Source organism: Hoeflea marina (assembly GCF_003182275.1).
In the GTDB taxonomy this organism is placed as follows: domain Bacteria; phylum Pseudomonadota; class Alphaproteobacteria; order Rhizobiales; family Rhizobiaceae; genus Hoeflea; species Hoeflea marina.
The window spans coordinates 111,379-286,032 of record NZ_QGTR01000001.1 but is presented as its reverse complement, the minus strand read 5'-3'; the positions used below and the strand labels follow the sequence as shown (position 1 = coordinate 286,032).

Below are 174,654 nucleotides of genomic sequence, written 5' to 3'. Positions count from 1 at the left end.
CGCGGCCGTCAGCGACGTCTTGCCGTGGTCGACGTGACCGATCGTGCCGATGTTCACATGCGGCTTGTTCCGCTCGAATTTACCCTTTGCCATCTTCATCTATCCTGTAAGTCTGTTGGCAGTCTGTGGATCCGGAAACTAGAAGACCCGACCCGGTGTGAAGTCACCGCCACATAAGGCTTTCACCGCGGTTCCGCAAGCCAAAAGCTGAATTGACGGGTCTGGGCGGCGGCTGCCCTGCCCGGCATCGCCCTCTCTGCGGCACGCAGCGGCGGCGACGCTGCCGGGCCGATCGACCGCCGGCGGCCGCGCTTCGGGCATCCGGTCGACGGGAAGCCTCGCGGCGAAGCGACAGCATGCCGCCGGATGACTGGATAACGGCGCCCCCGGACCGTGGAAGGATCCAGCCAGACGGCGCGGGTCGACCGGTGAGGTTCCGGAGCCCTTCCATGCCGGAGACCTATATGAGCATATGCCCGGCGCAATCGGCGCCGTGGATGGCAAAAACAACGAACGAGTTGAAAAAACATACTTATTACGGCCACTTGTCAATGGTACAAATTCAAACTACCAATTGTAACGGTATTGTGATTTCGGATTTTTCTAATACAAGGTTCACGAAAATGTCTGCGCGGAAAACGAGCTCGAATGGAAGCCGCGGCGTCAAGACGCCGCAACGACCCGGCAGTCAGCAGCGGGTGGCCAATCTGCTGGCCGCTGGTGCGGATCTTTTTGCCGAAAAGGGCTTCGATGCCGCGACCATGACGGAGATCGCCGCCAATGCCGGGGCATCGATCGGGTCGCTCTATCAGTATTTCCCGGCCAAGGAACCGCTGGCGGCGACACTGCACGCCAGCCAGATCGCCACGCTCGATACCATGCTCGAGGAACTGCGCGGCGAATGCGTCGGGCTGGACGCTTCCCAGTTCTGCCACAAGCTGTTCCTGCGGCTGAGCGACTTTCTCAGGGCTAACAGCTCCTTTGCCGTGCTCACCGAACGTCGCACGATCGACCCCGAGGTGATCAACTCGGCGCGGGCGAGGCTGCGCGCCGGCCTCAACTCGCTTCTGGCGGTGATCGAGCCGCCGGTTCCGGAGCAGCGCCGTCCGGCAATGGCCGCGATCATGCTGCATTTCATCCGCATTGCCGGCACCATTTCGCGTGATCCCGACTCATCGATCCGCGACAGGGCGCTTGAAGAAATGTGCGGCATGCTCTCGGGTCACCTGGCCGCCATCCAGTCCGGCAGCTGACCGCCGCGGCCGGAACGGAGCCCCGTGCGACGCCGATGAATTCCGCGGACAGCGACAGGGCCGGCGCGATCGGCGGGCTATGCCGTGCCATCCGGCTTCGCCCAATTGCCTGTGCCCGCGCCCGCCGCGGTCCGCATCGGCTCCTGGTAGTCCGGATCGAGCCAGTCGCTGAGATTTAGCCCGGTCAGCTCCGCCGTGCGCGCAATGTCGCCCCTGAAAATGGTATCCAGCTTGGCGCGCGCGCGAAGCGGGATGATCTCCATTTCGGCATTCGCAATCGGGGCGACGTAGTCGGTGACCGCCGCAGCCGCGTCCCAGCCGCCGATTCCGAGAAATTCCGACACCCCGGCCAGCGTCGTGGCAGGCTCGCGCCACAGCAGATCTGTGCGAAGAAAATGCACCTGATGGCGGGGAAAGATGTCGAACAGCCTCTCGATCTGCGCCGCATAGAAGCCGCGCTCGACATACGAATAGACCGGATGGGCCCCGGCTTCGGCAAGATGAACGCGAAGCCGTCCGTGCACCGAAATCACCTCGTCGAAGGTCAGCGCCTCGTTGCTGCGCTTGCGCTCCATCCGCCATTGCGAAAAGGCGCGGCGGCCTGGATGGCGCAGCGCCAGGATCAGCTTCGCATCCGGATTGTAGCGGCGGAGGCGAGCCAGCGCCTGCGGCCAGTAGATGTAGATCGGCGTGCTTTCACCGCGCAGCACATCGCCGGTGCTCCAGTCGAACGCGTCATGCAGCCGCTGATAACAGGGCTCGGCCCAGTCGATCGCCTCGTCGTCGAAGAAATGGACCTCCTTGACCGCAGCCATCTGCATCGAAGGATGGCTCCGGCAAAGCCTGTCGAGCGCGGTGGTCCCGCCCTTCTGGACCCCGATGATGAAGAAATCGACGTTTTTTCGCAATTGCCCTTGCCTCTTGATGCTCCAACCGGTCCACTCAACGCCAGTCTGACCGATGAGTATCAAGATCACCATGAATTCCAACCCTTCCAAGCGACCAAACATCCTGTTCATCGTCGCCGACGATCTTAATTCCTGGATCGAGCCGCTCGGTCGCCATCCGCAGGTGCGCACGCCGAACATGAACCGCCTGGCCGCGCGCGGCACCGTGTTCACGCGCGCCTACTGCTCCGCGCCGTTCTGCAACGCCAGCCGCATGTCGGTCTTCACCGGATGCCTGCCCGAAAAGACCGGCGTCTACGGCAACCAGTCCTTCTGGGACGCGCCGCTGCGTCAGAAGACCTATCTCGAGCATCTGCGTGAGGCCGGGTATCACTGCTTCGGCGCCGGCAAGGTCTTCCACGGCACCTTCGACTACGCCACAGCCGGGCGCGAGAGGGCGCCGGCCGCCACATGGCGCGACACCGAGAACCGGATGGCTGCATGGGATGAGTTTCACCCCAGCACCGCCGAACCGATGCCGCCACAGCGCCCGCTCAACGGGATGTTCGATTTCGATCGCTTCGAAACCGTGTCGCCCTGGAACCATCTCTTTGACTGGGGCGTGCTGCCCGCCGAGCGCGAGGACGAGATGCCAGACGGCCGAACCGTCGCGCATGTGACCGATTTCCTGATGCGCCCGGGTCGGGAGGAATTCTTCTGCGCCGCCGGGCTCTACAAGCCGCATCTGCCCTGGTACCTGCCGCAGCGCTTCCTCGATCTCTATCCGCTCGACGAGGTTGTGCTGCCCTTCGTCAAGGATGACGATCTCGACGACGTCCCGGAAACCGCGCGACTGTGGGCCACCAATCCGCCCGATCACGAGACTGTCTTGCTGCACGGGCAGTGGCGACACGCCGTCCAGGGCTATCTGGCGGCGATATCCTACTGCGACAGCCAGATCGGCCTGATCCTCGACGCGCTCGACGCGTCGCCCTACCGCGACGATACGATGATCGTGCTCTGGGGGGACAATGGATTTCACCTGGGAGAAAAGTTGCACTGGCGCAAATTCGTGCTTTGGGAAGAGGCCACGCGGGTTCCCTTCATCGTTGTCCCGCCGGGCGGCGGCGGGCGCGCCAGGGTCGATTCACCCGTCAGCCTCGTCGACCTGTTTCCAACGCTGTGCGAGCTTGCCGGGCTTGCGCCGATCGATGGCGTGGACGGCGAATCGCTGACGCCGCTGATGCACTCGGACACGGCGTCGCGCAGCGGCCCTGCCGTGATTACCTGGCAGCAGGGAAACCATTCGATCCGGTCGGGCAGCTGGCGCTACACCCGCTACAGGGACGGCGGCGAGGAGCTCTACGAGCAGATGGCCGATCCCTACGAGTGGACCAATCTGGCGCAGGATCCGCGGTTTGCCGAGACCCTGGCGCGGCTCAGGCTGGAAATGGAAAAGGTCGCCGGCGGCTGATCATCCCGGCTGGTGCGCCTGGAATTCCCGCCTCCCTGGGGCCATGCTTGAGAGCCTGAACGGGGTTGAGACGTTGGGTGGGGCGGGTGGCACATGGCACCCCTCATATGCCATTTCCGGCGCCTGGCTGTGCCAAGCGGCTCGATATCCGAGCAGCAGGCCATTCACGAAACAGACCGGACAGGTGGTTTGCGATCCTAGCCGGTAATGCGCGTTTACGGCCTGGCGCCCCGGGTGAAGTCTGCTCGCAGACGTCCGTGTCGATTTTGACGATGGCGACGGTGTCGGAGCCGTTGGCACTGGAGCGGGTAGAGGGAATCGAACCCTCGTATTCAGCTTGGAAGGCTGCTGCTCTACCATTGAGCTATACCCGCATCATGACCCGCCGGCGGTGGTGGAGGGAGTTGGATTTGAACCAACGTAGGCTGAGCCAACGGATTTACAGTCCGTCCCCTTTAACCACTCGGGCATCCCTCCGGTCCAGCCGCCAGGGTCACGCATCCAAGGTGCTATGGCAGGTTTGCGGGGGGCCTTGCGGCCGACCCGGTCTGCGGTCGGGGTTATGACCGCAGGCTGGTGCCGTGTCAACCGGATAGAGGGAAAACGCAGCGGCTTTTTCACGGCTGGCCTGGCGCTGCCGCTGCCGCCGCGGGAGCCGGGCATCGATCCAGTTGCCGGTGCCCGATTGCGTGGCGTGTCAAATGGCGTATAAGCCGCCCATGAGCAACGACAACGATACCGACAAGCCGGGGTCCGACCGCGACACCCATTACGCCAAGCTGCGCCGCGTGCACCGCGACCGCAAGCGCGCCGACAGCGGCCTGCCGCCGTTCGAGCCGAAGGGCAAGCGCGCCCTGCCGCCGCGGAAGGGCGAATTGTTCGGCGCGCCGGTGGCCGGCGACACGCTCTTCCTCTACGGCCTGCACACGGTGCGGGCAGCGCTCGACAACAAGGCGCGCAGGATCCGCAAGCTGATGGCCACGCGCAACGCGCTCAACCGACTCGGCATTGCCGAGGACTACGCGTTCCCCTTCCCCATGGAACTGGTGACGCCGCAGGACATCGACCGGCTGCTCGGCGACGACGCCGTGCACCAGGGCGTGATGCTGGAAACGGCGCCGCTCGTGCCGCGGCGGCTCTCAGAACTGGGCGAGACCCGGCTGATCGTGATTCTCGACCAGGTCACCGACCCGCACAATGTCGGCGCCATCATGCGCTCGGCCGTCGCCTTCGACGCCGGCGCGCTGGTGACGACGCAGCGCCACAGCCCGCAGGAATCGGGCGTGCTGGCCAAGAGCGCTTCCGGCGCGCTGGAGATGATCGACCATATCGAGGCGCGCAACCTGTCGGACGCCATCGAGACCATCAAGGCGCAGGGCTTCGTCACCATCGGGCTTGATTCCGAAGGCGACACGGCGCTCGAAGGCGCCTTTTCCGGCGAGAAGATCGCGCTGGTGCTCGGCGCCGAGGGCAAGGGACTGCGCCAGAAGACCCGCGACACGGTCGACGTGATGGCGCGGCTCGACATGCCCGGCGCCATCAAGTCGCTCAATGTCTCCAACGCCACGGCCATCGGCCTCTACGCCGCCCGGCAGTGGCTGGACACGGCGAAGCAGCGCTGACAAAAAGTTGACGTCAAAGCGCGGCGGCGGCCGCGTTTTTCGCTTGCCTGGCCCACCGGATATGCTAGGTCGGGAGCGCTGCCCTTGTAGCTCAGTTGGTAGAGCACCTGATTTGTAATCAGGGGGTCGGGAGTTCGAGTCTCTCCGGGGGCACCATTTTTCTAGTAAATTCAATTCGTTAGAGGCTGTGCAGCGCGCGATTTTTGCCGCTCGGTTTACACTTTCTGGCGCAGTTTACAGAATCGTTTGCTGGATGTTCTTGAGACAGCGGAATGACAGCGCCCTGCCAGGGCACTTTGGCGAGCCCATTCGGTATGAAAGCAAGTCTGTTGGGCATCCATACCGTTCATAAGACGCTCACCGATGGCAGCCGGGCGAGCTATCACTACGCCTGGCGCGGCGGCCCGCGCATGCTGTCCAGGCCCGGCACCAAGGCCTTTACCCAGGAATTTGTGCGGCTGACCATCGGCCGCGAGAAGGAGAGCCGCCCCGGCACAGTCGGCAGCCTGATCGACGGCTACATGGCCTCGGCCGACTTCCACGCCCTCGCCTTCGCCACCCGCAGCGACTACGAGCGCCGCTTCGAGCTGATGCGCATCAAGTTCGGGACCATGCCGGTGGCCGCCCTCGAGGCGCGCGGCGTGCGCAAGCTGTTCATCGACTGGCGCGACACGATGAAGGCGACGCCGAGATCGGCCGACATGCAGATCGGCCTCGCCGCCCGGCTGTTTGCCTGGGCCAAGGATGGCGAGATCATCCTGCGCAATCCGCTCGAGCGCGTCTCGAAGCTTCACGCCGGCAGCCGCCGCAACAATGTCTGGACCGCCGAGCAGCTCGACACCCTGCTGGGCAAGGGCGCCCCGCACCTGGTCGACGTCGCCCTCGTCGCGCTCTGGACCATGCAGCGCCAGAATGACGTGCTCACCCTGCCGGTGCTCGCCTACAATGACGGTCGCCTGACCATCCGCCAGCAGAAGACCGGCGAACGCGTGGCGATCAACGCGGCCGACGCCATCCGGCCGATCCTCGATCGCGCCAGCGCCGCCGGCCGCCAGCGCGTGCTGGTCAATTCCTTCGGGCAGAACTGGACCTCGAGCGGCTTCCGCGCCTCCTGGCGCCGCGAACTCGCCCGACTGGGAATATCCGGCGTGACCTTCCACGACCTCCGCGGCACCGCCATCACCTACGCCTACGCCAACGGCGCCACCATCGAGCAGATCGCCGAGATCTCCGGCCACTCCGCCGCAGACGCCGAAAAGATCATCCGCCGCCACTACCTCGCCGGCGCCGCCGTCATCAAGGCCATCCAGCAGAGCCGGCCGGGGAGATAGGCTGCGGGTGAATTCTGCAGATCTTATCCTGTTCTTGGCCTCATCGGCGCCGATGCAGAAAAGAGCAATCGCCACCGTCCTGTGATTGCGGCAAATCAACTCCTATTGAGTTCAATAACTCTCTCTGTTGGGAAAACGCCTGCAGAACCTCAGGCTGCGTCCATGTGTGTAAGAATATCCTCCTCCCAAGGTTCGATCGATAGTGTTGAGACCCGTCTAGTCAAGAGGCAAACTTATTAGGTACGGTACGAGCTACGGAGAGCACTGCGATGTTTCTCGTCCAAATTGAGGAGAAAATATTTGACTAATTTGCATGTTTTTGAAGCCGACACCGACGCTACTCTGGTACGGGCAGTCGCGGGGACAGAACACCTGCTCATTACAGGGCCCGCCATTATTTCCCAAGATCTTACAGAGTTTGCACGCGAATTTGGGTATGAACAAATTGTTAGGGTAACATCTGACGAACTGGACATTACATCCGCGCTTCTCACAGCGGGACCTCAACTTTGCAGATTAGCGTTAGATCTTGGGATAGATTCGTATTTTTATTTAAACAATACTCCTAGCAGAATTTTCAATATTAAAAGTTTTTATCTATTGAATTCCGTCATCGCACTTAATTTTTCCGACTATCTAATACACACTTTTCCAAATTTAAGAGAACTTGCAATTACAAATGGAACATTCGAATCCAGCTTCATATACAATATCGCAAAAAATCTACCGAAACTGACAACACTCATTTTGCCAAACTCGGATCTGGGCGATGCCGGGGCGCAGGCCATCGCGGAAAATCTCACCGCGCTGACGTCGCTCACCATATCAAACAACAGCATCGGAGATGCCGGGGCGCAGGCCATCGCGGAAAATCTCACCGCGCTGACGTCGCTCACCATATCAAACAACAGCATCGGCAAAGCCGGGGCGCAGGCCATCGCGGAGAACCTGCCCGCTCTGACATCACTCTCCATATCGGACAACAGCATCGGCGATGCCGGGGCACAAGCCATCGCGGAAAAACTAACCGCGTTGAAAACGCTTTCCATAGCGGACAACAGCATCGGCGATGCCGGCGCGCAGGCCATCGCGGAGAGCCTGACCGCCCTGACATCACTCACCATATCGCTCAACAGCATCGGCGATGCCGGGGCGCAGGTCATCGCGGGGAACCTGACCGCGCTGACATCGCTCTCCATATCTCACAACAACGTCGGCCATGCCGGGGCGCTGGCCATCGCGGGGAGCCTGACCGCGCTGAAATCGCTCACCATATCGTCCAACAGAATCGGCGACGTGGGAATGCAGGCGATCGCGGCAAATCTCACCGGGCTGACATTGCTCGATGCATGGGAAAATGAAATTGGCTATGCCGGAGCAAAGGCGATCGCCGAGAATCTCACCGAGCTGACAGGGCTCGATATATCCGAAAACAGCATCGGCGAAGCGGGGGTAAAGGCGATCGCAGAAAATTTGCGCGCGTTGACATCGCTCTTCGTATGGGGCATCGACATCGGCGACGCTGGCGCGGAGGCGATTGCGGAGAATCTGACCGCTCTGACATTGCTCGATGTATCGTTCGCCAACATCGGAGAAACTGGGGCCCAGGCGATCGCGAAAAACCTGCTCGCGCTGAAATCGCTCGATGCATCGCACAACGGCATCGGAGAAGCCGCGACCCAAGCCATCGCTGAGAACCTGACCGCGTTGACATCGCTAAATCTTGCGTTCAACAGCATCGGCAAAGTCGGTGCCCAGGCGATAGCTGAGAACCTGACCGAGTTGACATCGCTAAATCTCTCGTACAACAGAATCGGCAAAGTCGGTGCCCACGCGATCGCGGAAAATCTTACCGCGCTAAAATCGCTCAGGTTATCAGACAGCGGTATCGGCGATGCCGGCGCCCAGGCGATAGCGAAAAATCTTACCGCGCTGACATCACTCGATCTATCGCAGAACAGCATCGGCAAAGCAGGGGCGCAAGCGATCGCGGAGAACTTGACCGCGCTGACATCGCTCGATCTATCCAGTAGCGACATCGGCTTTGCTGGGGCAAAGGCGATCGCGGAGAACCTGACCGCGCTGAGATCGCTCGATGTATCGAACAACGATATTGGAAATATTGGGGCAAAGGCGATAGCGGAGAATCTCACTGCGCTCACATCGATCACTATGTCGTCCAACGGAATCGGCGAGGCCGGCGCGCAGGTGATTGCAAAGAATATGACCGCTCTGAAATCGCTCACCATATCGGCCAACGAAATTGGAGAAATCGGGGTAAAAGCAATCGCGGAAAACCTAACCGCGCTGAGATCGCTCACCATATCGAACAACAGCGTCGGCAATGCCGGCGCGCAGGCGATCGCGGAGAACCTGACCGCGCTGAAATTGCTCTCCATGTCAGACAACAGCTTCGGCGATGCCGGCGCGAAGGCGATCGCCGAGAGCCTGACCGCACTGACAGAGTTGGATGTCTCGTCCAACCTCATCGGCGATGCCGGGGCTAAGGCGATCGCGGAAAATTTGACCGCGCTGAAATCGCTTGATCTATCAATCAACTTCATCGGCGATGCCGGGGCTAAGGCGATCGCGGAAAATTTGACCGCGCTGAAATCGCTCGATCTATCGACCAACCGCATCGGCGATGCCGGGGCCAAGGCGATCGCGGAAAACCTAACGCGGCTAAGCTCGCTCCAATTGTCAAAAAACGGCATCGGCGACGTTGGAGCGCGCGCCATACTTGGTGAATTCGCGGGAAGCGGCATTGTTATTCTGGATCTTAGCAAAAACCCTTGCGTCGACCATCTAATGACGCCCGAGAATTTCGATACCAGCGATGCAAAGGCGCTGCTCGCAGCGTGGAACGACTACGAGAGGTCGAAACACGCTGGCGCACTTGCGCCACTGAATTCAGCTAAACTGCTGATCTTAGGAGAAGAAGCCGTGGGTAAGACCTCTTTGGTCCGCTACCTGGTCACTAACGCGCCACGCGATCCCGAGGAAATGAAGACACAAGGCATCAGGCAGAGCGAGAAGATCGAAACCACGACATGGCGGCCGGACGGGTGCAGCATTCGAATTAATGTGTGGGATTTCGCCGGACAGGAGATTACCCACGGCACGCATCGCTACTTTCTATCCGAACGTAGCCTCTATCTGCTTGTCTTGGAGGACCGCCGAGAAGACAACCCTCCTACAGAAAAATGGCTGCGAACGATTGCCGCAATTGCGGGAGATGCTCCGACAATCATAGTCATCAACAAATCCGACAACGGCAAGACCGCGTTGCGCCTGGACGAGGAGGGTTTGCAACGTCAGTATCCTCAGATCGTGGGTTTCTTACGCACGGCCTGCAACCAGGACGACTGGAGTCGACATAGCATCGCCGCATTGCGCATGCTGATCGCCAACACCTTGGTCGAGGATCGCCGCTTAGATGCTCTGCGAAATCCGGTGCCGATCCACTGGCTGGCAATCAAGGACGCAGTCGAGGTGCGTGCCCGTGAGCAAGCAGTACTGCAACTAGAAGAATTCAACGCGATCTGCATGGATCCAGACATAGTGGGAGACCGCCAACTCGACGCTCCGGATCTACGCCGCAGCCTGCTGCGCATGTTACACGAAATGGGAGTTATCGTCGCGCATGGCTTGTCGCGCGACGCGCCCGCCGCGCTGCGCGCAGTCTCCCTGCTCGACCCTAACTGGTTAACCGATGCGATATATTCTGTGCTGAACGACACTAGGTTGCAGGAACGCGGTGGCCGCTTCACCCAATTAGACCTTGCCGCTTGTCTCGACCCAGACCGATATCCGCCCGAGCAGTTGGAGTTCATCCTCGCAATGATGCAGGACCCGGCGATTGGGTTGTGCTTCCGGCTTGATGGATCTGAGCAGGTGTATCTGGCGCCGGATGCCCTTCCGGCCAACAGTCCCGATTTTTCCGGATGGGAAGATGGAGCGCTGCGGTTCCGTTTCCGTTACCACGAATTGCCGCGGCCGGTCATGACGCGTTTTATCGTCCGCATGGCTTCACGCCTCGAATCCCCAGCCAACGCCTGGCGTACCGGGGTACGACTAAAGATTGGTCCATCTGATGTACTGGTGCGTTCTTTCCCTGAGCAGCGGATGATTGATATTGCGATCAAAGGCGATTTACGCCGGGACGCACTGGCGGTGGTACGCGATTCCTTTGGTGAAATACACAAGGGGTTCGAAGAACTGAAGATTCAGACTTTCGTACCGATGCCTGACAAGGCAGATGTTGAGGAAGACTATTCTTTTCTTTTGCGGCTAGAAAAAGAAGAAGGGAAGGACTATCGCCACCGCCCCACCGGGGCAGACCGGGCCTACAGCGTCGGGGAGTTGCTCGAGTTGGTAGATCGGCGGGTGGCTAAAGATAAGCCGTCGGCGGCTCCGTCCAACCTGCCTCAGCCACAGAACTCACTCCCCCAGCCTTCCTGGCGTAACCCGACAATCATTGCCCCCACCGCTCTGGCTGGGGCTCTTGCATTCACGCTTGCATTTGGTTGGTCGGTGCCGTGGAGGATTTGGATACTCATCGTCATCCCAGTCTGGTTTCTTTATTGGAGTTTTCTCCGGGGAAGAGACCGTGCATTCATGTTTCGACGTGTTCTCGTTCTTTGGGTCCTGTCGGGCATTGGGCTTGTTCTAACGCGCGGTGCTTCGTTCGCGCTAAATCTGCAGTGGCTTCAGATTGGATTCGGCAACCTCGACTGGATCGCAATGGTGGGCTGGCTGCTTGCCGGGTTAATCATAGCCTTCATGGCATATCAAGAGCATAGAAGCCCGCTATAGCCAGATACACGATAGTGAAGTACCACAATAGTTATCTGAAATCCCAAGGCTTCAGATTGATTCCTGGCCCGTTTTCTTCGTTGCCGCGCTGCACCTGCAGACGTCTGGAATTCGCCCTCCTCTGTTATCCAGGTACTGCTGCTCCCCATCGTGTACGAAGCAGTCGTCGCCCTTTCGAGCTAAGGCCCTTGAACCCTGCACCCAATGCGTTGTCCTTGACTTTGACTAAGCAGGCTCTATTTCGATCCTATCCAATCTCCGAAGAACTGTTTTCGCCGTTTACTTTTTCATTCCGCATCGTTGATTTGATTCGCAAAATTAAGGCCTCAGTTTACTGCTATTCAATTCTTATCTTATTGAATAATTTTCATTTGTGCTTTGATTTGTAATCAGGGGGTCGGGAGTTCGAGTCTCTCCGGGGGCACCATTTTTCCTAGTACATTCAATTCGTTAGAGGCTGTGCGGCGCACGATTTTCGCCGCTCAGTTTACACTTTCCGGCGCGGTTTACAGAATCGTTTGCTGGATGTTCTCCATGGCGCGGAATTACAGCGCCCCGCCAAGACACTTTGGCGACCCCATTCGGCTTAAGCGACGTCCTGGACCTGGACGAGTTGTTCCTCGGGCAGAGGCCGCTGCAGTTCCTTCGCCTCGTCCCATGGCGCGGTCAGCCATGTGTCGATCTCTTCCGGTGTGGTCAGGATGACTGGCATGGCTTTGGGATGGATCGGAGCGACCACCCCGTTCGGCTCGCAGGTCAGAACCGCGAAGATGTCGGCCTCGATCTCGCCTTCCTTCACCTTCCGAACGGAAGTCCACCTGGTCCAGATGCCCGCGAAGACGAACAGCGGCCGGTCGGCCGACACGGCGAACCAGTGCAGCGGCAGTCGCTTGGTCTCCGGATCCCGCACCTTGCCGTATTCCGAAAACTCGGTGGCCGGCACCACGCAGCGGCTCTCGACACCGTGCCAGCGGCGCCAGTGCGGCGAGTCGAGGTTGCGGACATTGGTCACGCCGGCATCGGTCTTCTTGCGCTCGAGGAACTTTGGCGGCGTCGGCATCCCCACAGTGCCCGCACCAGCTCACGCTCGCCGTTGGCGTCGGCGCGCACGATCGGAGCGGCATAGTCCGGATAGACCTTGCCAGGCTCAAGGTCGCCAGCCCGGGAATGCAGCGCCCGGGTAAACTCCCACCTTATTTCAGTTGGGGAAGAGACCGGGTTGGATTGACTAAGTCAAAAAGAAGTCGGTATAGTCTTTGAACTCGACAGCTCGTCCACCCAGCAAAGTGAGAAAAGACATGAAGCGCGAATATTTGAAGCCGACCCTCGTCAAGTCTGCCGTAACCCTGCAGGCGGTCACTGCCCAGGTGGTAATCAGCGGACCAAACGAGAACGCTTAAGCGCTGAGTTAAGCACACACTATTCTAGCGGAAAGCCCCAGCCAGCGACGATCTGGCGGGGGCTTTCTTTTTGCGCCCCTTCGAAGTGATCCCTGCCGCTGCTCGCCGTCGAGAAGAACCGGTTGATCACGCCGCTCGCCATTGCCCAGCGCAACCACCGCCGCCACGGGGCCTGGCCATGAACGCGCACGAGGCCGGCCGTACACCTTTGCCACCGTCACCGGGCGCGCGCTGCTGCTCCACCCGGAGCGGCCGGCGGGCGAGATCGACCTGCATGCCGATGTCGCCGAGGCGCTGGCGCGGATCTGCCGCTCCGCCGGCCACGTTCCGGGCGGCGTCTACTCGGTCGCCCAGCACGCGGTGCTGATGTGCGACGCCGCCATGCAGGAGACGGGCGATGCCTACCTCTCCGCCGCCTGCCTGCTCCACGGCAGACGCGCCGCCGTCCTCGGCGACGCCACGCCTGAGGCGCGGCGCTTCTTCGGAATCTCGGCCAGCACATAGACGTGGCGCGGCTTTGCCGGCGGTTCGGGGACGCGCGCGGTGATGTAGCCGAGCAGTTCGGCCAGGTCGATCTGCCGGCCCGGAACCGGCTCGACGAAGATCACCGGCACCTCGCCCGCATAGGCGTCGGGCATGCCGACGGCGGCGCTCAGCGAGATGTCCGGATGGCTGTTGGCCGCCTCCTCGATCACCGCCGGGTCGATGTTGTGGGCGGAGCGGATGATCAGGTCCTTCTCCCTGCCGGTGAGCACGAGCTGGCCCTGGCGCGTCATGAAGCCGATGTCCCCCGTGCTCATCCATCCCTCGCCGAGGAAGAGACCCTGGCGGTGCTCGGCGCTGAGATATCCCGGAAAGACGTTGGGGCCCCGACAGGAAACCGGACCGATCACTTCGGCGGCGGCGCCCTCGCCCGAGCCGTCGTCGGGGCTCGTCGATCCGATGCGGATGCCGCCGAACGGCGCGCGGTAGCCGACGCTGCCGCGTCGCTTCTCGCCGTGGAAGGGCGTGGTGGCGATGTTGGCGAGTGTTTCCGTCATGCCGTACTGCTCCAGCAGCGGGATGCCGGCGCGCTGCTCGAAGCGAGCTGCCACCGTCGAGGGCAGGATCGCGCCGCCGGTCAGGGCCATGCGCAGGCTGGAGATGTCATGGCCGTCCACCGGCACGTCGGCGATGGCGGCGATGGTGGTGGGCACGCCGCCGGCCATGGTGACCCGGAAGCGTTCCACCATCGCCCAGTAATTGGCGACCACGGCGGGATCGCGGAACCCCGCAGGCGCCGTCAGGATCATGTGGCCCGCGGCGGCCAGAACGCTCAACTGGAAGGTGATGGTGCCGCCGACATGGACCATCGGCATGCCGTTGATGATGACGTCGGTCTCGTCGATAGAAAACATCTGGGCGAAGGACCAGGCGGCGTGGATGTGGTTGCCGTGGGTCTGGGGCACGAGCTTGGGCAGACCGGTGGTGCCGCCGGTGTGCAGGATCGAGGCGATCGTGTCCCGGCCGATGGCGCGCGGGCGCACGAGGCCGGCGCAGAAATGGCCTCCCTCGCCGGAGAAGACCAGCGCGCTCAGCGCCTCGCTGCGGTTGAAGTCCTCGATGGCCTCGGCGGCGGCGCCATACATGGCAGCCGTCATCGCATTGAGCTTCGCGGGCCGCGCAAACCTGATCTCCATGACACCGTCGTCCGACGACACTGCGATTTCCGAAGCCACGCGCACCTCCCCCTGCAAACGGCCTTGATAGAGACTTCCGCGCGCGCCCGCTTGCCCGACAATGCAACCGGCTTTCGTCTGACTGCACAATCATGGCCGAAGGCAGCGGGGACGGGGAAGACCGTCGAGACTGTCATGCCGCACAGCCCGCCGCCAGCATCGGGGCAGCACCCATCCTTCAGGGGCATCCCAAAGCGGTCCGGTCAGTCATTGGCGGGATGCAGCGCTCAACGCTCCCAATCGACATACACCGGCCGTCGTTCGAGCAACGCCGCCACCGGCCGGCCGTCGTCGAGCGCGGTTTCCCTCCACCACGAGCGGTCGGGGACACAGCGGTCGGCGCCGAGCAGCGGATGGGCGCAATGCAGCGCCACCACGCAGAGCAGGCGTTCTTCGCCGAGCCTGCGGCGGAAGGCGAGCACGTGGCCTGCGCGGGCGCCGCGGACCCCGACAGGCTCGTAGCCGCCCCCGGCAAACAGTGCCGGACTGGACCTTCGCCGGTCCAGCAGTTCACGGATCAGCGCCAGCTTGCCGCCGCCGGCAAGCCCCGGCGCGGCCGGTTTCGGATCGTCAAGGATGGCCTTGCGCAAAGCGAAGTCGACCGGCCGCCGGTTGTCGGGATCGACAAGACTGAAATCGGCGAGTTCGCAGCCCTGGTAAAGATCCGGCACGCCCGGCACGGTGCAGCGCAGCGCCGCCTGAACCAGCATGTTGGCGCGTGTCGCGCCCGCGGTCAAAGCGACGAATTCCTCCATGTCGGCGAGGAAATCGCGACCCGTGGCGGGATCGAGCAGATGCCGCACCAGCACGTCGCAACCGCGCTCGTAGACCTCGTCAGGCGCCTGCCAGGAGGAACGGAGCTTCGCCTCGCGCACCGCCTTCTGCTGCCAGCCGAGGACCCGCTCGGCGAAAGCGGACAGGCCTGCCCGGTCGTGTCCGTCCAATGCGGGCGGCCAGGCGCCGAACAGGGTCTGGTAGAGCATGTAGCGGTCGGCCGGGTTGACGGCATGGGCCGCGTCGCCCGCCAGCCCGTCCCAGCGGGTGACCCGCTCGCGCCAGATATCGGGGACCTCGCTCAACACCGCCAGCCGGGCGCGGACATCCTCGCCGCGCTTGTGGTCGTGGGTGGCGGTGGCAAGCATGGCACGCGGAAAATTGCGGGCGCGCGCCGTCATTGCCCGGTGGAATTCGCCCACCGGCATCGAGAATCGCGCCGCATCGAAGCCGACATCGGTGCGCGAGAGGAGCGGGCCGTAGCGGTAGAAGGCGGTGTCCTCCACCGACTTGGCGGCGATCGGCGCCGACAGTTGCTGGATCCGCTGCACCGCCGTCGCCGCAATGCAGGCATCGCCCGGCCCCTCACCCGCCAGCCAGGCAAGCACATGATCGACGACCATCGCCTCTCCGGGAGGCGTGAAGCGGGCGGCACGCTCGCGCACCGTGGCGCGGACCGCGGCATCGCCGGCCGGAGCGCTGTCGCCGGTGCCGTAGGTGCGGTAGACCGGGAACACCCAGAGCATGCGGCGGATGGCCCGGCGCAGCATGGCGCGGGTCAGCCCGGCGGTCTCGTCGCTGCTGGCGGCGAGACCGGCGAAGGCCGCGACGCAGGCCTCGAGCTGGCCGTCGAAGGCCCAGTCGAGCATGTCCTGCCGGGCGGCAATCTCCTCCTGCTGGAATTCGAGCCTGCGTCCGCTGAACTCCCGCCACAGCGCGCCGAGCGGCTTTTCGCCGGCGGGATCGTGCAGCAGGGCGGCAACCTGCTCCATGAAATCATAGCCGCTGGTGCCGTCGACACCCCAGTCGGTGGCAAGCTCCTCACCCGGGCCGAGAATCTTCTCAATCACCAGATAAGCAAGTCCCGGAGGCACATCCTCCGGCCGCTCGATCGCATCGAGCCGTGATCTCAATTGGCGGCAATAGCCCGCCGGATCGGTCAGTCCGTCGACATGGTCGACGCGGACGCCGTCGATCAGGCCCTCCGCATAAAGCCGGAAACAGAGCGCGTGGACCGCCTCGAAAACCTCGCGGTCCTCGACGCGCAGCCCGGCGAGCTCGCTGATGGTGAAGAAGCGGCGCCAGTTGAGCCCGTCGTCGGCCGTCCGCCACCAGTCGAGCCGGTAGTGCTGGCGCGCCAGCAGCGCCGGCAGGTCAAAGTCGTCGCCGGAGGCGCGGGCGACCGCGTGATCCTCGGGCCGGATCGGCAGGCGCTGGTCGCCATAGAGCACCAGCATCGGCTCGCCGCCCGCGCTGTCCACGCCGATGTCGCCCGCCGCCAGCGCCTCGGGCAGCGGCGCGCCGAGCAGCGGCAGCAGCAATCGGCGGCTCCAGTCGATGTCGAAGAATTTGGCGTAGCGGCTCGCCCGGCCATGGCGAAGCACGTCGTTCCACCAGGCGTTCTCGCCGCCGGCCACGCCCATGTGGTTGGGCACGATGTCGATGATCAGGCCCATGTCGTGCCGGCGCAGGACTGCCACGAGGCTGCGCAGGCCCGCCTCGCCGCCGAGTTCCGGGTTGATCCGCGTCGGGTCGACGACGTCGTAGCCATGGGTCGAGCCGCGGCGCGCCGTGGTGACAGGCGAGGCGTAGACATGGCTGACGCCGAGCCGGTCGAGATAGGGGACCAGCGCTTCGGCGTCGGCGAAGGTGAAGTCCTTGTGAAACTGCAGTCGGCAGGTGGCGCGCGGGGTCATCGGGTCTCTTCCTTGCCGGGCAGGACCGTGCCGGGATGGCGCTTACCCGACCGGGCGGGCTGGGGCGGGGGATTGCCCTGACGGGTCCCGGCGAGCCGCGCGATCCGGGCCGCGACCTTCGGCTCCGCCAGCAAGGTCGCGGTTCGGTCCGGCATGCGACGGCGCCAGTTGGGGTGTTCGTCGATGGTGCCGGGCAGATTGGGCTGCTCGACGAGACCCAGCAGGTCCTCCATCGGAATGATCGCCAGGTCGCAGGCGGTCGCGCCGACATGGGCCAGCGCCGCCTCGGTGAAGGCATCCGTCTCCGCCGGCGCCGGTTCGGGCCCGGTCGCCGTGCCGGCCTCCAGGAAACTCCGCCACAGCAGCGTCCGGTCACGGGAACGGGCGGCGCGATCGGCGGCTTCGTCTTCCGCCCGGGAGCTGCGCTGCAGCCGCCAGGTCCAGTCGATGTCGCGCTCCCGCCACCAGCCCGCAACGGTGGGCAGGTCATGGGTGCCGGTCATCGCGGCGGCCTGCCGGCTCCAGTTCCCGGGCGGCGTGAAGCCGCCGTCCTCGTCGCGCTCGAACCAGAGCACCCGCATGCCCAGCATCTCGCGCGCCTCCAGCCGCTCGCGCAGCCCCTCGGGCACAGTGCCCAGATCCTCGCCGATGACAATGGCGCGGGCGCGGTTGGACTCGATGGCGAGGATGCGCAGCATGTCCTCGAGAGGATAGGTCAGATAGGCCCCCTCGCCCGGCGCCTCCCCCTGCGGAACCACCCAGAGGCGGCTCAGACCGAGCGCATGGTCGATGCGGATGCCGCCGGCGTGGTCGAGACCGGCGCGCAGCGTGGCGATGAAGGGATCAAATCCGGTGCGCCGCAGGGCCTGCGGCGAAAAGCCGGTGATGCCCCAGTTCTGGCCGTCGGGGCCGAGAATGTCGGGCGGCGCCCCCACCGACACCCCGGTGAGAAGTTCGTCACGGCGGCTCCAGGCGTGGCTGCCGCCCGGATCCATGCCGACCGCGAGATCGGACACCAGGCCGATGGCCATGCCGGCGCCGGTGGCGGCCTTCTGCGCCGCGTCGAGGCTGATCTTCGCCAGCCATTGGCCGAAGACGAAGAAATCCACCTCGTCGGCGTGGCTTGCCGCGAATTCCGACACCGCCGCTCCCGCCGGGTCGTGAAACTCGGCCGGCCACTGCTGCCAGCCGCTCGCTCCCCGGGCGAAGAAGCGGGCATGCAGGGCGTCGAAGACCGCGTGGCTCTCCAACGCCGCTCCGCTGCGGCGGCGATAGGCGGCCACGGCATCGCGCACGCCCTCGCCACAGGCGGCGAAAGCCGCACGCAACAGCGCCAGCCGCTCGGGAATCGCGGCGCTCCAGTCGATCAGGTCGCCGGTGGCGGCGGATTGCGAGACCGGATGGCCGATCAGGCTCGGGTCGCCGAACAGGATGTTGAGGAAGGACCTGCTCGAAGGCGCATAGGGGCTGAAGCGGCCGGGATCGGCCGGAAACAGCGCATGCGTCGGGCTGATCGCCAGCGCGTCGGCGCCGAAAGCGGCAAAGCTTGCGGCGCTGTCGGCCAATGTGCCGAAATCGCCGAAGTCCAGACGGCGTTCGCCGCGCAAGGCCGGCACCTGCACCGCCAGGCCCCAGAGCCGTCGCCCGGGCGCCGCGTCGGCCACGGAAAAGCAGCGCGACGGCGCCACCGCGAGGCGGATCTCGCGCCCGCCCTGACGCAGCCGGTGATAGCCGGGGACATCGATCGGCGACATCGTCAGGCCGCGCCGGTCCCGGCGCAGCCTGGCCGGCATGGTCTCGCCGCTCTCGAGCACCAGCACCGCCTCGCCCGCCTCGCCGAATGAGGCCGGCAGCAGCACGGGACCGCCGGTGTCGGCGGAGACGAACCGATCTTCCATCTCGGCCGCGCGCAACTGCCGGCGGCTTCGGGCAATGTCGGCGTCCGATTCCGCCGGGAGTCCGAGGGCGGCAAGCACCTTCCGCAGCGCCTCGTCGCCGACCCGTTGCGCCAATCCGGTGGCATCCTGCCAGTCGATCTGCAGGCCGGCTGCCCGGGCAAGCTGGTGCAGCGCCGTCACCGGGCCAGCCTGGCGGCAAAGCTGGCAGGCGCGCCGGCCTCGCCAAGCGAGAAGACAATGACGCCATCGGCGCGAGGAAACGCTACCGGCTCGCCGCCGAGATTGAGGGCGATGGACAGGGTCGAGCCGTCCGCCATCCGCCAGCTGGCCGACACCGCCCCCTCTCCCAGCACCTCCGCGCGGAGCCCGCGCGCGCCCTTGAGACGCGGCACGATGTGGCGGTGGCGCAGCGCGATCAGGTCGCCGTAGAAGCTCAGCCACTGCGCCGCTTGCGGGCCGGGCTGCGGCGCAGAGGCGCGAAATGTGGCGTGGTCGTTCGGATCGGGGATGCGCTCCCGAACCTCGGGATCCGAGAAGGCGGAGAAGCGCGAGAATTCCGCCCGCCGCCCGGTGCGGACCGCATCGGCCAGTTCGTCATGGAAGTCGGTGAAGAAGAGAAACGGGGAATGGCTTCCGGTCTCCTCGCCCATGAACAGCATCGGGATTTGCGGCGACAGGAGCAGCAGCGCCACCGCGGCGCGCAGCCGCGCCGCATCCGTCAGATGCGTGAGCCTCTCGCCCATTGCCCGGTTGCCGATCTGGTCATGGTTCTGCAGAAAGGCGACAAAGCGGGTGGCCTCGAGATGGGCACTGGGCTTGCCGCGCGGGCCGTGGCCCGAATCCTCGCCCTGATAGATGAACCCCTGCTCCAGGCAGCGCGCCAGCATGGCGGTGGGATCGTCGGCGAAGGCGGCGTAGTAGGCCTCGGTCTCGCCGGTCAGGAGCACATGCAGCACATTGTGGAAGTCGTCGTTCCACTGCGCGTCATACTGGCCGGGCAGCAGCCGGTCGGAATCGTTGTGCTCGTTCTCGAGCACCAGATGGATCTGCCTGTCGGGCAGCGCCGCGCGGATTTCGGCCGCCATCAGATCAAGGAATTCGACATTGCCGATGGCATGCACCGCATCGAAGCGCAGACCGTCGAATCGATATTCGTCCAGCCACATCAGCGCATTGTCGATGAAGTAGCGCCTGACCGGTTCGCGCAGAACCGCCACCGCGCCGCCCCACGGCGTGTGCGCGCTGTCATCGAAGAACCCCGCCGCATAGGCGCCGAGATAATTCCCGTCCGGCCCGAAATGGTTGTAAACCACATCGAGCATGACCATCATCCCGAGCCCGTGAGCCCGGTCGATGAGCGCCTTGAGCTCATCGGGCGAGCCGTAGCTCTCGGCCACCGCATAGGGAAGCACCCCGTCATAGCCCCAATTGCGGCTGCCGCCGAAATCGCCGACCGGCATCAGCTCGATGGCCGTGATGCCGAGGGTGAGCCAGTGTTCGAGATGGTGGGCGACGCCCGCGAACCCGCCCAGCGCGCCGACATGCAGTTCGAGGATCACCGCCTCCTCCCAGGGCCGCCCGCGCCAGGCTGTCGAGGTCCAGCGATAGGCCTCCGGGTCGGTGACCACGCTCCAGGCATGGACACCGCCGGACTGCAGCCGCGAGGCAGGATCGGGCACGGCCAGATCGTCATCCAGCCGGAACCGGTAGCAAGTGCCGGGCGGGGCCGCCGTCTCGATCTCGAACCACCCGTCCGCGTCCCGTGCCATCGGCAGGGTCACGTCGTCGACCAGTTCGAGGTCAACATCGTCCCGGTCCGGCGCCCACAGCCGGAACCGGGCCTTGCCATCGACGGTGAGCTGCGGGCCCCACAGCATCTATTCGCTCCTGTCCGTGCCGACGACGAGAAGCACGGACCGGTCGCGGACCTCGATTTCGGCTCCGACCTCCGCTTCGGCGCCGTCGGGATCGGCGCTGTCGATGATCAGCGTCCGGTGCAGGTCCGGTGGCGGCAGCCGGAAGGTCAGCGTGTCGCCCGAGCCGTTCATCAGCAGCGTCACCGTTTCAAGCGCGCCGTCCTCGCGGCGGCGGCATCGGCGCATCACCAGTGCCCTGCCCTCGGTGTTGTTCCAGTCCTCCTGCGACAGATGCTCGCCGCGCTCGTCGAACCAGTCGATGTCGAGCACGCCGGGAGCCACCTCGATCTCGCCATGGAGAAACCGGTCGGCGCGGATCAGCGGATACTTTCTCCGGGCCGCGGTGAGCTTGCCGACGAACTCGGTTAGCTTGCGGCCGTGATCGCTCTCAAGCAGCGTCCAGTCGAACCAGCTGATCTCGTTGTCCTGGCAATAGGCGTTGTTGTTGCCCAGCTGGGTCCGGCCGAATTCGTCGCCGCCCAGCAGCATCGGCGTGCCGAGCGAAGTCATCAGCGTGGTCAGCATCGAACGGGTGACACGATCGCGGACATCCTCGATGGCCGGATCGTCCGACGGTCCCTCGGCCCCCCAGTTGCACGAGTGGTTTTCAGAATGTCCGTCGCGGTTGTCCTCGCCGTTGGCCTCGTTGTGCTTGCCCTCGTAGCTGACAAGGTCGCGCAGCGTCTGGCCGTCATGGGCTGTGAGGAAATTGACGCTGGCCCAGGGCCGGCGCGCCCGGCGGTCGAACAGATCGGCGGAGCCCGCAATGCGGTTGGCGAATTCGGGCCTCAGCCCGCTCTCGCCGCGCCAGAACCTGCGCGTGGCGTCGCGGAACTTGTCGTTCCATTCGGCGAAGCCCGGCGGGTGCTGCCCCAGTTGATAGCCGCCGGGACCGATGTCCCAGGGCTCGGAAATCAGCTTGAGCTGGTTGAGCACGGGATCCTGGCGCAACACGTCGAAGAAGCCTGAGCGCGGGTCGAATCCGTTGTTGCCGTCGCGACCCAGCGTCACCCCGAGGTCGAAGCGAAACCCGTCGACCCGGTAGCTCTCCGCCCAGTGGCGGAGCGAATCGATGACCATCTGCAAGACCCGCGGATGGCTGAGATCAAGCGTGTTGCCCGTGCCTGTGTCATTGACGCAGTAGCGGGAATTGCCTTCGACCAGCCGGTAGTAGCTGGCATTGTCGAGGCCGCGCAGGTTGAAGGTCGGACCCAGTTCACTGCCCTCGGCGGTGTGGTTGTAGACCACGTCGAGGATCACCTCGATGCCGGCGGCGTGCAGGCGGCGGATGGCGATGCGCAACTCGTCACCGCTGTTGGTCGACATGTAGCGGCCTTCCGGCGCGAAGAACGACAGGGTGTTGTAGCCCCAGTAATTGATCAGCCCCGCCTCCTGCAGCCGCCGGTCCTGGACGAAGCTGTGGATCGGCAGCAGTTCAAGCGCGGTGGCGCCGACCCGCTTGAGCTGATCGATCACCTTGGGATGGGACAGCGCCGCATAGGTGCCGCGCTGGCGCTTGGGAACATCCTCGAGCAGTTTGGTGAGCCCCTTGGCGTGGGCCTCGTAGATCACCGTTTCCGCCCACGGAGTCTTCGGGCGGACGTCCTGCGACCAATCAAACGCGCTGGAGGTGACCACTCCCTTGGGCATGGCGGGCGCGCTGTCACGGCGGTCGAAGCTCAGGTCCTGGCGCTTCGAACGCACCGAGTAGGAATGCAGCGCATCGGTCCAGCGCACCTCCCCCGACAGCTGCTTGGCGTAGGGATCAAGCAGCAGCTTGTGAGGGTTGAAGCGGTGGCCGTTCTCCGGCTCGTATCGGCCGTGGGCGCGAAAACCGTAGAGCAGCCCCGGACCGGCATCCGGCAGGTAGCCGTGCCAGACCTCGTCGGTGCATTCCGGCAGTTCGAGGCACATGATCTGCCGTCGGCCGGAGGATTCGAACAGGCACAGTTCGATCTTGTCGGCATTGGCCGAGAAGACGGCGAAATTCACCCCCAGCCCATCGAAGGTGGCGCCGAGCGGATAGGGATAGCCGGGTTCAAGCCGGTCGATGTTTGGGTTCAATTGCGTGATCCTTGATGGCGCAGGAGGATGGCGCCGAGCGGTGGGAGGGTGATATCGGCCGAAAAGGGCTGGCCGTGCATGGGTTGGTCGCCGGCAAAGACGTCGCCGCCGTTGCCGATGTTGGCGCCGCCATAGCGAGCGGCATCGGAATTGAGGATTTCGCTCCAGGTCCCCGGCTGCGGCAACCCGATCCGGTAGGCCTGGTGCGTCTGCGGCGTCATGTTGAGAACGACCGCCACCGGCTTGCCGTCGCCGTAACGGAGGAAGGCGAAGACACTGTTGTCGGAATCATCGGCCACCAGCCAATGGAAGCCGGTGGGATCGGAATCCCGTTGATGCAGCGAAGATTCGGCGACGTAGTGCCGGTTGAGATCGCGCACCAGCGTCTGGATGGCTGCATGTTCCGGCTTGTCGAGCAGGTGCCATGGCAGCGCCTGGTCGTGATTCCACTCGGTTTCCATGCCGAGCTCCGATCCCATGAACAGCAGCTTGCGGCCGGGATGGGTCCACAGCAGTGACAGATAGAGCCGCAGATTGGCGAACTTGCGCCAGCGGTCGCCGGGCATCTTGTTCCACAGGGAGCCCTTGCCGTGGACCACCTCGTCGTGGCTGATCGGCAGGATGTACCGTTCCGAATAGGCGTAGACCATCGGGAACGTCAGCTCGCCCTGGTGCCAGCGGCGGTAGAGCGGGTCGCGCTCGATATAGTTGAGCGTGTCGTGCATCCAGCCCATGTTCCACTTGTAGCTGAAGCCGAGTCCACCCTCGGCGACCGGAGCGGACACGCCGGGCCAGGCGGTGGATTCTTCCGCGATGGTGATCGCACCGGGACAGCGTTCTGCGACTATGGCGTTCATCCGCTTGAGGAAGGCCACCGATTCCAGGTTCTCGCGGCCGCCATACTGATTGGGAACCCACTCGCCGTGCTTGCGGCTGTAGTCGCGGTAGAGCATCGAGGCCACCGCATCGACGCGAAGCCCGTCGACATGAAAGACCTCCAGCCACCAGATCGCCGAGGCAAGCAGGAAGCCCGAGACCTCGCGGCGGCCGAGATTGTAGATCAGTGTGTTCCAGTCCTGGTGGAACCCCTCGCGCGGATCGCCGTGTTCGTAGAGATGGCTGCCGTCGAAATGGGCCAGGCCATGGGCATCGGTCGGGAAATGCGCGGGTACCCAGTCGAGTATGACGCCGATGCCCTCGCGATGGCATGAATCGACGAAGCGCGCAAAATCCTCCGGCCGGCCGAAACGCGCCGATGGGGCGAACTGTGACAGCGGCTGGTAGCCCCACGAGCCGCCGAAGGGATGTTCCATGATCGGCAGCAGCTCGACATGGGTGAATCCCATTTCGGCGACATAGGGAATGAGCCGCTCGGTCAGGGCGCGCCAGTCGAGCGCGCGATCGCCCTCGCCTTCCGGCTTCATCCAGGAGCCTGCATGTACCTCATAGACGGAGATCGGCGCGTCCTCTGCCTGGCGGCGGGCGCGCTCCTCCATCCAGTCGTCGTCGTGCCACTTGTAGTCGGGGCGGACTGCCACCACCGACGCAGTTGCCGGCGGCGCCTCGGTCTGGCGGGCCATCGGATCGGCCTTCTGCAGCATGCTGCCGTCGCGGCCGGCGATCTCGAACTTGTAGCGCGCGCCCGGGCCCAGCCGCGGCACGAAGAGTTCCCAGACGCCGGCTTGGTGACGGAGCCGCATCGGGTGACGACGGCCGTCCCAGGTGTTGAAGTCGCCGACTACGGAAACCCGGCGGGCGTTGGGCGCCCAGACCGAAAAGGCGACGCCCGCAATGCCTTCCATCGTTGTCGGCTGAGCGCCGAAGACCCGGGCGAGGTCGAGGTGCCGGCCTTCGGAAAACAGGTGCAGGTCGAGATCGCCGAGGACGAAGCCGAAGCTGTACGGGTCCTCGGTTTCCTGGATGGCGTCCCCCGGCCAGGTGATGCTGAGGAGATAGGGCCGGTTGTCGGGGATGCTTCCGGTGAAGAAACCCGGTGCCGTCTGCTGCAGTTCTCCCAGGCTTCCCCCCCCGTCGCGTGCCACCAGCGCCACCTTTTCGGCGCCGGGCTGGAAGCTCCGCACCACCCGGCTCTCGCCGGAACCGTGGGCGCCGAGCAGCGCGAAGGGATCATCGAGCCGTCCTTGCAGCAATGCGGCGGCGGCCGCTTCCAGAATGGCGTCATCGGCAATCATTGCACTTCCCCTGCCAGCAGGCGGCGGACGGCCCGCGCCAGGCCGGCGACGGGGACGCCGATCCAGTCCGGGCGGTTGGCCGCTTCATAGATGACTTCGTAGGCCGCCTTCTCGATGATGAAGAGGTCGAGAAGCGGATCGACCTCGGCGACGGCAGCGGGCAAATCACCCGCCTTGTCGCCGGCGGCTTCTGCTTCGGCATCCTGTTCGATGTGTTGGTAGCCGGCCAGAAACGCCCGCTTGGCGGCCACCCGGAAGGCCTCCGCGCCGTCATCGCCCCACGGCTCGACGCCGCCGGGGCGGGTGCGCTCGGCCACGGCTGCGGCATAATCGAAGGACCGCATCATGCCGGCGACGTCGCGCAGCGCCAGATCCCTGCCACGCCGCTCAGTGATCGGCCGCGTGGGCTCACCCTCGAAGTCGATGAACATGACGTCGTTGCCGGTGACGAGCACCTGGCCCAGATGCAGGTCGCCATGGATGCGGGTGCGCTTGCGATCGACAGCGCGGCGCACGACGCTGCCGATGCGGCCGATGAGCTCATCGCGGCGGTCGAAGAGATAACGGGCGGCTTCGGCGGCCGCCTCGTCCAGAGTGGAGCCGCGCAACTGCCCCAGGGCCTTGTCCACCTGGCCCTTGATGCGCCCGCCAAGCTTGTCGGCCTCCTCCAGTGTCACCGCCTCGGGGAAGAAATCCGGATTGTCGCTCGGCAGGGCCAGCACATCGTGCATTTCCGCCAGACGGCGGCCGAGATTGGCGGCGAAGTGCTCGTAGTTCGAGAAGCTCGCCTCGGTGTCGGTGGCAAGCCTGCCGAGGAAGTTCTGCGTCCACTGCCAGCCGTCACCCTGATTGTAGACGAAGGCCTGAACCAGCATCAGCAGCGTTTCCTCTCCGCCGTCCGTGCGCGTGACCGTGCCCAGCATCGGCGGGACATTGGCGTAACCATGGTCGGAGAGATGGCGCACCATCTCCACGTCTGGATGGACGCCCGGGGCCACCTTGCGCAGCAACTTGAGCACGGCCTTTTGGCCCAGCACCATCGTGGAATTGGACTGCTCGGCCGCGAGCCACTCGATCTCGACATCGGGATCGATGTCAAAGCCGGGCATCGCCGAAAATCGGATCTCGCCCTCGCCGCTGGCAACGGTGATGCCGTCGTGCAGGGCGCCCAGCACGGAGCGGGCGAAGGGCGCCAGCGCGAAGCCGTCGGTCAGCAGGCCGACATCGCGTCCGCGGCGCACCCGGGCGATTGCCAGGTTGGAGGCGTAGGGGCCGTTCTGGCCATCGGCCCAGGCAATCCCGAGGGGCAGCGTGTAGATGGCCTCGCCTACCGCTGTGGCGACCCTGATTTCAGCCAGGAGCAGGTCTTCCGCGCCCGGCATCGGCATGGCCCGAATGAGCGAGATCCGCGAGACCTGCTCGTCCTTGCCGCCGAACCAGCGGCGATGAGGAATGTAGCCGGGAAGCACGTCACGCTCCAGCACAGCGCGGTTTGCGGGGTCCGCAATGTCGCCGAGATCGGGACGCAGCACAAAGGTGTGGCGCTCGATCTCGATGCCGGGCGCAGACGAGGCCCACTCCGGCGCGTCAACGCCCTTGGCCAGCTGGAACCAGAGAAAGCCGTAGGGCTGCAGCGTCAGCAGATAGGGAAGCTGGCCGATCTTCGGAAAGGCGGCGCCGCCGGTCAGCTCGACCGGGGTGCGGCCCTCGAAGTCGTGCAGGTCCAGTTCCACCGCCTGCGCTGTGCGGCCGAGATTGGCGACGCAGAGAATGGACTCTCCCTCATACTCCCTCAGATAGGCGAGGATGTGCCTGTTGGGCGGACGCAGGAATGTCTGCGTCCCGCGACCGAAGGCCTGGTGGCCGCGGCGCACCGCCAGCATGCGCTTGACCCAGTTGAGCAGCGAATGCCGGTCCCGCTCCTGCGCCTCGACATTGACCGCCTCGTAGCCGTAAAGCGGATCCTGGATGGTGGGCAGCGTCAGCGAGGCTGGATCGGCCCGCGAGAAGCCGCCATTTCGGTCAGGCGACCACTGCATCGGAGTTCGCACGCCGTCACGGTCGCCGAGGAAGATGTTGTCGCCCATGCCGATCTCGTCGCCGTAATAGAGCACGGGAGTGCCGGGCATGGTCAGGAGCAGCGCGTTCATCAGCTCGATGCGCGCGCGGTCGCGCTCCATCAGCGGGGCGAGCCGGCGGCGGATGCCGAGATTGATGCGGGCGCGCTTGTCGGACGCGTAGGTGTTCCAGAGATAGTCTCGCTCGGCGTCGGTGACCATTTCCAGCGTCAGTTCGTCGTGGTTGCGCAGGAAGATCGCCCATTGTGCATCCTCCGGGATCGACGGTGTCTGGCGCATGATGTCGGTGATCGGGAAGCGATCCTCCTGCGCCACCGCCATGTACATGCGCGGCATCAGCGGGAAGTGGAACGCCATCTGGCATTCGTCGGTCACCGCCGCAACGCCATTTTCGCCACAGGCGGCTCCACCGAAATACTGCTGCGTGTCTTCCGGCCACATATTGGCTTCCGCAAGCAGCATCCGGCCGGGATAGTGCGCGTCCATGTCGGCGCGGATGCGTTTGAGAACGTCATGGGTTTCGGGCAGGTTCTCGTTGGAGGTGCCGTCACGTTCGATCAGATAGGGAACCGCGTCGAGGCGCAGCCCGTCAATGCCGGCGTCGAGCCAGAAATGCATCACCTCCAGCACCCGCTCGAGCACGGCGGGATTGTCGAAATTCAGGTCTGGCTGGTGCGAGTAGAAACGGTGCCAGAAATAGGCGCCCGCCTCCTCGTCCCAGGTCCAGTTCGATTTTTCGGTGTCGAGAAAGATGATGCGGGTGCCGGAATAGAGCTTGTCGTCGTCTGACCAGACATAGAAGTCCCGCTCGGGGCTGCCGGCGGGCGCCTTGCGGGCGGCCTGGAACCAGGGATGCTGGTCGCTGGTGTGGTTGATGACCAGTTCGGTGATGACCCGGATGTTGCGCGCGTGCGCCGCCTCGATGAAGGCGCGGGCCTCTTCCATGGTGCCGTAGTCGGGACTGACGGCGCAGTATTCGGCGATGTCGTAGCCGTCGTCGCGGCGCGGCGAAGGATAGAACGGCAGCAGCCAGATGGCGGTGACGCCAAGCTCGGCGACATAATCGAGCTTCTGCATGAGACCGGCGAAGTCGCCGATGCCGTCATTGTTGGAATCGAAGAACGACTTGACGTGCACCTGGTAGATGATGGCGTCCTTGTACCAAAGCGGATCGTTCATGTCGGTGACGATGGCCGGTGCGATGAGTGATGGGGATGGCTGGTTCATGCGAGTCCTCCCGGCGCGCTGAGGCGCCATATCCGGTATGGAAGATCCGGGGTGATGCGGATCCACTGGGTCTTGCCGTGCCAGTCAAAGCGGTAGCCGAGCGCCAGATCCTCCACCGCGATGGTGGCGGTATCGGACAGGCCGAACTCCCACAGCGGCACCTCGAAATGGGTTTCCTGGGCGTGGTGCGGATCGAGACTGACCATCACCATGATCATCTCGTCACCATCCGGGGACGGCTTGCCGTACCAGATCATGTTGTCGTTGTGGGCGAGGTGGAAGCGGGTGTTGAGATGGGTCTGAAGCGCCGGGTGATCGCGACGCAGCCGGTTGAGCAGCGTGATGTCGGCGATGATGTTGCCCGGCCGGGCGAGATCGCGGGGCCGGATCTCGTATTTCTCCGAATCCAGATACTCCTCCCGGCCCGGCAGGGCGGCGGCCTCGCAGAGTTCGAAGCCTGAATAGACGCCGAACAGGCCCGACAGCGTCGCCGCCAGCACCGCACGGATCTGGAAGCCGGGACGGCCGGAATTCTGCAGGAACACCGGGTTGATATCCGGCGTGTTGACGAAGAAATGCGGACGGTAGAATTCCCTCGGCTCGGTCGTGGTCAATTCGGTGATGTAGTCGATGAGTTCATGCTTGCCGTCGCGCCAGGTGAAGTAGGTGTAGCTCTGGGAAAAGCCGACCTTGGCCAGGCGATACATCATCGTCGGACGGGTGAAGGCTTCGGCGAGGAAGATCGCGTCAGGATGTTCTCGTCGGACGTCGGCGATCATCCACTCCCAGAACGGCAGCGGCTTGGTGTGCGGGTTGTCGACGCGGAAGGTCTTGACGCCATGGGCAATCCACAACAGCACCACGTCGCGCAGCGCCAGCCAGAGGTCAGGGACGGCGTCGGGGCCGTAGAAATCGAGATTGACGATGTCCTGGTACTTCTTCGGCGGGTTCTCGGCGTACTTCATCGAGCCGTCCGGCCGCCAGGAGAACCAACCCGGATGCTCGCCGAGCCATGGATGGTCGGGCGAGGCCTGGATGGCGAAGTCGAGTGCGATCTCCAGCCCGTGTGCGCGGGCCGCCTCGACGAGGGCGTCGAAATCCTCGAAGCTGCCGAGCTCGGGGTGGATGGCGTCGTGGCCGCCATCGGGGCTGCCGATCGCATAGGGGCTGCCGACATCGTGCGGCTCGGGCGTCAGCGTGTTGTTCGGCCCCTTGCGGTTGGTCTGGCCGATCGGGTGGATCGGAGGGAAATAGAGCGTGTCGAAGCCCATGTCGCGGATGCGGGCGAGATGCGGAATGACGTCGGAGAGCGTCCCGTGCTGCGATTTGTCGGCGGTCATCGAGCGCGGAAACAGCTCGTACCAGCTCGAGAACCGTGCGGCGAGCCGCTCGGCATCGACGCGCTGCGGCCCGGAGACGATGCGGAACGGCCGGTCGTCGGCCGCATCCATCAGCGCGGCCAGCTCTTCGTCGAGCAGGATCGCCGCGCTGTCAGCGGGCGACGCGGCGGCGTCGAGACGCACGAGAACAGCGTCCAATCCGTCCCCGGCCGCTCCCCTTGCCCGCGCTGCGGCCATTTCGATGAGCGCTCGTCCGTCGGCGTGATCCACCGGCTGGGCAACCCCCGCATCAAGCTTCTTGACGAAATCGCGGCGGAAGCCGCCGAACCGATCGAGCCAGGCCTCGATGACGAACTCATGGGGACCGAGACGTTCGAGAGAAAACTCGCCGCCCCACAGATCATTCTTGCCCACTGCGCGCATGCGCATCGTCTGCCAGTCCTGGCCGTCGAGGCTGCGCCAGCGCAATTCCGCCGCAAGCTGCTCGTGGCCATCGGCGAACACGGCGGCGCTGACCGCGACGGTGTCGCCGACCACCCGCTTGACGGCGAAATCGCCGCCTTCCACGCGTGGCGAGACGGCTTCAATGACCAGCCTTGGAGCGGCAGCGCAGCCGGTGGTGATTTCCACTTCCGGCTCGCGCGGGGCCGCGGCAATGATCGGCATGGCCGGTGCAAGCTCGATCAGCCGCACTTCACCAGGCGCAAGCGGCGACAGATCTGCGTCGCCCAGGTCGAGCGGCGTTCCACTGCGCTGAATGATCGGTCCGTTCTCCGGCGCGGCCGCTTCTGCCGGGCCGGCATTCACCAGCACCAGCAAAGCCCCACGGGCCGCGCGCGCATCTCCCTTCCGGGTGCGCGACAGCATCACCAGATGACCGGCGCTCCCTGCCAGACGCCGTACCGTTCCGTCGTAGGGAGCGGCCTGCCGGGAAAGCGCTATCGCCTTGGCAGCCCGGGCGAAATCAGCTGGGCCCCCGGCAAGCAGGGTTTCGGGGACGATAAGGCCGGAGGCCAGCGCCGCAGCCGCGCGCATGAGCATGTCGAGACCACCGGCATCCTGCGCGGGGAATGCCTGCTCCGCGTCGATTTCGGCCAGCACCGGCGCGCTGTCCGCCAAAGCAAGCGCTCCGAACGCCTGTCCGCTCCGGAGGTCGGACCCGCCCAACCGCGACACCAGACAATCTATTCCAGCGGCTGCCAATGCCGCGGCAGACCCCCGTCCCGCCGTGGGGGCAGCAAGTGTCTGCACATCGTTGCGGGCCAGTTCGGCAGCGATCAGCGACAGCACGCGGCCACCCAGGCGTTCCGGGTTGAGAAGGCGGAAGCCGCCAATTCCTGCGGCCGTAAACGCGGCGAGCCGCTCGGCGATCGAAGGCGCGAGCAGGTCGACCGCGTCGGGATGGGTGAGCCTGGCGATCGCCTCTCCCGCCGGCGGCATGGGCTTGCGTGGATCGACAGGCCCATCGGCCTGCCCGGAGCGACGGACGGAAAAAAGCCTGGGGTGATCCCGAACCAGCGGATGGTCGAGAGGAAACCGTGTGACATCGATGTCGATGAGGGAATTCAGCTGCGCAGCCCTAGCCGCGTCAACGAGAGGCGCGGGGTCCGGCGAACCGGCGCCAAAGAGCGGCCAGTCGCCCTGCCACAACACGCCGTCGAAGCCGGCGGACGTTGCGCGTCCGAGTGTTTCGACCGCGCCCGGACCGGGAAGGCCGGACTCTGTCCGAATGCGCAGGATTTGGGCGGAAGCGAATGGCAACTGAGCTTTCTCCTCGGCGGGGGTTGTGATGTTTCAACAGAAAAGCGCGACAATCGTTCCGCATTTTCTGGACCTGAAGCTCTGTTGGGGCTCCCGCCCGCCATGCTCGCGCTTCGGGTCAGGGAGCGGCTGGCCAGCATGGCGCCGCATGGCAAAGCACAGGGGTGCTGCAGGCGGAAGCGAGCTTCCGCCGTTCAGTTTTCGGCAGTCGGTGGCGATGAATGTGGCGATGAATGAAGGATCGCCGGCACCCAGATGCAGCTCAGGACGGATTGCGCTTCCTGCTGCTCGCCGGCTTCTCGCCCAACACTGCGGCATCCCGGTCCAGGGGGGAAACGTCTTCGGCAGGCGCGCTCTGATTCTTGCCCCTGGAGGGAGAGCGCGGCTTTGCGGCACCAGTCCCGGCATCGTCCTCAGCCGGTCGGGCCGCGGTCTTTCCGCCGGAGCGCTTCGCCTTTCCGCCGACGGTCGCTGCGGTCGGACGGCTTTCATCTTCCAGTTTCTGGAGTTCGGTGCGCGCCTGCTCCCAGTGATCCGCCTCGCGGCCTTCCGGACGGCCTTCCGCCTCCCAGATCTGATGGGCTCTCTCTCGAATGCTCTTGTCGCGGTCGATCATGACGGGCTCCTTTTTTGGATACAGCGACAATTCGCCGGGGCGCAGAAAGATCCCACGGGCGTGCAGTTTTTTCTGTCGCAACCGGAAACTTCCGCCCGCTGTGCCGCAGGCCCATCCGTCTTCCGCTGCCCGATCCGTCCACACTGCCGGTTCACATCGCAGAATCCGGAAAGGCTGATTTAGCTCGCGCCAAAATGCAGGCGGCGCCGGAACCAATCTCCGGTTTGTTGGTTTTCGAAAAAGCGATGCAACGCGGTGGAGGAGAACCCGGATGGGCCAGCATTTTTGTGATTTTGTTCCGCAGTCGGACGGCTGGGCGGTGCTGATGGACGGACGCTGGACGGCGTCCTATCCGAGCCTGCAACTGGCGGTCAACGCCGTCGCCGCCGAAAGAGAACGCAAGGGTGCGGCGGGAAGCCGGCTGGTGATGCGGCGGCTCGATGCCGACGGCAATCTGCGCCAGTTGGCTGCTGTCCGGCAAGGCAGCGCCGCGCGCGACCTGCAAACGCCGAGCGTCTAATGCATGCCGCCCGGAAGTTTGAAGCGGTTTCGGGATCACGACATGCAAAATCAATGAGCTAAGGCACGGTGCGTCCGTCCGGACGCACGATCCGCGTTCTATCTCTTTGAAACGTCTATATCTTTTGAAACTGAAGCATCTCAGAAATCCAGAGCGTCTCATCCGCGGTCGGGCGATCCCGCCTGATCGCCCGGTGCTGGAGCGCGAACCACACGGTCCGTGGGGAATGGCCTTCCGACATTCCGTGCGCGTTGCGTTCGTGTCCCGCGAAAAGCCGCCCTGGCGGGACCATCCCGGCCGGTGCGCCGCAGTCGGACGGGCGGCGCCCGATCGGCCGGAGCAGAGAACGGCACCACTCCCGACTCCGGCCATCTGTTCTGAGAACCGCATGGATCCAGCAGTCTAATCGACGCGGACCCGCGCCATCCCGGCGCTCCCCGGCCAGGTCGCGAAGGGACTCCTACACTCAGTGCGTGTTCGACAGCTGGGTGCCCTCGCCCATCCGCGCCTGCTCCCTCAAGGCTCCGATCGCCATATCGAGGTAGTAGGCCGGGAGCGAGGCACCCAGGTCACTCGCGGTCTGCTTGGCATAGGTCATCATATTGGCAAGTGCTGCCAATTCCTTCGTGTCGGTGTCCCAACTCGCTTCCATTTCGATCTCGGCTGCATTTTTCATCGGCTCAATCCCCACCGTACTGTATGACACAAATTACCTTGCACTGCAGACTACCAAGCAGGAGGGGTAAAATCGCGTGACGCAAGCGTGACACACCCTCCGGGTGCATTCATGAGGGTGCGCTCCATTATTCAGACCGGAATGCGGCGGCCCAGATCGTTGTGGCCTGAAACCGCCATTGAGCCGGCGGGCAGGCTCGGCAGTCGTCGAGGGCCTGAAGCCTTGCCAGCAGCTCCATGGCATCCGCCCGCTTCTGATCGACGTACCGCGTGCCGAGCAAACCGCGGATTTGCGCGCGGCGGCCGGCGGCCAGGCCCATGGCAACAGCCGCAATCGCATCCAGGGTCCGATCCTTGAAGAACGTCACGGCAGCCGCCTTCTCGATGGCGGCAAATTCGGCCCGCGATATCGACCGGTCTGCCAGAAGCCCCGCCAAAGTTGCGTGGACATTGACCAGCGGCACCGTCAGCGCCGCGTAGCCCAGCTCGCCCGGAGCGTGCAGTTGCGCGATATCCGCATCGTCCTCGATGCCTCCCGATGCGAACCGCCGGTAGATGCTGCCGACGCCGATCATTCCGAACCGGTCGCATTCTGCCGCACGCAGGGCACCCATGCTCGAGGAGCCGAGAACCTGGACGCCCAGGGAAAGGGCGAAAAGAATCTCCTTGTGCCAGACCGGCGCGACATATTCGAAAACTCCATCGACCAGGCCTATGGCGGTGGCGCCTTCCCGAACCGCGGCATGAATGTCGCCCTGCCGGGCCGGAGGCCTGACGGCCATGGCCGGTCCCGCCATCTCGGCGGCGCCGGACAAGGTCGGGCCGACGAAGAGGACCTTCATGAGGTCATCAGCGAACTGGAGAGCGCGCGCGCGCCAAATCGGCGTTTTCTCTCGCCGTCCGGATTCTCCAGATCCGGAGCGAACACCTTGACGACAGCGAACGGCAGGCTTTCGGCACTCAGCCGGACGGCGACGACAGTGTCGATGCCGGCCCGCTCCAGGTCCAGCAGAACCTGGTCGAGGAGGGTCTTCGGATCGCCGGACAGGGGCCCAGACCGATCCGGCGCCGGCCGCGGGTCGGCGCGAAAGCAATCCTGCAACTCCTGCGGCAGCGGTCGGGCAAAGGTCTCGGGGAAGACGTCGTCCCGGGCACCGCTGATGTAGGTCAGGCGCGATTGCGCGGCCTCGGTGACGGCACGGATCATCGCCCGGGTGGCGCTTGGGTGGCACCCCTGCCCGCTCGTGACGTCGACAAAGCGCGGGGTCCGCAGTGCCAGGATGTCCGACGGCGCCAACAGCACCACAAAACAGGGAACCCCGATGTCGCTGGTGACATCAAAGGCCCGGACCGCCAGCCCGGCGAGCTCGATCCTGTCGAGCAGGTCATCGAGAACCGGGTCGTTGAACGATCGGGGCGTGACGCATTTGGTCATCCGCGTGCCGAACGAGGCCATGCGCCAAAGCACGTCGGCGTCCCGCTCGATCCTCTCGAGAAGCCCGTGCAATGCGGCTTCCTCGAAATGGTTGCCGGACGCCAGGCCATCGGAAGTCTGCCAGAACCGGTTGCCGCGGATGCTCCGGTCCAGCGTGGCCGCGCCGAGGGGAACGAAAACCCCACCGCCCGCGAACAGGTCGACACCCTCGATCCAGTCGATGGCTTCGTCCGGATCTATATCCGGCTGTCCGGCTGCGATCAGCGACGGCAGGCAGAGCGCCCGTTTTCCGCACGCGGCCAGTTCCGCCGGAGTTGCCGTGACGGCGGTCACCTGCGGGGCGCAGGCAACGGCACGCTCGAGGGCCTCCATTGCCGCCGACACCTTGGCGTCCAGGTCCGTGATGCCCTTGCCCTGGTTGATCACAATCGATCGGGAGTTGGGCGCAACCGCGTTCCACACCGGGATGCCGATCCGGTCGAGACCCGTCAGTCGCGACAGCCGGGTGACGCCAAAGCTGTCGAGATGGGGTGTCACGCGCCGCAACGTCTCGTCGGGCGCGCAGATACGGTCCGTATAGTCCATCTGCAATCACCAGAGTTGGCTGCGCGGGAAGCGGGCGGCGGACTCTTGATCCGCCGCCGTTTGTCGCCCTGTCTCAGCTGTCCATGAAGCCGGAAAACGCAGCACCGGCAATGTCGACGGACAGGGCCAGGTTCACCCCCTTGACGACGGTCGCGCCGCCCCGGCGCAATTCATCGGCGGTCGCGAGTGCGCTGCCGGCCTCGACTTCGAGCGGCGCCACGGTCCCGGCATCCAGATCGGCAATCCACAGTCCGGCTTCCCCGGGCAGTCCAAACACAACGTTCTTGGCCATTGAAACATTCCTTCCTCAAGAGTTCACTCATATCCTGCCATCAGCAGCCCTTCGTGATAGTGGGTCTTCTGCCATTCCTCCCTGAAGGGCACCATCAGAAGCCACTTATCAAGATCAAAATCCGGATGAGTTTCCAGGGTTTTGCGAACAAACTGGCGTGCCTTGCCGCGATTGCCGAGCATCGCCCAGCTGGCCGCCGCCAGCCTGTCCGCGGGGGTCCGGTCCTTCATCCTCTGGATGAAGGATAGGGCCTGCTCGTAGTCGCCGATCGAATAGCTCGCTCCAGCCGCTGTCCAGAAATAGTCGTCGGGACACAGCGGATTGAGCTCCATGCCGCGCATGATCTTTGCCAGGCCTTCCTCGGGCCTCGAGGCCTGGACCAGCGTATCGGCATAGCTGGCGATCACATTGGCGAACTGCGGACTGAGTGCCTCCGCCTTGTCCAGCGCCTCGAGGCTGCCGTCAAAGTCCCGCCGGTAGAGACGGATGACGCCCAGTTCGCGATGACCTGCAGCCGAGGTCTCGTCGATCTCGATCGCCTGGCAGGCGCGCTGCTCGGCAATCCTGAGCAACTCGCTGTCGCCGCGCGCTGTCAGGAGCCATTCCATGAAATAGGTGCGCGCCAGGCTGCTCATGGCCGCTGCCATCTGGCCGTTGATGCTGAGCGCTTCCCGGAACAGCTTCCGGGACCGGCGAACCTCCGGAAGACTGATGAATTTCGAAAAGCGCGTCCCGAGAAGATAGGTTCGGTAGGCCTTCGGGTCACCTTCCATGTTCCACCGCACAGTCTCGTTGCGGCTGACCTCACGGCCCACCGCGCGGGAGATGGCATTTGCAATCTCCATGCGGCAACTGAGCAGGCCCGCCTTCCGCAGGTCAAACCGGTCGGCCCAAATGACCTCGTCGCTGCCGAAATAGACAAGCTGCGCGAAAATCGAATGCCCTCCGGCTTCCGACGTCAGCCTCGTATCGAGGATGTAGTTGATTGCGTGCTTGTTGAAGGTGGCGGCCTTGTCCGACTGCAGGCTGATCTGCTGGGAGGTGTAGGGAGCCACCACCGAGACAGCCCTGGACGAACAGAATGCGATGGTGATGTCCTCGATCAGCGCACCGCCGACCGCATTGCACTCTCCCGACCCTGAGGGCGGCGGCGGCAGGAGCACCAGCCTGGGAAGGCCGGCGCCCTCGGGGGACGGATTGCCATCGGCTTGCAAGGCAGACCCCCGCGCGGCGCCCCCCGCAAAGACAAGGGGCGCGCCGGCAACCACAATGTCCGCCGACCTCGTGGCAGGCGCACCGGCGCCCGCCACAGCCGGAGCGGATACGGACTGACCCTTGGCGGCGCGTGCGCCTTCCAGGGCATTGCGGACGAAGGCATCCAGCGGCCGTCGCTCGAGCAGCAGCAGGGCGACATGCTTGATGGTCCCGAAGTCGGTGGGCGATTTCGCCCGCGGCGCCACCTCGGCAAACACTTCGCGCAGCCGATCGAGAAAATACTCGCGCCGCTCCAGCAGCCATGTGTCGAAGAGGCCGCTGTCAACCTGCAGCCAGCCGAGGAACTCGACGCCGATCTTCTGAGCCATCTCGCGCAGCCGTGCAATCGACTGGCCGTCGGGCCTGTCATCAAACAGCCTGAAATCGACCGCCAGATGCTCTCCGGCGAGCTTGACCTCGGTTGCGGTGAACCGGAAGATCTCGATGCCGATCTGTTGCTGGCGCTCGCGGATGCGGGAGATCAGTTTGCGCAGGTTGACCAGCGCTCCCGCCTTGTCGTTGTCTCCCCACAGGAAGCAGGCCATCGCCTGCCTTGTCTCGCTGCGCTGCCTGCTGGCGAGCAGAAAGCATGCCGCCAGCAAGGCCTTTTCCGGGAAGGCGATCTCCTCGCCCGTCGCATCTTCCAGACGCAATCGACCGAATGTCTGGAGTATCAAGGTCATCCAACCTCCGGCTGATCGAGTGACGAGCGCAGCGGATCGCTGGCTGCCGGCCTGTTACAAGCTGTGCAGCGTGCCGACGGCGTCTCCAGCCGTCTCCATTGCGAATTCCCTGACTTCCGGCTCGGCCACAGCTTTGGCCAGAGCCACAATCTGCTGGCGCGTGCGGGCGCTCTTGATCTTGACGAAGGCGCGGTTGAGCGCCATCCCCTCCGGGGAAGATATGAACTGCGTGACCATGTCGGTTTCCGAATCCCGCTCCGGCTCAAGTCCCCTTGCGTCCTGGCCAGGAATCGCCTCGAAGAAGAATGCCGGCGTGACACCAAAATAGTCCGAGATCATCATCAGCCGGCTGGCGCTGATCCGGTTGGTGCCTCTTTCGTATTTCTGAACCTGCTGGAATGTCACGCCAAGGTGTTCGGCAAGCTGGGTCTGGCTGACCTTCCTCAGCCGCCGCTGGAGCTTGACACGCCCGCCCACTGCCACGTCGATAGGGTCCGGGCCAGAGCTCTTCATGCAATCCTCCATCAGCGTGTCTTGGTGTTTGCCGTCATTTAAAGTGCCTTAAACTTGCTGTTCGCGCAATGCCAGGCTTTTACTGTTTCACATGGAAATACATGACCGGACCACCCGAAATCACCGAATCCGCCCCCGATATTGCGAGGGTAATCTTGGTCCGACCAGACGGGCCGTTCCGCGGCGCGCCGCCCGGCGCCGGTCCGCCCCGGGCGATTCGGGCCTTCGTCCGACGTCATCGGGCGGCACACGGAACGCCTCGCGTTTCCTCGATGGCCCTCGCCTGAACCAACGCGCAGGACCGGCGTCCCATCAGTCGGCATCGGCGCGCCGTCCGGTCAAGACCGTTCCTCGCGCAGCCATTGCCGGAACGCCTCGGCATAATCGGGGTGCCAGCGCGACAGCGGCGGCCGGTTTTCGGCGATGTCGCCGGCAGCCCAGATGATCCGTCTGGCGTCCGTGGCCCTGTCGACCTCGTTGTCCGGGCAGAGAATGTAGAAGTCATCGGTCTCCAGAGATCTGAACAGGAACTCCACCGTCTGTTCCGGCGTCCAGGCACCCGCCGGCTTTTCCGTGCGTCCGCGCGCCGTCAGCGGCGTGAAGACGAATCCGGGGATGAACAGCCGGGCCTCTACCCGGCAACCGGGGAGATTGCGAAGCGCATGTTGCAGCGCCTCGGTGAAGACCCTGACGCCAGCCTTGGAGACATTGTAGGCCGGATCGCCCGGCGGCGTGGTGATGCCCTGCTTGGAGCCGGTGTTGACGATCAGGCCGGGCTGGCCGCCGGCAGTCATCAGCGGCGCGAAGATCTGGCTGGAGCGGATGACGCCGCCCATATTCACGTCGAGAATCCGGTCCCAGGTCCCCTCCTCGTCGAAGATCGAGCTGCCCGGTTGCATGCCGGCATTGTTCATCAGCACGTTGACCGGTCCGAAACGCTCCGCCACCTGATCGGCAAGCGCCCGCAACTGGGCGCGCTCACCGACATCGGCAACAACCGCCATCACTTCGCCGGCCGCGGCGCCATCATCGATCAGCACCTTCCGGGCGGCCTCGATGCCGTCTCCCGCAAGATCGGCGATGCAGACGCGCAAGCCAAGGCCGATCAGGTGGCGGGCGGCCGCCAGTCCGATGCCGGACGCGCCGCCGGTGACAACGGCGACGCCGCCGGTCTTCAAAGCCTGGTGCATGAAACTCCCCCGATGAATGGACGGCCGCAGGGTGACATATCAGGCCCTCGCGCGTCCAGCGCGCAGAACCGCCATCCGGCGGTCATCGAGACGGCTCTCGGCGCGTCGTCCCGAATGAGCAGGCCGGCGCCAGGGCGGCGCCGGCCGATGCGGCAAGGTCCGTCGAGCGCCGAGCGCAGCCCTGTTCCGAGGGCCGGCGCCGACACCTGGAAGATCATGGTCGCCGCCCTGCGGCTGCCGTGATCTCCTGTCAGTCAACGCTTCCGCTGGCGCCCATGCCGGCACCGATGCCGACCCCGCCGCCGATGGAGCCGTTGGCGGCATTGGAAACCGCGCCTGCCATGGAATTGGCGGTCTCCGAAAGGCTGTCGCCAAAGCCGTGGCCGAAGCCGCCGGCGGTACCGGTTCCCACGGAACTGGCCGAACTCATGCCGTTGCCGAAGCCGATGCCGGACGAGGTTCCGGGTGCCGTGGTGGCGGCGACGCCGACGCCCTGATTGACCGACACCCCCTGGTTGACGCTGACGGTATGGCCACCCGCCGAAATCGTGCCGCTGAGCGCGACGGAGCCGGACAGGCTGACATGGCTGCCGGGAATCCCCTGCGGCGTCGGGTTGCCCGGATTGTTCGGATTGCCGGGTCCCGACGGTGTCCGGGAGGCGGTGGTCGCGGCATAGGCGCTGCACTCGTCATATGCGCTCATGCGCATGCTGGCGCCGAGGGTCGTGCATCCGGCCCGCCGGACGATGACCGGCCCGCCTGTCGAAGCGGCTGTCCTGGATTTGGCGCCGACCGACGCGGCGACCCTGGGCGGCGCCGTCCCGACACGGGCGGCCGGTGCCTTGGCCTGAGCCTTGACGAAGACGGTGCCACCGGCCACGGGCGCGAAGACCATTCCGCCGTTGACCGAGCTTTCTGTGTGAATGCGCGCAGCGCGCGCCTTGGTCTCCGCCTTCTTCAGCGCGCAGGCCTTGCCGCAGGATGCGGCTCCGGCCTGCTGCGGATCCAGCACACCGGCATTTGGCGCAAACAGCAGTGCCGAGAGGGCGACGGCCATGAGGGGCACCGTCCGGGCACCCCTGCCTGATTTCTTGTCGATACGGGGCGAGAAGGGAACAGTCATGTCAAACTCCATAAGCACGCATAACCAACAGGTTCGGCCTTGTTAAGAACTGCGGGGATTCCGGTCGCCGCAAGCGGCGACCGGATAGCAAGCGGTGCAATCAGTTCGTTGCACCGACACCGCCACCGACACCGCCGGCGGCCGAACCGGCAGCACCGCCGGGGCCGGCTGCGGCCGAAGCCGTGCCGCCGCCGTAGCCGCCACCGACCGAGGTGCCGCCGGCGCCGGAATTGGCCGCGCCGCCGACGCCGCCGGAGGTACCGGTCGCAGCGCCTGCCGCGTTGCCCACCGAAGCGCTCCCGGCACCGGAGATGCCGCCGGCGCCTGCGACCGAACCGACACCGTTGGCGATGCCGAGGCCGGCACCGAGCGAGCCGCCCACGCCGACTGCAACTGCGGTACCGGCCGTGCCGGCATTGGAAGTGTTGCTGGACGTCGCCGTGGCAGCCGAGGACGGAACACCGACGGTCGAGGCTGCGGCAGTTCCGGTGGCGAGATTGGTGGAGTCAGCCACCGCGGTCCCGGCTCCGGCCGCGACAAAAGCCAGGCCCCCGCCGATGCCACCGCCGATGGACAGTGTCGCGGCACCGGCCATGCTGGCTCCGGCAAGCAACACACCGAATGTCATTGCAACAGTCTTGATACGCATTTGAACTCTCCTTTATGATGCGAACACCTGTTCGCTGTTTACTCGCATTACGACTTGCCTTCTTGCAGCGCACACAGGTCCCCGTCACGGCAACCCGTATTGCCGTGCGCTGTAAGCTCTTCAATTGCGGTCACAGTTGTCCTGTCCCGGCAGCCAGCCGGCTGCCGCGGAGTTCACTCCCAGACAGTCATTTTCTTATTTGATGCGCAAAGTCCGGCGGAACTTGAAGGTCCCATCCACGTTCTTCGACTGAATCTGGTACTTCACCAAGGTTGATCCCTTGGCTTTCTTGTCAGCCTTGAAGACAACCTTGTAGCCGCGGACAGTACGTCCTGCGCATTCCCGGCTTTGACTCGCCGGAATCTTGAAACTTGACTTGTAGAGATAGACCTGCCCCATCTTCGGCTTCGAGGCCTGCACCGAGACCTGTACAGATCGGCACTTCGCATCCCAGGCGAAGACATTCTGAAGTCCCGCCCGGTTTCCTGCCTTCATTGTTATTGTGGGGTGATGATACGTCTTGGATGCGGCCGCCGCCTGTGCTGCAGGGATGACCACCAGCAGGCCAATGGCAAATGCAAGCTTCTTGAACATGATGCAACTCCTTACGCTGAACACGAAATAATTATTCTCTACTTGTCAATACCTGTCAAGCAAGAGTTAACAGTTTATTAACTATTGATATTCAACGATTTAGAATAAGTATTTAAAATTTGAACTGATTTCGAGGCTGAAATCGCCCCCGCTCCACGCGGTCGCGACCCCCTCGAGTTGGAGCCTCGCCGGCATCGAATCGAAGGTCACATCCAGACCGCTGCCCAGGGAAATTCCCGATCCGAAGCTATTTCGACTGTATAGAACGGATTTACTTCCATCCATTCCGACCAACGCGCTCGCGTCATGTCCCGCGATCACGAGCGCGCCGGAAAACGAGACCAGCAGGCTGCCGGCATCGAATGCTTCCGGCTGCAGTGCCACCGACAGGCCGGCACTGACGTCATAGGCGTAACTGCCGCCGACCTCGAACAGAGCCGGCGTCTGCACACCCTGTTCCTGCGCATCGAAGGCGCCGCCATAGGCGGCATGCGCCTGCAGGAACGGGCTGATCTCCGTTTCCGCGATCATCACCGGCCCGGTCAGCCTCAAGCCGGCAAAAGTCATCCACCCGGAATAGTCCGCCTCGGCCGCCTCGACGCCGGATACGACGCGGTTGTTGAGCACATGGCGGTCGCTGTCACCCGAGAGATAGCCGATGCCGCCAAGAAACTCATATTCCATTCCGGTGTCAGTTTCGCCTGCATAGCGCGCGCCGGCAAAGACCGATGAGGTCAGCGACCGCGACCCGCCGCCTTCGATCCGCACCTGCTCTACACCGATGAAGAAGCTCGCCGCCCCACCGGCACAGCTGTCGGGCGCAAATTCGGTGATGAGGCCGTAGGAACGGGTGAGCGCGGGAGCGCGGTCGCCATCACCGTCAAAATCGCCGTAGGAGCCGCTCGCCCTCCCCGACAGCACGGCCTCGCCGCAATCGCCCTGCGCCGGTTCGCCGCTGTCCCCGCCAGTGCCGCCTGACGCCAGCCGGGCAGCGAGAAGACCGGACTGCGAAGCTGCCCCGGTCAGATAGCCGGGATCGACGATGACAACATTGTTGGGGTCCGGCCGCACGACCTGCACGCCGGTCATGGCTTCCACGCTCTCCGGCGGAGCCGTTTCGAACAGGAAATCCAGGTTCGTCCCAGGCAGGGCGACGAAGCGATCATCGCCCGCGCCGAGCTCGATGGTGCCGACTATGATCCCGTTTGCAGCAACCGCCAGTTCGTCTTCGAAACCGCCGAGCAGTTCGATGGCGACATTGCCCGGGCCGGCATTGGCAAGAATGCGCCCGTGGTTCTCGATGCCGACCGGGCCGCTGCCGCCGCCTCGAACAATTCCCGCCTCACCCGAGATGAGCCCCGCGTTCCAGACCCGACCCGCGGCAAGTTCGACCGCAGCAGCATTTGCTGAACTCACCACTCCGGCGTTGCGAAGATCAAGTCCGCCGGCTGAGAAGATGCCGCCGCCGCCGGCCACGACGGCGCCAGCGTTGACCACCGTGTTGGCGCCCAGCGGATTGAGAAAGTACAGGCCCACCGCATCCGCCGCCCCGGTCGCAACGGTCCCCCTGCTGCCGATGTCGACAAGGCTGGCCTCCGCAAGGATCAGGGCGCCGTGCGAAGCGGCTCCGGATGTGAACAGGCCGGTTTCGCCGCCGACGACCAGTCGCGCCTGGGAGCCGGCCAGAGTGGCGGCAGTGGAATTGTCCCCCAGCGTCTCGATCAAACTGCCGGCACCGGTGAGTTCGAGTTGCACCTGCGCCAGGCCATCGACCTCGGCGGCAATCGCGGTCAGGGCGACGCCGACGGAATTGTCCTGCGACGTCCGGATGCTCGCCATGCGACCACTCAAGGTCGCGCTGGCCACCGCCCGACTGGCGCCGTTGGCGCTGCCGATGAACCCGGCGGATTGCAGTCCGGAAGCGGAGATCGCCGCGCCCTGCCCGGACAAAGCCAGGCCGACAGTGGCCTGGTCGGCAAAGGCGGCGGCAACCAGGGCGCTGGAATTGTCTCCCCCGGCGGACATTCCGCTGCCCGTCCCCCCGAGTTCGACATTGACCTCCGCAATCTCGGTGCCGTGGGCGATCGCGTGGACGGCATCCGATTGCGCACCAAGGGTCGAGACCAGGCTTCCGGCGCCCGACAGCTGCAGCGTCGCCCCGGCAGTGGCGCCATTGGCCGACAGCAGCAGCGCCGTCGACTGGTCGCCCGTCGTGGCGAGCGAGGCACCGCTGCCGGCAAGCGAGACCGCCGCCCGCCCGTCAAGCGGGCTCGTCGCCACCACGCTGGCGCCAGGCGAACCGGTATTGCCGGTAGCGATCGACGCGCCGGCACCCGACAGCACCAGCTGCGCAACGGCGCCCTGGTTGCCATCGGCACTGATCGTCACCCCGCCGGACCCTTCGCCGGAGGTGGCGATGGATGCATCGGAACCGGAGATGTCCACGATGGCCGAAGCCGTGTCCTGGCCACTGAGGGAAAAACCCACCACGCCCCAGCTGCCGTCGCCCGAAGTGACGACATCGACGGCATCGCCTGCCAACACAATGGCCAGCTCTGCTGCCTGCTGCTGGCTCACCAGGCCGGCAACAATGGCATGGGACCCATTGCCGCCGGTGGTCAGCGATGCGCCATCGGTGCCGATGGATATCCTGCTGCTGGCAGCGGTCAGGGCCGAGACCAGGCTGATGAGGCCGCCGGCATTGTCGGCCGTCGTGGATATCGACAGGGCGGGGCCGCCAAGACCGATGTCGGAGACGACTCCGCCGCCCGTTGAAAGCGCCACAAGTTCCAGCGCGGCTCGTCCTTCGAAGGCGCTGGAGGCGGCCACCGGCACCGAGCCGGATGCGAGATCGACGCTGAACGAACCGGTGTCGAAGATCTCGGCTATGATGGCGGGCGTATCGGCGTCCGCGGCGGCGGCGAAGGGGGAGATCGGCGGACGCAGGCGATAGACGCCGGCGGGCGTACCGGGCACCAGTTCGAAACCGCTGATGGTCGGGCCGACGCCGGCCGGCACCGACAGGGCCGCCTTGAAGAACTGCTCGGTCGAAAGCGACACCGCCGGCACCGCGTTGACCGTATGGTCAATCTGACCGGATGCGGCATATTCGGCCGCGGCCACGACCGGATCGCCGCTCACCACGCTGGCGGCGGCATTGCCTGAATCCAGACTGACACTGGAAACAACCCCGTCGGCGATGAATCCGGCGGCGCTGTGGCCGTAGGCCGCGGCGAAGGCCAGGCCCCATGCGCCGTTGGCCGCCGCGACGCCGAAGCCGGACGAGATCGAATAGGCCACTCCACCCACGAGGTTGCTTGCGTCGACACTGCTGGTGGAGGTAGCGGAGAACGAGGCCGGCCAACCGGCATCGCTGTCGGTCATGGCGAGACCGGAAGACGCGTTGGCATACACGATATTTCCGGTCGCGGTCGGCACAACGGCGACGATCTCGAAGGTCTGCGCGCTGTTGATGGAGTATTCTCCCGCCGTGCCAGCAACCGGCAAGCATACGGAGGCGGACAGGCACGCAAGAAGCTGGGCAAAGCGGTTATGTTTCATCGGTCCCCGTTCCGAACACTCCCCGCCTCGCAATCGCATCCTACGGAACGGGCCTGCTGCTCATGCCATTGCTGCATCTGGCCAATACCTCTCAAGAGGCACGACCGAATCAGATCTGTAGTTGATTCGAAGCCAAATATACAGAAGCCGATTTCAACCTCATTCGGTACAGTCGGCATCCGTTGCCAATATACAACGTCTCCAATTGGATCGCTCCGCCTGATCTAGCCCCAGGATGTCCATTCCTTATTGCTGATCCGCCAATGTATAGTTCGGTTTCTGTGTGCTGACCGGGGATGCGCGATGCCGCGCCCTTCGGCAGGCGCGGATGCTCGATCGCAGCCGGCCACCAAGTGACCGTCTGTTCGCGCAACGGGAACCTCGGCGATGACTCACGACCGCTCTTAGCGCCTCGCGCCCGGCAGGGGCTGCGGATCTTCGGCCTGGGTCCAGACCGGACCTCGAGCCCGGCGCAGCTTGCGTCAGTCGCCGATCAGCTTCTCGAGTGCCTCGACCACCGGTCTGGAAATGGACTGACCTGGACTGGTCGATGCCTCGAGCAGCGGACATGGCTTGCCCAGACGCTTCAGCGCCTGGCGCGTGTCGAAGCTGTTGGCCGATTTGAGTCGCGCCAGTTCCTGCCAGGTCACCGGCACCGCGACGGGCGCATTGGCCCGGGCCCGCACCGAATAGGGGGCAACCGCGGTGGACCCCCGGTCGTTGCGCAGCCAGTCGATGAAGATCTTTCCCTTGCGCTTGGCCTTCGACATGGTGGCGACATAACGCTCGGGCCGGCGATGGGCGAGCAGATGGGCGAATGTCCGGGCAAAGCCGGTCACTGTCTCCCAGTCCGAAACGCGGCGCAGCGGAACGATGACATGGACCCCCTTGCCGCCGGTGACCATGGCCACGCTGTCGAGGCCGACACGCTTGAGCATATCGCGGATATCCTTGGCGGCGGCCTTGACGTCGCCGAAATCGAGCCCCTCGTCCGGATCAAGATCAAACACCAGCCGGTCGGGTTTTTCGAGATCATCGGTGCGCGCGCCCCAGATGTGGAACTCGACCGTTCCCATCTGGGCGGCCGCCACAAACCCTTGCGGACTGCGGATGACCATGTACTGCGCCGGGGTGCCCGAGCTTTCCGTGATCTCGACTTCATCGATCTCGTCGGGAAACCCCTTGCCTGCATGCTTCTGGAAGAACGTGTCGCCGTCCCGGCCCGAGGGACATCTGAGCAGCGACACGGGGCGATCGCCCGCCAGCACGGTCATGCGTTCGCCGGCCCGGGCGTAGTAGCGCGCCAGGTCGCCCTTGGTCATATCCGCTTCCGGCATCATGATGCGGCCGGGATGGGTGACACGGACGCCGAGCACGCTGGCCGGAGCGTCACCATCGGCGCCGCGGCCATCACCGTCGCCGCTGGTGGAGCCTGGCTTTTCGAGATGCACCATGCCTGCCTCCTTGTCTTCGCGCACGCCGAGATAGACCGCGTGGCGCAGCTGATCCTGATCGGTCAGTTCGGCATAATCAACTTCCACGACAAGGTCCGGCGTCATCCAGCGGGCGCCACGGGCAATCGCGCCGGGCACCTCGTCAAACGGGCTGGTCTTGCGCTCGCGCGTCTTCATCAGTCCCATCAGCTTGTCGAGAGCGCCCTCGTCGAATCCGCCGCCGACCCGGCCGCGATATCTGAGCACCCCGCCATCGAGGGTACCGACGAGCAGCGAGGCGAAGGGGCGGTGGCGTGCGCTGGACGGTGAATAGCCGCCGACCACGAATTCCTGCCGCTTGCGGGTCTTGATCTTGAGCCACGAACCGTTGCGCGTGCCGGCATAGAGACTGTCGGCGGATTTCGAGATGATGCCTTCGCCGCCTCCCTTCTCGACCGCGGCAAAGACCTTGTCGCCATGGCCCTCGACATGCTCCGAATAGCGGATTGGCGAGTCCTTGGGCAGGTTTGCGAGGAGTTTTTCGAGCAGTTCCTTGCGTTCGGCGAGCCGCGATTTGCGCAGCGACTTGCCGTCCAGTTCGATCAGGTCGAAGGCCATGAAGCGGACCGGCAGGCCCTTCTCCAGATCGTCCTGCAGCGCCGAGAAGGCAGATCCCTTCGACGTGTGCGCGGTGACCACCTCGCCGTCGATCAGCGCGCTGCGGCAGTCGATGGCCTCGAAGGCCTCGGGCAGGCCGAGATAGCGCTCCGCCCAGTCGAGACCCGACCGGGTGTAGAGTCGGACGCCGTCCTTGCCGAGTGCGGCCAGGCAGCGATAGCCGTCGAACTTGGTCTCGTGCAGCCAGCCCTCGCCCTCAGGCACTTCGTCGGTGAGCTTGGCGAGCTGCGGCTCGGTGAATTTCGGCGTCGCCAGCGTGAAGCGCGTCTTCTCCCCCGCGTCGGCCTTGAGCTTGCTCGGCGGCAGCTTCAGCGGCTTTTTCGGCGCGTCGGAGTCGCTGCCTTTCGGCCTGGTCTTGAGCGGCGCCTGCTTGCCGGCGGCGATCTCCTCCATCTTGCGGCCGGTGGCCACGCTGGTGAGGTTCTTCTCCACCAGCGCATCCTCGTCCTCGCCGGCATGGTCGTCGCGTTCCTTGATCAGGAGCCAGTTCTCGCGCTTCTCGCCGGGCTTGGGCTTGAGCCGGACCAGCGTCCAGCCGCCCTTCATCCGATCGCCGTGCAGGATGAACTTGAGCTGGCCGTCGGCCAGGCCCTTGTCGAAATCCGTCTTGGGCTGCCACCAGCCGTGGTCCCAGAGCATCACGGTGCCGGCGCCATACTGCTTTTTGGCAATCGTGCCCTCGAAGCCGCCATAGTCGAGCGGGTGGTCCTCGGTGCGCACGGCGAGCCGCCTGACCGAGGTCACGTCGCTCGGACCGCGGGTGACGGCCCAACTCAGCAGCACCCCGTCCCATTCCAGCCGGAAATCGAAATGCAGCCTGGTCGCGTCATGCTTCTGCACCACGAAGACCGGCTTTGAGGATTTGGCATTTGCGGCCGCACCGCGGGGCTCGGCGGTCTTGGAGAAATCCCGCTTGCGCTCGTATTCGGCGAGTTTTTCCGAGGCCGCCGACATCAGGCCGACTTCTTGGCGCGGGCGGCGGGCTTCTTGGCCGCCGACGACGAGGATTTGGCGGACGACGACGCCTTGGCCGACTTGGAGGTACTCTCCTTCTTGTCGCCGGACCCGCCCTTCTCCGCCTTCTGCAGGCTCTGCTTGAGTGCGGCCATCAGGTCGATGACATTGTCGCCGCTGTTGCTCTCCTCGTGATCGTCGGTGTTGACGCGCTTGGTCGTCTTGTTCTTCGTCTTCCTGTCGATCAGGTCGCGCATGGCGTCGCTGAAATGGTCCTTGTAGGCCTCCGCGCGAAAGGGGCCGGACTTGCGCTTGATCAGCGACTTGGCGACCTCCAGCAGGTCATCGTCGGAGGCCTTTGCGTCGATGCTGGAGAACAGCGGATCGGCCTTGCGGATCTCGTCGGCATAGTGCAGCGTCTCGAGCAGCAATCCGTCCCCGCACGGCTTGATGGCGGCGAGATACTCCTTGCCGCGCATCGTCACCTGGCCGATGCCGACCATCTTGGCCTGCCGCAGCGCGTCGCGGACGACGCAATAGGCCTCTTCGGCCAGATCGTCGGCGGGCGTGAGATAATACGGCTTGTCGTAATACAGCGGCGAGATCTCGCAGGCATCGACGAACTGCACAAGCTCGAGCGTCTTCTTGGTTTCGAGCTTGATGGCATCGATCTCGTCGGGATCGAGCAGCAGGTACTGCCCCTTCTCGTACTCGAAGCCCTTCATGATGTCGTCGGCATCGACCGGACCAACTCCCGTCACAACCTTCTGATAGTGAACCGGCTTGCCGCTGGGTTCATGAATCTGGCGGAAGCTGATGCTCGCGCCGCTCTTGGTGGCGGAGAACATCTCCACCGGAATTGAAACCAGGGAAAGCCTCAGCTGTCCCTTCCAGATCGGTCGTGTGGCCATCGGGTACTCCTTGCGGGTTCCGACTCAAACGCCGGACCGATGCAAGGGTTCCTTCCGCACGATGCAGGTTGACGCGGCGACCCTTGAGCCGACGCCGGATCAGTGGCTTCGGCGGGCAAGACGCATGCGGGGCGCCAGCAGCCAAGCCACCGGCAGTGTCAGCAGGAAGGAAGCGAAAATGACGGCCGGAAGCAGATAGGCGGCGTGCTCCTCAAGCTGGGGAGTTGCAAGCACGGCAACAGCGCCGGTTCCGAACAGGACGGCGTTGACAGGCAGGGAAATGATTCCCGCAATCATGGTTCGGGTGTTCATGGCTCTCTCTCCTATTCCGGGAAAGAAACGCCTGATTGCCGCATGGGTTCCACGCGTGTGCCGCGGGGAGCCGCCGGTTCAGTGGGCCGATCCGCTCGGCGCCGGCTGCCCGTCGATGGCGACATTGACGCAGGCCACCTTGCCGGATGCGACCGCGCGGCCGAGCGCCGCATCAAGTTCGGCCGCGTCTGTGACATGCTCGCCGTGGCCGCCGAGCGCCGCCACCGCCAGGTCGTAGCGGGCAGCGCTCAGCTGGCAGCCGATCAGCCGGTCCCTGCCATATTCGCGCAACTGGATCTGATGCTCGGCGTTCCAGCACTCGTCATTGCCGATGACGACGACGAACGGCAGGTTTTCGCGCGCGGCCGTCTCGAACTCGGCGAAATGGAAGCCCACGGTGCCGTCACCCATCAGCGCGAACACGGTGGCGTCCGGTCGTGCCGCCCGGGCGGCAAGCGCGTAGCAGAGCCCGCCGCCGATGGCGCCCGACGGGCCGTTGATGACGCGCTCGGCGGCATGAGCGCCCGCCTGGGCCCATTGGCCGAACTCGCCGCCATCGCAGACCAGCACCGCTTCGTCGGCAGCCTCGATCCGGCGTTGCACGGCTGCCACCAGTTGCGCGGAACTGATTTTGCCCTCGGCGCCGGGTGCGGCGGCATCATAGGAACGGGCGGCAATCAATGTCGCCACCTGCTTGCGCCAGGCGCGGCGGGCGCCTGCCCCCTCGCCCGAATCCATGAGCTGACCCGCCGCATCGAGCGGATCGGCGTCGATCGCCAGCGCCAGCCGGTCGCCGAGATTGAGGGCCGCGCGCTTGCGCTCGGGCGCATCGGAGTCGATGACGATCCAGCGGCAGCCGGGAGCGGTCACCGCCGCTCCGCCGAAACCAAGGGTGAAATTGACCGGCTTGCCGAGCGAGATCACCAGATCGGCCTGGCCAAGGGCCTTGGCGAAATCGCCCAGCGACGGATCCTTGAGGCCGCGCGGGCTTTCCATCGCCACGACCGGCACATCAAGCGCATCCTGCAGGGCGGTGAGAACGGTGCCCTGGCGTGTGGTGTTCATCGCCGGCCCACACAGCACCAGTGGCGTGCTGGCGGCAGCCACGGCCTCGAGAACCCGCTTCAGCTCATCCCCGTCGACCGGCGAATGGTCGCGCACCATCGAGGCGGCGGCGGGCACGGCGGAGTCACCGGCATCGGCCTCGACCACGTCGAACGGCAGGGCGACATGCACCGGTCCCGGCCGTCCCGACAGCGCGGTGCGAATGGCCAGAGCCACGGTCTGTCCCAGCGTCGCGGCAGACTGCGCCCGCGTCGACAGCTTGGTGAGTGGCGCCGTCATCGGCACCTGGTCGAATTCCTGGAAGGCGCCCCTCCCGTCCTGACCAAGCGGCGAATCGCCCGTCAGCAGCAGAACCGGGCTCTCCGACTGGCGGGCCGAGAACAGCGGTCCGACGGCATTGGCCGCACCCGGAGCTGCCGTCACCAGGGCGACGCCGATCTCGCCGGTCAGCTGCGCCCAGGCGTCGGCCATGAACACCGCGGCCCCTTCGTGTCGCGTGTGGATGATCTCGATGCCCGCGTCGAGGCAGGCGTCGTAGACCGGCATGATCTGGTTGCCGGAGAGCGAGAAGATTTTCGTCACGCCGGCCATGGCCAGTGTCTGCACCAGAAGATCTGCACCGCGCATCGAGTTCATCCTTGTCGGGCCCTGACCGAACGGGTCGGGCCTGTTGCATCATGGGGTTGTGGCTGGCCGGGCTATTCCTGGTTCGCCGTCGTCAATGGACCATGCCTGCGCGTGGCCTTGATGCCGGCGCGGATGATGGCGAAGACGGTGATCGCCGTCAGCGTCCAGAAGAACCAGGTGATGGGGCCGCGGAACAGGATCACCGGCGAACTCCCCGACATCAGCATGGCCTGGCGGAAATTGTCCTCCAGCAGCGGCCCGAGAATGAAGGCAATGAGAAACGGCGCGGCGGGAACCTTGTAGCGCATCATGAAATAGCCGACCCATCCCATGACAAACATCACGCCGACGTCGAAGATCGAATTGTTGACCGCGAAGACGCCGAAGATGCAGAGCACCAGGACCGCGGGAAACAGCACGCCGCGGGGAATGTCGGCGACGTATTTGAACCCGTGGATCGCCACGGTGCCGATGAAGAACAGGAACACCGAACTGACAATGAGGCCCATGAACAGCGCATAGATGATGTCGGCGTTGAGCACGAACATCATCGGTCCGGGCTGCAGGCCATGGATCATGAAGGCGCCGATGATGATGGCGGTGATGACATCGCCCGGGATGCCGAGCGCCAGGAGCGGGATCAGGGTCGCGCCGGCGACGCCGTTGTTTCCGGCCTCCGCGGCGGCCACGCCTTCCAGTTCGCCCTTGCCGAAATTGGCCTTGTTGGGCGAGGTGCGGCGCGCCTCCGAATAGGACAGGAAGGCCGAGGGGGCGGCGCCGATGCCCGGGATGGCGCCGAGAAAGACGCCGATGAAGCTGCCGCGGACGATCGACTTGAAGCAGCGTCGGTAGTCGGCGAAGGTCACCCAGCTCTTGCCCATCGAGCGCTTCTGGCCGTCGAAGGCCCTGGGGTTCCAGACCATGGCGATGATCTCGGGAATGGCGAACAGCCCGATAAGGACGGCGATGAAATTGAGCCCGCCCATCAGATTGGCGTCGCCGAAGGTGAAGCGGTTGGTGCCGTAGATGAGGTCGAGGCCGACGGTGGCGAGCAGCAGGCCGAGCATCGCCGACAGCGCGCCACGCAGCAGGCTGTCGCCGGAGACGCCGGCAATGATGGTCAGCGAGAACAGCATCAGCGTGAAGAACTCCGGCGGGCCGAAGTTGAGAGCGAAGGACGCGAGAAAGCCCGCAAACAGGATCAGCGCCAGATTGGAGATCAGATCGGCCGTGCAGGAGGCCCACAGCGCCATGCCCAGCGCCTTGCCGGCCTGGCCCTTTTCGGCCAGCGGATAGCCGTCAAGCACGGTGGCGGAGGAGGCCGGCGTGCCCGGGGTCTTGATCAGAATGGCGGGAATGGAGCCGCCGAAGATCCCGCCCTTGTAGACGCCAAGCAGCAGCAAGATGCCGGTGATCGGCTGCAGCGCGAAGGTGAAGGGCAAGGTCAGCGCCACGGCCATGGTGGCGGACATGCCGGGAATGGCCCCGGCGATGACGCCCACGGCGACCCCCAGGCCAAGGGCGATGAAACTCTCGACGTTGGCGACCAGCGAAAGCCCGAGCATCAGATTATCGGTAAAACTCATGGAAGCCTCACAAAATCGCCTTGCGGTATCGCAACGCCGGCGACATGGGCAAAGAATGCATAAAGCACCAGCGGCACCAGAACCGCGCTGACGAGCGCGGTCTTCGGATGGCTGGTGCGGACGAGGAACGCGGTGGCGGCGAACACAAGCATCGAGGTCCAGACCATGCCGATGCGCGGCATGAGCACCATGGTCAGCCCCATCAGTGCGGCGACGCTTACGAGGCGGCCCCAGGCCCGGGACCTGTCATCGACATCGCTGGCTTCAGGTTCGGTGGATGCCGGATCGCGCAGCGCGGTCACGATCATGCCGAGACCGGTGATTCCGGTGAGGCCCGACAGCACCCAGGGCCAGAACAGCGGCGAGAGGATGATGTTTGGGACGTTGCTGGGCGAAGAGACCCAGGTGGGAATGGCGACCAGCAACAGGAAAGCGGCGGCAATGACAGCCCCGATGCCCAGTTGAAGTTGAATTGATCGATCGTGCACCCGTAGCTCCTCCCGCTCGCAGAATGCGCCGGATTTTCACGTGATCCGGCGCATTCTTCAATCTCAGTTGTTGATCGGACTAGCCTTCGATGCGCATGCCGAGCTCGTCAACGAGTTTGCGGAAGGTTTCGTACTGACCGTCGATGAAGGCCTTGGCTTCATCGGGGCTCATCAGGTCGATGACCGAACCGGCCTTCTCCATGACGGCAAGAAACTTCTCGTCCTTGACGGCCGTGGCCATCCACTCGCCCCATTTGGCGGCAACCTCGTCGGTCAGCGAGGCGGGTCCTGCGATCCCGGTCCAGCCCACCAGTTGCTCCAGTGACGGCTTGCCCAGTTCTGTCGCCGTCGGTGCATCAAAGCCGCCCAGGCGTTCGGGCGTGGTCACCAGAAGCGGCTTGAGCTGGCCATTGGCGACGAAGCCCGCGAGCGCAGAAGAGTTGGTGCAGATGAAGGTCACCGTGCCGTTGAGCACGGCCGTTGCCGCCTCGCCGCCGCCCTTCTGCGGGATGTGGACGGTGGTGTTGAGCGGATCCTCGATGCCGAACTCCTTGAGCACCATCACGGCCGCCAGCTGCAGCAGCGAACCCACTCCGGACGACGAGTAGGACACACCGCCTTCCTTGGCCTTGGCAATCAGATCGTCCATCGAATTGATGCCGGACGCCGGGGTGACGGCGCAGACGACGGGGTTGATCTCATAGACGGTGACGAAGCGGAAGTCGGCGAGCGTGTAGGGCAGCGTTGCCTTCATCGCCGGATTGACCGTGTGCGATCCGACACGGGCAAACAGCATGGTATAGCCATCGCCCTTGGCATTCTGCACCGCCACCGAGCCGGTGGCGCCGCCGGCGCCGGTGACATTCGACATGACCATCGGCGTGCCGGCTGCCGCCGTCAGCGCCTCTGCGATCGCGCGGGCGGAAATGTCGGTGGCGCCGCCGGCGCCGTAGGGGATGATCATGTTGATCGGGCGCTCGGGGTATTCGGCCAGTGCCGCCGTCGCCGTCATTCCGAGCGTGAGCGCGCACGCCATGCCGATTTTTGTGAAATTCATAACTTCCTCCCGGTTGGATGGCCTCAAATCATCCGGAAGCATTTTCCTCCCGCCGGACAACTAAGCCATTGCAAAAACCATATTGGTAAGTCACATTTGTAAAAAGCCACAAATGGTTACAGGTTTTGTAACATTTGCTTACATTTCAAGACGGACTTTTGATGTCGATACGGTTGCTCAAGACACTGCTCGCAGTCGCCGAACATGGCACATTCAGCGCCGCCGCCGACGCGGTGTTCGTGACCCACGCCGCCGTCAGCCAGCAGATGAAGGCTTTGGAGGAAGAGTGGAAGATCGCCATCTTCGACCGCTCCAAGCGAACGCCTGAACTCACCCCGATCGGCCGCACCCTGGTGGAGAAGGCGCGCGAGGTGGTGCGCGCCTATGACAATCTGGTGCCGTCGGTGCTCGGCGATGACGGTCTGAGGGGTCACCTGATTCTCGGCGCGGTGCCGACGACGCTGGCAGGGCTGGCGCCGATGGCGATCTCGCTGCTCAAGACCACCTTTCCCGATCTGCATGTCGCCGTGCAGCCCGGGCTGACCAACCAGTTGCTGCATCAGGTCGAGCGCGGCCATCTCGATGCCGCGGTCATCTCCAGGCCGAAGCTGATCCCGCGCGGCCTCGGCTGGCTGGAAATCGCCATCGAGCCGCTGCAATTGCTGGCATCGCTCGAGACCGAGAGCAACGATCCCGTGCACCTGCTCAGGACCAACCCCTTCATCCGCTTCACCCGCGACGCCGTGGTGGGCGACCTGATCGAGACCTGGCTGCAGCAGCAGAAGATCGATGTTCGCGACAGCATGGAACTGGAAGGGCTGGAGGCGATCTCCACCATGGTGCTGTGCAATCTCGGTGTCTCCATCGCCCCCCGCCGCTGCTTCCAGAGCGCCAACCCGCTGCCGCTCAAGCGGCTGCCGCTGCCGGACGGCCCGGTGCGGCATCTCGGCCTGATCAGCCGCGCCGACACCACCAAGGGGCGGGTGATCGAGGAAATCCACGGCAAGCTGCTCGAAGCCGTCGCATTCGGCGCCTTTCCGCCCGCAACATTGAGGACACCGCCCCGAAGTGACCATTGAATTCATTGCCATCCTGGCCGCCGGAGCCGCGCTGGGCGGCTTCGTCAACGGCCTGGCGGGGTTCGGCACCGCCATGTTCGCGCTCGGCTTCTGGCTGCAGATCCTGCCGCCGCTCGAAGCCGTGTCGCTGATCGCGCTGATGTCCGTCGTCAGCGGGCTGCAGGGCGTCTGGGTGGTGCGGCGCTCGGTGCTCGACAATCCGAGGCGGCTGGCGCGCTTTCTGGTGCCGGCGATCGTCGGCATCCCAGCCGGCATCGCAGCCCTGTCGATCTTTCCACCGCTTGTCATCAAGCTGGTGATCGCGGCGATGATGATCCTCTATGGCGGCTTCTTCTCGCTGAGATCCGCCCTGCCCCGCTTCGAACGACCGACGCCTGTCGTCGACGGCGTCATCGGCTTTCTCGGTGGCGTGCTGGGCGGCGCCGCCTCGCTGTCGGGCGCGCTGCCCACGATGTGGTGCTCGATGCGGCCATGGCCGAAGGCCGAGATCCGCGCCGTTCTGCAGCCTTTCAACGTCATCGTGCTCGGGCTGACGGCCGCGGGCTTCGCGATCAAGGGCGTCTACGGCTTTCACACGCTGAAGCTGATCGCGGTGACGCTGCCGGTGACGCTGATCTTTGCCCAGATCGGCATCGTCACCTTCAAACGACTGAATGACGACCAGTTCCGCCGACTGATCATCGCCCTGATGTTCGTCTCCGGCACGGTCCTGCTTGCAAGGGAGATATTCTGGTGACCCATTCCGACATTGCCCGCATCGAGGTTTCCGCCTACCGGGTTCCGATTTCCACGCCGGTCATGACCTCGTTCGGCGCCATGACCAACCGGCCGGCCGTGTTCGTGCGTCTGACCGATGCGGACGGCGCATTCGGTTGGGGCGAGATCTTCGCCAACTGGCCCGCCGCAGGTGCCGAACACCGGGCGCGGCTGCTGATGGAGGACATCGCCGACCTGGTTATCGGCTTCCGCGCAGAGGCCGCCTCCGACCTGTTCGGGCACCTGATGGCGAGAACCCATATCCGCGCCCTGCAATGCGGCGAATGGGGCCCCTTCGCGCAGGTGATCGCCGGCCTCGACACCGCCATGCACGATCTCTTCGCGCGCCGCCAAGGCGTGTCGCTCGCCCGCCACCTCAATCGCGATGCGGCTGCATCCGTGCCCGCCTATGCCAGCGGCATCCACATCGCCGCGGCCGCGACCATCGTGCCTGAGGTGCGCGAGTTGGGCTATCTGGCCAAAAAGGTGAAGATCGGCTTCGACGCCGAAACCGATCTCGCACAGCTTGCCGCATTGTGCGCCGATCGCCGCGACGGCGAGCGCATCTTCACAGACGCCAACCAGGCCTGGGATCTCGGCCAGGCACTTGCCTTCGTCGACGCGGCCCAAGGTTTCGATCTCGGCTGGCTCGAAGAGCCGATCCGCGCCGACATGCCGGGGGACCAGTGGGCCGAGTTGGCAAAAGCCAGCGGCATTCCGCTCGCCGCCGGCGAGAATATCACCGGCTTTGACAGTTTCGACGCGGCCATCGGCTCGGGGACTTTTCGCTTCATCCAGCCGGACGTTGCCAAATGGGGCGGCGTCACAGGCTGCTACCGGATCGGCCAGGCCATTGTTGGCGGAGGAAAGACCTACTGCCCGCATTTTCTCGGCGGCGGCATAGGGCTCATTGCTTCGGGCCATCTGCTGGCCGCCGCCGGCGGCGATGGCCTGCTTGAGGTGGACATCAACGCCAATCCGCTGCGCGACGCCTTCTTCGATGGCGGCATGTGCAGGGATGGTGTCTTCGCGATCGCGGACGCTCCGGGACTTGGCTTCGAGACGTTGCCGGACAGTCTCGCGCGATACCGGACGCTGGAACTGAGCCGGAGTTGAACCCGTGACGATCACGCCGCCTTGAAGAACGGCGCCGGCACTAGGATCTTGTTTTCCACATGGGCGACCAGCGGCCGCATCTTGGCGGCGTAACTCTGCCATTCGGGCGCCGCCTGCAGCAGCTTGCGTCGCTCGTAGCGATCGTCGAGGCTGTCATAGCCCCACATGTGGACGATCTGGTTGAGCGGACCGATGTCGGTGAAGTAATAGCCGACCATCCGGCCGAGAATGCGGACCTGCACCTCCATCCCCTCCTCCTCGTAGAGCTTCAGGAACACCGGAACCTGCCCGGCTTTCAGCGTGTAGATGCGCTCGTCGACAAACCTGCTCACGTGAACTCTCCTCTGCAAGCCGCTCAATTCATGTAGATCTTGATGGCGGTGAGCGCAAAGACGGCGAGAATGCCGGTCAGCGCGCAGATCAGCACGATGGCGCTGCCGCCGACATCGCCGAGCTTCCTGAGCGACGTCTTCATGCCGAGCGCCGCGATCGCCACGACCAGGCACCAGCGCGAGAACGACAGCAGCCCGTCCTTGACCTCGACGGGCACCAGATCATAGGAGCCGGCGATCACCAGTGCCGCAAAGCCGATGACGAAGAACGGAATCGGCAGCGAGCGCCTGGCGCCCGGCTCGCGCGAGCCCGAGAAGACCAGCGACAGCACCACGACGATCGGCACCAGCAGCGCCACGCGGAGCAGCTTGACGAAGGTGGCAGTGTCACCCGCAAGCTCCGAGACCGAATATCCCGCGCCGACCACCTGCGCCACGTCATGAATGGTGGCGCCGAAGAACACACCCGTCGCCACTTCGCTCAGATGCATCAGGTCGGCAATGATCGGATAGACGATCATCGCCAGCGTGCTGAGCGCCGTCACCCCGATGACGGTGAAGATGGTGTCGCGCTCCAGCGTCTCGCTCTTGGGCAGCACCGAGGAAATGGCCAGCGCCGCCGAGGCGCCGCAGATCGCCACTGCGCCGCCGATCAGCAGTCCAAAGCGGGCGCCGCGACCGAGAAAGCGCGACAGCGCCAGTCCCATGGCAATGGTCAGCGCCACGCCTGTCAGCGTGATCAGCAGCACCTCCGAGCCGGTCGAGGCGATCTGCTGCACCGTGATGCCGAGGCCGAGCAGCGCCACGCCGAAGCGCAACAGCACCTTGGAGGAGAACTCGATGCCGGCCACGCATGTGCCGCCGTCCTCGACCAGGAAGTTGAAGGCCATGCCGATGAGCAGCGCCATCAGCATCACCGGCGCGCCGTAATGCTCGGAGATGAATTTGGCGGCAAAGGCCACGGTCAGCGAGGTGAGAACGCCGGGAAACAGCACCCGGGCTTTGCGGACATAGACGAGATCGGCAAACTGACTCATTTTTACATTTCACATTTCAGAAATCGACCGGTCGGCGAACGCCGCGGATCATGGAAGCTTGGAACGTCTGGCGGAAGGGACCAAGTGTCAGGAGTCGGCGACGAAGACAAACACCTTTTGGGCGGAATTGTTGGCAAAGCCGGAAACATCCCAGGGCGGGTCGAGCGGCTGCACATTGCCGTTGGCATCGGTGGCGCGGCAGCGCAGCAGATGGACGCCGGGCGTGGCGGTCCAGTCGCAGCTCCACCGGGTCCAGGCATAAGGGCCTGCGCGCCGGTCGAGCCGGGCCTCGCGCCATTCGCCGTCGAGTTCGACCTCGACCTTGCTCACCGACACGCCGCCACCGGACCAGGCGCGGCCGACCAGCGTGACCGGACCGGGTTCGAGCCAGCGCTTGCGCGAGCTCCAGTCGGGCACGCCCGGCGGCACCATCAGCGATTTGACCCGCATCTCGGTGACCGGACGTCCCGGATCCTCGTCATTCTCGCGAAAACGGTAGGTGCGCACCTGCTGGAAGCCGTCGAAGGGCGTGGTCAGCGCCTCGATCTTCCCCAGCCATTTGACGCTTGCCATGCCGTACCAGCCCGGCACGATCAGCCGCAGCGGCGCGCCGTGCTGCGGCAGCAGCGGCTGGCCGTTCATCGAATGCACCAGCATGACGTCGAGTTCGGCGATCTGGGCCATGGTCAGGGACCGGCCGAAATGGTGGCCGACGCCCTTGTCGAAGCCGTAGTCCTCGCCGAGGAAGGCGATCTCGACCGCATCGTCCTTCGGCCCGGCGCGCTCGATCAGCGGCCTGAGCGGCGTCCCGGTCCATTCCGAGGTGCCGACCGCCTCGTACATCCACGGCATCGAGTGCGACCGCGGCGACAATCCGGAGCGGCCGTTGCCCGCGCATTCGAGCGTCACCGGCAGCGTCACCTGCGGCAGCGCCCTGATATCGTCGAGCCCCAGTTCGAAGGGCGCATCGAAGGCGCCCGAGAATGTCAGCCGGTGCGCCGCCGGATCGATGAGCGGGACATCGAAATGGATGAGCAGATAATGCAGCCCCGTCGGCGTCACATCCAGCGCCAGGGTCTCGAGCAGATTGCCGGAATTGCGGTTGGCAAGCCCCACTTCGGACTGGCTGTAGACACCGTCGTCGGTGGCGATGCGGCCGCCATAGCCCGCAAAGGGATTGTCGCTGGTTGTCATGGCCTAGCCGATCATCTCGTCCGAGCGGTCGTCGGTCTCGCCGAAGCGCTTGAGCACGGCGGGAACTGTGCCTTCATAGACGCGGGCCAGGTTGGCCGAAATCTTGGCGTTTTCGCGCTCGAACAGCGAGTTGCCGGCCAGGTCGCTTTCGACGATGAACGGCCCCATATTGTCGGCCTCCAGCACCCACATGGCCTGGGCCAGGCCCAGTTCCTTGTTCCAGTGCACCGCCTTGACCCGCTTGACGCCGCGCCCGAGCAGCGCGCCGGTGCCGTAGCCGACCGTGGTCAGGTAAATGGCGCCGTTGGGGACGAAATGCTCCTTGTAGTCCTTGGCGCTCATGCCGCCCTTGCCGATGATCAGCTTGGCGCCTGAGCGCGCCATCCAGTCGCCGATCCACTTTGTGAAGCGGAACGACGCGGTGGCGGTGACGGCGCCCAGTCGAAACGTGCCGTCCTCGTTGATGGCGGCGGCCGGCGAGCAATGGAAATTGGCGGCACTCTCCGACGGAAGCTCCATCGGAATGTTGGCGTTTTCTTCAAGCGCGCGCTTGTAGACGCCTTCCCGCGCCGTGTAGATCAGCCCGTCGAGATAGACGACGTCGCCCAATCGCAGCTCCGCCAGCGCTTCCGGCGTCGGCGTGGTACTCAGGCGGATTTTTCGTGGTTTTGAGGCATTTCCCATTCCACTGTCTCCCGGCGTTGATAATCGGTGAACCAGTCCGGATCGGTGCGGTATTCCACCCGTCCGTCGGCAAAGACCCGCGCCACGGCGCGGCGCGATGAGAGGCAGAAGGCGTGCACCGACATCTGCATGCCGCCGGTGTGGCAATAGCCTACCTCGATGTTGGCGTCGATGACCATCGACTTGCCGACAAATCCCATGGCGCCCATGCCGATGGAATTGCCCAGTTCCTTGAGTTCCAGCTCCAGCTCGGCAATGCGCGGATCGGAATTGCGCGAACCCACCACGCGCAGGCAGGCGGCGCGCTTGCCGAGCACCATGCAGGTGTCCTTGCAGCCGCCCAGTCCGATGCCGATGATCGCCGGCTGGCAGGCAAGCCCGCGCTTGCCGAAGGCCACCAGGCAATCGAGATAGAAGCGCTTGATGCCCTGGATGCCGTCGGAGGGAAACAGCATTCGGTAGTCGGTGCCGAACAGCCCGCCCTTGTGCACGGTGATCAGGTCAATCCACTCGCCGCCCGGCTCGTAGCCATATTCGATTTCCGGAGCACCGATGCCGACATTGTTGTCATGATCCGTGCGCCACAGCGGATGCACCCGGTTGGGCCTCAGCGGCACGCCATTGGTGGCGTTGGCGGTGGCGCGGCGGAGCGCCGCCTCGAGCGCGATCGGGCCGCCCTCGATCCGTGTCTCGTTGCCCATCTTGACGTACCAGCGCGGCGTGCCGGTGTCGCCGCACATGGCGCGGCGGTCTTCCTTGGCCGCCTTGTAGTTTTCCAGCATCGCCTCGAGCACGAAGGACGACAGGTCCCCGTCCTCGACATTGGCGGCCGCCTGCAGCCCGTCGAGATAGTCCTGCGGGATTTCGATCGCCGCCTTGTCCATCAGGGTCTCGGCGGTCCTTTGAATGAGATCTATGGGGATCATCAGCTTGCCTCCACCAGGGTTTCGGGTTCGCCGGCGGGCAGGATGGTCTCACCCGGCCGGACGATGGAAAATTGCACCGGCTCGCGGCTGACATCGATGTCGCCGTCCCGCTGCCGGGCAACGGTGAAATAGGAACTGTCGAGGTCGCCGGACTCCGGGAAATCCTCGCGATAATGGGCGCCGCGGGAATTCTCCCGCGCCAGCCCGGCTTCGGCGATGACTTCGGAGACATCGCACAGCGACCGCACATTGAGCCAGTCGTGCCAGGTCAGGTTGAAGGCCAGATTGGTAGAGGCGACACCCGATTCCATCAGCTCGTCGGAAATCTCCGCCACCCGGTCGATACCGCGCTGCATGCCGCGGCGGGTGCGGATGACGCCGACATCCTCCCACATCGCCTCCTGCAGCCGGTGGCGCAGATCCTGGATATTGGCGGGCTTCCGGGCGAGCGGCTGGCAGGCGCGCGCGATCTCGGCGTCGAGCACGCTCTCGTCAGGGTCGCGCAATGCGCCCATCTTGCGGATGTCCATCCCCATGACGTCGCCGGCCACGCCGCCATAGACGGTGGAATTGGCAACGCCGTTGCCGCCGAGCCGGTTGGAGCCGTGGGCGCCGCCGGCGTCCTCGCCAGCCACATAGAGGCCTTCCATCTCGGTGCGGGTGTCGGTGTCCACCACCACGCCCCCCATGAAGTAGTGCGCTGTCGGCACCACCTCGACCAGGCCGCCGGCCAGATCGAAGCCGGAATCGGCGCAGCGCTTGACCATGCCGGAGAATTTCTGCCGCACCATCTCGGGGCCGAGATGACTCATCTTGATGTAGACGCCGCCATTGCTGGTGGTGTTGGACTTCTGCATTTCTGCGTAGATGCCGCGCGAGACCACGTCGCGGGTGGCGCGTTCGCCGCGATCGTCATAGTCGAACATGAAGCGGCGTTCCGCACCGTTGAGCAACTGCCCGCCGGCTCCGCGCAACCCCTCCTCCAGCACCGTGCCGGTCATCTTGGTGTGGTCGCCGGCCAGCAGGCCGGTCGGGTGGAACTGCACCATCTCCATGTCGCGCAGCGGCAGGCCGGCGCGCAGCGCCATGGCCAGACCATCCATGGTCTTGTCGCCCGATGGGGTGTGATACTTGTACATGGTCGGTCCGCCGCCGGTCGCCATCAGCACGGTCTTGGCGCGCACGAAGCGGAATTTTCCGGTGCGCATGTCGATCATCAGCACGCCCGCCAGCGCCGAGCCGTCCTTGGTCGGAATCAGGCCGATGGCGCGGTGTTCCTGCAGCTTTTCCACCGGACGCGAGAGCACCTGCTCCATCAGCCGGTTGATGATCTCGATGCCGGTGAGATCGCCCTTGTGCACGGTGCGGTCGGCGGTCTGGCCCGCAAATGCCTTGTGGTGCAGCGTGCCGTCCGCGTTGCGGTCAAAGAAGCAGCCGATCTCGTTTTCGAGTTCGCGCACCCGCACCACCGCCTGCTCGCACAGCTTCCAGGCCATGTCCTGGTTGGGCAGCCACTTGCCGCCATTGATCGTGTCCATGAAGTGCCGCTCGACGGTGTCGCCGCCGCCGAGCGCCACATTGTAGCCGCCCTGCACCATGCGGGTGCAGCCGCATTTGCCGATCAGGCCCTTGACCGCGATGGTCACCTTGGTGCCCGAAGGCGCCGTCTGCATGGCGTGCAGCGCCGCGAACATGCCGGCGCCGCCGGTGCCGAGGATCAGGATATCGGTGTCGTGCCGTTCAATGCTGGTCATGCTCATCTTTACACCGCCTGCAGGAAAAAGGTGCCGGCCACCAGGAAGGCGGCAGCGACCGCGGAGGCGGCCAGCGTCTTCTGCCGCGGTGACCAGGGCAGGAACTCCAGCGCCAGAAGCCGAAGTCCGCCGAAGACATGGACGGCGAGCAGGAAGACCAGGCCGAACTCGGCGATCTTGACCAGCGGGTTGTCGGCAAAGCGCAGGAAGCCGTCGAGCCGCTCGGGCTCATTGAGCGCGAAGGCCAGCACATAGAAATGCACGGGCAGGAACAGCGCCAGGCCAAGCCCGGAGAGCCGGTGCAGGAGATAGGCGATCCACAGCGGATGCGAGCGGTGCGGCCGGATCATAGCGTCACCGCAAACAGCGCGCGCAGGCCGGTTGCCAGCAGCAGGATTCCCGAAAGCCACATGAAGATCTCGAGCCCCCGGCCCTTGAGGCCGAGCGTTTCGTGGACGATAACGCGCAGGCCGATCGAGGCATGCAGCGACACGGCAAGCACGAACAGACCGTAGAACAGGAACCAGACGACGCTGCCCTTGGTGCGACCAAGGATTTCGGCGGCGCTGAGGCCACCCTGGATGGCGTAGATCATCACCGCGATATGGCCCAGCGTCAGCGGGATCATCACCATCGCGCTCAGCCTTTGCGCCATGTAGAGCCTCAGGCCGAGCATGCTAGCGCCCGCCCTTGAAAAAGGAGGCAACGGTGGCGCGCTTGAGGCCGGCGATCGCCTTCATCGGGTTGAGCCCGTTGGGGCAGTGCAGCGTGCAACTGCCCTGGCTGTGGCAGTTGTGGCAGCCGCCCTTGCCGGATACGGCGTCGAGAATGACATTCGGATCGGCATCCTTGGGATCGAGATAGATGGTCCAGGCCCGCTGCAATGCGGCAGGCCCGAGAAAATCGACATTGCTGGAGACCGTGTCGCAGGCCGCGTAGCATACCGAGCAGTTGATGCATTCGATGCCGGTATCGGTCTCCACGCGCTCCGGCGTCTTCGGATCGAGGATCTCGATTGGCTCGTTGCGCGTCTTCGTGGGGTGATGGACGCCGCCGGCCGCCACCCATTTGTCGAAGAACGGATCCATGTCGGCGGCCAGATCCTTGATCACCGGCAGGTTTCGCAGCGGCTCGATGGTGATGGCGTTGTCCTTGAGCACCTTCTTGACATGGGTGCGGCAGGTCCAGCGCGGCACGCCGTTGACCATCATGGCGCAGGAGCCGCACATGCCGACCCGGCATGCGTAGCGGTAGGACAGCGTCGGATCGGCATATTGCTGGATCCAGGCCACGACATCCAGAATGGTCTGGCTTTCCTCGGCCGGGACCCTGAAATGCTCGAGCCCACCGCCGCTCGCGTCGCCGCGCCAGACCGATACGTCCATTTCTTGCATGCTTGCCGACAAAACCGCCTCGATGACCGTGAATGATGGAGCGGCATTTATAGCTGTGAGCGTTTCTAACAAAAAGGAATAAATGCTAATCATTTGTGTAAACAACGCTATCTGAAAAACCCCTTTGCAAGGCACGGGTTTTGGCTAGTGTCGGCTGCATGTCCCATTCAATTCGGAGAGCCAAGTCATGATCACGCTTTACTACGCCAAGGGCACAGCCGCGCTGGCGCCGCACATCCTGCTGGAGGAGGCAGGCGCAGACTATGCCACGCGGCTCGTTGATTTCGCCGCGGCCGAGCAGCGGTCACCCGACTACCTGGCGATCAATCCGAAGGGCCGGGTGCCGGCGTTGATCACGCCGAAGGGGGCGCTGACCGAGACGCCGGCGATCCTCGCCTATATCGCGCAGGTCTTTCCTGGCGCCGACCTGGCGCCGGCCGATCCGTTCGGCTTCGCCGAGGCGCAGGCCTTCAACCTCTATCTCGCCGCAACGGTGCATGTGAACCACGCCCACAAGCAACGCGGCATGCGTTGGACCGATGACGAAGCGGCGCAGGCGAAGATGCGCGAGAAGGTGCCCGCCAACATGACCGACTGCGCCCGCATGATCGAGGAGCACTATCTCAAGGGTCCCTGGGTGATGGGCGAAACCTATTCGATGTGCGACCCCTACCTCTTCGTCATCACCCGCTGGATGAAGGTCGATGGCGTCAACCTGGACGATTTCCCCGCCATTTCCGCCCACTTCGCCGCCATGCAGGCGCGCCCGGCGGTGCTGAAGGTGATGGAATTGCACGGCTGAGGCTGGAGGCGGTCAGGCGAAGCCCATCTGGTCGGCAGCATCGCTCGCCTCCCGGTCGAAATCGGCAATGAACTCCTGCCAGTCAAGCGCGGTACCGGGTATCCTGGTCTTGCCGGCTTCGGGAAAGACCCGGCCGTTGCGTGCATTGGTGAAGAATTCGAGATATCGAACGTTCAATAGGGCTTCGGTGCGGTGGACAAGGTCGCCGAGATCCAATTCGCATCCTGCGTCGGCGGTTTCTATTCCCTTGCGCAGGCTGGCCATGAGGGAATGGTCGACCCGTGAAAATCGCCCGACGAGATCGAAGAACCGATTGCACCGGCGAAACTCGCCGACCGAGTGACTCAGATCGTCTTGCGGCAATCCGAGGCGTTGCGCGATCAATCCATTGAGCATGCGGGCGCATTCGATACCCACCCAGTCGGCGGTCGCGTTTGCCCGAGTTGTGAACTCGATCATCTGCCCGACCAGATGCACCGGCAGGCCTGCTGCAAGCAAGACCTCGCCGACCACCCCCAGGCCCGAGCCAACCGCATGATCGTAGGAGACCACCGCGACCGAGCTATTCCCCGCCGACATCGCCCGGTCGATGAACTTGTCGAAGTGGATGTCGATGTGCCCGGGGTCGCGATTGGCGATGGTGCCAACGTATCGGGCGAATGTCTGGGAATCCCGGCGCTTGCAATATTGCGCCCATCGCGAGGGCAAATAGCTCGACCAATGCCGCACGCAAAAAATGAAGCGCACCTCGCAATCGACGAAAACCTCGCGAAGTTGACGAAACTGATCGCCCGAAAGCGTGGAAACGGTCTCACCGGAAAGCAGCAGAGTGTGCGCGCCGGATTTTCTGGCCGCTTCAATGATGTCGCTCAGATCCTGTCTGGACCAATCCGGATTCCTGGTGTTCAGAACCGGTCCGTTGTGCCGAAGTTCCGTCGCCGGACAGTAGTAGCCGTTCTCCGCGAGGCGCTGACGATTGACGTGGAGGACCAGTTGCAGGGCAGTGGTGCCCGTCTTGTGCATTCCACCGTGAATGACGACCTGCATGTCCTTGATGGTCCCGGATTGGTGCGGGCACCCCGTCAGGCGCCGTCCCGCAAGACTGTTTTGTACCGTCCGACCATCGCGAGGCTGGGAGGCGATGCTGTTGCTCAGCGTCAGCCGTGATAGCATTCCCCGATGCAAAAGCAATGTCTGAGTGAGTTTCCCGCCCGGCCCTCGCTTGCATCCGGCTCGCCGAGCCGCCATGTTGCGGCCCAATGCGGAGAAGCCGGATCCATGCCGAGAAAACTGAGTTTCATTGCCTCCTCCTCGCCAGAGGCGCAGCTGGCGGCGCGTCATCTGGCAGCCCTCTACGGCAATGAGCGCCAGGAGGACGCCGAGGTCATCGTCGCGCTCGGCGGTGACGGCTTCATGCTGCAGACGCTGCACGAGCAGATGAATTCCGGCCGGCTGGTCTATGGCATGAACCGCGGCTCGGTCGGCTTTCTGATGAACGACTATTCCGACGCGGGCCTCAACGACCGCATCGACGCGGCGGTGGAGAACATCATCCGGCCGCTGGAAATGCGCGCCACCGACGCCGCCGGCGCCGAGCACCGATCTCTTGCCATCAACGAGGTGTCTCTGTTCCGGCAATCCTACCAGGCAGCCAAGCTGAGATTGTCCATCGACGACAAGGTGCGGCTCGAGGAACTGATCTGCGACGGGGTGATGGTGGCGACGCCCGCCGGCTCGACTGCCTACAATCTCTCGGCGCAGGGGCCGATCCTGCCGCTCGACGCGCAGCTGCTCGCCCTCACCCCGGTCAGCGCGTTTCGCCCGCGGCGCTGGCGCGGCGCGCTGCTGCCCAGCAAGTCCACCGTCACCATCGAGGTGCTGGAAGCCGACAAGCGGCCGGTCAACGCGGTCGCCGACCACATGGAAGTCAAATCCGTGATCCGGGTGGTGGTGGCCGAGGCGGCCGGTTCGACCACGCGGATCCTGACCGATTCCAGCCACTCCTGGAACGACCGCATTCTCGCCGAACAATTCCTGCATTAAACCGTTGTCTTTCATTCCGCAGTCCAACAGGTGACGTCCATGCCAACCCAGCCCGCATATCTCACGATCCGTCCAGCCCTCAAGCTTGCCGCCCTGCTGGCGCTGCTGGGACAGGTGTGGCTGCAGCCCGCCCTCGCCCAGGCTGCCCCGGGCACGGAGATCGAAACCCTGTCGGACCGGGTCATGTTCGTCGTCTCCGGCGGCTTCTGGGAAGGCCTTCCGAACGAGCAGGACGGCGGCGCGGCACCGGCGGATGGCGCGGCTCCCGACAGCGTGCCAGCGGCGGGCGCCGCGCAGGCCGAACCGGCGCCCGCCACCGGGGCCGCTGCCGACACTGAGCCGGCGCCGGAGGTGCTGACCATGCAGAAGGGTTACTACCGCATCGCCGCCGTTCGCGCCCAGGACAACCATTCGCTCTTCTACCTGCAGCAGGTGGCGCTCGGCGAGGACGGCCCGGACGTGGTCATGAGCATGGAGATTGCCGAACTCAGCGATCTCAAAGGCTACGTGACCGACATCCGCCCCGAGGATTCGAGCGGTTCGGCAAGCCAGCCCGGCTTTGCCGCCTATGTCCATATGAAACCGGATCTCGAGACGGTGGAGCCCGAAACATGGTCCGTGCTCATCGACGATCTCGGCGACATCACGGTCAGCCGCGCCGACAACTAGGCCGTTTTCGACGCATGTCGGACCATGGATCGTCATTCCGGACGCACCGGACGCAGAATCCTAGCGGAAGAGCGAGAGGATGTTCTGGGAATTGGAGTTGGCGATCGACAGGGACTGCATACCGAGCTGGCTCTGTGTCTGCAAAGCCTTGAGGCGGGTCGATTCCTTGTTCATGTCGGCATCCACGAGCCTGCCGATGCCGGTCTCCATAGTGTCCTGGAGGTTGCTGACGAAGTCGCTCTGCATGGCGACGCGCGACTGAAGAGAACCGATATTGGATGCGACATCGATCATCCGTTGCGACATGGCATCGACGATCTTGATCATCTCATCGAGTGTGGTGTCGGTCGTCGCCGCCGAAAGCACCATTTCAACCGTCGAGCCCGGATTGGTGGCTCCCTTGAAAAGCACATAGGCGGCGCTGGCCCCGACCGAAGTGGCAAAGGCGTCGCTGGTCAGGATGCCGTATTCGCCCACCCCGCCATTGTCGACGAGGTAGTTGACGCCTGTGATGCCGTAGCCGGTGGTCACGTCATAGGTGATGGTGCCGAGATCCACGGAGCCGTCCTGGTTGCGGACGAAGGAACCGACGAGGGTCTTGTCCTCCGAATCGGCGCTGGTATTCCACTCAAAGCCAGTTCTGGCCGTTGAAACTCGATGACGCCACGATCGACCGGAGCTGTTCCTTGAGTTGTGTCAGCTCCTTGTTGATCTTGGACTTGTCCACGCCCGGTTCGCGCGCGGCTATGAATTTCTTCTTGACCTCATCCACGACTTCGATGGCCGAATTCATGCCGGCATAGGCGGTATCGAGCGTGGCCGCGCCGAGCGCCAGGGCATCCTGTACGGACGACAGTGCCTTGACATCGGAGCGCATGGTGGTGGCGATGGACCAATAGGCGGCATTGTCAGCGGCGGTCTCGACCCTGTAGCCGCTGGAGATGCGCGACTGCGTGGTCTCCATCTGACCGTTGATCGACCGCAGCGTCTGCAGAGCGGACATCGCCGCAATATTTGTCGAAATGCTGGCCATGAATGCGCCCCAAGATTGCGACAAACATCAGATGCCTGAGATTTTCCGCCTCAACGCAGCACCTTTTCACATGCGAAATTTCGCCGATAAAGGTTAATGTGTTGTTACGGATTTCCGAAAAATGCTGAATTTTCAGGGGCGCGGCGGGATTAAGGTGGCGAATAAGCTGAAATCGCCCGGCGGCGCGGCGCCCGCAAATCCGCCGATATCGGATATCAGCGCCATGGCGTGCGCGCTGCGCGGCGAACAGTCCGGGCGCCGTGGAGTGCGCGACGCTGGTGGGGATCGCCCCTGCAGCGTCACCTTGCTACACCTGCACGCGGTCACATTGGCCTCCCTGGCTGCCGAACAGGCTGCCTCGCACAGACAAAAACGACGACGCACGATGCGCCGCCGTTCTGGCAACCTTGCCTGCCGTACCGCCAGAGAGCATTTCCGGACGACGGAAGTTTCATTTCGTCGTTCGAGAATTCAAGAACTGGGCGTGCTTTGGAGATTCACTCAGAGGCAAAAGCGAGCTAGTCGATGTCTTCGACAGCCTCTTTGCCACCATAGACGCGCTGGGCGAGCGCTGCCTCCATGAAGGGATCGAGCTTGCCGTCAAGCACGTCGGTCGGATTGGTGCTTTCGGTGCCGGTGCGCAGGTCCTTGACCAGCTGGTAGGGCTGCAGCACGTAGGAGCGGATCTGGTGGCCCCAGCCGATCTCGGCCTTGGTGGCTTCCGTCTCGCTCGCCGCATCCTCGCGCTTCTTGAGTTCGGCCTCGTAGAGCCGCGCCCGCAACATGTCCCAGGCCTTGGCCTTGTTCTTGTGCTGCGATCTTTCCTGCTGGCACTGGACCACGATATTGGTCGGAATGTGGGTGATGCGCACGGCGGAATCGGTGGTGTTGACGTGCTGGCCGCCGGCACCCGACGACCGATAGGTGTCGATGCGGCAGTCGCTTTCCTTGATGTCGATCTCGATCGAATCATCGATCACCGGATAGACCCAGATCGACGAGAACGAGGTGTGGCGGCGCGCCTGGCTGTCATAGGGCGAGATCCGCACCAGCCGGTGGACACCGGATTCGGTCTTCATCCAGCCATAGGCGTTGTGGCCCTTGATCAGCAGCGTCGCCGACTTGATGCCGGCTTCCTCGCCGTCATGGACTTCCATCAGCTCCACCTTCATCCGGTGGCGCTCGGCCCAGCGGGTGTACATGCGCAACAGCATGTTGGCCCAGTCCTGGCTCTCGGTGCCGCCGGCGCCGGAATGGACTTCGACATAGGTGTCGTTGCCGTCAGCCTCGCCGGACAGCAGCGACTCGATCTGCTGGCGCGTGACCTCGGTCCGCAATTCCTTGAGCGCGGCTTCTGCCTCGCGGACGATGCCGTCATCGCCCTCTTCCTCGCCCATTTCGATGAGCTCGAGATTGTCGTTGAGCTGCGTCTCGAGGCGAATCAGGCCGTTGATGCCGTCATCGAGCGACTGGCGCTCGCGCATCAGCTTCTGGGCCTCGACCGGATCATTCCAGATCGAGGCATCCTCTGCCTTGAAGTTCAGCTGTTCGAGACGCTTGAGGGCCGGTTCCCAGTCAAAGATGCCTCCTCAGCAGGCTTATGGCCTGCTTGATTTCGTCGACAACGACCTGGGTTTCTGAGCGCATGGTTCTTGGTGTCCGTAATCACTGAATCGGCAAATCGGGAAAGCGGGCGGAACATAGGGTCCGCTCCGCATGATGTAAAGGGCAGGAACCGAGGGTTCCGAACCGGTCCTGTGCATGTCGGCGAAACTGCGCCGCGGCGTCCGGACCAGGACATGCACTGCTGAAGAGAACCAGGGCACATCGCGCGAATCCGATTTCGCGCGACGTGTCTTCGTTTTGCGCGCGCTCCTTAGTAGAGCCCGCCCGTGCCCGAAACCACCGCGCGGTTGGCCTGCGGCGAGACATTGGTGATGTCCGCGCCGGTGGCGACGTCCTCCATGCCGATGACCGAATAGATGTCGGACGGGCCGGTGCCGGGCTTGAAGGCCTCCATGATCACGTCGGGCCCGCCAGGCTCGGCCTGCATGCCGGTCTTGCGGTTGATCGCGATCAGCTTCATGCCGTTGGGGATGCGGAAATCCACCGGCCGGGTGCCCTCGAGCGCGCCCAGCATGAAGTCATTGAAGACCGGAGCCGCCAGCGCGCCGCCGGTGGAGCCGCGGCCCATCGGCGTGGGATTGTCAAAGCCGATGAAGACGCCGGTGACCAGGTCGGGCGTGTAGCCGACGAACCAGGCGTCCTTTTCCTCGTTCGTGGTGCCGGTCTTGCCGGCGGTGGGGCGGCCGAGATTGACCTTGCTCGCCGCGGTGCCGCGGGTGACCACGCCTTCCATCATCGAGGTGATCTGGTAGGAGGTCATCGGGTCGAGCACCTGTTCTCGCTCATCAATGATCTCCGGCTCCTCCTGGTCGAGCCAGGCGGTGGCGACACAGGCGTCGCAGGTGCGATCCTCATGCCGGAATATGGTCTTGCCGTAGCGGTCCTGGATGCGGTCGATCAGCGACGGCTTGATCTGCTTGCCGCCGTTGGCGAGCACGGAATAGGCCGACACCATGCGCATGACCGTGGTCTCGCCCGACCCCAGCGACATGGCCAGAACCGGCAGCATCTTGTCGTAGAGGCCGAAGCGCTCAGCATATTCGGAAACCAGGTTCATGCCCATGTCCTGCGCCAGCCGCACCGTCATCAGGTTGCGCGACTTCTCGATGCCGAGGCGAAGCGTCGACGGACCGGCGGAATCTCCGCCATAGTTCTTCGGCTTCCAGACCTCTCCGCCCGACACAACCTCGATCGGCGCGTCGAGGACCACCGAGGCCGGCGTGTAGCCGTTGTCGAGAGCGGCGGAATAGACGAAGGGCTTGAAGGCGGAACCCGGCTGGCGCTGCGCCTGGGTGGCGCGGTTGAATTCCGACTGGGCGTAGGAAAAGCCGCCGACCATCGCCAGCACGCGACCGGTGTGCGGATCCATCGCAACCAGTGCGCCCTGGACCTTCGGCGGCTGCCGCATGCGCCAATGGGTGACGCCGTCCTCGCCCTTCCTGGGCTCGAAATAGATCACGTCGCCGGGGGCGGCCACTTCGGACGCCGTCTTGACGGTCTTGCGCTGCTTGTCGCGGTCGAGCCGGAAGGCCCATTTCATGTCCTCGGCGCGAACGGTGGCCGTCTCAGTGGCGACAGCCGCTCCGTCCGCCGCATCGGTTTCGGGGCGAATGCCGATCTCGAGTTCCGTGTCGGTGGCGGCGAGCACCACGCCGAGCTTCCACTCGGGCACGTCGCGCAGGGGTTCGATTTCGCTCAGCGCCTTGGCCCAGTCGCCGGTGATGGCGATCTGGGCGACGGGTCCGCGGAATCCGCGGCGCTCGTCGTAGCTGATCAGTCCCTTTTGCAGCGCCTTGCGCGCCAGTTCCTGCAAATGCGGATCGAGCGTCGTGCGCACCGACAGCCCGCCCTCATAGAGCGCATCGACGCCGTAGCGGTCGATCAGTTCACGCCGGACCTCCTCGGAAAAGTATTCCGAGGCGAACAGATAGGAACCGCTGCGGCGGGGAATGACGCCGAGCGGCTGCTTCTGCGCGTCCGCTCCGTCAGCCGCCGAGACATAGCCGTTCTCGACCATGCGGTCGATCACCCAGTTGCGGCGCTCGATGGCGCGCTCCGCCTGGCGGATGGGATGGTAGTTCGACGGCGCTTTCGGCAGCGCGGCAAGATAGGCGGTCTCGGCGATGGTCAGTTCGTTGACCGACTTGCCGAAATAGGTGAGCGCCGCGCCGGCGATGCCGTAGGCGTTCTGGCCGAAGAAGATCTCGTTGAGATAGAGCTCGAGAATCCGGTCCTTGGAATAGGCCTGCTCGATGCGGAACGACAGGATCGCTTCCTTGACCTTGCGGTCGATGGTCTGGTCGGCCGACAGCAGGAAGTTCTTGGCCACCTGCTGGGTGATGGTCGAGGCGCCGACCGGACGGCGGCCGGAGCCGAGATTCTGGATGTTGACGATCACCGCGCGCGCAAGGCCGGTGATGTCGACCCCCGGATGGGTGTAGAAATTCTTGTCCTCGGCGGAAATGAAGGCGGCCTTGACGCGGTCCGGAATGGCCTGAATCGGCAGGAACAGCCGCCGTTCATGGGCGTATTCGGCCATCAACTCGCCGTCGGCGGCGTGAACGCGCGTCGTCACGGGCGGCTCGTAGCTGTTGAGCACCTCATAGTCGGGCAGGTCCCTGGACACATCGCCGATGTACCAGGCCACGCCGGCGGCCACCATCAGGAACAGCACTGCGCCGATTCCGAAGAGATATCCAATCAGTCGTATCATTATTCTCTTACCGTTGACGGTTTACACAAACAGGCGAATTCACACCGGCATGGCCTTGTGGCCTACCATCCGGCTTAGCCCGGACAATGTGCGCAAAATAGGGCCGCAAGCCCGATTGAAAGGTCCGGCATCGGTCGAACCCTGACAGTGTGGCCATGACAACACGGCGATTCCATAGCATGAAACCGGTCGGCCTCACACGGAGATTCATCGCACCGCCTCGAGAATTGTCTCCCGGAAATCCTTCACGGATTGCGCCAGCAGACCGGCGGTGTGGTCGCGCCACTCCGGATCGGTGAGCAGTTTCTCGTCGTCGCGGTTGGACAGGTATCCGAGCTCGATGAGCACGGAGGGAACATCGGGCGCCTGCAGCACGCGGAACCCGGCCTGCCGATGCGGATTGTTGATCAGCTTGACCTGGCCCTCGAAGGAACTGACCACCTTGCCGGCGAGACCGTTGGAAAACACGCGCGTCTCGCTGCGGGCCAGATCGATGAGAATGCCGGCCACCAGGTCTGTCTTGCCGTCGAGATCGGCGCCGACCAGGGCGTCGTGCCGGTCTTCCTGCTCGACCAGCGACGCCGCCACCGAGTCCGACGCCTTGTCGGAGAGCGTGTAGACGGTGGCCCCGCGCAGGCTGCGCATGGCAATGGAATCGGCATGCAGCGAAATCAGCAGATCCGCGCGGCTGTCGCGGGCGAACTGCACCCGCCCCGACAATGACAGAAAACTGTCGTCGCTTCGGGTCATCAGCACCCGGATGCCGCCGATGGCCTTGAGCTTCTCATCGAGCGCCGCAGCGAAGGCCAGGGTGACGTCCTTTTCCTGGACGCCGTCAATGCCCTCCGCGCCGCCGTCGATGCCGCCGTGACCGGCGTCGATGACTACCGTGAACTGCTTGTCCGTTGCCGGCGCCAGCCGGCCGCCCCTCGCCGCGCCGCGCACCCAGTCGGTCTTCGCCACCAGCCCCGCGAACGTGTCCGGAGCGACGGCAACGGCATCCAGCACCATGCGAAAGCCGGCGCCGCCCTCGGCGGGCTGGGACTGTGCCAGATCCAGTTGCGCCGGACGGGCAAGCCCCAGAACGAGGCGCGAGCGCCCCTCCCCGGCCGAGCCGAAGCGGATGAGCTTGAACAGGCCGCGCGGATCGAGTTCGGCGGGCGGGAAGCCGAAAGCCGTTTCCGGCAGCTCGATGACGATGCGGTCGGGCCCGTCGAGATACCGGACCTGAAAATCCGGCTTGGCCTCGAACTCCATGACCAGACGGGTGCGCTGGTCGTCGCCGGCGACGCGTGCCGAAAACGCCACCAGCGGCCCGGGTCGCGGCGCGGCGGCGGTGGGCGCGGGCTCGATTGCCGGCTGCAGCACCTGGGCGTCGGCGCCCGGCACGAAGACGAAAGCCGCCGAGGCGAGCACCAGAACGGCCAGCACGATGCCGCGCGCGGCGGAAGGCAGCCGCGGCGCATTCCAGGTGCGGGTGCCCCGTCGCGCTTTCTCCCTGCCTGACACCGTCATGCCCATTCTCGCTGCATTGCCTTTCATCCGGGATCCGCCTCGTGTCGAATCATCCAAGCCGACCCGCGTGTCAGGACCGTGGCAGTACATGGTTAACCTGACGTTTACCACGATGGCACAGCCAGGATTGCTCTGGTCAGACCAATTGATGCGAGCCGTTGTTTCGGCACCGGTCCGGAAAGTGTTTTCAGCTTGCAAGATTCGATGCCAGACCATAAAAGCGATAGTTGGGAAAGAGTTTTGACGGGATAGAACTGTCACCCTTTCGGCCGCCACCCCGGACTGGGGTAAACCGGCGCCAGGTGTGCTGATCATCCGTCGTCCAGCCGCTCTCTCTCCCCGGGAACCACCGGACCGTCTGGCCTTGCGAGGCAGGTCGGCCTTGATACGGTCCCGCACAGGAGGCCGGACATGCGGCACGGCGCTACGCCGGACGCATCATGGCCGCCAGATTGATTGAACCCGGCAGAGTGAAAATCTGCCACAACATCGCGGCGACCCCTCGCCGCAGCACCCCGCAAGGGGTTTCATCGGTCCGAAAGGACTACACGGAAATGCATTTCCAGTCGGCGCGATTGATGGTGAAGAAGCGGAAATTGTTACGAGTGAACCGGTCCAGGGCAGCGATTGCCCAGGCTTCGGCCTTCCCGCGCACCACCGCCAGCCGCACGTTGGAATATCTTTTATCCGGCACGACCCGTGCCGTCTCTCCACTGCCCTGCTGGACAGGACATGGACAGGACCAGACGCGGGCGCGCCGAGGAGCGCATATTAAATGGCAGAGAAAATGCTTATCGACGCCTCCCATCCCGAGGAGACCCGCGTCGTTGTCGTTCGTGGTTCACGGATAGAGGAATTCGACTTCGAGTCGCAGCACAAGAAACAGATTCGCGGCAACATCTATTTGGCAAAAGTCACCCGCGTGGAGCCGTCGCTCCAGGCCGCCTTTGTCGATTATGGCGGCAATCGCCACGGTTTCCTGGCCTTCGCTGAAATCCACCCCGACTATTACCAGATCCCGCTGGCCGACCGGCAGGCGCTGCTTCTCGCCGAGGCGGAGGATGCGCGCAACGATCCCGATTTCGAAAGTGCCGACGAGGAGCCGGAGGCCAAGCCGGCGCGCAAGCCCGCCGCCGCTGAAGCCCGCAGCGAGGCCTCCGCCGACAAGAACGGCAAGCCGCGCGCCCGCCGCTCGCGCCGCGGGCGCAAGCAGTCCGATGACACGACTTCATCCGATGAGTCGGGCGAAGACGATGCCGCGGCCGAAGCATCCGCGGACGACAGCGCGGCCGCCGGCGACACGTCCGGAGCTGCTGGCGCTGACAGCACTGGTGCCGAGACCAGCGGCGATGATGACGCCGGCAACGACAATGGCGGCGACAAGCCGACCACCATGTCCGCCGATGTCGAGGCCGAGGAAATCTCCGAGCCCGTCAGGCAGCGCGGCAACAAGGGCCGCCGTTCGCGCAACGACGACAGGGACGATGCGTCCGAGGAGGACAACGTCGAATCCGTCGGCGCCGAGGATGCCCAGGAAGAACTCCCCGATCGTCCGGTCCGCAAGCCGCGCAAGCAGTATCGCATCCAGGAAGTCATCAAGCGCCGCCAGATCCTCCTGGTCCAGGTCGTCAAGGAAGAACGCGGCAACAAGGGCGCGGCGCTGACCACCTATCTGTCGCTGGCCGGTCGCTATTCGGTGCTGATGCCGAACACGGCGCGCGGCGGCGGCATCTCGCGCAAGATCACCAATGTGGTCGACCGCAAGCGCCTCAAGGAAATCGCCCGCGAACTGGAAGTGCCCAAGGGCATGGGCGTGATCCTGCGCACCGCAGGCGCCAACCGCACCCGCGTCGAGATCAAGCGCGACTTCGAATATCTGATGCGCCTGTGGGAGAACGTGCGCAACCTGACGCTCCGCTCCACCTCGCCCTGCCTCGTCTATGAGGAAGGCAGCCTGATCAAGCGCTCGATCCGCGACCTTTACAACAAGGACATCAGCGAGATCGTCGTTTCCGGCGAGGAGGGCTACCGCGAAGCCAAGGACTTCATGAAGATGCTGATGCCGAGCCACGCCAAGGTGGTTCAGCCCTATCGCGAGCTGATGCCGATCTTTGCCCGCTCGGGCATCGACGCGCAGCTCGATCGCATGCTGCAGCCGCAGGTGACGCTCAAGTCGGGCGGCTACATCATCATCAACCAGACCGAAGCGCTGGTGGCCATCGACGTCAACTCCGGCCGTTCGACCCGCGAGCATTCGATCGAGGACACCGCGCTGCAGACCAACCTGGAGGCGGCAGAAGAGGTCGCCCGCCAGTTGCGCCTGCGTGACCTTGCCGGCCTGATCGTGATCGATTTCATCGACATGGAGGAAAACCGCAACAACCGTGCGGTGGAGAAGCGGGTCAAGGATTGCCTCAAGAGCGACCGCGCCCGCATCCAGGTCGGACGCATCTCGCATTTCGGCCTTCTGGAAATGTCGCGCCAGCGCATCCGCGCCTCGGTGCTCGAAAGCACGACCCAGGTCTGCCCGCATTGCGCGGGCACCGGCCTGATCCGCTCGGAATCGTCGGTGGCGCTGCACGTCATCCGCGGCATCGAGGAGTATCTGCTCAAGAACACCACGCACAACATCACCGTGCGCACCACGGCCGATACCGCGCTCTACATGCTCAACCACAAGCGCGAGACCATCATGGACCTCGAGCGCCGTTTCGGACTGGCGATCAGCTTCGTCGCCGATGCCGGTGTGGCCGCGCAGCATTTTGCCATCGACCGCGGCATGGCCGTGGAAAACCCGGTCAGCATCGAACACATCACCGCCGCCTCGATGAACTACGTGGTCGAAGAGGACGATGATCTCGACATCGTCGAGGAAGTGGACGACGAGGACGTCGCGGCTGTGGAGCCCGCCAAGGCGGCTGCCGCCGAGACCCGCACCGAGTCCAGGTCCGAGGCGCCCGCCGCCGAGGACCGCGAGGACGGCCAAGGCCGCAAGCGCAGGCGCCGCAGGCGTCGCGGCGGACGCCGCACCGAAGGCGATATGGAATCGGGCCCGGAAGGCCAGACAGCCCAGTCGGGTGACGACGCAGACTCCGGCGACGACGACGGCGATGACGAGGACACGGCAACCGACGCCACGGCCACTGCGGCCGAGGGTGACGACCAGCGTCCGGCCAAGCGCCGCCGGCGCGGCAAGCGTGGCGGTCGCCGCAATCGCGAGGACGAACGCGGCACGGAAGGATCCGACGAGGCCCAGGCCTCGGGCGATGCATCCGACGAGGCCGATGCGGGCTCTTCCGAGGCTGATGAAGCCGTGGAGGGAGGCGACGCGCAAGCCGCCATCGAAGGCGTCGACCACACCCGCTCGAATGCCCGTCAGGAAGCCGCCGCCGATCTGGAGTCGCCCGAAATCGCGATCGAAGTGATCGAGGAGGTGGTAACCAAGCCGGCCAAGCCGGCGCCGCGCAAGCGCCGCACCAAGGCGATGATCGCGGCCGAAGCCGCCGAGGCGGAGGCGCTTGCTGCGGCCGAAGCCGAGGCAGCCCTGGCATCGACCGGCGATCTGGCGGCCGAGGCCGCGGCGCCGGTAGTCACCGAGGACGCGGCTCCCGCCGCCGACAAGGAAGCCGCCAGCCAGGCCGACGTCGAGGAGAAGGCGTCCGAGCCCTCCAAGCCTGCCGAAGCCGCGCCAGCCGCGCAGAAGCCGGTGGTCACGTCGTCGGCCGAAGAGCCCGCGGCAGACAAGCCGAAAAAGGGTGGCTGGTGGCAGAAGCGCGGGTTCTTCTGATCCCGCGACTCCAGACCTGAGAATCAAGAACCGGCGGTCATCCCGCCGGTTTTTTTGTCTTCAGAGTTCCCAATGAAGTGCGGGTTGCGGCGCGCAAGGTCCCAATTCATGTCGCCCGGAAGTGTGCAGCGGTTTCGGGTCACGACATGTGCAATTAGAAAGATCCAAAGCACGTCGCATGAATCTGATTTCCCGCGATGCGCTTTATCGGGCGCAGAGCCAGGCCTGCATGCGGTCGAGCGCGGTCTCCATCTCGGCATGGCTTCCGGCATAGGAAAAGCGCATGAAGCGCGAGCCTTCGACCGGGTCGAAATCCCTGCCCGGCGTCGCAGCGACATGGATGGCGCCGAGCATCTCGCGGGCGAACGCCATCGAATCGTTGCTGTGGCGGGAGACGTCGCACCAGGCATAGAACGCCCCGTCCATGGGGGCCGCCAGCGGCAGGCCCAGTTCCGGCAGCCGCCTCGAGAGCAATTCGCGGTTCTTGACATAGCCTTCTCGCACCGCCTCCATCTCCATGTAGGCCTCGGCGCTCAGCGCCGCTTCGGCTGCGACCTGCGAGAGTTCCGGCGCGCTGATATAGAGGCTCTGGGCCAGGCACTCGATCGGCCGCACCAGATCCTCCGGCAGCACCATCCAGCCGATGCGCCAGCCGGTCATGCAGAAATACTTGGAGAAGGAATTGATGATCACCGCCCGGTCGGAGATCTCCAGCGCCGTGGTCTCGCCCCCGGCATAGGTGAGGCCGTGATAGATCTCGTCGGAGATGAAGGCCACGTCGCGGGCGTGGCACCAGGCGTCGAGTTCGCTCAGCGCGGCACGTGATGTGACGGCGCCGGTCGGATTGGCGGGACTGGCAATCAGCACCCCGGAAATGCGGAACCCGCCCTCCCGCTCGGCCGCCTCGATGGCATCCGGCGTCAGCGCATTGCCGGTGTCGGGGCCGACATGGATTTCGACCACCTTGAGGCCGAGGGCCGCAAGGATGTTGCGGTAGGCCGGATAGCCCGGCCGCGAGATCGCCACATGGTCGCCGGGGCTGAACAATTGCAGGAAGGCCAGGTTGAAGCCAGCCGACGATCCGGTGGTCACCGCGATGCGGGCCGGATCCGGCCGAATGCCGTGGGTGCGCTGGTAGTGATCGGCGATCGCCGCGCGCAGGCTGCCCGTGCCGAGCGCATCCGTGTAGCCGATGCGTCCGGCTTCAAGCGCCTTCCGGGCGGCCATGAGCGCCGGCCGGGGCGCCGGATGCGCCGGCTGGCCGACCGCCATCGACACGACGTCGTGGCCTTGCACGCGCAGCCGGGTGGCGGCGGCCAGCACGTCCATGGCGTGGAACGGTTCGACGGACGGCTTGCGCTTGATGGCCACGGGCATCTCCTTGTTGTCAGGTCATGGAGCCGCCGCATCCCCGATGAACATGCCGGCCATCGGCGCGCGGCATGGCGCCCGATTGCCGAATGGCCGCACAATTGCCCGATTGTCGTGGCGTTCACAAGAGCGCGAGCGCGAACAATGCCGCATCCTCCGGCATTTCCTTTTGCCCGCATGAAGGTTAGGTTTGCCGCACACCATGGGCTCGGGCTCGGCCCGAGCGGAGAGGTTATCTTGGCTCTGACGACAACGACATTTTTCCGACGGATGGCTGCGGCCACCATGATGCTGGCCATGACCGCCACTTCCCCGGCGCTGGCCCAGGGCCGCGTCTCGGTGGTGCGGGATGCGGAAATCGAAACCCTGCTGCTCGATTACGCGACGCCGGTGCTGAAGGCCGCCGGTCTCAACCGCAACGGCGTTGAGGTGATCATCGTCAACGATCCGAGCTTCAACGCGTTTGTCGACGGGCGCCGGATCTTCATCAACACCGGCGCGCTGATGTCGTCGGAAGTGCCCAACGAGATCATCGGCGTCATCGCGCACGAGGCCGGGCACCTGGCCGGCGGCCACCAGCATCGTCTGCGCGAGCAGATGGCGCGCGCCCGAACGATGGCCATTGTCGGCGGCCTGCTGGGCGCGGGTGCCGTTGTTGCCGGCAGCGTGTCGGGAAATTCCGGCGGAGCCAGCGGCGGCGCCGCCATCGCCTCGGCGGCCCCCTCCATGGCGATGCGCGGGCTGCTCTCCTACCGGCGCTCGGAAGAGATGAATGCCGACCAGGCGGCGGCCAAGTATCTGTCAGCCACCCGCCAGTCCGCCAAGGGCATGCTGACCACTTTCCAGCGGTTCTCGCAGAGCCTGTCGCTGGCGGGCGTGCAGGTCGACCAGTACCAGATCAGCCACCCGCTGCCGCGCGAACGCATCGCGCTGCTCGAGAGCCTGGCCGAGGCCAGTCCCTATTTCGACACCGCCGATCCCGCCAGCCTGATTGCCCGCCACCAGATGATGCGCGCCAAGATCGCCGCCTATTCCGGCGGCCAGGCAGCCGTCTCCCGCCTGTTCAAGGATCGCGGCTCGCTGGCCGCGAAATATGGCGACGCCATCGCCACGGATCTCGGCGGCAATTCGGCCGCGGCGCTGAAGAAGCTCGACGCGCTGGTCGCGGCCAGTCCGTCCAACCCCTATATCCACGAGTTCCGCGGCGAGGTGCTGCTCAAGCTGCACAAGGCGGCTGACGCGGCGAAGGCCTTCGACAAGGCGTTGAAGCTCGATCGCAGCAGGTCCGGCCTGATCCGGGCCCGTCTCGGCGTCGCGCTGCTGGCCACCGGCGACAAGCACCAGATCGACCGGGCGGTCGATGAACTCGGCCGGGCCCTGCAGAGCGATCCCGACAATTACGCCGCCTATCTCAGCCTCAGCCAGGCCTATGGCGCCAGCGGCGACATCGGCAATGCGGAACTGGCCATGGCCGAAGGCAATTACCGTGCCGGCAACGTCAAGCAGGCCAAGATCTTTGCCGCCCGCGCCGCGGGCAAGCTGCCGCCGAAATCGCCCGGCGCGCGCCGCGCCAACGACATCTTAACCATCGGAAAATAGACAGGACCCTCCCCAAGCCGGGCAGCGTCGCAGAAAGGTTCACGACCATGACATTCCGCAGCAAATCGGTGCTCGCAGCCATCGGCCTCATCGGCCTGATGGCTCTGCCCACCACGGCCTCCGCTCTTGACGACGCCCAGAAGCAGGAGTTCGGCGCCTTCATCCGCGAATATCTCCTGGCCAATCCGGAAATCATCGAGGAGATGCAGACCGCTCTCGAAGCCAGGAAGCAGGACGAACAGGCACAGGTGGCGCAGGCGGCGATCACGTCCAACAGGGATGCGATCTTCCACGACGCCAACGACATGATCATCGGCAATCCGGATGGCGACGTCTCCATCGTCGAATTCTTCGACTACAACTGCGGCTACTGCAAGCGCGCCATGGCCGACATGACCGGCATCGTCGAGCAGGACCCGAATGTCCGTTTCGTGCTCAAGGAATTTCCCATCCTCGGGCCGGACTCGCTCGCAGCCCACCGCGTCTCGATGGCATTTCGCAAGCTGATGCCGGAGAAATATGGCGAATTCCATCTTGAACTGCTCGGCGGCAGCGTGCATGCCACGGAAGCCCATGCCATCGACATCGCCACCTCGCTCGGCGCCGACGAGGCCAGGCTGCGCGAGGCCATGAAGGATCCCTCCGTCGATGCCTCGATCAAGCAGGCCTACACGCTCGCCAATGACCTGGGCATCTCGGGAACCCCATCCTATGTGGTCGGCGATGAAGCGGTTTTCGGAGCCATGGGCGCGGATGTGCTGCTGAGCAAGATCGCCAATGTGCGCGCCTGCAACAGCGCAACCTGCTGAGCGGCATGCCGTCAACCGCACGCCAATCGCTTGTGGACAATGAAGCCATTGCAGCAAAACCCTTTCGCCGGGGCCTTGCTGCTTGTATATGTCGTTTTCCATTGCGGTCAGAGACGGCTGCGGGGCGCCTTTGAGGCGTCCTCACAGGCGGCAGCGGGCGGAATTGGCAAGAGCGCGAACGGGACAACGAAGACCCTAGGCGAAGATCATAGGAGCCTTCCCCTTGTTAGGCGACGTCAGACCCGGCAAACCATTGCCGGGGCGAGATGCCGCATCAAGGGGATGGCATCCTCATCAACGAACACAAAGGCAAAGTCCGATGGCAACAAGAAAACCGGGGATCGATCAGGACCTGATCCGTGATTTGGCCAATATTCTCAACGAGACCGATCTGACGGAAATCGAGGTCCAGCAGGACGATCTGCGCATCCGCGTCTCGCGCGCCGGCACGCCGCAATATGTGCAGGCGCCGATGGCCTCGCCACAGGCCCAGGCACCTTCGCCCGCCGCTGCGGCAGAGGCCGCTCCGGCGGCCGCGCCCTCCGGAAATGTCGTGCCCGCGCCGATGGTCGGCACGGTCTATATGTCGCCGGCGCCGGGCGCCCGCCCCTTCATCGAGGTCGGCCAGTCGGTGACGGAAGGCCAGACCATCCTGATCATCGAAGCCATGAAGACGATGAACCAGATCGCCTCGCCGCGCGCCGGGAAGGTCACCGAAATCATGGTCAGCGACGGACACCCGGTGGAATACGGCGAGCCGATGATCGTGATTTCATAAGGTGGCACAGGTGATGATTTCCAAGATCCTCATTGCAAACCGGGGCGAGATTGCCCTGCGGGTGCTGCGCGCCTGCAAGGAGCTCGGCATCGCCACCGTGGCGGTCCACTCAACCGCCGATGCCAATGCCATGCATGTGCGGCTTGCCGACGAGAGCGTCTGCATCGGTCCGCCGCCGTCGCGCGACAGCTATCTCAACATCCACCAGATCGTGGCTGCCTGCGAGATCACCGGCGCCGATGCGGTTCATCCGGGCTACGGCTTCCTGTCCGAGAACGCCAAGTTCGCCGATATTCTCGATGCCCACGGCATCACCTTCATCGGCCCCACGGCCGATCACATCCGCATCATGGGCGACAAGATCACCGCGAAGAAAACCGCGGAAGCCCTTGGCATTCCGGTGGTTCCCGGCTCTGTGGGTGAGATCCGCACCGACGAGGAAGCCGTCGAGATCGCCACCAAGATCGGCTTTCCGGTCATCATCAAGGCCACCGCCGGCGGCGGCGGCCGCGGCATGAAGGTGGCCAACAATGTCGGCGAACTGTCGATAGCCCTCTCCACGGCGCGCTCCGAAGCGGGCGCTGCCTTCGGCAACGAAGCCGTCTATATCGAGAAATATCTCGCCCATCCGCGCCACATCGAGGTCCAGGTCATGGGCGACGGTGAAGGCAACGCGGTGCATCTGGGCGAGCGCGACTGCTCTTTGCAGCGACGCCACCAGAAGGTCTGGGAAGAGGCCAATTCGCCCTCGCTCAATGTCAGCCAGCGCTCGGAGATCGGCGAGATCTGCGCGGCCGCCATGCGCAAGCTTAAGTACCGCGGCGCCGGGACGGTGGAGTTTCTCTACGAGGACGGCAATTTCTACTTCATCGAGATGAACACCCGCCTGCAGGTCGAACACCCCGTCACCGAGGCCATCACCGGCATCGATCTGGTCAACGAGCAGATCCGCATCGCCTCGGGCGGCGGCCTGTCGGTCACGCAGGACGAGATCCGGTTCTCCGGCCACGCCATCGAGTGCCGCATCAATGCCGAGGACCCGAGCACCTTCGTCCCCTCGCCCGGCACCATCACCCACTACCACACGCCCGGCGGACTGGGCGTGCGCGTCGATTCCGGTGTCTACCAGGGCTACAAGATCCCGCCCTACTACGACAGCCTCATCGGCAAGCTGATCGTGCACGGCCGCACACGGGTGGAATGCATGATGCGCCTGCGCCGCGCGCTCGACGAGTTCGTGGTCGACGGCATCAGCACGACGCTGCCGCTGTTTCGCGATCTGCTGGCGAACCCGGACATCGCCAATGGAGACTACGACATCCACTGGCTGGAAAAATTCCTTGCCGACAAAGCCGGGAAATAGACCCATGGCTCCCGGATCGTTCGCCCGATCCGGGACCTGACCATGGGGCGGACATCCTCGCCTCCGCCGATCACACCGGAACTCCTGCTCCGCGCCTATGCGGCGGGGCTGTTTCCGATGGCCGAATCGGCGAATGATCCGGAGCTGTTCTGGGTCGAACCCGAGACCCGCGGCGTCATTCCCCTCGACGCATTCCACATTCCCAGGAGCCTTGCCCGGACGGTGCGCCGTGCGCCCTTCGACATCCGGTTCGACCATGACTTCCCGGCGGTGATGGCGGCTTGCGCCGAATCCGTCGAGGGCAGGCCCTCGACCTGGATCAACGCCACCATCACCGACCTCTATACGAGCCTGCACCGGCTCGGCCACGCCCATTCGGTGGAGGCCTGGCAGGACGGCAGGCTGGTGGGCGGGCTCTATGGCGTGTCGCTCAGGCAGGCCTTCTTCGGCGAAAGCATGTTCTCGCGCGTCACCGACGCCTCGAAGGTGTGCCTGGTGCATCTGGTCGAGCGGATGAAGCGCAATGGCTTCACGCTGCTCGACACCCAGTTCACCACCGATCACCTCAAGCGCTTCGGTGCCATCGACGTGCCGCGGGACGCCTATTACCGGATGCTCGACGCGGCTCTTGACGGCCCCGACCGGCCGTTCGACTGAACAGAAGCCGCTTGCGCGCCCGCGCCGGCGCCCGCTTTCCGCGCACTCATCGGCAGGCGTGCGGCTTCGCGGCCCTCATATTCCGGAACCATTCGGCGATGCGGACGTTCAGGAGGTGGACGGGATGCTTCCGCGTGCAACGCCACGCCGGAAACTTGCCATTGAATGGACGTGATGGCGCGCCAGGAAACTGCCTGTCGCGCTTGAAGCGTGAAACACTTGGAGACGCCCCATGCGAATTTCTTCCCGACTGCTTGCTTCCAGCGCCATCGCGCTGGTGACGAGCGCCAGCATTGCCATCGCCCTTCCCGTCCGACCGCAGGTCTCCAGCAGTGAGTCCGCCGGCTTTGCCCGGCTGATCGACCGCGTGCAGGTGAGCGTGCCGGAGGCTGAAGCCGCCCTCGCCGCCGCCCAGGCGAAGCTCGCAGAGGCCCAGGCCAGCGGTGGAGACGTCGGGGCAGCCCAGGCGGAAGTCGCCCAGGCTCAGGCCGAACTTGCGGCCGCGCAGAGCGCCGTTTCCGCCCCTGCAGCCGAAGCACCGCCTGCGCCTGAGGCGCCTGCCGCCGAAGCACCCGCTCCGGAAGCTCCCGCGCCGCAGGCGGAGGCGCCCGCCCCCGAGGCGCCCGCCGCCGAGCCGCAGGCGGAAGCGCCTGCTCCCGAGGTCCAGCCGGAGGCCCCTGCTGTCGAAGCACCGCCTGCGCCCGAAGCGCCTGCCGCCGAAGCACCCGCTCCGGAAGCTCCCGCGCCGGAAGCAGCCCCCGCCGAGGCCCCTGCGGTAGAGACCGCTCCCGAAGCACAGCCGGAGGCGCCTGCAGCAGAGGCGCCGGCAGCGCCGCAGCCTGAAGCTCCGGCCGCCGAAGCCGTGCCGGAAGCGGAAGCGCCTGCAGCAGACGCACCGACTCCCGCAGCCGAAGCACCGGCCGGGGAAGCCGCGCCGGCCGATGGAGCGCCCGCAGCCGAGCAGACGGCTCCCACGCCTGAGGCCAAGCCCGCCGCCGATGCGCCGACCCCTGAGGCCAAGCCCGCCGCCGAAGCACCTGCGCCCGGCGCCGAGCCCGCCGCCGAAGCTGCGCCCGCCGGGGGACAGACTGAATCGACCATCGCCGTGACGCCAGAAGCCACGCTGCCGGTGGAAAATGGCGCGCCGGTTCTCGACAGCGCCAAGGAAGAGCCCGCTCCGGCCGCCGCGGATGGCTCCGCCCCTGCCCCTGCCCAGGCTGCGGCCCCTGCAGAGCCCGCCGCTCCGCCGCCGAGCACGGACGCCGAAGCGCAGGCCGCCATCTCGGCCGACGTACGCCAGGAGAAGGCGCCCAATCCGCTTGCCGAGGAGAGCACCGGCGAGCGTCGGCGCGACCGTCCTGACCGGGAAGACCGCCGCGACGACCGCGAAGTCGTCAAGCGGGACGGCGACCGCGTGATCTTCCAGTTCAACAACCGGATCATCGTCCGTGGAGGCGACGACCAGCGCATGCGCGGCGCCAGGGACGAGGTCTATTACGAGGATCTTCCCCGTGGCCGCACCCGCGAAGTCATCGTTCGTCCGAACGGCGTCGAGCTGGTGACCATCACCAACCGCTGGGGCGACGTCATCCAGCGTTCGCGCGTCATGCCGGACGGTCGCGAGATCGTGCTGTCCTACAATCCGCGCTACGACCGCGAGGAACGCGTCGCCTATCAGGATCCGGGCCGCGACCTGCCGCCGCTGCGGCTGACGATTCCGATCGAGGACTACATCCTCGATGCCACGGACGCCGACCAGAGCGACTATCTCGACTTCCTCATGGAGCCCCCGGTCGAACGGGTCGAGCGGCTCTACTCGGTCGAGGAGGTGCGCCAGTCCTCCCGCATCCGCGACAAGGTGCGCCGCGTCGACATGGACACGCTGACCTTCGACTTCGGCAAGGCGACCATCGCCGAGGACCAGATCGAGAGCCTGAGCAATGTCGCCAGCGCCATGACCGAGATTCTGGACCGCAATCCCGCCGAGACCTTCCTGCTTGAAGGCCACACCGACGCGGTCGGCACGGATCAGGCCAATCTGCTTCTGTCCGACAAGCGTGCGGAAGCGATTGCGGAAGCGCTGACCGGCGTGTTCGGGATCCCGCCGGAAAACCTGGTGGCCCAGGGCTACGGCGAGCAGTATCTCAAGGTCCGGACCGAGAAGCCCGAGAAGCTCAATCGACGGGTCGCCATCCGCCGCATCACGCCACTGGTGACGCCCATCGCCGCCAACTGACGCCAGGCTCTTCGACGATCACAGACCCCGGACCGCTCTTGCGGCCCGGGGTTTTTCGCGCCCGAGCGGGCGCGACCGGGACACCGAGCCGGGATGAAGCGCCGGCCCTTGAATTCATGCGCCGCTTTTATATGTTCCATATACGAATCATATGGAGAGCATCATGGGCATTGTCAGCATAGACGACGACCTGCACGACCAATTGCGGAGGGCGAGCAAGGTGTCATGCCGCTCGATCAATGCGCAGGCCGCCTACTGGATCAAGTTCGGGATGCTTTGCGAGACCAATCCGACGCTCAGCTTCATCGAGATCATGGACCGCGAACTCACGTCAGCCGGCGTGTGCGCCCAGGCGACGGAGGCGAGCGCGGCATGACGAAACAGCCGCGCGAGCTCGCCCTGCTCGCCGAATCCGGACGGCTGCTCGCCTCCGTCTTCGAACTTCTGGATCGTACGCCTCTCGCGGGGCGCTCGACGCTGCAGATCAATGAGATGGTCGAGCGGTTCATCGTCGAAGAGCTCCAGGCCCGCCCCGCCAGCAAGGGCCAGTACGGCTACGGCTTCGTGCTCAATTCCTCGGTCAACGACGTGGTCTGCCACGGAGTCCCTTCGCCGTCGAGCGTGCTTGCGGACGGCGACATCGTCAATTTCGACATCACGCTCGAGAAGAACGGCTACATCGCCGATTCCAGCAAGACCTATCTCGTCGGAGAGGTGCATCCCGCCGCCAGGAAGCTGGTCCGGACCACCTACGAGGCGCTGTGGATGGGCATAAGGGCCGTTCGTCCCGGCGCGCGGCTCGGGGACATCGGCTGGGCGATCGAACGGCACGCAAAGAAGAACGGCTATTCCGTGGTGCGCGAATATTGCGGCCACGGCATCGGCAGGGACATGCATGAGGAGCCGCAGATCACCCATTTCGGACGGCCTGGAACCGGTCTCGCCCTGCGCGAGGGCATGGTCTTCACCATCGAACCGATGCTCAACCGCGGTCGCAGGAGCGTGCGGACCGAGGCTGACGGATGGACCGTGGTCACCAGGGACGGCTCGCTGTCGGCGCAGTTCGAGCACACGGTCGCGGTCACCGCGACCGGCGTTTCGGTGCTGACGCTGCGTCCGGACGAACGCGCCGCGTGAGCGGCGGCAGCGGTCTGAGCACCCGTCAACCCCAACCGGTCCGGGCAGTTCTCAGCGACACGCGGCGCCACACGTCACCCGCGGCGCCGGCACGGCCGCCTACGCGTCATGTCTGGCCGCGGAAGCCGCGAGTTTTCGCCTGATTTCGGCGCGGGCGCGCCGACGCTCGCGCTTTCCCGATCTGTATCCGCAAATCAGGTCGCGGATCGAGCAATTGAGCGGCGGCTTCCGGCTGGCGCGCACCGAACGCAGGGCCAGGTCAGGACGCAGCCGCATCAGGTCTGCCAGCACGGCGCGGGCAATCATGTAGCGGAATATCTCGGGAAACCGCTCGGGATAGCCGGGATTGCTGCGGTAGAGGGCGGCATAGGCGGGGACGGCGGGTTGCAACGCGGTGATCGCGTCGCCCGAGATGGTCTTGACCCAGTCGATGGTGCCTGAGAGACGGGCGCCGTGGCTGCGCGCCAGCCGCAGCAGCAGATCGCCGTCCTGGTAGCGCGGAAGACTTGCATCAAACCCGCCCACTGCCCGCAGCGCTTCGGTGCGCATGGTGAGCGAGGTGCCGGCCATGTAGATCACCTGCGCCATCACCGCGAGTTCCAGATCCGCGGGCGCCAGAAAGCCTGCCGGATTGACATTGACGATCTCGCGGCCCGCGCCCTCTGTGCGGAAGGAACTGATCGACACGGTCGTTTCCGGATCGCCCTCGAAGATCGCAAGCGTGGTCTCGATCCGGTGCGGCAGGTAGAGGTCGTCGGAATCCAGCAGCGTGGTCAGCGGCGCCCGCGCAAGCGCAATGGCGGCGTTGCGGGCGGCATTGGCGCCGCTTCGCTCCGGCAGGCGGTGATAGACGATCCGGCTGTCGCCGAGCGCCCGCACAGCCGCCTCGGTGCCATCGGTAGAGCCGTCATCGGCGATGATGTGCTCATGCACCCCGACGCTCTGGGAGCGCACGCTGTCGATGGCCCGCAGCAGTGCTTCGCGACGGTTGTAGGTGGGGGTGATGATGGAGATGCGTGGCAGCAAGACGGCTCACCTTGGTTTGGAGCATTTGGATTGCAGCACCGGGGACCTCGACGCCGGCAAATTGTCGTCAGCCGGCGCTGTCGGCGGGCAGCCATTCGATCGCCAGCCCGGTGCCGGTGTTGTAGTAACGCCCTGCTATCAGGCGCGCGGCAGCGGCGCGTCTTTGCGCGCGGTTGCGGACCAGCGAGCCGAGCAGCAGACGGGCGAGACTGCCGAGCGAGGACACGATCGGCGTGAAATTGCGCGGGTCAAGACCAAAGACTGGCTCGTCGCTTCCGCCAAACCGGGCTATGGCGCCGCGCATGAAGCGCTCGACGTCCTCATTGCCGATGCATGGCAACTCGGCAATCGGCGTGCGCGCAGGTTCGCCCGCAGCCCCCCAGGTGTAGGGCTTGCCGGTACGCGGGTGGATACCATAGGCCAGAACATGGCAGCCCAGACCCAGGACCTCAAGATCCTGCCAGCGGACGGTGACGACCGGCTCGCGGCATCTGTACAGCAGCACCCGGCGCGGCCATCGGCCCATGCGCAGCAGCGGCGTATCGCCAAGGGCTTCGCGGGCCACCGCCTCCATCGCATCCGCTCGCTCAGGAACGCGGGCATCGATGTCGACGGCCGCAACAAAAGAGCCACATCCGAGGCCGACACCCGCGCCGGGATGGCTTCCGGCGATGCGCTGCACGTCGTCGGCACTGGCGATGTCGCAACAGCCCGCCCGCCAGTGGCTGCGTTCGAGCAGCTTCTTGCCGCGGGCGATGACCGGCACGACGCTGTAGCCGTTTGCCGCCACCTGCGGCGCAAGATCGGCAAAGAAGCCGGCGCCGGGCGCAGCTTGAGCCGGCCCGGAGGGCAATCCCGGACCGGGATTGGCTTCGGAAGTGCTCACCGGCGCCGTGACAAGTCCACGCGAGGTGGCGGGGATACTTGGCGCAAGGCGCCCGATCGAAATCGCGCGGGTTTGGCTGCGTCCCTTGCGCAGCCGAAGCGCGAGTTGCGACGCGAGCCAGGATCGGGACGACAGCCAGTCGACGAGATAGCTGCGGTCGATTCTGAGCGCCATGGCCGATGAAGCAGACACGGCCCCGAGATCGTCCGGGCGCTCGAAGAGACGGCGAATTTCGGCATTGCTTATGGCCGGCAGCCGCGAGACCGGAATGCGGTCGGGGCCGCCCTCAAGCCAGCCGCCGTCGCCTGAGTGGCCGTCATCGCGGCGATAGGCTATGACGCGCGAGGCCAGGCCGAACACTTCGATGTCCGGCGACCTGTGGCAGACAATCGGTCCCGCGGCCGCATAGACAAGGGCAAGCCTGCCATCGGCTTGGCGGCGGCAAAGCCCGGTGCGCCCCAACTCGGCCTCCACCGCTGCGCGCCGGTCGGCTGCGACCATCACCACGGCCACGCTGCGTCCGCAGGCAATCCAGATGTCGGCTTCGGGTTTCCGCGTCAGCGCCGCCTCGACCTTCGCCCTCGAAGGCGCGATCCAGCAGGCGGTGCGCCAGTCACCCCGACCGCCGTCACCGTCATCCATGACCAGATGGAACCCGTTTTCGACACTGTCGGTAGCCCGCCGAAAAATCCGATCTGTTGCTGTCGCCACCATCATGTCGTCATTGCCCAAGATGCCCTCCGGACCGCAAGGCAGCACTGCCGGCGCGCGGCCGGCGAAAGGTAAATCCCCGCACTATTTGGTAATATAGTAGATGCGCGAATGCAATTCACCGCCATTGCGTTGCATCATGGTGCAGAACGGAAGACCATGCCCGAAAGAGGGCTGGCTATCGTGCGGGCGGATGGGAAAAGCCGATGAATTGCGTCAGTTGGCCGCTGCGGTGGCCGGCGCTGGGACGTCCGATTCCATCTTGCAGTCCTTCAGCCACACGTCGTAGACGGCATGGTCGACTGCGTTGAGGCCGGGGGAATCGGCGAACATCCAGCCGGTGAAGAGGCGACGGATCTTGCGGTTGAGCGTGATCTCGTCCACCTCGACAAATGTGTCGGTCTTCGGCGCCTCCGTATCGTCTCGCGAATAGCACACGCGCGGCGTCACCTGCAGCGCTCCGAACTGCACGGTCTCGCCGATATAGACGTCGAAGGTGGTGATGCGGCCGGTGATCTTGTCGATGCCGGAGAAGACGGCGACCTTGTTGGAGATCCGCTCGGCCTGAACCGGCGCGGCCATGGCCAGCACCAGGGCGGCGGAGGCGGCCAGGCATAGGGAGCGCCGCAGGCTGAAGCCGTTCATCGCAGTCATCGTTTCACCCGTCTTGTTGCCGGCGGAAAGCCGGGCGCAGTGGTTCTTGCCGGACGGGCCCGGTGTCCCGTCATTCGGCGGCTCCGACATCGAGGCCCCGCAATCACATGCCGAATCGACATTCGGCGCAGCGGGACCCGCATGTCCCTGCTGCGATAGCGCCGAAATGTGGCCGGCAGATGCCCGTTGCAGGCTTCAATCAGGATTTGGGCGTCCAGGCGTCATAATCGCCCGTGACCTTCGGCCGGTGGCCCTGGTTGAGGATGGAGCCCGGCGGCCGGTAGGCCAGCGCCGTCCCCGTCATGTTGGGAACATGCGGCTTTTCCCATTCGCGCGCCACATAGGTCTCGCTGGCCGGAGAGACATCGGTGCGATGATGCATCCAGCCGTGCCAGCCGGGCGAAATGGTCGAGGGATCGGATGCCGCGGGATAGATCACCCAGCGCCGCGTGCGGCCCTCGGAGTCGCTGCCGCCCTGATAATAGACATTGCCGTTGTCATCGCTGCCGACGCGCTGGCCATGGCGCCAAGTGTGAAACCGGGTGCCGATCGTCTGGCCGCTCCACCAAGTGAAGAATTGAAGCAGAAACGTCTTCATCGCGTCATCTCTCTTCCGCGTCTGGTCATGACCGCCTTATGGCCCGGGCATTGCCGGATGTCCAGCCACCCGGCCCGCCCGTCAGCCCAAAATCAGCTTGAAGCCGACATGGCTGGGCGAAAAACCCAGTCGCGCATAAAAGCGGTGGGCGTCCAGCCGGGCGGCGTTCGACGTCAGCTTCACCTGCCGCGCGCCCAGGGCGCGGCCGTCCGCAATGGCGTGGCGAATCATCGCCTCGCCCACGCCCTGGCCGCGGCAGTCGGACCTCGTATGCACGGCCTCGACCATCAGGCTCGACGCCCCCTGCCCGGTCAGGGTGGTCACCAGCGTCGTCTGGAAGGTGCCCAGCACCTCCCCGTCGCGCGTCGCCACATAGAGCGTGTCATTCGGGCTCGTCCGGATGCGGTCGAACGCATCACGGTAGCGCCCCGCATATTGCGGGTCGGTGCTGTCGCCATGGCCGCCGAGTTCATCGGAGGCGAACATGGCGACAATCGCCGGGATGTCGTCGGCCGTGGCCGTGCGGATGTGGATGTCGGTCATGAATCGTCCCGTGGTTTCATCAGGCTGCGCCGTGCAACGCAGCCTGTCACCGCGCACTCAATCGTTTCCACCTGGCCTGACGAAAAGCACGGCTCTTGAGACACGGCAACGCATACATGTTCGAAGACGGTGCAGCATGTCCATAGAGAAGCCCAGACAATCGTCGAACTTGTGCAGCGGCACTTGCAAAGACGCCATGGTTTCCGGCTGGGTCAGTCTCGGCCGGGAGGCAAGCACGGGTCAGTCTCGGTCATGCAGTCGCGAATGCGTGCCGCTCAGACGCCGAGCAGCTTTTCCATGACGACGGCCGGGATATTGCTCCCGGCGCCGCCGCAATCGGAGGTACGGCCCGCTTCCGCCATGCCGTGGGCGGTGTAGAAGCCGATGGCCCGGGCATTGGAGGGGTCGACCTCGAGCCGCAGCCGCGAGGCATCGGGGAAACAGGTCTCGATCTCGGCGAACAGGTCGCGGCCGATGCCCTGGCCGGTCAGGTCGGGATGAACATAGAGCTGGTGCAGCTTGACGGTCGTGTCTGCGGCGGCCCCCTCGCCGGCGGCGCGCGACATGGTGGCGAATGCCACGCCGCCGATGCGCTTGCCGTCGTCGGCCACCAGGTATTCGCCGTCGGGACGGCCCATATTGGCGGCGATCGCCTCGGGCGAATGCCACTCGGCAATCATCTCCTCCACCTTGTCCGGCCCGTAGAGCGAGACATAGGTGGCCCGCCATCCGGCGACCAGCACCTCGCGAACGGCGGCGACATCACGGACGGAGGCGGAGCGGACGAAGAACATCGCCTATTCGTCCACGATGCCGAGCTTGGCCTTGACCAGCGCCTGCACCGCCTGCGGGTTGGCCTTGCCGCCGGTGGACTTCATCACTTGGCCGACGAACCAGCCGGCGAGCGATGGCTTGGCCTTGACCTTTTCGACCTGGTCGGGATTGGCGGCGATGATCTCGTCGACCGCCTTCTCGATGGCGCCGGTGTCGGTGACCTGCTTCATGCCCCTGGCCTCGACGATCTCAGCCGGGTCGCCGCCCTCCGCCCAGACGATCTCGAAGAGGTCCTTGGCGATCTTGCCGGAGATGGTGCCGTCCTTGATGAGATCAAGAATTCCGCCGAGCTGGGTGGGGGAAACCGGAGTCTCTTCAATGCCTTTGCCGGCTTTGTTCAGGGCGCCCAGGAGGTCGTTGATGACCCAGTTGGCGGCCTGCTTGCCGTCGCGGCCCGAGGCCAGCTCCTCGTAATAGTCGGCGATCGCCTTCTCCGAGACCAGGATCGAGGCGTCGTAGACCGACAGCCCCATCTCGGCCACCAGCCGCGCCTTCTTGGCGTCGGGGAGTTCCGGCAGGTCCTTCCTCAGGTTCTCCACATAGGCGTCGTCGAATTCCAGCGGCAGCAGGTCCGGATCGGGGAAATAGCGGTAGTCGTGCGCGTCTTCCTTCGAGCGCATCGAGCGCGTCTCGCCCTTGCCCGGGTCGAACAGCCGCGTCTCCTGGTCGATCGTGCCGCCATCCTCGAGGATGGCGATCTGGCGCCGCGCCTCGTAGTCGATCGACTGGCCGACGAAGCGGATCGAGTTGACGTTCTTGATCTCGCAGCGGGTGCCGAACTCGCCGCCGGGCTTGCGCACCGACACGTTGACATCGGCGCGCATCGAACCCTCGTCCATGTTGCCGTCGCAGGTGCCGAGGTAGCGCAGGATCGACCTGAGCTTGGTGACATAGGCCTTGGCCTCGTCGGCCGAGCGCATGTCGGGCTTGGAGACGATCTCCATCAGCGCCACGCCGGAACGGTTGAGATCGACATAGGACATGGTCGGGTGCTGGTCGTGCATCGACTTGCCGGCGTCCTGCTCGAGATGCAGCCGCTCGATGCCGATCTCGACGTCCTCGAACTGACCCTGGCGGTCGGGACCGACGGAGATGATGATCTTGCCCTCGCCGATGATCGGATCCTTGAACTGCGAGATCTGGTAGCCCTGCGGCAAATCGGGGTAGAAATAGTTCTTGCGGTCGAACACCGAGCGCTTGTTGACCTGCGCGTTGAGCCCCAGGCCGGTGCGCACCGCCTGCGCCACGCATTCCTCATTGATGACCGGGAGCATGCCCGGCATCGCCGCATCGACAAGGCTGACATTGGTGTTGGCCGAATTGCCGAAAGTCGTCGAGGCGCCGGAGAACAGCTTCGAGTTGCTCGTCACCTGCGCATGCACCTCGAGCCCGACGATCACCTCCCAGTCACCGGTGGCTCCGGCGATGAAGCGCTTGGGTTCGGGCGTGCGGGTGTCGACGAGGGTCATGGCAGGCTCTTTTCATGGGAGTGGCGTCCCTGTCCGGTAAAACAAAGCGCCCGCGACTGCAAGGCTTATGCGCCACGCGGACGCCCGTTGCGGCGCAGACCCCTCTATTCCGGCGGGTCGACCCGGATCGAGTCGTCGTAGCTGAAGACCTCGACATGGCGCTCCTTGCTGATGCCGGGCAGGAAGGACGTCTGGAAATCCGTCATCTCCCAGCGCGCCACCTGTTTGCTTGCCGGGTCGAGCCAGACCTTGTCGCTCTCGGCGAACCACATCGGCGCCGCCGCCTTGTTTTCGGGCGGCAGCCGGGAAAACTCGTAGTGCAGATAGGTCCGGCCCTCGAGCTCGACCTCGCCGAGACAGACCGTGTTGCCGAGCGCCGCAATCTGGCGCGCCTTGCTCTCCTCGTAGGCCGCCTTTCGGTCCGGCGGAAATGTCGAGGGATACGGACTCGGGCTCCACGGGCCCTCCATCGTCGGCCCGGTCCAGACCTCGCGGTCGACCACCAGGCCGAAGGGGCCGCCGCGGTTGCCGGAGATGGTCTCGAACGGAGTCTCGACGATGTTGTCGAAGACCAGTTGCTGCTTGCCGTCCTCGCCGTAGACGGTCTTCACGCTGCGATAGGGCTTGCGGCTGAACCCATCCATCTCGCCGGCAAACAGCGCCCTGAACTCGTCAAGGCAGGCATCCGCCCGCGCCGCCGGCACGCCTGCAGCGACTGCGGCGACCATCGCGCCGCATAAGATCCCCGCTCTTGCTCTCATCTCCGTTGCCCTTCTGCTGCCGGAAGCGGATCCCGCCGCGCGCGGTTCATTCGCAGTCGGCATATTAGCAGCCGATCAGCCTTCGGCAACCGCGGATTGACCGCTTTCGGACGCCCCGACCGGCAACCGGCGGGCATTCGTCTTGACCGAAATCAAGGCGCCGACCTGCGCCGACGCCAATGATGGGTGACAATGTCAGGAGAGAGCCATGCAGATTGTCAACTTCATCACCCGGCTCATGCACCGGGCCGACCGGTTCGAGGCCATGGTGGTCAGGCTCGGTGTCGGCGACGAGCTTGAGCGGCTTTCCGACCGTTCAGGCGTGGTGGATCGGGCTGTCGATCGCTGCCTGGGCTGTGATCAGACCGGACCGTGCCAGCAATGGCTGGATCAGAACGAGACAGCTCCTGCCGCACCGGACTATTGCCCGAACCATGATCTGTTCGAGCGGTTGATGAAAGTCTCCACTGCCAGCCGGACGGCTGCAACGACCCCCTGAGCCGCGTCGTGCCACATCCTGCCCTGCGGCCGAAAAGCGGTTCCAGCGCCGAAGTGTGACAGGACGGGACAGTTGACGCTGATGGCGGCGCCCGGGCCGACACGGGACCATTTCCAGACGAAGTGAATTCACTTCGTCGTGGGAGAACGCGACAAATCAGACGTTTAGAGCGCCTCTGCGATCCCGTCAAAGGCGGAGGCGCTCGAACGCTGACCGCCTTCGCCCCGCCGTCTGCAGTCTGGCGCCAGCGCAAGACTTGACGGCGACACTATCCGAGATGGGCAAGCAGCAGCTTCACCCGCGCTGCTTCCTGCGGCGAACTAAAGAATTCACGATATATGTCAATGTTTACCTTTTATTGACCATAGGCCCCCGTTTCCGGGGATCGTCATGGGTGAACGCACCCATTTTCAACACAAAGTCCTGCTGAAAGTCGATGATTGGACATAAGGATGTTCCGAAGCCCCGGCCACCCTGCCGGGGTATTCTCGTTTTGAATTTCGCGCTGGATACCGATGAGAGACACGAAAGACATCGTCGATGGCGAGGATCTGCTCAACGCCAATCTCGAGGCGTTGTCGGCGGCGGCCAGCGCCCACGAGGTGTTGCATCGTTTCAAGCGTGTCGTCCAGCTCATGGGCTTCGGCGGCTGCGCCGTCTATGCGATGCCGCCGGTGAGCACGGCGCGGCTGCACCCGCACATGATGATCACGTCCTGGTCGCCGGAGACGCTCAAGCGCATTGATGACGGCAAGCTCACCAGCTCGATTCCCTACCTCATTCACCTGCAGCAATCGACTCTGCCCTTTGTCTGGCATCTGGATGACCCGCATCTGGTCGCATCCGCGGAGGATGATGCGGCCCTGCGCGCGCTCTGCGCGGAATTCGGCATCACCACCGGGGTCGATTTCTCGGTGCATGATCCGCTGGGCAACCGCTACCTGGTCACCATCGCCGGCAGGCGCGACGCGGCGACGACCAATGAGGTCGGCATCCTGCACCTGATGTCCGTCCACGCGGTGAACGGCCTGTTCTCGATCATGAGCGCCGAGATGGGCTCGATGCCCTCGCTGACCAACCGCGAACTCGAGTGCCTCGACTGGACGGCGGCGGGAAAGACCTCCAGCGAGATCGCCGCCATTCTCGACCTGTCGGAATACACGGTGAACCACTACATCGCCGAGGCATCGCGCAAGCTCGACTGCGTCTCGCGCACCCAGTCCGTGGCCAAGGCGTTCCGGCTGCGGCTGATCAAATGACGATGCCGGTTCCGTCTCGCAAAACCGCGGGATAGGTGTCACCCTGCGCGGGAGAGGTGATTCCATCCCATGACGCCATTTGACAGCCTGAAGCGACTTCTCGACCTTTTTCGCGCCCCCGGGAGCGCCGCGGACAGCGCCGCGGATGCCGACGGCGAGAGACGGCTTGGCCAGGTCGCGGCGATCGCGCTCCGGAGCGAAAAAGGTGTCTGCGAGATCCTGCTGGTGACCAGCCGCGACACCGGGCGCTGGATCGTGCCCAAGGGCTGGATCGAACCGGGCGAGGACGGCGCAAAGGCGGCGCTGCGGGAAGCCTGGGAGGAAGCCGGGATCCGGGGGGACATCGCCTATGGCGGGCCGATCGGGCAGTTCTCCTATGTCAAGCAGCGCACCCGGCGCGGCGACGTCACCTGTACCGTCGACGTCTATCTGATCAGTTCGGTGCGCACCGACAAGGAGTGGCCGGAAAAGAACCAGCGCATCCGCAGATGGTTTCCCGTCGCCATCGCCCTGGATATGATCGGCGACGTCGGGCTCAGGCCGGTGGTGCGCCAGGCGGTGCTGATCCACAAGGCCGCCTGAAGCGCGCATGCGGGCGTGCTTCCGGCGGCACCGCGCTCCGGCAGGAGGCTGGCCCGGGACCGGCGAATCCCGAATCCCTGCCAGCCCGGATTGCAAGGCTTAATTCGCCGCGTCGGCGGAAATTATTTTCCCCACCCCCGAAAATTACCCGGTGTTTTCAGCGGATTCGCGCCGGAGCGGCGGAATCCCGGGCATGTAGCGCCAACAACCCCTTGAAAACCGGGGGATTGGTTTGTCCCCGATTTCCACAGAGCCGTGCACAAGATATGGTGTTCATGTTCGTGTCACAAACAACCCCTTGACGCTTGCGACCGAGTCGCCCCTAATAGGGTCACGTTGCGGCGGCGGCGCGACTGGAATGTTTCGTTTCCCAGTCAAAACCTTCACAATCAGGCGAATTCAGGCCTAACAGGTGGCAAAAACCATCGGTTGGATCGTGGACGGATTTTGCTGAAAAAGTGGCCGCGGGGCAAAAACGGGGCTGGCATGAATAACTTGTTAACACTATATTTAGTGTTTGCAGCCAACCTGAGCACAAGATAGAGGATTTCCCGAAACGGGAATCACCAAGAGTGACCGAGTAAACAACTGGCTGCGCAATGAGTGCGCCGCCTGCGGAAAATTTTGTGCCGTCATGCGAGGACCGCAGGCGGCCGGGGCAAAAAGTCGAGGATATTATGCGCATTGAACGCCGGTTCACCAAGGTCGGACACTCAGCCTATGCGGACATCGCGTTCCGCAAGGCGACCAGCGAAATCCGCAACCCGGACGGCTCCGTGGTCTTCCGGCTCGAGAACATCGATGTGCCGGTGCAGTTCAGCCAGGTCGCTGCCGACATTCTGGCGCAGAAATATTTCCGCAAGGCCGGCATCCCGGCGCGGCTGAAGAAGGTCGAGGAGAATTCGGTCCCGTCCTGGCTGTGGCGCTCGGTCGCCGACGAGGAGGCGCTCGCCGCCCTCCCCGCCGCGGAGCATTACGGGCCCGAGACCGATGCCCGCCAGGTCTTCGACCGGCTCGCCGGCACCTGGACCTACTGGGGCTGGAAGGGCGGCTACTTCAATTCCGAGGAAGACGCCCGCACCTTCATGGACGAGCTCGCCTACATGCTGGCCACCCAGCGCGTGGCGCCGAACTCGCCGCAGTGGTTCAACACCGGCCTGCACTGGGCCTACGGCATCGACGGTCCCGGCCAGGGCCATTTCTACATGGATCCGTTCACCGGCAAGTTGACCAAGTCGCTCTCCTCCTATGAGCACCCGCAGCCGCATGCCTGTTTCATCCAGTCGGTCGAGGACGATCTCGTCAACGACAACGGCATCATGGATCTGTGGGTGCGCGAGGCGCGGCTGTTCAAGTACGGCTCGGGCACCGGCTCCAACTTCTCGCATCTGCGCGGCGAAGGCGAAAAGCTCTCGGGCGGCGGCAAGTCGTCGGGCCTGATGAGCTTCCTCAAGATCGGTGACCGCGCCGCCGGCGCCATCAAGTCGGGCGGCACCACCCGCCGGGCGGCCAAGATGGTCGTCGTCGACGTCGATCACCCCGATATCGAGGCCTACATCAACTGGAAGGTCAAGGAAGAGCAGAAGGTCGCGGCACTCGTGACCGGCTCGAAGATCGTCGCCCGCCACCTCAAGGCCATCATGAAGGCCTGCCTCAACTGCGAGGCCGACAACGACGCCTGCTTCGACCCGAAGCTCAACCCGGCGCTCAAGCGCGAGATCAAGGCCGCCAAGCGCGACCAGGTGCCGGAGAACTACGTCAAGCGCGTCATCCAGTTCGCCCGCCAGGGCTACACCGACATCGAGTTCAAGACCTATGACACCTACTGGGATTCGGAAGCCTATCTGACGGTTTCGGGGCAGAACTCCAACAACTCGGTGTCGATCAAGGACGACTTCCTGCGCGCGGTGGAAACCGACGGCGACTGGCACCTCACCGCCCGCAAGGACGGCAAGGTGATGAAGACGCTCAAGGCCCGCGACCTGTGGGAACAGATCGGCCACGCCGCCTGGGCGTCCGCCGATCCGGGCCTGCATTTCAACACCACCATGAACGACTGGCACACCTGTCCGGCGGCGGGCCCGATCCGCGCCTCCAATCCGTGCTCGGAATACATGTTCCTCGACGACACGGCCTGCAACCTCGCCTCGCTCAACCTGTTGCAGTTCAAGGACGCCGACACCAAGCGCATCAACATCGGCGACTACGAGCATGCCGTCCGGCTCTGGACCATCGTGCTTGAGGTCTCGGTGATGATGGCGCAGTTCCCCTCGCGCCAGATCGCCGAACTCAGCTACAAGTACCGCACGCTCGGCCTCGGCTACGCCAATATCGGCGGTCTCTTGATGACCACCGGGATTCCCTACGACTCCAGGGAAGGCCGCGCCATCTGCGGCGCGTTGACCGCCATCATGACCGGCGTGGCCTACGCCACCTCGGCCGAAATGGCCGGCGAGATCGGCGCCTTTGCCGGCTACAAGGACAACAAGAAGAACATGCTGCGGGTCATCCGCAACCATCGCCTGGCAGCCCACGGCCTGTCGGAGGGCTACGAGGGCCTCTCCGTCAACCCGGTGCCGCTGATCCATGCCGACTGCCCGGACCAGGAACTGATCACCCACGCCACCCGCGCCTGGGACCTGGCGCTCGAACTCGGCGAGAAGCACGGCTACCGCAACGCCCAGACCTCGGTCGTCGCCCCCACCGGCACGATCGGCCTGGTGATGGACTGCGACACCACCGGCATCGAGCCCGACTTCGCGCTGGTCAAGTTCAAGAAGCTCGCCGGCGGCGGCTACTTCAAGATCATCAACGGCGCCGTGCCGGAAGCCTTGCGCACGCTCGGCTATTCGGAAGCCCACATCGCCGAGATCGAGGCCTATGCGGTGGGCCACGGCAACCTCAACCAGGCACCGGCCATCAATCCCGGCTCGCTCAGGGCCAAGGGCTTCACCGACGAGAAGATCGAGGCGCTCAACGGCGCCACCAAGGCCGCCTTCGACATCAAGTTCGTTTTCAACAAGTGGACGCTGGGCGAGGACTTCTGCAAGTCCGTGCTGGGTCTCACCGACGAGCAGATGGCCGATTTCAGCTTCGACATGCTCTCGGCCATCGGCTTCTCGAAGAAGGACATCGAGGCCGCCAACATCCACATCTGCGGCGCCATGACGCTGGAAGGCGCGCCGCATCTCAAGCTCGAGCACTATCCGGTGTTCGACTGCGCCAATCCCTGCGGCAAGATCGGCAAGCGCTACCTGTCGGTCGAATCCCACATCCGCATGATGGCCGCCGCCCAGCCTTTCATCTCGGGCGCCATCTCCAAGACCATCAACATGGCCAACGAGGCCACCGTCGATGACTGCAAGAACGCCTACATGCTGTCGTGGAAGCTGGCGCTGAAGGCCAACGCGCTCTACCGCGACGGCTCCAAGCTCAGCCAGCCGCTCAACTCCTCGCTGATCGAGGACGACGAGGACGAGGATGACGCAGCCGAGGCCTTCGCCGAGATGCCGATTGCCGCCCAGGCGGTTGCCGTCACCGAGAAGATCGTCGAGCGGGTCATCGACCGGCTCTATCGCGACCGCGAGAAGCTGCCCAACCGCCGCAAGGGCTACACCCAGAAGGCCGTCATCGGCGGCCACAAGGTCTATCTCCGTACCGGCGAGTTCGACGACGGACGCCTGGGCGAGATCTTCATCGACATGCACAAGGAGGGCGCGGCCTTCCGGGCGATGATGAACAACTTCGCCATCGCCATCTCGCTCGGCCTGCAATACGGCGTGCCGCTGGAGGAATATGTCGAGGCCTTCACCTTCACCAAGTTCGAGCCGGCCGGCATGGTGCAGGGCAACGACGCCATCAAGAACGCCACCTCGATCCTCGACTACATCTTCCGGGAACTGGCGGTCTCCTACCTCTCACGCCACGATCTGGCCCATGTCGACACCTCCGACTTCGGCAACACCGCGCTCGGCAAGGGCATTTCCGAGGGCAAGGCGCAGCCCTTCTCCAAGGGCCTGACCCGCGGCGCCTCGCTCAAGGTGGTCAATTCGATGAGCCCGGGCGAGCCCAAGGGTCACGCCGGCCAGGGCCCCTCCTCGGGCGCCTCGGTGATCAAGGCGGCGTTCCCGGCCTCGAAGTCCGGCAACCTGGCGCTCAAGCCGGTCACCGCGCTCGACATCGATGCCGACGACACGGCGCCGGTGGCCTTCAAGCGCGACTACGAGGAGCGCGCCGAGGTGCTGGCCGCCGAGATCGCGGTGGTCGAGGGCGAGGCCGAGGCGCTGTTCTCCGACATCGCCGCCGACGAGGCCCGCGACGCCAAGGCCAAGGCCGCCGACCGCCGCGCCAAGTCGCTGATGCAGGGCTACACCGGCAACATGTGCGGCGAATGCCAGAACTTCACCATGGTGCGCAACGGCACCTGCGAGAAGTGCGACACCTGCGGAAGCACGAGCGGCTGCAGCTGAGGCGACATGATTGAACAGACGAAATCAGCCCGGGGCGTGAGCTCCGGGCTGATGACGTGTGCCGGAACGACGACCCCGTCCCCGAAGCTTCCGGCAGCGTCGACTACATCGCCGCCTGACAACAGTGGCTGGTGTACTGATATCCCTCTCACCTGCATTTTCCAGCCTTGGCTGCGTTAAGCCGCTGAAATTGCTGCCTCTTGCGCCTAGGGGAGATGGGAAATGCGGACAGCGCCACTCGTCCCACCTCTCCCTTGGTGGGAGAGGATACAAAATCGCGGTCTTGGACCGCAGGGCCAAGTCGCAGATTTTGTTGGTGAGGGGGCCGGTCAGCGCACGAATACCCCTCACCTGAAAAATCTCGCACTTGCCGCTTCGCGCCAAGCTGCAGATTTTTCTTCCTCTCCCACAAGGGGGGAGGACAATTTCAGCGCCCCTCTCCGGTGTTCTGCAACTCTGCCAAAATGGCACGGCACACGCCCTCCGCATTGGTCAGCACCTCGTCGTTCCAGAACCGCAGCACCCGAAATCCGTCGGCGCCGAACACTGCGTCGCGTCGGACATCGCGCTCGGAATCGGCATGCTGATGGCCATCCACCTCAACGATCAACCGCGCCTCGAAGCAGACGAAATCGAGGATGTATCCCCTCAGCGGCACTTGGCGGCGAAACTTGAAGCCTTCGAGCTGGCGGTCGCGCAACGCCTGCCACAGGATGGCTTCCGGCCGCGTGGCATCCGCGCGCATAGCGCGGGCGCGGCTGCGGTGGACCGGCGGCGGATTGTGGCGCATGGCTCTCTCCGATCGGCAAGAATAGCACCAATCGGCCGCACGGCAATTCGGAGCCTGCGGGGCGCCGTCATGTTCGGCGCCTACAACGACCCCCTCACCTGCAATTTCTAGCGCTTAGCTGCGCTAAGACGCTGAAATTGCTTCCTCTCCCACCAATGGAGAGGGGGTCGCGCCGCGGGTTCCGCATATCCACCTCACCCTTGGTGGGAGAGGATACAAAATCACAGCCTTGGACCGAAGGGCCAAGCTGTAGATTTTGTTGGTGAGGGGGTCCGGCATCCGCAATATGCCTCCCCCACAATTTCTGCCGCGAGATTGCACCAAGGCGCTGAAACCGCGTCCTTTCAACTTCGCCGATGGGTCACCGCAAGGGGGGAGAATGGCTCCGGGCCTGGCCAAACGCCGGTTTCGGCCGCGCAAGGATGGCCTCACATTTCAGGGTGACGGGGCGGTGAATTCCTTGCTATGATTCGCATCCGCTCCGCGAGGCCGCCATGACCGACACTTTTCCGCTTTCCGCCGCACGCAGCGCGCCCGACCTGGAGGCGGCGCGCGAGCTGTTCATCGAGTACACGGAGAGCCTCGGCGTCGATCTCAGGTTCCAGAACGTCGATGCGGAACTGGCGGATCTGCCGGGGAAATACGCCGAGCCGGACGGCATCATCGTGCTCGCCCACGGTCCCTTCGGCGAGGCGGTCGGCTGTGCCGCGCTCAGGCCGCTCGACGAGCCGGGCTGCTGCGAGATCAAGCGGCTCTATGTCAGGCCGCAGGCGCGCGGCGCGGCGCTCGGCCGTCGGCTGGCGCTGGCGGTGATCGCGCATGCCCGCCGGCGGGGCTACGAGCGCATGCTGCTCGACACGCTGCCCGGCATGAACGCCGCGCAGGGCCTCTACCGCGATCTCGGCTTCGGTGCGATCGAGCCCTATTACGACAACCCGATCCGCGACACGGTGTTTCTGGAGCTCAGGCTGTAGCGCGCGACCATGCCGCCGATCCGCGCCCCGGGCTGCGGCTTTTCACCGAACCGCCGCAGAACTCGGGACTGCCGATCGGTCGCGGTGCGCTCCGCCAAGCGAAAGCCGGTTCCCCGGAGTGGCCCTACGCCGCCGGCGTCTCCGCCGCGCGCCGCGCGAAGTGCTGCCGCGACAGCGCCGCAAGGATGGCCTCGGCAACCTCCTCCGGCGCCTCCTCCGCCATGTGGTGGCCGGAATTGATGCCGCGGCCGGCCAGCTTCGTCGTCCACGGACGCCACACCGCCAGCACGTCGCCGTAGAGATACTCGAGATCGTCGTGCAGCGACCACAGGACCGTGGTCGGACAGCGGATGCGGCGGCCCGCCTCGCGGTCGGCCGCGTCGATGTGACGGTCAAAGGCGAGTCCGGCGCGATAGTCCTCGATCATGCCGTGGACCACATGCGGGTCGTTGATGGCGCGCAGATAGTCGGCATAGGCCTCCTCCCCCATCTGCTCGGGCGAGGCGCCGTACCAGCGCTCCGGATCGGCCAGGATCGCTCGCTCCGGCTTGTCGGGCTGGGCGAAGAAGAACCAGTGCCACCATGCCGAGGCAAAGCGCTCGTTGCAGCGCTCCAGCGCCTCCACGACCGGCACGCCGTCCATGATGACGAGATCGGTGACGTGGTCGGGATAGTCGAGCGCGGTGCGGTAGGCGGTGTCGCTGCCGCGGTCATGGCCGGCGACGGCAAAGCGGTCGAAGCCGAGCGTGCGCATCAGTTCGACACAGTCCTGCGCCTTGGCGCGCTTGGAAGACCCGGCATGGTCCGGCCGGTCGGCCGGCACGGTGGAACGGCCGAAGCCGCGCAGGTCGGGACAGACCACCGTGCAGTGCCGGGCCAGAATCGGCGCCACCTTGTGCCAGGTGGCATGCGTGCGCGGGTGGCCGTGCAGCAGCAGCAGCGGCGGACCCGATCCACCGTGGCGTACCTGCAATACGGCGCCGGAGAGCGCCACCCTGTCGAGCCTGAATCCTTCGAACATGCGCAGACAATCCGCTCGCCGGGCAAAGGTTCCGCGGCGCCGATATCCGGCGACAGATGATGACACGACGGCGCGGATAAGCCATAAGGACAGCGGTCCTGCAGCCGATCACGGACATCAACCATGGCGGATTCGATACATCTCCTGCGCGCCCTCGGTCTTGCCATCGCCCTCGGCCTGACCGCGATATCCGGCGCGCCCAGCGCGGCCGAGACGGTGACGCTCAAGGTGGGCTACGGTCCCGGCGGCGGCTTCGACACGGCCGCCCGCTTCGTGGCGGAGCATCTCGGCGCGCATCTGCCCGGCCATCCCGAGGTGGCGGTGCAGAATGTCGACGGCGCCGGGAGCCTGAAGCTGGCCAGGATGCTGGCCGGAACCGAGCCGAAGGACGGTTCGGTCATCGGCCTGATCAATCCCTCGCTGGTCATCGCCACCGTGACCGACCCGGGGCTCACCGGTTTCGACGCCAACAGCCTCAACTGGATCGGCAGCCTCAGCGCCTCGCCGACGGTATGCTTGGTCGGCAAGGCCAGCGCGATCGCGAGCGTGGACGAGTTCCTCGGCGGCGAGTTTCTCCTCGGGGCGAGCGGCAAGGCCAGTTCCAGCTATGTGATGGCGGCGCTGGTGAAGAATTCGCTGCACGCGCGCTTCAGGCTGGTGACCGGCTTCAAGGGCAGCGCCGAAATCAATCTGGCCATCGAACGCGGCGAGATCGAGGGCTGGTGCGGCACGTCGCTGACCTCCTACCATGCGACGGGCGCCGAGCGAACCATGCGGCTGATCGGACGCCTGGACTTCTCGACATCCGGCGAGACCGCAGACTTGCCGGCGCTGCTCGACCGGATTGCCGATGGGGTCGACCGCGACGCGGCGGGACTGGTCATCGGCTACCTGGCATTCCAGCTGCCGCTGGTCCTGCCGGCTGGCACGCCGCCCGACATCGTGGACACGCACCGCAGGGCCTTTGACGCCATGATCGCCGACCCGGCATTCGTGGAGGCTGCGCTGCGCCGCGATATCCGGCTGTCGCCGAAGAATGGCGCAAGCGTCGAGGCCATCGTCCGAGGGCTGACCGATGCCAGTCCGGCGATCGTGGCCCGGGCGGCGGAGCTCATCAGATAGACCCCCGCGCGCGCCGTTGCCCGGGCCCCTTCCCCTCCTCACACCGATGGATCAGCCGATGACGACAAGCCTCCAGGAAATGATGCGCTCCAGCCTGCGGGCATCCCTCGCCCTGCTTTTTCTGTCCGGTCCGGCGTGGGCCGAGGGAGCGGTGACCCTGAAGATCGGCTATGCGCCCGGCGGCGGCTATGACGCCGTCGGCCGCCTGGTGGCCGACCATCTCGGCGGGTTCCTGCCCGGCCGTCCGGACATCGTCGTGGAGAATGTCGACGGCGCCGGCAGCCTGAAGCTGGCCAAGCTGATGGCCGGAAGCGAGGCAGCCGACGGCAGCGTGATCGCCCTGGTCAACTCCTCGGTGACAATCGCCACGGTGACGAGGCCGGAACTGGCCGATTTCGATGCCCGGTCCTTCAACTGGATCGGCAGCATGAACGATACGCCTTCGTTGTGCGTGGTTCCCAATGCGAGTCCGGTCAGGAGCGTCGAGGAGCTTCTCGCCGCCGATCTCATTGCCGGGTCGACCGGCAAGACCAGCGCAACCTATGTCATGGCCGCGCTGCTCAGGAACGCGCTCGGCGGCAGGTTCAAGCTGGTCACCGGTTTCAAGGGCGGAGCGGAAGTCAACCTGGCAATGGAGCGTGGCGAGATCGGACTGCGTTGCGGCTATTCGCTGACCTCGTTCCAGGCGCTCGGCACCGGGCTGCTGCGGCCGGTCGGGCAATGGACCATGAATGTCCCCGAGACGACCCGGGACCTCCCCTCCTTCCTGGACCTGATCGAGGATGCGGCCGACAGGAAGGCCGCCGAACTGGTCATCGGCAATCTCGCCTTCGACAACCCGCTGCTGCTGCCGCCCGGCACGCCGCAGGCGACGGTCGATGCCTACCGTGCCGGCTTCGACGCCATGGTCGCCGATCCGGCGTTTCAGGCCGACGCCGCCGGACGGAACATCGAGCTGTCGCCCAAGCCCGGCGAAAAAGTTGCCGAAATCATCGATTCCCTGGTCAGCGTCGACAAATCCGTCATTGCCCGCGCCGCGGAACTGGCGCAATAAATGGAAAGTCGGCACCGCGTCCGGCCGGCCGGCCGTCCAACCAACCCACCGGGAATATGATGAAATCCTCGTTTTTCCAGACGATGCTGACCGGGCTCCAGGCGGCGATCGGCGTGCTTGTCCTGACTGCTCCGGCGCTTGCCGAGGGAAGCGTGACGCTGAAGGTCGGCTACGGTCCCGGCGGCGGCTACGACCTGATGGCCCGCTTCGTGGCGGAGCATCTGGGCGGGTTCCTGCCGGGCCATCCCGACATCGTCGTCCAGAATGTCGACGGCGCGGGCAGCCTGAAGCTCGCCATGATGATGGTCGGATCCGAACCGAAGGACGGCTCGGTCATCGCGCTGATCAATCCCGTGGTGGCATTCGCCACCGTCTCGACCCCGGAGCTTGCCAGTTTCGACGCCAATTCGCTGGGCTGGATCGGCAGCCTGTCTGGCTCGCCGCAGCTCTGCACCGTCAGCAGGAACAGCCCGATCGAGACCGTGGAGGATTTCCTCGGCCGGGACTTCATTCTCGGGGCGAGCGGCAAGTCCAGCACCACCTATGTGATGGCGGCGCTGGTCAAGAACGCGCTCCACGCCAGGTTCAGCCTGGTGACGGGATTCAAGGGCCTGGCCGAGATCGGTCTTGCCAGCGAACGGGGCGAAATCGCGGGAAGCTGCGGCAATTCGCTGACCGCCTACACTGCCGGAGGCCTGTCGCAGACCAACCGCATCATCGGACAATGGGCACTTGAGGTGCCAGAGAGCATGAAGGACATTCCGTCCTTTCTCGAGTTGATCACCGACCCGGTGGATCATGCGGCGGCGAAACTCATCGTCGACACGCTCCGCTTCCAGCATCCGCTGCACCTTCCGCCCGGCACCCCGCCAGACATCGTGGAGACCTACCGCAAGGCATTCGACGCCATGGTGGCCGATCCGGGCTTCCGGGCGGATGCCGCAAGTCGCAAGCTCGTGCTCAACGCCAAGTCCGGCGAGACCGTCGCCGGGATCGTCAGGGCGCTGACGGGCGCCGACAAGGCCGTCATAGACAGGGCCGGCGAACTCAGCAAATAACCCCCATCCAATTCAGGAGCGCTGCCCTTCGATGGACGCATGGACCACCGCCATTGCCGGAGTGACCGAGCCCTTCACGCTGCTGATGCTGGTCTGCGGCGTCGTCGTCGGGCTGGTCATCGGCGTCATCCCCGGCCTCGGCGGCATTTTCGGCATGGCGCTGCTGGTGCCGCTGACCTACACGATGGACAGCTACGCCGCCTTCGCCCTGCTGCTCGGCATGGGCTCGGTGATCACCACCTCCGACACCATCCCCGCGGTTCTGATCGGCGTGCCCGGCAGCATCGGCGCCATCGCCACGGTGGAGGACGGGTTTCCGCTGGCGCGGCAGAACCAGGCGGCGCGCGCCTTCGGCGCCGCCTACAGCGCCTCGCTGATCGGCGGGCTGTTCGGCGCGCTGGTGCTGGCGCTGTCGATCCCGGTGATGCGGCCACTGATGCTGCTGCTCAAGTCCCCCGACTTCCTGGCCATATCGCTCTTCGGCCTGTTCTTCGTGGCGATGCTCGCCGGCCCGCAGCCGCTCAAGGGCGTCATCGCCGCCCTGGGCGGCGTGCTGATGTCCTTCGTCGGCATCGACGACCAGTCGGCCGTCGCCCGCTTCACCTTCGGCACCCTGTATCTCTGGGACGGGCTGCCGATCGGCATCGTCTTCCTGGGTCTGTTCGGGCTGCCGGCGCTGATGGACCTGTCGCGGCGGACCTCGATATCGGGTGCGACGGCATCCATGCGCCCCTCCTCGATGCTGGTCGGCCTCAAGGACACGCTCAGGGAATGGAGGCTGGTGCTGCAGTGCAGTTCCCTCGGCTCGATGCTGGGCGCCATTCCCGGCATCGGCCTGCCGGTGATCGAATGGGTCGCCTACGGCATGGCCAAGCGCGACCGCAAGGGTGGACCGGAGTTCGGCGAAGGCAACATCCGCGGCGTGATCGGGCCGGAAAGCGCCAACAACGCGAAGGAAGGCGGCTCGCTGATCCCGACCATCGCCTTCGGCCTGCCGGGGTCGGCGACGATGAGCATCCTGCTCGGCGCCTTCATGGTGCAGGGCCTGGTGCCGGGTCCCGCGATGATGACCACCAATCTTCCCATCACCTATTCGCTGATCCTGTTCGTGGCGCTGGCCAACATCCTGGGTGCCTCGCTGTGCCTCGGCCTGACCAACCCGCTGGCGCGCATCGCGCTGCTGCCGAGCACGATCATCATTCCGGTCGCGCTGGTGTTCGTCACGCTCGGCGCGTTCCAGACCCATGCGAGCTTCGCCGACATCGTTGTGCTGGTCGGCTTCGGAATCCTCGGCCACTTCATGGCGCAGGGCAACTGGCCGCGGGCGGCGTTCTCGCTGGGATTCGTGCTCGGCCCCAGCATCGAGCGCTATTTCTTCCTGTCCTACCAGATCGTCGGCACCGACTGGATCTACCGACCGTCGATCCAGGCTCTGATCCTTCTCGGCGGCGCCTTCGCCATCCGCAAGACGCTGGCCTGGCGGCGCGCGCGCCGCGCTGCCAGCGCGCCTGGCGCCCACAGGATTTCCGACATGGTGGCGATCGCGCTGCTGAGCGCTGCCTGCATCTTCGTGATCGTCGACACCTGGTCCATGCCGGACGGGGCGCGGCGGTTTCCGACGTTCACCGCCATCCTGCTGCTTGTGGTGGTCGCCGCGCTCGCCTGGCAGATGTTCCTGCGCGACCGGCCGCGGGCACCCTGGGCTTCTGACGCGACGGCGCGGCTGGCCCGCCGCAACGAGACCATGAAACGCATGCTGGTGCCGGTTCATTGCGTGCTCTTTGCCAGCCTGGTGATGCTCGCCGGACTGGTGGTGGCCGTGCCGATCTTCGTGCTCACCGTGATCTGGTCGCGCAACAGGCTTGCCGAACAGCCCACCGGCCGGGCGGCGGCTGTCATCGCCGCACTGTCAACGACGGCGCTGAGCTACGGGATCTTCGGCTGGCTGATATCGGTTCCCTGGCCGCGGCCGCTGCTTTGGTTCTGATCCGTCCAGTGGCGGCCGCTCCCGCTACAGCATCGCCGCAAGCTCGCCGCGCAGCAGCTTGCCGTTGACGTTGTAGGGCAGCCGACTGACGAGACGGATGATGCGCGGGCGACGGTCATAGGACAGGAGCTGCATGCAAAGCGCGTGGAAATCCGCCTCCTCGCCGCTGGCCGCCACGATGAAGGCGGCGATCTCCTGGCCATAGGACGGATCGTCGATGCCGGTGACCCCGATATCGGTGATCCGCGGGTCACGGCGCAGCAGGTTCTCGATTTCCTGCGGCGCGACATTGACGCCGCCGCGCACGATCATGTCGGCCTCGCGACCTAGGATCGTCAGGAAGCCCTCGTCGTCCAGCATGCCGACGTCCCCCGGAATGCCCCAGCCTTCGCCGCGCCGCTCGGCAATGGCGCCCGGGCGGACGTCCTCGATGACATCGTCGGCCAACCAGGGCGTGATGATCTTGATGAGGCCCGGAACATTGCGCCCCAGCGGCCGCAGCGTTTCCGGATCGACAATCTCGAAGCCGACGCTCGCGACGGCGCGGCCGACGGTCTGGGGATGGGTGAGCACGTCGGGTCCCGACAGCAGCGAGACATTGCCGGTCAGACCAGTGCCGTAGCTCATCAGGTAGCCGTTGGAGAGATGGGTGTAGGCGCCGATCTTGTCCTCGGCCGAGGCCGGCCCGCCGATGCTGCGCAAGGAACTCAGCCGGGAAAAATAGGGCGTCGACCGGGGTCCGATTTCACGGAGCATGTTGCGGATCAGCGGCGGCGGCAGCGCCACCACGCTGGCCCGGCTGGCGTCGATCATCTCGATGAGCTCACCGGTGCTGAACAGCGGCGGACCGAAGCGGACCACGCCGCCGGACAGCAACGCGCCGGTCACCATGTTGCGGGTGGCGGAAAAGGCCAGCGTCATCGGCGTGAAACTTCGCGCCCCTGCCGTTTCCCTGCTCGCCAGCCGAACCAGCATCCGGCCGGCCATGCGCCGGTGGGACTGGACATATGTCTTGGGCAGCCCGGTGGTGCCGGACGAGAACGCCAGATAGGCCGGCACGTCGTTCAATTCGGCGTTCGACGCGTACGCCGCATCGACAGCGGCTCCCTCGCACCAGGCCTCGTTCCAGATCAGGCTCTCATACCCCTCGGCGCCGGCCGGCCGGCGCGGCTCGACGACCACATGCGCCCCGACCAGCTCTGAGATCTGCCGGCGCTGCCCCGCCGGGCTGCGGAAATCCATCGGCACCGGTGTCGCCGCCAGATGCCAGCAGGCCAGAATGCAGGTCAGCGCATCATCGCCGGCCGGCAGGCAGATGACGGCCCGGCCGCCCTTGCCCAGACCGGCGGCGGACAGCACGCGGGCGACGCCGGCGGCGCGGCGCAGCAGATCGGCGCCGGTGAACATGCGCTCCGCGGTCTCGACCACGACATCGCCGCTGCGCGCCGACAGCGCGCGGTACAGCCTTGTCCCCAGGCCGGCATCTTCGGTCTGTGCTGCAAATTCCATCTCTATCAAACTCCAGCATACGGATCGTTGCATCCGGCGGCCGTCCTGCACCGCCGGAAAGACGCGCTGCTCGGGGCAGAGCTGCCGCGAGCCTGATGGCGCCGGGAAGGCGGAAGCCGTAACACCCATCCCGCCGCTTTCCGAGGGCGCATATGCGCTATTCCCTCAGCGGTTGCAAGAAGTCAGGAACGGATCCAGTATGCAGGAGGGCTGCTTCCGGATCTCGGGCCAGGTGACATCGGCTGCTCGCCGCTGCATAATGGCGGAGCCCTCCGAGCCGATCACCGAGGATGTCGTGCCTTCATTTCCTGCCTGTCCTCCACATTGCCACAGTCCGTACCGCCCCGCCGGAGGATCGGCCCGTTCATCGCGCGCCCGAGAATCGTCGAGGCGTCAATTCCGGGCGGGTTCCGGCGCGCGCCATGTTCGCACAGGGAAAGCCGCGGGACCTGCGTCAGGGGCGCTTCGGGCCGAACCGCCCGGCGCACCATGGCGCTGCGTGCCATGCCATAACGCACAGCCCGAGATCGTCTGATCGTCCAGCAGACAACTCCCAGAACCTGAATCCCGGTTCCTTCATTTCCAGACCGAAGAGGTGAAATGCAATGAGACTGATCCGGAATACCTGCCATGCCCTCCGCACCGGCCTGGCGGCCACGGTCCTGGCCGCAGCTTTCCCGGCCATCGCCGGAAACGCCCTCGCCGCCGACCCGGTCACCCTCAAGGTCGGGTTCGGGCCGGGAGGCAGCTACGGCGCCATGGCGCAACTGGTGGCCGAAAATCTCGGCGCCCACCTGCCCGGCAATCCCGGCATCGTGGTCCAGTATGTGGAGGGCGCAGGCAGCCTGAAGCTCGCCAAGATGATGGCGGCCACCGAACCCGGCGACGGCTCGGTGTTCGGCCTCGTCAATCCGTCGGTGATGGTGGCGACCGTCACCGACCCGGCGACCGCCGACTTCGACCCCAATGCGTTCCACTGGATCGGCAGCCTCGCCGACACGCCGCTGCTCTGCGTGGTGCGCAAGGACAGCGCCATCCGGACTGCCGACGACCTGCTCGAGGCCGACGTCATCCTCGGCTCGACGGGAAAGGCCAGCGGCAGCTACATGCTGGCCAACATGATCAAGCAGACACTGGGCGCCCGCTACACCGTCATCACCGGCTTCAAGACCGCGCCGGAGGTCAACATCGCCATGGACCGCGGCGAGATCGAGGGCTGGTGCGGCATCACGCTCTCCTCCTTCATCCAGGCCAACTCCGAGCGCAGCCAGCGCATCGTCGCGCAATGGGCCTACAAGGTCCCGCCGGAGATCGCGGACATCCCCAATTTCGTCGAGCGGATCGAAGAGCCTCGGGACCGGGCCGCGGCCGAACTTCTGACCAGCCACCTGAAATTCCAGCTGCCGATCTTCCTGCCGCCGGGAACGCCGGAGGCCACGGTGGCCGAATTCCGGAAGGCCTTCGACGCGATGGTCGCCGACCCCAGGGTTCTCGAGGAAGCGCGCAAGCGGCATTCGGACATCGCGTCGAAACCCGGTACCGACGTGGCGGAGACGGTCCGGGCGATAACCGCCGCAGACACGGCAACCGTCGAGCGCGCGGCGGAACTCAGCCGCTGACCGCGGCGGCCTGGCCGAGGCCGCCGGTCGGCTCCCGGACGAAGGGTCAGAGCATGGCGCGCAGCTCGTTGCGCACCAGCTTGCCGTTGGCGTTGTAGGGAAGGCGCTTGACCAGGCGGATGATGCGCGGCCGGCGGTCGGAGGCCAGCAGGCTCATGCACAGCACATGGAAGTCCGCCTCCTCGCCGCTCTCGGCGACGATGAAGACGGCGATCTCCTGGCCATAGGCGGGGTCGTCGATGCCGACCACGCCGACATCGACAATCCGAGGGTCCTTGCGCAGCAGGTTCTCGATCTCCTGCGGGGCGACGTTCACGCCGCCGCGCACGATCATGTCTGCCTCGCGGCCGACGATGGTGAGATAGCCCTCCGCGTCGAGCCGGCCGAAATCGCCGGGAATGCCCCAGCCCTCGCCCCAGCGCTCGGTGTTGGGCGCGCCCTCGGCCGCCTCGATGACGTCGTCGGCGAGGTTTGGCGTCCAGACCCGGATCAGTCCGGCCTGACCGGTGCCCAGCGGCCGTAGCGTCTCGGGATCGACGATCTCGATGCGCACGGTGCGCAGCGGGCGGCCGACACTCGCCGTATGGGAAAGCAGGTCCGGTCCGCCGAGTTGCGTCGCCGTGCCGGTGAGCCCGGAGGCATAGGTCATCACGTAGCCGCGGCTGAGCCTGGTATAGGCCTCGAGCTTGTCCTCGGCCGAGGCCGGTCCGCCAATGCTGCGCAACATGACCAGCCGATCGAAGAACGGGGTGGAGCGCTCGCCGACCTCGCGCGCCAGATTGCGGATCAGCGGCGGCGGCAGCGCGCAGGCGGTGGCGCCGCTGGCGGCGATCATCTCGACCAGTTCGCCGGCGCTGAACAGCGGCGAGGCAAAGCGGATCCTGGCTCCGTAGTGAAGCCCCGCCATGACCATGTTGCGCGTGGCGGCGAAGGACAGGTTCATCGGCGTGAAGATCAGCCCCCCCGTGCTCTCGCCTGTCGATTCGCGATCGAGCACGCGTCCGGTGGAGCGCTGATGGGAATGGACATAGGCCTTGGGCAGTCCCGTGGTGCCGGAGGACAGCGACATGAAGGCCGGGACCGCGTCGAGGTCGTCCTGCTGCGGCCAGGGCGCGTCCCAGGCCGGTCGCTCGCACCAGGTCTCGTTCCAGATCAGGCTTTCATACTGCTCCTCGCCCGACGGGCGGCGCTGCTCGACGATCAGGCGCGCGCCGAGCAGTTCGGCGATCCGGCGGCGCTGGGCGGCCGGGCTGCGGAAATCCATCAGCACGGGCGTGGCGCAGAGCCACCAGCAGGCCAGGCTGCAGACCAGCGCGTCCTCGTTGCCCACCAGGAAGAACAGCGCCCTGTCTCCCCGGGAAAGGCCGTTCTCGGCAAGCACCCTGGCAACGCCCGCGCTGCGCCGGAGCAGATCGGCGCCGGTGAATGCGCGCTCCGCCGTCTCCACGACAATCGAATCGTGGCGCGCGGCAAGATTGGCATGCAACAGCGTTCCGATGGCCGCAAGCCGGCCTGCCTGCGGAATCATCATCTCATTCCAGTCCGAGGAATTCCCGAATCGTCGCGTTGATCCGGTCGCGGTTGACCCGCTGGAAATCGCGGTGCTGGCCCGGCATCACCGCCGTGCGGATCGAGGCTTCGGGCCCGAGCCACTTCTGGTAATCGGCGAGCGTGGTCTCGCCCCACTGCGAACTGGCGACCAGCAGCACGTCGCAGGGATAGGAGGCCGGGGTGAAGCCGGCAAAGGCGCGGGTCAGGGATTTCTTGAAATTCTCGCGCCGGGCCTTGCGGCCGATCACCGAGCGGCCGAGGCCAAAGCGCTCGCAGACGCGCGACACGGCGCGCCAGAACCGCACCTGTCGGTCAAGGCTGCCGCGACGGGCTTTGGCATCACGGCCCGCCTTGACAGGCTTGAGCCAGAGGGAGCCGAGCGGCGGCGGATCAATGAGCACCAGTTGCGGCCGCTTGCCCGATTCGGTCTGCGCCTTGAGGCCCATGGTGAGCGCGATCAGTCCGCCGACGCAGATGCCGCCGAAGATGTTCGGCGTCTGCCCGGCGTAAGACCTGGCCGCGTCGAGATAGAGGCCGCTGATCTCGTCGGCATCGTCGAGCGGCGCTTCCCCTTCCCCCAGACCCATGCCGCGCATGGCGAGGATGCGCGCCCGGGAGCGGATGGTGTCATCGAGCCGGTTGGCAAACAGCGAACTGCCTCCCATGCCGTGCACCATCACCATAGCCGGCTTCTCCGTCCCGCCGGAAATCTCGGTGACCAGACGCGACAGGTCGCCGGCATGTCTCTGCCCCTGCACCACGGCCGCCAGGTCGCGCGGCGTCGATGCCTTGAGCAGCACCGAGGTCTGCAGCTTGACCGCGAAGGCCTCCTGCACGGCGAGGATGATGTTTTCCGCCATCAGCGAATCGCCGCCGAGATCGAAGAAATTGCCATCGGCCGAAACGGCCGGAAGGCGCATCTCGTCACGAAATATCCCGACTATCCTGGCGGTCGTATCCAACGGCGGTTCCCGTTAACACCTCTAGAACAAAGCAGTTTTCACAAATACCGCAGGAATTCAGATTTATCCAGTACCCACGGCCACCCAAATAGGGCGTCAGTTGATCACCAGCCGCAGGCCGTAGGCGACCACTGCAAGCGCCGCGACGCTTGCCAGCCAGATGGCGACGAACCAGGCGAGCCGCCTTGCCGTTTCTCCGACTGCCATCAGTGATAGCCCTCGTCGGGGTCCATCTTGCCGCGAAACACATAATAGGCATAGGCGGTGTAGGCGAGGATCATCGGCATCAGGATGAGGAAGCCGACGAGCGTGAACAGCAGGCTGCTCTCCGGCGCCGCCGCTTCCGCGATGGTCAGGCTCGGCGGCACGATGAAGGGGTAGAAACTGATGCCGATGCCGACGAAGCTCAGCACGAACAGCCCCTGCGAAGCCAGGAACGGATAGCGGTCGTGGCCCGAAGCCAGCCCGGAAAACAGCACCCAGGCGAGAGCCGCCACCAGCACCGGCACCACGACGGAGAAGGCAATTGTCGGCCAGGCGAACCAGCGCTGGAAGTAGAGCGGTTCCTGGAACGGCGTCCAGAGGCTCACGAGCCCGATGAGAGCGAGCGTGGCGATGCCGAGCAGCTTCGCGCGGCTGCGCATCCGGTCATGCATCTCGCCCTCGGTCTTCATCACCAGCCAGGTGGCGCCGAGCAGCGCGTAGCCGATGGCCACCGCCACGCCGGTCAGAAGCGAGAACGGCGTCAGCCAGTCCCACCAGCCGCCGGCATAGGCGCGGCCTTCGATCTCGATGCCCTGCACCAGCGCGCCCAGCGCGATGCCCTGCATCAGCGCCGCAACCAGCGAGCCGCCGAAGAAGGCCATGTCCCAGACGCCCTTCCAGCGCGCCGTGCGCCAGCGGTACTCGAAGGCGACGCCGCGGAAGACCAGCGCCAGCAGCATGGCGATGATCGGCACGTAGAGCGCGGGCAGCACGGTGGCGTAGGCGAGCGGGAAGACGGCGAGCAGGCCGCCGCCGCCCATCACCAGCCAGGTCTCGTTGCCGTCCCAGACGGGCGCCACGGAATTCATCATCAGCGAGCGCTCGCGCTCGTGCGGCTCGATCGCGAACAGGATGCCGACGCCGAGGTCGAAGCCGTCGAGAACGACATAGACCAGCACCGCGAAAGCGATGATGCCGGCCCAGATGAAGGGAAGATCGAAGACCATCTAGCGCTCCTGTGATCCGGTTTCGGCCGGCGCGTGTTCCATCGCCGGGCCGGGCGTGACGCCGGCGGCGCGGATCGGGCCGTCGACATTCTCGCTCTCGTCGATGACCGGCGCGCGGTGCATGAGGCGCAGGATGTAGAAGACGCCGGCGCCGAAGACGAAGAAATAGACCACGACGAAAGCGGTGAAGGAGGCGCCGACGGCGGGAGCGGCGATCGGCGCCAGCGAGTCGGAGGTCCTGAGCAGGCCGTAGACGGTGAAGGGCTGGCGGCCGACCTCGGTGGTGACCCAGCCGGCAAGCACGGCGACGAAGCCGGTCGGCCCCATCAGCACGGCGGCGCGGTGCAGCCAGCCGTCGGTGTAGATCCGGCCGCGCCAGCGCTGCACCAGGCTCCACAGGCCGAGGCCGAGCATGGCGAAGCCGAGGCCGACCATGATCCGGAAGCTCCAGAAGACGATGGGAACCGGGGGCTGGTCGGCCTCGGGAATGGTGTCGAGGCCCGCCATCGGCGCGTTCGGATCGTGCTTGAGGATGAGGCTGCCGAGCCTGGGGATCTCGAGCGCGTAGTCGATGCGCCGCTCCTCGGAATTTGGGATGCCGAACAGGATCAGCGGCGCGCCGTCCGGATGGCTCTGATAATGGCCCTCCATGGCCATGATCTTGACCGGCTGGTGCTCGAGCGTGTTGAGGCCGTGGGCGTCGCCGGCGACGATCTGCAGCGGCGTGACGAGCGCCGCCATCCACATGGCCATCGAGAACATGGTGCGCACGGCCGGCCCGCTGTGGCCCTTGATGAGGTGCCAGGCGCCGACGCCGCCGACCACGAAGGCGGTGGTGAGATAGGCCGCCAGCACCATGTGCACCAGGCGGTAGGGGAAGGACGGGTTGAAGACGATCGCCCACCAGTCTTCCGGCACGAACTGGCCGGCATCGTTGATCGAGTAGCCCGCCGGCGTCTGCATCCAGGAATTGACCGACAGGATCCAGGTGGCCGACGCCAGCGTGCCGACGGCGACCATGGCGGTGGCGAACATGTGCAGGCCCGGCCCGACCCTGGTGCGGCCGAAGAGCATGATGCCGAGGAAGCCCGCCTCGAGGAAGAAGGCGGAGAGCACCTCGTAGGCCATCAGCGGCCCCAGCACCGGTCCGGTCTTGTCGGCGAACACGCTCCAGTTGGTGCCGATCTGGTAGGACATGACGATGCCGGAGACGACACCCATGCCGAAGCCGATGGCGAAGATCTTCTTCCAGTAGTTGAACAGGCTCAGATAGGCGCGGTCCCCGGTCCAGAGGAAGGCGGCGTTGAGGACGGCGAGGAAGCTCGCAAGCCCGATGGAAAAGGCCGGGAAGATGATGTGGAAGGAGATGGTGAAGGCGAACTGAGCCCGCGCCAGAATTTCCGCCGTCAATCCGTAGGTCATCCCGTTCCCCTGACACATTCAACAGAACAGATAGATAGGCCATCCGTCCGCCGCTGGCCAGTTTGGCCAGCGTGACATAGGCGCGCAGCCGAGCACAGCGGCGCGCCGCAATCCGGCCGCGGAACCGCGGAAGCTGCCTCCAAGACAACACAGCAAGCCATTCTTCAATATAAATCATGATCAAATAACGTATTCAAGTTTCACTTTTAATTTATACATGCGTAAAACGATTTTTTATTGATGTTTATTGCGTTTTTATTGCGATGCGCTATGATTTCAGGGTGCGACAGGCGGGAATGACCGGGAAATGATCAGGTACCGGCTCCGCCGCCGCAGCTTTCACAACGGGAGACTTGCCATGAAGCACATCCTCACAGCTGCGTTGCTGGGCGCGGCCCTGCTCGCCGTCGGCCCGGCAGGCGCGGAGCAAATGCGGGTGACCGACGAAGCCATGCTTTCGGCGCTGGCTGAGCACTCCGCCAAATGGGACGACGCCTTCAACGCCAACACCGCCGACGCCATCGTCGCGCTTTACGCCGAAGACGCCGTCGAGATCACCAACCAGGGCCCGATCCGGGGCCGCGAGGCGATCAAGGCGCATTACGAGAAGCTGCTCGAGCGCTTCAAGTTCAGCGACCACGCCGGCAAGGTGACCAGTTCCCACATGATCGGCGACGACGGCAAGACGGTCTGGAGCGAGGGCGAGTACAGTTTCACCGCCTCCGACGACAAGGGCAACTCGATGCCGCTGCACGGCTACTGGTCGGCGATCTCCGTGCTGGAGGACGCTGTCTGGAAGGACGTCATGCAGACCTGGAACGTCGATCCCGGCCCGACACCGCCGGTTGCGGCGGTGCAGTAGGCCCCGCCCCCGATACAAGCCGAAGCGGCAGAAGCCCTTGAAGCACATCGCGTGATTTCCGATTCACGCGATGTGCTTTAGCTCTTTGTGCTTGTGCGTCATGGTCCCGAAACCGCTGCACATTTTCGGGCGAGATGCATTCGGCCAGGCGCATCCGCCGGTTGGCGGGTGCGCTCACGCGGGTCGCCGCCGGACGAGCCGGCTGTCGCATGGTCCTGCATTCTTTGCGCGGAGCATCGGCCACGCGCGGCGCCTTGCAGGCACGCCGGACCGGTTGTCGGACGGCACCATGCGCGCGCCGCGGCGGGCGTCGTCGCGTTGACCCGCGCCGGGCCGGAAGCCGGTTCACCTGCATCAGGCGGCCCAGAGCCGGCGAACGCCTTGATGCGGGCGCCGCTCTCGCGCGGCCGCCCTCCGCAGCGATCGACCGCAGGTCCGGCCAGGCGCGGCTGCGCAGCGCGCACGAATGGCGCGCGCTGATGCGTGCCAAGCAGCCCGGTTAAGCATCGGGCACCGGTCAAGGGACGGCCGCGGGTCGCCCCGGTCATGCCGCGATCGGGGTCAGGATGGCTCCGCCCATTCCATCCTCGCACCGGGTTCAGCTGCCACACTCGCCGCAACAGGCTGATTCCAGTGACGGAACCCACTCGGCAGGACGAAAAGATGACGCAAGCCACGCACCGGACCTGTCATGTCTGCCGGCGGCATCTGCCGCCGCACTCGCTGCGGCCGTGGATCTCCGTGCGGCCGGGCGTCTCGGCGCTGATTGCCCGCGACCACGCCGACTGGGGCGACGGCAAGTTCATCTGCAGCGACGACCTCGCCGGCTACCGGCGCCGCTACGTCGAGAACATGCTCGAGGACGAGCGCGGCGAGATCTCGGCGCTTGACCGCCAGGTGCTCTCCAGCCTGCAGAACAACGAGATCGTCTCCGTCGACCCCGCCGGCCTGATCGACGAGCACATGACCATCGGCGACCGGGCCGCCGACAAGGTGGCGCAGTTTGGTGGCTCCTGGACCTTCATCCTCTCCTTCGCGGTGGTGCTGGTCATCTGGATGATGCTCAACGTCACCGGCCTGCTCTTTGCCGCCTTCGACCCCTACCCCTTCATCCTGCTCAACCTCGTGCTCTCCTGCATCGCCGCCATCCAGGCGCCGGTGATCATGATGAGCCAGCGCCGGCAGGAAACAAAGGATCGCCTGCGCGCCGAAAACGACTACAAGGTCAATCTCAAGGCGGAGCTGGAAATCCGCCAGCTGCACGAGAAGATCGACCATCAGCTGGCCCATCAGTGGGAGCGGCTGGCGGAAATGCAGCAATTGCAGATCGAACTGTTGGAAGAGCGCCTTGGACCAAGAAACTGACGAGGCCGACCGGACTGAAAAGTCCGACATGATCGCCTCCCTCGAGAGCGCCCTGCTGCATCCGGCGGTCAAGCTGATGATCGGCGGCGGCATTTTCGCCATCGCCATCGTCGTGCTGCACCGCCTGGCGGTCAATGTCGGCTGGACCGAGGTCCAGGCCGACATTGCCGCACTGCCGCTGTCGCATCTCATGCTGGCGCTCGCCTTCACCGCCGCGAGCTTCATGGCGCTGGCCTGCTACGACGTGCTGGCCGTGCATTCGGTGGCGCCGGGACGGGTGCCCGTGGGCGTGGCCGCGACCGCGGGAGCGGCGGGCTACGCCATCTCAAACCTGCTCGGATTTTCCTGGCTGACCGGGGCCGCGGTCCGCGCCCGCATCTACGACACCTATGACATGAACATGGGCGCCATCGGCAATGTGGTGGCGACCCTGTGGTTCTCGTTCTGGCTGGGCGTCACGATCCTGACCGGACTGCTCCTGACCTTCCATCCCGCGGGCCTGGGGTCGACGCTCAATCTGTCCGCGCCGGCCGAGACCGGCATCGGCATCGGGCTGCTGACGCTGTTCGTGCTGCTGATCGGGTGGCTTGCCGGCGGCAGGCGGTCGGTGGGCCACAGGGGCTTCCGGATCCAGCTTCCGGGCGCGGAGATGGCGCTTGCGCAGACCGCGGTGGCGGTGTTCGACATCATCTCGGCGGCGCTCACCCTCTATGTGCTGCTGCCGCCCGACCTGGCGCAGAATTTCGCCCTGTTCTTCGTCGTCTTCGTGGCCGCGATCGGGCTCGGCATCGTCAGCCATTCACCCGGCGGCATCGGCGTCTTCGAGGCGACGATGATCGCCGGACTGGGGGCCGCCGGCCGCTCCGACATGCTCGCAAGCCTCGTGCTCTACCGGCTTGTCTACTACGTCATCCCGTTCTCGATCGCCGTCTGCGGCCTGGCGCTGGCCTGGATCATGCGGTCGCCGGACACGGACAAGCGCACCGGCCGCAAGATCTACTCCATCGTCAAGCCGCTCATCCACGCCGCCAGCGCCGGCATCGCGCTGATGGCCGGGCTGACGCTGCTGGTCTCGGGCAGCCTGCCGGCCGAGTTCGGCCGCATGCGGGCGCTGCAGGAGGTCTCGCTGCTGTCGCTCGTCGAGGCTTCGCACCTGATCGGTTCGGTTGCCGGCGTGCTGCTCATCATCGTCGCCCGCGGACTCTACCGCAAGCAGGCCAAGGCCTGGTGGATTGCCATGGCGCTGATTGCCATCGGCGCGGCCGCGTCCGTCGCCAGGGGCGCGGGCTGGCTGCAGGCGGAAGCCCTGCTGGCCGCACTGGTGCTGCTGGGGACGTTCCGCAACGCCTTCTACCGGGGGCCGAACCAGGCGGTGTTCTCCCCGAGCTGGCGCTGGCTGATCGTCTCGGCCATGGCGGTGACGGCGGCGATCTGGATCGGGCTGTTTGCCTATTCCAATGTCGAATATTCCAACGAGCTGTGGTGGGATTTTGCCTGGCACGGCGATGCCCCGCGGTTCCTGCGCGCTTCGCTGGCGATCGCCGTCATTCTGCTGGCGGTGGCGCTCAACGCCTGGATCGGCGGTTCCGGCCCGCGGCTCAAGCCCGAGCCGATTCCCGACCGGGTGCGCGATCTGGTGGCGGCATCGCCGGAGGCGGAAGCAGGTCTGGCGCTGACCGGCGACAAGCGCTTCCTGCTGTCGGAAGACGGCAAGGCCTTCATCGCCTATGCCGATGGCGGCGGCACGCTGGTTGCCAAGGGCGACCCGGTGGGCGAGCCCAGGGCCGGCGCCGATCTCTGCTGGCAACTGCGCGGCCTGGCCGACGCCAGCGGCAAGACATGCGCCTTCTACGCCACCTCGGAAAAATACCTGCCGACCTATGTCGAGATGGGGTTCTCGATCCTCAAGATCGGCGAGGTGGCGCGCGTCAACCTGGTGGGGCTGACGCTCGACGGTCCGGACAAGGGCTATTTCCGCCGGGCGCGCAACAAGGCGCGGCGCGAGGGCTACGAGTTCGACATCATTCCGGCGCGCCAGGTCAAGGCGCATCTCGCCGACCTCCGGCGCGTCTCGGAAGCCTGGCTCGAATCCAAGCACGGCACCGAGAAGGGCTTTTCGCTCGGCTCCTTCAACGAGCAGTATCTCGCCCATTTCGACCAGGCCGTCATCCGCCACACGGAAGACAACCGCATCATTGCGTTTGCCAATCTGCTGCAGGGCGCCGACATGGAGGAATTCTCCATCGACCTGATGCGCTACGACCCGGAAATCCCCGGCTTCGTAATGGATGCGCTGTTCGGCGAACTGATGCTGTGGGGCGCCGACAAGGGGTTTCGCTGGTTCTCGCTCGGCGCCGCACCCCTCTCGGGGCTGAAGAGCGGGCCGATGGCGACGATGTGGAACCGCATCGGCAACGCGGTCTTCAAGCATGGCGAGCATTTCTACAATTTCGAGGGCCTGCGCGCCTTCAAGCAGAAGTTCAATCCGGTCTGGACCCCGAGCTACATGGCGGTGCCGCGCGCCATCGATGCGCCGGGCGTGCTGATGGATGTCAACGGCCTGGTCTCGGGCGGCATCAAGGGGCTGGTCTCGGCCGGCGCCAAGGGAATCCTGAGGTAGGTCATGATCAAGAACTATGCCGACCACTCGGCCAATGAACGCACATTCCTCGCCTGGGTCCGCACCGCCATGGCGGTGGTCGGCTTCGGGCTGGCCGCGGCAAGGCTCGATCCGGGCGCGCCCTCGACCGGCTCCGAGATCGGCCTGCTCGCCGCCGGCGGGCTGGTGGTGCTGATCGCCTATCTGAGGATGCTCAGGCTCAGAAAACGCATCGCGCTCGAAGCCGAAGTCGACGACGGCTCGTTCGGACCCGACGCGATGCTGCTGGCGCTGGTGATGGCGCTGTTCCTGCTGCTGGGCGCTTTCGGGCTGCATGTGGATAGTTGAGGGCGGGAGTTTGATACGCTCGGCGGCCAAAGTCCGCTTCGCGCCCTAATTTCGGCCGTTCAGGCTCCTCGGTGAGACGCTCGGAAGCTGCCATTCGACAAGTCGAGCAGCAACTGCTGAGAGGGGAAACAGACGCTCGGAATGGCGGGCCATTTCTGCACCAGCTGGTAGGAGGTCGACTTCCGCTGAATCTGATCCGAATTACTGAGTTGGGGGCGCTTTGGACAAATTGCTTGCTTAGTGATCGCCAATACTGCGACTATGGCCACTAGGGAAATTGGCTTTGAGGTTCATCCGTGTTGGGGTCTGCGCTTTATTATCCTCACATTGATATTCATGACAGCACTTGGTTGCGCTCAGCAATTCTGTTCTGGGACGAAATTAAGACGATCGCACCGCGTGCCATTAATCAGCCATATCAGAACGCCGACACTAACATGCTCTGGCGCGAAGGGTTCATTGAGCCGTTGAGATGCGACCTTCATCCCGATCTGCTTGACGTTCTCGGCAAACGGGTGGTTGGCCTGATGGACAGTGGCTTCTTCCGACGAGACTTGGACTCCAACCGAATGGGCCGGGACCCCAATCGCTACGCGCTGATGCACGCGGACAAGATTGGCATGAATATTCGCGATCAGTTCAGGTACGCCCATATACATCCTGAAAAGCTCTCGCCAGCGCTCAGGAGCCTCGCGATGCGAACTGGTTTGGCGCACATGCATCGGGGCAAGATCGACCCTGGTTTACGTGACCATTTTGAGGAGATGCGGTTTGTCGCAATGCATCCCGGAAAAATGTCCCGGCATTTAGAGGACATCGTTCATCACGCCAATCGGCGTTTCAACAACGACGGCGAATGGCTGCTTGTCGATAGCCTGTTTGCTGAAGTCTACATGGCTGCTCTTGCTGCCTTGCTGTCCAAGGAAACGGAGCTAGCGGCGCTGACGAATGAAGAGCCTGCAATGGGCGTGAACCTTCACACGTTACTGGATGATGTGAAACCTTCGTCGGAGTCAGAAAAGAAGGGAGCACTTATCTCATTCGTCATGGAGGCGCTTCGCGTCGATCCGGCAACACGGGTCGATAAGCTGCTGGACTTCCGGCGTGCGCGCGCAGTTCAACTGGCGGAGCTATCTGGGCATTTCGAGGAGCTCTCTTCCAAGATCGGCGCCTGTGAAACCGGTAAGGAACTCGAGGAGAAGGCGAAGCAAGTCTATAAACGGCGAATTCGCCCGAAGTTGGAGGCGTTGAGAAGCGAATTGAAAGACAACTCGATCCAATCCGTTTGGGAGGGTGTTCAGCGCGCCGTCACGGTCTCCGTACCCGCAGGCGGAGCACTGGCATATTTCACCGGTTTGACTGGCACGACGTTGCTCGCCGCAGGGGCAGCGATTGCGGTCACAGACGTATCCGTGAAAACGCATCTTGCGCGAAACAAGGCACGTCGCGCTTCTCCATTCACGTATTTGCTCGACGTTGAGCGCAAATTCTCCGCGAGCGATTTCTGAGGGCTAAATGCCCTCTACGTCGACAGCTATTGATAACTTCGTCTATGCCAAGCAGAAGCAGCCATCTGCCGGGAAGCTATCCAACGGTTGATTTGGGTCGGTCGCGATGGATCTAGTGCCTCGGGCTTATGTCCGTTTTTGTGAGGTTCCCGATAAGTGCGAACTGTCCTCTTACGGCCCCATTTCAGCGTTCATTCCCGCCGCACCGAACCACCCCTCCCTGCCCTTCTGACACCTCGTTGAATTCCCTCCCACCGCCCCTCCCGGCATGGAAAAGGCGGACATCTCTGCCCGCCCCTTTAGTTCAGCGATAATGCCCGCCGCTCACGCCGCGTCGGCCTTGTCCTGTTCCGGGGTGTCGAAGCGGGCGAGGTCGAACATGCGTTGCTGTTCGCTTGCCCAGGCCTCGATGTCGTAGGTGGCCACCGTGCGGCGCATGACGGTCATGCGCGCCCGGCGTTCGTCTTCCGGCATTTCCAGCGCCTGGTCGATCGACCAGTTCATCATCCCGTCGGAGAACGGATTGGTCAGCACGGCGGATTCGAGCGCGATGGCGGTGCCGGCGAATTCCGAGAGCACCAGAACGCCGTCGCCGTCGGTGCGGGCGGCGACATATTCCTGCGCCACCAGGTTGAGCCCGTCGGCCAGCGGCGTGATCCAGGCGATGTCGGCTGCGCGGTAATAGGCGATCAGCTCGGCGAAGGGGACGGCGCGCGAGATCAGCGCCACCGGCTGCCAGTCGAAACTGCCGAAGCGGCCGTTGATGCGGCCGGCGATCTGCTCGATCTCGTTCTGGATGGATTCATAGGCGGTCATCGAGCGGTTGGCCTGCACAGAGACATGCATCAGCCTCACCTTGCCGCGCAAGGCCGGCTGGCGCTCCAGCAGCCGCTCATAGGTGAGCAGCTGCTCGATATTGCCCTTGGTGTAGTCGGTGCGGGCGACCGAGATGATGAGCCTGGCGTCGCCGAGTTCGGCCTTGATGGCGCGCACGCGCGCCTCGGTCTCGTCGTTCGAGGCGATGCTTTCGACATAGCCGGCATTGACGCCCACCGGGAAGGCGCTGATGTGGACCTTGCGGCCCTGATGCATCAGGGAGACCGGCACCGAGCGTTCCGACAGCGCGGTGCCCTCGCCGAGGAAATCGCCGCGCACCTGTTCGCGCTCCGGCGGCGCCACATCGAAGAGCGAGCGGACGACGGAGACGAAATTGTTGGCGTAGCGCGGGATGTGGAAGCCGACCACGTCGGCGGCGAGCAGGCTCTTGATGATCTCGCGGCGCCAGGGCAGCACGTTGAACATGTCGGCCGAGGGGAACGGCGTGTGGTGGAAGAAGGAAATCCGCACATCGGGGCGCAGCTGGCGCAGATAGCCGGGCACGAGCCAGAGATTGTAGTCGTGCACCCAGACGACGGCGCCGGGAGCGGCTTCGGCGGCGGCGGCCTCGGCGAAGGCCCAGTTGACCTCGCGGAAAGTGGGCCAGTCGACCGGGTCGTAATTGTAGCGATCCTTGAAGGAGTGCAGGATCGGCCAGAACGCCTCCTTGGAGGTGATGTGGTAGAAGCTCGACACCTGCGCCCGGGTCAGCGGCAGCCGCGACACCGAATAGGTCCCGAACGTGTCCTCCACCTCGACCACGCGCTCGAAATCCGGATTGGCCGGATCCTCGGCCATCTTCCAGGCCACCCAGGAGCCTTTCTCGACATTGGCGAAGAAGCCCTTGAGCGTCGGCACGATGCCGTTGGGGCTGGAATTGGCGCGGCGGACGACGACGCCGTCCTCCTCCACTTCCTCGAAGGGCTGGCGATGGTAGACGATGACGAGATCAGAGGGCATTGGTGATTCCTTTTTCGATCGGCAGCAGGCCGAAGACGGCGATCGCCTCGGTGATGCCGGCGGTTCCGATTCCGGCGGCCTTGTAGACAGTCGGCAAATGGCGGACCTGGTCGATGAGCTTCTGTTCGGAGCCGCCGACGGCCACCGCGTTGAGGCCGCAGGCGAGCATCGACAGGTCGTTGAGCGTGTCGCCGGCGGCGAGCACCCGCTCCTCGGGCACGCCGAGGTGGCTCACCAGCTTTCTGAGCGACGGGCCCTTGGAGATGCCGGAGGGCAGCACGTCGAAGAAGCGGTTGGCCGAGACGATGACGTCGAAGCCCATCTCGCGGATCATCGCCTCGGTGGCCGGGTCGTGCAGGTCGGCATCGAGATCGTAGCTCACGCGGTAGCGGAAGGCGGTCGGCTGCAGGGTGAGGCCGGGCGCGCCTTCCAGCGCCTTGCGCACCCTGGCGCCGCTGTTGCCCCAGCGCTCGGCGATGTCCGCCTCGAGCACGGCCACCGGGCGGACCGGCGTGTTGGAACCGGGATGCACGGAGGCGATGGTGGTGCCGACATCGCCGATCAGCAGGTCGGGCCAGGGCACGAAGCCCTCGGCGCACAGGTCGGTGATGAATTCGGGATCGCGGCCGGTGACGAAGACGAGAGCGACATCGTCGCGATGGGCGGCGATGAGATCGTAGAGGGCGCGGCGGTCGTCGTCGCTGCCGCCGAGAAAGGTGCCGTCGAGGTCGGTGGCCAGCAGCATGCGCCGCTCGTGCCATGGCTTGTCGCCGGGATTGGGAGCGGGAATCATGCGAAGGCCCTCGCGAATGTGTCGATCGCCTCGACGCTGGCGGGATGGGCCATCTCGAAGCTCAGCGCCCGCGGCTCGCCCCGGATCGGCTGCGACCAGAGCGCCGCGAAGGTCTCGCCCAGATCGGCGCCGCAATGCAGGATCTCGCGAACCGCCTCCGAGATCGGCATCTCGACGCCGACGCGACGGGCAAGATCGGTGAGCGAGATGGCGGTGTTCTCGCCCTCGACCACCACGGGGGCGCCGCCGAAGCACATCGGCCGGGCGATGCCCTGCCCCAGCTGCAGGCCGAGCGACATGTTGCGCGACGAACTGCTCGAACAGGTGAGCGTCAGGTCGCCGACGCCGGATAGGCCGGTGACGGTCTCGCGGCTGCCGCCCAGCGCCGCGGCAAGCGCCTTCATCTCGTCGAGGCCGCGCGTGATCAGCGCCGCGCGGGTGTTTTCGGCAAAGCCGGCCCCGGTCATCATGCCGCAGGCAATGGCGATGACGTTCTTGACCGCGCCGCCGATCTCGACGCCGATGACATCGTCGGAAACATAGGGCCGGAACCACTCCGACCCCATGGCCAGCGCCATGCGCGCGGCGGGGCTGGTCTGGGGAGCGGCGCGTTCAGCCGACGTGAAGGGGGCTGCGATGGTGACCGCAGTGGGATAGCCCCTGGCGGTCTCGTGGGCGAAGGTCGGGCCGGAGAGCACGCCGACCGTGTGGCGCGGCATTTCGGCGCCGACGACATCGCTCATCATCATGCCGGTCCCGGCCTCGATGCCCTTTGAACAGACGAAGACCGGCACGCCGCCGAGATGTTGGTCGAGGCGGCGCGCCATGGCGCGAATGCTCGACGACGGCGTCACCAGCAGCACGGCATCGGCGTCCGAGACGGCCACCGCCATGTCGGCGGTGACCGAAAGGCCGGCGGGGAAATCGACCTCCGGCAGGTAGCGGCTGTTGCGGCCCTGCCGGGCCATCGCCTCGACATGGGCCGGGTCGCGCCCCCAGAGGCGGACCACGCGTCCGGCGGATGCCGCCGTCATGGCGAGTGCCGTGCCCCAGGCGCCGGCGCCGATGACGGCGATGCTGCGGATCGGGCGCTGGTCCGGCAGGACAATGGGGGAATGGATCGTTTCGTCGTGCATGTCCAAATGACAGCCTCCTGGGTCTGGTTGCGAAGATCCGGCGGCGGCGACAGAAAGCCGTGACGGCTCCATGCTGAGCCGGGGCGACAATGTCGCGCCCTCCGGAATCGCGGGAACCAGGGCCTGAACGGGGTTCAGGCGCGGCACAGAAAATGGTGGGGGCGAAGACCGATAGCTCAAGTCCGTCGCCAGCTCGATTCCCGCTTGTGCGCTGCAGCATTGAACATAGAGGAATTGCCGACAAATACAATCGTTTCGCAGGTATTTTTTCGACTACCGTTTGTTGCATGCAACCTTAAATGCAATTCAAATATTGGTCGACGAACTACCATAAAATCCCGCTTACTTTATATATAGCCTGCCAATAAATAAACCAAACCGATATTATCATAAATCTATATTTGGAACTTTGGCAGCCTATACGCCGGCGGAGACCCGCCCTACGGCATTCACACATTGTTATGGTCGGCCACCAGCGGGATGAGGAGATGCGATTTCAGCATCCTGATGCAACTGGCGAGCCCAACGGAGGCTGTGGCAACCCGGCAATTGCGGAGGTGCCGCGGGCAAGCCCCTCCCCCTTGAGGGGCTACGAGATTCACACATCTGGTGGCCCATGGCGGCGCTGGGAAACCTGTTCTGCTGCATGGGCATTTCGGTTTCCTTCCAACTGAAGATGACCTCTCCAGTTTTTGATGCAGTCCAAGGCCAGTCCCCGTTTGTGCAACCATTGATACCCCCACCCCTAACCCCTCCCCTCAAGGGGGAGGGGGACAAACGCTGCGTTGCCGCCGACTGACCGTCGATCCGCCTTGTTCAAGCTGGACCGGATGCCGCCACGCACGCGGAGCAAAGCCTCCCTCCCCCTTGAGGGGGTCCGAAGGACGGCGAGCGACCCGTGGCGCGAGCCAGTTGAGGGTGGGGGTACTTTGGCAGTCGCGATGGCGCCGGCCATTGAGTGCGGGGGAGGAAACAATCGGGGGCAAGCCGCGCCCCTGCCGGGATGCCGTCGCCGTCGCGTCGTCCATGCAGCGGCGGGGTCAGCCAAGCGGCGAATTGCCTGCCGCGATGCAGTCGAAGCCGCGCCGTTCGATGATCCGCGTCACCTCGTCGAGGCCGCCGTCCTGCATGGCGGCGACGGGAACTCCGCCAAAGCGCCGGACCCAGGCCTCGGTGTATTCGTCGACGATGGCGCGGCGGCCGGCCAGACCCGCCGGCGCGCTGATCGGCGCGGTGCAATTGACGACCACCGGAACGCAGCGGTCGCAGGCGGGAACCACCATCTGATAGGGCGCCGAGGCGCCGGCGCCGGTGATAACGAGAAACTGCCGGTAGACCTGCATGAACTCCTCGACCGACTTCGGCAGCGGGTCGGCGCCCGCGCCGGTGACGGCTGCCAGGCTTGCGAGCCCCACAAGGCCGACCCCGAGGCACGCCCTGATGACCCCGCCTGAAATCGCGCTAACTGCTCGCATCTCACTCTCCCTGCCTGGTTCTGGTCGCCTTGCCCGCGGCCCGCATCATCCCCGCGTCAGCGGCCGGCGCGTCGACAGCAGCAGACTGGTCTCGCTGGTGGCGACGCCGTCCATGCGGCGAATCTGCGCCAGCGTATCATCGAACTGCTGCAGGGTTTCAGTGCTGATCTCCACGATCAGGTCCCAGCGGCCATTGGTGGCGTGCACCGCCTGCACCGAAGTCAGTCCCTGCAGCCGCCCGGTGATGCGGTCCGCCCCCCTGCCCTCGATGCCGATCATCATCAGACCGCGCACCGGCGCCGCGGTGACATCGGCGCGGGTGAGCACGGTGAAACCGGCGATCTCGCCGCTCGAGGCGAGCTTCTCCAGCCGGGCGCGGATGGTGGCGCGCGAAATCGCAAGCGTGCCGGCCAGGTCGGAGAGGGCCGCGCGGCCGTCGCGGCGGAGCGCGGCGATCAGCCTCCGGTCAGTGTCGTCCATCTGGCTCATGCGGCATCTCCCGAAGATCTCGCATTACAACCGCCCCATCCGTCAACGGAATGGTCGGGCCGATGCCGAGGAAGATTAGGCCATTCGGCCGACATGGACAATGGTGCATTCCATTTCGGACAATTTGCAGTGCGAATTGGTAGATATTCGGGTTTCAACCGCCACCAGATCGGGTCATGTCTCCATGAAACGGAGAATGACCATGTCCAAGACCTGTATCCTGATCGGCGCGCCGATCGACGACGGCCAGAAGCGCCCCGGCTGCCTTATGGGACCGGCCGCCTATCGCGTCGCCGGCCTGGCATCCATGCTGGGCGAGCTCGGCTATCCGGTGGAGGATCGCGGCGATGTCGCGCCGCATGCGGTCGAGCCAGGCAACTGCGCCAATCCGGCGGTGCATTCGCTCGACGCGGTGCGCGCCTGGTCCGCCTCGCTGGCGGAAGCCGGAAAGGCGGCGATGCAGGACGGCTTTCCGATCTTTCTCGGCGGCGACCACAGCCTGTCGCTCGGCTCGGTGGCAGGCGTGACCAGCCACGCAATGGAGATCGGGCGGCCGCAATTCCTGCTCTGGCTCGACGCCCACACCGATTTCCACACGCCGATGACGACGCAGTCGGGCAATCTGCACGGCACGCCGGTGGCCTATATCGCCGGCCGCGACGGCTTTGACGCCTTCCCGCCCTTCCCGGCGCCGCTGCCGGCCGAGAACATCTGCCTGTTCGGCATCCGCTCGGTCGACAGCCAGGAACACGCGGCGCTGATCGAGCGCGACATCGCCATCAAGGACATGCGGGTGCTCGACGAGCACGGCATCGTCGCACCGCTGCGCGGCTTTCTCGATCGTGTGAAAGCCGCGGGCGGCATGCTGCATGTCTCGCTCGATGTCGATTTTCTCGATCCCACCATCGCGCCCGCCGTCGGCACCACGGTTCCGGGCGGCGCCACTTTCCGCGAGGCGCATCTGGTGATGGAGATGCTGCACGAGACCGGGCTGGTGACCTCGCTCGACCTGGTCGAGCTCAATCCGTTTCTCGACGAGCGCGGCCGCACCGCCAGGCTGATGGTCGACCTGACCGCCAGCCTGATGGGCCGCAAGGTCTTCGACCGCCCGACGCGGAGCTACGCATGAGAAATGCAACAGCGCCCGCGCCCGGGTGCAGGCGATGAATCAACCAATTCCGGCAAGGCCATGATCGACGAGTCTTTTTGACAGTCCTGCAGCCGCCGCCGAAACCCATCCTGAGGAGACCCACCGTGACCGACCCTTCCCGCCTCGCCCTCGTTCCCTTCGTGTCCGTCGCCGACATGATGCGGCTCGTCCATCACATCGGTCTGGAGACAGTGCTCACTGAACTCGCCGCCGAGATCGAGGCCGACTTCCGCCGCTGGGAGAGCTTTGACAAGACGCCGCGGGTGGCAAGCCACTCCGATGTCGGCGTCATCGAGCTGATGCCCACCTCCGACGGTTCGTTCTACGGCTTCAAATATGTCAACGGCCATCCGAAGAACATGAAGGAAGGGCTGCAGACGGTCACCGCCTTCGGCCTGCTCGCCGATGTGTCGACAGGCTATCCGGTGCTGCTGTCGGAGATGACGATCCTGACGGCGCTGAGAACGGCTGCCACCTCGGCGATGGCGGCAAAACACCTGGCGCCGAAGAACGCCACGACACTTGCCATCATCGGCAACGGCGCGCAGTCGGAATTCCAGGCGCTGGCCTTCAAGGCCGTCAACGGCATCACCGAGGTGCGGCTCTACGACATCGACCGCAGCGCCACCGAGAAATGCGCCCGCAACCTCGCCGGCAAGGGCCTGACAGTGGTCCCCTGCCGCTCGGCCGAGGAGGCCATCGAGGGCGCGCAGATCATCACCACCTGCACCGCCGACAAGCAGTATGCCACCATCCTGTCGGACAACATGGTCGGCCGCGGCGTGCACATCAACGCGATCGGCGGCGACTGCCCGGGCAAGACCGAACTCGCCCGCGCCATCCTCGACCGCTCCGACATCTTTGTCGAATATCCGCCGCAGACGCGCGTCGAGGGCGAGATCCAGCAACTCGACGCCGATCATCCGGTCAAGGAGCTCTGGCAGGTGATCACCGGCGCCGTGCCGGGCCGCGCCGACGCGGACGCCATCACGCTGTTTGACGGCGTGGGCTTCGCCATCGAGGATTTCTCCGCCCTGCGCTACGTCCACGGCCGGCTGAGGGACAGCGGCCACTTCCTGGAACTCGACATGATCGCCGACCCGGACGAGCCGCGCGACCTGTTCGGCATGCTGATGCGGGCGGGATAGACGGACGGCCGATCGTCCGGACAGCTGAATTGGCCGGCCGGAGCGCGCTCAGATGCCGAGCAGGTCGCTCAGCGCCTGCGGTACGTCGTAACTCAGGGTCTGGCGGTTGAACGGCACGGCGAAGCTCGCCGGCGATTTCGGGTCGGTGCTGTCGAGCCTGCGGACAATGACATCGCTGAAGCGGGTGTCGCCAGGTGCGATGTCGAAGATCAGCTCGTAGTCGTGGGCGTAGCAGGCGGCCATGCCGTCGCCGCAGGCGCCGGAATTGTCGGAATGGGTGTTGATGAAGCCGAGATCGGCTACCTTGTCGCCGACGAGCCCGAACACCGTCTCACCCACGCCGGTGTAGCCTTGCCCGGTATAGCCCGACTCCATCGTCCAGCCATAGGCCGCCGGCCCGATGCGCTGCAGCCGGAACTGCTTTTCGCCGGGAACCTCGCCCCAGGAGCCGGCGGGCTCGGCAAGCGAATTGCGCGCCACCAGCTCGAGGCGGCTGCTTCCGCCGCCGAGCACGATCAGGCCTATGCTGCCGGCGCAGGCATGGCAATCCGGACGGCCGCCGCCCTCCTGCAGCTCATAGCCGCCGATGACGAGATAGTATCGGCTGGCGCCGCCCTCGACGACGGTATCGAGCCGGTGCGGGCGCATGCAGACGGCCTTGCCCTCGACCGTGCCGAGCCAGCATTTCTGCCGCGTCGAATAGGGACCGTAAAATTCCTCCATGACCGCCGCCCAGAAGGCCTTCGGGCTTTGGGTGGCCGATGCCGGGATCGAGGTCTGCACCCCGGCCACCGCCGGGCCCGCCGCCAGCGCCAGCAGTGCCGCGACGAGAAATTTCAACATGCGGATCACGGTCTTGCCCCTGCCATTGAGAAGCCATGACTAAAGCATGGCAAACAGGGAGGCGCAATTATTCGCGGGCGGCGGCTAGGGCATTCCCACATGTCGCAAGGCCGCGTTCGACACCGTGGACCGCAGAGAATGTGTGGAACATAACGATAGGTCCGGGCGCAGCGCGCGAATGCCCCCTCACCGGCAATTTCCAGCGCTTGGCTGCGCCAAGACGCTGAAATTGCTTCCTCTCCCACCAAGGGAGAGGAGCCAATGCAGAAGCTGCGGCGCCAGGCTCTTGCAGCACAAACGCAAACGGCCCGGCGGGGCCGGACCGTTCGATGAGAGTTTCCGCCCGGCGGCTGGCCGGACGGGAATTGGTTGGCTCAGGCCTTGTCGAGCGCCTGTTCCAGATCGGCGATGATGTCGGCCACGTCCTCGATGCCGATCGACAGGCGGACCACTTCCGGGCCGGCGCCGGCGGCGACCTTCTGTTCGTCGGTGAGCTGGCGGTGGGTGGTGGACGCCGGGTGGATGACCAGCGACTTGGTGTCGCCGATATTGGCGAGATGCGAGAACATCTCGACGCCCTCGACCACCTTGACGCCGGCCTCGTAGCCGCCCTTGAGCCCGAAGGTGAAGACGGCACCGCCGCCCTTGGGCGAATAGCGCTGCTGCAGCGCGTGGTTCTCGTGGCTCGGCAGTCCGGCATAGGAGACCCAGGCGACCTTCGGATGCTTATCGAGCCAGCCGGCAACTTCCAGCGCATTGTCGGAATGGCGCTGCATGCGAAGCGGCAGCGTCTCGATGCCGGTCAGGATCATGAAGGCGTTGAAGGGCGAGATCGACGGGCCGAAATCGCGCAGGCCCAGCACGCGGGCGGCAATGGCGAAGGCGAAATTGCCAAAGGTCTCGTGCAGCACCATGCCGCCATATTCCGGGCGCGGCTCCGAGAGCATCGGATACTTGCCGGATTTCGACCAGTCGAAGGTGCCGCCGTCGACGATGATGCCGCCCATGGAATTGCCGTGGCCGCCGATGAATTTTGTCAGCGAGTGGACGACGATGTCGGCGCCATGCTCGATGGGGCGGATGAGATAGGGCGAGGCCATGGTGTTGTCGACGATCAGCGGCAGGCCGTGCTCGTGGGCGACCCTGGCGATCGCCTCGATGTCGACGAAGGTGCCGCCGGGATTGGCGAGGCTCTCGACGAAGATCGCCTTGGTGCGGTCGTCGATCTGAGCCGCGAAGCTCGCCGGATCGGATGAATCGGCCCAGCGCACCTGCCAGTCGAAATTCTTGAAGGCGTGGCCGAACTGGTTGATCGAGCCGCCGTAAAGCCGCTTGGCGGCAACGAAATTGTCGCCCGGCGTCATGATGTTGTGGAACACCAGGAGCTGTGCGGCGTGGCCGGTGGCCGTCGCCAGCGCCGCCGTGCCGCCCTCAAGTGCTGCCAGCCGCTCCTCGAGCACTGCCTGGGTCGGGTTCATGATGCGGGTGTAGATGTTGCCGAAGGCCTTGAGACCGAACAGCGAGGCGGCGTGGTCGGTGTCGTCGAAGACGAAGCTGGTGGTCTGGTAGATCGGCGTGGCGCGCGCGCCGGTGGTCGGATCGGGCTGGGCGCCGGCATGAATGGCTAGCGTGTTGAACCCCGGTTCTCTGTTCGACATGGACCTCTCCCTGTTTGGCCGTTTGGCGTGGGGAGCTTTATCCCGCATGCGGGACTGGAGGTCAAAGACGATTTTTCCGCCGGGGATGGACGCAGGAGGATGGATTTGCAGGCAATGGTCCAGAAGTGCCTCCGGTTTCGGCAGAGCGGCCTCGTGCCGGCGGCGGGCGACCGCCGACCGCCCTGTATCCCTCGACGCCAGGCCGTCGCCATGTTTTCAGGGCTCGGCTGTTGCGGCTTTCGGAAGCCTTCAGTCGGCCGCCGCCGGCAGCGCGGGATCCTCTTCCGGGTTCGCCTTCTTCCAGCGAATCGACGACCAGAGCGCCACGCCGATCAGGCCTGCGCCGAAGAGACCCGTGATCACTTCGGGGATGTGCACCATGGTCTGGGCATACATGATGACGGCAAGGGCGAGGATCGCCCAGAAGGCCCCGTGCTCAAGGTAGCGATAGTGCGAGAGGGTTCCTTTCTCGACCAGCATGATGGTCATCGACCGGACATACATGGCGCCGATGCCGAGGCCGATGGCGATCACGAAAAGGTTCTGGGAGAGTGCGAATGCACCGATGACGCCATCGAACGAGAAGCTCGCATCCAGCACCTCGAGATAGAGAAACGCCCCCAGCCCTCCCTTGGCCACGCCTTCGATGGCCTGCTGCGAGGCGTCGAGAACGCTGCCCAGGATCTCGACGGCGAGAAAGGTGATCAGGCCGTAGATCGCGGAGTGAAGGAAGGTCCGCGCGGTCTCGGCGTCGAGCAAGCGCGAGAACGCCACCATCGTGACGAGGACAAGGAAGACCTCCACGCCCTTGATGCCGGCGATCCTGGCCAGATGCGTCTCGATCCAGTGGATCCAGTGCACGTCCTTCTCAACGTTGAAGAAGAAGCCGAGGCCCACCATCATCAGGAACGTGCCGCCGAACGCGGCAATGCTCACATGGGATTCCGTCATGATGCGGGCGTATTCGTGCGGTTGCTCGACCGCGAGTGCGATGGCCGCAAACGGCCCGATGCCCGCGGCGACGGCGACGATGGCGAGCGGGAAGACGATGCGCATCCCGAAGACGGCAATGAGGATGCCCCAGGTCAGGAACCGGTGCTGCCATATCGGCGTCATGGTCTTGAGTTTCGCCGCGTTGACGATGGCGTTGTCGAACGACAGCGAGATTTCAAGCACGGCGAGCACTGCGCAGATGAAGAGGAACTGACCCGCGCCTGCGAGCGTTCCGGTCGCCTTCCAGCCCAACCAGGTGCCGAGCACCAGTCCCAGAATCGTGGCCAGGAACGCCCAGGTGAAATATTTGCAGTTCGCCATATCGTCCATTTCCAGAAGCGGGTGAATTTCGCGGTCGTCGACTGGCGTTGTATATAGGCGCGATCAAGGGTTAGCGAACCGGTTCTTCTTGCCGCGCCACGAAAATGGGTGGCCGAAGGCGGAATCCGGCCACCGCGCGGCGGCAGCCCGGGGTGGCCGCGGACGGTTTGCTTCGGGCGGCGGACCACACCGTGGGGCAGGACCCAAACTGTCCCCATATCCGCAACGGCGTCCCGGCTCGCGGACACGGTCGGCCGGATGCCGGCTCGGAGGTCGGCATGAGGGAGGAGAGAGCCCCGGCAATGTCGGGCCGTCGCCCGGCCACGCACGCCGAGGCGGCGGGCCGCACTCCCCCGCCCGACCCTGCCCCACTCTCACCCGATTTCCATGATCTGGGGGCTTTTGCCGTGGAGAGGAGTTCGAAATCCTTTCTTTACCATGATCGAGCATGCTGGGGATCACCGGCAGACTGGCGGTCGGATGCGGCCGTCATTGACCGGGCTTTGCAATGTTCAACCGATCGGGTGGACGCCGGCGGGCTCCTCCACGGGCATGCACTGCAATCACCGGCCCGGACCAGCGGGCGCGGCACTGACAATCGAGGACTGTGATTTGACTGATCGTGTGTACGGGTTGCGTCAGCGTTCGAAGAAAAGACCCTATGGCGCGAAGGCGGCGGCGGTGCTCGGTGTCGCTGCACTGATTGCGGTGACGTCACTGCTGGCGCATCAGCTTTCGCGCTTTGCCGGCGGCTTCACCGCGACGCCGGCCGCGCACGGCGCAGCGGTCGCGCCGATGGCGGATGCGACCCGCTTCAAGGCGCTGCGCGTCCATCATCGGGTGGAGGCCGCCGAAATCGCCCTTGTCGAGCCGAAGCCCGCCGCTGCGGTTCCGGTCAACCCGCCGGCAGCCGGCACAAGCCCGATGGCCGCCCGCGTCGCCCGCGGCCCGCGGGCAGCGGCCCACGCCGCCGACATCGATCCGCAGCGGTTTTCCTCGCCTCCGGCAGCAGCGCCCGCCGAATTGCCCGGCAGGCGCGACGGATGGATCGCCTCCTCGCCCTTCGAGGTGGCCGAGCTTCATTCCGCCGCTGCCGCCGGGGCGGCGAGCCACTGGCAGCAAAGGATCGGGGCCACCGCGCTCGCCGCCTCCGCCGAGCAGTTTGTCGCGCCGATGATGATTGCGCTGGCACTGGCCGAGTCGGTCGCCGAAACCGGGACTGCCGCCGCGCTTGAGACCCGCGACGCCGCGGCTGCCGCCGTTGCCGAGGCAGGCGCGGCCGCCGTCGAACTTGCCATGATGGTGCCGGTGCCTGAGCCGCGGCCGCAAGTGGCGGCACCCGTTGCGGCGGCCTCCGTTCAGGTCGCGGCCGAGGTTGTCGAGGCGGCAGTCGTGCCGGCCAGGCGCCCGGCGCGGCCGGCCGCCACCCCACAAAAGCCCGAGAGCGTGCTCGCCTATGCCAGCCCGGACGTGGCGGCGGACGAGGAAAAATCCGGCGGCATCTTCGGCCGGCTCCTGGGCGGCGGCTCGAGCAAGCGGCTTCCCGGCCGGGCCGCGAAGGTTGCCGTCTACGACATCTCGTCGGCGATCGTGCACATGCCCAACGGCGAGAAGCTCGAGGCGCATTCGGGCCTCGCCCACATGCAGGACGATCCGGACTATGTGAAACAGAAGAACCGTGGCCCGACACCGCCCAATCTCTACAATCTCCGGATGCGCGAAAGCCGCTTCCATGGCGTCGAGGCCATCCGTCTCCTGCCCGCCGACGGACGCAAGAAGTTCAACCGGGACGGCCTGCTCGCCCACACCTACATGTATGCCGGCGGCGGCAGCCGCTCGCAGTCCAACGGCTGCGTGGTGTTCAAGGACTACCAGCGCTTCCTCGCCGCCTTCAAGAAGGGCGAGATCGAGCGGCTGATCGTGGTGGAAAGCATGAGCAAGCTGCCCACCTATCTCGCCGCGCTGTAGCAGCGCCAGCGGCGGCATCGCGGATGGCGGCAACCGGCCGGGCCTCAGCCCTCCGGCACGATCAACGCCTGCCGGATTTCGTCGGGAGCCGATTCCGCCCAGATGAGCAGCTGGTCGAGCGCCGGACAGAGGCGCTGGCCCCATTCGGTCAAATGATACTCGACCCGCGGCGGCACCTCGGGGTGGACGATGCGCGCCACCACGCCGTCGCGTTCGAGCTGGCGCAGCTGCTGGATCAGCATCTTCTGCGAGATGGCCGGGATGGCGCGCTCGAGCTCGGAGAAGCGCTTGAGCCGACCGCCGAAGAGCTCGAACAGGATGATGAGCTTCCAGCGGCCCTCGAGCACGCCGAGCACGTTCTGGACGCTGCGCGCGCCGGATCCCGGGGCGTAATCGGGGCGCTTACTTCTTAGTGGGTACCTTACGTTTTCGTCGGTTCTTGTCATTCCCGCAGCCTATCCGCATATCCGGACCATCGCAACAAACGAACCGGATGTCCCGATGCAAGACCAGATTTCCCCCGCCCTGCCCGCCCCGATCTCGGCCTATCTGGAGGCGAATGCGCGGCTCGACGCCGAGGCGATGCTCGCCCCGTTCGCATCCGACGCCGTGGTCGGCGACGAGCGCCGCAGCCACGCCGGCACGGACGAAATCCGCGCCTGGATCCTCGAGGCGAGCATCGCCAACCAGGCGGTGCCGCGCGTCACCGGCTACCGGCTCGAGGACGGAGGCCAGGCCAGGCCGGATGTGCATGTGGTCGACGCCGAGGTCTCCGGCGGCTTTCCCGGCAGCCCCGTGCAATTGAGCTTCCGCTTCGTCCTCGCGGACGGCGCCATCGCCCGCCTGGCGATCTCCTGATGGGCGCGCGCATCGACGCGACCGAATTCGAAGGCAAGCGCATCGTCGTCACCGGCGGCAGCAAGGGCGCGGGCCGGGCGGTGATGGCGCGGCTGGCAGCCGGCGGCGGGCGCATGCTGACGGCGGCGCGCGGCGCGCCGGACGATCTGGATGCGGACAGCTTCGTGCAGGCCGATCTGTCGACGGTCGAGGGTGTCGGGCACCTGGCCGAGGCGGCGCTCGCAAGGCTCGGGGGCGTCGATATCCTGGTGCATGTGGTGGGCGGCTCGTCGTCGCCCGGCGGCGGCTTTGCCGCGCTTGATGACGCCGCCTGGGCGGCGGAGCTCGGCATCAACCTGATGACCGCGGTGCGGCTCGACCGGCTGCTGGTCCCGGGCATGATCGCCCGGGGCAAGGGAGCGGTGGTGCACACCTCGTCGATCCAGCGGCGGCTGCCGCTCTACGACTCGACCATCGCCTATGCGGCGGCGAAGGCGGCACTGTCGACCTATTCCAAGGCGCTGTCGAAGGAACTGGGGCCGAAGGGCGTGCGGGTCAACGCGGTGGCGCCCGGCTGGATCTACACCGACGCCTCGGCGCGGCTGGTGGAGCGGATCGCCGACAGCTCCGGCATCACCGAGGCGGCGGCGCGGCAGAGCATTCTCGACGCGCTGGGCGGCATCCCGATCGGTCGTCCGGCCGAGCCCGACGAGGTGGCGGAGCTGATCGCCTTCCTGGCCTCCGATCGGGCCGCGGCCATCCACGGCGCCGAATACACCATCGACGGCGGCACCGTGCCGACGGTCTGACGGGCGCGGACGGCGGTGAAAAAAAGGGACGGACCAAATGGTCCGTCCCTCAAGCTTCCCATGATCGCCCGGATCAGAGCTTCTTGTTGGCGTAGTCGGAGGCAGCCTTGGCGCCGTCCTTGACGGCGGCCTTGGCCTTGCCGACAGCCTGCTGGCCTTCGCCCTTGATTTCCTGCGCCTTGCCCTCGGCCTGGAGCTTTTCGTTGCCGACAGCCTTGCCAGCGCCCTGCTTGACGTTGCCGGCGGCTTCGTTGGCCATGCCGGTGATCTTGTCCTTGGTGCTACCCATGTCCGTGGTCTCCTGCGAGCCATGATCGGCCCGAGCACCTTCAACCCGGCAGCCGCCGATTGGTTCCAAAGCCGCGCGGGGAACGCGACAGGGAGCACACACCGCGCGCCTCAGTCCTTCGGGTCCGGCCTGCCGCGCAGCCCGAAGCTCTGGAATCCGTCGCGGCGAAGCGGCTTCTTAGACGAGATCACCCGGCTGTTGACGCCGCTCCAGCCGATCTCGCCCGACAGGCGCGCATATTCGATCTTCGGGCAGCGGTTCATCACCACCTTGATGCCGGCTGCCTCGGCGCGGGCGGCCGCCTCGTCGTGGCGCACGGTGAGCTGGGTCCAGATCACCCTGGGCAGCGGGTCGAGCGCCAGAACCTCGTCGACCACGCCGGGAACGGCGTCGGAGCCGCGGAAGACATCGACCATGTCGATCGGCTCGGGAATGTCGGCGAGCCTCGCGTAGACCGTCTGACCGAGGATCTCCTTGCCGGCCTGGCCCGGATTGACCGGTATGACGCGAAACCCCTTGTCGATGAGATATTTCATGACGAAGAAGCTGGGGCGGACGTCGTTGGCCGACGCGCCGACCATGGCGATGGTCTTCACCGAATGCAGGATCGAGGAAATATAGGCATTGTCATAGCTGTCGTGATTCATCGTTCCGCCGCATTGTTTCGCGTTGATATCGCTGACCGGAGCGCCAGTTTGCATAGAGTGGGGCGTTGGTAAAGGAAAACGACAATGAAGATGAGACATGCATTATCCGCCGCTCTGGCGCTCTCGACCCTGGTGATGGCAGGCCAGGCTTCGGCCATCAGCCGGATCGAAACGCTGGGCCAATCCTGCGGCGCCATCAAGCAGACGCTTGCCCGGGAAGGCGCGGCCATCCTGCGTCATCCGTCGCCGCGCAACTCGTCGATCACGCTCTACGACCGCTATGTGTCGAATCGTGGTTCGTGCACCTTCGGCGAGGTGACACAGCGGGCGTCCGTGCCGGCCAGCGACACGGCGTCATGCCCGGTGCTCAAATGCTACCGGCCCGACTATGACGACGACATCATGCGCATCCGCCCGCGCTTCGGTCGCGACTGAACGGCGCATCGGCCAGGTCGGCGACAGCCTGCTTCCGGCACCGGGCGGGAATGACCTCCATGCTCGAGGCAGGCTGTCGCCGGATCGATCGCACGGGCACCCATCCGGCACCCGGCCGCGCTCCGCTTATTCGCCCCTCGGCCCTCGCGGCTCGAGCCGAGCCCGCAGGTCGTCGCCCGCCTGGCGATGAGGGGATACCGGAGCGCCGCCCCCCCGACAGGGGCGGCGTGCCTGCGGCGCGGGTGGCTCCGGTGGCCGCAGTGCCGGAGGGAGCCGTGCCCCGACGCAGCAAGCAGATGCGCCCCGAGTCACTGCAGCCCTGAAGGCCTCCGCTCAGGGAGCCGTGCCCCGACGCAGCAAGCAGATGCGCCCCGAGTCACTGCAGCCCTGAAGGCCTCCGCTCGCCGGACAATCGCCCGCGAAAACTGCCGCTCCCAAGTATAGAAACTGATTTTTCGCAGATGCATCGCCGGCAATTGCGCCAGTCATGAGCCTGGTGTATGTATTGAATGCACTTTTTCAAATAGAATCTGAAAAATCACCTACGGGAGGATCCGCAATGCGCATTCTGACCTTTATTGGCGCCCTGTTGCTTCTGGCGGTCGCCATACCCGCCGCTCCGACATCCGCCTCCGCCCAGGCCTTGCGGACATGGGTTTCGGGTGTCGGCGACGACGCCAACCCCTGCAGCCGGACGGCGCCGTGCAAGACCTTCGCCGGCGCGATCTCCAAGACCGCCGCCGCCGGCCAGATCAGCGTGCTCGACCCGGGCGGCTTCGGCGCGGTCACGATCACCAAGGCGATCACCATCGACGGCACCGGCAGCCAGGCCGGCGTGCTGGCCAGCGGCACCAACGGCATCATCGTCAATGCCGGCGTCAACGACGTGGTGGTGCTGCGCGGCCTCGACATCGAGGGCGCGCTGACCGGCCTCAACGGCATCCGCTTCATCGCCGGCGCATCGCTGCATGTGCAGAATTCGTTCATCAGCGGCTTCCGCGGCGCGGCACCCAACGGCATGGGGATCGAATTCGCGCCGGCCAACACCGCCTCGCTGTTCGTGGACAACACCATCGTCAGCAACAACGGCAGCACCGCGAGCGCGGCAGGTACCGGCATCCGCATCAGGCCCACCGGCAGCGCCAGCGCCAGGGTTGTCATCGACCACTCGCAGGTCAACGACAACATCACCGGCCTCAGGGTGGTGACCAGCGACACCACCGGCACCGTCAATGTCGCCGTCCACGACACGTCGCTGTCCGGCAACCGCGACGTCGGGCTGCTGGTGGTCGCAGCAAGCTCCGCCGCCAATGTGATGATCGACAATGTCACGATCGAGGGCAATGCCAGCGTCGCCGGGATCCGCGCCGACGGCACGGCGGGCACGGTGCGGATGTCCAACAGCAACGTCACCGGCAATTCCACCGGGATGCAGACCGTCAACTCGGGCAAGATCCAGTCCTACGGCAACAATCACGTCGACGGCAACGGCACCGACGGGGCGCCGACCTCGACGATACCGCAGAAATAGCGGCGCCACCCGCACGGAGATCCGCCAGAGCCTCCCGGGCTGCCGCTACGAGATTCACACATTTCGGAGCGACCGCCCGTGTTCCTCCCGCTGCACATTTTCGGGCACATGCATAAGGGCCGCAACCTGATCGCTCAGGCCGGGGCGGAAATGCCCCGGGTCACCCGCATCGCCCGGACGTCACCCGGGCGCGGCATCCGTGCCGCTATTCTCCGGTCCAATGCGGGGCGCGCTTGTCGATGAAGGCGCCCATGCCCTCGTCGGCATCGCGGGCGAGCATGTTCTCGACCATGACCCCCGCGGTGTAGTCATAGGCGTCCGACAGCGACATCTCTGCCTGGCGGTAGAAGGCTTCCTTGCCGATCCGGACGGTCAAGGGTGATTTGGCAACAATGAGTTCGGCGTATTTCTGAACAGTCTGAGTCAGGTACTGGCGGGGGCAGACCCGGTTGACGAGGCCGATCTCGCGCGCCGTCGAGGCGTCGATCGTGTCGCCGGTGAGCAGCATTTCCATCGCCTGCTTGCGCGGCACATTGCGCGTCAGCGCCACCATGGGGGTGGAGCAGAACAGGCCGATGTTCACGCCCGGGGTGCAGAAATGGGACGTGTCGGAACAGACGGCGAGATCGCAGGAGGCAACCAGCTGGCAGCCTGCGGCGGTGGCAAGGCCGTCGACCTCGGCGATCACCGGCTTGGGCAGGTTCACGATCGTCTGCATGAGATCGGCGCACAGTTCCATGGTGCGGGAGAAAAAGGCCCTGCCCCCGTCTGCGTCGCCCCTGTGGCCCTGCAGTTCCTTGAGATCGTGACCGGCGGAGTACAGCTTGCCGGCGGCCGCCAGCACGACGACGCGAATGTCCGGATCGGCGCCCGCAGCCTCGAGCTCGGCCCTGAGCGCCTGCATCAGCGCGATGGACAGGGCGTTGGCGGGGGGATTGTTGAGCATCAGCCTGAGAACGCCGTTCTCGACGGTCTTGAGCACCAGGCCGGAACCGGCGGGTGCGAAGGGGGCGATGTCGGCCATGGAAGTCTCCTCGATCTGGATTGCCGACCTTGCCACGACTTGACGTTTGATGGCCAGCCCTCTCTGGTGGCGCCTGCAGCGCGCCGCACCGGCAAGGATTCGGTCGGCGCGCCGCAGTTCCTGATTTCGCATGCCGCCACCGCGGCCCCGGGGCACACCCCGCGCGCCATGCACCGACCAGACGGGATGATCCCATGAGCCTGACGCCGCTGATGACCGCCGACGAACTCACCCGGTTCCTCGACGCCGAGTTCCCGCAGGTCAATGCCGGCGGCCGGGTCTACACCGTCACCGAGGTGCGGCCGGGCGAGGCGGTGATGCGGCTCGACCCCGACAACGCCCATCTGAGGCCAGGCGGCACGATCTCCGGCCCGACCCTGTTCACGCTGTCGGATCTCGCCGCCTATGTGGCGATCCTCGCCCATATCGGGCCGGTGGCGCTGGCGGTGACCACCAATCTCAGCATCAATTTCCTGCGCAAGCCGGACATGACGCCGCATCTGGCGACCTGCCGGATTCTCAAGCTCGGCAAGCGGCTGGCGGTGGTGGAGGTGGCGATCGCGCCCGAATCCGGCGGCGATCTGGTGGCGCATGCGACCGCCACCTATTCGATTCCGCCGCGCTGATTATGCGGTATCTAAATACCACAATATTAAACTGTTGTTTTGTTTGAGTTTATTTTCAAACGTCGGAAAACTGTGCGCTTGACGCGTTTCCGGCCCTCGCCTATAAACCCACGCATTCGCGGGCTTTCGGGCCGGAATGACGTTGTCGCGACCAAAGCGCCGCCGGCAACACAAGCAACAAGAAACGTCCGGCATCGCCCGGATCCAGACTTGAAGAGAGAACATCATGAAAACCTTCTCGCAGAAGCCTGCAGAGGTGGAGAAGAAGTGGGTGATCATCGACGCCGAGCAGCTCGTCGTCGGTCGTCTTGCCACTGTCATCGCCAACCGTCTCCGCGGCAAGCACAAGGCCACCTTCACCCCGCATGTGGATGACGGCGACTACATCATCGTCATCAACGCCGCCAAGGCCGTGCTGACCGGCAACAAGTACTCCGACAAGAAGTACTACTGGCACACCGGTTATCCCGGCGGCATCAAGGAGCGCACCGCGCGCCAGATCTTCGAAGGCCGCTTCCCGGAGCGCGTTCTCGAGAAGGCTGTCGAACGCATGGTGCCCCGCGGCCCGCTCGGCCGTCGCCAGATGAAGAATCTGCGCGTCTATCCGGGTCCGGATCATCCGCATGAAGCACAGCAGCCCGTCGTCCTCGACGTCGCCGCTCTCAATTCCAAGAACAAAAGGAGCGCATGACCATGGCTGAGCTCAATTCGCTCGCAGAGCTGGGCACCGTTGCCACTTCGGCTGCTCCCGCCGCACCGGCCGCCCCCGTTCATGTCCGCAAGGTCGATGACCTGGGCCGGTCCTATGCCACCGGCAAGCGCAAGGACGCGGTCGCCCGCGTCTGGGTCAAGCCCGGCACCGGCAAGATCACGGTCAACGGCCGCGATTTCACCACCTATCTCGCCCGTCCGGTGCTGCAGATGGTTGTCCAGCAGCCGATCGTCGCCGCGGCCCGCGAAGGCCAGTTCGACGTGGTCTGCACCGTTGCCGGAGGCGGCCTCTCCGGCCAGGCCGGCGCGATCCGTCACGGCATCTCCAAGGCGCTGACCTATTACGAGCCGGGCCTGCGCGCCGTGCTCAAGAAGGGCGGCTTCCTGACCCGCGACAGCCGCGTCGTCGAACGCAAGAAGTACGGCAAGGCCAAGGCCCGTCGTTCGTTCCAGTTCTCCAAGCGCTAAGCGCTTCGGGACTTCGAAGATTGCAAGGCGGGGCTTCGGCTCCGCCTTTTTCGTTTGGGGGGTGCGGCATACGCGGTCGTGTCTTTCTGCGGATTGCGGACGGCGGTCTTGTGGTGGGTCGGTTTCCGACAGCCTCACCGCATTGCCTGCGCCGCCTGAGGCAGGCGCCCCGGCGGACCGCTCATGCCGCATATTCCGGCATGCCGATAAGGGCGACCGCAGACGCGGCCGCCCTTATCGATGCTTCGACGTTCCGGACGTTTCGGTCGCGGGGCGGGCTCGCAACTTCACTCAGCGCGCGGCGAGACGCCGAGCCTGTTGCGGCTGTCGAAGCCGCCGATGGACGCGGTCGAGGTATAGTCGATGCCGTCGAACAGGCGTGCGCCGGTGAAGACGGGCGAGCCGTCGCCAAGACGCGGCTGCCGGACTTCCGTCGAGACGGCGACGACAAGAGGTGCCGAATGCGAGCCGGAGGCGGCGGGGAAGTCATAGGCGTCGAGCGCGGTGGAGCCGGCGAAAGCGGCGGTGGAGGCGGCCAGGGTCAGGCCGAATGCGAGGACGAGCTTGGTCATTGTCGAGTTCCTATCCATTCAGTTCAGGTTGGTTGGGAGGACGACGCCCGAAGCGGGCGATCTGTCGGCGCCAGTGCTTGTGCGGCCGGCGTTGGGCGGCCTTTAAAAGCCTCATCATGGCAATGAGCGTGGTCGCCAGCGTTGGAAAACCGACGAAATGCCGGCCGCAAGCGTTGAATTTTCGCGGAGCCGATCGTCTTTCGGCGCGTGCCTCACCGTGGCGGATGGTCTGTCCGCCCCTCCGCCGGTCCATCGCTGCTTTATCCGCCGGGACAAATGCGCTAGACCGGATCATCCTCAAATGCCCCGGATGAACCGATGCCCGACAAGTCCATCGACCATGCCTTCACCGCCCGCAGCCTGACCTCGGCCGCCACGGATCCGACCCATGCCGGGGCGCTGTCGTTCATGCGCCGCCGCTACAGCAAGAGCCTCGAGGGCGTCGACGCGGTGGTCTGGGGCATTCCCTTCGACGCGGCGGTGTCGAACCGGCCCGGCGCCCGATTCGGCCCGCAGGCGATCCGGCGCGCTTCGGCTATCTTCGACAACGACCCGCAATACCCGTTTCAGCGCGACCTGTTCGAGGCCATGGCGGTGATCGATTACGGCGACTGCCTGCTCGACTACGGCAACCACCAGGAGACGCCGGCGGCAATCGAGCGGGAGGCGACGACGATCCTCGCGTCGGGCGCGTTCCTCCTGTCGCTGGGCGGCGACCACTATGTCACCTGGCCGCTCCTCAAGGCGCACGCGGCCCGGCACGGGCCGCTGGCGCTGGTGCAGTTCGACGCCCACCAGGACACCTGGTATGACGACGGCAAGCGCATCGACCACGGCTCCTTCGTCGGACGCGCGGCGCGGGACGGCACGATCGACACGAGCCGCTCGATCCAGGTCGGCATCCGCACGCACGCACCCGAGGATTGCGGCATCCGGATGCTTTACGGCCACGAGGTCGAGGATCTGAGCGCCGCCGAGATCGCCCGCACCATCCTCGAGCATGTCGGCGACGCGCCCTGCTACCTGACCTTTGACATCGACTGCTTCGACCCGGCCTACGCGCCGGGCACCGGCACCCCTGTGGCGGGCGGACCATCGACGGCGAAGATCCTTTCGGTGTTGCAGAAGCTCGGCGCGCTCGACATCCGCGGCGCCGATGTGGTCGAAGTGGCGCCCGCCTACGACCATGCCGACATCACCGCGATTGCCGGCGCCAGCGTGGCGATGTACATGCTCGGGCTGAGAGCCGAAAGGCTGGCGAGGGGCCGATGAGGCCGTTGCCAAATTGAATCAAGCGGCTGCCGGATTGAATCCGCAGTCGTTCACAACCATCTGACATCGAACAACATTCCGGATACAGACATGGCAGCGAAGATCTTCATCGACGGCGAGCATGGCACCACCGGGCTGCAGATCCTGACGCGGCTCGCGGGCCGGACCGACATCGATCTGTTGTCGATCCCGACCGACAAGCGCAAGGATCCCGACACCCGCGCCGAGTTCCTGCGCGCAGCCGACATCGCCATTCTGTGCCTGCCGGACGCGGCGGCGAAGGAATCGGTGGCGCTGGCCGCCGATGCCGGCACCCGCTTCATCGATGCATCGACCGCCCACCGCACCGCTGACGGCTGGGTCTACGGCTTCGCCGAAATGGACAGGGGCCAGGCCGGGTTGATAGCCGCGGCGCAGTTCGTCTCAAATCCCGGCTGCTGGCCGCAGGGACCGATCGCCATGCTCCGGCCGCTGATCGAGGCCGGCCTGCTGCCCGCCGACCACGCCGTCTCGATGAGCGGCATCACCGGCTATTCCGGCGGCGGACGGCAGATGATCGAGGACTACGAGGGCCAGGGCGACAGCGCGCCGGCCTACCTGCCCTACGGGCTGACGCTGCAGCACAAGCATGTGCCGGAACTGCAGCTCAACGCCAGGCTCACGCGCACGCCGATGATGATGCCGGTGGTGGGCGATTTTGCGCAAGGAATGGTGACGATGGTCCCGCTGCAGCTCGACCGGCTGGAGAAAATTCCGACCGGCGCGCAACTGCATGCGGCGATCGCCGACCACTATGCGGCGATGCCCGGGTCACTCGTCGATGTGGCGCCCTACGCCAATTCCGAGCGCTCGCCCGACATCAATCCGGAGCGACACAACAACACCGACCGCATGACGCTGCATGTGCACGCCAACGACGCCCGCGCCCAGGCGCTGCTGATTGCCGTCTACGACAATCTCGGCAAGGGCGCCTCGGGTGCCGCGGTGCAGAACCTGAAACTGATGGCCGGACTCTAAAGCGGAAGTGAATTTCACTTCGTCGCCGGACAATGCAACGATCGGGGGCGCTTCTGCTGTCCAGCGAACTGCAGAAGCGCCCCAAGGCGGCCATTGCCCGATCGGCGGTCAGAAGCCTTCGACGACCACCTTGCCCTTGACCGTGCCGGCCTCGACCAGCGCATGCGCCTTGCGCATGGTTTCGGCATTGATCGGCGCGAGCACCGTGTCGAGCGTGGTGCGGATGCGGCCGGCGTCGACCTCGGCGGCGACATAGGTGAGCAGGTTATGCTGCTCGATCATGTCGGGCGTCTGGTGCATGGCGCGGGCAAACATGAACTCCCAGTGCAGGCTGGCGGATTTCATCTTCATGCCGGCCATCGGCATCGGCAGGTCGGTGGCGTCTATGCTGACGATGCCGCCCTGCGGACGGATCAGCTCGACCGCCGCCGCCCAATGCCGCATGTCGTTGAAGATTGCGATGTGATCGACATGCCGGAAGCCCAATGCACGGACCTGCTCGACCATGTCCTTGCGGTGATTGACCACGTGATCGGCGCCGAGGTCACGGACCCAGCTTTCGGTCTCCGAACGTGAGGCGGTGGCGATGACGACGAGGCCCGCGGCCTTCGCCAGCTGAATGCCGATCGAACCGACGCCGCCGGCGCCGCCGACGATGAGGATCGACTGGCCCCTGTCGGCGCCGTCGCGGTCGATGCCGAGGCGATCGAAGAACGCCTCATAGGCGGTGATGGTGGTCAGCGGCAGCGCCGCGGCCTCGGCGAAGCCCAGGCTCTTCGGCTTGACGCCGACGATGCGCTCGTCGACCAGGTGGAATTCCTGGTTGGTGCCCGGGCGGGTGATGTCGCCGGCATAATAGACCTCGTCCCCCACCTTGAAGAGCGTGACGTCCTCGCCGACGGCCTCGACGACACCGGAAGCGTCATAGCCGATGACCCGCGGCGTCTCCTCGACCGTGTCCTTCGGCGCGCGCACCTTGGTGTCGACGGGATTGATCGACACCGCCTTGACGGCGACCAGGAGATCGCGGCCGGACGGCGCCGGCCTGGGCAGATCGACATCGAGGAAGGCGTTGGGGTCGGTGACGGGGAGATAGTGCGTGAGGGCGACGGCTTTCATGGGAAATCCAATCCGGAGGAGCAAGGGGTCCTGCCCGGTCTAGCGTCTTGCCATCGCCGGATAAACGCGTCAGATACAAATTGATAATCCGGAATTTCCGCACAATGCTCGTCGACAACATCGCCCTGTTCCAGAAGATCGTCGAGCAGGGAAGCCTGTCGGCCGCCGGGCGCGAACTCGGCCTGTCGCCGACGACCGTGTCCGAGCGGCTTTCGGCGCTGGAGGCGCATTACGGCGTGGTGCTGCTCAACCGCACCACCCGCGCCATCAGCCTGACCGAGGAGGGCCGGACGCTGGTCGAGGGCGCCCGGCAGGTGCTGGGCGAGATCGAGGATCTGGAGGCCCGCATCCGCCTCGGGGCGCAGACGCTTTCGGGGCTGATCCGCGTCAGCGCGCCGAGCGACCTTGGCCGCACCGTCGTGGCCGCGGAGATCGACCGTTTTCTCGCCGAGCACCCTTCGATCTCGGTCGAGGTGATGCTCTCTGACGGCTATATCGACATTGTCGGCCAGGGCTTCGACATCGCAGTGCGCTTCGGCACCGTGACCGACAGCTCGCTGCGGGTGCGCAGCATGGGCGCGTGGCGGCGGGTGGTCTGCGCTGCGCCCGGCTATCTCGACCGGCGCGGCGCGCCGAAGACACCAGCCGACCTCAAGGACCACAACTGCCTGGTGATGCGCTTCGGCGCCAATCTCGACAATGTCTGGCTGCTGGGCTCCCCCGCCGGGCCGCAGCCGGTCACGGTGCGCGGCGACCGCGTCGCCAATGACAGCGCGCTGGTGCGGCAATGGGCGCTGGAAGGCCACGGCGTGGTGTTCCGGTCGGAACTCGATGTCGGCGCCGACATCCGGGCCGGACGCCTGGTCGAGCTGCTTGCCGGCTTCGCACCCCCTCAGCTGCCGATCCAGATGCTGTTTCCGCCAAGCCGCGCCCAGCCCAGACGGGTGCGCGCGCTCGCCGACCGGCTGGCGGCCGCCATCCACGCGATGTGAACGATTGACTTGGCCGGCGCTCTTCAGCTGCGAACGACAACCGCCGTCTCGACCGGATATTCGCCGATAAAGCCGCGCCAGTGGGCGACCGCGAAGCCGAGCACGACCAGCGCCCAGCCCTGGTGCGCAAGGGCCCAGCCGAAGGGCACCTGCAGGACGAGCGTGGCGATGCCAAGCGCCGCCTGGATGGTGACAAGACCGAAGAGCACGACGGCGCGGCGGGCATGGGTTGTGCGCGGCGCGTGCGCAAGGGCGAAGAGCATGTGCATGAGGACCGCGGTCCACAGCAGATAGGCGCCGACGCGGTGCTCGAACTGCACGGTCTTGACGCTTTCGAACAGATTGCGCCAGAGGGGATCGATGCCGAAGAGCTGCTCGGGCACCAGTCTGCCGTCCATCAGCGGCCAGGTGTTGTAGGCCAGGCCGGCGTCGAGACCGGCGACGAGACCGCCCAGATAGATCTGCACGAGCACCATCAGCACGATCAGCGCCGCCGCCCAGGCGAGACCGCGCGTCGGCGCGCGGTCTCCCGAATGCGGCGACAGTCCGCGCATCACCCAGACGATCGCCGCGAAAATGGCGCAGGCCAGCGACAGATGGGTGGCGAGCCGGTACTGGCTGACATCGACACGGTCGACGAGGCCCGAGGCCACCATCCACCAGCCGACGGCACCCTGCAGCGCGCCCAGCGCCAGCAGGCCCGCCAGCGGCCAGCGCAACCGACTTTCGATGCGTCCGGTCACCAGGAAGAGGAGGAACGGCACGCCGAAGAGCACACCGACCGAGCGGGCGAGAAAGCGGTGCGCCCACTCCCACCAGTAGATCGACTTGAAGGCCTCCAGCGTCATGCCCTTGTTGATGAGCTGGTATTCGGGGATCTGGCGGTAGAGCTGCAGTTCCTCCTGCCACTCGGCTTCGCTCAGCGGAGGAATGACGCCGTGGATCGGCTTCCACTCGGTGATCGACAGACCGGAATCGGTGAGCCGGGTGGCGCCGCCGACCAGCACCAGGGCAAAGATGGCGACAAGCACGATGCCGAGCCAGATCCGCATCAGCCGCCGGTTGCGGACGAGCGCCGCCTGGCGGGCGAGGACGGTTTCGATTGCGGCTGTCTGATCGGTCATCGGGCGGCGGTCTCCGGGCACAGGCGAGGTCGGCGGAGATGTGCACCAGCAGGCCTGCCTTGGCAAGGGAGCGGGCTTTGCGGCATGCGGTCGCGGCGCCCGCCGGCCGTCAGGCCTTGCGCGGCGCGTCAAAGCCTTTATGTGGAGGTATCTTCACGCCGGAGCCGGAACCCGCCATGCCCATCAGACTGAAGAAGCTCATCGGCATGCTGCTGATCGTATCGCTGGTGGTGATCTATGCGCTGGTGGCCACGACGATCGCCACCTACCGGCTCTCGGACCAGCCCTGGTATGTCCATCTGCTGTATTTCTTCTTCTCCGGCCTGCTCTGGGTGGTGCCGGCGATGCTGATCATCCGCTGGATGGCGGGACCGAGGGCGCCCGCCGAGGACGGAGAGCTTTAACCAATCATTTGCCCTGCCGGGCGATTTCATCCGGGCAAACGCCGCCAAGTGGCCGTGGTGACGGATTGTTTGCCGATTGGGCCTAAGACGTCCGGGTGCCATCAAACCGGATGCAGCCATGATTCACGTCCACGACAGCTTTGCCGCCCCTCTCCTGTCGGCCCGCCCGCCGGCGACCGTGACGGCCGGCTGCGCCTCGAACCGGATTTCGCTCACCGCCAGGCTCATCGACAGCTTCGCCGAAGCCGAGCCGATGTGGCGCGAGATCGAAGCCGGGGCACAGGCCTCCGTGCACCAGAGTTATGACTGGTGCCTGGCGTGGAGCCGGTCGACACATGTGCGGACGGCGCTGGTGGCCATCGAACTCGACGGACGCCCGGCCGCGCTGTTTCCGTTCGAGATCGTTCGTCGGGGCGGCATCCGCGTCGCACGCTTCATCGGCTCGTCGCAGAGCAACGTCAATTCCGGGCTGTTCTCGGCCGAGTTCCTGTCACGCGCCGATCCACGGCTGATGGACATGCTCGTCGCGGCACTTCGCGCCGTGCGGCTGCCCGCCGATGTCGTCGCGCTGGAGAGGATGCGGTCCGGTTGCGGCGACTGGGTGCAGCCCTTCGCGCTGATGCCGAAAGTCATCAACCAGAATTCGAGCTTCCAGCTGCCGCTGTTCCCGCGTTTCGAGGATGTGCTGGCCCAGCTCAACGCCAAGCGCCGGCGCAAGAAGTTCCGTGTTTCAGAGCGCCGGCTCGAGCCTGTCGGCGGCTATCGCCACATGATCGCCTCCACCACCGAAGAGGGGCAGGCGCTGCTTGCGGAGTTCTTCCGGCAGAAGGCGACTCGGCTGTCGGAGCGCGGGTTGCCGGATGTGTTCGGCGACGGTGAACTCAAGGCGTTCTTCGAGGATCTGACACGCGTTCCGGAGTCCGGCACCAAGCCTATTCTGGAAATGCACGGCGTCGTGCTCGGAGGCGAGAACGAAGGCCGGGTGATCGCCATCGCCGCGCTGACGGAGAAGGACGGGCATGTCATCTGCCAGTTCGGCTCCATCGACGCCGAGATCGCGGCCGACGCCAGCGCCGGCGAACTGCTGTTCTATCTGATGATCCAGCGGGCGTCGCTTGCCGGCTGCCACGTGTTCGATTTCGGCATCGGCGACCAGCCCTACAAGCGCTCCTGGTGCACGGTGGAATCGCTGCATTTCGACAGTTTCATCGCGCTCAACCTGCGCGGCCGGCTGGCGGCGGCCGGGCTTTCCAATCTCGTCCGGGCCAAGCGCCTCATCAAGACCTCGCCCGCGCTGCACCGGATCGCCGCCCGCCTGCGCATCATCGGCAGGCCGCATGCGGCGGCGCCCGACGCGGTCGCCGACGACTGAGCGCCCTCAGGCGACGGAGCGTCGGCCCGTGTCAGGTCCACCGGGACCCGTCGCCGAGCTCATCAGCAGCAGATCCGTGAAGCCCTGATCGTGGAAATCGGCGACCACGCCGAGAAGCGTGTCCTCGTCAGGACGGACGACCGAGAGAATGATCTCTGTGCCTTCGACGCGGGCGATGCGGGCGACGCTCGCCGCATCGGCGGGGCCGCATTCGACAATGACCAGATCATAGGTATCCGTGAGCGCGTTCAGGATCATCGGCAGACGCTCGATGGCGCGCATGGCGCGGCGGCCATTGGCGTTGCCGCGCGGAATGATCTGCGCCTCAGAAAGACGGTCGCCATGAATGGCATCCGCGATCGAGATCTCGCCGCAGAGCAGGTCGGTCAAACCGGGAAGGCGCGGCGATTCCGCCATCAGGTCGGTCGGGCAGCCGGAGCCGGTGAGGTCGATGAGCAGGATGCGGGCGCCCTCGCCGGCGACCGTGCGCGCCAGCATGACCGCCGTGGCGGAGCCCTCATCGCCTTCCGGCGACACGCAGATTGCCAGCGCCGTCTCGTCGGCGAGCAGCTGATCGGCCACCGCCTCCACCGTGAAATCGGCGCCGTCAGGCACACCGGACGCAGGCGCAGGGCTGACCTCGGGCGAGGCCGCCGACAGCAGACTGGCCTTGATCGTGTGCCGGGAATCCTGTGCCGGGCGGCGCGCGGCAGCCGGGACGGCGGCGGCGACCGGGGCAGCCAGTGGGACCGTAGCCGCTGCTTCCGCATGGAGACGGGCGTCGCCGGCGGGCTCGGCAGCGGCGGCTGCAGGAGCGATCTCCGGGTCCGGGAAGCGCTCAACGACAGGCGCGGCGACAGGCGCGGCGGCATGCCGGCGCAGCGTTCCCAGCTCGGCATCGGCTGCGGCATCGAAATCGGCGTCGTCGGCCAGATTACCGACCGGCCTCAACGCACGGCCGCTGAACAGTTCGCTCAGCATCACCCAAATCGAACTCAGCAACAGCGCGGCGAGTGCGGCGACGATGATGATCGGAACGGTCTTCGGATAGTAGGATTCGGAGGCCGGCACCGCCTGGGAGATGACCCGTGCATCCGCCGGGGTCGAGCGCGGCTCGGACCGGGAGGCGGATTCGCGGTAGCGGGCGAGATAGGTCTCGAGCAGGTCGCGCTGCGAGGCTGCATCGCGTTCGAGCGACCGCAGCTGCACCGTCTCCTCGCCCTCGCGCGCCGAGCCGGCCTTGAGCGAATTGATCTGCGAGACCAGTTCCTCCTCGCGCAGGGCGCCGAGCTTGGCGTTGTTTTCCAAGCCGGAGAGCACCTTGCGGGTTTCGGCGAGCACCTGCCGCTCGATGTCGGCAAGCTGGGCACGCAGCGCCCTCATGCGCGGGTGGTTGTCGAGCAGGGTGGTCGACAAGTCCGCCAGCTGCGAGCGGATGTTGCCTTCCGTCTCGCGCAGCCGCTGCACCAGCGGCGAGCCGAGCACATCGCTGATGGCGTCGATCGAGCCGCCGCGCTCCAGCGTGTTGCGCACCGCGCGGGCGCGGGCGTCGGCGTCGGCGGCCTCGGCGCGGACCCGGCTCAGCTCGGTGGAAATGTCTGAGAGCTGCTTGGCCGAGATTGTGTCCTTCTCGTTGACCAACAGCAACCCCTTCTCGGAGCGGTAGGCGGCCACCTTTTCCTCGGCCTCGCGCACCTTGAGCCTGAGCCGGGCGATTTCCGGCTCCAGCCAGGCGCTGGCGTCGGAATTGTTCTCCACCTTGGCGCCCGCATTGAAGGCGAGATAGGTTTCGGCAAGCGCATTGGGAACGGCCGCTGCAAGGCCCGCGTCGCGGGAGCTGAACTCGATAACGATGACGCGCGACTGCGGCACCGCATAGACCTCGAGCTTGCGGGTGAATTCCTTCAGCACCCTTTCGCTGGCGGGCACTTCCAGCGGATCCTTCTTCAGGCCGAGCAGCACCAGGGCATCGCCGATGGCGGACGGGCTGGCGGCGGGGTCGAATTCGGGACGCGAGGCCAGATCCAGCCGGGTCGCCACGTCCTTGAGCAGGTCGGTGGATCGGAGCACCTCCACCTGGCTGGTGACGGAGCGCTCGTCAAAGGCCGTATCGGTCGGGCGGGCCTGGTTCTGGTCGCGCGAATAGACCGGCTCGCGCGCCTCGATGAGAATGCGCGTTTCAGATTTGTAAAGCGGATGGATGAGTCCGGTGACGGCGAAGGCAAGCCCCGCCGCCAGGACCGTCGCGAGGGCGATGCCGCGCTTGCGGATCCAGATCGCGCTCACCAGGTGACCCAGATCGATGTCCACATCCGCTTGATTGACGTTTGCACCCGACATGCCATTCACTCCACACATTCTTGCAGGCGGGAGTCTAAACGAACATGGTAACCCAAGCGTTAAACCCGTTTTCACCTCCCGTTAAGACTTGCGGGCATGAGAGCATTGGCTTCCCGCAGGCCGCGAAATGTTTCGACGGCCGCAGCGTTTTTGCCGGCGGTTTTACCAGCCGTTAACCCTAATGGATCGATAACAGGCCTGTTCGCGGCATTTTCATCGTGGAGCGGGAAACGCATGACATCCGGCAAATTCAAGTTCAGCACGATTCTGGCCGCGGCCATGACCACGGTCATGCTGGCCGGCTGCTCCGGCTATCATCCGGCACCCCGGGCCTTCCACGAAGCGGTGACCAAGCCCTACCGGCTCGATGCCGGCGACAGGCTTCGCATCACGGTCTTCGAGCAGGCCGGCCTGACGAGCACCTATACGGTCGACCAGGCCGGCTACATCGCCTTCCCGCTGATCGGCTCGGTTCCCGCCCGCGGCCAGACCGTGCAGGAACTCGAGGGCCAGATCGCCGCCCAGCTGCGCAAGGGCTACCTGCGCGACCCCGATGTCAGCATCGAGATCGACCGTTACCGGTCCTTCTTCATCATGGGCGAAGTGGGCCAGTCGGGGCAATACACCTATGTGGCCGGCATGACGGTGCAGAACGCCATCGCCATTGCCGGCGGTTACTCGCCCCGCGCAAACCAGCGCAATGTCGACATCACCCGCACGATCAACGGCAAGAGCATGACGGGCCGGGTGACGATCTCCGATCCGATCCTTGCCGGCGACACGATCTACGTGCGCGAACGGCTTTTCTGATCCCATGGAGGATGGCCGTCGCCTGCGCATCCTGCACTGCTTCCGCTCGCCCGTCGGCGGAATCTTCCGCCATGTCCGGGACCTGGCCGAGGCGCATTCCGGCGCCGGGCACGAGGTGGGAATCCTGTGCGATTCGATCACCGGCGGCAGCTTCGAGGACAAGCTGTTCGATTCCATCCGGCCCTATCTGTCGCTCGGACTTCACCGGCTGGCGATCAAACGCTCCGTCGGACCGGCCGACATCGCGACGGCTATGAAGACCTACAAGGAAATCAAGGAATTGCAGCCCGATGTGTTGCACGGACACGGCGCCAAGGGCGGCGCCTATGTCCGGCTCATCGGCTCACGCTTACGGGTATCCCAGTCTCGCGTTGCCCGTTTCTATTCCCCCCATGGGGGCAGCCTGCACTACACGCGCGCCACCGCGCGGGGCCAGGCCTATTTCGCCATCGAACGTTTTCTGGAGCGCTGGACCGACAGTCTGGTCTTCGTGTCCGATTACGAAAGGCGGGTCTATGCCGAGAAGATCGGCGTGCCGACATGCGCCTCCCGGCTCATCTACAACGGCCTTAGGGCCGAGGAATTCGACCCGGTGGGGGCCAACGGGGAGGCCGCCGACTTTCTCTACATCGGCATGATGCGCGACCTCAAGGGACCCGATGTGTTCATCGCCGCCTTCCGCCGCGCCGAACAGATCGCCGGCCGCCCGCTGAGCGCGGTGATGGTGGGCGACGGCGACGACAAACCGCGCTATCAGGCGCGCATCGACAAGCTGGGACTGGACCGGCGCATCACCATGCACGACGCCATGCCGGCGCGGGCGGCCTTCGCGCTCGCGCGCCATGTCGTGGTGCCTTCGCGGGCGGAATCCATGCCCTATATCGTTCTCGAGGCGATCGCTGCGGGAAAGCCGCTGATTGCCACCGATGTCGGCGGCATTCCCGAGATCATGGGCGCCGGCTCGGCGGCGCTGGTCGAGCCCGGCAATGCCGAGGCGCTGGCAGTGGCGATGGCGCGCAGCCTCGCCGAACCGGCATGGCTGGCCGCGGCAATGCCCGACCGCGAGGATTTCCGTCACCGGTTTTCGGTCACGACCATGGCCCGGGAGATGCTCACGCTCTACCGCGAGTCCCTGTCCGGGGCACCGGCGGCTGCCGCCGCAGCGTCCGCGTCAAGCCTTTCTTAGAACTAAGCTGCTATTCCGGGAGGGAGATTTCCCGGGAGTCCGCACCTTGAACAAGCACGACCGCACCGACCGTTTCGATCCCGAGGTGTTGCGCAAGGCGATGAGCAGCATCACCGTCACGCCGCGCAGCGACGGCTCGCCGGTGCGCAAGCCCGGCGAGATGACCGAGATCAACCGCGTCGCCCGCCAGACCGCAAACCGCCTTTCCCAGGAAAGCTACTCGCCGACGATGATCATCGGGCTGCTCAGGCTGATCGAGTTCGTCGGCCTGATGATCGTCGGCGTCGTGCTCTACATGCTCTATGTCGGCTTCCGCACCGACATGGCGCTGGTCCACTACGGCCCGGCGATCCTGCTCGGCGCCACCACGGCCGTGCTGCTGATGCAGATCGCCGACGGCTACCAGGTCCCTGCCCTGCGCAACGCGCTGGGCACGCTGCCGAAGATCCTGACGGCCTGGACGGCCGCCTTCGCGCTGATGGCGGTCGCAGGCTTCTTCCTGCAGTACGGCATCCAGTTCTCGCGCGTCTGGTTCGCCGCCTGGTATGCCGCCGGCATCGCCTTCCTCGTGCTCAACCGCAATTTCATCGCCTTTGCCATCCGCCGCTGGGCCCGCAACGGCATCATGGAGCGCCGCGCCGTCATCGTCGGCGGCGGCGAACCGGCCAAGGCCCTCATCCGCTCCATCGAGCAGCAGAGCGACAACGACATCCGCATCTGCGGCATCTTCGACGACCGGGACGAACGCCGCTCGCCGCCGATGGTGGCAGGCTACCCGAAACTCGGCAATGTCGACGACCTGGTGACCTTCGCGCGGCTGGCGCGCATCGACATGCTGATCATCGCGCTGCCGCTCAATGCCGAGAACCGGGTGCTCGAACTGCTCAAGAAGCTGTGGATCCTGCCGCTCGACATCCGGCTGGCGGCCCACGCCAACAAGCTTCGTTTCCGGCCGCGCTCCTACTCCTATGTCGGTTCGGTGCCGATGCTCGACATCTTCGACCGTCCGATCACCGACTGGGATTCGGTGGCAAAGCGCGGCTTCGACATCCTCTTCAGCCTGCTCGCCGTGGCCGTGCTGTGGCCGGTGATGATCGCCACGGCCATCGCCATCAAGCTCGATTCCAAGGGCCCGGTGATCTTCAAGCAGAAGCGCCACGGCTTCAACAACGAGGTTGTCGAGGTGTTCAAGTTCCGCTCGATGTACACCGAGGCCAGCGACCCGGCGGCGAAGAAGGTGGTCACCAAGGGTGACCCGCGGGTGACCAAGGTCGGCCGCTTCATCCGCAAGACCTCGATCGACGAGCTGCCGCAGTTCTTCAACGTGCTGCGCGGCGACCTGTCGCTGGTCGGACCCCGCCCGCACGCGGTGGTGGCCATCACCCAGGACAAGCTGTTCGCCGAGGTGGTGGACGGCTATTTCGCGCGCCACCGGGTCAAGCCCGGCGTCACCGGCTGGGCCCAGATCAACGGCTGGCGCGGCGAGATCGACAATGACGACAAGATCAAGCAGCGCACCGCCTGCGACCTCTACTACATCGAGAACTGGTCGCTGCTGTTCGACCTGAAGATCCTGCTGCTCACCCCGATCCGGCTGCTCAACACGGAAAACGCCTATTGACCAGCGCCGCCCTCCCCGCATCCGGGCCGAGCCGGGCCGCAGCGCAGCGGTCCCGCATCGCCGTGCCGCAGCGCGCGGCCCTGGGGCTGCTCGCCTCGTTCTGCGTCGGCCTCGGCGTGTTCCTGTCCGGCTTCGTCATTCGCGAACCTGCACCCTACGAGATCTACATGGCCGCCCTCATCGGCCTCTGGGCGCTGTTCGGGCTGAGGCTGTCGCGCCACATCGCCCCGCTGATCGTGCTCTTTGTCGTCTTCAACATCGGCGGCATGATCTCGATCCTGACCATGGCAGACACCCGGGACACGCCGATGTACATCGCCGTGTCGCTGTTCCTGGCGTTCACGGCGATGTTCTACGCCGCCATCATCGAGGCCGAGCCGCGGCGGCTGAGGCTGATCTTCCGCGCCTGGGTGCTGGCGGCCGTGATCACCGCGCTGTTCGGGATTCTCGGCTACTTCCATGCCATCCCCGGCGGCGAGATGTTCACCCGCTATGACCGGGCCATGGGCGTCTTCCAGGACCCCAACGTCTTCGGCCCCTTCCTGGTGCTGCCGTCGATCTACCTCATGCACGGGCTGCTCACCGGCACGCTGAGGGCCGCGCCGCTGCGCGCCGTCGGGCTGATGGTGCTGACGCTCGGCGTCTTCCTGTCGTTCTCGCGTGCGGCCTGGGGCCTGTTCGGGGTCTCGATGATCCTCATGGTGTTTGCCCTGCTGCTCAAGGAGCGCAGCGGCGCCTTCCGGCTGAAGATCCTGATCATGACGCTGATCGGCATCGCGCTGCTGATTGCCGCGGTGATCATCGCCATGCAGTTCGACCAGGTGTCGGACCTGTTCAGCAACCGCGCCCGGCTGGTGCAGGACTATGACGGCGAGCGGCTCGGCCGCTTCGAGCGCCACAAGATCGGCTTTCTCATGGCGATGGAGCATCCGCTCGGCATCGGCCCGCTGGAATTCGGCCTGCTGTGGGGCGAGGACACCCACAACATCTGGCTCAAGGCGCTGATGGACTATGGCTGGCTCGGCTTCGTGAGCTATGTGGTGCTGATCAACTGGACGTTTGTGCAGGGCTTCCGCTACATGCTGCGCGACCGGCCCTGGCAGCCCTATCTGATGATGGCGCTGATCGTGCTCGCCGGCCACACGCTGATCGGCAATGTCATCGACACCGATCACTGGCGGCATTTCTATCTGCTGATGGGAATCGTCTGGGGCTGCATCGCCCTGGAAATGCGCTGGCAGCAGGCCTTGAGGGGCGAGACACGTCGCGCACCTGCGGCGAAGGTCGGCTGAGCGGCCGATCGCGCTTCGGTCCGGCCGCGCACGAGAACCAGCCCGCGCACCGGAGCCGGCACGCCAAGACCGCCGGGCCGAGACCGGTGGGGCTTCTTTCAAAAATTGGATAATGGTCGGAGCGGCCGGATTCGAACCGACGACCCCTAGTCCCCCAGACTAGTGCGCTACCGGGCTGCGCTACGCTCCGACTGGAAGAGGCTCTAGATCATCAGGCTTTTGCGCGCAAGTCCTCGCCGGTCAGATTGTCGAAAAAGCATCGACACCGCGGGCGATCCGACCCCCTCGGGCTCCGCCGCCTCGCCCAGCGAGCCCGGGGCCCGGTTTTTACAAACGTGCAGGTCAGGTCACGCTTGCGCGCCTGCCCCGCTTGACTGACCGGTCCGGCCCGGCACACCATCGGCATCGACAAGGCAGCCGGGATCACCCCCGGCTGCCTTCTCATGTCACTTGGCGCGAGCCTGCTTGTTGGCGGATCCCTCGGCGAGCTTGGTGAGGTCGCTGTCGGTCTGGGATTCCTCCTGCAGCGTGGCATCGAGCAGCTTGGCCGCGTCGGTCATGCCGAGCTCCGTCGCCCAGCGCTTCAGCGTGCCATAGCGGGTGATCTCATAGTGCTCGACCGCCTGGGCGGAAGAGATCAGACCCGCATCCAGCGCCGGCGAGCCCTTGAATTCGTCCATGATCTCCTCGCCTTCCGAGATGATGCCCTCGATCGCGTCGCAGGTCTTGCCGCGGGCCGGCTTGCCCATCAGTTCGAAGACCTGCTGCAGCCGCTCGATCTGGCCCTCGGTCTGGGCGTGGTGCTTGTCGAAGGCCGCTTTGAGACCTTCGGAATTGGCCGCGCGCTTCATCTTCGGCAGCGTCTTGAGGATCTTGCGTTCGGCATAGTAGATGTCCTTGAGGGTGTCGTGAAACAGGTCCTCGAGCGTCTTTTCCTTGGCCATCAGGTGGCTCCCTTCTTTCTGTCCGATCACCGGTTTGTGACCGTGGACATAACTCGGACCCTGCCGCTAGGTTCCGCCAAAAACGGTTGCGTTCCATCAGATTACAACTTGCTTCTAAAGGAATCCGCGGACCATCCCCGTCATGGCGGCGTCGGGTACGGGGACTAGAACCGCCAGGCAACAAGGGAGTTGGAAGAGAGACGATCACGACACTTCGGAGGAAACCATGGAAAAGAAGTCTCCCAAGCCCGCCCCCGCCGGCACGTCCGAACAGTCCCCCCGCTGGGAAGGGCCGCCGGAAACCCGCCCCAGCGGCTATCTGCCCGCGGAGGACAATCCGGCAACCAACCCTGACGCCGCAGGCGAAACGCTCGACGATCCAGACCGCAGCAGTCTCAAGGACGCGGGCAAGACCGGGAAGCGCAAGCCATGAGCACGAAGAAGCAGGCGACACCGGCTCCTGACGCCATCCGCAAGGACGCCAAAGGCCAGTTCAAGCAGTCGGACAAAGGCAGCCACAACAGCGGGGTTTCCAGCGCCAAGCCGCGGGTCATCACCGGCCATGACGACGCCACTTCGCAGAAGCCGTCCGGCGAGGACTGGAAGATCCACCGCGACGAAGGCGAAGCCAATGAAGGTGAATTCCACGGCTGAACGCCCTCCCCGCCGGACGGAGGGGCGAGGCCGTCAGGATGTCAGGCGGACCCGAACAATGCCCTTCCTGATGTCCCTGAAGATGTCGGAGAGATCCTGGCGCGAGGGGGCATCGAAATAGTGGTTACTGCCGCTTGCACAGTTGGCGAGCATGGCGGCCGTGCTGACGTCGGGCTCCTCCAGCCGGATCGAGTAGATCTCGATGCCATCGGCCTTGGCCTTGCCGCACGCGGCTTCCGTCCGGTCGTTGAGCGCGTCATTGGTCTGCGACGCGTTTGCCGAGATCATGCCGTCGAGGCGGCCATCGACCAGGTAGCCGAAACTGGAATAGCCCGAACCCAAGTCATTGGGCAGGTTGCCGAATGAATTGGCACCGTCGGTGACGAAGATCATGATCTTCTGCGTAGCTGCATCGGACTTTGCCGCGCCTTCGCTGAACGGCGGGCGTTTGGACAGGACGCGCCATCCCCACATCACGCCCTCGAGCGTGTTGGTGGAGCCGTTGGCGCTGAGCCCCTTCACCACGGTGCTGATCCGCGCGAAATCCGAGGTCAGCGGCACCAGCGGCTTGGTCTCGCAGCCGTAGCCGGGCCCCCTGGCATCGGACTCGTTGGCATAGAACCTGGAAGCGGAATCGTCGACCTTCACCTTCTTCCATTTCGACGTATGGGCGAGAGTGTCTTCCAGGTTCTTCGGCTTGACGTATGTTTCGGTCGCGCCATAGCGGACGAGCTGGCTTTCCCTTCCGGCCGCCGTCGCCTTCTTGCCGTTGGCCGGCCGGCCCGCATCGGGCAGGTAGGAGTTCGGATACCTGCCCTTGTCATCCGGCTCGTCGATGGCAAATGTCGGGGTGAACAAGGTGGCCGGATCGCCGGGGTCGGGCACCGTGTCATCGGTATCGTGGGCACCGCTGGAGCTGGCCTGCCGGGTCTCCACGCATCCCGGCCATGGCTTGCCGAGATGCCGGTACATGGCAAACCGGCTCAGGCCATCCGGGAGGTCGACCTGCGGAAGCGCGATTCTTGCATCCTGGTCGAGCCACTCCGCGCCCGGGTGCGTAACCTTGCCCGCGCCGTTGATCGTGGGCGCATGGTCCGGACCGACATTGACGAAGGTGGCATAGGGAACGACGGCAAACCGGATCTGATCCTTTCCCAACTCCAGCGAGGCCATGTCTGCGACCAGCCCCAGGGCAGCATCCTGCAGCGAGACCAGCTTGCCGCCAGCCATGGAGCCGGTGGTGTCGAGAACAAAGGCGATCTCTTATCTGGTCGATGCGTAGGTGGCCGTGGCCACGGCGCCGACCGGCATCGTCTTCGATCCGATGAAGCCGCCAAACATCAAGGGCTGCTCCGCGTTTGCCCGGACGGTCACATCGTCGCCGACGAGCTTGACCTCGACATCGAAGGCCCGGCCGTCGGCGAAGTTGCCGGCAACCGTGTCGATGGCGATATCGAGCGCCGCCTCCTCGCTGATCCGGCCCTCGCGGGCGACGGCCAGGGCTGCGGCATCAACGGCATTCTGCAGCGAGGTCCGGTGGACGCTCAGCCCGATATAGTCGACCGCGAGGCCGCCTGCGAGCAACATGGGAAGCGACAGGACGGCAAAGGAGAGGCCGATATTGCCCGCTCGGTCTTTGAGGAATGACTTTGCCATGTGGTTTGCGCACCGCTCCATTGCACCGTCCCGGACGTGCACGGATAGAGCAGGAACATCTCGATTGGCCTAACGCCTATCCTAAAATATGACCATCGATTGCCGGGCGCCGCTTGCCGATGACGCACGGACAGCGGAAGGAGTGGCGGGGAGCGCCGCGCGCAAAAAAACCGGGCAGGTGCGCCCGTGAACGGGGGCGTCAACCCTGCACCTGCCCGGCAACCGCTGGTCGTTAGGCTTCCCCGGCGGTTTTCGAATTCAGAAGGACGACGTTGTCGCTCCGTTCCGAAAATGCGAGTTTCATCTTCAGGCGCAGCAACGCCTCAAGACCTGTTTCCTTTCCCGTGGCGGGTTCCTTGCCCTCCCAGTCGAGCGCCGTCTGCAGCACCGCCATGTTGATGACCTGGCTCAGATCGGCGAGATTGAGCCGCTCAGCCTCCTGCCGGCAATTGACAAGGGTTCGGATGATCCATGCGAAGGCTTCCGCCTGACCGTTCGGCATTGCGGTTCCCTCAGTTCGGCACGACAGTGGTCGAACGGGCTGCAGAGAGCTCCAGCGGACCCGGCACATGCCAGGACCCCTCGGGGCGGATGAGGCGATAGGGATCATCGGCAAGCGACAATGCGCCCGCCGGGGGCTCGATCTCGTCGACCATCTCGACGAACAGGTGATCGGAGAAGGCGAACGGCGCACCATTCTCCTTCAGCCTGAAGCCGAAGTGCTGCCAGAAGGGCAGATAGTCCTCGCGCGCATGGCCGTAGATGCGACGGAAGCCCTTGTCGCGGCAGAGTGCGACGCTGGCGCGGACCAGGCTGAAGGCCGTGGTCGAGCGCCGGTATTCCTTGCGGACGGCGAGCCGTTCGAGCTTGGCGAAGTCGCCGAAGAAGCGCAGCCGCATGCAGCCGGCGGGCTCGTTGTCGACGAAGGCCAGCAGATGCGTGGCTGCGAGATCGTTGCCATCGAATTCCTCATCGAAAGGACAGGCCTGCTCGCCGATGAAGACGGCGGAGCGAACGGCGGCAATCCGCATCATGTCATCGAAGCCATTGACCACGCGGATGCCGGTCGGGCGCAGCACCCTGTCATGGGTGGCGTAGCGCGGCAGGCGCTCGGCCAGCGTCGCCGGCGCCCGCGGCACCATGTAGAAGCCGTCGAGAAACCTGCCCTCGTGCCAGACCCCCTGCTCGAAGCCGCGCCGCACCATGGCCCGGTGTCCCCGCACGGTGAAGGAGGTCGAGATGATGTCGGCCTGCGCATAATGCGGCGAGTCGAAACGGTCCATGACCCGCGACAGGCCGGCGGCAAGCAGACCCGGCGTGTAGCTGGCCCAGATATAGATGGCGGCCGGCTTCTGGTGCTGGCTGACCAGATATTCCGGCTGGGGGTCGAGAAGGTTGAGCCTGCCGTCGAACAGCGCCGAGCGGCCGGCCGCGGTGAGCAGCAGCATCGAGACGAATCCCTCTGCCCTCGAGCGGCCTCGGCGGGAAAACAGCCAGATTGAATCGGCATTGGAGGCGGCCACGCGCAGAACCGTTTCCGGCGTCGCCAGCCGGCCGATGACCTTGCCGGCGGCGGCGAGCAGGTCGGGGACGTCGGCTGCCTCGACGCGGTTGGTGACGCTGACCAGCGCGGCCGCCCGATCCACCCTCTCGGCGTCGAATTCCGAGCGACCGGGCAATACGCTTGCATTTGGAGGCGAAACTCTATTTTCTGGTGCAGTGTACATTGGCTTAACCATCCTGATTGGCGTGATGGTGTATTAGCGTCTCCGCTAATCCATTGGCTTTGGCAAAGATTGAAACAGTGAGTTCCACCCATGGAACACCCCTGGCGCAACGCCGACTGGAACAGCATCCGCATCCTGCTCGTGGTTTCGCGGGCGGCGAGTTTTCGCAAGGCCGCCGATGAACTCGGCATCGCGATCAACACCGTCCGCCGGACCATCCTGCGGCTCGAGGACCAGCTCGGCTACCCGCTGCTGCACCGTGAGGCCGACGGCGTGCGGCTGACCGTCGAGGGCCGCAGGGTGGTGATGGCCGCGCGCGATGTCGAAAGCTCCGTCTCCGACATGTGGCGCATCGCGGCGCTGGCGGAGAAAGCCGCCAACGGCCCGATCCGGCTGGCGATCACCGAGGGCCTCGGCTCGTTCTGGCTGACGCCCCGCATCGTCAAGTACATGGACGAGACCAACGCCCAGAACCGCATCGAACTGCAATGCGCGATGCGCTCGGTGGACGTCATGCGGCTGGAGGCCGATATTTCCATCCAGCTGGTCAAGCCGGAGCGCCCGGAGCTGATCACCCGGCGGCTGGGTTACCTGCACATGGTGCCGTTCGCCAGCGCCGGCTACATCGCCAAGCACGGCGCGCCCAGGAACCTGATCGAACTCGCAGGACATCGCATCGTCGAGCAGGAGACCGACCAGCTCAAGGGCTACGGGCTCGAGCGCATTTACGGCCAGCAGGTCGCCGAGCGCATGGTGCGGCTCAAGACCAACTTCTCGAGCGCCCATTACTGGGCGATCACCAAGGGCGCCGGCATCGGACTGATGCCCAATTATGCCCGCGCCATTGGCGGGGACGTGGTGTCGGTGAATTTCGGCACGACCTTCATGGCGGAGATCTGGCTTGCAACGCACCCGGAAATCATGAAGTCTGCGCGTCACCGCCAGTTCATCGATTTTCTGGCAGATGCGTTCGATGCGCAGCAATATCCGTGGTTCGGCGAGAAGCTGCTGATGCCGGCGGACATTGAAGAACGGTTTTCGCGCGACGATCTGCGCGCCTATTTCGAGGGGTTTACTGCCCGGTCATGATCAGAAAACGCCAAGCAATGGAATTCCCCATCAAGGCGGTGCATCTCGACAGCCAGAGTGATGATGACCGTCTGGCCATGATCATGATGCAGCTCGACATGGCGCTGGCCCTGGCGCGCGAGAACAAGAGCCCGGAGGTCGCGCGGGACCTGGAAAAGGCAATGGCCAAAGCCCGAAAGGCGCGGGACCGGCAGCTCAACTGACGCCGGGAGCAGCCCCGGCGGTTGCGGCGGGCGGCGCGATCAGGGCCATGGTCCGGCCTACCGTGGCAGCGGCGGACTGGACAATCGGACGTGAGTATCCGCGGGGCATCGGGCGGCAGAAGCGGAAATCAGCCGGATCCGATAGAGGACGGCCGTACCTGCAGGCTCGACCAAAACTCATAACCTTAGAGCGCTTCTGCTTTTCACTGACTCGCGGTCGCGCTCCAAGGTTCTGATGGGTCGCATTGCCCTGTCCAGGGATCAGCGCACCTGGTCGAGAAGACGCTTGCACTCGAGCAGGTCGTAGAGCGCCTCCTGCAGCAACGCCCGATCCTCGCGCGAGACACCATGGCCCAGAGCCGACGGATCCTCCGCCGGCCTTGCGGCGGCGCCGTCGCCGCCGAGGCTGAAATAGCGCCTTGCGGGCGGGCGCGCCTTGCCGACCAGCTGGTCCTCTTCGATCAGGGGCGGAGCGATGTGAGGCTCGGGCTTGTCGTCGGCGATCCCGGCGGCCAGGGCCTCGAACGCATCGCGGTCGCCGGCACCGATCGAAATGACGAATTTGTTGCCGTTCTGCTTGAGCAGCTTCTGCACGCCCTTGATGGTGTAGCCTTGCTCATACAGCAGATGCCGGATGCCCTTGAGCAATTCGATGTCATCGGGGCGATAGTAACGCCTGCCACCTCCCCGCTTCATCGGCTTGATCTGGATGAATCGGGTTTCCCAGAAGCGCAGCACGTGCTGGGGCAGATCCAGGTCGTCGGCAACCTCGGAAATGGTTCGGAATGCGTCTGGGCTCTTGTCCATCATCTGCTCCGATGTCAACGAATCGCACTTGCCGGATAGAAGCACAAGCCATTGCAACGGTTTGGATGGGAAATATCAAGTGCCGGATCAGGGCTGGACACGGTTTTCCGCAGCCGATCGCGCCATGCTCCGGTCGCCGGCCTTCAGCCTGCGCTGGCCTTCTTGCCTTTTTGCCCGGAATGGCCCTTCAGGACACGCTGCTTGAGCACGTTGGAAGCCTTGAAGGTCATGACGCGGCGTTCGGAAATCGGGACTTCCTCGCCGGTCTTGGGGTTGCGGCCGATCCGTTCCTTCTTGTCGCGGACCTGAAAGGTCGCGAAGGAGGACAGCTTGACGCTGTCGCCACGCACAACGGCGTTGCAGACCTCGTCGATTACCATCTCCACGAGTTCAGCGGATTCAGTGCGCGACAAACCCACCTTGCGAAAAACCGCTTCGGCAAGATCGGCCCTGGTGATCGTTTTTCCAGTCATATTCCCCACCAAACCGGTCAGCAAAATCGCAACCGTTTAGACAACGTGACAACTCTATGGATCATGTGAGGCCAGGTCAAGCAGCACATTATTCGCCACCCGTCGTTGATGAAAAATTAAGTAAATAAAGACGCAAATCCGTATCAGACCGGCACGATCACCGCGATAATCACCAGCGCAGCAGCACCGATCCCCAGGTAAATCCGCCGCCCATTGCCTCGAGAAGCACCAGATCGCCCTGCTTTATGCGCCCATCGGATGCAGCTTCGGCGAGAGCAAGCGGGATCGAGGCCGCCGATGTATTTCCGTGATGGTCGACAGTGATCACCACCTTGCTGTCGGCAATGCCCAGCTTCTTGGCGGAGGCGTCGATAATCCGGCGGTTGGCCTGGTGAGGCACGAACCAGGTGAGATCCTCGGATGTGAGGCCGGTGGCGGAAAAGGCGTCTTCGATCACATCCGTGATCATGCCCACCGCGTGCTTGAAGACCTCCCTTCCCTGCATGCGCAGGTGACCGACAGTGCCGGTTGTCGAGGGGCCGCCATCGACATAGAGCTTCTCGCAATGGGCTCCATCGGAGCGCAGATGGGCAGTGAGGATGCCGCGATCAGAGACCAGCCCCTCGGACTCCACCGCCTCGATGATCACCGCGCCGGCGCCGTCGCCGAACAGGACGCAGGTGGTGCGGTCGGTCCAGTCGAGGAGCCGCGAAAATGTCTCGGCGCCGATCACCAGCACGCGCCTGGCCATGCCGGCGCGGATATAGCAATCGGCCGTGGTCAGGCCGTACACAAACCCCGAACACACGGCCTGCACGTCGAAGGCCGAGCCGTGGTGCATGCCGAGCCGGTTCTGGATGTTGACCGCCGTGGCGGGGAAGGTGTTGTCGGGTGTCGAGGTGGCGACAATGATCATGTCGATGTCGGCGACAGTCAGACCGGCGCGCTCCAACGCCGCCCGCGCCGCCGCCTCGCCGAGCGAAGCGGTGGTTTCGCCCTCCCCCGCGATGTGGCGCTGCTCGATGCCTGATCGCTGAACGATCCACTCGTCGCTGGTGTCGACGAGCGATTCAAATTCGCGATTTTTCATGATGCGCTTCGGAAGCGATGCCCCGAAGCCGCGTAACACTGAACGGATCATGCCAAAGTCCTAGTCGGGTGATTGAGCGGTCGCAACGGCGGACAGTGCCTTGCGACGGGAATGATAGATATTGAGATCGTTTTCGATTTTCGCCGTCAGTCCGTTGCGCGCCATGTCATAGGCCACGTCGACCGCCGCCGCAAAGCCTTCTGCATCGGCGCCGCCATGGCTCTTGATGACGATGCCGTTGAGACCGAGGAACACGCCGCCATTGACCTTGCCCGGATCCATCTTCTCCCGCAGCCGGTCGAAAGCACTCTTGGCCAGCACATAGCCGATCTTGGACATCCACGACCGCGACATCGCCGCGCGCAGATACTCCGCCATCTGCCGCGCCGTGCCTTCGGCCGTCTTCAACGCGATGTTGCCGACAAAGCCCTCGGTGACGACCACATCGACCGTCCCCTTGCCGATGTCGCCGCCCTCGACGAAGCCGGCATATTCGAAGCTCTGGAGGTTGGCCTCCCGGATCAGGCGGCCTGCCTCCCTGATCTCGTCAAGGCCCTTGACCTCCTCGACGCCGATGTTGAGCAGGCCGACGAGCGGGCGTTCGATCTCGAACAGCGACCGGGCCATCGCCGCGCCCATGACGGCGAAGTCGAACAGCTGCTGCGCATCGGAGCCGACGGTGGCGCCGACATCGAGCACAATGCTCTCGCCGCGCATCGTCGGCCAGATGGCGGCTATGGCGGGCCGCTCGATATTGGCCATGGTGCGCAGGCAGAATTTGGACATCGCCATCAGCGCGCCGGTATTGCCGGCCGAGACGCAGACATCGGCGTCGCCGGTCTTCACCGCCTCGATGGCGCGCCACATCGTCGAGCGGTAGCGCCCCTGGCGCAGTGCCTGGCTGGGCTTGTCATCCATGCCGACGGCCACTTCGCAGGGCACGAAGGTCGACGCCGCGCGCAAGGACGGGTGCCGGTCAAGGACGGGTCTGCAGGCGGGCTGCAGGCCGAAAAGAGTGAACCGGATATCGGGATGTCGCTCCAGAGCCAGCGCCACTCCCGGCACCACCACTTCGGGGCCATGATCGCCCCCCATCAAGTCCACGGAAATCCTTACCACACCCCGTCCTATCCCCCGGCTCTCGCGGCCGGATTTGCTGGCCGAAAATACTGGTTTTCGCCGTCCGCACAACCGCTTTGTCTGAGAAGCGGCATTTAACTGGCGGATCCATCCGATTTCAAAGCCTTGAGAGCCGCGAACGGAGAAGGCTTGCGTTCCACCGGGTCAGGCTCATCGACGGCGGAGGTGAAGGCGACACCCGGCTTGCGCGGATAGAGATCGATGCCGAGGGCCGCGAATTCGGCGGCGATGGCGCCGATATCAACGGAATCGCCGGCATAGGTGTCCGGCAGGTCCGGACCTTCCGGATCGAGAAAGATCTCGCCGGCCGAGTCGGGCTCCATGCGCGCCAGCTTCGAATCCTCCGGCACGACGATGGTCTCGAAGTCCTCGTCGACCGCCGTTTCCACCGGCTCGAGCGTCACCACGCATTCCTGCAGGATGCGGGCGGCGACATGGCCCTTGATGCGCACGCCATCGCGCTTCCAGCGCGACAGCGCCAGGGTGGCGGTGAACTCCAGCACCTCCGGCACGCTCCACGTTGCCGCCAGCCGGCGAAGATCGGCGGCATCCGCGGTGAGGGTGACGGTGGCCGGCCTGGAGGAGATCCGGCCCACCTTGACCAGATGCGAAAAGGGGGCTTCGGACATAGTGCTCATGGGGCTCATGCCTCTGCGTTGCTGGCGGCGGGAAACACCACCAGGCCTGCTGCGAGGGTTGCATCGGTGACCTTGCCGAGAGCGGTGTCGGCGCGGATCATGTAGTCGGCCAGCGGCAGCATCGAGGCGGCATCCTGCGCGCCGGCTGCGGCGGAATCAGGGCGGATATTGCGCAACAGCGCCTCGGCGAGGCCGGCACGGTTCGAGGCGTCCAGAGCGTCACCATAGCTCTTGCCGCGGCCGTAGAACATGCGGGCGAGCGTCTTCATGCGCTTGGGAACGCCGGTGTCGCCGATGCCCAACTCGCGAATGGAATGATCGATGTCCTCGAAGAAGGCATCGACGATGTCCTGGGACAGTTGCTCGACAGCTTCGCCTGCAGCACGGGTGCGGCGGAAATAGAGCACCATGTGGATGCAGACCATCTCGAAACGGCCGAGCACCGTGTCAGGCACGTTCATGGCGGTGTAGAAGCCGGGGTCGCGCGCCGCGTCGGTCAAGGCCTGGTATTGCCGGCCGACGACGGCCGCATTGGCCTTTTTTCGCTTGAACAAGGAGAAGATCATGAAATTGCCTTCAATAAAGGATGGGTTCGGTCCGCTGGCAGGTCACGCATGTTGCATCCTTGCGGAAGCTGGTTTACCGAATGGGGCACAAAACGCAATGGCTGAGCCAAACGTGCCCGCCGGAGGGAGATGTCGTTGACGAACACTGATTTCAAGGCAGGCAGCCGGGGTTTTCGGCTTGGCGTGGCACTGTTGCTCGCCTCGGCGGTCGCGGTTTCCGGCTGCACCACACAAGAGGTCTTCAAGCAGGGATATGTCGTCGATCAGGGCACGCTGGAACTGGTTCCGGTCGGCTCGTCGCGCGAACAGGTGCTGCTGTCGCTGGGAACCCCGTCGACCACAGCCACATTCGACAACGAGGTGTTCTACTACATTTCCCAGAAGCGCGTGCGCGGCGCGGCCTTCATGAAATCCAGGCTGGTCGACCAGTCGGTGCTGGCCGTCTATTTCGACGGGGACGGCGTGGTGTCCAACATCGCCAACTACACCCTCAAGGACGGCAAGGCGTTCGACATGATCAAGCGCATCACGCCGACCGGCGGCAAGGATCAGTCGTTCCTGATCCAGATGCTGACGGGTGCGACCGGATCCAAGGCGACGGCTGCCGCAGTGGGCCGCGCCATGACCGGCCAGCAATAGCGCTCGAGGCCTGCCCGCCAGCCGCCCTCGGTGGCATCCCCATGAAAAACCGCCCGGATCGCTCCGGGCGGTTTTCTTTTGCTGTTCCTGAGCCGGTGGATCAGTGCGCCAGCACCGCCAGCAGCAGCAGGGCCACGATGTTGGTGATCTTGATCGCCGGGTTGACGGCCGGGCCGGCGGTGTCCTTGTAGGGGTCACCCACCGTGTCGCCGGTCACGGATGCCTTGTGGGCCTCCGAACCCTTGACATGCTTGACGCCGTCCTTGTCGATGAAGCCGTCCTCGAACGACTTCTTGGCGTTGTCCCACGCACCGCCGCCCGAGGTCATCGAGATGGCGACGAACAGGCCGTTGACGATCACGCCGAGGAGCGATGCGCCCAGCGCCGCAAAGGCCGAGGCCTTGGAGCCCGAGATGAGATAGACGCCGAAATAGACCACCAGCGGCGCAAGCACCGGCAGCAGCGACGGGACGATCATCTCGCGGATGGCGGCCTTGGTGAGGATGTCCACCGCACGGCCGTAGTCGGGTTTCTCCGTGCCCGCCATGATGCCGGGCTTGGTGCGGAACTGCATGCGCACTTCCTCCACG

Annotated in this window: 147 protein-coding genes, 4 tRNA genes and 2 pseudogenes (1 of these 153 only partly in view); 61 read left to right on the top strand and 92 right to left on the bottom strand. The window is 65.1% G+C overall.

Annotation, left to right across the window (positions count from 1 at the left end):
• Positions 1–449: 449 nt before the first annotated feature.
• Positions 450–1,253 carry a TetR/AcrR family transcriptional regulator gene (locus DFR52_RS01325; RefSeq protein WP_245415152.1) on the top strand — a complete coding sequence of 268 codons (804 nt, stop codon included), beginning with the start codon at positions 450–452 and terminating at the stop codon, positions 1,251–1,253.
• A 77-nt stretch (positions 1,254–1,330) separates the two neighbouring features.
• On the opposite strand, the gene DFR52_RS01320 is transcribed toward DFR52_RS01325, so the two are convergent.
• The gene (locus DFR52_RS01320; RefSeq protein WP_245415151.1) at positions 1,331–2,374 is read right to left on the bottom strand and encodes a sulfotransferase family protein; all 1,044 of its coding nucleotides are present in this window, start codon (positions 2,372–2,374) and stop codon (positions 1,331–1,333) included.
• Between DFR52_RS01320 and DFR52_RS01315 the strand changes: the two genes are divergently transcribed.
• Positions 2,262–3,614 carry a sulfatase gene (locus tag DFR52_RS01315; RefSeq protein ID WP_245415205.1) on the top strand — a complete coding sequence of 451 codons (1,353 nt, stop codon included), beginning with the start codon at positions 2,262–2,264 and terminating at the stop codon, positions 3,612–3,614. The genes DFR52_RS01320 and DFR52_RS01315 overlap by 113 nt on opposite strands.
• A gap of 300 nt (positions 3,615–3,914) precedes the next feature.
• Here the strand turns inward: DFR52_RS01315 and DFR52_RS01310 are convergent.
• Positions 3,915–3,988, bottom strand: a tRNA-Gly gene (locus DFR52_RS01310).
• An 18-nt stretch (positions 3,989–4,006) separates the two neighbouring features.
• Positions 4,007–4,091: transfer RNA gene (locus DFR52_RS01305), tRNA-Tyr, on the bottom strand.
• Positions 4,092–4,333: 242 nt separating this feature from the next.
• Between DFR52_RS01305 and DFR52_RS01300 the strand changes: the two genes are divergently transcribed.
• The 4 genes from DFR52_RS01300 (at position 4,334) to DFR52_RS01285 (ending at position 11,382) form a co-directional block, all read left to right on the top strand.
• Entirely contained in the window at positions 4,334–5,236 is a 903-nt protein-coding gene (locus DFR52_RS01300) for a TrmH family RNA methyltransferase (RefSeq protein ID WP_110030124.1), read from the top strand.
• Positions 5,237–5,316: 80 nt separating this feature from the next.
• Positions 5,317–5,392: transfer RNA gene (locus DFR52_RS01295), tRNA-Thr, on the top strand.
• Positions 5,393–5,565: 173 nt separating this feature from the next.
• Positions 5,566–6,567 carry a tyrosine-type recombinase/integrase gene (locus tag DFR52_RS01290; protein WP_245415150.1) on the top strand — a complete coding sequence of 334 codons (1,002 nt, stop codon included), beginning with the start codon at positions 5,566–5,568 and terminating at the stop codon, positions 6,565–6,567.
• A 300-nt stretch (positions 6,568–6,867) separates the two neighbouring features.
• A complete protein-coding gene (locus DFR52_RS01285; protein WP_146215520.1) occupies positions 6,868–11,382 on the top strand; it encodes a COR domain-containing protein in 4,515 nt (1,504 codons plus the stop codon).
• Between the two features lie 586 nt (positions 11,383–11,968).
• Here the strand turns inward: DFR52_RS01285 and DFR52_RS01280 are convergent.
• The 10 genes and pseudogenes from DFR52_RS01280 to DFR52_RS01235 all read right to left on the bottom strand — a co-directional run bounded on the left by DFR52_RS01280 (position 11,969) and on the right by DFR52_RS01235 (position 32,282).
• A pseudogene (locus tag DFR52_RS01280) lies at positions 11,969–12,579 on the bottom strand (SOS response-associated peptidase).
• 604 nt (positions 12,580–13,183) lie between these two features.
• Positions 13,184–14,500: an AMP-binding protein gene (locus tag DFR52_RS01275; protein ID WP_146215519.1), complete on the bottom strand. Its 1,317-nt coding sequence runs from the start codon at positions 14,498–14,500 to the stop codon at positions 13,184–13,186.
• Positions 14,501–14,727: 227 nt separating this feature from the next.
• Entirely contained in the window at positions 14,728–17,190 is a 2,463-nt protein-coding gene (gene treY / locus DFR52_RS01270) for a malto-oligosyltrehalose synthase (RefSeq protein WP_110030120.1), read from the bottom strand.
• Entirely contained in the window at positions 17,187–19,268 is a 2,082-nt protein-coding gene (gene malQ, locus DFR52_RS01265) for a 4-alpha-glucanotransferase (protein WP_110030119.1), read from the bottom strand. The genes treY and malQ overlap by 4 nt, the downstream gene beginning before the upstream one ends.
• Positions 19,265–20,965 (bottom strand): malto-oligosyltrehalose trehalohydrolase, encoded by a 1,701-nt coding sequence (treZ, locus tag DFR52_RS01260; protein WP_110030118.1) that lies wholly within the window; start codon positions 20,963–20,965, stop codon positions 19,265–19,267. The genes malQ and treZ overlap by 4 nt, the downstream gene beginning before the upstream one ends.
• Complete coding sequence (gene glgX / locus DFR52_RS01255) at positions 20,966–23,068, bottom strand: glycogen debranching protein GlgX (protein ID WP_110030117.1); 2,103 nt, start codon at positions 23,066–23,068, stop codon at positions 20,966–20,968.
• Positions 23,065–25,260: a 1,4-alpha-glucan branching protein GlgB gene (glgB, locus tag DFR52_RS01250; RefSeq protein ID WP_110030116.1), complete on the bottom strand. Its 2,196-nt coding sequence runs from the start codon at positions 25,258–25,260 to the stop codon at positions 23,065–23,067. Before glgB ends, glgX begins: the two co-directional genes overlap by 4 nt.
• Complete coding sequence (gene treS, locus DFR52_RS01245) at positions 25,257–28,565, bottom strand: maltose alpha-D-glucosyltransferase (protein ID WP_110030115.1); 3,309 nt, start codon at positions 28,563–28,565, stop codon at positions 25,257–25,259. The genes glgB and treS overlap by 4 nt, the downstream gene beginning before the upstream one ends.
• Positions 28,562–31,345, bottom strand: a complete 2,784-nt coding sequence (locus DFR52_RS01240; protein WP_245415149.1) for an alpha-1,4-glucan--maltose-1-phosphate maltosyltransferase — start codon at positions 31,343–31,345, stop codon at positions 28,562–28,564. Before DFR52_RS01240 ends, treS begins: the two co-directional genes overlap by 4 nt.
• 583 nt (positions 31,346–31,928) lie before the next feature.
• Positions 31,929–32,282: a DUF2934 domain-containing protein gene (locus DFR52_RS01235; RefSeq protein ID WP_110030114.1), complete on the bottom strand. Its 354-nt coding sequence runs from the start codon at positions 32,280–32,282 to the stop codon at positions 31,929–31,931.
• Between the two features lie 271 nt (positions 32,283–32,553).
• Between DFR52_RS01235 and DFR52_RS01230 the strand changes: the two genes are divergently transcribed.
• On the top strand, positions 32,554–32,802 hold the full coding sequence (locus DFR52_RS01230) for a hypothetical protein (protein WP_110030113.1): 249 nt from the start codon (positions 32,554–32,556) through the stop codon (positions 32,800–32,802).
• 466 nt (positions 32,803–33,268) lie between these two features.
• On the opposite strand, the gene DFR52_RS01225 is transcribed toward DFR52_RS01230, so the two are convergent.
• From DFR52_RS01225 to DFR52_RS01140, 18 genes are all read right to left on the bottom strand, one after another.
• On the bottom strand, positions 33,269–33,478 hold the full coding sequence (locus DFR52_RS01225) for a hypothetical protein (RefSeq protein ID WP_110030112.1): 210 nt from the start codon (positions 33,476–33,478) through the stop codon (positions 33,269–33,271).
• A 127-nt stretch (positions 33,479–33,605) separates the two neighbouring features.
• Positions 33,606–34,319, bottom strand: a complete 714-nt coding sequence (locus tag DFR52_RS01220) for a TfuA-like protein (protein WP_110030111.1) — start codon at positions 34,317–34,319, stop codon at positions 33,606–33,608.
• A complete protein-coding gene (locus tag DFR52_RS01215; RefSeq protein ID WP_170132202.1) occupies positions 34,316–35,497 on the bottom strand; it encodes a YcaO-like family protein in 1,182 nt (393 codons plus the stop codon). The genes DFR52_RS01220 and DFR52_RS01215 overlap by 4 nt, the downstream gene beginning before the upstream one ends.
• A gap of 73 nt (positions 35,498–35,570) precedes the next feature.
• Positions 35,571–35,789, bottom strand: coding sequence for a hypothetical protein (locus tag DFR52_RS01210; protein WP_110030109.1), 219 nt, complete (start codon positions 35,787–35,789; stop codon positions 35,571–35,573).
• A gap of 23 nt (positions 35,790–35,812) precedes the next feature.
• The gene (locus tag DFR52_RS01205; RefSeq protein WP_146215518.1) at positions 35,813–37,726 is read right to left on the bottom strand and encodes an SARP family transcriptional regulator; all 1,914 of its coding nucleotides are present in this window, start codon (positions 37,724–37,726) and stop codon (positions 35,813–35,815) included.
• A gap of 54 nt (positions 37,727–37,780) precedes the next feature.
• Complete coding sequence (locus tag DFR52_RS01200) at positions 37,781–38,239, bottom strand: helix-turn-helix domain-containing protein (RefSeq protein WP_110031060.1); 459 nt, start codon at positions 38,237–38,239, stop codon at positions 37,781–37,783.
• A gap of 338 nt (positions 38,240–38,577) precedes the next feature.
• Complete coding sequence (locus DFR52_RS01195) at positions 38,578–39,429, bottom strand: SDR family NAD(P)-dependent oxidoreductase (protein WP_110030107.1); 852 nt, start codon at positions 39,427–39,429, stop codon at positions 38,578–38,580.
• Positions 39,430–39,679: 250 nt separating this feature from the next.
• Positions 39,680–40,552: a hypothetical protein gene (locus DFR52_RS01190; RefSeq protein ID WP_110030106.1), complete on the bottom strand. Its 873-nt coding sequence runs from the start codon at positions 40,550–40,552 to the stop codon at positions 39,680–39,682.
• Between the two features lie 100 nt (positions 40,553–40,652).
• Complete coding sequence (locus DFR52_RS01185) at positions 40,653–41,201, bottom strand: hypothetical protein (protein WP_110030105.1); 549 nt, start codon at positions 41,199–41,201, stop codon at positions 40,653–40,655.
• Between the two features lie 195 nt (positions 41,202–41,396).
• Positions 41,397–41,795: a hypothetical protein gene (locus DFR52_RS01180; RefSeq protein WP_110030104.1), complete on the bottom strand. Its 399-nt coding sequence runs from the start codon at positions 41,793–41,795 to the stop codon at positions 41,397–41,399.
• A gap of 99 nt (positions 41,796–41,894) precedes the next feature.
• Complete coding sequence (locus DFR52_RS01175; RefSeq protein WP_110030103.1) at positions 41,895–45,356, bottom strand: beta strand repeat-containing protein; 3,462 nt, start codon at positions 45,354–45,356, stop codon at positions 41,895–41,897.
• Positions 45,357–45,838: 482 nt separating this feature from the next.
• Positions 45,839–48,421, bottom strand: a complete 2,583-nt coding sequence (gene ligD, locus DFR52_RS01170) for a DNA ligase D (protein WP_110030102.1) — start codon at positions 48,419–48,421, stop codon at positions 45,839–45,841.
• Positions 48,421–49,332: a non-homologous end joining protein Ku gene (gene ku, locus DFR52_RS01165; RefSeq protein WP_110030101.1), complete on the bottom strand. Its 912-nt coding sequence runs from the start codon at positions 49,330–49,332 to the stop codon at positions 48,421–48,423. Before ku ends, ligD begins: the two co-directional genes overlap by 1 nt.
• 99 nt (positions 49,333–49,431) lie before the next feature.
• Positions 49,432–49,644 carry a hypothetical protein gene (locus DFR52_RS01160; RefSeq protein ID WP_110030100.1) on the bottom strand — a complete coding sequence of 71 codons (213 nt, stop codon included), beginning with the start codon at positions 49,642–49,644 and terminating at the stop codon, positions 49,432–49,434.
• Positions 49,645–49,722: 78 nt separating this feature from the next.
• Positions 49,723–51,336, bottom strand: coding sequence for a thiamine pyrophosphate-binding protein (locus DFR52_RS01155; RefSeq protein WP_110030099.1), 1,614 nt, complete (start codon positions 51,334–51,336; stop codon positions 49,723–49,725).
• A gap of 71 nt (positions 51,337–51,407) precedes the next feature.
• Positions 51,408–52,922, bottom strand: coding sequence for a tripartite tricarboxylate transporter permease (locus DFR52_RS01150; RefSeq protein WP_110030098.1), 1,515 nt, complete (start codon positions 52,920–52,922; stop codon positions 51,408–51,410).
• On the bottom strand, positions 52,919–53,410 hold the full coding sequence (locus tag DFR52_RS01145) for a tripartite tricarboxylate transporter TctB family protein (protein WP_110030097.1): 492 nt from the start codon (positions 53,408–53,410) through the stop codon (positions 52,919–52,921). The genes DFR52_RS01150 and DFR52_RS01145 overlap by 4 nt, the downstream gene beginning before the upstream one ends.
• Positions 53,411–53,489: 79 nt before the next feature.
• A complete protein-coding gene (locus DFR52_RS01140; protein ID WP_110030096.1) occupies positions 53,490–54,467 on the bottom strand; it encodes a Bug family tripartite tricarboxylate transporter substrate binding protein in 978 nt (325 codons plus the stop codon).
• 161 nt (positions 54,468–54,628) lie between these two features.
• Here DFR52_RS01140 and DFR52_RS01135 point away from each other — a divergent pair, with 161 nt between their 5' ends.
• Genes DFR52_RS01135 through DFR52_RS01125 form a run of 3 tightly spaced genes read left to right on the top strand, consistent with a single transcriptional unit; the run spans position 54,629 to position 57,418 of the window.
• Positions 54,629–55,546: a LysR substrate-binding domain-containing protein gene (locus DFR52_RS01135; protein ID WP_110030095.1), complete on the top strand. Its 918-nt coding sequence runs from the start codon at positions 54,629–54,631 to the stop codon at positions 55,544–55,546.
• Positions 55,536–56,282 (top strand): sulfite exporter TauE/SafE family protein, encoded by a 747-nt coding sequence (locus tag DFR52_RS01130; protein ID WP_110030094.1) that lies wholly within the window; start codon positions 55,536–55,538, stop codon positions 56,280–56,282. Before DFR52_RS01135 ends, DFR52_RS01130 begins: the two co-directional genes overlap by 11 nt.
• Positions 56,279–57,418: a mandelate racemase/muconate lactonizing enzyme family protein gene (locus DFR52_RS01125; protein WP_245415148.1), complete on the top strand. Its 1,140-nt coding sequence runs from the start codon at positions 56,279–56,281 to the stop codon at positions 57,416–57,418. The genes DFR52_RS01130 and DFR52_RS01125 overlap by 4 nt, the downstream gene beginning before the upstream one ends.
• Before the next feature lie 11 nt (positions 57,419–57,429).
• Here DFR52_RS01125 and DFR52_RS01120 read toward each other — a convergent pair whose 3' ends face one another.
• The 9 genes from DFR52_RS01120 to DFR52_RS01080 all read right to left on the bottom strand — a co-directional run bounded on the left by DFR52_RS01120 (position 57,430) and on the right by DFR52_RS01080 (position 64,730).
• A complete protein-coding gene (locus DFR52_RS01120) occupies positions 57,430–57,750 on the bottom strand; it encodes an NIPSNAP family protein (RefSeq protein WP_110030093.1) in 321 nt (106 codons plus the stop codon).
• A gap of 23 nt (positions 57,751–57,773) precedes the next feature.
• The gene (locus tag DFR52_RS01115) at positions 57,774–58,787 is read right to left on the bottom strand and encodes a YeiH family protein (protein ID WP_110030092.1); all 1,014 of its coding nucleotides are present in this window, start codon (positions 58,785–58,787) and stop codon (positions 57,774–57,776) included.
• Between the two features lie 87 nt (positions 58,788–58,874).
• Positions 58,875–59,981, bottom strand: a complete 1,107-nt coding sequence (locus DFR52_RS01110) for a sulfite oxidase (protein ID WP_110030091.1) — start codon at positions 59,979–59,981, stop codon at positions 58,875–58,877.
• Positions 59,982–59,984: 3 nt separating this feature from the next.
• The gene (locus DFR52_RS01105; protein ID WP_110030090.1) at positions 59,985–60,665 is read right to left on the bottom strand and encodes a fumarate hydratase C-terminal domain-containing protein; all 681 of its coding nucleotides are present in this window, start codon (positions 60,663–60,665) and stop codon (positions 59,985–59,987) included.
• Positions 60,629–61,591, bottom strand: coding sequence for a fumarate hydratase (locus DFR52_RS01100; RefSeq protein WP_110030089.1), 963 nt, complete (start codon positions 61,589–61,591; stop codon positions 60,629–60,631). The genes DFR52_RS01105 and DFR52_RS01100 overlap by 37 nt, the downstream gene beginning before the upstream one ends.
• Complete coding sequence (locus DFR52_RS01095) at positions 61,591–63,351, bottom strand: L-aspartate oxidase (RefSeq protein WP_245415147.1); 1,761 nt, start codon at positions 63,349–63,351, stop codon at positions 61,591–61,593. The genes DFR52_RS01100 and DFR52_RS01095 overlap by 1 nt, the downstream gene beginning before the upstream one ends.
• A 2-nt stretch (positions 63,352–63,353) precedes the next feature.
• Positions 63,354–63,695 (bottom strand): succinate dehydrogenase, cytochrome b556 subunit, encoded by a 342-nt coding sequence (sdhC, locus tag DFR52_RS01090; protein WP_110030088.1) that lies wholly within the window; start codon positions 63,693–63,695, stop codon positions 63,354–63,356.
• On the bottom strand, positions 63,692–64,021 hold the full coding sequence (locus tag DFR52_RS01085) for a succinate dehydrogenase (RefSeq protein ID WP_110030087.1): 330 nt from the start codon (positions 64,019–64,021) through the stop codon (positions 63,692–63,694). Before DFR52_RS01085 ends, sdhC begins: the two co-directional genes overlap by 4 nt.
• A gap of 1 nt (position 64,022) precedes the next feature.
• Complete coding sequence (locus DFR52_RS01080; protein ID WP_245415146.1) at positions 64,023–64,730, bottom strand: succinate dehydrogenase/fumarate reductase iron-sulfur subunit; 708 nt, start codon at positions 64,728–64,730, stop codon at positions 64,023–64,025.
• A gap of 196 nt (positions 64,731–64,926) precedes the next feature.
• Here DFR52_RS01080 and DFR52_RS01075 point away from each other — a divergent pair, with 196 nt between their 5' ends.
• A complete protein-coding gene (locus tag DFR52_RS01075; RefSeq protein ID WP_110030085.1) occupies positions 64,927–65,541 on the top strand; it encodes a glutathione S-transferase family protein in 615 nt (204 codons plus the stop codon).
• A 12-nt stretch (positions 65,542–65,553) separates the two neighbouring features.
• On the opposite strand, the gene DFR52_RS01070 is transcribed toward DFR52_RS01075, so the two are convergent.
• On the bottom strand, positions 65,554–66,588 hold the full coding sequence (locus tag DFR52_RS01070) for a hypothetical protein (RefSeq protein ID WP_146215517.1): 1,035 nt from the start codon (positions 66,586–66,588) through the stop codon (positions 65,554–65,556).
• Positions 66,589–66,819: 231 nt separating this feature from the next.
• Between DFR52_RS01070 and DFR52_RS01065 the strand changes: the two genes are divergently transcribed.
• Entirely contained in the window at positions 66,820–67,584 is a 765-nt protein-coding gene (locus DFR52_RS01065) for an NAD kinase (RefSeq protein WP_110030083.1), read from the top strand.
• Between the two features lie 39 nt (positions 67,585–67,623).
• Positions 67,624–68,253 (top strand): hypothetical protein, encoded by a 630-nt coding sequence (locus tag DFR52_RS01060; protein ID WP_110030082.1) that lies wholly within the window; start codon positions 67,624–67,626, stop codon positions 68,251–68,253.
• 60 nt (positions 68,254–68,313) lie between these two features.
• Here DFR52_RS01060 and DFR52_RS24935 read toward each other — a convergent pair.
• The 5 genes and pseudogenes from DFR52_RS24935 to DFR52_RS24380 form a co-directional block, all read right to left on the bottom strand.
• A pseudogene (locus tag DFR52_RS24935) lies at positions 68,314–69,286 on the bottom strand (flagellin N-terminal helical domain-containing protein).
• A 518-nt stretch (positions 69,287–69,804) separates the two neighbouring features.
• Positions 69,805–70,933 (bottom strand): peptide chain release factor 2 gene (prfB, locus tag DFR52_RS01050; RefSeq protein WP_170132200.1). Its coding sequence is split into 2 segments (ribosomal slippage): positions 69,805–70,863 and positions 70,865–70,933, totalling 1,128 coding nucleotides; the frame shifts between segments, so codons are not numbered across the junction.
• A 229-nt stretch (positions 70,934–71,162) separates the two neighbouring features.
• Complete coding sequence (locus DFR52_RS01045) at positions 71,163–73,625, bottom strand: penicillin-binding protein 1A (protein ID WP_110030080.1); 2,463 nt, start codon at positions 73,623–73,625, stop codon at positions 71,163–71,165.
• Between the two features lie 207 nt (positions 73,626–73,832).
• Positions 73,833–75,167: an N-acetylmuramoyl-L-alanine amidase gene (locus DFR52_RS01040; protein WP_245415145.1), complete on the bottom strand. Its 1,335-nt coding sequence runs from the start codon at positions 75,165–75,167 to the stop codon at positions 73,833–73,835.
• 517 nt (positions 75,168–75,684) lie between these two features.
• On the bottom strand, positions 75,685–75,834 hold the full coding sequence (locus tag DFR52_RS24380; protein ID WP_158284823.1) for a hypothetical protein: 150 nt from the start codon (positions 75,832–75,834) through the stop codon (positions 75,685–75,687).
• An 81-nt stretch (positions 75,835–75,915) separates the two neighbouring features.
• On the opposite strand from DFR52_RS24380, the gene DFR52_RS01035 reads away from it, so the two are divergent.
• Positions 75,916–78,927: an Rne/Rng family ribonuclease gene (locus tag DFR52_RS01035; protein WP_110030079.1), complete on the top strand. Its 3,012-nt coding sequence runs from the start codon at positions 75,916–75,918 to the stop codon at positions 78,925–78,927.
• Between the two features lie 204 nt (positions 78,928–79,131).
• Here the strand turns inward: DFR52_RS01035 and DFR52_RS01030 are convergent, their stop codons facing one another.
• On the bottom strand, positions 79,132–80,304 hold the full coding sequence (locus DFR52_RS01030; RefSeq protein ID WP_170132199.1) for a pyridoxal phosphate-dependent aminotransferase: 1,173 nt from the start codon (positions 80,302–80,304) through the stop codon (positions 79,132–79,134).
• 264 nt (positions 80,305–80,568) lie between these two features.
• On the opposite strand from DFR52_RS01030, the gene DFR52_RS01025 reads away from it, so the two are divergent.
• The 8 genes from DFR52_RS01025 (at position 80,569) to map (ending at position 88,877) form a co-directional block, all read left to right on the top strand.
• Positions 80,569–81,897, top strand: a complete 1,329-nt coding sequence (locus DFR52_RS01025; RefSeq protein ID WP_110030078.1) for a M48 family metalloprotease — start codon at positions 80,569–80,571, stop codon at positions 81,895–81,897.
• A 47-nt stretch (positions 81,898–81,944) separates the two neighbouring features.
• Positions 81,945–82,706 carry a DsbA family protein gene (locus DFR52_RS01020; RefSeq protein WP_110030077.1) on the top strand — a complete coding sequence of 254 codons (762 nt, stop codon included), beginning with the start codon at positions 81,945–81,947 and terminating at the stop codon, positions 82,704–82,706.
• Between the two features lie 319 nt (positions 82,707–83,025).
• Entirely contained in the window at positions 83,026–83,484 is a 459-nt protein-coding gene (gene accB, locus DFR52_RS01015; protein WP_110030076.1) for an acetyl-CoA carboxylase biotin carboxyl carrier protein, read from the top strand.
• Between the two features lie 13 nt (positions 83,485–83,497).
• A complete protein-coding gene (gene accC, locus DFR52_RS01010) occupies positions 83,498–84,847 on the top strand; it encodes an acetyl-CoA carboxylase biotin carboxylase subunit (protein WP_110031055.1) in 1,350 nt (449 codons plus the stop codon).
• 42 nt (positions 84,848–84,889) lie between these two features.
• The gene (gene aat, locus DFR52_RS01005; RefSeq protein ID WP_110030075.1) at positions 84,890–85,504 is read left to right on the top strand and encodes a leucyl/phenylalanyl-tRNA--protein transferase; all 615 of its coding nucleotides are present in this window, start codon (positions 84,890–84,892) and stop codon (positions 85,502–85,504) included.
• Between the two features lie 232 nt (positions 85,505–85,736).
• Positions 85,737–87,740, top strand: coding sequence for an OmpA family protein (locus tag DFR52_RS01000; protein ID WP_110030074.1), 2,004 nt, complete (start codon positions 85,737–85,739; stop codon positions 87,738–87,740).
• Between the two features lie 163 nt (positions 87,741–87,903).
• A complete protein-coding gene (locus DFR52_RS00995) occupies positions 87,904–88,116 on the top strand; it encodes a ParD-like family protein (RefSeq protein ID WP_110030073.1) in 213 nt (70 codons plus the stop codon).
• Positions 88,113–88,877, top strand: a complete 765-nt coding sequence (gene map, locus DFR52_RS00990; protein ID WP_110030072.1) for a type I methionyl aminopeptidase — start codon at positions 88,113–88,115, stop codon at positions 88,875–88,877. Before DFR52_RS00995 ends, map begins: the two co-directional genes overlap by 4 nt.
• 99 nt (positions 88,878–88,976) lie before the next feature.
• Here map and DFR52_RS00985 read toward each other — a convergent pair whose 3' ends face one another.
• The 8 genes from DFR52_RS00985 to DFR52_RS00950 form a co-directional block, all read right to left on the bottom strand.
• A complete protein-coding gene (locus tag DFR52_RS00985) occupies positions 88,977–89,903 on the bottom strand; it encodes a glycosyltransferase family 2 protein (RefSeq protein ID WP_110030071.1) in 927 nt (308 codons plus the stop codon).
• A gap of 67 nt (positions 89,904–89,970) precedes the next feature.
• Entirely contained in the window at positions 89,971–91,521 is a 1,551-nt protein-coding gene (locus tag DFR52_RS00980; protein ID WP_110030070.1) for a bifunctional DNA primase/polymerase, read from the bottom strand.
• 195 nt (positions 91,522–91,716) lie between these two features.
• A complete protein-coding gene (locus DFR52_RS00975) occupies positions 91,717–92,145 on the bottom strand; it encodes a DUF2155 domain-containing protein (protein ID WP_110031054.1) in 429 nt (142 codons plus the stop codon).
• A gap of 208 nt (positions 92,146–92,353) precedes the next feature.
• A complete protein-coding gene (locus tag DFR52_RS00970) occupies positions 92,354–92,752 on the bottom strand; it encodes an NADH:ubiquinone oxidoreductase subunit NDUFA12 (protein WP_110030069.1) in 399 nt (132 codons plus the stop codon).
• A gap of 81 nt (positions 92,753–92,833) precedes the next feature.
• A complete protein-coding gene (locus DFR52_RS00965) occupies positions 92,834–93,295 on the bottom strand; it encodes a GNAT family N-acetyltransferase (protein ID WP_110030068.1) in 462 nt (153 codons plus the stop codon).
• A 275-nt stretch (positions 93,296–93,570) separates the two neighbouring features.
• Positions 93,571–94,089, bottom strand: coding sequence for a GNAT family N-acetyltransferase (locus DFR52_RS00960; protein ID WP_110030067.1), 519 nt, complete (start codon positions 94,087–94,089; stop codon positions 93,571–93,573).
• Positions 94,090–94,092: 3 nt separating this feature from the next.
• On the bottom strand, positions 94,093–95,598 hold the full coding sequence (gatB, locus tag DFR52_RS00955; protein WP_110030066.1) for an Asp-tRNA(Asn)/Glu-tRNA(Gln) amidotransferase subunit GatB: 1,506 nt from the start codon (positions 95,596–95,598) through the stop codon (positions 94,093–94,095).
• 104 nt (positions 95,599–95,702) lie between these two features.
• Positions 95,703–96,326 (bottom strand): hypothetical protein, encoded by a 624-nt coding sequence (locus DFR52_RS00950; RefSeq protein ID WP_110030065.1) that lies wholly within the window; start codon positions 96,324–96,326, stop codon positions 95,703–95,705.
• A gap of 241 nt (positions 96,327–96,567) precedes the next feature.
• Here DFR52_RS00950 and DFR52_RS00945 point away from each other — a divergent pair, with 241 nt between their 5' ends.
• The 4 genes from DFR52_RS00945 (at position 96,568) to DFR52_RS00930 (ending at position 103,168) form a co-directional block, all read left to right on the top strand.
• Positions 96,568–96,858, top strand: a complete 291-nt coding sequence (locus DFR52_RS00945) for a DUF6455 family protein (protein WP_110030064.1) — start codon at positions 96,568–96,570, stop codon at positions 96,856–96,858.
• Positions 96,859–97,373: 515 nt separating this feature from the next.
• Entirely contained in the window at positions 97,374–98,117 is a 744-nt protein-coding gene (locus tag DFR52_RS00940) for a helix-turn-helix transcriptional regulator (RefSeq protein ID WP_110030063.1), read from the top strand.
• Positions 98,118–98,186: 69 nt separating this feature from the next.
• Entirely contained in the window at positions 98,187–98,699 is a 513-nt protein-coding gene (locus DFR52_RS00935) for an NUDIX hydrolase (RefSeq protein WP_110030062.1), read from the top strand.
• A gap of 677 nt (positions 98,700–99,376) precedes the next feature.
• Complete coding sequence (locus tag DFR52_RS00930) at positions 99,377–103,168, top strand: vitamin B12-dependent ribonucleotide reductase (RefSeq protein WP_110030061.1); 3,792 nt, start codon at positions 99,377–99,379, stop codon at positions 103,166–103,168.
• Positions 103,169–103,595: 427 nt separating this feature from the next.
• On the opposite strand, the gene DFR52_RS00925 is transcribed toward DFR52_RS00930, so the two are convergent.
• Complete coding sequence (locus tag DFR52_RS00925) at positions 103,596–103,958, bottom strand: endonuclease domain-containing protein (RefSeq protein ID WP_110030060.1); 363 nt, start codon at positions 103,956–103,958, stop codon at positions 103,596–103,598.
• Positions 103,959–104,452: 494 nt separating this feature from the next.
• On the opposite strand from DFR52_RS00925, the gene DFR52_RS00920 reads away from it, so the two are divergent.
• The gene (locus tag DFR52_RS00920; RefSeq protein WP_110030059.1) at positions 104,453–104,932 is read left to right on the top strand and encodes a GNAT family N-acetyltransferase; all 480 of its coding nucleotides are present in this window, start codon (positions 104,453–104,455) and stop codon (positions 104,930–104,932) included.
• Between the two features lie 124 nt (positions 104,933–105,056).
• Here the strand turns inward: DFR52_RS00920 and DFR52_RS00915 are convergent, their stop codons facing one another.
• Positions 105,057–105,953, bottom strand: coding sequence for an alpha/beta fold hydrolase (locus DFR52_RS00915; protein WP_110030058.1), 897 nt, complete (start codon positions 105,951–105,953; stop codon positions 105,057–105,059).
• A 123-nt stretch (positions 105,954–106,076) separates the two neighbouring features.
• Here DFR52_RS00915 and DFR52_RS00910 point away from each other — a divergent pair, with 123 nt between their 5' ends.
• The 4 genes from DFR52_RS00910 to DFR52_RS00895 are packed head-to-tail and all read left to right on the top strand — an operon-like array spanning position 106,077 to position 111,174.
• Positions 106,077–107,075, top strand: a complete 999-nt coding sequence (locus tag DFR52_RS00910; protein ID WP_110030057.1) for a Bug family tripartite tricarboxylate transporter substrate binding protein — start codon at positions 106,077–106,079, stop codon at positions 107,073–107,075.
• A 58-nt stretch (positions 107,076–107,133) separates the two neighbouring features.
• Entirely contained in the window at positions 107,134–108,129 is a 996-nt protein-coding gene (locus tag DFR52_RS00905) for a Bug family tripartite tricarboxylate transporter substrate binding protein (protein ID WP_158284822.1), read from the top strand.
• Between the two features lie 59 nt (positions 108,130–108,188).
• The gene (locus DFR52_RS00900) at positions 108,189–109,187 is read left to right on the top strand and encodes a Bug family tripartite tricarboxylate transporter substrate binding protein (protein ID WP_110030055.1); all 999 of its coding nucleotides are present in this window, start codon (positions 108,189–108,191) and stop codon (positions 109,185–109,187) included.
• Positions 109,188–109,218: 31 nt separating this feature from the next.
• Positions 109,219–111,174, top strand: a complete 1,956-nt coding sequence (locus DFR52_RS00895) for a tripartite tricarboxylate transporter permease (protein ID WP_110030054.1) — start codon at positions 109,219–109,221, stop codon at positions 111,172–111,174.
• 24 nt (positions 111,175–111,198) lie between these two features.
• Here DFR52_RS00895 and DFR52_RS00890 read toward each other — a convergent pair whose 3' ends face one another.
• Positions 111,199–112,683: a class I adenylate-forming enzyme family protein gene (locus DFR52_RS00890; RefSeq protein WP_158284821.1), complete on the bottom strand. Its 1,485-nt coding sequence runs from the start codon at positions 112,681–112,683 to the stop codon at positions 111,199–111,201.
• A gap of 605 nt (positions 112,684–113,288) precedes the next feature.
• On the opposite strand from DFR52_RS00890, the gene DFR52_RS00885 reads away from it, so the two are divergent.
• Positions 113,289–114,302: a Bug family tripartite tricarboxylate transporter substrate binding protein gene (locus DFR52_RS00885; protein WP_110030052.1), complete on the top strand. Its 1,014-nt coding sequence runs from the start codon at positions 113,289–113,291 to the stop codon at positions 114,300–114,302.
• A 46-nt stretch (positions 114,303–114,348) separates the two neighbouring features.
• Here DFR52_RS00885 and DFR52_RS00880 read toward each other — a convergent pair whose 3' ends face one another.
• From DFR52_RS00880 to DFR52_RS00860, 5 genes are all read right to left on the bottom strand, one after another.
• A complete protein-coding gene (locus tag DFR52_RS00880; protein ID WP_110030051.1) occupies positions 114,349–115,833 on the bottom strand; it encodes a class I adenylate-forming enzyme family protein in 1,485 nt (494 codons plus the stop codon).
• A gap of 1 nt (position 115,834) precedes the next feature.
• The gene (locus tag DFR52_RS00875) at positions 115,835–116,815 is read right to left on the bottom strand and encodes a thioesterase domain-containing protein (RefSeq protein WP_280954174.1); all 981 of its coding nucleotides are present in this window, start codon (positions 116,813–116,815) and stop codon (positions 115,835–115,837) included.
• A 96-nt stretch (positions 116,816–116,911) separates the two neighbouring features.
• A complete protein-coding gene (locus DFR52_RS00870; RefSeq protein ID WP_110030049.1) occupies positions 116,912–117,022 on the bottom strand; it encodes a DUF2474 family protein in 111 nt (36 codons plus the stop codon).
• On the bottom strand, positions 117,022–118,026 hold the full coding sequence (gene cydB, locus DFR52_RS00865) for a cytochrome d ubiquinol oxidase subunit II (protein WP_110030048.1): 1,005 nt from the start codon (positions 118,024–118,026) through the stop codon (positions 117,022–117,024). Before cydB ends, DFR52_RS00870 begins: the two co-directional genes overlap by 1 nt.
• Positions 118,027–119,448 (bottom strand): cytochrome ubiquinol oxidase subunit I, encoded by a 1,422-nt coding sequence (locus tag DFR52_RS00860; RefSeq protein WP_110030047.1) that lies wholly within the window; start codon positions 119,446–119,448, stop codon positions 118,027–118,029.
• 358 nt (positions 119,449–119,806) lie between these two features.
• On the opposite strand from DFR52_RS00860, the gene DFR52_RS00855 reads away from it, so the two are divergent.
• From DFR52_RS00855 to DFR52_RS00835, 5 genes are all read left to right on the top strand, one after another.
• Complete coding sequence (locus DFR52_RS00855) at positions 119,807–120,310, top strand: YybH family protein (protein ID WP_158284819.1); 504 nt, start codon at positions 119,807–119,809, stop codon at positions 120,308–120,310.
• A 663-nt stretch (positions 120,311–120,973) separates the two neighbouring features.
• Positions 120,974–121,675: a DUF1003 domain-containing protein gene (locus DFR52_RS00850; RefSeq protein ID WP_110030045.1), complete on the top strand. Its 702-nt coding sequence runs from the start codon at positions 120,974–120,976 to the stop codon at positions 121,673–121,675.
• Complete coding sequence (gene mprF / locus DFR52_RS00845) at positions 121,659–124,295, top strand: bifunctional lysylphosphatidylglycerol flippase/synthetase MprF (RefSeq protein ID WP_210205744.1); 2,637 nt, start codon at positions 121,659–121,661, stop codon at positions 124,293–124,295. The genes DFR52_RS00850 and mprF overlap by 17 nt, the downstream gene beginning before the upstream one ends.
• Before the next feature lie 3 nt (positions 124,296–124,298).
• Positions 124,299–124,622: a YidH family protein gene (locus DFR52_RS00840; protein ID WP_110030043.1), complete on the top strand. Its 324-nt coding sequence runs from the start codon at positions 124,299–124,301 to the stop codon at positions 124,620–124,622.
• A gap of 299 nt (positions 124,623–124,921) precedes the next feature.
• Positions 124,922–126,130 (top strand): DUF6236 family protein, encoded by a 1,209-nt coding sequence (locus tag DFR52_RS00835; RefSeq protein ID WP_146215515.1) that lies wholly within the window; start codon positions 124,922–124,924, stop codon positions 126,128–126,130.
• A 324-nt stretch (positions 126,131–126,454) separates the two neighbouring features.
• On the opposite strand, the gene ggpS is transcribed toward DFR52_RS00835, so the two are convergent.
• From ggpS to DFR52_RS00810, 5 genes are all read right to left on the bottom strand, one after another.
• A complete protein-coding gene (gene ggpS / locus DFR52_RS00830) occupies positions 126,455–127,966 on the bottom strand; it encodes a glucosylglycerol-phosphate synthase (protein ID WP_110030041.1) in 1,512 nt (503 codons plus the stop codon).
• Complete coding sequence (locus DFR52_RS00825) at positions 127,956–128,759, bottom strand: HAD family hydrolase (RefSeq protein ID WP_110030040.1); 804 nt, start codon at positions 128,757–128,759, stop codon at positions 127,956–127,958. The genes ggpS and DFR52_RS00825 overlap by 11 nt, the downstream gene beginning before the upstream one ends.
• On the bottom strand, positions 128,756–129,895 hold the full coding sequence (locus tag DFR52_RS00820; protein WP_110031053.1) for an NAD(P)H-dependent glycerol-3-phosphate dehydrogenase: 1,140 nt from the start codon (positions 129,893–129,895) through the stop codon (positions 128,756–128,758). The genes DFR52_RS00825 and DFR52_RS00820 overlap by 4 nt, the downstream gene beginning before the upstream one ends.
• Before the next feature lie 1,040 nt (positions 129,896–130,935).
• Positions 130,936–131,370 (bottom strand): hypothetical protein, encoded by a 435-nt coding sequence (locus tag DFR52_RS00815; RefSeq protein ID WP_146215514.1) that lies wholly within the window; start codon positions 131,368–131,370, stop codon positions 130,936–130,938.
• 45 nt (positions 131,371–131,415) lie between these two features.
• Positions 131,416–131,850, bottom strand: a complete 435-nt coding sequence (locus tag DFR52_RS00810) for an Lrp/AsnC family transcriptional regulator (protein WP_110031052.1) — start codon at positions 131,848–131,850, stop codon at positions 131,416–131,418.
• A 211-nt stretch (positions 131,851–132,061) separates the two neighbouring features.
• Here DFR52_RS00810 and rocF point away from each other — a divergent pair, with 211 nt between their 5' ends.
• Together rocF and DFR52_RS00800 are read left to right on the top strand one after the other, a co-directional pair.
• Positions 132,062–132,988 carry an arginase gene (gene rocF, locus DFR52_RS00805; protein ID WP_110031051.1) on the top strand — a complete coding sequence of 309 codons (927 nt, stop codon included), beginning with the start codon at positions 132,062–132,064 and terminating at the stop codon, positions 132,986–132,988.
• A 125-nt stretch (positions 132,989–133,113) separates the two neighbouring features.
• Positions 133,114–134,157 (top strand): ornithine cyclodeaminase, encoded by a 1,044-nt coding sequence (locus DFR52_RS00800; RefSeq protein ID WP_110030038.1) that lies wholly within the window; start codon positions 133,114–133,116, stop codon positions 134,155–134,157.
• 48 nt (positions 134,158–134,205) lie between these two features.
• Here DFR52_RS00800 and DFR52_RS00795 read toward each other — a convergent pair whose 3' ends face one another.
• The 3 genes from DFR52_RS00795 to DFR52_RS00785 all read right to left on the bottom strand — a co-directional run bounded on the left by DFR52_RS00795 (position 134,206) and on the right by DFR52_RS00785 (position 137,972).
• Positions 134,206–135,000 carry a hypothetical protein gene (locus tag DFR52_RS00795; RefSeq protein WP_110030037.1) on the bottom strand — a complete coding sequence of 265 codons (795 nt, stop codon included), beginning with the start codon at positions 134,998–135,000 and terminating at the stop codon, positions 134,206–134,208.
• A gap of 374 nt (positions 135,001–135,374) precedes the next feature.
• Entirely contained in the window at positions 135,375–136,658 is a 1,284-nt protein-coding gene (locus tag DFR52_RS00790; protein ID WP_110030036.1) for an O-acetylhomoserine aminocarboxypropyltransferase, read from the bottom strand.
• Between the two features lie 249 nt (positions 136,659–136,907).
• Complete coding sequence (locus tag DFR52_RS00785; RefSeq protein WP_425351123.1) at positions 136,908–137,972, bottom strand: DUF475 domain-containing protein; 1,065 nt, start codon at positions 137,970–137,972, stop codon at positions 136,908–136,910.
• Between the two features lie 612 nt (positions 137,973–138,584).
• On the opposite strand from DFR52_RS00785, the gene DFR52_RS00780 reads away from it, so the two are divergent.
• Positions 138,585–139,940, top strand: coding sequence for a DUF2778 domain-containing protein (locus DFR52_RS00780; protein ID WP_245415143.1), 1,356 nt, complete (start codon positions 138,585–138,587; stop codon positions 139,938–139,940).
• 44 nt (positions 139,941–139,984) lie between these two features.
• On the opposite strand, the gene DFR52_RS00775 is transcribed toward DFR52_RS00780, so the two are convergent.
• Positions 139,985–140,386, bottom strand: a complete 402-nt coding sequence (locus tag DFR52_RS00775) for a winged helix-turn-helix transcriptional regulator (protein WP_110030034.1) — start codon at positions 140,384–140,386, stop codon at positions 139,985–139,987.
• Between the two features lie 55 nt (positions 140,387–140,441).
• Between DFR52_RS00775 and DFR52_RS00770 the strand changes: the two genes are divergently transcribed.
• Positions 140,442–140,798 carry a nuclear transport factor 2 family protein gene (locus tag DFR52_RS00770; RefSeq protein WP_210205743.1) on the top strand — a complete coding sequence of 119 codons (357 nt, stop codon included), beginning with the start codon at positions 140,442–140,444 and terminating at the stop codon, positions 140,796–140,798.
• Positions 140,798–141,586 (top strand): SDR family oxidoreductase, encoded by a 789-nt coding sequence (locus tag DFR52_RS00765; protein ID WP_110030033.1) that lies wholly within the window; start codon positions 140,798–140,800, stop codon positions 141,584–141,586. Before DFR52_RS00770 ends, DFR52_RS00765 begins: the two co-directional genes overlap by 1 nt.
• A 73-nt stretch (positions 141,587–141,659) precedes the next feature.
• Here DFR52_RS00765 and DFR52_RS00760 read toward each other — a convergent pair whose 3' ends face one another.
• The gene (locus DFR52_RS00760) at positions 141,660–141,875 is read right to left on the bottom strand and encodes a CsbD family protein (protein ID WP_110030032.1); all 216 of its coding nucleotides are present in this window, start codon (positions 141,873–141,875) and stop codon (positions 141,660–141,662) included.
• A gap of 110 nt (positions 141,876–141,985) precedes the next feature.
• Positions 141,986–142,522: a CoA-binding protein gene (locus tag DFR52_RS00755; protein ID WP_110030031.1), complete on the bottom strand. Its 537-nt coding sequence runs from the start codon at positions 142,520–142,522 to the stop codon at positions 141,986–141,988.
• 90 nt (positions 142,523–142,612) lie between these two features.
• Here DFR52_RS00755 and DFR52_RS00750 point away from each other — a divergent pair, with 90 nt between their 5' ends.
• Together DFR52_RS00750 and DFR52_RS00745 are read left to right on the top strand one after the other, a co-directional pair.
• A complete protein-coding gene (locus DFR52_RS00750; RefSeq protein ID WP_245415142.1) occupies positions 142,613–142,957 on the top strand; it encodes a hypothetical protein in 345 nt (114 codons plus the stop codon).
• A gap of 559 nt (positions 142,958–143,516) precedes the next feature.
• On the top strand, positions 143,517–144,488 hold the full coding sequence (locus DFR52_RS00745) for a right-handed parallel beta-helix repeat-containing protein (RefSeq protein ID WP_110030030.1): 972 nt from the start codon (positions 143,517–143,519) through the stop codon (positions 144,486–144,488).
• A 205-nt stretch (positions 144,489–144,693) separates the two neighbouring features.
• Here DFR52_RS00745 and DFR52_RS00740 read toward each other — a convergent pair whose 3' ends face one another.
• A complete protein-coding gene (locus DFR52_RS00740; protein ID WP_110030029.1) occupies positions 144,694–145,512 on the bottom strand; it encodes an enoyl-CoA hydratase in 819 nt (272 codons plus the stop codon).
• 194 nt (positions 145,513–145,706) lie between these two features.
• Here DFR52_RS00740 and DFR52_RS00735 point away from each other — a divergent pair, with 194 nt between their 5' ends.
• From DFR52_RS00735 to rpsI, 3 genes are all read left to right on the top strand, one after another.
• Positions 145,707–146,138, top strand: a complete 432-nt coding sequence (locus DFR52_RS00735) for a PaaI family thioesterase (protein ID WP_110030028.1) — start codon at positions 145,707–145,709, stop codon at positions 146,136–146,138.
• A gap of 226 nt (positions 146,139–146,364) precedes the next feature.
• On the top strand, positions 146,365–146,829 hold the full coding sequence (rplM, locus tag DFR52_RS00730; protein WP_110030027.1) for a 50S ribosomal protein L13: 465 nt from the start codon (positions 146,365–146,367) through the stop codon (positions 146,827–146,829).
• A gap of 2 nt (positions 146,830–146,831) precedes the next feature.
• The gene (gene rpsI / locus DFR52_RS00725; RefSeq protein WP_110030026.1) at positions 146,832–147,317 is read left to right on the top strand and encodes a 30S ribosomal protein S9; all 486 of its coding nucleotides are present in this window, start codon (positions 146,832–146,834) and stop codon (positions 147,315–147,317) included.
• Between the two features lie 287 nt (positions 147,318–147,604).
• On the opposite strand, the gene DFR52_RS00720 is transcribed toward rpsI, so the two are convergent.
• The gene (locus DFR52_RS00720) at positions 147,605–147,889 is read right to left on the bottom strand and encodes a hypothetical protein (RefSeq protein ID WP_110030025.1); all 285 of its coding nucleotides are present in this window, start codon (positions 147,887–147,889) and stop codon (positions 147,605–147,607) included.
• Between the two features lie 318 nt (positions 147,890–148,207).
• Between DFR52_RS00720 and speB the strand changes: the two genes are divergently transcribed.
• Both speB and argC read left to right on the top strand, forming a co-directional pair.
• Positions 148,208–149,161, top strand: a complete 954-nt coding sequence (speB, locus tag DFR52_RS00715) for an agmatinase (RefSeq protein WP_110030024.1) — start codon at positions 148,208–148,210, stop codon at positions 149,159–149,161.
• Between the two features lie 90 nt (positions 149,162–149,251).
• Positions 149,252–150,178 (top strand): N-acetyl-gamma-glutamyl-phosphate reductase, encoded by a 927-nt coding sequence (gene argC, locus DFR52_RS00710; protein WP_110030023.1) that lies wholly within the window; start codon positions 149,252–149,254, stop codon positions 150,176–150,178.
• Positions 150,179–150,286: 108 nt separating this feature from the next.
• Here the strand turns inward: argC and DFR52_RS00705 are convergent, their stop codons facing one another.
• Positions 150,287–151,297, bottom strand: coding sequence for a zinc-binding alcohol dehydrogenase family protein (locus DFR52_RS00705; protein WP_110030022.1), 1,011 nt, complete (start codon positions 151,295–151,297; stop codon positions 150,287–150,289).
• A gap of 104 nt (positions 151,298–151,401) precedes the next feature.
• On the opposite strand from DFR52_RS00705, the gene DFR52_RS00700 reads away from it, so the two are divergent.
• On the top strand, positions 151,402–152,289 hold the full coding sequence (locus DFR52_RS00700) for a LysR family transcriptional regulator (RefSeq protein ID WP_110030021.1): 888 nt from the start codon (positions 151,402–151,404) through the stop codon (positions 152,287–152,289).
• Positions 152,290–152,312: 23 nt separating this feature from the next.
• Here the strand turns inward: DFR52_RS00700 and DFR52_RS00695 are convergent, their stop codons facing one another.
• Positions 152,313–153,413, bottom strand: coding sequence for a COX15/CtaA family protein (locus DFR52_RS00695; protein ID WP_110030020.1), 1,101 nt, complete (start codon positions 153,411–153,413; stop codon positions 152,313–152,315).
• A gap of 176 nt (positions 153,414–153,589) precedes the next feature.
• Between DFR52_RS00695 and DFR52_RS00690 the strand changes: the two genes are divergently transcribed.
• Together DFR52_RS00690 and DFR52_RS00685 are read left to right on the top strand one after the other, a co-directional pair.
• Positions 153,590–153,817: a DUF2842 domain-containing protein gene (locus DFR52_RS00690; protein ID WP_110030019.1), complete on the top strand. Its 228-nt coding sequence runs from the start codon at positions 153,590–153,592 to the stop codon at positions 153,815–153,817.
• A gap of 118 nt (positions 153,818–153,935) precedes the next feature.
• On the top strand, positions 153,936–155,189 hold the full coding sequence (locus tag DFR52_RS00685; protein ID WP_110030018.1) for a GNAT family N-acetyltransferase: 1,254 nt from the start codon (positions 153,936–153,938) through the stop codon (positions 155,187–155,189).
• Positions 155,190–155,195: 6 nt separating this feature from the next.
• Here the strand turns inward: DFR52_RS00685 and DFR52_RS00680 are convergent, their stop codons facing one another.
• Entirely contained in the window at positions 155,196–157,529 is a 2,334-nt protein-coding gene (locus DFR52_RS00680) for an exopolysaccharide transport family protein (protein WP_110030017.1), read from the bottom strand.
• A gap of 279 nt (positions 157,530–157,808) precedes the next feature.
• Here DFR52_RS00680 and DFR52_RS00675 point away from each other — a divergent pair, with 279 nt between their 5' ends.
• Genes DFR52_RS00675 through DFR52_RS00660 form a run of 4 tightly spaced genes read left to right on the top strand, consistent with a single transcriptional unit; the run spans position 157,809 to position 162,438 of the window.
• Positions 157,809–158,339 (top strand): polysaccharide biosynthesis/export family protein, encoded by a 531-nt coding sequence (locus DFR52_RS00675; protein ID WP_425351140.1) that lies wholly within the window; start codon positions 157,809–157,811, stop codon positions 158,337–158,339.
• Between the two features lie 4 nt (positions 158,340–158,343).
• Positions 158,344–159,525 (top strand): glycosyltransferase family 4 protein, encoded by a 1,182-nt coding sequence (locus DFR52_RS00670; protein ID WP_110030015.1) that lies wholly within the window; start codon positions 158,344–158,346, stop codon positions 159,523–159,525.
• A 46-nt stretch (positions 159,526–159,571) separates the two neighbouring features.
• A complete protein-coding gene (locus tag DFR52_RS00665; protein ID WP_170132197.1) occupies positions 159,572–161,146 on the top strand; it encodes an undecaprenyl-phosphate glucose phosphotransferase in 1,575 nt (524 codons plus the stop codon).
• Positions 161,143–162,438, top strand: a complete 1,296-nt coding sequence (locus DFR52_RS00660) for an O-antigen ligase family protein (RefSeq protein ID WP_425351122.1) — start codon at positions 161,143–161,145, stop codon at positions 162,436–162,438. The genes DFR52_RS00665 and DFR52_RS00660 overlap by 4 nt, the downstream gene beginning before the upstream one ends.
• 113 nt (positions 162,439–162,551) lie before the next feature.
• Here the strand turns inward: DFR52_RS00660 and DFR52_RS00655 are convergent.
• Together DFR52_RS00655 and DFR52_RS00650 are read right to left on the bottom strand one after the other, a co-directional pair.
• Positions 162,552–162,628 (bottom strand) — tRNA-Pro (locus DFR52_RS00655).
• Positions 162,629–162,884: 256 nt separating this feature from the next.
• Complete coding sequence (locus DFR52_RS00650; RefSeq protein WP_110030014.1) at positions 162,885–163,382, bottom strand: YciE/YciF ferroxidase family protein; 498 nt, start codon at positions 163,380–163,382, stop codon at positions 162,885–162,887.
• 226 nt (positions 163,383–163,608) lie between these two features.
• On the opposite strand from DFR52_RS00650, the gene DFR52_RS00645 reads away from it, so the two are divergent.
• Positions 163,609–163,815 (top strand): hypothetical protein, encoded by a 207-nt coding sequence (locus DFR52_RS00645; protein ID WP_110030013.1) that lies wholly within the window; start codon positions 163,609–163,611, stop codon positions 163,813–163,815.
• Complete coding sequence (locus tag DFR52_RS00640) at positions 163,812–164,036, top strand: hypothetical protein (protein WP_110030012.1); 225 nt, start codon at positions 163,812–163,814, stop codon at positions 164,034–164,036. Before DFR52_RS00645 ends, DFR52_RS00640 begins: the two co-directional genes overlap by 4 nt.
• 33 nt (positions 164,037–164,069) lie before the next feature.
• On the opposite strand, the gene DFR52_RS00635 is transcribed toward DFR52_RS00640, so the two are convergent.
• The 4 genes from DFR52_RS00635 to DFR52_RS00620 all read right to left on the bottom strand — a co-directional run bounded on the left by DFR52_RS00635 (position 164,070) and on the right by DFR52_RS00620 (position 167,371).
• Positions 164,070–165,266: a vWA domain-containing protein gene (locus DFR52_RS00635; RefSeq protein WP_110030011.1), complete on the bottom strand. Its 1,197-nt coding sequence runs from the start codon at positions 165,264–165,266 to the stop codon at positions 164,070–164,072.
• A 33-nt stretch (positions 165,267–165,299) separates the two neighbouring features.
• Positions 165,300–165,692, bottom strand: a complete 393-nt coding sequence (locus tag DFR52_RS00630) for a pilus assembly protein TadG-related protein (protein WP_158284818.1) — start codon at positions 165,690–165,692, stop codon at positions 165,300–165,302.
• A 232-nt stretch (positions 165,693–165,924) separates the two neighbouring features.
• Positions 165,925–166,194: a hypothetical protein gene (locus DFR52_RS00625; RefSeq protein ID WP_110030009.1), complete on the bottom strand. Its 270-nt coding sequence runs from the start codon at positions 166,192–166,194 to the stop codon at positions 165,925–165,927.
• A 10-nt stretch (positions 166,195–166,204) separates the two neighbouring features.
• Complete coding sequence (locus tag DFR52_RS00620; protein WP_158284817.1) at positions 166,205–167,371, bottom strand: GNAT family N-acetyltransferase; 1,167 nt, start codon at positions 167,369–167,371, stop codon at positions 166,205–166,207.
• A 138-nt stretch (positions 167,372–167,509) separates the two neighbouring features.
• Between DFR52_RS00620 and DFR52_RS00615 the strand changes: the two genes are divergently transcribed.
• Both DFR52_RS00615 and DFR52_RS00610 read left to right on the top strand, forming a co-directional pair.
• Positions 167,510–168,508 carry a LysR family transcriptional regulator gene (locus DFR52_RS00615; RefSeq protein WP_110030007.1) on the top strand — a complete coding sequence of 333 codons (999 nt, stop codon included), beginning with the start codon at positions 167,510–167,512 and terminating at the stop codon, positions 168,506–168,508.
• Positions 168,509–168,525: 17 nt separating this feature from the next.
• Positions 168,526–168,711, top strand: a complete 186-nt coding sequence (locus tag DFR52_RS00610) for a hypothetical protein (protein WP_110030006.1) — start codon at positions 168,526–168,528, stop codon at positions 168,709–168,711.
• Positions 168,712–168,972: 261 nt separating this feature from the next.
• Here DFR52_RS00610 and DFR52_RS00605 read toward each other — a convergent pair whose 3' ends face one another.
• The 6 genes from DFR52_RS00605 to DFR52_RS00580 form a co-directional block, all read right to left on the bottom strand.
• Positions 168,973–169,521 (bottom strand): MerR family transcriptional regulator, encoded by a 549-nt coding sequence (locus tag DFR52_RS00605; RefSeq protein WP_110030005.1) that lies wholly within the window; start codon positions 169,519–169,521, stop codon positions 168,973–168,975.
• A 140-nt stretch (positions 169,522–169,661) separates the two neighbouring features.
• Positions 169,662–169,991, bottom strand: coding sequence for an integration host factor subunit alpha (locus DFR52_RS00600; protein ID WP_110030004.1), 330 nt, complete (start codon positions 169,989–169,991; stop codon positions 169,662–169,664).
• 169 nt (positions 169,992–170,160) lie between these two features.
• A complete protein-coding gene (locus tag DFR52_RS00595; protein ID WP_110030003.1) occupies positions 170,161–171,132 on the bottom strand; it encodes a beta-ketoacyl-ACP synthase III in 972 nt (323 codons plus the stop codon).
• A 9-nt stretch (positions 171,133–171,141) separates the two neighbouring features.
• Positions 171,142–172,200 carry a phosphate acyltransferase PlsX gene (gene plsX / locus DFR52_RS00590; protein WP_110030002.1) on the bottom strand — a complete coding sequence of 353 codons (1,059 nt, stop codon included), beginning with the start codon at positions 172,198–172,200 and terminating at the stop codon, positions 171,142–171,144.
• A 95-nt stretch (positions 172,201–172,295) separates the two neighbouring features.
• Positions 172,296–172,859, bottom strand: coding sequence for a YceD family protein (locus tag DFR52_RS00585; protein ID WP_110030001.1), 564 nt, complete (start codon positions 172,857–172,859; stop codon positions 172,296–172,298).
• 5 nt (positions 172,860–172,864) lie between these two features.
• Positions 172,865–173,425, bottom strand: coding sequence for a ubiquinol-cytochrome C chaperone family protein (locus DFR52_RS00580; RefSeq protein WP_110030000.1), 561 nt, complete (start codon positions 173,423–173,425; stop codon positions 172,865–172,867).
• Between the two features lie 129 nt (positions 173,426–173,554).
• Here DFR52_RS00580 and DFR52_RS00575 point away from each other — a divergent pair, with 129 nt between their 5' ends.
• On the top strand, positions 173,555–174,064 hold the full coding sequence (locus DFR52_RS00575) for an outer membrane protein assembly factor BamE (protein WP_110029999.1): 510 nt from the start codon (positions 173,555–173,557) through the stop codon (positions 174,062–174,064).
• A gap of 100 nt (positions 174,065–174,164) precedes the next feature.
• Here DFR52_RS00575 and DFR52_RS00570 read toward each other — a convergent pair whose 3' ends face one another.
• Positions 174,165–174,654 carry the final stretch of a sodium-translocating pyrophosphatase gene (locus DFR52_RS00570; protein WP_110029998.1) on the bottom strand. The gene runs 1,664 nt beyond the window's last position, so only the last 490 of its 2,154 coding nucleotides appear in the window; the start codon falls outside the window, past its right edge — the gene reads right to left on this strand; its stop codon occupies positions 174,165–174,167.

What these genes read in the sequence shown, in the direction of transcription:
- DFR52_RS01325 (WP_245415152.1), top strand. Translation starts at nt 450, where the DNA reads ATGCCGGAGACCTATATGAGCATATGCCCGGCGCAATCGGCGCCGTGG.
- DFR52_RS01300 (WP_110030124.1), top strand. Translation starts at nt 4,334, where the DNA reads ATGAGCAACGACAACGATACCGACAAGCCGGGGTCCGACCGCGACACC.
- treY (WP_110030120.1), bottom strand. Translation starts at nt 17,190, where the DNA reads ATGACCCCGCGCGCCACCTGCCGACTGCAGTTTCACAAGGACTTCACC.
- treZ (WP_110030118.1), bottom strand. Translation starts at nt 20,965, where the DNA reads ATGCTGTGGGGCCCGCAGCTCACCGTCGATGGCAAGGCCCGGTTCCGG.
- glgB (WP_110030116.1), bottom strand. Translation starts at nt 25,260, where the DNA reads ATGATTGCCGATGACGCCATTCTGGAAGCGGCCGCCGCCGCATTGCTG.
- treS (WP_110030115.1), bottom strand. Translation starts at nt 28,565, where the DNA reads ATGAACCAGCCATCCCCATCACTCATCGCACCGGCCATCGTCACCGAC.
- DFR52_RS01240 (WP_245415149.1), bottom strand. Translation starts at nt 31,345, where the DNA reads ATGCCGCCGGCGGGAGAGGCGATCGCCAGGCTCACCCATCCCGACGCG.
- DFR52_RS01235 (WP_110030114.1), bottom strand. Translation starts at nt 32,282, where the DNA reads ATGATCGACCGCGACAAGAGCATTCGAGAGAGAGCCCATCAGATCTGG.
- DFR52_RS01230 (WP_110030113.1), top strand. Translation starts at nt 32,554, where the DNA reads ATGGGCCAGCATTTTTGTGATTTTGTTCCGCAGTCGGACGGCTGGGCG.
- DFR52_RS01225 (WP_110030112.1), bottom strand. Translation starts at nt 33,478, where the DNA reads ATGAAAAATGCAGCCGAGATCGAAATGGAAGCGAGTTGGGACACCGAC.
- DFR52_RS01220 (WP_110030111.1), bottom strand. Translation starts at nt 34,319, where the DNA reads ATGAAGGTCCTCTTCGTCGGCCCGACCTTGTCCGGCGCCGCCGAGATG.
- DFR52_RS01215 (WP_170132202.1), bottom strand. Translation starts at nt 35,497, where the DNA reads ATGGACTATACGGACCGTATCTGCGCGCCCGACGAGACGTTGCGGCGC.
- DFR52_RS01210 (WP_110030109.1), bottom strand. Translation starts at nt 35,789, where the DNA reads ATGGCCAAGAACGTTGTGTTTGGACTGCCCGGGGAAGCCGGACTGTGG.
- DFR52_RS01205 (WP_146215518.1), bottom strand. Translation starts at nt 37,726, where the DNA reads ATGACCTTGATACTCCAGACATTCGGTCGATTGCGTCTGGAAGATGCG.
- DFR52_RS01200 (WP_110031060.1), bottom strand. Translation starts at nt 38,239, where the DNA reads ATGAAGAGCTCTGGCCCGGACCCTATCGACGTGGCAGTGGGCGGGCGT.
- DFR52_RS01195 (WP_110030107.1), bottom strand. Translation starts at nt 39,429, where the DNA reads ATGCACCAGGCTTTGAAGACCGGCGGCGTCGCCGTTGTCACCGGCGGC.
- DFR52_RS01190 (WP_110030106.1), bottom strand. Translation starts at nt 40,552, where the DNA reads ATGACTGTTCCCTTCTCGCCCCGTATCGACAAGAAATCAGGCAGGGGT.
- DFR52_RS01185 (WP_110030105.1), bottom strand. Translation starts at nt 41,201, where the DNA reads ATGCGTATCAAGACTGTTGCAATGACATTCGGTGTGTTGCTTGCCGGA.
- DFR52_RS01180 (WP_110030104.1), bottom strand. Translation starts at nt 41,795, where the DNA reads ATGTTCAAGAAGCTTGCATTTGCCATTGGCCTGCTGGTGGTCATCCCT.
- DFR52_RS01175 (WP_110030103.1), bottom strand. Translation starts at nt 45,356, where the DNA reads ATGAAACATAACCGCTTTGCCCAGCTTCTTGCGTGCCTGTCCGCCTCC.
- ligD (WP_110030102.1), bottom strand. Translation starts at nt 48,421, where the DNA reads ATGTCGGCGGCCTCGGAAAAACTCGCCGAATACGAGCGCAAGCGGGAT.
- ku (WP_110030101.1), bottom strand. Translation starts at nt 49,332, where the DNA reads ATGGCCACACGACCGATCTGGAAGGGACAGCTGAGGCTTTCCCTGGTT.
- DFR52_RS01160 (WP_110030100.1), bottom strand. Translation starts at nt 49,644, where the DNA reads ATGAACACCCGAACCATGATTGCGGGAATCATTTCCCTGCCTGTCAAC.
- DFR52_RS01155 (WP_110030099.1), bottom strand. Translation starts at nt 51,336, where the DNA reads ATGCGCGGTGCAGATCTTCTGGTGCAGACACTGGCCATGGCCGGCGTG.
- DFR52_RS01150 (WP_110030098.1), bottom strand. Translation starts at nt 52,922, where the DNA reads ATGAGTTTTACCGATAATCTGATGCTCGGGCTTTCGCTGGTCGCCAAC.
- DFR52_RS01140 (WP_110030096.1), bottom strand. Translation starts at nt 54,467, where the DNA reads ATGAATTTCACAAAAATCGGCATGGCGTGCGCGCTCACGCTCGGAATG.
- DFR52_RS01135 (WP_110030095.1), top strand. Translation starts at nt 54,629, where the DNA reads ATGTCGATACGGTTGCTCAAGACACTGCTCGCAGTCGCCGAACATGGC.
- DFR52_RS01115 (WP_110030092.1), bottom strand. Translation starts at nt 58,787, where the DNA reads ATGAGTCAGTTTGCCGATCTCGTCTATGTCCGCAAAGCCCGGGTGCTG.
- DFR52_RS01110 (WP_110030091.1), bottom strand. Translation starts at nt 59,981, where the DNA reads ATGACAACCAGCGACAATCCCTTTGCGGGCTATGGCGGCCGCATCGCC.
- DFR52_RS01105 (WP_110030090.1), bottom strand. Translation starts at nt 60,665, where the DNA reads ATGGGAAATGCCTCAAAACCACGAAAAATCCGCCTGAGTACCACGCCG.
- DFR52_RS01100 (WP_110030089.1), bottom strand. Translation starts at nt 61,591, where the DNA reads ATGATCCCCATAGATCTCATTCAAAGGACCGCCGAGACCCTGATGGAC.
- DFR52_RS01095 (WP_245415147.1), bottom strand. Translation starts at nt 63,351, where the DNA reads ATGAGCATGACCAGCATTGAACGGCACGACACCGATATCCTGATCCTC.
- sdhC (WP_110030088.1), bottom strand. Translation starts at nt 63,695, where the DNA reads ATGATCCGGCCGCACCGCTCGCATCCGCTGTGGATCGCCTATCTCCTG.
- DFR52_RS01085 (WP_110030087.1), bottom strand. Translation starts at nt 64,021, where the DNA reads ATGCTCGGCCTGAGGCTCTACATGGCGCAAAGGCTGAGCGCGATGGTG.
- DFR52_RS01080 (WP_245415146.1), bottom strand. Translation starts at nt 64,730, where the DNA reads ATGGACGTATCGGTCTGGCGCGGCGACGCGAGCGGCGGTGGGCTCGAG.
- DFR52_RS01075 (WP_110030085.1), top strand. Translation starts at nt 64,927, where the DNA reads ATGATCACGCTTTACTACGCCAAGGGCACAGCCGCGCTGGCGCCGCAC.
- DFR52_RS01070 (WP_146215517.1), bottom strand. Translation starts at nt 66,588, where the DNA reads ATGCAGGTCGTCATTCACGGTGGAATGCACAAGACGGGCACCACTGCC.
- DFR52_RS01065 (WP_110030083.1), top strand. Translation starts at nt 66,820, where the DNA reads ATGCCGAGAAAACTGAGTTTCATTGCCTCCTCCTCGCCAGAGGCGCAG.
- DFR52_RS01060 (WP_110030082.1), top strand. Translation starts at nt 67,624, where the DNA reads ATGCCAACCCAGCCCGCATATCTCACGATCCGTCCAGCCCTCAAGCTT.
- DFR52_RS01045 (WP_110030080.1), bottom strand. Translation starts at nt 73,625, where the DNA reads ATGATACGACTGATTGGATATCTCTTCGGAATCGGCGCAGTGCTGTTC.
- DFR52_RS01040 (WP_245415145.1), bottom strand. Translation starts at nt 75,167, where the DNA reads ATGAAAGGCAATGCAGCGAGAATGGGCATGACGGTGTCAGGCAGGGAG.
- DFR52_RS01035 (WP_110030079.1), top strand. Translation starts at nt 75,916, where the DNA reads ATGGCAGAGAAAATGCTTATCGACGCCTCCCATCCCGAGGAGACCCGC.
- DFR52_RS01030 (WP_170132199.1), bottom strand. Translation starts at nt 80,304, where the DNA reads ATGCCCGTGGCCATCAAGCGCAAGCCGTCCGTCGAACCGTTCCACGCC.
- DFR52_RS01025 (WP_110030078.1), top strand. Translation starts at nt 80,569, where the DNA reads ATGGCTGCGGCCACCATGATGCTGGCCATGACCGCCACTTCCCCGGCG.
- DFR52_RS01020 (WP_110030077.1), top strand. Translation starts at nt 81,945, where the DNA reads ATGACATTCCGCAGCAAATCGGTGCTCGCAGCCATCGGCCTCATCGGC.
- accB (WP_110030076.1), top strand. Translation starts at nt 83,026, where the DNA reads ATGGCAACAAGAAAACCGGGGATCGATCAGGACCTGATCCGTGATTTG.
- accC (WP_110031055.1), top strand. Translation starts at nt 83,498, where the DNA reads ATGATTTCCAAGATCCTCATTGCAAACCGGGGCGAGATTGCCCTGCGG.
- aat (WP_110030075.1), top strand. Translation starts at nt 84,890, where the DNA reads ATGGGGCGGACATCCTCGCCTCCGCCGATCACACCGGAACTCCTGCTC.
- DFR52_RS01000 (WP_110030074.1), top strand. Translation starts at nt 85,737, where the DNA reads ATGCGAATTTCTTCCCGACTGCTTGCTTCCAGCGCCATCGCGCTGGTG.
- DFR52_RS00995 (WP_110030073.1), top strand. Translation starts at nt 87,904, where the DNA reads ATGGGCATTGTCAGCATAGACGACGACCTGCACGACCAATTGCGGAGG.
- map (WP_110030072.1), top strand. Translation starts at nt 88,113, where the DNA reads ATGACGAAACAGCCGCGCGAGCTCGCCCTGCTCGCCGAATCCGGACGG.
- DFR52_RS00975 (WP_110031054.1), bottom strand. Translation starts at nt 92,145, where the DNA reads ATGAACGGCTTCAGCCTGCGGCGCTCCCTATGCCTGGCCGCCTCCGCC.
- DFR52_RS00970 (WP_110030069.1), bottom strand. Translation starts at nt 92,752, where the DNA reads ATGAAGACGTTTCTGCTTCAATTCTTCACTTGGTGGAGCGGCCAGACG.
- DFR52_RS00965 (WP_110030068.1), bottom strand. Translation starts at nt 93,295, where the DNA reads ATGACCGACATCCACATCCGCACGGCCACGGCCGACGACATCCCGGCG.
- DFR52_RS00960 (WP_110030067.1), bottom strand. Translation starts at nt 94,089, where the DNA reads ATGTTCTTCGTCCGCTCCGCCTCCGTCCGTGATGTCGCCGCCGTTCGC.
- gatB (WP_110030066.1), bottom strand. Translation starts at nt 95,598, where the DNA reads ATGACCCTCGTCGACACCCGCACGCCCGAACCCAAGCGCTTCATCGCC.
- DFR52_RS00950 (WP_110030065.1), bottom strand. Translation starts at nt 96,326, where the DNA reads ATGGTCGCCGCAGTCGCTGCAGGCGTGCCGGCGGCGCGGGCGGATGCC.
- DFR52_RS00945 (WP_110030064.1), top strand. Translation starts at nt 96,568, where the DNA reads ATGCAGATTGTCAACTTCATCACCCGGCTCATGCACCGGGCCGACCGG.
- DFR52_RS00940 (WP_110030063.1), top strand. Translation starts at nt 97,374, where the DNA reads ATGAGAGACACGAAAGACATCGTCGATGGCGAGGATCTGCTCAACGCC.
- DFR52_RS00935 (WP_110030062.1), top strand. Translation starts at nt 98,187, where the DNA reads ATGACGCCATTTGACAGCCTGAAGCGACTTCTCGACCTTTTTCGCGCC.
- DFR52_RS00930 (WP_110030061.1), top strand. Translation starts at nt 99,377, where the DNA reads ATGCGCATTGAACGCCGGTTCACCAAGGTCGGACACTCAGCCTATGCG.
- DFR52_RS00925 (WP_110030060.1), bottom strand. Translation starts at nt 103,958, where the DNA reads ATGCGCCACAATCCGCCGCCGGTCCACCGCAGCCGCGCCCGCGCTATG.
- DFR52_RS00920 (WP_110030059.1), top strand. Translation starts at nt 104,453, where the DNA reads ATGACCGACACTTTTCCGCTTTCCGCCGCACGCAGCGCGCCCGACCTG.
- DFR52_RS00915 (WP_110030058.1), bottom strand. Translation starts at nt 105,953, where the DNA reads ATGTTCGAAGGATTCAGGCTCGACAGGGTGGCGCTCTCCGGCGCCGTA.
- DFR52_RS00910 (WP_110030057.1), top strand. Translation starts at nt 106,077, where the DNA reads ATGGCGGATTCGATACATCTCCTGCGCGCCCTCGGTCTTGCCATCGCC.
- DFR52_RS00905 (WP_158284822.1), top strand. Translation starts at nt 107,134, where the DNA reads ATGACGACAAGCCTCCAGGAAATGATGCGCTCCAGCCTGCGGGCATCC.
- DFR52_RS00900 (WP_110030055.1), top strand. Translation starts at nt 108,189, where the DNA reads ATGAAATCCTCGTTTTTCCAGACGATGCTGACCGGGCTCCAGGCGGCG.
- DFR52_RS00895 (WP_110030054.1), top strand. Translation starts at nt 109,219, where the DNA reads ATGGACGCATGGACCACCGCCATTGCCGGAGTGACCGAGCCCTTCACG.
- DFR52_RS00890 (WP_158284821.1), bottom strand. Translation starts at nt 112,683, where the DNA reads ATGGAATTTGCAGCACAGACCGAAGATGCCGGCCTGGGGACAAGGCTG.
- DFR52_RS00885 (WP_110030052.1), top strand. Translation starts at nt 113,289, where the DNA reads ATGAGACTGATCCGGAATACCTGCCATGCCCTCCGCACCGGCCTGGCG.
- DFR52_RS00880 (WP_110030051.1), bottom strand. Translation starts at nt 115,833, where the DNA reads ATGATGATTCCGCAGGCAGGCCGGCTTGCGGCCATCGGAACGCTGTTG.
- DFR52_RS00870 (WP_110030049.1), bottom strand. Translation starts at nt 117,022, where the DNA reads ATGGCAGTCGGAGAAACGGCAAGGCGGCTCGCCTGGTTCGTCGCCATC.
- cydB (WP_110030048.1), bottom strand. Translation starts at nt 118,026, where the DNA reads ATGGTCTTCGATCTTCCCTTCATCTGGGCCGGCATCATCGCTTTCGCG.
- DFR52_RS00860 (WP_110030047.1), bottom strand. Translation starts at nt 119,448, where the DNA reads ATGACCTACGGATTGACGGCGGAAATTCTGGCGCGGGCTCAGTTCGCC.
- DFR52_RS00855 (WP_158284819.1), top strand. Translation starts at nt 119,807, where the DNA reads ATGAAGCACATCCTCACAGCTGCGTTGCTGGGCGCGGCCCTGCTCGCC.
- DFR52_RS00850 (WP_110030045.1), top strand. Translation starts at nt 120,974, where the DNA reads ATGACGCAAGCCACGCACCGGACCTGTCATGTCTGCCGGCGGCATCTG.
- DFR52_RS00840 (WP_110030043.1), top strand. Translation starts at nt 124,299, where the DNA reads ATGATCAAGAACTATGCCGACCACTCGGCCAATGAACGCACATTCCTC.
- ggpS (WP_110030041.1), bottom strand. Translation starts at nt 127,966, where the DNA reads ATGCCCTCTGATCTCGTCATCGTCTACCATCGCCAGCCCTTCGAGGAA.
- DFR52_RS00825 (WP_110030040.1), bottom strand. Translation starts at nt 128,759, where the DNA reads ATGATTCCCGCTCCCAATCCCGGCGACAAGCCATGGCACGAGCGGCGC.
- DFR52_RS00820 (WP_110031053.1), bottom strand. Translation starts at nt 129,895, where the DNA reads ATGCACGACGAAACGATCCATTCCCCCATTGTCCTGCCGGACCAGCGC.
- DFR52_RS00815 (WP_146215514.1), bottom strand. Translation starts at nt 131,370, where the DNA reads ATGCGAGCAGTTAGCGCGATTTCAGGCGGGGTCATCAGGGCGTGCCTC.
- DFR52_RS00810 (WP_110031052.1), bottom strand. Translation starts at nt 131,850, where the DNA reads ATGGACGACACTGACCGGAGGCTGATCGCCGCGCTCCGCCGCGACGGC.
- rocF (WP_110031051.1), top strand. Translation starts at nt 132,062, where the DNA reads ATGTCCAAGACCTGTATCCTGATCGGCGCGCCGATCGACGACGGCCAG.
- DFR52_RS00795 (WP_110030037.1), bottom strand. Translation starts at nt 135,000, where the DNA reads ATGTTGAAATTTCTCGTCGCGGCACTGCTGGCGCTGGCGGCGGGCCCG.
- DFR52_RS00790 (WP_110030036.1), bottom strand. Translation starts at nt 136,658, where the DNA reads ATGTCGAACAGAGAACCGGGGTTCAACACGCTAGCCATTCATGCCGGC.
- DFR52_RS00785 (WP_425351123.1), bottom strand. Translation starts at nt 137,972, where the DNA reads ATGGCGAACTGCAAATATTTCACCTGGGCGTTCCTGGCCACGATTCTG.
- DFR52_RS00775 (WP_110030034.1), bottom strand. Translation starts at nt 140,386, where the DNA reads ATGACAAGAACCGACGAAAACGTAAGGTACCCACTAAGAAGTAAGCGC.
- DFR52_RS00770 (WP_210205743.1), top strand. Translation starts at nt 140,442, where the DNA reads ATGCAAGACCAGATTTCCCCCGCCCTGCCCGCCCCGATCTCGGCCTAT.
- DFR52_RS00765 (WP_110030033.1), top strand. Translation starts at nt 140,798, where the DNA reads ATGGGCGCGCGCATCGACGCGACCGAATTCGAAGGCAAGCGCATCGTC.
- DFR52_RS00760 (WP_110030032.1), bottom strand. Translation starts at nt 141,875, where the DNA reads ATGGGTAGCACCAAGGACAAGATCACCGGCATGGCCAACGAAGCCGCC.
- DFR52_RS00755 (WP_110030031.1), bottom strand. Translation starts at nt 142,522, where the DNA reads ATGAATCACGACAGCTATGACAATGCCTATATTTCCTCGATCCTGCAT.
- DFR52_RS00750 (WP_245415142.1), top strand. Translation starts at nt 142,613, where the DNA reads ATGAGACATGCATTATCCGCCGCTCTGGCGCTCTCGACCCTGGTGATG.
- DFR52_RS00745 (WP_110030030.1), top strand. Translation starts at nt 143,517, where the DNA reads ATGCGCATTCTGACCTTTATTGGCGCCCTGTTGCTTCTGGCGGTCGCC.
- DFR52_RS00740 (WP_110030029.1), bottom strand. Translation starts at nt 145,512, where the DNA reads ATGGCCGACATCGCCCCCTTCGCACCCGCCGGTTCCGGCCTGGTGCTC.
- DFR52_RS00735 (WP_110030028.1), top strand. Translation starts at nt 145,707, where the DNA reads ATGAGCCTGACGCCGCTGATGACCGCCGACGAACTCACCCGGTTCCTC.
- rplM (WP_110030027.1), top strand. Translation starts at nt 146,365, where the DNA reads ATGAAAACCTTCTCGCAGAAGCCTGCAGAGGTGGAGAAGAAGTGGGTG.
- rpsI (WP_110030026.1), top strand. Translation starts at nt 146,832, where the DNA reads ATGGCTGAGCTCAATTCGCTCGCAGAGCTGGGCACCGTTGCCACTTCG.
- DFR52_RS00720 (WP_110030025.1), bottom strand. Translation starts at nt 147,889, where the DNA reads ATGACCAAGCTCGTCCTCGCATTCGGCCTGACCCTGGCCGCCTCCACC.
- speB (WP_110030024.1), top strand. Translation starts at nt 148,208, where the DNA reads ATGCCCGACAAGTCCATCGACCATGCCTTCACCGCCCGCAGCCTGACC.
- argC (WP_110030023.1), top strand. Translation starts at nt 149,252, where the DNA reads ATGGCAGCGAAGATCTTCATCGACGGCGAGCATGGCACCACCGGGCTG.
- DFR52_RS00705 (WP_110030022.1), bottom strand. Translation starts at nt 151,297, where the DNA reads ATGAAAGCCGTCGCCCTCACGCACTATCTCCCCGTCACCGACCCCAAC.
- DFR52_RS00700 (WP_110030021.1), top strand. Translation starts at nt 151,402, where the DNA reads ATGCTCGTCGACAACATCGCCCTGTTCCAGAAGATCGTCGAGCAGGGA.
- DFR52_RS00695 (WP_110030020.1), bottom strand. Translation starts at nt 153,413, where the DNA reads ATGACCGATCAGACAGCCGCAATCGAAACCGTCCTCGCCCGCCAGGCG.
- DFR52_RS00690 (WP_110030019.1), top strand. Translation starts at nt 153,590, where the DNA reads ATGCCCATCAGACTGAAGAAGCTCATCGGCATGCTGCTGATCGTATCG.
- DFR52_RS00685 (WP_110030018.1), top strand. Translation starts at nt 153,936, where the DNA reads ATGATTCACGTCCACGACAGCTTTGCCGCCCCTCTCCTGTCGGCCCGC.
- DFR52_RS00680 (WP_110030017.1), bottom strand. Translation starts at nt 157,529, where the DNA reads ATGTCGGGTGCAAACGTCAATCAAGCGGATGTGGACATCGATCTGGGT.
- DFR52_RS00675 (WP_425351140.1), top strand. Translation starts at nt 157,809, where the DNA reads ATGACCACGGTCATGCTGGCCGGCTGCTCCGGCTATCATCCGGCACCC.
- DFR52_RS00670 (WP_110030015.1), top strand. Translation starts at nt 158,344, where the DNA reads ATGGAGGATGGCCGTCGCCTGCGCATCCTGCACTGCTTCCGCTCGCCC.
- DFR52_RS00650 (WP_110030014.1), bottom strand. Translation starts at nt 163,382, where the DNA reads ATGGCCAAGGAAAAGACGCTCGAGGACCTGTTTCACGACACCCTCAAG.
- DFR52_RS00645 (WP_110030013.1), top strand. Translation starts at nt 163,609, where the DNA reads ATGGAAAAGAAGTCTCCCAAGCCCGCCCCCGCCGGCACGTCCGAACAG.
- DFR52_RS00640 (WP_110030012.1), top strand. Translation starts at nt 163,812, where the DNA reads ATGAGCACGAAGAAGCAGGCGACACCGGCTCCTGACGCCATCCGCAAG.
- DFR52_RS00635 (WP_110030011.1), bottom strand. Translation starts at nt 165,266, where the DNA reads ATGGCTGGCGGCAAGCTGGTCTCGCTGCAGGATGCTGCCCTGGGGCTG.
- DFR52_RS00630 (WP_158284818.1), bottom strand. Translation starts at nt 165,692, where the DNA reads ATGGCAAAGTCATTCCTCAAAGACCGAGCGGGCAATATCGGCCTCTCC.
- DFR52_RS00625 (WP_110030009.1), bottom strand. Translation starts at nt 166,194, where the DNA reads ATGCCGAACGGTCAGGCGGAAGCCTTCGCATGGATCATCCGAACCCTT.
- DFR52_RS00615 (WP_110030007.1), top strand. Translation starts at nt 167,510, where the DNA reads ATGGAACACCCCTGGCGCAACGCCGACTGGAACAGCATCCGCATCCTG.
- DFR52_RS00610 (WP_110030006.1), top strand. Translation starts at nt 168,526, where the DNA reads ATGGAATTCCCCATCAAGGCGGTGCATCTCGACAGCCAGAGTGATGAT.
- DFR52_RS00605 (WP_110030005.1), bottom strand. Translation starts at nt 169,521, where the DNA reads ATGATGGACAAGAGCCCAGACGCATTCCGAACCATTTCCGAGGTTGCC.
- DFR52_RS00600 (WP_110030004.1), bottom strand. Translation starts at nt 169,991, where the DNA reads ATGACTGGAAAAACGATCACCAGGGCCGATCTTGCCGAAGCGGTTTTT.
- DFR52_RS00595 (WP_110030003.1), bottom strand. Translation starts at nt 171,132, where the DNA reads ATGATCCGTTCAGTGTTACGCGGCTTCGGGGCATCGCTTCCGAAGCGC.
- DFR52_RS00585 (WP_110030001.1), bottom strand. Translation starts at nt 172,859, where the DNA reads ATGAGCACTATGTCCGAAGCCCCCTTTTCGCATCTGGTCAAGGTGGGC.
- DFR52_RS00580 (WP_110030000.1), bottom strand. Translation starts at nt 173,425, where the DNA reads ATGATCTTCTCCTTGTTCAAGCGAAAAAAGGCCAATGCGGCCGTCGTC.
- DFR52_RS00575 (WP_110029999.1), top strand. Translation starts at nt 173,555, where the DNA reads ATGTCGTTGACGAACACTGATTTCAAGGCAGGCAGCCGGGGTTTTCGG.